The sequence below is a fragment of the Streptomyces sp. NPDC053542 genome (genome assembly GCF_044544685.1).
Classification (GTDB): Bacteria; Actinomycetota; Actinomycetes; order Streptomycetales; family Streptomycetaceae; genus Streptomyces.
In genome coordinates, this window is sequence record NZ_JBITXL010000004.1 from 544,068 (window position 1) to 756,538 (window position 212,471).

Genomic DNA, 212,471 nt, shown 5'->3' on the forward strand with positions numbered 1-212,471 from the left:
TACCCGCCCCCCCCCCCCCCCCCCCCCCCCCCCCCCCCCCCCCCCCCCCCCCCCCCCCCCCCCCCCCCCCCCCCCCCCCCCCCCCCCCGGGGGGGGGGGGGGGGCCCCCCCCCCCCCCCCCCCCCCCCCCCCGCCTCCGTCTTTGGTACCGGTCCCCGCCCCTTGTCCGGACTCGCGCCCTTGCTGCTGTTAGCCTGCTCTTGCAACTTACTTGCAACTACTGCTCTTGAGCAGCTTGGAGGCTCGGCGCGCATGGCGACCTACACACTTCCGGAACTCCCCTACGACTACTCGGCGCTGGCACCCGTCATCAGCCCCGAGATCATCGAGCTGCACCACGACAAGCACCACGCGGCCTATGTGAAGGGCGCCAACGACACGCTGGAGCAGCTCGCCGAGGCCCGCGACAAGGACCAGTGGGGCGCGATCAACGGCCTGGAGAAGAACCTGGCCTTCCACCTCTCCGGCCACATCCTGCACAGCATCTACTGGCACAACATGACCGGAGACGGCGGCGGCGAACCGCTGGAGAAGGACGGCGTGGGCGAGCTGGCCGACGCGATCGCGGAGAGCTTCGGCTCCTTCGAGAAGTTCAAGGCCCAGCTCACCAAGGCGTCGGCGACGACGCAGGGCAGCGGGTGGGGCGTGCTCGCGTACGAGCCGGTCACCGGCCGCCTCATCGTCGAGCAGATCTACGACCACCAGGGCAACGTCGGTCAGGGCTCGGTCCCGATCCTGGTCTTCGACGCCTGGGAGCACGCCTTCTACCTCCAGTACAAGAACCAGAAGGTCGACTTCATCGAGGCGATGTGGCGCGTCGTCAACTGGCAGGACGTCGCGAAGCGGTACGCGTCCGCGAAGGAGCGCGCGAACAACCTGCTGCTGGCGCCGTGAGGCCGTAGGCGCCGGAGGCGCCGGAGTACCGATTGATCGTCCTGCCTCGTGATCGTCTTCTCACCGTTCACCGGCAGGCGGATAAAAGGAACCGCCCCCGCGAGGACGTGACTCGCGGGGGCGGTTCTGTATCTGTGACGGCTGGGGGCGCGTCGTGGCTGGTCGCGCAGTTCCCCGCGCCCCTGACGGGGCTCTAGTCGAAGCTCGGGGCTGCCGTCCTCGTGCGCTTGATTTCGTAGAAGCCCGGGATGGACGCGACCATCAGGGTGCCGTCCCAGAGCTTGGCGGCCTCCTCGCCCTTGGGGGACGGGGTGACGACCGGGCCGAAGAAGGCGATCTGCTCGCCGTCGGAGCCCGGCACCGCGATGACCGGCGTGCCGACCTCCTGGCCGACCAGGTCGATGCCCTCCTTGTGCGAGGCGCGCAGCCGCTCGTCGTGCGCGTCGGTGTCGGCGGCGTCCGCCAGCTCGGCGGGCAGGCCCGCCTCCTCCAGCGCCGCGAGGATCGTCTCGCGGGTGCGCGGCAGGCCCTGGTTGTGGAAGCGGGTGCCGAGCGCGGTGTAGAGCGGGGCGAGGACCTCGCTGCCGTACTTCTCCTCCGCCGCGATGCAGACCCGGACCGGGCCCCACGCCTCGGTCCGCATCATTTCCTGGTACTGCTCGGGCAGATCGTCGAGCTTGTCCTCGTTGAGCACGGCGAGGCTCATCACGTGCCAGCGGACCTCCACCGGCCGGACCTTCTCCACTTCGAGCATCCAGCGGGAGGTCAGCCAGGCCCAGGGGCACAGCGGGTCGAACCAGAAGTCTGCCGGGGTCTTGCCGGTGTCGGACACGAAGGTCTCCTCTACGAGCGGGTCGGTAACCGGTTCAACCGCGGCGTACCGTGCCATGATTCCCAGTGTTCGATATTCGAGACACAGACGAGGGAGTCGCGTCGTGCCCGGTGAAAACCTGTCCCGAGACGAGGCCCGCGAACGGGCCCGGTTGCTGACCGTCGACGGGTACGAAGTGGCGCTGGACCTGCGGTCCGCCGTGGAGCAGGGTGACGCCTCCCGGACGTTCCGCTCCCGCACGACCCTCCGCTTCCGCTGCGCGGAACCGGGCGCCGGCTCCTTCGCGGACCTGGTCGCGCCGTCGGTCACCTCAATCACCCTCAACGGCCGCGAGCTGGACCCGGCGGCCGTCTTCGACGGCGCCCGGATCGCCCTGCCGGACCTGGCGGCGGAGAACGTCCTCGTGGTGGACGCGCAGTGCGCCTACAGCCGTACCGGCGAGGGCCTGCACCGCTTCGTCGACCCCGAGGACGGCGAGGTGTATCTGTACACGCAGTACGAGCCGGCCGACGCCCGCCGGGTCTTCGCGAACTTCGAACAGCCGGACCTGAAGGCGCCGTTCGACTTCGAGGTGACCGCGCCCGAGGGCTGGGTGGTGCTCAGCAACGGTGTGGAAGAGGGCACCGCCGAGGGCGGCGTGCACCGCTTCGCGCGGACCGAGCCCATCTCCACGTACATCACCGCCGTGGTCGCGGGCCCGTACCACTACGTCTCCGACACCTACCGGCGTACGTTCGCGGACGGCACCGAGCTGGAGGTGCCGCTCGGCGCGCTCTGCCGCAAGGGGCTGGCCCGGTACTTCGACTCCGACGACGTCTTCACCGTCACCAAGCAGGGCCTGGACTTCTTCCACGACCACTTCGACTACCCGTACCCCTTCGGGAAGTACGACCAGGCGTTCGTGCCGGAGTACAACATCGGCGCGATGGAGAACCCGGGCTGTGTCACCTTCCGCGAGGAGTTCATCTTCCGGGGGAAGGTGACGCAGGCGTCGTACGAGCGGCGGGCCAACGTCATCCTGCACGAGATGGCCCACATGTGGTTCGGCGACCTGGTCACCATGGAGTGGTGGGACGACCTGTGGCTCAAGGAGTCCTTCGCGGACTTCATGGGCGCGCTGTCGCTGGTGGAGGCGACCCGGTTCACCGGCGGCTGGATCACCTTCGCCAACGGGCGCAAGGCGTGGGCGTACCGCGCCGACCAGCTGCCCTCCACGCACCCGATCACCGCCGACATCCGCGACCTGGAGGACGCCAAGCTCAACTTCGACGGGATCACGTACGCCAAGGGCGCGTCCGTACTGAAGCAGCTCGTCGCGTACGTGGGACGGGACGCCTTCCTGGACGGCGCGCGGCGGTACTTCAAGCGGCACGAGTACGGCAACACCACCCTCGCCGACCTGCTGAACGTCCTGGAGGAGACCTCGGGCCGCGACCTGGCCGCCTGGTCCCGCTCCTGGCTCCAGACGGCCGGCGTCAACGCGCTCACCCCGCAGGTCACCTACGACGCGCAGGACCGCATCACCGAGCTGGCCGTCCTGCAGGAAGCCTCGCCCGCCCGGCCCGAGCTGCGGCCGCACCGGGTGGCGGTCGGCCTGTACCGCCGCCACGACGCCGACGGTTCGCTGGTCCGGTACGCCCGTGCCGAGCTGGACGTCTCCGGGCAGCGCACGGTCGTCGCGGAGCTGACCGGGTCCGAGCGGCCCGACCTGGTCCTGGTCAACGACGAGGACCTGACGTACTGCAAAGTCCGCTTCGACGAGCGGTCGCTGGCCACCCTGCGCGGCCACCTCGGCGAGATCGCCGACCCGATGGCGCGCGCCCTGTGCTGGTCCGCGCTGTGGGGCCTGACCCGCGACGGGCTGATGCCGGCCCGCGACTACCTCGACATCGTGCTGCGGTTCGCCGGGCGGGAGTCCGACATCGGTGTGCTGCAGACGCTGCACGCCCAGGCCCGCACCGCGCTGCACCACTACGCGGCGCCCGACTGGCGGCAGCTCGGCGCGCAGCAGCTGGCCCAGGGCGCCCTGCACGAGCTGCGCCTCGCCGAGCCCGGCAGCGGCCACCAGCTCACCTGGGCCCGCTTCTTCGCCACCGTCGCCTCCACCGAGGCCGACCTCCAGCTGCTGAGCGGTCTGCTGGACGGCACCGCGAAGATCGACGGGCTGACGGTGGACCAGGAGCTGCGCTGGGCATTCCTGGAGCCGCTGGCCTCGCACGGCGTGGCCGACGCGCAGCGGATCGACGCCGAACTGGCCCGCGACGACACCGCGTCCGGCAAGCGCCACCACGTCCGCTGCCTGGCCGCCCGCCCCGACGCCGAGGTCAAGGCGCGCGCCTGGGCGGACGTGGTGGAGTCCGACGCGCTCTCCAACGCCCTGGTGGAGGCCACGATTTCGGGCTTCGACCAGGCCGGGCAGCGCGAGCTGCTGGCGCCGTACGCGCCGAAGTACTTCGACGCGATCGGGCGGGTGTGGGACGAGCGGTCGATCGAGATCGGGATGGCCGTGGTCCGCGGCCTCTTCCCGGCGCTGCAGAGCAGCCAGGAGACGCTGGACGCGGCCGACGCCTGGCTCATCGGGCACGCGGACGCGCCGTCCGCGCTGCGCCGGCTGGTGTCGGAGTCCCGGGACGATCTCGCGCGGGCGCTGCGGGCACAGGCTTGTGACGCAAAGGTCGGCGCGAAGCCGTAACCCTCGGTAGGACCAGCACTTATCGGCCGTCGAACGCCCGTACTTTAGGCCGTGGTTGTACGGAAACGTCGACGGAACGGTAACAGCGGTTAGGGGGCGGCGCGGGCGCGGGAATGGCGGGGGCATGAACCACAACACCCCGCTCTCGCCCCGCCCGCTCCACCACCTCGCCGACGTACGGCACCGCGTCCTCACCTCCCGGCAGCTGCGCGAGCACGGCATCGCGCCCTCCGACCTCGCCGAGCGCTGCCGGCCCGGCGGCCCCTGGCAGCAGATCCTGCCGGGCGTCCACCTGCTCCACCCCGGCCCGCCCACCAGCGAGGAGCGGCTGCACGCCGTCCTGCTGTACGCGGCCCGGCGCACGCCGGCGGCCGCCACCGGCCCGGACGGCGAACCGGCCGTGCCGGCCCAGGGCGACGGCGCCGACCGCTACGAACCCGAGGCGATGATCACCGGGCTGGCGGCGCTCGCCCTGCACCGCTTCTCCTCCGCTCCCCCGCTGCTCTCTCTGGACCGCATCGAGGTCCTCGTGCCGCGCTCGCGGCGGCTGCGCTCTGCGGGCTTCGCGCAGGTCGTACGGGCCCAGACGCCGCCGCCCGCGGTGGAGGTCACCGGCCTGCCGGTGGCCCCGGTCCCCAGAGCGCTGGCCGACGCGGTGGCCCGGCTGACCGGCCCGCAGACCGCCAGGGCCGGACTGGGGGAAGCGGAGATGACCGCGCTGGAGGCGGTCGGCGGGCCGACGGCGATCCGCCGGCTGCTGTCCGAGGCGGTGCGCGGCGGGCACTGCGACCCGACGGCCGTGGTGCGCGAGCTGAGCCGGGCGCGGCTGCTGGGCAGGCCGCAGGTGATGGACGCGGTGGACGGCCTGCTGGCGGAGGGCCGGGCGCTGGCCGAGGGCCTGCTGTACGACCTGGTGCGCGACTACCGGCTGCCGGACCCGGTGTGGAACGTGGACCTGCGGCTGCCGGGCGGCCCGTACCTCGGCGGCGTGGACGCGTTCTGGCCGGTACAGGCGGTGGCGCTGACGATCGACGCGCGGTCCCCGAAGTACGCCGACCAGACGCTGTGGCCGGAGCACACCCGCACCCGTGAGCGGTTGGAGCGGCTGGGCATCACGGTCGTGCAGGTGACGCCGAAGAAGCTGCGCGAGGCGCCCGAGGAGCAGGCGATGGTGGTGCGGACCGCGCTGATGGCGGCGGCGGACCGGGAGCCGAGCGCGTACGTGGCGGTGCTGCCGAAATAGCTCGGCACAGCGCTCGCTCGCGGCGGAGCGGAGGGGCGGGTCCGGAGCCGGACCCGCCCCCGCGCGCAGGTGCGGACGGTGTCACTTCCCGCCGCAGAACTCCGCCTCGACCACCGGCTCGCTGTCGCCGGTCCAGTCCGCGTTGGAGTTGAACGCCGCGGTGTGCCGGCCGTCGCGGGTGCTGACGGCTTCTGAGGTCGAGCCGTGGATGCCGCCGCCGTGGCCGTACAGCCGGACCCCGCAGGAGAGTTTCTGCGTCATCAGGCCCAGCCCGTACCGGAATTGCGGCGCTTCCTTGCCGACCGGGACCGTCGTGAGCATCTCCTTCAACTGCCGCTGCGGGAAGAGCTTTCCGCGCAGCACCGCCGCGTAGAAGCGGTTGAGGTCACCCGCCGTGGAGATCATCTCGCCGGCCGGCCCGGCGAGCGAGGGATTGAGTTCCGTCGCGTCGTACACCTTCGGCCCCGGCTTCTCCACCAGCAGCTTGGAGTACGCGATGCCGTGCGGCCCCGGCATGCGGGGGTCGGTGCCGGGCACGACGGTGCGGCGCAGGCCGAGCGGTTTCAGGATGCGGCGCTCGACCTCCTTTCCGTACGGCTTCCCGGTGGCCTTCTCGACGACCATCCCGGCCAGCACGTAGTTGGTGTTGGAGTAGCTCCACGAAGTGCCCGGCTCGAAGGCGGGTTTGCCCTTCATCGCCAGGCGGACGAGCTGCCGGGGCGTCCAGGTGTCGTAGCGGTGCTTCAGGAAGCCGGGCCCGGTCACCTTGGCGTGGAACGCCTCCTCCTCGAAGACCTCGCGGATGCCGCTGGTGTGGTTGAGCAGCTGCCGCAGTGTGACGCGGCGGCCGTCGTGGCCGTGGCCCCGGACGACGCCCGGCAGCCACTTCTCGACCGTGTCGTCCAGGCCGAGCCGGCCCTCCGCCTCCAGCTGGAGCAGGACCGTGGCCACGAAGGTCTTGGTGATGCTGCCGACGCGGAAGGCGTCGTCGGCGCCGCGCGGTGACCCGGTCTCGGTATTGCCGACGCCGGCGGTGGCCTTCCAGACCCGGCGCCCCTCGGTGACCTGGCCGATCATGCCGGGGACGCCCTTGGCGACCTGGGCCTCCATGGCAGCCTTGGTGCCCGCGTGGCCGTCGCCCGCCGGTCCCGCGGCGGTGGCCGCGGGCGCGGTGAGCAGTGCCGTTCCTGCGAGGGCGGCGGCCAGGGCCCCCGCCAGTGCGATCCGTGCGCTCATCGTCGTCTCCCCCTCCTGCGGCGGCGGTGGCGCCCGCTGCCGACTGCGGTCGGGGAGGGGGACCCGGCGGCCGGGCCCCGGGGTTGCGACGCGGCTCGGGGTTGAGCGTCAATCAGCCACGTTTCACCAGGAGTTCGGTGTTGCGGTCGCCGGGCTCGCCCGCCAGGTCCGTACGGCCCTGCGGCTGATTGGCGGACAGCTCGCGGTAGAGCGCGGCCAGGCCGGTCTGCGAGAGGTCGTGGAAGTCGGTGCGGTGCGGGGCCGCCGACTCCACGAGCGTGGTGAAGAGCGACAGCGTCCCGTCGTGGTTGTCCACGACCTCGATGATCCGCGCGAGCTGCGGGAAGTCGATGTGCGAGGCGGTGGAGACCTCCCAGAAGCCGTCGTGCGGGGTGATGTCGTTCTTGTGGCTGTGGCCGTTGATCCAGGCCAGCACGTTGCGGTGGCCGGACAGCAGCCGTACCAGCTCGTCGCCCCCGTGGCGGCCCTCGTCGGGCCGGGCCGGGTCCGGGCGGGTGTTGTCCATGGTCTTGCTGGTGTGGTGGCTGAAGACGAGGACGTAGGAGTCCTTGTGCTCCTTCAGCTGCCGCTCCAGCCAGCGCAGCTGGGCGGTGCCGACCGAGCCGGTGTAGTGGCCGCCGGGGTCGGTGGTGTCCAGGCTGATGCCGATCACGTCGTCGGACACCTGGAAGCTGTAGTACAGCTGGTCGTCCTGGAGGTTGGCCTCGGTGAAGCCGTGGCCGTGCGGGCCCGCGCCGTCGTAGGCGGGGTCGAGGTGGGCGCGGACGTACTCGGCGCGGGTGAAGGGCGCCCGCCGCGGGTCCGGCGTCACCTGCCGGGTGTGCCGGCGGTTGGCCTTCATCAGCGCCTTGAAGTCGGCGCCGGTGGGGTCCAGGCCCTTCTTCACGGCCGACCAGACCTGCTTCGCCTGGTCCGCCGGGAGCGTCTCCAGCTTGCGGCCGCCGGTCGCGACCTCCGTCCAGTACGAGTCGCCGGGCGCGTAACAGCCGCCGGGCAGCTGGTCGTGGTTGCCGACCGTGGTGTACCAGGGGATGTCCAGCCCGGGGCTGTGCACGGTGCGGAGCGCGGCGTCGAGGAAGCCGGGCAGCCGCGGGAAGCCGAGCTGCTTGTCGGCGTCCCGCAGGTCGCTGTCCGGCTGCCAGTACAGCTTCAGGCCGCTGTCCTGCACGCCTTCGTAGTGCCGGGGGTCGCCGGTGTTCGGGACGATGCGGCCGCCGCTCATCGCGGCGAGGAACCACTCCAGCTCGATCTTGGAGTTGTTGTCGGTGTTGTCGCCGGTGGTCATCACGAAGCCGAGCGGGGAGCCGGTGGCGGGGCCGCCCTTGAGCGCGTTGACCCGCTCGATGAGCGAGACCATGCCGGCCACCGACAGCGCCTCCTGCGGGCGCCAGGCGCTCGCGGTCTGCGCGCGCAGGTACTCGTACCGCAGCGGGCTCTGCACGTCGACCAGGTGCAGGTCGGTGAATTGCGCGAAGGACGCGAGCGTGGTGCGCCGCTCGTCCCGGCCGGAGCGGGCGGCGGCCAGCTCGGTGCGGACGACGCGGGACCAGGCGGGGCCGTCGCCGAGGCGGCGGTAGCCGGCGGTGCCGCGCGGGGTGGCCACGGAGTCGAGGGTGGTGCCGCGGCGGAAGGGCACGGGCGGCACGGCGGGCGCGGCGACCGGGTCCGGCGCGAAGGGCGGAGGCCCGGCCTGGGCCGGCACGGCGGTCGCCGGCCGGCCGCTCAGACCGAGGGTCAGTCCGGCCCCGGCGGCGGCGCCCGCCACTCCGGTGGCGGCGAGGAAGGTACGGCGGTCGAGGGTGGCGGCGGCGGACCGAGTGCGGGACATGCGCGAACTCCCCGAGTGCGAACGCGGTGGTGGCGGGGCGGGCCGACCGCCCCTCACCAGGGATGTTTCGCACCGGGGGTGGACTGCGCGTGAACATGACCACAACGCGCGCCGCCGATCTCTGCACAGGGATCACCCGGGCGGCCGACGTGCCGCGCCGGCCACCGGACGCTCGGAGAACCGGCGCCCGCGCTTCATGTGACGTTCACGTCATGGGGTAACGGCGTACGCGTCCCAGCGCGCCCCGTCCGCGGAGGCGCGGGTCACCACCAGTACAGCGGATAGCGGCGGCCGGTCAGGCGGTGCAGGCACAGGCCCACCGTGGTCAGGATCACGGTGGCCGCCAGCAGCAGGGGCAGGAACGGCAGCGGATCGGGCCCCTGGAAGCCGACGATCAGGGACGTGGCGACGCCGGGCGAGTGCGGCGAGCGGGCCAGCGACGTCGCACCGAAGGCCAGCGCGCCGGCCGCGGCCGCGCTCCAGACGCCGGGCCCCGCGACGGCCACCACGGTGAAGCCGACGGCGGCGCCCAGCAGGTGGCCGCCGATGACGCTGCGCGGCTGCGCGAGCGGCAGCGCCGGGGCGCCGGCGATCAGCGCGGCGCTGGCCGCGAGCGGCGGGATGAGCACGGGATGCCGGATGAGCACCCCGGTCCCGGCCAGGAGCAGCAGCACGAGGGCGAGCGCCGTGGTGGCGGCCAGCAGGACGAGGGGGCGGGGGCGCGGCGGGGCGGCGGAGCGCAGGGCGCGTCCGGCGCGGGCGGGCGCGGCTGCTTCGGCCTCCGGGGCGTCGACGACGGGGGCAGGGGCGGTCACAGGGGGCAATGCCTCTCTGGGGGCGATACGCCCCGTTCAGTACCGAAACGTAGGGTCTTCGCGTCGGCACCTCGTTGTGACCTTCGCACTGTCCTTCGGGTAGGAGATTATGGGAGGTCAGCAGCGACTCAGAAGTCACTTGTCCGCATGGCAAGATTTGTTTTCCGCTCCACTCCGTGAAACGGATTGGACAACGCGACGGGTCTCACACGCATGATGGAGGGACTTCTGAGCAGGGTTTCCAGTCGGAAATCGTCGCCAGTCCCCTAGAAGGAGTGCCATGAGGATCGGAATCGTCGGAGCCACCGGCCAGGTCGGCGGTGTGATGCGAGGGATTCTCGCCGAGCGGAACTTCCCCGTGGAGCAGCTGCGGCTGTTCGCCTCGGCCCGGTCCGCCGGACGCACGATCCCGTGGCAGGACACCGAGATCACGGTCGAGGACGCGGCGACGGCCGACTACTCGGGCCTGGACATCGTCCTCTTCTCCGCGGGCGGCGCGACCGCCAAGGAGCTGGCGCCCAAGGTCGCCGCGGCCGGCCCGGTCGTGATCGACAACTCCTCCGCCTTCCGCCGTGACCCCGAGGTCCCCCTCGTGGTCTCCGAGGTGAACCCGCACGCGGTCGCGGACCGCCCCAAGGGCATCATCGCCAACCCGAACTGCACGACGATGGCCGCGATGCCGGTGCTGCGTCCGCTGCACGACGAGGCCGGCCTCACCGCCCTCGTCGTCGCCACCTACCAGGCGGTCTCCGGCTCCGGCCTGGCCGGCGTCGCGGAGCTGGACGACCAGGCCCGCAAGGCCATCGACCAGGACGCGACCAAGCTGACGCACGACGGCTCGTCGATCGACTTCCCCGCGCCGAACAAGTACGTCCGCCCCATCGCCTTCAACGTGCTGCCGATGGCGGGCTCGATCGTGGACGACGGCCTCAACGAGACCGACGAGGAGCAGAAGCTCCGCAACGAGAGCCGCAAGATCCTGGAGATCCCCGAGCTGAAGGTCTCCGGCACCTGCGTCCGCGTCCCGGTCTTCTCCGGCCACTCCCTGCAGGTCAACGCGCGCTTCGAGCGCCCGATCAGCCCCGAGCGGGCGACCGAGCTGCTGGCGGGCGCGCCGGGCGTGGCCCTCTCCGACGTGCCCACCCCGCTGGAGGCCGCCGGCCAGGACCCGTCCTACGTCGGCCGCATCCGCAAGGACGAGACGGTCGAGCACGGCCTGGCGCTCTTCCTCTCCAACGACAACCTCCGCAAGGGCGCGGCGCTCAACGCCGTCCAGATCGCGGAGCTCGTCGCGGCGGAGCTCAAGGGCTGACGCCTCCCACGACGCCCGCGGGGCCCGTACGGATCACGTCCGTACGGGCCCCGCTGCGCGTTCCCCCGCGCTACGGCCTGCGCACCTCGTAGTGAAAGCAGCCGTACTCCACGGCCCGCACGTGCACCAGCGCGGTCTCCGGGCCGGCGAACGCCTCGTCCAGCGCGGCGTCGAGGGCCGCGTCGGCGTCCTGGGGAAGCTCCAGCAGCTCGCCTCCGGCGATGTGCCCGGCCGCGGTGTACCGCCGCAGGACCCGCAGCGCTCCGGGCCGCGCGAACGGATACCCCACGGCCGCCGGGTCGGGCCCGCCGCACTCTCCGGCATGCACGAACACCGGCCCCTGCTCGTCATAGGCACCGGGCTCCGCCCCCGTTGCGGCGGCCCACCGCCGCAACGGCGCATACGCCACGAGCGCCACCCGCTCCCCCGCCCGGACCCCGCGCAGACAACACCGCAACGGACTCCCGACACACGCCACCGGCACCCCGTCCTCGGACGCGGTGAACGCCCGCATCGGCCGCCCGGCGTCGTCGGCGGTACGGAGTTCCTTCAGAGCGGTGGCGTCGATGGGACGCGCGGAATAAGTGGTCATGCGTCCAGCCTGGCCACTCGCCACCCCGCCTTCCGGCGGGAATCGGACGTGACGCTCACCGCCCCGCTCAGAGCGCCAGGTGCCGCCGCAGCGCCGCGTCGATCTCGGCCATGCGCGGGCGCGGCACCGCGCCGATACTGCGCAGCACCCGATCCGGCGCCACCGCACGCACCTGTTCGCACTGCGCCTTGGAGTCCTTGGGCAGGCCGCACTCGGCAGCGGGGAGCAGCACCTGGAAGGGGTAGACCCGGGAGACGTTCGAGGTCAGCGGGACCACGGTGACCACGCCGCGGCCGGTCCGCTGCACGGCCGCGTTGGCACCGTCGTTGGAGACGACCACCGAGGGGCGCGCCTTGTTGACCTCGCTCCCCCGGGCCGGTTCGTAGTCGACCAGGCAGATGTCACCGCGTCTCATCGCTCAGCCCGTCCCCGGAGAAGTGCTCCCAGAACGCGGCGTCCTCGCTCGCGTCCCACTCGGCGAAGGCCGCCTCGTACTCGGTCTCCAGCTCGGTGGCCCGCAGCTGCTCGATGGCGGCGTGAATCACGGCGGACCGTGAATCCGCTTCGATTCTCTTGGCGTACTCGTCGAGGAAGGCGACGTCCTCCTGCGGAAGACTCACACTGATCTTCATACCCCAATGCTACCCGGGTAGGAAGATCCTTACTACCGCCGAAACCGCTCGCCACCGGGTGGGCTCCCCGTGGAAGGATGGCGGGAACGTCGCATGCAACGCCGTATACCGGAGGAGATGACCGCGTGCCTGGCACGAATCTGACCCGCGAAGAGGCGCAGGAGCGGGCGCGCCTGCTGACCGTCGACGCGTACGAGATCGATCTGGATCTGAGCGGCGCGCAGGAGGGGGGCGTTTTCCGGTCCGTGACCACGGTGCGTTTCGACGTGGCCGAGGACGGTGCGGATTCGTTCATCGATCTGGTGGCGCCGACCGTTCATGAGGTCGTGCTGAACGGCACCACGCTCGCGCCGGAGGACGTGTTCGCGGACTCGCGGATCGCGCTGACGGGACTGCGGTCCGGGCGCAATGAGCTGAAGGTCGTGGCGGACTGCGCCTACACCAATACGGGCGAGGGGCTGCACCGCTTCGTCGACCCGGTGGACCAGCAGGCTTATCTGTACACGCAGTTCGAGGTGCCGGACGCCCGGCGGGTATTCGCGTCCTTCGAGCAGCCGGACCTCAAGGCCACGTTCCAGTTCACGGTGAAGGCGCCCGAGGGCTGGACCGTGGTGTCCAATTCCCCGACGCCGGAGCCCGAGGGGACCGTGTGGCGCTTCGCGCCGACGCCGCGGATCTCCAGCTACATCACCGCGCTGATCGTGGGCCCGTACCACGCCGTGCACAGCACGTACGAGAAGGACGGGAAGACCGTTCCGCTGGGCATTTACTGCCGGCCCTCGCTCGCCGAATTCCTGGACGCGGAGGAGATTTTCGCGGTCACCCGGCAGGGATTCGACTGGTTCCAGGAGAAGTTCGACTACGAGTACCCCTTCGCGAAGTACGACCAGCTCTTCGTCCCGGAGTTCAACGCGGGCGCGATGGAGAACGCCGGCGCGGTCACCATTCGCGACCAGTACGTGTTCCGCTCCAAGGTGACGGACGCGGCGTACGAGGTGCGCGCGGAGACCATTCTCCACGAGCTCGCGCACATGTGGTTCGGCGATCTGGTCACCATGGAGTGGTGGAATGACCTGTGGCTGAACGAGTCCTTCGCGACGTACACCTCGATCGCCTGCCAGGCGTACGCGCCGGGCAGCAAGTGGCCGCATTCCTGGACCACGTTCGCGAATTCCATGAAGACCTGGGCGTACCGGCAGGACCAGCTGCCCAGCACCCACCCGATCATGGCGGAGATCCGCGACCTGGATGATGTGCTGGTCAATTTCGACGGCATTACGTACGCGAAGGGCGCGAGCGTGCTCAAGCAGCTCGTGGCCTACGTCGGAATGGACGAGTTCTTCCGCGGCGTGCAGCAGTACTTCAAGGCGCACGCCTACGGGAACACCCGGCTCTCCGACCTGCTCGGCGCGCTGGAGGAGACCTCGGGCCGGGACCTGAAGACCTGGTCGAAGAAGTGGCTGCAGACGGCCGGCATCAACATCCTCCGCCCGGAGATCGAGACGGACGCGGCGGGCAACGTCACCTCCCTCGTCATCCGCCAGGAGGCCCCCGCGCTGCCCGAGGGCGCGACCGGCGAGCCGGTCCTGCGCCCGCACCGCATCGCGGTCGGCTGCTACGACCTGAAGGACGGCAAGCTGGTCCGCTCGGACCGCATCGAGCTGGACGTGGACGGCGAGCGCACCGAGGTGCCGTTCCCGGCCAACACCCCGCGCCCGGCGGTCATCCTGCTCAACGAGGACGACCTCTCGTACGCCAAGGTCCGCCTCGACGAGGAGTCGCTGAAGACCGTCACCGCGCACCTCGGCGACTTCTCCGAGTCGCTGCCGCGCGCGCTGTGCTGGGCCTCGGCCTGGGACATGACCCGGGACGGCGAACTGGCCACCCGCGACTACCTGGAGCTGGTGCTCTCCGGCATCGGCAAGGAGTCCGACATCGGCGTGGTGCAGTCGCTGCACCGCCAGGTGAAGCTGGCGCTGGAGCTGTACGCCGCGCCCGAGTGGCGCGAGACGGGCCTCGCCAAGTGGACCGACGCCTGCCTCAAGCAGCTGCGCGCCGCCGAGTCCGGCAGCGACCACCAGCTGGCGTGGGCCCGCGCGTTCGCCGCGACGGCCCGTACGACCGCGCAGCTGGACCTCCTGCAGAACCTCCTCGACGGCACGGAGGAGATCACCGGCCTCGCCGTCGACACCGAGCTGCGCTGGGCGCTGCTGCAGCGGCTGGCCGCCACCGGCCGCGCCGACGAGAAGGCGATCGCGGCGGAGCTGGAGCGGGACCGGACCTCGGCGGGCGAGCGGTACGCCGCGACCGCCCGCGCGGCCCGCCCGACCGCGGAGGCCAAGGCCGAGGCGTGGGCGTCGGTCGTGGAGTCCGACAAGCTCCCGAACGCGGTGCAGGAGGCCGTCATCGGCGGCTTCGTCCAGACCGACCAGCGCGAGCTGCTGGCGCCGTACGCCGGGAAGTACTTCGACGCGCTGAAGAGCGTGTGGGAGGCGCGCAGCCACGAGATGGCGCAGCAGATCGCCGTCGGTCTCTACCCCTCGCTCCAGGTCTCGCAGGAGACGCTGGACGCGACGGACGCGTGGCTCGCCTCGGCGAACCCGAGCGCGGCCCTCCGCCGCCTGGTGACGGAGAACCGGGCGGGCGTGGAGCGGGCCCTCAAGGCGCAGGCCGCGGACGCGGCTGCCGCCTGACGGCAGCGCTGAACGCGCAGTTCCCCGCGCCCCTTGAGGGGCGCGGGGAACTGCGCGAGCAACCGGGACGGCGGGACGGTCGCGTGGAAACGGACGCCCCCGCCCTCGGCGTGGTGGTGCCGTCCGGCGTCGGCGCGATCGTGCGCGGCCGTCCGCCGGACGAGTCGGAATACCGCGGCCTCAGGCCGCAGCGCGTCAGCCGTTCAGCTCGTCGAAGCGGCGCCCAAGCGCGGCGCGGCCCGCTTCGGTGAGGCTGCCGTGCACGCGCATCCGCGCAAGGCCGCCGTCCGGGAAGACGTCCAGCCGGACATGCGTGGCGGTCACCGCGGCCGGCAGCACGAAGCGGTGCGGCGTGTCCGGCTGCAGCTTCGTCTTCGGCAGGATCTCGAACCACGAGGACTCGTCCTCCGGCGTGCCGTCACAGCCGTACAGCGCCGCCCAGCCCGCGGAGTTGCCCTTGAGGTACGCCGTGTCGATCTCGATCGCGCGGATCTCGCCCTGCGCGGCGAGGCGGAAACGGACCCAGTCGTTGGTGCCCTTGACGCGGCGGCGGCGGTTCTCCCAGCCGTCGTCCATCTTGCGGGACAGGTCGGGCTGGATGATCTGGGTGGGCGAGGAGTAGAAGCGGTCCGAGGCGTCCTCGACCGCGCCGCCGTTCAGTACGGACGCCAGGTCGATGGTGCCCAGGACGTCCAGCCACGCCGGGTCGGCCACGACCTCGCCGTGCACACGCAGCCGGGCGATGCCGCCGTCGGGGTGCTGCTTGAGGCGAAGGTGGGTGAAGCGGCGCTCGGCGGTGACCTCGAAGCCGTTGGCGGCGTGGCCGCGCACCGGCGTGCGGGGGACGATCTCCTCCCACTTCACGTCGTCGGCGAGCAGCTCCTCCGGGCTCGGGCTGCCCGGTACGGAGGTGGCTTCGACGGTGACCTGCTGCGGGTAGTTGCCGCGGAAGTGGGCGGTGTCGACGATGACGCCGCGGATCACGCCGGGGACGGCGAGGCGGATCAGCGCCCAGTCGTGCTCGTCGTCGGTCGGGAAGGGGTGGTCACCGTCGGCGCCGCGGCGGCGCCGGGTCTCCCAGCCGTCCATGATCTTGCCCTTGTGCCCAAAGTGCTCCGGGTCGAACACGGCGCGCTCGCGCTTGAGCAGGTTCTCGCGCTCGGCGAAGAACTCGTCATTCGCGGCGATCACGCCGGCGCCGAAGCGGCGGTCGGCGAGGTCGACGAGCGAGGTGAACGCGAAGTCCCCGTCGCGGTAGTCGGCGTAGGGGTCGCCACCGCCGTACGGGGCGGCGTCGTTGGCGTGCGGATCAGTGGAGGAGGCGGCCGGGGTGGTGGTCATCTCTGCCCTTCGTCGTCCGGAGGTGGGAGCGCCGGAAGCACTCACTGCTGACCTTCGCAGAGGCGTTCGGGCAGGTCTATCGAAAGTTTCTGGAGTGGACTTTAAGACGAGCTGAAAGATCAACTGAGCGGTCAGCTGAGAGCTCGGCTGCGAGGCCGGCTGAGAGGTCGGCCGATGGGCCAGTACCGGAAGAGATCCAGGTACGGGGCGGCCCACGGCTACTGGTCGGACAGTCCCGCCGCCACGTGCCGCAGCGCGGCCAGTACCTTGGCCATCCCCGGCGCGTCCTCCGCGCCCCGGCGGACTGCCGCGATGACGTGGCGGCGCGGCTGGTCGGCGTGGAGCACACGGACCGCCACCCCGGCCCCGCCCCGCTCCGGCCGCATCGCCATGCGCGGGACGAGCGCCACGCCCATGCCCGCCGCGACCATCGCCAGGATCGCCGCCCAGTCGGCCGCCGCGTGCGCCTGCTCCGGTACGAACCCGGCGTTCTCGCAGGCGTTCGTGGTGATCTGGGACCACGGCCCGCTGCGCCCGAAGATCCACGGCTCGCCCGCCAGATCGGCCAGCCGCAGCCCCGGCTCGGCGGCCAGCGGGTGCCCGGCCGGCAGCGCCACATCCAGCGGGTCGGCGAGCAGCGACAGCCGGGCGAACTTGGGGTCGCGGGGGGTGGGCGCGTGCGCCGCGAGGGAGAGGGCGAGGTCCACGCTGCCCTCCGAGAGCAGCTCGTACGCCTCGGCCGCCTCGGCCTCCCGTACCCGGACGACCAGGCCCGGGTGGGTACGCCGCAGCTGCTCGACGGCCGGTACCACCAGCGCCGGGATCGCCGTGGAGAACGCGCCGACCTGCACCTCGCCGGCCTCGCCCTGCAAGTACCCGAGCAGCTCGGCGTCCGCCCGCTCCAGCTGTGCGAAGACCGCGTCGGCGTGCCGGAGGACGAGGTGGGCCGCGTCGGTGAGGCGCACCCGGCGGCCGTGCGCCTGCAAGAGGGTCACCCCGAGCTGCTTGGCGAGCCCGGTCAGCTGCTGCGAGACCGCCGAGGGCGTCATGTGCAGCGCCTCGGCGGTCGCGGTCACCGTGCCCAGCTCGCCGAGCGTGCGCAGGATGCGCAGCTTCTTGATGTCCCAGTCGGCCATGCGGGCAGCGTATGCGGTCACCGGTCGGCTCTTCGCGGTACACCGGCGGCGAGCACCACGCCGCCCAGGATCAGCACCATGCACAGGATCTGCACCGGGCCGGTGTGTTCGTCGAGCAGCAGGAGGGAGAGCAGGGCGACGCAGACCGGCTGGAGGTAGTAGACGGCGCCCGCGCGGGCCGCGCCGACCAGCGCGATGGCCTTGTTCCAGGTGAAGAACGCGACCGCGGAGGAGAAGATCCCGATGTACAGCAGCGGGCCGACCGTGTCGACGCCGAGTGTGAAGCCGCCCTGCACGGTGAGGCTGACGGCGTAGGCGGGCGCCAGCAGCACCGTGCCGATCAGGAAGGTCACGCAGAGGAAGACCGGGCCAGTGAGCTCCGCGGGCTTGTGGCGGACCAGTGCGCTGTACCCGGCGAAGCAGGCCATGGCGGCCAGCATCCACAGGCCGCCACTGGCGAGGTCGAGCCGGAAGAGGGCCGTCGGGTCGCCCTTGCCGAGCAGGGTGAGGACGCCGGCGGTCGCGACCAGCATGCCGGCGGCGCGCCGGGCGCCGATCCGCTCGCCGCCGCGGCCGAAGCGCCCGAACAGCGCCATCAGCGTGGGCGACGCGGCCATGATCATGCCCATGGTGCCGGCCGTGGTGGTCAGCCCCGCCTGGTGGACCAGGGTGTTGTAGAGGGAGACCCCGAGCAGCGAGGCAAGGAGGAGGAAGCGGAAGTGGCGGCGGATGAGCGCGCGTTGCCGCCAGACCTGCGGGAGCGTCATCGGCGCCACGGCGAGCAGCGCGATCACCCACCGCCAGAAGACCGCCTGCACGGGCGGCACGCTGTCGTGCAGCGCCCGGGTCGCGACGAAGCTGCCGGACCAGACGACGGTGGCGGTCAGCGCGAGCGCGAGGCCGGTGAGGGTGGCGCGCCGGGCGGCGGTGGGGCGTACGGACCGGGATTCGCTCCCGGTCCGTACGGCTGCTTCGTTCTCCAGGACTGTCACGGCTTCCCTTCGGTCGGTGCGGGATCGCACCTACCGTGACAGCCCGGAACTCGTCAGGTCCATCGAATGTTTCTGACGATTCCTTTTAGAGAAAACGAAAGGAAGTGGCGTCAGCCCTGGCGGGCGGCCTTGCGGGCCTCGCGGGCCGCCAGCCGCTCGTCGAACGTGCGCGCCTGGTCGTCCAGGCCGCTCATGAAGAGCCCCAGCTCCTCCTGCGCCTTCAGGCCCTCCGGGCCCAGGCCGCCGATCTCCAGGACCTTCAGGAAGCGCAGCACCGGCTGGATCACGTCGTCGTGGTGGATCCGCAGGTTGTAGATCCCGCCGATCGCCATGCGGGCGGCGGCCCGCTCGAAGCCGGGCATGCCGTGGCCGGGCATCCGGAAGTTCACGACCACGTCGCGCACGGCGCACATGGTCTGGTCGGGCGCCAGCTCGAAGGCCGCCCCGAGGAGGTTCCGGTAGAAGAGCATGTGGAGGTTCTCGTCCGTGGCGATGCGGGCGAGCATCCGGTCGCAGACCGGGTCGCCGGAGTGCCGTCCGGTGTTCCGGTGCGAGATGCGGGTCGCGAGCTCCTGGAAGGCCACGTACGCCACGGAGTGCAGCATGCTGTGGTTGTTGTCGGACTCGAAGCCCTCCGACATGTGCGCCATGCGGAAGCGTTCCAGCTGGACCGGGTCGACGGCCCGGCTGGTCAGCAGGTAGTCGCGCATGACGATGCCGTGCCGGCCCTCCTCGGCCGTCCAGCGGTGCACCCAGGTGCCCCACGCGCCGTCGCGCCCGAAGAGGGTCGCTATCTCGTGGTGGTAGCTGGGGAGGTTGTCCTCGGTGAGCAGGTTCACGACCAGCGCGGTGCGGCCGATGTCGGTGACCTTGGACTGCTCGGGCGACCAGGGCTCGCCGCCCATGACGCCGTCGAAGTTCCGGCCGTCGCTCCAGGGGACGTACTCGTGCGGCATCCACTCCTTCGCGATCTTCTCGTGCCGGTTGAGTTCCTTCTCGACGACCTCTTCGAGCGCATACAGGAGCTGAGCGTCACTCCAGGCGGTCTGGCCGCGCGCTCCGTCTTGGTGGGCGGGGGCGATGGTCATACGGGGGTCTCCTGGGGACGTGGAGAATTCCTTACGGTTCCGTAGGTTACGGCATCGTAGGTTAGTTCCCCGTCAAGACGCATCGCCAGAGCAATCGGGTAAATCGGCGGAAAATGGACCACTCCGGCGCCCCTCGAATACGACAAAAGGCGCCGAACGGTTCATACGAACCGTTCGGCGCCTTGCAGTCTGTGGTGCCCCGTGAGCCTCGAAGGCCGGGTGTCAGCTCTTCTGGGTCTTGCGGGACTTGTCGCCCACCATGACCAGGCCGGCGATGATCAGGAAGAGGACGATCGGCAGCGCGACGTAGAGGCCGAGCGTCTCGACGACACTCAGGCCCGGACCCGGGTCGTCACCGTCGTCGCGGGTGAGCGCGAAAGCAGGGGACGACATCAGCAGCATCAGCGCGGTACCGGCGGTGATCGTTCCGGCGCGCAGGGCGTGGTTCTTGACCTTGTTGCTCACGTACCTCAATTTATCGGACGCGTGATCGGTCCGCGCGCTCGGGGTGCCCTAACGGCTGACCTCAGCGGCCGACCTCTTCGTCCGGCACGGAATCCGGCACGGAATCCGGCACGGCCCCGAACTCGCGCATCAGCGCCCGCAGCCGCGGCGACTCCATGATCTCCTCCAGCGTCATCGGCCGCCCGTCCGGCGCCGCGACCGGCAGCCGCCAGTTCGGGTACTCCTCCGACGTGCCCGGCAGGTTCTGCGGGCGCCGGTCGCCCACCGCGTCCGGCAGCCACACGCCGACCATCCGGGCCGGGGCCCGCAGCAGGAAGCGGTGCAGCGCCGCGACCGCGGTCTCCTCGTCGGCCGCGGCGTCACCGGTGGCCGCGCCCTCCGGCAGCAGCCCCAGCGCCACCAGCCACTCCAGCCAGGTGGCGACCTCGGCCGCCTCCGCGGCCCGCGCCTCCTCCAGGGAGCCGTCCAGCAGGCCGATGCGGTGCCGCAGCGCGGTGTGCTCGCCGGTCAGCCGCCCGGCCGTGCTGGGCAGGTCGTGCGTGGTGACGGTCGCCAGGCAGTCCGCGCGCCAGTCCTGCGGCGGCAGCGGCGGCTGCCCCTCGGCGGCCCAGTCGCGCTCGAACCACAGGACGGACGTCCCGAGGACGCCGCGCCCCGCCAGCGCCTCGCGCACGCCGTTCTCGACCGTCCCCAGGTCCTCGCCGATGACCGTGGTGCCGGCCCGCGCCGCCTCCAGCGCCAGGACGGAGAGCATCGCCTCGGCGTCGTACCGGACGTAGGCGCCCTCCGTGGGCGGCCGGCCCTCCGGGATCCACCACAGCCGGAACAGGCCCATCACGTGGTCGATGCGGAGCGCGCCCGCGTGCCGCAGCAGGCCGCGCAGCAGCGCGCGGAAGGGCGCGTACCCGGTCCGCGCAAGCGTGTCGGGGCGCCACGGCGGCAGCCCCCAGTCCTGGCCGCGCGAGTTGAAGGCGTCCGGCGGCGCGCCGACGGACATGCCGGCCGCGAAGGCGTCCTGCCGGGCCCAGGTGTCGGCCCCGGTCGGATGGACCCCGACGGCCAGGTCGTGCACCAGCCCGATGCTCATGCCCGCCTCGCGCGCGGTGCGCTGCGCGGCGCCGAGCTGCTCGTCGGTGAGCCAGGCGGCCCTGCGGTGGAAGTCGACGCGGTCGGCCAGGGCGCGCCGCATCCGCTCCGTGCGGGCAGAGCGCGGGTCGCGCAGCCCGTCGGGCCACTTGCGCCAGTCCGGGCCGTGCTCCTCGGCCAGCGCGTACCAGGTGGCGTGGTCCTCCAGGTCGCGGCCCTGGACGGCGCGGAACGCGTCGTACGCGGCCTGCCGGGACGTGCTCAGCGGCACCGTCCGCAGCAGCTCCAGCGCTTCCTTCTTCAGCTCCCAGACCGCGTCCCGGTCGATCAGCGCGCCGTTCTTCAGGACGGCGTCCCGCAGCGCGGCGGCCTTCCCGGCCAGCTCGTCGGCGCGCTGCCGGTCGGCGGCGGAGAGCTGCCCGTATTCGGGCACGTCCGCGATCCGCAGGTGTACGGGGTCGGGGAAGCGGCGCGAGGAGGGGCGGTACGGGGAGGGGTCGGTCGGCGGTCCCGGTACGGCCGCGTGCAAGGGGTTGAGCTGCACGAAGTCCGTGCCGAGGGTCCGCCCGGACCAGTCGGCCAGCCGGGCCAGGTCGCCGAGGTCGCCCATGCCCCAGGAGCTCTGGGAGAGCAGGGAGTAGAGCTGGACCATGAAGCCGTGGGCGCGGCCGGGCGCCGGGGGCATCCGGTCGGGCGCGACGATGAGGTGGGAGTGCGCGGCGCGGCCCTCGGGGGAGTAGACCCGCAGGAGGTGCACGCCGGGCGGCAGCGGCGCCGCGCGCCCGCCGGGCACCAGGCCCCAGTCCAGCGTCCGCCCGTCCTCGGTGTCGACGCACAGCGTGGTGCCGCCGGGCAGCCCCGCCAGGTCCGGCGGGCGGCCCTCACGGGTGACGAGGGTGGGCGGGAGGAGGGCACGGGCCGGGCCGTACTCGTACGCGTCCAGCGCGTCGCGGACGGCCTGCGGCGTGGAGGCGTCGACCCCCAGTGCGGCGAGGACGGCTACGACCGTGTCCTCCGGTACATGGACGGTGCGGCCCGGCGCGGGCTCGTAGGACGTGGTGACGCCGTGCAGCCGGGCGAGCCGCGCTCGGCCCATCAGACCTCCATGGGCTCCGTGCCGTAGCCGGTGGCGGCGGGCTCACTGGTGAGCGGCAGCCCGGCGGCGATGGGGGTCTCGCTGGTCAGCGGGGTGGTGTCGGCGAGCGGAGGCTCGCTGGTCAGGGGTGGCTCGGAGAACATGAACGAGCCGGATCCGTCCAAGCCGCAGTCCGGGTCGGAGACCCCTGCCAGCAGATCCGGCTCGGTCGGTTTGGAGAGGGCATCGAGAAGAAGCTGAGCGGACGGAGCCACGAGGGCCTCCCGTTCGTCGAGAGTAGGACACGAGGGCCTTACCCAATCCATGCCGTCGCAGACGTATCCGGTCGCTAAACGTGCGCCACCTCACACCCTCGCCCTGACGAACGATTTCGCGGTGTGGGCCGGTCCCCCACGCAGGAGATACCGACTAATCGGACATCATAGCGAAACTCCTGCGGCATTTCCCGCGGACTCGCACCCCCGCGTGTCCCGCCCGTCACACAGGGCAAAGGGGGGCACTTCGGTAACCGTCGTTGACACCTCGACCCCCGAGTGGTGGGCTCACAGCCAATGGCGGCCGCTCCGCCGACCGACCACAGGAGCGGACGCCCGGCCAGGAGGCCGCAGACCGACGGGGACGAGGAGAGGCCGTGCGATTCCGGGGCGCCGGCGCCAGGAAACGGAACGGTGCCGGGTCCGGCGCCAGGGTGGCAGGCACGACGGCACTGGCCGCCGCCGTCATAGGGGGACTCTTCGGCGGCGTACCGGCCGCCCAGGCGGCACCCGACGAACCGGCCGTCGGCGCGCCCGACCGGCCCGCCGACGCGGGCGAGGTGCCCGCCGTCTGGCCGCGCCCGCAGTCGCTGCGCCCGCTCGGTACCGCCGTGCCGCTGGGCACCGCCGTCACCGTCGTCACCGACGGAGACCCCGACCCGTACGCCATGGACGCGCTGCTCAAACTGCTGCGCGGTGCCGGGGTCCGCACGGTCCACGAGGCCGAGCCCGGCGCGCCGCTGCCCTCCGACGGGCCGCTGATCCGCGTCGGCGGGCGGCAGGCGGCCGACGCGCTGCGCGCCCTGCACGCCCCGGCCCGCGGCACGGACCTGCCCTCCGGCGGCTACCGCCTCGCCACCGGCCAGATCGCGGGCCGCGCCACGGTCGCCATGGAGGGCGCGGGCGACGACGGCCTCTTCCACGCCGTGCAGACCCTGCGGCAGCTCCTCACGCGGGGCGAGGACGGCACCCACCGGATCGCCTCCGTCGCCGTGCGCGACTGGCCGGGCACCGCGGTCCGCGGCACGACCGAGGGGTTCTTCGGCGCGCCCTGGTCCCAGGCCGAGCGCCTCGCCCAGCTCGACTTCATGGGCCGTACCAAGCAGAACCGCTTCCTCTACGCGGCCGGCGACGACCCCTACCGCCAGGCCCGCTGGCGCGAGCCGTACCCGGCGGCACAGCGCGCCCACTTCCGCGAGCTGGCCGAGCGGGCCCGCGCCAACCACGTCACGCTGGGCTGGGCCCTCTCCCCCGGCCAGTCCCTGTGCATGTCCTCCGAGGAGGACCTGCGGGCCCTCAAGCGCAAGGTCGACGCCATGTGGGCGCTGGGCGTGCGCAGCTTCCAGCTGCAGTTCCAGGACGTCAGCTACAGCGAGTGGCACTGCGACGCCGACCAGGACGCCTTCGGCAGCGGCCCGGAGGCGGCGGCGCGCGCCCAGGCCAAGGTCGCCGGCGCGCTCGCGGCCCACCTCGCCGACCGCCACCCCGGATCGGCGCCGCTGTCGCTGATGCCGACCGAGTACTACCAGGACGGCTCGACGGCGTACCGGGAGGCGCTGGCGGCCGCGCTCCCGGACCGGGTGGACGTGGCCTGGACCGGCGTCGGCGTCGTGCCGCGCACCATCACCGGCGGCGAACTGGCCAAGGCCCGCGAGGTGTTCGGGCACCGCCTGATCACGATGGACAACTACCCGGTCAACGACTACGCGCAGGACCGGATCTTCCTCGGCCCGTACACCGGGCGCGAGCCCGCCGTCGCCACCGGCTCCGCCGCCCTCCTGGCCAACGCCATGGAGCAGCCCACGGCCTCCCGCATCCCCCTCTTCACCGCCGCCGACTACGCCTGGAACCCGCGCGACTACCGCCCCCAGGAGTCCTGGGAGGCGGCCCTGGACGACCTGGCGGCGGAACAGGCGGGCGACGCGGCCGCCGCCGCCACGGAAGCGGACCGGGACCGGCTGGCCCGCACCCGCGCCGCGCTGCACGCCCTGGCCGGCAACGACGCCTCCTCCGTCCTGCACACCGGCGAATCGGGCTACCTCCGCCCTCTCATCGACCGCTTCTGGGCCACCCGCGCCGCCGCGATCAACAGCGGCACCCCGGCCCACGACAAGCAGTACGCCAAGGCGGCGGCCGCCCTCCGCGCGGCGTTCACCACGATGAGCGAGACGCCGGAGCGGCTGACCGGCAGCCTCGCCACCGAGGTACGCCCCTGGTCCGCGCAGCTCGCGCGGTACGGGCGGGCCGGCGTGCAGGCCATCGACATGCTGCGCGCCCAGGCCCGCGGCGACGGGGCGGCCGCGTGGCGGGCCCAGCGCGCGGCGGAGGACCTCCGCGAGGAGATCGGCAAACGGTCGGCGACGGTCGGCAAGGGCGTGCTCGGCCCGTTCCTGGACCGGGCGCTGCGCGAGTCCGACGCCTGGACGGGCGCCGCCTCCGACGCCCCGGCACCGCACGAGGCCGCCCACGCGACATCCCTGACCGTGCCCTTCGCGCGCCCCCGCACGCTCACCGCGGTCACCGCGCTCACCGACCCCGCCCCGTCCCCGGACGCCGCGCGGGCCTCGGTGGAGGCCCGCGTCCCGGGCGAGGGCTGGCAGCGCCTCGGCCGCCTCGCCGCCTCCGGCTGGACCCAGACCGCGGCCCACGGCCTGCGCGCCGACGCGATCCGGCTCCGCTGGGGCCACGACGACCCGGCGCCCTCGGTGACATCCCTCACCCCCTGGTTCGACGACACGGCACCGGCCGGCCTGGAGCTCTCCCGCGAGGAGGCGGACGCCGAGCCGGGCGGCACGGTCGACGTCGGCGTGCGCCTCTTCTCCCGGAGACCCGCCGACGTGCCCGGACGGCTCCGCGTCCACGCCCCCAAGGGCTTCGCCGTGCACGCCCCCGACCGCCTCACCGCGCCGCGCGGCGGCACCGCGACCGCCCGCGTCCGGCTCACCGTCCCGGAGACCGCCGGCTCCGCCACGTACAAGATCCCGGTCACCTTCGGTGACGAGAAGCGGACCCTGACCGTCCGCACCTTCCCGCCTACGGGCGGCAAGGACCTGGCCCGCGGTGCGGTGGCGGTTTCGTCGGGTGACGAAACCGCCGACTTCCCGGCCTCGGCCGCTACGGACGGTGACCCGAAGACCCGCTGGTCCTCGAAGGCCGAGGACGGCGCCTGGCTCCAGTTCGCGCTGGACCGGCCCGTGCGGCTCGGGCGGGTGGTGCTGCACTGGCAGGACGCGTATGCGTCGCGCTATCGCGTGCAGGTGTCCCGTGACGGGCGTACGTGGCGTACGGCGGCCACGGTGCGGGATGGCCGGGGCGGCCGTGAGTCGGTCCGGATGGACGCGAAGGACGTCCGTTACGTCCGCGTACAGGGCGAAAAGCGGGCGACTCGGTACGGGTACTCACTGTGGGGCGTGGAGGCGTACGCGGTCGCCTCCGGCGAGGGTGGGCACGAGTCCGGTGACCCGGCGCGGCCACGTCGTGGCTGAGCGCGCAGTTCCCCGCACCCCTGAAGGGGCGCGGGGAACTGCGCGAGCGACCCACTACGGCGGGTCACCCGGCCGACGACCGAAGCCCCCACGGCGGGTAGCCGGGGGCGCGTCCCGAGAACGCGAATGGCCCGGATTTACGCGGAAACCGCGTCAATACGGGCCATGGCGTCATCCGCACCATACGGCTGCAGATATGGCAGCCAGCGCGGATCCCTATGCCCCGTGCCGATGATCCGCCAGGCGAGACCCGACGGCGGCGCCGGCTGATGGCGCAGCCGCCAGCCGATCTCGGCGACGTGCCGGTCGGCCTTCACGTGATTGCACCGGCGACACGCCGCGACCACGTTTTCCCAGGTGTGCTGCCCGCCACGGCTGCGCGGGATCACGTGGTCGACGCTGGTTGCGACGCCACCGCAGTACATGCACCGGCCGCCGTCGCGCGCGAAGAGCGCACGGCGGGTCAGGGGGACGGGGCCGCGAAAGGGCACCCGGACGAAACGCTTGAGACGGACCACACTGGGCGCGGGCATCGCGCGGGTCGCACTGTGCATCAGGGCGCCGGAATCCTCGAGGCTGACGGCCTTCTCATTGAGGACGAGGATGAGCGCGCGGCGGAGCGGTACGACGCCGAGCGGCTCGTACGACGCGTTGAGGACCAGGACATGCGGCACGGGTGCCTCCTTGTACGCCGGCGGCGCGTGGCTCGCGCCGGGACGATCTCCCCACAGTGTCCCCCGGTGCCTGGTCGGAGCGCCACCATGACCAGGTAACGGGTCGGAGGTGTTTTCGACCACACTTCTTTACTGCCCAGCATTTCGGCCCGCGCTACTCGAACAGCGGCGCGGACTGCCCGCGTTGCCCCGTTAGTGTGGTTGGTCTGCCCGACGTGCGGTACGTGCCGCCCGGGTCTGCTGCCCCACACGGAAGGTCCTTGCTGTGTACTGGTCCGCTTCTCCGGTCGCCGCCGCGGCGCCGGATCCGTCCTCCATATCCGAGGCCACGGAGAAGGCCACCGACGCCGCCGGCTGGGTCCAGGCGAACTGGCAGAGCTGGCTCAACGCCGGTCTGCGCATCATCCTGATCGTCGCCATCGCGGTGGTCCTGCGGTGGCTGGTGCGCCGCGCGATCACGAAGTTCGTCGAGCGGATGAACCGCTCCGCGGGCGCCGCGCGCAACAGCGCGCTCGGCGGCCTGCTGGTGAACGCCGAGCGGCGCCGTCAGCGCTCCGAGGCCATCGGTTCGGTCCTCCGGAGCGTCGCGTCCTTCGTGATTCTCGGCACAGCGGCCCTGACGGTGCTCTCCGTCCTCAACATCAACCTCGCGCCCCTGCTGGCCAGCGCCGGTGTCGCGGGCGTCGCGATCGGCTTCGGCGCCCGCAACCTCGTCACGGACTTCCTCTCCGGCGTCTTCATGATCCTGGAGGACCAGTACGGCGTCGGCGACACCATCGACGCGGGCGTCGCCTCCGGTGAGGTGATCGAGGTCGGGCTGCGGGTCACGAAGCTGCGCGGCGCCGACGGCGAGATCTGGTACGTACGCAACGGTGAGGTCAAGCGGATAGGCAACCTCAGCCAGGGCTGGGCCACGGCCACGGTCGACGTCCAGCTGCGCGCGAGCGAGGACCTGGACCGCGTCCGCGAGGTGATCACTCAGGCGGGCGAGGACATGGCCAAGTCCGAGCCGTGGAACGAGCGCCTGTGGGAGCCGGTCGAGGTGCTCGGCCTCAGCGAGGTCTTCCTCGAGTCCATGACGATCACGGTCTCCGCCAAGACGATGCCGGGCAAGTCCTTCGCCGTCGAGCGCGAGCTCCGCTGGCGCATCAAGAAGGCCCTGGACGCGGCGGGCATCCGCATCGTCGGCAACCAGCCGGTCCCGGAGGACGCCGCGGAAGCCGCCGACCCGTCGGCCGGGGTGGCCGCCCCCTCGGCCTTCACCAACCCGCTCTCCGCCCAGTCGGTGGCCAGCAACCCGATCACCACCCCTGCCCAGGGCTCGTCCACGAACCTGAGCAAGTAACTCCCCGACCGCGCACGTCCACCGTTGGCCCGCTCCCCCGCCTCACCGGGGAGCGGGCCAATCGCATGCGACCTACGTGTGACGACTCACGTGTGACCCATTGACGGTCCGCGCGCGGGGACTTACCTTCCTGGAAGTTGATTGGAAAGTTTCCTAACAGATCAGCTTCCTCACAGAGGGCGGGTTCGGACATGGCGGGTACGCCTCGGGTGCTGCGGGCGATGAACGACCGGGCCGCGCTGGAACTGCTCGTGACGCACGGGCCCTTGACGCGTACCCGCATCGGCGAGCTGACCGGGCTGTCCAAGCCCACCGCCTCGCAGCTGCTGGGGCGGCTGGAGGCGGCCGGGCTGGTGCGGACGACCGGGAACGTGACCGGACGGCCCGGACCCAGCGCGCAGCTGTACGAGGTGAACCCGGCGGCCGCGTACGTGGCCGCGCTGTCGGCGGACCCGGCCGGGGTGACCGCCGTCGTCGCGGACATCACCGGTGCGGTGGCGGGGGAAGCGCGGATCGCGGCCGATGCCGTCGTCGCCGAGGGCGCCGGGAGCGGCACCGCGCGGGTGGTGACCGCCGCCGTGGACGGGGCGCTGGGGAAGGCCGGGCTGGGCCGGGACGCGCTGCACGGGGTCGTCATCGGGACGCCGGGCGCGCTGGACCCGCGCACCGGCGAGCTGCGGTACGCGCCGCACCTGCCCGGCTGGCACTCGCGGTCGCTGCTGGGCGAGTTGGGGGACGCGCTGGGCGCGCCCGTCGTCATCGAGAACGATGTGAACCTGGCGGCGCTGGCAGAGCAGTACGAAGGGTCGGCGCAGGACCATGACGACTTCGTGCTGGTGTGGGTCGACGAGGGGGTCGGCGCGGCGATCGTGCTCGGCGGGACGCTGCTGCGCGGGGCGACCGGCGGGGCCGGGGAGATCGGGTACATGCCGCTGCCCGGGGCGCCGCTCGCGCGGGGCGGGCCGGACGCGGCGGCCGCGGCGGACGCGGGCGGCGGGTTCCAGAGCCTGGTGGGGCAGCCCGCCGTACTCGGTATCGCCCGCGGCCTGGGGCTGGAGCCGGCCGGCGTCGGCGAGGCGCTCGCGGACGCGAGGGTCGTGGACGAGGTGGCGCGCCGGCTGGCGACGGGCCTGGCCGCCGTGGTCGCGGTGGTCGATCCCGAGCTGGTGGTGCTGTCGGGGACCGTCGCGCAGGCGGGCGGCGAGCGGCTGCGCGCCCGGGTCGAGGAGGAGCTGACCGGGCTCGCGCTCCCCCGCCCGCAGCTGCGGATCAGCGACATCGAGGGCGACCCGATCCTGACGGGGGCCCTGCGGACCGCCCTCGTCCAGGCACGGGACGCGGTTTTCGACACGGCCTGAGAGCAGTACGCGACGGCTGCGGCCTCCCTGTCCCAGCCCCGAGAAGGGCCACCCCCTCCCGAGAAGGGCCATGTCATGTACCCACCAAGACGCGTGCGCGGCACAAGACGGTCCGTGCGCGGCACAAGACGGTCCGTGCGTGGCGCCGCGGCGGCCGTCGCCCTGCTGCTGGCCGCCGGCTGCGCCAATCCCGGTACGGGCAGCGACCGGGACGATCCGACGAAGCCCGTCACGCTGAAGTTCTGGCACGGCTGGTCGGCCCCGGGAGAGGTCAAGGCGATCGATGACTCGCTCCGCCGGTTCGAGGAACTGCACCCCAATATCCACGTCGTGGCGACCGGGAACGTCTCCGACGAGACGACCAATCAGGCGCTGCGGGCCGGCGGTGACGACGCCCCCGACGTGGTGTCGTCGTTCACCACCAACAACGTGGGGCAGTACTGCGATTCGGGGATGTGGGCGGACCTCGACCCGTTCATGAAGAAGACCGGGCTGGACAAGCACAAGGTCTTTCCCAGGACACTTCTCGAATACAGCAGTTACGAGGGAAAGCAGTGCGCGCTGCCGCTGCTCGCCGACGCGTACGGCATGTACTACAACAAGGACGCGTTCGAGGAAGCGGGAATCGCGCGGCCGCCGCGGACCATGTCCGAGCTGGTGCGGGACGCGAAGAAGCTGACGAAGAAGGCCAGGGACGGCGGGTACGAACGAGTCGGGTTCATGCCCAACTTCCGGATGTACCAGAACAGTCCGGACCGGCTGTTCGCCCAGTGGGGACCGGCGTACTTCGACGGCGAGGGCAATTCCCGGCTGGCGGAGGAGAAGGCGGTACCGGAGTTCTTCCGGACGACCGGTGAACTGATGAGGGCGCAGGGCGGGTATGCGGCGCTGGAGAAGTTCCGTACGACGTTCGGTGACGAGATGTCGTCGCAGAACGCCTTTCTCACCGGGAAATTGGCCATGCACCTGGACGGTGAGTGGCGCGGGCTGATGCTGGACGAGGCGAAGGCGAAATTCCGGTGGGGGACGGCGCCGCTGCCGGTGCCGGACGACCGGCCCGAGACGTACGGACGCGGCTTCCTGACCGGCACGGTCGCGGGCATCGCGCACAGCAGCCGGCATCAGAACGCGGCCTGGGAGCTGGTGAGATTCCTGACCGCGGACACGGATCAAGTGGTGCGGTTCGCCAATGCCATTCACAACGTGCCCTCGACGAAGGCCGCGTTGAAGTCGCCTGCTCTGGACGGTGACCGCTCGTTCCGCACGTTCCTCGATATCGCGCGCAATCCGTACAGTACGGCGCTGCCGCCCTCCACGAACGGCGGCCAGTACGTCGTCTCACTGCGGGACTTCGCCTACAAGGTGGAGGCGGGAGAAGTGCCCGATCTGCCGGCCGGACTGCGCGCGCTCGATGCCCAGATAGACGCCGACACCCTCCAGTCCAAGAGCTGAGGACGCATGACGAATCCCGTGGCTCTCTCCCCCGCACCCGGCTCCCCGGCGCCCGCACTGCGGCGCAAGCACCGCCGCGCCCGGCTCCGTACGCTCGGTTTCCTCTCGCCGTGGCTGGTCGGCTTCTCGGTCTTCTTCGCGTATCCGCTCCTCGCGACCGTCTATTTCTCCTTCATGCACTACAACCAGATCAAGGAGCCCACCTTTGTCGGGCTGCGGAACTGGACGTACGTGCTGACGCAGATGCCGCTCTTCGGGCCCGCGCTGTGGAACACGCTGTGGCTCGTCGTCGTCATGGTCGCGCTGCGGGTGGTCTTCGGGCTCGGCATCGGCATGCTGGTCACGAAGATCAAGACCGGCGCCGGGCTGTTCCGTACCGCCTTCTACCTGCCGTACCTGGCGCCGCCGGTCGCCGCGACCGTGGCCTTCGTCTTCCTCCTCAGCCCGGGCAGCGGGCCCGTCAACGAGATCCTGTCGGCGGTCGGCATCGACTCGCCGCCGACCTGGTTCAACGATCCGGCGTGGGCCAAGCCGTCGCTGGTGATGCTGTCCCTGTGGGGCATCGGTGACCTGATGGTCATCTTCATGGCGGCGCTGCTGGACGTGCCGAAGGAGCAGTACGAGGCGGCGGAGCTGGACGGGGCCGGCGCGTGGGCCCGGTTCCGGTACGTCACCTGGCCGTCGATCACCCCCATCGTGATGTTCGCGGTGGTGACCGGGGTCGTACAGACGATGCAGTACTACACGCAGGCGCTGGTCGCGGGGAAGCTCGCCTCGGGCGTCTCGATCGGGCCCGGCACGGTCATCCAGCCCGGCTATCCGGACCACGCCACGCTCACCGTGCCGCAGCTGGTCTACTCGCTCGGCTTCCAGAACTTCAACACCGGTGCCGCGTGCGTGCTCTCGCTCGTGCTCTTCGCGATCGCGATGGCCTTCACCACGTTGCTGATGCGTCGGCGCGCCGGCCTGCTCTCGGCGGAGGACTGATCCGACATGATCCGCAGGAAGCGCCTCCTCCACTGGATCGCGGTGCACTCCGTGGCCGTGGCCGCCGCGCTCTTCTTCCTCCTCCCCTTCGTCTTCGTCTTCCTGACCTCGGTGATGGGCGACGGCCAGGCGATGAGCGGCGAGCTGTGGCCGCACGAGTGGCACTGGTCCAACTACGTGCAGGTGTTCACCACGCCCGGCTTTCTGGACTGGTGGCGGAACTCGCTGACGTACGCGGTGCTGGGCACGGTGCTCACGGTGTGCTCGTCCGTCCCGGTGGCGTACGCACTGGCCAAGTTCCGCTTCCGGGGGCGGCGGACGGCGATGCTGCTGGTGATCTCGACGATGATGCTGCCGCCGCAGGTCATCGTGGTGCCGATGTACCTGGTGTGGGCCCAGCAGTTCCATCTGTCCGGCTCGCTGTGGCCGCTGATCATCCCCATGGCGTTCGGGGACGCGTACTCCATCTTCCTGCTGCGGCAGTTCCTGCTGACGATCCCGAGGGAGTACCTGGAGTCGGCGCGGGTGGACGGGTGCGGGGAGCTGCGGACGCTGCTGCGGATCGTCGTGCCGATGGCGAAGCCCGGCATCGCGGCCGTCGCGCTCTTCCAGTTCTTCTACTGCTGGAACGATTACTTCGGGCCGCAGATCTACGCCGCGCAGAACCCGGGCGCCTGGACGCTCTCGTACGGCCTGGAGACGTTCAAGAGCGCCCACATGATCGACTGGAACCTCACCATGGCGGCGACGCTGCTGGTCATGGCTCCGGTGATCGTCGTTTTCTTCTTCGCGCAGAAAGCCTTCGTCGAAGGCGTCACTCTCACAGGGGTCAAGGGCTGAGCACTTATGACAGGTATCAAGCTTGCAGTGGTCGGCGGGGGATCGACCTATACCCCCGAACTCATCGACGGTTTCGCACGGTTGCGGGACGTCCTGCCGGTGGACGAGCTGGTGCTGGTCGATCCGGCGGCCGACCGGCTGGAGCTGGTGGGCGGGCTGGCCCGGCGGATCTTCGCCAAGCAGGGCCATCCGGGCCGGATCACCTGGACCGGTGACCTGGACGCCGCGGTGGACGGCGCGGACGCGGTACTGCTCCAGCTGCGCGTCGGCGGGCAGGCGGCGCGCAACGAGGACGAGACCTGGCCGCTGGAGTGCGGCTGCGTGGGCCAGGAGACGACGGGCGCGGGCGGCCTCGCCAAGGCACTGCGCACGGTCCCGGTGGTGCTCGACATCGCCGAGCGGGTCCGCCGCCGCAACCCGGACGCCTGGATCGTGGACTTCACCAACCCGGTCGGGATCGTGACGCGGGCGCTGCTCACCGCCGGGCACAAAGCGGTCGGGCTGTGCAACGTGGCGATCGGATTCCAGCGGAAGTTCGCGCGGCTGCTGGATGTGGCGCCGCGGGACGTACAGCTCGAACACGTCGGTCTGAACCATCTGACCTGGGAACGGGCGGTACGCGTCGGCGGCGAGGACGTGCTGCCGAAGCTGATCGCCGAGCACGGCGACGCGATCGCCGCCGACCTGCACATGCCGCGCGCCCTGGTCGAGCGCCTCGGCGTGGTCCCCTCGTACTACCTGCGGTACTACTACCAGCACGACGAGGTCGTACGGGAGCTGCGCACCAAGCCGTCGCGCGCCGCCGAAGTCGCGGCGATGGAGCGGGAACTGCTGCGGATGTACGGCGATCCGGCGCTGGACGAGAAGCCGGAGCTGCTGGGCAAGCGGGGCGGGGCCTTCTACTCGGAGGCGGCCGTCGCGCTCACGTCCTCGCTGCTGCGGGGCACGGGGGACACGCAGGTGGTGAACGCGCTGAACAACGGGACGCTGCCGTTCCTGCCGGACGACGCGGTGATCGAGGTACCGGCCACGGTGGACGCCCGGGGCGCGGTGCCGCTGCCCGTACGCCCGCTGGAACCGCTGTACGCCGGTTTGATCGCGAACGTCACCGCGTACGAGCACCTGGCACTGGAGGCGGCCCTGAAGGGCGGCCGGAACCGCGTCTTCGAGGCACTGCTCGCCCATCCCCTCATCGGCCAGTTCGACTACGCGGAGCGCCTGACCGACGAACTGCTCGCGCACAACCGGGAGCACCTGACGTGGGCGTGACAGAACCGCGCGCCTACGGGGCGAATCGAACGGCCTCGTCCCCCCACCAGGGGGTTACCCGGGGGAGGCAGCGCGAGAACGTCTCGGACGGGGCGGGCTCGGCGGCCCGGCGCGCCGGGCCGCCGCCGCGCGCCTACGGGGCGAATCGAACTACCTCGTCCCCCCAGCAGGGGGTTACCCAAGGGGAGCGGCGCGAGAACGTCTCGTGCGGGGACTCGGGCGGGGTCTCGTCCGGGGGCTCGTACGGGGCCGCGTTGCTCGCCGTGGACGCGGGGAACAGCAAGACGGACGTGGCCGTGCTCGGCGCCGACGGGGCGGTGCTCGGCACGGCCCGCGGCGGCGGCTTCCGGCCGCCTTCGTGCGGCGGTGACCGGGCCGTCGCCGAGCTGGCCGTGATCGTCGAAAACGCGCTGGCGCAGGCCGGCCTCCCCCGCGTCGCGCACCTCACCGCCTGCCTCGCCAACGCCGATCTCCCCGTGGAGGAGGAGCGGCTGACCGAGCTGCTGACGGCGCGCGGCTGGGCGGACACCGTGACCGTCGCCAACGACACCTTCGCGCTGCTGCGGGCCGGGCTACCGGACGGCGGCCCGCACACCGGCGTCGCGGTGGTCTGCGGGGCCGGGATCAACTGCTCGGGGCTCGGCCCCGACGGCCGTACCGCGCGCTTCCCCGCCATCGGGCGCATCTCCGGTGACTGGGGCGGCGGCGGGCACCTCGCCGAGGAGGCGCTGTGGTGGGCGGCGCGGGCCGAGGACGGGCGGGGCGCCCCCAGCGCCCTCGCGGACCGGCTCCCCGCACACTTCGGGCTGCCGGCGATGCCGCAGCTCATCGAGGCGCTGCACCTGGGGGACATACCTGCCGAGCGCCGCCACGAACTGGTACCGGTGCTCTTCGCGGTGGCCGCCGAGGGGGACGAGGTGGCGCGGGCCCTCGTGGCGCGCCAGGCCGAGGAGATCGTCCTCATGGCCACGGTCGCACTGCGCCGCCTGGACCTGCTGGACGAGCCGGTACCGGTGGTCCTCGGCGGCGGGGTACTGGCGGCACGCCACCCGGTGCTGCACGAGGCGGTTCTCGCGCTGCTCGCCGAGCGCGCCCCGAAGGCGGTGCCGGTGGTGGTCACCGCTCCCCCGGTACTCGGCGCCGCCCTGCTGGCACTGGATGAGACGGGCGCACCGGACACCGCGTACGCCCGGCTGCGCGCCCATTACGCCTGACATCGACCACGCCGGGTGCCGATCATGCTGGAGCGCCGATCATGCCCGGCGCCGGTCACGCCGGGCGCCGAGCCGCCCACACCGTCCGGTCGGTGCGGACGGTGAGGTCGTCGCGGTGCAGGACGCTGTGCGGTCCGTCGCTGTCGAGCAGGGCGTCGAGCGTGGCCAGGTCGTCGGCGTCCCCCCGGCCGTCGAGCGCGTTCCGCATGCGGCGCAGCACCTCCCGGGCGTACCGGCCGGCGGCAGCGGGCAGCGGGGGTACCAGCTCGACGGTGTACGGGCGCTCGGCCTCGACGGTGAACCCGGCCCGGGACAGCAGCGGCCCCCAGTCGGCGCCCAGGTGCGGCAGCGCCTCGGCGTGCCCGCCGGCCAGTGCGGCACGGCAGCGGGCTTCCAGACCGGGGCGCCCGATGCCGAGATCGTGCGGCAGGAAGTACGGGACGCCGGCCATCTCGATCACGGCCAGCAGCCCGCCCGGGGCGAGCGCGACGTGCGCCTCGCGCAGCGCGCGGTCGGGGTCGCTCAGGTGGTGCAGCGCCCCCGACGCCCACACCAGGTCCGCTCGGCCGAAGTCCGGCCACGCCGCGTCCAGATCGGCCTCGACGGTGCGCACCCGGTCCGCCACGCCGAGCTCCCGGGCCCGGTCCTGGAGGTGGCGCAGGAGCCGCGGGGAGGCGTCCACGGCGGTCGCCTCGGCGTCCTCGAAGCGCCGGAGCAGCGCGAAGGTCCCGGTACCGGTCCCGCTCCCGAGATCGAGTACGCGGCGCACGGCCCGGTCCGCGGTCAGCTCCGCCAGCCAGGCGGTCAGCTCGGACAGGTGCGCGTGCAGGACCTCCGCCTCCAGGTCGAGCAGCTCGGCGACGAACGGTTCGTCCTCTCCGGAGGCGTGGTGCTGGTGGTGCTGGTGGTCGTGTTGGTGCTGGTGCGAGTGGGGTGCCATGACTCGACACTACGAGCGGCTTGCGTGATCGACATACCCTCTTGCGTATGACGCAAGAAGATGAGGATCTCGACATCCTCGTGCGCAAGCGGATCAGGGGGCTGCGGGTCGCCATGGGCTGGTCGCTCGACGATCTGGCCGCCCGTTGTTACCTGAGCCCCTCCACCCTCAGCCGCATCGAGACGGGCCACCGGCGGATCGGCCTCGACCAGCTGACCGCGATCGCCCGGGCCCTGGGCGCCACGCTGGACCAGCTCGTGGAGTCCGCCACCGACGACGTGATCATCAGGCCGCAGCACCACGCGGCGCACGGGCTGACCACCTGGATGCTGAAGCGGGACCCCGGCGTCACCGTCGCCCGGCTGCGTCTCACCGAGCCGGCCCCGACCGGCAGCGGCGCGCTCAAGGCGCACCCGGGGCAGGACTGGTTCACCGTGCTGTCCGGGACCGTCGTCCTGCTGCTGGGGGACCGCCGGATCGTCGTCGAGGAAGGGCAGGCGGCCGAGTTCTCCACGATGGTGCCGCACGCCTTCGGCGCGCAGGGCGGCCCGGCCGAGATCCTCGGCATCTTCGACCACGACGGACAGCGCACCCACCTGCGCTCCGCCCACTGAGGCAGGCGCCGGCCACCCGGTGAGCCGGTTCTCAGTCGTCCAGCGGCAGTGCCAGATCCCGTACGTGACCGGCGAGCAGCTCCACCGCGGCGTCCACCGCGGCCGCCTGGTCCCGCTCCCGGATCGCCTCGACGAGGAGGTGGTGCGGGTCGGTGGGGGCCGCCGTCGCGGTGTCCAGGCAGGCGGCGCGGCGCAGCTCCGCGCGGAGGGCGGTGCTCAGCGAGCGGTAGATGTCGGCCAGTACGGGATTGGCACTGGCCTCGGCGACCAGGACGTGGAAGTCGGCGTCGGCGGCGGTGAACACCTCGTCCTCGTGCGCCGCGAGCGCGGCCCGGCGCCGGGCCAGCGCCGCCTCTATGGCGGCGAGCTGGGCGTCCGTGCGGTGCCGTGCGGCCTGCCGCGCCGCGATCACGTCCAGGCCCTGCCGGACCTGGGTGACGTGGGTCAGTTCGGCGCGCTCCAGGCGGCGGCGGAGCGCCACCGCGCTGTCGTCGTCGGAGACGACGAACGTGCCGTCGCCCTGCCGGGTCTCCAGCAGTCCGGAGTGCACGAGGGCGCGGATCGCCTCCCGTACGGAGGCCCGGCTCACCTGCAGCGTCTCGGAGAGGGCGCTCTCGGGCGGGATGCGGCTGCCCACCGGCCAGACCCCCTTGAGGATCTGTTCCCGGATCTCGTCGGTCGCGGTCTCCACCAGCGACACCCTGCGTACCGTCCGCACCGACCGCTCCATTTCCCGGGTACCAGACGTCAGGCGACTCGTCGCCTGACGTCCGGCAACTCTAGTCAGCCCGGCCGGCCCCCGGCTGTCCCTCGGGCGAAGCCGGGGAACCGAACACCGTACGAATGCGTGAAGAGGGGCAACGGGGGCGCGAGGGGTGGGGCCCGGCCACGGGGCTCGAACGGGATCGCGACAGAGATCGCGATACGAACAAGATCCAGGCAATACCGGTGTGGTTGTCCGTTCCTGCAGCCATACTGCTGGCGGTGCACCCCTGCCCGCGGCGCGGGCCGCGGGGCACGGCCAGCGACCGAGGGGGAGGTTCCGTGTCATATCCGCCGACCGGCAGCGCGGCACCGCCCGCGCCCGCCGCGGCCCCCGGACCGGACGCGGCCGCACCGGAACCCTCCGCTCCGCCACCGCCCTCCGGCGAGCGCGCCGTATGGACCGAGGCGCTGCGGCGGCTGCGCGCCGCCATGCTCACCGAGCCGGGCCGGCTGCGCTTCATCGGTGCCGTACTGGCCGCGCTGGTCGTGCTGTTCGGCGCGCTGACCGCCTGGCAGGTGACGGACCGGTCGGCCGCCACCGACGACGTCCTGGGGAGCAGCCAGCCGCTGAGCCGGGACGCGGCCGACATCTACCGTTCGCTGGCGGACGCCGACACCACGGCGGCCGGCGGCTTCCTGGCCGGCGACCGGGAGAGCGCGGCCAGCCGCCGGCGCTACAAGGAGGACATCTCCACCGCCGCACGGCTGCTGGTCCGCGCCTCCGCCAACTCCCGTGGCTCGCAGACGGCCCGGGACCGGATCGAGCGGCTGAACGACGGCCTGCCGCGCTACGCGGGCCTGGTGGAGACGGCACGGATGTACAACCGGCAGGGCCTGCCGGTGGGCGGCGCGTACCTCCAGTACGCCAACAACCAGATGCGCACCCAACTGCTGCCCGCCGCCCGGCAGCTGTACGACGCCGAGACCGCCCGGCTCGACGCCGACTACGAGGACGCCAGGGCCTGGCCCTGGGTCGCGCTGGGCGCCGGCGTGCTGGCGATCGGTGCGCTCGGCTGGGCGCAGCGCCGCAACTACCGGCGTACGAATCGGGTGTTCAACCAGGGGCTGCTGATCGCCACCACCGCCTCCGTGGGCGTCCTGCTGTGGATGGCCGGGGGACACGCCGTCGCCCGCGCGGGGCTCGACGACTCCATCGAGCACGGCGCGAAGTCCCTGCGGGTGCTCAACGAGGCGCGGATCGCGACGCTGCAGGCGCGCGGCGACGAGAACCTCACGCTGGTGGCGCGCGGCGGCAAGGTGACCGCGGACCAGCGGGACTTCTACGAGGTCGAGTACGCCGCCGGAATGAGGACGCTGGCGGGGGACGGGAAGGACGCCGAGGGCCGCGCGGGCGGCAAACTGGCGGAGGCGCTGTCCCTGGCGGACGACGCGGAGGGCCGCGCGCCCGTGCAGGAGGCGCTGGCGAACGTACGGGAGTGGCGCGCGCGGCACGCCGAAGCGCGCGCGGAGAACGACCAGGGCGACTACGAAGGCGCGCTGGCGAAGGTGATCGGGAAGGACCGGCCCACGAAAGAGTCCTTCGACAAGGTGGACGCGGCGCTGAAGCGGGCACTCCGGCACGAGCAGAGCGAGTTCCACGACGCGGCGCGGGGCGGCCGGCGCGCGCTGGACGGGCTCGCCGTGGGAGCGGCCGTGCTGGCCGTGCTGGCGGCGGCCGGCGCGGTGCTGGGCATCGGCCGCAGGCTGTCGGAGTACCGGTGACGAGGGCAGGGATGAGCATGCGGGCGCGATGGGCGGACCTCGGGTCGGCGCTGGCTCCGGTGGCCGCCGGCATGGGCGTGATGGCCGCGGCCGCCGCGGTGCTGGTGCCGGTGCTCAGCAGCGGCCCCGCGGTGCCGCACGACCCGCCGCTGCCCGCGCCGCCCCGCGCCGCGACGGCGGCCCCCGCGGCCGCGGGCTGCACGGAGGAGAACGCGGCGGAGAGCCTGCGGCCCTCCTCCGCCGACGGCGACGCGGTGAAACGCATCAAGAAGGCGGGCCGGCTGGTCGTCGGCGTCGACCAGAACAGCTACCGCTGGGGCTACCGGGACCCGGACAACCCGAAGAACCTCATCGGCTTCGACATCGACCTGGCGAAGGCCGTCGCCCGGGACATCCTCGGGCCGGACCCGGACATCGTGTACCGCGCCATCCCCACCAACCAGCGCATCGACGCCGTGAAGCAGCGCAAGGTGGACATGGTCGTGCGGACGATGACGATCAACTGCGAGCGCAAGAAGGACGTCGCCTTCTCCACGGCCTACTTCAAGGCCGGCCAGCAGGTGCTCGCGCCGAAGAGGTCGTCGATCGACGCGTTCGACGACTCGCTGCGGGGAAAGAAGATCTGCACGGCGAAGGGATCAACGGGCGAGCAGGAACTGGACGGTGAGGACCACGGCGCGACGGTCATGACCGTGCCGAACCAGCTCGACTGCCTGGTGCGGCTGCAGCTGGGCGAGGCCGACGCCGTCGTGACGGACAGCGCGCTGGCGGCCGGCCAGGCCGCGCAGGACCCGGCCGTGGAGCTCAAGGGCGAGCCGTTCAGCACGGACCTGTACGGCGTCGCCATGAACAAGGAGGACGAGGACCTGGTGCGGCGGGTGAACAAGGTGCTGGAGGACTACCGCGCGGGCGGCGCCGACAGCCCCTGGACGCACGCGTACGACAAGTGGCTCAAGGCCGACCTGCCGGGCGTCTCCGGGCCGCCGGCGCCCCAGTACAGCGACTGACCGGCCCGGCCGGGCCCGTCCGCGGCGCCCGGCCGCCCGCAGCGCACCGCACGCACTCTGGAGAGGTGATCGATGGGGGTCCCTGGACCCGCCCCGGCCATGAGCCGCGACGAGGTGGACCGCGCCCTCGCGAGGCTCGGCGCCGAGCACGAAGCGATCGAGACCTCGCTGCTGGCACTGCAGGACCACGCCGGGCGCCGCCTCCTGGAGGGCGCCGAGCTGACCGGCGTCACCAAGGACCGCTGGGCCACCGCCGAGCAGCGGATCACGGTGCTCTGGGCGCACTTCGAGGCGTACAGCGCGGCGCTGGAGGCCGCCCGTGAGCTGCGCGCCCGCCGCCGCTGGCTCTCCCAGGAGGACCTGGCCACCCTCACCGACATGCTGCGCGGCAACGGCGTCACGGTCTCCGGCGGCGCGGCCGTCGGCGGCCTCACCAAGCTCAGCGAACAGCTCAGCCTGGAGGCGCTGGTCGACCGGATGAACGGGCTGTACGCGCACGCCCTCGACGTCATCGTCAGCGCCGACTCCGTATGGACCGCGCTGCCCGCCCGGATCGACCTGCTCGCCGCCGAACTGCGCCGTACCCGCTCCCTCGCGCACTCCGTCGGCGTCCGCCCCGGCGAGCACCCCTCCGGCGACGACCTGGAGCAGATCACCGACGAGCTGACCCGGCTGCGCGCCGAGGTGCTCACCGACCCGCTCGCGTTCTGGGTGCCCGCCGCCGACGCCAGCGCCGCGCCCGGCGGCGGCCGCCCGGACACCGAGCGGTACGACCGCGCGGCCCGCGCCCTGGAGGACGTGCGGCGGGAGATCGAGGCGGTCCTCGCGGTGCGGCAGGACGCCGAGCGGCGGCTGATGCTCGTGCGCGACCTGCTCTCGCGCGCGGACCGCACGCTCACCGAGGCGCGGGCGGCGCGCGGCGAGGTGCTGGCGAAGATCGCCGCGTCCGAAGTGCCGGCCGTCTCGGGCCCGTCGGCCGCCCTGCACGAGCAGCTCGCCACCGCCGCCGAGTACCGCAGACGCGCCCAGTGGCACCTGCTGTCGCCGCTGCTGGAGAGCCTGGAGGAGCGCGCCGAGGAGGAGCTGCTGCGCGCCCGCGAGTCGCTGACCGCGGTGACCGCGCCGCTGGCCGTCCGGGCCGAGCTGCGCGGCCGGCTCGACGCGTACAAGGCGAAGACGGCGCGGCACGGCCTGGCCGAGGACCCGCTGCTGATCGAGCGGTACGACATCGCCCGCCGGATGCTGTGGAGCGCGCCCTGCGACCTGCGCGCCGCCGAACACGCCGTGCTGCGCTACCAGCAGGCGGCGGCCGAGGCCCTGGCGGCCGGGCAGCCGGACCGCAAGGGGGAGTCATGACCGGGGAGAAGGGCGCCGCCTGCCAGCGGCCGGAGTGCGAGGGCCGCTACGAGGACATGGGCGGCGGCGAACTGTACTGCGACACCTGCGGCATGGCGCCGGTCGTCTCGGCGACCGGCATGGTGGCCTCGCCGCCGACCGGCGTCGCGGGCGCCGCCCGTGGCGGCAACGGCTCCGGCGGCTCGCAGAACTCCGGCAGCGCCCGTACGTCGTCCTCCTCCCGCTCCGCCGGCTCCCGCCGCTCGGTCTCCGGGCGCCTCTCGCGCTCCCTGTCCGGCCCGTCGACGCGCTCGGTGTCCGTGCGCAGCGGCAGTTCGGGGCAGGGTTCCGGGTCGGGTTCGGGTCCGGGGCGCGGGCGGCTGGGTGCCGGGCTGGTGGCGGTCCCCGACGTGCCGCGGCCCGATCCGCGCACGGTGGTGCTGGAGAACCCGGAGGTCCCCGAGCGCAAGCGGTTCTGCAGCCGCAGCGACTGCGGGGCGCCGGTGGGCCGGGCGCGCGGCGGGCGCCCGGGCCGTACGGAAGGTTTCTGCACCAAGTGCGGCCACCCGTACAGCTTTGTGCCGAAGCTGCGGGCCGGCGACGTGGTACACGGCCAGTACGAGGTCGCGGGGTGTCTCGCGCACGGCGGGCTGGGCTGGATCTACCTCGCGGTGGACCGCGCGGTCTCGGACCGGTGGGTGGTGCTCAAGGGCCTGCTGGACACCGGCGACGAGGAGGCGCTCGCGGTCGCGGTCTCCGAGCGCCGCTTCCTCGCCGAGATCGAGCACTCCAACATCGTCCGCATCTACAACTTCGTCGAACACCTCGACCAGGCGACCGGCAGCCTCGACGGCTACATCGTCATGGAGTACGTCGGCGGCAAGTCCCTCAAGGAGATCGCCAACGAGCGGCGCACGCCCCAGGGGCGGCGCGACCCGCTCCCGGTCGAGCAGGCGTGCGCGTACGGCATCGAGGCGCTGGAGGCCCTCGGCCATCTGCACAGCCGCAACCTGCTCTACTGCGACTTCAAGGTCGACAACGCCATCCAGCAGAACGACCAGCTCAAGCTGATCGACATGGGCGCGGTCCGCAGGATGGACGACCACGAGAGCGCGATCTACGGCACGGTCGGGTACCAGGCGCCCGAGGTCGCCGAGGTCGGCCCGTCCGTCGCCTCCGACCTGTACACGGTCGCGCGCACCCTCGCCGTCCTCACCTTCGACTTCCAGGGCTACACGAACGTTTTCGCGGACTCGCTGCCGGACCCCGAGCACATCGAGGTGTTCCGCCGGTACGAGTCCTTCTACCGGCTGCTCGTCCGGGCCACCGACCCCGACCCGGCACGCCGGTTCGCCTCGGCGGAGGAGATGGCCGAGCAGCTGACCGGCGTGCTGCGCGAGGTCGTCGCGCTGCAGACCGGCGAGCAGCGGCCCGCGCTCTCGCAGCTCTTCGGCCCCGAACTGCGGGTGGTCGACACCGAACTGATGCCGGCGGTGGAGGGGGACACCTCGCTGCTGGGCGGGCGGACCGGTCCGCCGCGCGGCCGCCGCGGCAGGAAGGCGGCAGCGGCCGCGCTGCCGGGCACGGCACCGGCGGCGGGCCTGGTGGGCGCCGCACCGGCCACGCCGTCGATCCCGGCACAGGTGTCGTACGAGATCTCGCCGCTTCCCGGGTACGGCAGCCCGGGTCCCGTGGTGCGCCCCGTGGACACCGCGGCGGCCGTGCTCGCGCTGCCCGTGCCGCGGGTGGACCCCGGCGACCCGAACGCCGGTTTCCTGGCCGGTCTGCTGGCCGCGGCCCCCGCCGAGCTGGTCGTCGCGCTGCGCTCCGCGCCCGCCGACTCCCTGGAGCTGCGGCTGCGCGACCTGCGGGCCCGGCTGGAGATGGCCGAGGGGCCCGTGGCGCAACGGGTGCTGCGGGAGATCGAGACCGACCCGCTGGCCGACTGGGCGTCGGACTGGCGGGTGGTCTGGTACCGCGGCCTGGTGGCCCTGGCCACCGGCGACAAGGAGACCGCCGCGCTGTCCTTCGACGCGGTGTACGACGCCTTCCCGGGGGAACCGGCGCCCAAGCTCGCGCTGGCTCTCTGCGCCGAGGTGCTGGGCCAGCTGGACAACGCCGCCGAGTACTACCACCTGGTGTGGACCACCGACCACAGCTATGTGAGCGCGGCCTTCGGGCTGGCCCGGGTGCGGCTCGCGGCCGGTGACCGCGGCGGCGCGGTGCGTGCCCTGGAGGCCGTACCGGAGTCCTCGATCCACTTCACCGCGGCCCGCATCGCCGCGGTGCGGGCCCGGCTCCGGCAGCGTCCGGCGAGCGACCCGCTGCTGCCCGATCTGCAGGCCGCGGCCCGGCAGATCGAGCGGCTGGCGGACTTCGGGCTGGACGCGCAGCGCCGCGAGACGCTGACGACGGAGGTACTGGGCTGCGCGCTGGACTGGGTGCTGTCCGGGCGCGCCGGTGAGCGGCCGGCGCCCGGGGCCGTCCCCGTGCTGCTCGGCTGCGAGGTGGACGAGCGCGGGCTGCGCTTCGGCCTGGAGCGGTCCTGCCGGCTGCTCGCCAGGCTGGCTCAGCGCGGTGATGAGAGGATCGAACTGGTGGAGCGGGCCAACCGCTTCCGCCCCAGGACGTGGGTGTGAGATGGCAGTGACAGGTCCTTCCCGGTGCCCGGGATGCGCCGAGCCGCTGGAGCCGGGGGACAACTTCTGCGGGGTGTGCGGTGCGGATGTCTCCGCCGCGGCACCGGATGGTGCGGCGGCCGGGGCGTACGGGGCGGCCCCGCCGCCCGCTCCGGAGGCCCGGCTCGCGGACGGCGCCGGCGGTTCGGACGGCTCCGACATCTCGGGCGGCTCCGGCGTCTCGGACAACAAAGCCGGCGCGGACAGCCCCGACGGCGCGGCACCGACGGCGGACGGCCCCGCCGACCCCCGCGAGTCCTTCGCCGCCAAGACCTGCGTGGCGTGCCGGACCGGCACCATCGACCAGGACGGCTACTGCGAGCACTGCGGCCACGCCCAGCCCCGCGAGCGCGACCACTTCGAACGCGAGCTGGAGCGGGTCGCCGCCGTCAGCGACCGCGGCCACCGCCACCACCGCAACGAGGACTTCTTCACCGTCGCCGGCACCGCGCTCTCCGACGGCTCGCCCGCGGTGCTCGCCGTGGTCTGCGACGGCGTCTCCTCCGCGACCCGGCCCGACGAGGCGTCGCAGGCCGCCGCCGAGACGGCCGCCGAGTCGCTGCTGGCGGCGCTGCCCCGGGAGGCCCACCCGCAGCAGGCCATGCACGACGCGATCCTGGCCGCCGCCAAGTCCGTCGACGCGCTCGCCGAAGTGCCCGACCACCCGCGCGACCCCTACCGCCAGCAGAACGCCCCGGCCTGCACGCTCGTCGCGGCCGTCGCGGCCGCCGGGGTGCTGACCGTCGGCTGGGTCGGCGACAGCCGCGCGTACTGGATCCCCGACGACCGCACCGCGCCCGGTGCCCGGCTCACCGAGGACGACTCCTGGGCCGCGCAGATGGTGGCGAACAACCTGATGTCGGAGGCCGAGGCGTACTCCGACGAACGGGCCCACGCCATCACCGGCTGGCTGGGCGCCGACGCGTACGAACTCCAGCCGCACACCGCCGCGTTCCGGCCGGACCGCCCGGGCGTGGTCGTGGTGTGCACCGACGGCCTGTGGAACTACACGGAGGCGGCGTCCGAACTGGCCGCGCTGCTGCCCCGGGACGCGGCTGAACGCCCGCTGCACAGCGCACGTACCCTCGTGCGGCACGCTCTGGACAGCGGCGGCCACGACAACGTAACAGTGGCCGTGGTGCCGTTCCCGGTCCCCGCTGCCGGGGCAGTATCGGCGTGAGCCACCACAGCAACACGTAACGCAGTCAGCGCAGTCAGCGCAGTCAGCGCAGTCAGCGCAGGAGAACGGTCCGGCACCTGGGGAGGTGCCGACGGGGGGACGGCCTGGGGTACTTCCGCCCGCCCGCATGCCGACGAGTACGACGGAGCGTCAAGGAGCGGAAGAGATGGCCAACTTCTCGAAGTCCACGGTCCCGCAGTTCTCCGTGGAGGTGTACCAGAACGAGTACCTCCCCGAGGGCGGCCGCGAGGTGAACGCCATCGTCACGGTCACCGCCACCGGCGGCGGCACCTCCGGCGGCCGACCGCTCGCCGACGCCGCCGGGCGGCCCGCGCCCGCGCCGGGCGGCGCCCCGGACGCCGCCGTGGTCATCATGGTCGACGCCTCCGGCTCGATGGAGTACCCGCCGACCAAGATGCGCAACGCCCGCGACGCCACCGCGGCGGCGATCGACACGCTGCGCGACGGGGTGGCCTTCGCGGTGATCGCCGGCACCCACCAGGCCACCGAGGTGTACCCGGGCGGCGGCCGCCTCGCGCAGGCGTCGCCCGAGACCCGCAGCCGGGCAAAAGAGGCGCTGCGGCGGCTGAAGTCGGGCGGCGGGACCGCGATCGGCGGCTGGCTGCGGCTGGCCGACCGGCTGCTGTACTCCGCCGACGTGGCCATCCGGCACGGCATCCTGCTCACCGACGGCCGCAATGAACACGAGTCGCCCGAAGAGCTGCGGGCCGCGCTGGACGCCTGTGCCGGGCGGTTCACCTGCGACGCGCGCGGAGTGGGCACGGACTGGGTGGTCAAGGAGGTCACCGGCATCGCCTCGGCCCTGCTGGGCAGCGCCGACATCGTCGCCGATCCGGCCGGGCTGACCGCGGACTTCACGCGGATGATGGAGACCGCGATGGGCAAGGAGGTCGCGGACGTGGCCCTGCGGGTGTGGACCCCGCAGGGCGCCGAGATCCAGTTCGTGAAGCAGGTCGCGCCGACGGTCGAGGACCTGACCGGCCGGCGCACCGAGGCCGGGCCGCGGGCCGGCGACTACCCGACCGGCTCGTGGGGCGACGAGTCCCGCGACTACCACGTGTGCGTACGGGTCCCGGACGCCGGCGTCGGCCAGGAGATGCTGGCCGCGCGGGTGGCACTGGTACTCCCTGCGCCCGGCGGCGGCACGCCCCGGACGCTCGCGCAGGGCCTGGTACGAGCCGTGTGGACGACCGACATGGCCGCATCGACGCAGATCAACCCACAGGTGGCGCACTACACGGGACAGGCGGAACTGGCCCGGGCCATCCAGTCCGGGCTGGATGCCCGTAAGTCCGGAGATGTCGACGGCGCGACCGCCCGGCTGGGCCGGGCCGTGCAACTGGCGACCGCCTCCGGGAACGAGGACACTGCGAAACTGCTTGCGAAGGTGGTGGACGTCGTGGACGCGGTGACCGGTACTGTGCGGCTGAAGGCGAAGGTCGCGGAAGCGGACGAGATGACGCTCGAAACGCGCTCTACCAAGACCGTTCGCGTCAAAAAGTGACAAACGAGTGACGAGCTAGACGTAAAACCGTTGGAAGACGGTACGGAGGGGGACATACCGACATGCCGACCTGCCCGAACGGCCACCAGTCAGTGGCCGAAGACTGGTGCGAGGTGTGCGGCCACCGCATGGCGGGCACTGTCGCGCAGCCCCCTCCCCCGCCCGCCGGCTTCCCCGGCGCCCCGGCCGAGCAGCCGCCGCAGCAGGGTGGCTACGGCTTCCCGCCGCCGCCCCCGCCGCCCGGCGCGGGCCAGGCCCCCGGGCCCGGCACCGGCCAGGCCGAGCTGTGCCCGCAGTGCGGCACGCCGCGCGAGGCCATGGCGCCGTTCTGCGAGGGGTGCCGGTACAACTTCCTGACGCACTCCTCGACCTCCGCGTCGTACGGGGCGCCCGCGCCGCAGTCCGCGCAGCCGCCCGGCTTCCCGGCCCAGCCCGGCCCGCCGGACCAGTACGAGTACCAGAGCTCGCGGCCCTCGCAGATGAACCGGCCCGCCGAGCCGCTGGGCCCCGGCCAGCAGCCGTTCGGCGACCCCGGCGGCCCGCCCCCGCCCTACGGCCAGCAGGGTCCGCCGCCGCAGCAGGGCCCGCAGTCGCCTGCCCCGTCCCAGGGCGACGACTGGCTGCTGCCGCCGCCCGGCGGCCCGCAGACGCCCCCGGCCCCGGCCCCGCCCGGCCAGCAGTTTCCTCCCGGCCAGCCTGTCCCTCCCGGTCAGCCCGTTCCGCCCGGGCAGCAGGTCCCGCCGGGTCAGCAGGCGCAGAGCCCGTTCGCGCCGCCCGGGCCGCCCCCGCCGTACGAGCAGTCGGCACCCCCGGCCCCGCCCGGCCCGTACGAGCAGCAGTCCGGCCAGTACGAGCAGCAGCCGCAGCCCCCGTTCCCGCAGCAGCCGCAGCACGGGCAGAGCGGCGAGCAGCCGTGGGCCCCGGGCGGCGAGGCTCCGGACCGGGCGCCGGCCGGTGCCGGCTGGGTCGCGGTGATCGCTCCGGACCGTGAGTACTTCATGGCGATGATGGGCCGCAGCGGCCCCGAGGCGGCCGGCCTGAACCTCCCCGCCTACTCCCCCGAACAGCAGCTGCCGCTCGACGGGCAGCAGGTCACGATCGGCCGCCGCCGGCACAGCACGGGCGAGTCGCCGGACATCGACCTGGGACGCCCGCCGGAGGACCCGGGCGTCTCGCACCAGCACGCGATGCTGGTGCAGCAGCCGGGCGGCGGCTGGGCGGTGGTGGACCAGAACTCCACCAACGGCACGACCGTCAACGGCGGCGAGGACCCGATCCAGCCGTACGTCCCGATCCCGCTCCAGGAGGGCGACCGCGTCCACGTCGGCGCCTGGACGACGATCACGGTGCGCCGGGGCTGAGAGCCGGTGTCAGCCGACACCCGGTAGCGGCCAGCGGTGGGGGCCGTCGGGGGCGTCCAGCCACGCCCACTGACGGTCCCCCTCCACCGTCACGCCGAACCGCGAACGGTGCGGCCGGCGCTCCGCGCGCCACAGCTCGTAGGCGCCGCGCGGGTCCAGCGCCCCGGCGCTCAGCGTGCGCAGGAAGTGGAACCGCTCGTCGCGCAGCGCCTCGCGCGGCAGCGCCGCGGTGGCGGCCCACACCTCGGCGCGCGCTTCGGACGCGGACCCGGCTCCGGTACCGGGTTCGGCATCGTCTTCGGTGTCGGCTTCGGTGGTGGGCTCGCCTTCGGGGGCCGCGCTGCGGAGCCGTACGAAGTACGCCGGGGTGGACAGGAACCGTCCCTCCGCGCGCCCCTCACCCGTCACCCGCAACAGCACCAGCCCCGTGGCCAGCGGCGTGAGGATCAGCCCGCCGGTCCTGCACTGCGCCACCCACGCCGCGGGCACGGACGGCAGCTGGCACGTCGCCATGATCCGGTCGAACGGCGCCCGCTCCGGACAGCCCAGCGCGCCGTCCCCGGTGATCACCAGGGGCCGGTACCCGGCCGCCGCCAGGTGCTCCCGCGCCGGCCCGGTGATCTCCTCGTCCAGATCGACCGTGGTGACCCGCTCGTCCCCGAGCCGGTGCGAGAGCAGCGCCGCGTTGTAGCCCGTGCCCGCGCCGATCTCCAGTACCTCGTTGCCGTCCTCGATGCGCAGCGCGGCCAGCATGTCCGCCATCAGCGACGGCTGGCTGCTGGAGGAGACCAGCTCCCCCTGGCGCACGTGGGTGGCCAGCGCGCTGTCGGCGTACGCGCCGCGCAGCCACTCCGCCCGGCGCTCCGGATCGGGATGGTCCGCCGTGCGCCGCTCGTACCCGCCGGCCACGCCCACGTAGTACACCGGCACGAACAGGTGCCGGGGCACCTCGGCGAACGCCGCCCGCCAGCGCGGATCCGTCAGCCCGCCGCCCATGGTGATCAGCCGCACCAGCCCGGCCCGGGCCGCCGCGGCCTCCACGGCGTACGGGTCGCTCCCTGGCTCCGTACCGCTCCCGCTCATACCTCCACTGTGCTACGCGTCCGCGGTCCCCCGCTTTCCGGTCCGACGCCTTACGGTCCTACGTCTCCCGTACTCGGCCGGTGCGTCTGAGACCATGGAAGCGTGAACGAGATTCCGCGCGGCACGCTTCAGGAGCAGACCTTCTACGAGCAGGTCGGTGGCGAGGAGACCTTCCGGCGTCTGGTGCACCGCTTCTACCAGGGCGTCGCCGAGGACCCGCTGCTGCGGCCCATGTACCCGGAGGAGGACCTCGGCCCGGCCGAGGAGCGCCTCGCGCTGTTCCTCATGCAGTACTGGGGCGGTCCCCGGACGTACAGCGACAGCCGCGGCCACCCCCGGCTGCGGATGCGGCACATGCCCTTCACCGTCGACCGGGCGGCGCACGACGCCTGGCTGCGGCACATGCGGGACGCCGTGGACTCCCTGGAGCTGGCGCCCGAACACGAGACGCAGCTGTGGAACTACCTGACGTATGCGGCCGCTTCGATGATCAACAGCGAGGGCTGAGCACGCACGAGGTGAGCACGACGTGACAGAGGCCCCCGCCGCCCATGAGGGCGACGGGGGCCTTCGTCATGTATTGCGCAGGTGCTCGTCAGGCGGGCGTGACCGACAGCCCCTGGAGGCCGCCCGTACGGACCGCGACCGAGCCGAGCGGTGTACGGAGCCGCAGCCAGCCGCCCGCCGCGAGCAGCGTGTACGGCTCGGGGAGCGGGCCGGTGCCCGCGGCACCGACCGGGGTGCGTACCGGGCGCAGGAAGCCCAGGGACTGCGCGGCGTGCACGGCGCGCAGCGGGAGGTGCGTGTCGCCGACCGTGCGCGACCAGATCTCCCGGCCGATCCGGTCCCGCTCCGCCCGGGTCCGCTGCTCGGGCGGCAGCGCCCCGTCGCGGGCCCGGAACTCGGCGACCGAGACGGCGAGCATGCGGCCGAGCGCGTCGGGCGCGGGCAGCCCCGGCACCCGGCGCCAGCCGCCCTGCGGCGGCAGTACTCCGGCCCAGGGCGGACCGGTGACCGCGGCCGGGACGGTGAGCGTGCCGGCCGCCCCCTCCTCGATGCCTTCGATGCCCTCGAGCAGTTCGCCGGCCGAGACGGTCGCGTCCAGCCGTACCGGCTCGGCGAGGCGCGCCGTACGGATGGCCAGTACCTCGAAGGACGGCGGCCGGCCGAAGACGGCGAGCACGCCGCCCTCCCCGGCACCGCTCTCACCAGCACCGCTCTCACCGGCACCGCCGGCCGGGGCCGCCTGGAGGCGCACCGCCGCCGCACGGTCGTAGTGCAGCAGCCGGGACAGGAAGGCGGCGAGGTCCGCCGCCTCCCCGTCGTCGGCGAGGCGCAGGACCGTCATGCGGCGACGGCCTCCGACTGCTTCTCCGGCCGCTTGCCCGCGCTGCCGGCGTCGTCCATGTACTCCTCCAGGAACGCCTTCTCCTCGGCCGAGATGCGCCGGGGACGGCCCGCTTCGAGGTCGTAGGGCACCACGACGGTCGAGGCACGCACGTACACGGTCTCTTCTTGTTCCGGCGTAGCGGCGTCCTTGATCTCGTACGCGATCGTCAGGGACGCCGCGCTGATCCGGGTCACCCAGGACTCGATGGTCACCGGCGCGTGCCGGTGGACCAGCGGGCGGACGTAGTCGATCTCGTGGCGGGCCACGACGGACCCGCCGGAGAACGACGGGCTGCCGTCCCCCGGCGCCAGCCGGAACATGAAGTCGATCCGCGCCTCTTCGAGGTAGCGCAGGAAGACCACGTTGTTGACGTGGCCGAACGCATCCATGTCCGCCCAGCGCAGCGGGCAGGAGTAGACGTGTCGCACGCGATCAGCCTCAGCCTCGGGTCAGCTTCTTGTAGGTGGCGCGGTGCGGGCGCGCGGCGTCCGGACCGAGCCGCTCGATCTTGTTCTTCTCGTACGACTCGAAGTTGCCCTCGAACCAGAACCACTTGGACTCGCCCTCGTACGCCAGGATGTGCGTGGCGACGCGGTCCAGGAACCAGCGGTCGTGGGAGACGACCACGGCGCAGCCCGGGAACTCCAGCAGCGCGTTCTCCAGCGAGGACAGGGTCTCGACGTCGAGGTCGTTGGTCGGCTCGTCGAGGAGGAGCAGGTTGCCGCCCTGCTTGAGCGTGAGCGCCAGGTTGAGGCGGTTCCGCTCACCACCGGACAGCACGCCGGCCGGCTTCTGCTGGTCCGGGCCCTTGAAGCCGAACGCGGAGACGTACGCGCGGGACGGCATCTCGACCTGGCCCACGTTGATGTAGTCCAGCTCGTCCGACACCACGGCCCACAGGGTCTTCTTGGGGTCGATGTTGGCGCGGTTCTGGTCCACGTACGAGATCTTGACCGTGTCGCCGACCTTGATCGAACCGGAGTCCGCGGACTCCAGGCCCTGGATCATCTTGAACAGCGTGGTCTTACCGGCACCGTTCGGGCCGATGACACCCACGATGCCGTTGCGCGGCAGCGTGAACGACAGGTCGTCGATCAGCACCTTGTCGCCGAACGCCTTCGAGAGGTTCTCGACCTCGACGACGATGTTGCCCAGGCGCGGGCCCGGCGGGATCTGGATCTCCTCGAAGTCCAGCTTCCGGGTCTTCTCCGCCTCGGCCGCCATCTCCTCGTACCGGCTCAGGCGGGACTTGGACTTGGCCTGCCGGCCCTTGGCGTTGGAGCGGACCCACTCCAGCTCTTCCTTCAGACGCTTCGCACGCTTGGCGTCCTTCTGCCCCTCGACCTTCAGGCGCGCGGCCTTCTTGTCCAGGTAGGTGGAGTAGTTGCCCTCGTACGGGTGGGCGCGGCCGCGGTCCAGCTCCAGGATCCACTCGGCCACGTTGTCGAGGAAGTACCGGTCGTGGGTGACGGCGACGACGGTGCCGGCGTACTTGGCGAGGTGCTGCTCCAGCCACTGCACGGACTCGGCGTCCAGGTGGTTGGTGGGCTCGTCGAGGAGCAGCAGGTCCGGGGCCTCGAGGAGGAGCTTGCAGAGCGCGACGCGGCGCTTCTCACCACCGGAGAGGTTGGTGACGCCCCAGTCGCCGGGCGGGCAGCCCAGCGCGTCCATGGCCTGCTCGAGCTGGGTGTCCAGGTCCCACGCGTTGGCGTGGTCGAGGTCCTCCTGGAGCTTGCCCATCTCCTCCATCAGCGCGTCGCTGTAGTCGGTCGCCATGAGCTCGGCGACCTCGTTGAAGCGGTGGAGCTTGTCCATGATCTCGCGGGCGCCGTCCTGGACGTTCTCCAGGACCGTCTTGGACTCGTCCAGCGGCGGCTCCTGCAGCAGCATGCCGACGCTGTAACCGGGCGACAGGAACGCGTCGCCGTTCGACGGCTGCTCAAGGCCCGCCATGATCTTCAGCACCGTGGACTTACCGGCACCGTTGGGGCCCACGACACCGATCTTCGCCCCCGGCAGGAAGTTCAGGGTGACGTCGTCGAGGATCACCTTGTCGCCGTGCGCCTTGCGCGCCTTGCGCATGGTGTAAATGAACTCAGCCAAGAGAAACCGTCCGGCAGTCTGGATCTGGAAGTGGGCAGTACTACCCATCTTGCCGTACGCCGGTCCCCCGATGGAAACGGGTAGCTCGCCGGAGCGACTGGGAGTGAGGACGGGGGCACTGCGAGTGGGGTCGGAAGACGGGGCTGGAGACGGGCCGGAGGCGGGGGCGGGGGACGGGGGTGACGGGGGCGGGAGACGGGGTTCGGGAGGCGGCGGGCGGCGAGCCCGGGGGGCGGCGGGCCGCGGACGGCGGGCGGCGGGCGGCGGGCCGGTGGACGGCGAGCCAGCGGCGGGTCGGTTGACGGTGGGCCGGGGGACGGTGAGCCGGGGGACGGTGAGCCGGGGGACGGTGGGCCGGCGAGCGGCGAGCGGCGAGCCGGCGGACGGCGACGGCCCCGGGGCGCTGGGAGCGCTCCGGGGCCGTCGGCCTACCTTTTACTTCTTACTTCACTTACCGCTTACTTCTTACTTCACTTACCGCGTCACACCGTCTTCTTCTTGCGGAGGAAGAAGACCGCCGCACCGCCGATCACGACCAGCACGACCGCGATGCCCGCGATCACCGGCGTGGCGCTGCTGGAACCGGTCTCGGCCAGGTCACCGGCCGAGTCACCGCCCGTACCACCGGCCGAGGCCGGGCTCGGGTGCGCCGACGGGGCCGGGGACGGGCTGCTGTCGCCACCGCTGCCGGCGGTCTTGCAGTCCAGGACGCCGGAGAACGTCTTCGAGAAGCCGCCCGCACCCTTCACCGTGATCTCGTACGACTGGTCCTCGCCGACCGGCACGGTCACCGTCTCGGACTTGCCCGGCGCGACCTCGTGGTCCTTGCCCGACAGCTGGAAGCCGAACGCCTCGTCGCCCTTGTTGCTGACCGTGACGTCGACGCCGCCCTTGGCACAGTCCTTCTCGGCGGTGACCGCCGGAACCGCGCCCTGCTTCGCCCAGGAGGCGCCGGCCACCGCGGAAACGGTGGACTCGCTGGAGCCCGCGAGGATCTGCGTCTGGCTCTTGGCGTGCTCGCCGACACCGGTGAAGGCCCGGCCGACCGGCACCTTCGTGGCGGCCTGGACGGTCATCGTGGTGGCACCGTCCTCCGCACCGGCCGGCACGTCGAAGAACAGCTGCGAGCCGTTGGACACCGTGCCGAGCGGCTTGCCGTCCTTGGCGACCGCCTTGCCGTCCTTGTCGACGATCGAGACGCCGGCGGGGGCGTCCGCCGCCGGGGTGACCGTCGCGCTCTGGGCGTTGGTGTGCACCGTGACCGGACCGATGCGGCTGCCGGGCTTGCCGGAGACCGCGGGCGGGTCGAGCGTCAGGGACGCCGTCGGCTCCGCGAGGTCCTGCGCGCTCTTCTCGAGGTAGTCCGCCAGCTTCTCCGCCGCGGGGTCGACCGCCTCGACGTCGGCCTTGTCGGAGAAGCGCCAGATGGCGACCTGCGTACCGGCCGCCGCGGTCTTCTCGGTCAGCGTCCCGGCGTCGGCCTTCTGCGCGAGCGTGGCCAGGTCGTTCACCTGCGGGTAGGAGTTCTGCAGGATCCAGCGGATCTTGCCGGCGTCCGCGTTGTTGTGCAGCGAGGACTGGCTCCAGGGCACTTCCTGGTACTTGGCCTGGTCCTGCGTCGGGTTGTGGATGTCGATGCAGTACGTCTGGAGCGCACCGCCCCCGTCGACGGCCATCTCGAAGAGCCCGGCACCGATCTTCTGGTCCCGGCCGTGGTCGTGGATGACGGCCTGGTCGTACGTCGTCAGGCCACCGAGCGTGGCGGTCACTCCGCTGTGCCCGGGGGGCGCGTCATCCGCGGCGGCAGGCCCCGCGGTGGCTATCGCACCCGCCGCGACCAGGCCGGAGGCCAGGACCGCGGCGGCAAGGCGGGCCGCACCGCGCCTCTTCACAGAAATCATGGAATTCCCCTCTGGGCGGGGCAGGTCATTGGGAGGTGGCCCCGCCGGAAAGAACGCAAGAACTCAACAGCCGAACGGCACGATCGCCGAACGAAACGATCAGTCCCCGTGAGTACTCGTGATGATCGGCCCCCGTGAGTACTCGTGGATCCTAGAGAGCGAGCGCAACACCGTCCCCGGTCTCAACCGCCGGACAAGCGATCCGAATCGCAATCGTTACCGAAGGAAGCCCCGCTGACCTGGGATTATCGACAAATCCCCGGGGGCAATTCAGGACACTGGCACCTTCTCCGGCGAATCACTACCGACCATGGAATCACCAATTCCGGTCGCCTGGGCGGCAATTACAGGGACCGAATCGCCACTTCCGGTGCCGGAGCGTCGAGTTCCACTCGTGAAATCGCCGCTTTTCGCACCGGCCCGGCCCGTGGCGTTGGTTACGTCGGCAACGTCAGGCCGTTCGGCTACGGGCGGGCCGGCATCGTCGCGTGCGTCAACCCCCTTGTCCGGCGGGGCAGTCGCCCACAGGGCGGCGGTGGCTGCCGCGTCGGACTGTTCCGCGCCGAATGGCGGCGGGCCGGACTGGGACGAGTACTGGGACTGACCGGGCTGTGGCTGGCCGGACTGCGGCAGCGTCTCCGTGCGGGCTCGGGCGGCGCGGCGGAAGGCTGCGGTACCGCGGGTCAGGTCGTGCCCGATCGTCACGGCATCGACCTCGGCCGCGAACCACCGGCCGCCGCCCCGCTCCGGCGGGTGCTCCCCCTCGCGTACCGTCAACCGGCCCCGTACGACCAGCGGTTCGCCCACCGCCACCGAAGCGGCGAGGTTGTCCGCGAGCGTGCGCCACGCCCGCACGGTGTAGAAACTCGTGGTGCCGTCCGTCCAGCGGCCCTGCTCCCGGTCGAAGCGGCGTGGCGTGCAGGCCATCCGGAACCTCGCCGCTGCCGCGCCGTCCTTTGTATAGCGGTGCTCCACCGCCGTCGCCGCGTTCCCCGTCAGCGTCACCATCGTGTCGGTCATCGCCATCTCCCCCGTTCCGCTCTTTTTCTGCGCTTCCTGCGCTTGCTGGATCTCTGCCGGCTCGGTCGTCGATCCCGCCCTCGACCGCGCTTGGAACTCATGCTGCACGAGTTCACAAAATCTCGTCGGGGGCTGTGGACAACCGCCGGGGCATCCGACGGAGCAGGAAGGAATGGGGATAAGTCGGCCACCCGTACGGGTGATCTCGCGGTGCCCGCTACACCCCCGCCGCCACCGCGTACTGCTCGCGCACCTCCCGGTACCGCAGGAGCTCCGCCGCGACCGGCTCCAGCACCCGGGCCCGCCCGCAGCCCGCCGCCGCGGCCCGCAGCTCCCGTTCGGCGTCCTGCCCGTACCGTCGCGCGGGACCGCGTGCGGCCACCCCGCACAGCCAGGACAGCGCGGGCCCGCCGACCGTACCGGCCGTGATCAGCACCAGCGCCGGCAGCCAGCCCGGCCCCCTGCCTGCCCACTCCACCCCGCACAGCAGGCCCACCATCCACAGCACACCCAGCGCCTGTAGCCCGACCAGCAGGCCCTGGCCCGCCGCTGCCACGGTCCACCACCGCGGTTTCGCCGGCGGCCCGGCCCGCAGTGCCCTGTCGGCCGCGTCCGCCGCCCGGTCCAGCGCCGCCGGCAGTTCCTGCGCCCCCTTGTCCGCCGCCTCGCGCACGGCCTGCGCCCACGGCGCGGGCAGTCCGCGCGCCGCCTCGCCGGCCACGGCCCGCACCGCCTGCTCGGTCACGGCGCGCGATGCCTGCCCTGGCAACGTCCGCCCGGGCAAGGTCTGCACGGGCGACGCGCCCTGCCGCGCACTGCGCAGCCGTACCCACGGGGTGGCGCAGGCGCGGTCCGCGTGGCGCAGCCAGTCGCGTTCGGCCGCGCGCCCGGCCGCCGTGGCGCCCACGGCCTCGGCGAGCCGTTCCTCGAAGTCCTCGCGCGCCCCTTCGGTCAGCCCGGTGTGCCCCTCCGCCACGTATACGGGCTGCAGGCGTTCCGCCGCGGCGTCGACGTCCGCGGCCAGCCGGCGCCCCGCCGCCCCCTGCTCCGCGACGAACTGCCGGAGCGCGTCCAGCAGTTCGCCCACGCCCTCCCCGGTGGCCGCGGACAGCGCGAGTACCGTGGCGCCCGGCTCGTCGTGTTCGCTGAGCGCCAGCCCGTCCTCGTCGAGCAGCCGCCGCAGATCGTCGACCACCTGGTCAGCGGCGTCACCGGGCAGCCGGTCGACCTGATTGAGCACCACGAAGGTCACCTCGGCGTAGCCCGCCAAGGGGCGCAGATACCGCTCGTGCAGCACCGCGTCCGCGTACTTCTCCGGGTCCACGACCCAGATGACGGCGTCGACGGCCTTCAGTACCCGGTCCACCTGAGCGCGGTGGCCGGCCGCCGCCGAGTCGTGGTCCGGCAGGTCGAGCAGGACGAGTCCGCGCAGGTCCTCGTCGCCCGCGGGCCCCGGGGCGGGTACGAAGCGCTGCGCTACGGGGATGGCCAGGCGGTGCAGCAGTCCCTCGGCGCCAGCCCGGTCGCCCGGCCACACGCACGCCACGGGCTGCGAGGTGGTCGGGCGGCGCGCCGCCACCTCCGAGCACGGTGCGCCGGCGAGCGCGTTGAAGAGCGACGACTTGCCGCTGCCGGTCGCTCCGGCGACCGCCACGACCGTGTGCTCGCCCGACAGCCGGTACCGCTCGTCCGCCGCCTCCAGTACCTGCCCGGCCTCGTCCAGCGTCCGCCCGTCCAGCCGCGTCCGGGACAGCCCGATCAGCTCCCGCAGCGCGTCGATCCGTGGCTGCAGTTCGTCCTCCACGGTGCGCCGCTCGTCCTCCACGGTGCGCCGCCCCCGCGGTACGCATCCGTAGCCGGCCGCGTCCTCGCCCTCACCGCTCACCATGAAACCCTCTCCAGCCCTCTCCGCGGGTACCGCTCATCTCGCCATCGCCCCCTCCGGTGCCGGTTCCGATACCGGCCCCGGTACGGGCACCCTGCGCAGCGCCGACAGGGCGGCGATCAGCCCCGCCTGCTGCTCCGGGGGCACGGTCAGCTCATCCAGGGGGGCGAGCCTGCGTTCCCGCTCGCCCGCCAGCGCCCGGTCCAGGTACGTGTCCAGCAGCGCACCGCCCCGGTCCCGCAGCCGCAGCGCTCCGTGCGCGCCGAGCAGCTCGGCGAGGTTCTCGCCCGCCGTACGGGCCCGGCGGCCGCCCAGCAACATGGTGGCGAGCAGCGCCGCCGCTTCCTCGGGCACGGCGGCCCCCGTCCGTTCCGGTCCGCGCACGTCCCCCGGTACGCCGCGCGCCTCACGCGTCAACGCCCGTACGCCGCCGAACACGCCGCGCACGTCCCCCGATGCCTCCCGCGTCGCCCGCGCCTCGCGTACCTCGTCCTCCGCGAGCTCCTCCAAGCAGCGCCGCCAGCGCCGCACAAGAATGCCGAGCCGCCCGGCAGCGGTACCGGGGCCGTCGAAGTCACCGGTGCCGGCACTGGCACCGGTACCGACGCTGGTTCCGGTACCGGCCGCCCCCACGCCCCCCGGTGGGCCGAGCCCGCCCGCCGCCGGTTCCCGCCGCCACGCCTCCGCCGTCCGCTCGTCCGCCTCCTCCACCGCGCAGCACAAGAGGGAGGTGAGCCCGCGGGTGAGGGCGTCCAGCAGCTCGTCGGGGCGGCCCCCGAGTGCGTGGTCACGCCAGTGGGCGCGCGCGTCCCCCGAGAGGACCTCGCCGGCGGCCACGGCGCTCCGCACCCGTACGGCCGCCTTCTCGTACGCCTCGTCGACCCGGTCGGCCAGCCGGACCGCGGCGGCGTGCTGGGCGGCGGACGCCCCGGCCAGCGCCGGCAGCCGGCTGCGCAAGGAGGCGATCGCCCCGGCCACGGAACGGGCCGCGGCCGCCTCGCGCGCCACGGGCTCCTCGGCGTGGCGCTCCAGCCAGGCGCGGAGCGCGGCGACTGCGGTGGCGGGCAGCAGGCCGCTGCCGCCCCCCGCCGATTCCGGCAGCTCGGGGATGGTGAAGCGGGGTACGTCCCCGAGGCCGGCACGGTTGAGCAGGGCCGCGTACCGGCCCGCGATGTCGGGCGCGATCTGGTGCGGCACCCGGTCGAGCACGGTGACGAGCGTGACGTCGTACTCCTTGGCGGTGCGCAGCAGGTGCCAGGGCACGGCGTCGGCGTACCGCGAGGCCGTGGTGACCAGCACCCACACGTCCGCCGCGCAGATCAGCTCCGCGGCGAGTTCCCGGTTGCGCGCGACAAGAGAGTCGATGTCCGGCGCATCCAGGAGCGCGAGCCCCCTCGTAACGCCGCGGTCCGTCTCAATACGCAGCGGCACCGGCCCATCGCCCGCCTCACCGCCGTCCGCTTCGTCCTCGTAGACGTCCGCCCCTTCGCCCCCTTCGCGTCCGCCTCCGTAAAAGGCGCTCCCGTACGCCTCCGCGTGGCCCCCACCACTCCCCTGCTCGGGCATCCACACGCGCACGAGGTCGGGGAGTACGCGGGGCCCGGTGAACCAGTGCCGGTCGTCCGGGTGGCACACCAGTACGGGCGTACGGGTCGTGGGCCGCAGCACGCCCGCCTCCGTGACATGCCGTCCCACCAGGGAATTGACCAGCGTGGACTTGCCTGCGCCGGTGGACCCGCCGACGACGGCGAGCAGTGGTGCCTGAGGAGCGCGCAAACGGGGCATCACATAGTCGTCGAGGTGCGCGAGCAACTCGGCGCGGTCGCGGCGGGCGCGCGCGACCCCTGGGAGCGGCAGCGGAAAGCGTGCGGCGGCGACGCGGTCACGCAGCACGGAGAGCGCGTCGATGATCCGGGGTCCTACGTCCAAGGTCGCCACATGTGAAGAATGCCCAATTTCGACGGCTTTTTGAAGCGTATAGACCTATGTGCGCGCCGTACGAACCCACACAAAAGGGGATGTGTGGCGCGTGGGACGCCCGCGACAGGAGGGGCTCAGGCATAACGAGTGCACAACACCCGTCCCACGAGGCGCCAAAACCGATGCAGAATTCGTACCTGCCTGCGATTATCGGGACCGCTTCACCGAACCTCCACAACGTGCCACGGAGGTGAAGCAACCGGGACGAGGCACGCGGCCCCCTATCCTGGTCCGCGGTCCGTGATCCACGTCCACACCCGGCCCCCGTAGCTCAGTGGATAGAGCAGGTGCCTTCTAAGCACTTGGCCGCAGGTTCGAGTCCTGCCGGGGGCGCTCTTCCAGACCCTCCCTCGCGGAGGGTCTTTTCGCTGGTCAGCGTACGTGCACCCACCCATGCAGAAGCGCCGGGCCCTCTCCGGTGATCACGGGGAGGGCCCGGCGCTGTCCGGCTGTCACCAGGCTTCTGCGAGTGGCTGTGTCGAATACATGTCGAAGCTTCCCCAGCCGGCACCAGCCTCCTGCCAGGTGCTCGCCCCCTCAGCGGGAGACACCTCCGAGACAGCTAAGCGCCACAGGGCGGACCGCAACCCGCTCGACCTCCGTACTCCGGGATCATCATCTAGGCACGATCGGACGGCCCAGACCGCGGACATGGCTACGCGGCGCGCCAACAGCCCGTTGCCAAGCGCGAAGGCCCTCAGCCGTCCCTGCCCTGCCTGTCCATACAAGGGGCGTCCGCGGTCAGGCGAAGTACGGGCGGTCTTCTTCAACTCCCGCCGATCCGGTCGAAGGTAGACGAGCACGCTGCCGGCGTCACGCCAGAATCGTCATCTTTGATGACGATCTTGTCCACTGCATCGGTCGGCGATCGCTCGATCACTACTTCTACGCGCGTCGCATCTGCGTCCAACGCGTTCCAGATCATCTCCTTGACCGCCCCAGCCGGGTCCCCCTCGCGTGCGAGGCGCTCCACGTGGTCTTCGGCCGCTGCTGAGTGCACTCGTCGCATCGCGTCATTGTGACGGCGGTCCAAGACAGGCGGTAGAGGGCAACGGCCACGGCGTCCTGCTGCCAATCGTGTAAACGCGCGCCACTATTCCGCGCGAGAAGCGTGAGCCCGCCGGCAGCGGCGTCGCGTCCTCCCAGGTCACGTACCCCGCCGCCCGGCATAGGGATGACGATGCCTCTCCCACGATGCGGTCAACATCCTGCCTCGTCAGGCCACTGCAACCGACCCGAGCCGCCTGACAGCGCCTCTCAGCATCATCGGACCGCATGACCGATGAGCACCTCGGAGCCCCGCCGAGGGGTGTGTGCCCTCCCTGACAGCAGCGATCTAGCATCGCTCCCGCCGAACAGCCCAGCTGCGCAGGGAAGTTGCGTGCCGAAGCCAGCCAACTGGCTATACCGTTGGGCTTCCAACATCACCAGCACTCAGGAGTGATACATGGCCACCGAGGCTGCTCGGCTTCAAATCCAATTCCATGGCAGGGTGATCGAACACCTCGGTATCGACATGTACCAATCCCCTGTCGCAGCCATAGCGGAACTCGTATCAAATGCCTGGGATGCGGATGCCACAGAAGTAAGCATTTCGCTGCCCATCAACGTCCGCTCCGGTTCTGAAATTCTGATCAGCGACAATGGTGACGGGATGACCCTGCCCCAATGTCAGGACCGATACTTGAAGGTTGGCTACAACCGTCGCGTCGAACAGGGCGCAGAAAAGACGCTCGCCGGCCGGCCGGTGATGGGAAGAAAAGGTATCGGCAAATTTGCCGGTTTCGGGATTGCCGATCTTGTCGATGTCGAAACCGTCAGCAAGGAGACCGGCGAACGCACAGTATTCAGGCTAGACGTAGAAAAGCTAACTGGCTCGGGAGCTGGGTACGCCGACAACACGCCCATGGAAGTGGAGGTTCTTGATTATTCCGGCCCCAACGAACAAATGAAGTCGCAGCATGGCACTCGAATCCGGCTGCAGCGACTCACCATCAAGAAGACGCCTAATTCCGACCAGTTCAGAGTAAGCATGGCGCGACGCTTCCTGCTCCTGGAGCGCGCAGAGGACTTCACGGTGACGGTCAATGGAACCCCTATCGCCGAAGAAGGTGACAGCGAACGGATCGAATTCGACTTTCCGTCAGACTACGACGCCAAACAGGTTCCAGCCGGGCTCACGATTGAAGATGGCTGGGGAGTAGAATCCCTATCAAACGGTGAAAAAATCCGATGGCGTTTCGTTTTTTACAAGGATCCGATCCAAGAAGAGGATCTGGCGGGCATCTCAGTCTTCAGTCACCACAAACTTTCCCAACGCCCCTTCACCTTCAATCTCAGCGGAGGATTTGGCGCCCAGCACGCAATCAACTACCTGTCCGGACGCGTGCAGGCGGACTATATCGACGATCAAGAAAAAGATCTAATTTCCACAGAAAGGCAACGCATCAATTGGGACTCCGAGCAAGCACTCCCGCTTCTCAATTGGGGGCAGGACCGCACCAAATCGCTTCTCCGTATCTGGCAGGGTAGGCGCGCCGAAGCCAAGGTCAGCGCCATGAACTTGAGGATGGCGCCATTCTCGAATCGTTTGAGTAAACTCGAACCGTATGAAGCAAAGATCGTCAAGCGTGCACTCACCGCAGTTGCACGTGTATCGGTTCTGTCGGACGGCCAGTTCGATGATTTGGCCAACGCAATTCTGAGCGCATGGGAAGGGGGCCGCCTGAAGGAACTGATCAACGAGCTTTCAAATTCTGCTGAACTGGACGCCGAAGAGCTTGTCGGGATTCTGGCCAGGTCCCGAGTAATGACAGCCCTGCATGCCGCGGAACACGTACGCAGCCAACTGAACCTTATCAACGGCCTTGAGGAGCGCATCAAGGCGAAACAGTTGGAGAATGCCGTTCGGGACTATATCGCAGAAAACCCGTGGATGATTTCCCCGGAATGGGAAACTTTCCGTGTCGAGCGCGGCCTCTCGAACTTGATGAAGGAAATCGCTAAGGACACACTCGACAAGGAAGACGCCTGGAAGGCACGGGTGGACCTGGTGCTCTCCTCGGGAGACCAGCTACTTGTGCTTGAATTTATGCGTCCAGGGAAGACGGCAGATTGGGATCATGTTTATCGATTTGAGAGGTACATCGAATCGCTGCGGGACGTTGTTGATGCTCGAAGGGCAGAGTTCAGATCGGTCACCGGTCTGATGGTGGCCGACAATTTGGAGCGACCAGCAGGATTCGCAAGGAAACTTGACCGGCTACGCCGTGACGGAATGGATGCCACGGACTGGGCTGGCCTGCTGGCGAAGGCAAAGAGCCAGTGGCAGGACTACTTCGACATCCTCTACGCACGTGCCCCGGAGGACGAGAGGATGCAGGCTCTCGCCACTGGCAGTAGCGGTGAAGGTGCCCCAGAAGAGGTCGAGGCATCTGACATGTAGGGCCCCCTTCACGCGGGCAGCGTCCCTCTCCTGCGAGACGCCCGCGTATCTCATACGCGCCTAAGAAGTGGGTGGTACGAGCCGTAGGCGTCTTCCGGTTAGCCCTTATCGGGGTGCAGAGGAGGGCGCCTGCAGCCCTTCTCTGTCGAATACATGTCGAAGTTGGTCCCCAAAGACTTACTGCGCCTTGCATCCCTGCAGGTCAGAGAGGCACCGCCGTCCGAGTGGAGTACTCTCCTCCAAGCACTTGGCCGCAGGTTCGAGTCCTGCCGGGGCGCAAGTCGGCTCCCATCAGCGTAAACGCCGGTGGGGGCTTTGCCATTGCGCAGCACATCGCCTTACTGGCCAAGTGCCATGACCGACGGGTACGCGCTACAGCCTCGTACGGCCCCCGGACGATCCCGACGCGCCCGTCTGCCGCCGCACCGGCGCCCCCCGAGCGACGCGCCCTGGAGCGACCCGTCACGCTCACCGAGCACCGCGCCGAGCGTGCTCAGGCCGCCGGCGGAACGCCGCCGCTACTGATCGACCACGCCCCGTCCGGCCTCACGGCCGACAAGGGCTCCGGGTGCGTCCGTGGGTGGGGTCCCGTAGGGGACAGCGGCGTGTGGGGATGACGGCGGGGGTGGGGTGGGGGGTGAATGGGGGGGTCGGGCGGGCGCTTCGAGGGGTGTCGGTCTGGAGCGGGGGGCCGGGGGTACTCGCCGTGTCCGGCCGTCGCCGCCAGGCCGGTGGCCGCCAACGCGGCAGTGACCGCGGCAACCGAGCGGCCACCGACGCAACAGTGACCGCGGCGACCGAGCGGCCACCGACGCGGCAGTGACCGCGGCAACCGAGCGGCCACCGACGCGGCAGTGGCTGCGGGCGGCCGAGCGGCCGTCGGCCGGCCGTGACCGAGTGACGAAAGGGCTCATCAGGATGCGTGCGTTGACCGTCCGGCCGTTGGAGGCAGGTTCGCTGGAGGTGCGGGAGGTGGCCGGGCCGGTGGCCGGTGAGGGGGAGTTGCTGGTGGACGGGCTCGCCGTCGGGGTGTGCGGTACGGACAAGGAGATCGTGGCCGGCGAGTACGGCGCGGCGCCGCCGGGGCGGGACCGGCTCGTGCTCGGGCACGAGTCGCTCGGGTGCGTGCGCGAGGCGCCGGCCGGGAGCGGGTTCCGCCGCGGTGACCTGGTGGTGGGCGTGGTCCGGCGGCCCGATCCGGAGCCGTGCGGGGCGTGTGCGCGGGGCGAGTTCGACATGTGCCGGAACGGGCGCTACACCGAGCGGGGCATCAACGAGCGGGACGGTTACGCGAGCGAGGCGTGGACGGTGGAATGCGAGTACGCCGTGCGGCTCGATGCCGGGCTGCGGCGCGTGGGGGTGCTCATGGAGCCCACCAGCGTGGTGGCCAAGGCGTGGGAACAGGTGGAACGGGTCGGGGGCCGGGCCTGGTTCGAGCCCCGGCGGGTGCTGGTGACCGGCGCGGGTCCGATCGGGCTGCTGGCCGCGCTCCTCGGAGTACAGCGGGGACTGGACGTACACGTACTGGACCGGGTCACCGGCGGCCCGAAGCCCGCTCTGGTGCGTGACCTGGGCGCGACGTACCACAGCGAGGACATCGACCGGATCATGGAGGCGGTCCGGCCGGACGTCGTCATCGAGGCGACCGGGGCCGGGCGCCTGGTCTTCGACGCGATGGCCGGGACGGCGGCGTACGGGATCGTGTGCCTGACCGGTGTCTCGCCGACCGGGCGGCAGCTCACGATCGACGCGGGCATGGTCAACCGGGACCTGGTGCTGGAGAACGACGCGGTGGTGGGCTCGGTGAACGCGAATCTGCGGCACTACCGGCAGGCCGCGGAGGCGCTGGCCGCCGCCGACCGCGGCTGGCTGGAACGCCTGATCACCCGGCGGGTGCCGCTCTCCCGCGCGCCGGAAGCGTTCACCGCGCGGGACGACGACATCAAGGTCGTCATCACGATGGACGACGTGAATGACGTGGATGACGACGTGGATGACGGCGTTGATGACGGCGTTGATGGCACGGATGACGTGGACCGCCACGATGGGTGAGGGCGCCGGGCGGCGGCGCCCCCCGGTGCTGCGCCACCCCTTGCGCCGCCTCCGGAGCCGTCTGCGGGTGCGGCGGTTCCGGCAGCGGGGGATGGAGCTGGAGCTGCTGCACCGTTCGATGGGGTTCGGGGCGCTCGGGCTGGTCACGCTCGTGCCGTTGCTGATCGTGGTGGCGGCGGCCGTCCCGGTCCAGCACCGCGGCTTCGCCCTGTGGCTGGTCGACGGCATGGCGCTGTCGGGGCGTTCGGCGGACGCCGTGCAGAGCGTCTTCACCGCGCCGCGCCAGGCGGTCGCGACGACCAGCGCGTTCAGCCTCGTCGCGCTCGCCGTCTTCGGCCTGACCTTCGCCGGCAGCGTGCAGACCGGGTACGAGAAGACCTGGAGCCTGTCGGTCGGACCGTGGCACCGGGCCTGGCGGCAGATCGTCTGGCTGGCCGTCCTGATGGCGTACCTCTACGCCGAGGTGCAGTCCCGCGGCGCCATACCGGAACCGCTGCGGATCGGGCTGAATCTGCTGGCCGGCGTGGGCTTCTTCTGGTGGGGGCAGCGGTTCCTGCTCGGCGAGCAGGTCGCGTGGCGGGCGCTGCTGCCGGGCGCCGTCGCGACCATGGCGGGCCTGGTCGGCCTGCGCGCCTTCTCGTACCTGGTCTTCGCGCCGCTCATCGTCACCAACGCGGTCAGTTACGGCGCGGTGGGCACGGTACTGATCGTGGAGTGCTGGCTGGTCGGGGTCGGCTTCGTGGTCTTCGGCGGCGCGTTGCTGGGGAGGCATTTCCACGACCACCCGGAGCGCCATGTGATCCATTACGTCCACCATCGCGCGCCGCGGCACCCACGGGACGGGGACCCGCCCCCCGACGAGTCCCCGCACAATCCGCAATAACCGGTGGTGCAGCAGCGCTGCGCGCGCCTCACCTCCGCGGCGCCTCCTTGATGTCCGTGATCTGGCGGGTCTCCAGCGAGCTGCGGACCGCCAGCCGGGACGTGCTCGGGTGGCTGCCCGAGTCCCAGGTCAGGGTGACGATCGTGTACGCGCTGCCGGTGCCGGAACCGTCGTAGTTCACGGACCACTTGACCGGCACGTTCTGGGCGCGCAGGACGCCGTCGGCGTGGTTCTTCTCCTCCCAGACGGCGAGGCGCTTGCGCAGGTCCGCGCGGAGGTAGTGGTTCCGCAGCTCGTGCGCGAGCCGGCCGTCCTCGTCGTAGACGGCGTCGATGTACGCGCCGTAGAAGTCCGCGACCCGGTCCACGGTCGATTCGGGGCTGCCGTCGCGCACTGGCTGGACCGCCGCCTGCGCCGCGGGCCGGACGGGCGGCGCCGTGGTGGCGCCGAAGGCCGGGATGGCGGCCGAGGTGGCGAGGAGCGCGGCGGCGGCCGTACCGATGACCGTGGTGCGGCGGCGCGCGGGACGGGTGCTTCGCATGGTGAGTCCTTCCCCCAGGAACGGTGGACCCTGAGTCCGCGGGTCCACGAGATAAGACACTCATATGCCTGGGAAGGGTTGTATTCGACCCGGTGTGTCATATCCGGTTCCCCGGGACGGCCTCCTTACCGTCCCCGGTCGGGCGAGCTCCGGCAGGGCACGTACACGTCCGTACGCATCCATGGGGACGACACGGCGAAGAGGCCCAGGGGCCGGGAGACCGTCACGCCTCCCCGGCGTCCGGCTCCCGGGAAGACCCCTGGAAGGACTCCCGGGAAGACTCCCGGAAGGACTCCCGGGAAGACTCCTGGAAGGACTCCTGGAACAGCGCGGGCCCCGTGGTCCCCCGCGGAATCAGATGCGTCGGCAGTACGACATGCCGCGCCGGGTCCGTCGCCGGGTCGTCGATGAGGGTGCGCGCGAGGGTGCCGGCCGCGCGGCCGACCTCGACGGCGGGCTGGGCGATCGTGGTGAGGTCCAGCCACTCGGCGTGGTCGTGGTCGTCGAAGCCGAGGACGGAGATCCGGCCGGGCACGTCGATGCCGGAGGAGCGCAGCACCCACAGCACCTCCATGGCGATCTCGTCGGTCTCGGCGAAGACCGCGGTGGGCGGGTCGGCCAGGCAGAGCAGCCGCCCGACCGCCTCCGCGGTGTTGCGCCGGCCGCGCGAGGTGGCGACCACCAGGTCCTCGTCGTACGGGAGTTGTGCCTCGGCGAGCGCCTCGCGGTAGCCGAACAGGCGGGTGCGCGAGCTGCAGGTGAAGCCGGTGTCGGGGGACGCGCGGACGAACGCGATCCGGCGGTGGCCGAGGCCGCGCAGGTAGCGGGTGCCGCTCCGGGCCGCGGCGACGTCCTCGACGTACACGCTCGCCCGGCCCGGCGCGTGCTGGCTGACGTACACCACCGGTACGCCCAGGCCGTCCAGCCGGGCGAACTCCGCCTCCGTCAGGTCGAAGGAGACGACCAGGAGCGCGTCGGCGTTGCGGCGGGCCGGGAGCCGGTCGAAGAAGGCGGCGCGCTCGGCGAGGTCGGCGACGCTGTAGACCATCAGGTCCAGGCCCGCGTCGCGCAGCACTTCGCTGAGGCCGCGCAGCACCTGGCCGACGAACCACGAGCCGAGGGTGGGCGCGAGTACGGCGACCGTGCCGGTCTTGCCGGTGACCAGGCTGGACGCCTGGCGGGATATGACGAAGGACAGTTCGCGGGCCGCTGCCTCGACCTTCGCCCTGGCCTCTTCCGAGACCGTGGACAGCCCGCGCAGGGTCCGCGAGACCGTGGAGACCGAGACCCCCGCCCGTTCGGCCACGTCGGCCATGGTGGGGTGGCGCTGCGCTGGAGGCATGGTCCGGAACGTAGCACAGGTGTAGGGGACATGAACCCGGACGGTGACAGCGTTACCACCGGGAGATTTCCGGCACTTCGCTCCAACGCCGCCATTCACTCCGGTTCTTCGTACAGACGGCGAGCGGGAGAGTCGCAGGACAGTCGCAGGCGGCGTGCGGGAGGGCGGCCCTTTCGATGCTGCGCGGTCCATTGACAGCCCCTGGGGCCACTTCTAGCGTGCAAGCGTTGTCAGGCAGCAGCGATCCCACCCCTCCATCAGGAGCGCGTCGTCATGCCGTTGAGCCGCAGATCCCTTCTTCGCACCACCACCGGGGCCGCCGCCTCGCTGGCCGCCGTCGCCGGCTGCGGACGGGCCGTCGCCCGCGGCCCCGACCTCTCGGGGGCCGCCGGGATACCGCGCGGCCCGGTCACCATCCGCTGGTGGGCCGGGCGGGTGGCGGCCCGTGACGGCAGCGACCTGAGACCCGCGCTGGTCAGGGCGTTCCGCCGGAAGTACCGCAACATCACGGTGCAGTTGATCGCCGCGCCGCCGACCACGGACGTGGCCCGCGCGACCCTCACCACGCAGGTGACGAGCGGCAGCCCGTCCCCCGATGTCTACATGGGCGACATCGCCTGGCCCGCCCAGTTCGCGTACAACTCGCTGGCGGTGCCGCTCGATCCACTGCTGCCGAAAGGGTACTGGCAGCGCTATCCCGAAGAGCTGGTGCGGGCGCTGACGTACCAGGGCTCGGTGTACGCCTTCCCGCTCTATCTGGACGAGGCGTTCCTCTATTACCGGAAGGATCTGCTGCACAAACACGGGCTGCGGCCGCCCGGTTCGTGGGAGGAGCTGGCGTCCTCCGCCGCGAAGATCCAGCGGGCCGGCGACGCCGACCTCGGGTTCGTCTGGCAGGGCACGGTGTACGAGGGGCTCACCGCGAACGTCGCGGAGCTGGTCGCCGACGCGGGCGGCAGCATCCTCTCCCCCGACGCGCGCACGGTCACCTTCGACAGCCCGGCGGGCGTGCGGGCCGTGTCCTACCTCCGGGAGCTGATCGCGCGCGGGGTCACCCCATCCTCCGTGACGACCTTCGTGGAGCAGGACAGCCTGGACGCCTTCACCAGCGGCCGCTCGGTGTTCCTGCGCAACTGGCTGTACGCCTGGGGCGTCGCAGACAACCCGGCGTCCTCGCGGGTGGCGGGGAAGATCGGGGTGATGCGGCGGCCCGGCTTCGAGGGCGGCACGGGCGGCCGCAGCTGCCTGGGCGGCTGGTGCAACTACCTCAATCCGCACTCCCGGCACCTCGGCGCGGCACTGGCGTTCGCCCGCTTCCTCGCCGAGGAGGAGGGGCAGTCGATCCTGGCCCGCGAGGCCGCCGTGCTGCCGCCGCTCCTGTCCCAGCTGCACGGCAAGGCCGTGGCGCGGTCGTCCAACCCGGCGTTCGCGCTGGCCCGTGACGTACGGCTGGTCGCCCGGCCGACCCGGACCCCGGAGTACCCGATGGTCAGCAAGGCAGTGTTCACCCGGGTCAACGAGGTGCTCAGCGGGGGTACGAGCGTGCCGCGCGCGCTCGCCCGGGCCCGCGGCGATCTGCGCGCGGCGCTCCGAGGGGAGGCGCTGTGACGTTTTCCCCGACGGCCGCTCCGGACACCCGGCCCGCGCCCCACTCCCCCTCGCCCGCCCCCGGGAAGGCCCGTCCCCCGGCCGGCATCGCCCGCCGCCGCGCCCGTACCGGCTGGCTCTACACCGCCCCGGCGCTCACCGTGATCGCGCTGGTGACGCTCTTCCCGGTGGTCTACTCCGTCGTCCTCAGCTTCAGCGACGTGCGCTTCACCTTCGGCGGCGTGCGCGTCGAGGAGTGGACGCTCGGCAACTACACGACGATGCTGGCGAGTCCGGTGTGGCTGGAGGCGCTGGCCTTCACGGTCGGGTACACGCTGGTGACGGTGGCCGTGGAGATCGCCCTCGGCATCGCGGCCGCGGTGCTGCTGGACCGGCTGGAGGCCGGGCGGGGCTGGATCCTCGCGCTGCTGCTGATCCCCTGGTCGCTGATCACGGTGGTCTCGGCGCAGCTGTGGGACTTCCTGTACGACGCCACGTTCGGCGCGGTGACCTGGCTCTTCGGGCTGGTCCTGGACCAGCCGCCGGTGATCCTCGGCACGCCCGTACCCGCGATCACCGGCATGGCGGTGGCGGACATCTGGAAGACCACGCCGTTCGTCGCGGTGATCATCCTGGCGGGGCTGGTCCGCATCCCGCGGGAGCGGTACGAGGCCGCCGAGATGGACGGCGCGGGCGCCTGGGCCACCTTCTGGAACGTCGTCCTGCCCGCGCTGCGCCCCGTGGTGTCGGTGGCGGTCCTCTTCCGGGTGCTGCAGGCGTTCGGGATCTTCGACCTGCCGTTCGTGCTGACGCAGGGCGGTCCCGGCACGGCCACCCAGTCGCTCGCCGTGCTCGGCTACAAGACGCTGTTCCAGAACCTCGACATCGGGATGGGCGCGGCGATCGCCACCAGTACGGGCGTACTGGTCATCGCGGGCTGCCTGCTGTTCCTGCGGATGTTCCGCAGCCAGGTCGACGAAGGGGGCGCGGCATGAGGCGCGGCCGCCGGCGTACGGGAGTGCGCCGCTATGTGAACGTGGTGAACCTGGGCGCGCTGGTGCTGGTGGCGGTGACCGCGCTGCCGCTGCTGTGGATGGCGGTCACGTCCTTCAAGACGGCGCGGGAGAACGGCACGCTGCCGCCGACGCCGGTGCCGCTCGACCCGACGCTGGCCAACTACCGGCTGGCGCTGGGCTTCGCGGGCTTCGACCGCTATCTGCTCAACAGCGCGGTGGTGGCCGTCAGCGCCACCGCGATCGTCCTGGGGCTCGGGCTGTTCGCCGGGTACGCGCTGGCCCGCACGCCGATGCGCGGCCGCGGCCCCGTGATGACGGGCCTGCTGATGATCTCCGTCTTCCCGACGATCGCCGTGGTCACCCCGCTGTATCTGGTCGAGCGCGAGCTGGGCCTGCTCAACAGCTACTGGGGCCTGATCATCCCGTACACCGCCTTCCACCTGCCGTTCGCGATCTGGATCCTGCGGAACTCGCTGCTCTCCATCCCGTACGAGCTGGAGGAGGCGGCGACGGTGGACGGCGCGGGGCCGACCCGGGCGCTGCTCTCGGTGATCCTGCCGCAGGCCCGGCCCGCGCTGTTCACGGCAGGCGTCTTCACCTTCACCGCGACCTGGACGGAGTTCCTGATGGCGCTCACGTTCAACAGCGAGGACGCCTACCGGACCGTGCCCGTGGGCATCGCACTCTTCAGCAGCCAGTACGAGATCCCGTACGGAACGATCTTCGCCGGGGCGATGGCGGCAACCGTACCGATCGCCCTCCTTGTTCTCGTCTTCCGGCGCGCCGTGCTCTCCGGCCTGACCGACGGCGCGGTCAAGGGATGACCGCGCGTGCGACATCCCCGTCCGATCTGCTTTCCGAAGGAGTACTCGTGACCGTCCCCGCCTCCCCCGATCTGTCCTCGCAGGACCCCGACTGGTGGCGGCAGGCCGTCATCTACCAGGTCTATCCGCGCAGCTTCGCCGACAGCGACGGCGACGGCATCGGCGACCTGCCCGGCATCACCGGCCGGCTGACCCACCTCGCCTCGCTCGGCGTGGACGCGCTGTGGCTGAGCCCCTTCTACCCCTCCGAACTGGCCGACGGCGGGTACGACGTGGCCGACTTCCGGGACGTCGACCCGCGGCTGGGCACGCTCGCCGACTTCGACGCGATGGTCGCCGAGGCGCACCGGCTGGGGCTGAAGGTCCTGGTCGACCTGGTGCCCAACCACACCTCCGACCAGCACGTCTGGTTCCAGGAGGCGCTGGCGTCGCCGCCCGGCTCGGCGGCCCGCGCACGGTACGTCTTCCGGGACGGGCGCGGCGAGAACGGCGAGCTCCCGCCCTCGGACTGGGTCTCCCGCTTCGGCGGCAGCGCCTGGAAGCGGGTCCCGGACGGCCAGTGGTACCTCCATCTCTTCGCCCCCGAGCAGCCGGACCTCGACTGGACCAACGAGGAGGTACGCGAGGACTTCCGGCACACGCTGCGCTTCTGGTCCGACCGCGGTGTGGACGGCTTCCGCATCGACGTGGCGCACGGGCTGGCCAAGGACCTCACCGAGCCGCTGCGGGACATGGGCGAGAACCAGTTCAAGGGCGACCACGACCTGCTGCCGGACGGCACCCACCCGCACTGGGACCGGGACGAGGTGCACGAGATCTACCGCGACTGGCGGATCGTGCTGGACTCCTACACGCCGCCGCGGATGGCGGTCGCCGAGGCATGGGTGAAGAACTCCCGGCGGGTGCTGTACACCCGGCCCGACGAGCTGGGGCAGGCGTTCAACTTCGAGTATCTGCAGGCCGAGTGGTCGGCCGCCGCGCTGCGCAAGGTGATCACCGAGTCGCTGGCCACCGCGGCCGCCGCGGGCGCCTCGGCGACCTGGGTGCTCTCCAACCACGACGTGATCCGGCACGCCTCGCGGCTCGCGCTGCCGCCCGGTACCGACACCGACGCCTGGCTGCTGTCCGGCGGCACCCGGCCGGCCGAGGACCGGGCGCTGGGGCTGCGCCGGGCGCGCGCCGCGACGCTCCTGATGCTGGCGCTGCCCGGCGCCTCCTACCTCTACCAGGGCGAGGAACTGGGCCTGCCGGAGGTCGCCGACCTGCCCGCCGATGCGCTCCAGGACCCGGTCTGGGAGAACACCGGACACACCCGCAAGGGCCGGGACGGTTGCCGGGTGCCGCTGCCGTGGACCGCGGACGGCCCCTCGTACGGCTTCGGCCCCGGCGGCGCCTGGCTCCCGCAGCCGGCCTCCTTCGGTGAGCTGTCGGTCGCGGCCCAGGACGGCGAGAAGGACTCGACGCTGGAGCTGTACCGGTCGGCCCTGCGGCTCCGCCGGGACCTGCAGGGCGACGAGTCGCTGGAGTGGCTGTCGGCGCCGGACGAGGCAACGGAGGACGGCGCCGCGGGGGTCGTGCACTTCGGACGGTCGACGGGGTGGCGCTGCGTGACGAACTTGTCGGGCGATCCGGTGCCGCTTCCGGCGGGTGAACTGCTGCTGTGCAGCGGCCCATTGACCGGCGGACTGCTGCCGCCTGACACCACCGCCTGGCTGCGGCAGACGGACTGACAGCCCGATCCGTGGCGGGCCGGGGCAGCGCATCGAAGCCGCCCCGGCCCGCCGCGCACCGTGCGGGGCGAAGCGCCGAACCGGGCGGCAACTGCGTGCTGTTAGCCTGACGCAGTGGATCACGCCTGGTACGCCTTCGACGCTGGATCCTGTCATCCGGATGTGCACGACAACGGTCGCACCCGCGCCGCGTGATGCCGCTCCCCTCGTCCGCCCCCCTCATCACGCCGGAGAGACCGTGACCATCCCGATACCCGAACACCTCCGCGCCCGGTTCGAGTTGAAGGCGCATGTGGGCCGGCCCCTGAGCGACGAGGACCCGGACGGACTGCTCCGGCTGTACGGACCGGAGGCCGCGGACCCGGCGGCGCTGTTCGCCCGGCTCCGCGCCACGTACGGCCAGGTGGCTCCCGTACTGCTGCCGGGAGACCTGCCGGTCTGGCTGGTGCTGGGCTACCAGGCCAACCTCGACGTCGCCCGTACGCCGTACCCTTACAGCCGCGACTCCCGGCTGTGGAATCTCGCCGACCGGGTGCCCGCCGCCTGGCCCCTGGGCCCCACGGTCGACTGGGAACCGACCTGCGTTTTTACGGACGGCCGGGCGCACGCGCGAACGCGGACAGCCGTCACCGACAGTCTGGAAGACCTCGACCGGCACGGGATACGCCGCTACGTAAGCCGCTACACCAAGATGCTCGTCAACGAATTCATCCATGCCGGCGAGGCCGATCTGGTCGGCCAGTACGCCGAGCGGCTGCCGATGTTGGTGATGACCCGGCTCCTGGGCATGGACGAGGCGGACGGACCGCGACTGGCGGACGCGGCCCGCGACCTGATGACCGGCAGCGACACGGCCGCCGCAAGCAACGACATCATCAAGACCGCTTTGGTCCGGCTGCTGAATGCCAAGAAGGCCCGGCCGGGCAACGACCTGGCGAGCTGGCTGAGCACGCACGAGTCCGCTCTCTCCGACGACGAGGTCCTCGGACACCTGCGGCTGATGCTGATCGCCGCGTACGAGACCACGGCGAATCTCATCGCGAACACCCTGCACATGATCCTGACCGACCGGCGTTTCCGCGCGAGTCTGTCGGGTGGCCACATGACCCTGAGCGACGCTCTGGAGGGCATGCTCTGGGACGAGCTGCCCATTTCCGTCGTACCCGGCCGCTGGGCGAACGCGGACACCACTCTCGACGGCTGGCGGATCGAGGCCGGCGACATGCTGCTCCTCGGCCCCGGCGCCGCGAACACCGACCCGGAGATCCGGCCCGACCTTTCGGAGCCCGTGCACGGCAACCGGTCGCACCTCGCCTTCAGCGCGGGACCGCACAGGTGCCCCGGCGAGGACATCGGCCGGGCCATCGCCGACACCGGCATCGACACCCTGCTCACGCTGCTGCCCGACATGCAACTCGCCGTTGCCCAGGACGAGGTGCGCTGGGACTACGTGCTCCTCTCCAAGCGCCTGTCGAAGCTGCCTGTACGGTTCCAGCCGCGTCCGCCCGCGGCACTCAGCTCCGGTACGCTCTCCGGCCACAGTCGGCGCGCGGCGGCAGCAGCGGGCTGCCCGGTCACGGGCGCCGCGTCAACCACCGCGTAGGCGGCGGGTTTTCGCCGTATTTCGCCACCACAAAGCCCGCGGAGCGCGACATTCCGCCGCCCCGCGGGCCATTCCGGTTGCCCTGAAAACTGCCGGTCAGAGGCCAGTTGAGGGATCTGGGCGGTCTTCCCCTTCGCGTCCGTGTGCACACGTGATGTTAGCCCTATTGATCATTTTTGGGCCATGCGTACCATGCGGTTGTTGATCACGCTGGGTGTGCGCTGTATCGCGCATCCGACAGGAAGGCGGCCGGAGTGAGTAGCGCGCTCATAGTCCCCCCGACCTACGCCCCCATACCGCCGGCGATCCACCCGCTGCACGCCGACATCGACGCGCGGACCGCGGCATGGGCACACGCGTTCCGCATCGGCTCCGAAGGACTGCGCGAGCGGCTGGTCACACAGGAGATCGGCTCGTTCGCGGCGCGCATCCTGCCCTCGGGCCGGCCCGAGGTCGTCCAGGTCCTCGGCGACTTCGTCCTGTGGCTGTTCGGTGTGGACGACGGCCTGTGCGAAGAGGGGGAACTCGGCCTGGAGCCGGGCGCGCTCAACGCCGCCCTGCAGCGCCTGCTGTGGATCGCCGAGCATCCCGAGGCGGACATCCTCACCGACGACCCCCTCGCGCGCGGACTGCGGGATCTGCGGGCCAGGGTGGCGGAGTACGGCACCGCCGGGCAGACGAAGGCGTGGATCGACGCGCTGCGCGAGTACTTCCTGTCGGTGATCTGGGAGGCGTCGCACCGCATCGCGGGCAACGTGCCCGACCTCGACGACTACACGCTGATGCGGCTCTACGACGGTGCGACCACGGTCGTCCTGCCGATGCTGGAAATGGCGCACGGCTATGAACTCCGCCCGGAGGAGCGGGCGCTGCCGGGCATACGGGCCGCGGCCCAGGCGGCGTCCTTCGTGATCTGCTGGGACAACGACCTGTTCTCGTACCACAAGGAGGTCAGGGAGCGGGGCCAGACGGGAGGTTACTACCTCAACGTCATCCGTGTGCTGCAGCACCACCGGGGCCTGACCGCCGATCAGGCCCTGACCGAGGCCATCGGCCAGCGGGACCGCGTGATGGTCCTGTTCCAGAGCCTGTGCGCGACACTCAGGGCACAGGGAAGCCCCCAGCTGCGGCAGTACCTCGCCGACCTGGGCCACTTCGTGCGCGGCTCGATGGACTGGGGCATCACGTCCGTGCGGTACACCACGCCCGACGACCCGGCGGCGCTGCCCGCACGCTTCAGCACGACACCCACTGGCACGGGCCCGGTGGACATCCCTTCCATCGCCTGGTGGTGGGACGTGCTGGACCGGCTCGACGGCACCGCGGCGCACCGGCGGCGCCGACCCGCCACTCCCCCACTGGTCGGCGCGCGCGTCGGCGTAACGAATGGATTCTCCTGGTGATTGTCGACACGCGGAACATCCCTCGCGCCCCGGGCCGGGTGCCGCTCATCGGGCACGCCCTGTCGCTGGCCCGCCGGCCGCTGGACTTCCTGCAGTCGCTGCCGAAGACCGGGCCGCTGGTCCGGGTGGACCTGGGCACGATGCCCGTGTACATACCGACCGACGCCGACCTCATCCGCGAGGTGCTGGTCACCCACGCCTCCAAGTTCGTCAAGGGCCGGCTCTACACCCGTGTCGAGCCCCTGGTGGGCAAGGGACTCGCGACCTCCAGCGGCCCGGTGCACCGCCGCAACCGGCGCCTGATGCAGCCGATGTTCCACAAGGAGCGCATCGCCGGTTACGCGGCCGTGATGAGCGAGCGCGCACAGGACCTGGTCGACTCCTGGGAGCCGGGGCAGCAGCTGGCCCTGGAACAGGTCATGGGCGAATACACCATCCGTACGCTCGCCGAGGTGATGTTCTCCGCCGACCTCGGCCAGCCGGCCGTGGAATCGGTGCGCCGGAACCTGCCGGTCATCCTCAAGTACATGCTGCTGCGGGCGGCCTTCCCCACATTCCTGGACGGGTTGCCGATCCCGGCGAACCGCAAGTTCGATGCGGCGGCGCGGGACATGCGCGCGGTCATCGACCAGGTGGTCGCCGACACCCGGCGGTCCGAGGAGGGCCGCCGGGACGACCTGGTGGCGCTGCTGCTGGACGCGCGGGACGCGGACACCGACGAGGCGCTGACGGACGAGGAGGTCAGGGACGAGCTGGTGACCATCCTGTTCGCCGGCACCGAGACCACCGCCTCGACGCTGGGCTGGTTCTTCCACGAAGTGGGGCGGCACCCGGAGGTCGAGAAGCAGCTGCTGGCCGAGATCGACGAAGTGGTCGGCGCCGGACCGGTGACCATGGAGCACGTCCCCCGGCTCGGCACGGTCAAGCGGGTTCTGGACGAGATCATCCGCCTGTACGGCGTCACCATGCTGATGCGCCGGACCACCGAACCGGTGGAGCTGGCCCACACCCGGCCGGACGGCGAACGGGTCACGTACAGGATCCCCGCGGACACCGAGGTCGCCTTCAGCCTCTATGCCGTGCACCGGCACCCGGAGCTGTACAAGAACCCCGACGACTTCGACCCCGACCGCTGGCTGCGCGACGACATCCCGCGCAAGTCGTTCTTTCCCTTCGGGGCCGGCAACCGGATGTGCATCGGCGACGCCTTCAGCTGGACGGAGGCCACCATCGCCATCGCGACCATCCTCCAGCGGTACACCCTTGCCCCGGTCCCCGGGCACACCCCGCGCAAGGCCACCTCGGCCATGGTCCACCCCGACCATGTCCCGATGACGGTGGTGCCGCGGGCCGGCTGAGGACCGGTGTCCGCGTCGCGAACCGCGGCGCGGACACCGTTACCGGCTTACGACGCCTCCTTCGTGAGCGCGAGGCTGTGCAGGTAGTGCATCAGAGCCATCAGGACATCCCGGCTCGAAGTCCGCAGTCGCGCGTCGCAGTCCACGATCGGGACCTCCGGGGGGAGGTCCAGGGCTTCGCGGAGTTCCTCGATGTCGTACTTGGGGGCCTCCGGGAAGGAGTTGATCGCGACGACGAAGGGGACGCCGCGTTCCTCCAGGCGGCCGATGACGTCGAAGCTGACCTCCAGGCGGCGGGTGTCGACCAGGACGACCGCGCCCAGCGCGCCGTCGAACAGGCCGTTCCACAGGAACCAGAAGCGCTGCTGGCCGGGCGTGCCGAAGAGGTACAGCACCAGTTCCTCGTTGAGGCTGATGCGCCCGAAGTCCATCGCCACGGTCGTGGAGGTCTTGCGCTCGATGCCCAGGGTGTCGTCGACGCCGACGCCGGCCTGGGTCATCGTCTCCTCGGTGGTCAGCGGGCGGATCTCGCTGACCGCGCCCACCAGGGTCGTCTTGCCGACCCCGAAACCGCCCACGATCACCACCTTGACCGCGGCGGTGGCCGAGTCGGGCAGCGTGTCCTCGCTCCGCGGGCCGGCGACCGGTTCGGCGACGAGCGCCTGTCCGGCCACGGGCTGCGCGGCGAGCGCCTGCCCGGCGACCGGGTCAGAGCTGTTGAAGTCCATGGATCACCGCCTCGATAAGGGAACGGTCCGGAAGTTCTGCGGGCGGTACGGGCGCGCGCGCCACGACCCGCCCGTCGGCCAGCAGGTCGCCCAGGAGCACGGTGACCACGCTGACCGGTAGCTTCAGATAGGCGGAGAGCTCCGCCACCGACAGCGGGGAGTGGCACAGCCGCATGATCGCGGCGTGCTCGGGCTGGATACCGGGTCGCGGGGCGGCCTTGGCCACGATCAGCGTGACCAGGTCGAGGGAGAAGGTCTGTGCGGCGGCGCCGGAGCGCCCGCCGGTGATCACATAGAGCCGTTCGGGGCTCTCGTCCTCCCAATCCTGGCCCGCTCCGCTCACGCGGCCGATCCCTCGCCGCGCGGCGGGCTGCTGAGGTGCTCGCCGATCCGGGCCACCAGGTCGCGCATCTTCATGCCGATCAGCCCGGCGTCCACGCCCTCGTCGGCCAACACCGCGAGATAGGCGCCCGCGCCCGCCGCCATCAAGTAGAAGAAGCCGCCGTCCAGTTCGATGACGACCATGCGCATCTTGCCGTCGCTGTGCGGGAATTCGGCGGACACCGCGCCGGCCAGGGACTGCAGCCCCGCACAGGCGGCCGCCAGCCGGTCGGCGGTGTCGGTGTCCGTGCCGTACTGGGCCATCCGCAGGCCGTCCGAGGACAGCACGACGACGTTGCGGGTCTGCGGGACGCTCTCCGCCAGGTCCTTGAGCATCCAGTCCATGTTGGCCCGGTGCTGAATCATGGCAACTCACTCTTTTCCGACGACTCGTCACTCTTCGGCCCGGCGGCCCCGCCCGGTTCTCCGGAGAGACCGCTCTGGAAGGCGGCCAGCCACATGCCGGGCTGCACCTCGGGAGCTGCCTCCGGCGCGGAGGACCGTTGGTCTGCGGTGTCGGGGGCGGTGGACGCCTGCGGCCTGGTCTGGGCCGCCGGCGCGGTGGCGCGGGACTTGCGGCGACGCTGCGGGAGACCGTTCGCGGTCCGCCCGGCCACCACCGGCACGTCCTCCTGCGTGTCCTCGGGCCGGGGCAGCGCGGTGGGCGCCGCGGGCGTCGCCGGCGTCGCGGGCGCCGAGGGCACGGGGCCGGTGGCCGGCCGCTGGGACGCCTTGGGCACGGTGCGCTCGCTCAGCGGACCGGAGGAGGCGCCGATGCCGTGCGCCCGGCCGGTGGCGGGCGCGGTGGTGATCAGGTCCTGCGGCACGATGAGGACGGCGCGCACGCCGCCGTACGCCGAAGTGCGCAGCGACACCTGGAAGTCGTACGCCTGGGCCAGCCGGCCGACGACCGCGAGGCCGAGCCGCGGGGTCTCCCCCAGGTCGTTGACGTCGATGCCCTCCTGGGCCTGCTGGAGCATCCGTTCGGCCCGCTTGCGGGCCTCCTCGCTCATGCTGACGCCGCCGTCCTCGATCTCGACGGCGATGCCGGACTGCACCTCGACCGCGGTGAGGTGGACGCGGGTCTGCGGCGGGGAGTAACGGGTGGCGTTGTCCAGCAGCTCGGCGAGCGCGTGGATGAGCGGTTCGACGGCCTGGCCGACGACCGCGACCTCCGAGACGGAGTGCAGCTCGACGCGCTGGTAGTCGATGATCCGGGACATCGCGCCGCGGAGCACGCTGAACAGCGGGACGGCGCGGCTCCACTGGCGGCCGGGGCGGGCGCCGCCCAGTACGGCGATGGAGTCGGCGAGGCGGCCGATCAGCGCGGTGCCGTGGTCCAGCCGGAGCAGGTCGCCGAAGACCTCGTGGTTCTGGCCGTGCCGGTCCTCCATGCCGCGCAGCTCCTGCGCCTGCTGGTGGACGATGGCCTGGACGCGGCGGGCGATGTTCACGAACGCGCGCTGGGCGGACTCGCGCAGGTCCTCCTCGGCGACGACCGCCTCCAGGACGGAGCGCAGCACCGCCTGGTGGGCCGCGGCGAACTCGGGGGTCAGGCCGGACTCGCGGGCCTCCCGGTCCAGCCGGTCCGTCATCGAGGCGAGCACGTCCTCGGGGAACTCGTCCTGCCCGAGCCGGGTGACGACCTCGGGCAGCAGCTCTCCGGCGAGCCGTACGGTGGCGGCCTCCTGGCGGGCCAGCACCGCGGCCTGCGCGTCGGAGCTGCGGCGCAGCGCCGTCAGCGCGCGGCCGCGGCGGGCGACCTCGGCGGAGAGCAGCGCCACCGCGACGGTGGCGGCACCCCCCGTCCACAGGACCGGCGTCAGCGCGGCGGAGGGGACCAGGACGGCGGCGACGACAGCGGCGATCACGGTGAGTGCCGCCGGCGGTATCCACCCGAGCGCCGAAGCGGGTCGCTGCCCTCCGGGCGACGATCCTTCTCGAACCATCAGCACCCTCAACCAATCGAAAGATACGGGGAAGTCCACGGGCGCAGCGGTGAGGGCAGCGTCAACACACAAGTCACCATGGGTAACTGCCAATACGCTGAGCCGCCCTCAGCATAACCGGACTTGATCACTCCTTGACGCCGGGTCATGTCCCCGCAGGTGAAAGGCTTTAGACCCGCTGAGCGGACATCGTTGTCCGCTTGGCGCACACCTCAGGGGAGCCGCGATGTCACCTGCGGGACGGCGGCCCGGTACGTCATTTTGCCGCGCGTCAAAGGGAGTTGACCGCGCGGTGGGGTTTCTTGACGGTTCTCATAGGCGTACGGTCCGCCGCGGCTGCGTCCTGGCGTCCGCCATCAGGCCGTGCATCGTGGCGAACTCCTCCACGCACTTGCCGGTGCCCGCCACGACGCAGTGCAGCGGGTCCTCGGCGATCACGACGGGCACGCCGGTCTCCTCGCTCAGCAGCCGGTCCAGGCCGCGCAGCAGCGCCCCGCCGCCGGTGAGCGCGATGCCGTGCTCGATGATGTCGCCGGACAGCTCGGGCGGGCAGGCGTCCAGGGTGCGCCGGACGGCCTGGACGATCGCGTCGACCGGCTCGGCGAGCGCCTGCCGGATCTCCTCCGCGGTGATCTCCTGGGTCCGCGGCAGGCCGTTGACCTGGTCCCGGCCGCGGACGGTGCAGGCATCGCGGCGTACGGGCACGGGAAGCTCCGCCGTCTCCTCCGCGTCGTCCGGGCCGTCGCCGGCGGCGGGCGGCTCCGGTACGGCGTCCTCCTCGGGTGTCCACAGCGCCGAGCCGACCGCGATCTTGATGTCCTCGGCGGTGCGCTCCCCAATGGCCAGCGCGTGCTTCTTCTTCACGTACGCCGTGATCGCCGCGTCCATCGCGTCGCCCGCGACCCGCACGGACTGCGCGGTGACGAGGCCGCCCATGGAGACCACCGCGACCTCGGTCGTGCCGCCGCCGATGTCCACCACCATGCAGCCCACCGGCTCGGCGACCGGCAGCCCGGCCCCGATCGCGGCCGCCATCGGCTCCTCGATCAGCTGCACCTCGCGGGCGCCCGCGCGCTTGGCGGAGTCGATGACCGCGCGCCGCTCGACGCCGGTGATGCCCGACGGCACGCACACCACCACCCGCGGCCGGGAGAACCGGCGGCCCGGCAGCGCCTTCTTCATCAGCCCGCGCAGCATCCGCTCGGCGGCGTCGAAGTCGGCGATCACGCCTTCCTGGAGCGGCCGCATCGCGGTGATGCCGGACGGGGTGCGGCCGATGGTGCGCTTGGCCTCCGTGCCGACCGCGACGACCTCGCCCGCCGCGTTCACGGCGACCACGGACGGCTCGTTGAGCACCACGCCCTTGCCGCGGGCGTAGACCAGGGTGTTGGCCGTCCCCAGGTCGATGCCTATGTCGTACGTACCGCCGGAGGAAGTGCTGGACGCCATGAGGAGTTCGCTCGCTCGCTTTCGGCTCGGACTGCGGACACGCCCGCGGCGCGGCGCACGGAACCCCCCGACATCGCGCCCCAGACGGCAGCAATGACGTCAATAACGGGCAATTACCTACCCTACCGGCGCCGCAGAATTGCTCGCCGTCCGGCCCCGGGCGAACGGACCAGCCCTCAGCGGCCGGTCCGGTTCAGCGCCTGCGCGAGGTCGTCCAGCGCGTCCACCAGCAGGCCCGCCGCGCGCAGCGCCACGCCCTGCCCTTCCGTCTCGGCGTCCCAGACGGCCAGCCACCGGTGCGGCCCGGACCAGTCCAGGTCGCCGCCCTCCCTGACGGCGCGGGCCGCGTGCGCCACCGCGGGCCCGAGCTCGGCGGCGAACGCGTCGGCCCCCGGCGACGGTTCCGCGTCCGGGCCCGGCAGATGAGCCTCCATCAGCATCGTGACCCGGCCCATGGCGTTGAGGGCCGTCTCCGCCGCCTGGGTGGCGCCCTGCGAGAGTCCGCGGTGCCGCACCGGCTCCTGCCCGGCGCGCTCCCCGCTCTTCACCCACGCGACGCGCGCCGCACGCAGGTCGAGCAGGGCCTCACGGACCCGGCGCGGCCGGCGCTCGGCGGGCCGGGCGTAGATCTCCAGGACGGCGACGGCGTACCGGCCGCCCGCCTCCAGCCACTCCGCCAGCCGCTCGCGCAGCCGGGACGTCTCCCAGGCCGGGAAGAGCGCGTACGAGAGCGTCGCCAGCAGGCCGCCGAGCAGGGTGAGGACCACCCGCTCCTGCACGGTCTGCTCCCAGCCGGCGCCCGCGATGCCGAGCAGGAAGACGACGTACGCGGCGACGCAGGCCGAGGTGACCGCGACGCCGGTGCGCAGCAGCAGGTACATCAGGAAGGCGCACACGATGGCCAGCCCCGCGTCGACGTACTGCCCCGGGTGGAACAGCGCGATCACCCCGCCGCCGACGGCGACGCCGAAGAGGGTGCCGATGAAGCGGGCGATGCCGCGCTGGTAGGTCTGCGCGAAGTCGGGGCGCATGATCATCACGGAGGCGAGCGGCGCCCAGTAACCGTGTCCGAAGGGCAGCGCGGTGCCGATGAGGTAGCCGGCCGCGGCCACCGCGGCGACCCGCAGCGCGTGCCGCAGGACGAACGAGGACCAGCGCAGCTCCCGGCGGACGGCCCGCAGCACGACCGGGACCTGACGGTGGACGGCGGGGCGCAGCAGGTGCGGCCGGTCGCCGTCGGAGACGGACCCGGCGGGCTCGACCGGCTCCTCGGCGGCCTCCACGGCGTCGGCCAGCAGGCTCAGCAGCCGGGCCGCCGAGCGGCGCGCCGGACCGGTCAGCATGTCGCCGGACTCCGGTACTTCCAGGGCCTGCAGGGCGTCGGCGGGCAGCCGCACCGGCCGGGCGTGCCGGATGGCGGCGGCCACCGCGTCCAGCACGGTCGCGGCGGCGCCGAGCAGTTCGCGGGCGCGGTCCCGCTCGGGGCCCTCCAGCGGGGCGCCGACGACGGGGTCGGCGAGCGAGGCGAGCGCGGGGCGGACCTGTTCGGCGAGGGTGCGGGGGCCGTGCAGCTGGGCGGGGCGGCGGCGGGCCTGGCGGGGCGTCACCCGGGAGGCGAGCCGGGCGTCCATCAGGGGCTGCGGGTCGAAGGGGGCCACCGGGTCGTGGCGCAGCCGGCGCGCGTAGTCGGCCTCGGCGGCGAGCGCGTCGGCCAGCGCGTCCCGCTGCCGCCCCCAGCGGCGGATGGGGAAGAGCAGGATGAGCGCGGCCTGTACGCAGCCGCCGGCCGCGATCAGCGCGGCGTGCTCCAGGGCGCCCAGTACGGAGGTCGGCAGGGTGACGGTCACCAGCATCACCGCGACCGTCTGCGTGCCGATCAGCCCGGACACCGGCCCGACCGCCCAGCACAGCCCCGCGAGCAGCGTCCAGGCGCCGAGCAGCAGCACGAACAGCACGGTGTGCGACGCCGCGAGATAGCCGAGGAAGGTGGAGACCGACAGGCCGCCCGCGACGGCCAGCGCCAGCAGCGGGCGCGGCCGCCAGCTGCGCTGGAAGGTGGCGATGGCGGCGGAGAAGGCACCGAAGGCGGCGGAGACCGCGAGCACCGGGGAGCCCAGCCACAGACAGCCCCCGACGACGAGCGCGACACCGGCGGCGCCGCGGACCGCGATGAGCGGCGTCAGCTTGGCCCGTTCGACGCTCAGCCCGGAGCGGGCGGTCTGCTTCAGCGCGCTCGTCCAGGTCATACCGAGAGAATACGGTCCAGATGCAGTGAAACCGGTCGGCCGACCGGGCGCGGCACCTCCGTACCGGCCCCCGGGCGGCCGGTACGGAGGAAGGCGCCGGCCGTCAGCGGCTCGGGCTGCAGTCGATCTGGATGAGCTTGATCGGCTTGCTCGCGTCCAGGCCGACGTACGCGGTGAAACGCTGGTTCGGGCCATGGGCCCACTTGGTGGTCACCGTCGCCCAGCCGACGCCCGCGGACTGCGCGGTCGTCACCCAGCCGATGGAGATGTCCCGCGGGTTGTTCTGCGCGCAGAGCAGGACGTCGTACTTCTTGTTCTTCTCGGCGCGCTTCTTCAGTTCGTCGCCGACCATGTTGACCCGCTCCCACTGGCGGGGCCCGTGGTTGCCGTAGAACCCCTGCAGGAAGTGGTGGACCTGCTCGGCGTTGTAACGGGCCGGGGCCTTCTCCCCGGAGGCCGCGGGCGCGGCGGGCGCGGACGCCGCGAGGGTCAGGCCGCCGCCGAGCAGGGCGGCACAGAGAGCGGAGACGGTGACAGCTCGCGAAGCCTTACGGATCATCGAATGTCCTCTTCTTCCGGAATACATCCGCATTGTGCGGACCTCACACGAGCAGACACGCCGCACCGCGCAAGGGTTGCGCGCCCCGCTGGGCAAGCACCCGCCCGGCCCAACGGGGCTTCCGGAAAGAGGACCAGCAGAACCGCGCTCCCGCGATCAGCGGAGCCGGCCCCCCGCCCCCGTCACGACACCACATCCTTCGTCCGGAAGCCGCGGAAGGCGAGGGCGAAGAGGACCAGCGCGTAGGAGACGGAGACCGCGGAGCCCTGGGCCATGGCGGTCCAGTCCAGCTTCGGCTGGAGCGCGTCCACCCAGGCGAACTGCCAGTGGGCCGGCAGCACGTCGCGCCAGTTGCCGAGCGCGGTGACCTGGTCCAGGACGTTGCCGACGATGGTGAGGCCGACCGCGCCGCCGACCGCGCCCAGCGGCGCGTCCGTCACCGTCGACAGCCAGAACGCCAGCGCCGCGGTCACCAGCTGCGAGACGAAGAGGTACGCCACGACCAGCGCCAGCCGCGGCACCGCGTCCCCGGCCGGCAGCACCCCGCCGCCCGGCAGCCGCAGCGCGTCCCAGCCGTACGCGTACGTGCCCACGGCCAGCGCGACCAGCGGCAGCAGCACCATCGCCGCCGCGCTGAACACCAGCGCGACAGTCAGCTTGCTCAGCAGCAGCCGGGTCCGCGGCACGGGCGCGGCCAGCAGGTACCGCAGCGAGGACCAGCTCGCCTCCGAGGCGACCGTGTCTCCGCAGAACAGCGCGACCGGCACCACCAGCAGGAACCCGGCCGAGACGAACAGCGCGGTGGCCGCGAAGTTCGCGCCGGAGGCGGTCGCGGTGTCCATCAGGGTGATCCGGTTGTTGCGCCCGGCCGGGTCGCCGCCGATCGCGAAGGCGGCGGCCAGCACGAACGGCAGCGCGGCCAGCACCACGCCGACCACCAGCGTGCGGCGCCGCTTCAGCTGCCGCAGCGCTTCGACGCGCAGCGGCAGGGTGTGCCCCGCGCGGTAGCCGGCCGCGGGCCCGGCCGGGCGTGCTGCGGTACTCATCGGTCCCCTCCGATCAGGGTGAGGAAGGCGTCCTCCAGGCGGCGGTGCGGCCCGACGCGCTCCACCGGCACCTCGAGGCGGAGCAGTTCGGCGAGCAGCTCCGGTGTGCCGGCCGTGCCGTCGAGGCGGACGAGCAGCCCGTCGTCGGCGGGGACGGCCGAGGTGACGAACGGCAGCGCGGCCACCTTCTCCACCACCCCGTCCGGCACCGGCGCCGCCGTGCCGACCAGCAGCGTGTCGCCCGTCCCGACGATCTCGGCGACCGGCCCGGCCTGCACCAGCCGGCCCCGGTCCATGACGACCAGATGCGTACAGGTCTGCTCGACCTCCGCCAGCAGATGGCTGGAGACGATCACGGTCCGTCCCCCGGCCGCGTAACGGGTCATCACGTCCCGCATCTCGCGGATCTGCGGCGGGTCCAGGCCGTTGGTCGGCTCGTCCAGGATGAGCAGGTCCGGCAGGCCGAGCATGGCCTGCGCGATGGCGAGGCGCTGCCGCATGCCCTGGGAGTACGTACGGACGGCGCGCTGCAGCGCCTCGCCGAGGCCCGCGATCTCCAGCGCCTCGTCGATGTGCGCGTCCTCGGCCGGGCGGCCGGTGGCCCGCCAGTACAGGTCCAGGTTCTCCCGGCCCGTCAGATGCGGCAGGAAGCCCGCGCCCTCGACGAACGCGCCGACCCGCGAGAGCACCGGCGCGCCGGGCCGCACCGCGTGCCCGAAGACCCGGATCTCGCCGTCGTCCGGCGTGATCAGGCCCATCAGCATCCGCAGCGTGGTGGTCTTGCCCGCGCCATTGGGCCCGAGCAGCCCGAGCACCTGCCCGCGGTCGACGCCGAAGGTCAGGTCCTGGACGGCGTACCGGTCGACGGCGCCCTGGTACTTCTTCGTCAGGCCGGTGATCCGCAGCGGCACGTCGGCCAGGTCCGGGTCGGGCGCGGGCGGCGTGGTGCGGCGCCGCCCGGTGAGCAGCAGCGCGGCGGCGATCAGTACGGCCGCGAGCGGCAGGCCCCAGACCCACCAGGGCAGCGGGGTGGCGGCGGTGTGCACGCCGGGCGCGGTCGGCACGCTGAGGGCGTGCTTCCCGGCGAGCGCGACCTTGTAGACGGCGGGCTCGGCAGGCGAGGCGTACGCCATGTCGGTGGCGGCCACCACCAGCCGCATCCGGTGCCCGGCGGCGAACTCGTGGTCGATGGCCGGGAGCCGGACGGAGACCGTACGGCCGTCCTTGGCGTCCGTGACCCGCAGCGGCGTCACGAGTTGGTGCGGCAGCAACTGGCTGCGCCCGTCCGGCCCGACGTCGTAGACCTTCGCGAACAGCACGGCCTCGCCGCTGTCGCTGGCCACCCGCAGCTTCGCCGTCGGCGAGCCGGTGACCTGCACGGGGCTCTTCAGCGCCCGGGACTCGAAGCGCGCGTACTGGCCGGGGAAGTCCAGCGACGGGCCGTTGCCCAGCGCGCTCAGGCCGCCCAGCGCGGCGCCGATGCCGGGGACCGAGGAGATCGCGGGCGGGTCGCCGCCCGCGGGGTTGGCGAGCGTCTGCTCGCGGCCGGCGAGCGGCACGGACCGCGGGTCGCCGCGCAGGCCCGGGTAGCTGTCCCCGCTCGCGCCGCGCAGCCGCGAGGCGCCGTCGCGGGCGTCCAGGCCCCCGGCCCGGCTGATCCGGAACGCCGGCCCGGTGTCCGTGCCCCGCTCGCCCTTCAGATAGCGGGCGAACCACGCTTCCGTACGGGCGAGGACGCGGGCCTCCTCGCGTGCGCCGCCGTCGTGGCCGCCCTCGATCCAGTCCACCGCGACCGGTGCGCCGTTCTTCTCGACCGCCTTCGCGATGGCGTCGGCCTGGCCGAGCGGGAAGAGCGAGTCCGACTGGCCCTGGGTGATCAGGGTGGGCACCTTGATGCGGTCGGCGATCGCCTTCGGGCTGCGGCTCTCCAGCATCTTGCGGGCCGCCTCGTCCGGCTTCCCGGAGACCGCCACCCGCTCGTACATCCGGCACAGCTGCGGCTCGAAGCGGTGACAGGCCACGCCGCGGGCGGGGTTGGGCACCGAGGTGGTGACGGGGGCCGAGCCGGTGGTGAAGAAGTAACCGGCCCACAGTTTCTTGAACACGTCGTCGGGGAACAGCGCGTCGGCGAGGTTCCAGTACGTGATCTGCGGGGCGATGGCGTCCACGCGGCGGTCGTGGCCCGCCGTGAGGAGCGCGATGGCGCCGCCGTACGAGGCGCCCGTCATGCCGACGCGGGGGTCGCCGGGCTTGTCCAGCCGCACGTCGGGACGTTTCGCCAGCCAGTCGATGAGCCCGCTGACGTCGGCGACCTCGCCCTCCGGGTCGTTCAGCCCGATCTTGCCGGTGGAGCGGCCGAAGCCACGTGCCGACCAGGTCAGTACGGCGTATCCGGCCCGCGCCAGCTGCTGGGCCTGGCTCCTGGCCGCCGCCTTGCTGGCGCCGAAGCCGTGGCCGAGCAGCACCGCGGGGCGGCGGCCGTGCACCGCCGTGCTGGTGAAGTAGGAGGTGTCGATCCGGACGGTGGCCTTGCTGCCGGGCTTCTCGGGCAGCGCCAGGACCTGGTCCTGGCGCTGCACGGCGGCGGACGGGCCGTCGGGAGCGGCCACCGCCGCCCACGAACCGCCGCCGAGCAGCACGGCCAGCACGGCCATGAGCGCGACCAGTCGCCGGCCACGCGGCCGGGAAACCTTTACAGCCATGCCGTCACCCTACGGGGGCGGCCTGCGAACTCCGGGTCAGCCTCGATCCATGGACGCGGTCAGCCCTGCGGCGGGGCCTCAGCCCTGCGGCGGGGGGCCGAAGCCGCCGGCGGGCGGGGCGGGCGGTACGGGCGGAGCGCCGTAGGGGCCCTGCGGGGCCTGCGGCGGCGTGGCGGACTGGTCGGCGGGCGGGCCGAATCCCGGGGCCGGGGCGGCGGGCGGTCCGTAGCCGGGCTGCGGCTGGGACTGAGGCTGTGCGTAACCGGGCTGAGGCTGCGGCGCGTAGCCGGGCTGGGGCTGCGGCGCGTAGCCGGGCTGCGGGTGGCCGGGGGCCGCGTACGGCTGGGTGCCCGGCGTTCCGTACGGCGCCGGGCCCGGCATCCCGGGCATCCCGGGCTGCGCGGGCGGGGACCACTCCTCAGCGACGGGCGTGCCCGGGCGGCCCATCAGGGCCAGGACGGCGATCGAGCCGAGGAGTTCGACGACCATCAGGACCCGGGACAGGATGCCCTGGAACGCGGGAACCTGCCCCAGCTCGAAGAAGGAACCCCCGCCGAGCGCGCCGATCATGTTCAGGAGCGAGATCGGCAGCAGGACGAGCGCGAGCCCGGTGGTGAAGCCGCGCGCCGACACCCCGCGGATGCCGCAGAGCAGGGCGGCGACCACGGACAGCAGCAGGAGCGTGACGTAGTACCAGCCGGGGCCGACGCTCGTCAGCGCGGGGAGGATGCCGTGGCCCAGGTAGATCACGTCGAGCGAGCCGATACCGTCCTGCAGCAGCACGGAAACGTTCCACACCACGGCGCACAGCGCGAGCAGCCCGAACACCACGGCGCCGGCCACCGCTGCGGCGGGCAGCGGCCGCATCGGCGGATCACTGGGCCGCCGCGTCGGCCACATCCGCAGCCCGGACACCACCACGATGCAGGACACCAGGCCGAGCAGGATCAGCAGGCCGCTGGTGATGAAGACGGTCAGGAACGTGTCCGTGCTCGTGTCGACTTCGCCGATGAACCAGCGGTTGTCACTCGTGTGCTGGCCCGTGCTGACGAACACCTGGACCGCCGAGGTGAACGTCAGCGTGGTCGCCACGGCCAGCAGGCCGCCGGCCGCCCGCGCCCCGGTGAACGCAGCCCACACCGCGCCCAGCTGCACGGCCAGCAGCCCGACGGCGTACGGGTCGGTGATCGCGCCGCCGACGTGCGGCCCGAGCCCCGTCCAGGAATCCCACAGCGCCCCGAACCCGTGCTCCGCCATGTCCATCGCCAGCCATGTGGCGCTGTTCAGCAGGAAGAGCGTGCAGAACACCCCCGCGGTGATCCGCGCCCCCTTGCTGAGGACCGTAATGTGCGGCATATCGCCCCCGTCTTTCTTCTCTTTACTGTTGTGTACTGCCGTGTGCCACGGCCTCGTGCGCGCGGACAGCGCCCGCACCGTAACGGATCTGTACACCGCGCGCGCCCCGCAAGTACAACTGAAAGAGGGGTCCGGTGCCGCATCCGGGCCGCGGGGGGAGGCGGCATGCGTTCCATCGCCATCGTCGGGGCAGGGCAGGCCGGACTGCAGCTGGCCCACGGACTGCTCGCCGCGGGCTACGACGTCACCGTGGTCTCGGACCGCACGCCGGAGCAGATCCGCGCCGGGCGGGTGATGTCCACCCAGATCATGTTCGGCCCGGCGCTCGGCCTCGAACGTGCGGCGGGCCTGAACGCCTGGGACGGCAAGGCCCCCGGCATCACCGCGCTGCAGGCCACGGTCTGGGATCCGCCGGGCCGGCCCACGCTGCGGTTCACCGGCCGCTTCGACGAGGAGGCGCAATCCGTCGACCAGCGGGTGAAGATGGCCGACTGGCTCGACCTGTACGAAGCGCGGGGCGGCCGCGTGGAGTACGGCGCCGCCGACGGCAGACGGCTGGCCGCGCTGGCCGCCTCGCACGATCTGACCCTGGTGGCCGCGGGCCGCGGCGAGCTCGCCCGGCTCTTCCCCCGGGACCGCGCGCGCTCCCCCTACGACCGGCCGCAGCGCTCCCTGGCCGCCATCTACCTGCACGGCGTCGGGCACCGCCCGGAGTACCCGGCGCCGCACGCCCGCTCCAACCTCACGCCCGAGGCCGGGGAGATGTTCGTGATCCCCGCGCTCACCACGGGCGGCCTGTGCGACATCGTGTTCTTCGAAGGGGTGCCGGGCGGCCCGTACGACTGCTGGCAGGACCGGCCGGGACCGGCCGCCTGCCTCGCGCGCACGCTGGAACTGCTGCGGCGGTACGCGCCCGCGGAGTACGAGCTGTGCCGCGGCGCGGAGCCGACGGACGCGCGCTGCACGCTGTACGGCGCGGTCACGCCGACCGTGCGGCGCCCCGTGGTCGAGGTCTCGACCGGCCGGTACGTGCTGGGCATGGCGGACACCGTCGTCGTCAACGACCCGGTCACCGGCCAGGGTTCGAACAACGCGGCCCGCTGCGCGGCCCGCTACCTCCGCGCCATCAAGGAGCGTGGCACGGCCCCCTTCGACCGGGCCTGGATGGAGCGCACCTTCGAGACCTTCTGGGACCACGCGCAGTACGCCACGGAGTTCACCAACACCATGCTCCAGCCGCCCCCGGAGCACGTACAGCGTCTGCTGGCGGCCGCCGCCCGCTGCCCGGCCATCGCCCACCGCTTCGTCAACGGCTACGCCGACCCGGCCGACTTCCGCCACTGGCTCACCGACCCGGAGGCGGCGGCGGCGTATCTGGCGGAGATCCGGGAGCCGTGAGCGCCGGTGTCCGGCCGCGCGGGTCCGGGCGGCGCCGACGGTCCCCACCGGTCCCCACCGGTCCCCACCGGTCCGTACCGGCGGGGGCCGTCGGCTGTGACGGGACGTCAGCTGTGGCTCGGGAAGCCCAGGTTGATGCCGCCGTCGGAGGGGTCGGGCCAGCGGGTGGTGACGACCTTGCCGCGGGTGTAGAAGTGCACGCCGTCGTTGCCGTAGATGTGGTGGTCGCCGAAGAGCGAGTCCTTCCAGCCGCCGAAGGAGTGGTAGCCCACCGGCACCGGGATCGGCACGTTCACGCCGACCATGCCGGCCTCGACCTCCAGCTGGAAACGGCGGGCCGCGCCGCCGTCCCGGGTGAAGATGGCCGTGCCGTTGCCCCACGGCGAGTTGTTCATCAGGGCGATGGCCTCGTCGTACGTGCCGACACGGACGACGGAGAGCACCGGGCCGAAGATCTCGTCGCGGTAGCAGTCCATCTCGGGCGTGACGTTGTCCAGCAGCGAGACGCCGATCCAGTGGCCGTCCTCGTGGCCCTCGACCGTGAAGCCCGTGCCGTCGATCGCGACGGTCGCGCCCTGGGCGGCCGCACCGGTCACGTACGAGGCGACCTTGTCGCGGTGCACCTTGGTGATCAGCGGGCCCATCTCCGAGGCCGGGTCGTCACCGGGGCCGATGCGCAGCGCGGCGGCCCGCTCCTTGATCTTCTCGATCAGCGGGTCGGCGGTGTCGCCGACGGCGACGACGACGGAGATCGCCATGCAGCGCTCGCCCGCCGAGCCGTACGCGGCGTTGATCGCGGAGTCCGCGGCCAGCTCCAGGTCGGCGTCCGGCAGGACCAGCATGTGGTTCTTCGCGCCGCCCAGCGCCTGCACGCGCTTGCCGTTGGCGGTGCCGGTGGTGTGGATGTACTTGGCGATCGGGGTGGAGCCGACGAAGGAGACCGCCGCGATGTCGGGGTGCGCGAGGATGCGGTCCACGGCGGTCTTGTCACCGTTGACGACGTTCAGCACGCCGTCCGGCAGGCCCGCCTCGGCCGCCAGCTCGGCCAGCTTGAAGGCCGCCGAGGGCACCTTCTCGCTGGGCTTGAGCACGAAGGTGTTGCCGCAGGCGATGGCGATGGGGAACATCCACATCGGCACCATCGCGGGGAAGTTGAAGGGCGTGATGCCCGCGACGACGCCCAGCGACTGGCGGATCGAGGAGACGTCCACCCGGGTGGAGACCTGGGTGGACAGCTCGCCCTTGAGCTTCTCGGAGATGCCGCAGGCCAGCTCGACGATCTCCAGGCCGCGGGCCACCTCGCCGAGCGCGTCGGAGTGCACCTTGCCGTGCTCGGCGGTGATCAGCCGCGCGATCTCCTCGCGGTGCGCGTCGACCAGCTCGCGGTACTTGAACAGGATCGCCGTGCGCTTGGCGAGCGAGCTGGTGCCCCAGCTCCGGAACGCCTCCTTGGCGGCGGCTACCGCGGTGTCGACCTCGTCGACCGAGGCGAAGGGGACCTGCTTCTCCTGGGCGCCGGTGGCGGGGTTGTAGACCGGACCGAAGTTGCCGGAGGTGCCCTCGACGGGCTTGCCGCCGATCCAGTGGCTGAGGGTCTTCATGTGCGGGGCCTTTCTGGGGACGAAAGCGGGGAGGGTCAGAGGTGGCGGCGGCGTCCGGCCGCCTGGCGGTCGTACTCCTCGCGGGCGAGCAGCGCCGCCTCGCGCGTCGCGGTCTCGGCAACGGGAACATCCCACCAGGCTTGGGCCGCGGGCGCGCCCGGCACAGTGTCAGCCGTTTCGGTCTCGACATAGACACATGTGGGGCGGTCCGAGGCGCGGGCCGCGGCGAGCGCGGAGCGCAGCTCGGCCACGGTCGCGGCGCGGATCACGTCCATGCCCAGCGAGGCGGCGTTCGCCGCCAGGTCGACGGGGAGCGGCTCGCCGGTGTACGTGCCGTCCTTGGCGCGGAAGCGGTACGCCGTGCCGAAGCGCTCGGCGCCGGTCTCCTCGGAGAGGCCGCCGATGGAGGCGTAGCCGTGGTTCTGGAGGAGGACCACGTTGATGTTGATGCCTTCCTGGACCGCCGTGACGATCTCGGTGGGCATCATCAGATACGTGCCGTCGCCGACCAGCGACCACACCGGGCGGTCCGGCGCGGCCATCCGGACGCCGATCGCGGCCGGGATCTCGTATCCCATGCAGGAGTAGCCGTACTCCAGGTGGTACTGGCGGCGGGACCGGGCGCGCCAGAGTTTGTGCAGGTCACCGGGGAGCGAGCCGGCCGCATTGATGATCACGTCGTCGTCGCCGACGGTCGCGTCCAGCAGCCCGAGCACCTGCGTCTGGCTGGGCCGCGCGTCCTCGGGCCCGGTCAGGTACGCGGTGTCCACCAGCCGCTCCCACTCGGCCTTGGCCGCGCCGTACGCCTCCTCGTACGCCCGCTCCACCCGGTGCCCGCCGAGCTCGCGGGTCAGCGCCTCCAGGCCCGCCCGGGCGTCGGCGATCACGGAGAGCGCGCCGAGCTTGTGGGAGTCGAACGAGGCGATGTTGAGGTTGACGAAGCGCACGCCGGGGCGGGCGAAGAGCGTCGCGGAGGCGGTGGTGAAGTCGGTGTAGCGGGTGCCGACGCCGATGATCAGGTCCGCCTCGCGGGCCAGCGCGTCCGCGGTCGCGGTGCCGGTGTGCCCGATGCCGCCCACGTCCGCGGGGTGGTCGTACCGCAGCGAGCCCTTGCCGGCCTGGGTGGAGGCGACCGGGATGCCGGTGGCCTCGGCGAAGGCGCGCAGCGCCTCCTCGGCCTCGGCGTGGTGGACGCCGCCGCCCGCGATCAGCAGCGGGCGCTCGGCGGAGCGGATGGCGTGCACGGCCTCGGCGAGCGCGCCGGCGTCCGGCTGCGGCCGGGTGACGTGCCAGACGCGGTCGGCGAAGAACTCCTCGGGCCAGTCGAACGCCTCGGCCTGCACGTCCTGCGGCAGCGCCAGGGTGACCGCACCGGTCTCGACCGGATCGGCGAGCACCCGCATGGCCTGGAGGGCCGCCGGGATCAGCGCCTCGGGACGGGTGACCCGGTCGAAGTAACGGGAGACCGGGCGCAGCGCGTCATTGACCGAGACATCGCCCGCGTACGGGACTTCGAGCTGCTGGAGCACAGGCTCGGCCGGGCGGGTGGCGAAGGTGTCCCCTGGCAGCAGCAGCACCGGAAGGCGGTTCACCGTGGCCAAGGCCGCGCCGGTGACGAGGTTGGTGGCGCCGGGGCCGATGGAGGTCGTGACGGCCTGCGCGGAGAGCCGGTCGGACTGACGGGCGTACCCCACGGCGGCGTGCACCATGGCCTGCTCGTTGCGGCCCTGGAGGTAGGGCATTCCCGCCGGCTCGGGGGCGGCTCCCCGCTCGTATCCCGCGGGCTGCGACTCCAGCAGCGCCTGGCCGAGCCCGGCGACGTTGCCGTGTCCGAAGATGCCCCAGGTCGCGGCGATGAGACGGTGCCGTACGCCGTCCCGCTCGGTGTACTGGTGCGCGAGGAATTCGACCAGGGCCTGCGCGACCGTGAGGCGGCGCGTCGTCGGGGCGGTCATCGGGCTTCTCCTGCGGGTGCGCTGTAGAGGGGGAGGCGGGGGTCGACGGGCTGCTCGGGCCACGTACCGCGGATCCAGCCGTGGTCCGGGTGGTCGCAGATCAGCCATTCGCGGGCCTCGCCGGGGCCCGCCATGACGTTGAGGTAGTACATGTCGTGGCCGGGCGCGGCGATGGACGGGCCGTGCCAGCCGTCGGGGATGAGGACGGCGTCGCCGCCGCGGACCTCGGCGAGCACGTCGGTGTTCTGTCCGTGTCCGGAGGGGCTCACGCGCTGGTACCCGAGGCCGGGCCTGCCGTTCGCCTCGGCGATCTCGAAGTAGTAGATCTCCTCCAGCTCGGACTCCTCGCCCGGCCGGCACTCGTCGTGCTTGTGCGGCGGATACGAGGACCAGTTGCCGCCCGGCGTGATCACCTCGACGGCGATGAGCTTGTCGCACTCGAAAACACCCGCCGCGCCGAAGTTGTTGACCTGGCGCGAGCAGTTGCCCCTGCCGCGCAGCTCCACGGGGACGGACGAGGCCGGGCCGTACCGCGCGGGGAGGCGCTTTGAACAGCGGGCGCCGGTGAGCGCGAAGCGGCCGCCGGACTCGCCGGCGATGCCCACATGCGCGTCGCGCGGGACGTACGCGAAGTCCGTGACGCCGCTGAACACGCTGTCCCGACCGGTCAGCGCGAACTCCTCGCCGGAGTCGACCGCCACCGTGCAGCCGCCGGAGAGCGGCAGCACGATCCACTCGCTCTCGCCGGTGGCAAAGGAGTGGTGACCGCCGGGCGGGAGCTCGAGCACGCGGAGGGAGGAGTATCCCCAGCCGGCGTTCTTGGGATGGATGTCGAGGGCGTACGGGCCGTCGGCGGCGGTACCCGCCGGACGGTGGAAGGTGGATTCGGCGTTCATGACGTCAAGTCTCCTACTGAACACTGACGGTGACAGGACCCTGTGGACAACTTCCGCGCCAACGCGGTCACAGAAGGCTGACGGCGGTATCCACAGCCCCCGCCACGTCCCCGTCGACCGGGTAGAGCAGCGAGCGTCCGGCGACCAGTCCCTGCACGGTCGGCAGGTGCAGGGCCTTGCGCCACTTCTCGTACGTCGCGTCCTGGTCGGTGGCCGAGATGTCGCCACCGAGCAGCACCGTCGGCAGCGTGGAGGTCGCGCAGACCTGCGCCATGTCCTCGGGGTCCTCGGTGACCGGCAGCTTGAGCCAGGTGTACGCGGAGGTGCCGCCGAGCCCGGAGGCGATGGCGACGGACTTGGTCACCGCCTCGGCGCTCAGGTCGTTCCGCACCTTGCCGTCGACCCGGCGGGAGATGAACGGCTCGACGAAGAGCGGCAGTTCCCGCTCGGCCATGGCGTCGATGGCGCGCGCCGTGGACTCCATGGTGTCCAGCGACCCGGCGTCGTCGTAGTCGATGCGCAGCAGCAGCTTGCCGCAGTCGAAGCGGAGCCGGGCGATGTCCTGCGGGCGGTGGCCGGTGAAGCGGTCGTCCATCTCGAAGGACGCGCCGGCGAGGCCGCCGCGGTTCATCGAGCCCATCACGACCTTGTTCTCCAGCGCCCCCATGAGGAGCAGGTCCTCCAGGATGTCGGCGGTGCCGAGGACGCCGTCCACGCCGGGCCGGGACAGCGCGAGCGAGAGCCGTTCCAGCAGGTCGAAGCGGTCCGCCATGGCCAGCTTGTGGTCACCGACGGCCAGCGCGCCGCGCGCGGGATGGTCGGCGGCGACGATCATCAGCCGGCCGCTGTCGCCGATGAGGGGGCGGCGGGTACGGCGGGCCGCGGCTTCCGCGACGGCTTCCGGGTGCCGGGCCCGCAGCCGCACGAGGTCGGAGAGCGGTGTGGTCAAGGCGTAACTCACCTTCTTGAGCGCCCGCGATGTCCACGCGGGCGGTGTGCGGCGGTGGTCTCAGCGCTCCGCGAGGAACGCTTCGACCTCCGTGGCGGTCGGCATGGCCGAGGAGCAGGCCAGACGGGCTGCGACGATGGCGCCGGCGGCGTTGGCGTACCGCATCATCGGCTCCAGCTCCCAGCCGGAGAGCAGGCCGTGCACGAGGGCGCCGCCGAAGGAGTCGCCCGCGCCGAGGCCGTTGACGACCTCGACCGGGATGGGCGGGACCTCGGCGGTGCGGCCGTCGCGGTGCACGGCGAGCACGCCCTTGGGGCCCTGTTTGATGACGGCCAGCTCGACGCCCATGTCCAGCAGCGCCTGGGCGCACGCCTTCGGGTCGCGCAGGCCGGTGGCGACCTCCGCCTCGTCGACGTTGCCGACCGCGACGGTGGCATGGGCCAGCGCCGCTTCGTAGTACGGACGGGCGTTGGCCATCGCCTGCGGGCCGGTCTCGCCGCCGTCCCCGGAAGCGCCGCCCTGGCCGCCCCAGAACATCGGCCGCCAGTCCAGGTCGAAGACGGTGGTGCCGGACTTGCCGCGCGCCTCCAGGGCGGCGAGCGTCGCGGAGCGGCTGGGCTCCTCGCACAGGCCGGTGCCGGTGATCCAGAAGACCTGGGCGGCCCGGATCGCGTCCTGGTCCAGCTCCTCCGGTCGGATGACCAGGTCAGGGGCCTTGGGGCGGCGGTAGAAGTACAGCGGGAAATCGTCCGGCGGGAAGATCTCGCAGAAGGTGACCGGGGTCGGGTACTGCGCGACGGGGGTCACCCAGCGGTCGTCCACGCCGAACTCGCGGAGCGCGTTGTGGATGTACGTGCCGAAGGGGTCGGCACCGGTACGGCTGATCACGGCCGTGCGGCGGCCCTGCCGCGCCGCGGCGACCGCGACGTTGGTGGCCGAGCCGCCCAGGAACTTCCCGAACGTCTCCACCTCGGCCAGCGAGACGCCGGTCTGCAGCGGATAGATGTCCACTCCGATGCGGCCCATGGTGATCAGTTCAAAGCGGCCGGTGTCGGTCGGCTCGGTCATGTGCGCCCCTTCGATTCCGCCGGTGCCCGCTGTCGGCTCCGGCCAGGTCGGCTCCGACCACAGGTCTAACGGGGCGACTCATACCCTGTCAACAGTTTGTCCTTACATTCTGACGTCAACGATGGGATGATGACCGAGTCACCCCGGGTTACAAAGTCCTTAAGTCCTTATGTCAGGACGAAGTCTTGACAGGCTCGGCAGGCCGATGAAGGCTGAGCGACCACAACCCCCATCCCGTCCCTTCCCGGTCATCGCCGACCGGTGAGAGGAGAGCCGCACCATGCCCGTACCCAGCGCGAACGTCCCCCGCCTGGACCGGCTCCGCGTCGGATCGGCACCCGATTCCTGGGGCGTCTGGTTCCCCGAGGACGACCAGCAGGTCCCCTGGGAACGCTTCCTGGACGAGGTCAGCGAGGCCGGTTACGAGTGGATCGAACTGGGGCCTTACGGCTACCTCCCCACCGACCCTGCCGTACTCCACGGCGAGATCGCCAAGCGTGACCTGAAGGTGTCGGCCGGCACGATCTTCACCTCGATGCACCGCGGCCCCGAGAACTGGGACGCGACCTGGCAGCACGTCAGCGAGGTCGCCACGCTGACCAAGGCGATGGACGCGGGGCACCTCGTCGTGATCCCGTCCTTCTGGCGCGACGACAAGACCGCCGAGCTCATCGAGCCGAGCGAGCTGACCACCGAGCAGTGGAAGCACCTCACCGGCGGCATGGAGCGGCTGGCGAAGCAGGTACGCGACGAGTTCGGCCTGGACATCGTCGTGCACCCGCACGCCGACACCCACATCGACACCGAGGAGCACGTCGAGCGCTTCCTCGACGGCACCGACTCCTCGCTGGTCAACCTCTGCCTGGACACCGGCCACTACGCCTACTGCGGCGGCGACAGCGTCAAGCTGATCAAGACCTACGGCGAGCGGATCGGCTACCTCCACCTCAAGCAGGTCGACCCCGACATCCTGGCCGACGTACAGGCCAACGGCACCCCCTTCGGGCCCGCCGTGAAGCAGGGCGTGATGTGCGAGCCGCCGCTCGGCGTGCCGGCCCTGCCGCCCGTCCTGGAGGCCGCGCAGGCCCTGGACGTGGACCTGTTCGCCATCGTCGAGCAGGACATGTACCCCTGCCCGCCCACCCAGCCGTACCCGATCGCCGAGCGCACCCGCCGCTTCCTGCGCTCCTGCGGCGCGTAACACCGCCCAACTCCCCACCCCGCACGAAAGACCCGCACGAAAGACGAGGAGCACGAACCATGACGCAGCACGGAACGCTCGGGGTCGCGGTCATCGGCACCGGCCGGATGGGCTCGGACCATGTACGCCGCATCAACGACGTCATCAGCGGCGCGCGGGTCGCCGCCGTGGTGGACATCGACGCCGCCCGGGTGAAGGCCATCGCCGACGGCATCGAGGGCTGCACCCCGTACACCGACCCGGCCGCCGCGATGGACGACCCGGCGGTCGACGGGGTACTGATCGCCTCCCCCGGCCCGGCCCACGAGACCACGCTGCTCGCCGCGTTCGAGCGCGACCTTCCGGTGCTGTGCGAGAAGCCGCTCACCCCGGATGCCGAGTCCGCGCTCCGTGTCCTGCGGGCCGAGGAGAAGCTCGGCCACCGCCGCGTACAGGTCGGCTTCATGCGCCGCTACGACGCCGACTACATGAAGCTCAAGGCGCAGCTGGACCAGGGCGCCTACGGGCAGCCGCTGATGCTGCACAACAAGCACCGCAACCCCGCCTGCCCGCCCGGCTTCACCAACGCCATGATGATCAACGACTCGGCCGTGCACGAGATCGACGTCACCCGCTGGCTGCTGGACGACGAGATCACCGCCGTCCGCGTGCTCTTCCCGAAGTCCACCGGCAAGGCCCCCGAGGGCCTGAGCGACCCGCAGCTCATCCTCTTCGAGACCGCTTCCGGCCGGCTCGTCGACACCGAGTTGTTCGTCAACTGCGGCTTCGGCTACCAGGTGATGTGCGAGGCCGTCTGCACCGACGGCACCGCCCGCATCGGCGACAACCACGGCGTCGTCGCCAACACCGCGAACGGCTGGGGCGGCGCCATCGACCCCGGCTTCGAGGACCGCTTCGCCGACGCCTACGACCTCCAGGTCCAGCGCTGGGTGGACGCCACTCGCCGCGGCGAGGCCGAGGGCCCGAGCACCTGGGACGGCTACGCCGCGGCGGCCGTCTGCGAGGCCGGCGTGCGCGCCCAGGAGACCGGCGAACGCGTCACCGTGGAGCTCGCCGAGCGCCCGGCCCTGTACCGCTAGCACTCCGGGTCCCGGACTCCCCCTGTACTTCGAAAGGCTGCCCCTCCCGTGAAGATCGCCCTTGACCCGTACATGTTCCGGAACGTCCCGCTGCTCGAACTCCCCGGCCTCGTCGCCGAGCTGGGCTTCGAGTGGATCGAGCTGTCACCGCGCGCGGACTTCAACCCCTTCTTCCTGCACCCGCGCGTGGACGACGGCACCGTACAGAAGTTCCGCAAGGAGCTGACCGCGGCGGGTGTCGGCATCTCCTCGGTCCTCCCGCTGTACAAGTGGTCCTCGCCGGACGAGGACGAGCGCCAGGCCGCCGTCCGGTACTGGAAGCGGGCCATCCGGATCACCGCCGACCTCGGCGTCTCCGCGATGAACTCGGAGTTCAACGGCCGCCCCGAGAAGGCCGACCGCAGCGAGGGGCAGTTCTGGCGCTCCCTGGAGGAGCTGCTGCCGGTCTTCGAGCGGGAGGGCATCACGCTCGCCCTGGAACCGCACCCGGACGACTTCATCGAGGACGGCCACGCCGCCGTCGACATGATCCGCGGCATCAACAGCCCGCTGGTGTCCTTCTTGTACTGCGCGCCGCACACCTTCCACCAGGGCAACGACGCGCCGGGCATCCTGAAGCACGCGGGCGGCCTGACCACCGCCGTCCACCTGGCCGACTCCTTCGACCACACCGGCTCCTCCGGGCTGCGCTACATCGTCAACCCGCCCGGTTCGACGGTACGCATCCACCAGCACCTCGACATGGGCCAGGGCGAGGTCGACTTCGACGAGCTCTTCCGGGAGCTGGCCGCCAACGGGTTCGACGGCACGCTGGTCTCCTCGGTCTTCGCCTGGGAGGAGCGGGCGAAGGAGTCCTCACGCTTCATGCGGAAGACGATCGGCGAGTACGTCAACCGGTACTGGGGCTGACCATGACCGCCCCGACCAGACCGGACACCGCCGTGCGCGAGGAGAGCCCCGAGAACCTCCGCACGGCCGGCAAGAAGGCCCAGCGCTTCATCGTCGGCATCGCTGCCATAGCCGCCATCGGCGGCGCCCTGTTCGGCTACGACACCGGAGTCGTCTCCGGCGCCCTGCCCTTCATGGAGGAACACTTCGGCCTCACCTCCCTCGGGGAAGGCGTCATCACCAGCGCCCTGCTGATCGGCGCGGCCTTCGGCTCGCTGGCCGGCGGCCGCATGTCCGACCGGCTCGGCCGCCGCAACTCCCTGCTGTGGGCGGGCGCGGTGTTCATCGGGGGTGCGACAGCCGTCGCGCTCGCGCCCTCGGTGGCCTTCATGGTGGTGGCGCGCTTCGTCCTCGGGCTCGCCGTGGGCAGCGCCTCCGTCATCACCCCGCTGTACCTGTCGGAGATCGCCCCGCCGCACATACGGGGGCGGCTGGTCTCCTTCAACTCCCTGATGATCGTCAGCGGTCAGCTGCTGGCGTACCTCATCAACGCGGTGCTCGCCCAATGGGAGGCGTGGCGCTGGATGCTCGGCCTCGCCGCGCTGCCCGCCGTCGCCCTCTTCATCGGCCTGTTCTTCCTGCCGGACACCCCCCGCTGGTACATGAGCAAGGGGCGTACGGAAGAAGCGGGCGCCGTCCTGCGGCGCACCCTGCCGGCCGGTGAAGTGGACGACGAGCTGGCCCGGATCGAACAGGCCCGCGCCCTGGAGACGGACGCCCAGCGCGGCGCCTGGCAGGAACTGCGTACCCCCTGGGTGCGCCGCCTCCTCCTGGTCGGCATCGGCCTGTCGATCGTCCAGCAGATCACCGGCGTCAACGCGGTCATCTACTTCGCACCGAAGATCCTGCTGACCACGGGGCTGGGCACGAACGCCGCGATCACCGCGACCATCGCGGTCGGCGCGGTCTCCGTGCTCGCCACCGCGACCGGCATGTCACTGATCGACAAGGTCGGCCGCCGCCCGATGCTGATCCGGGGCCTGACGGGGATGGCCGTCTCCCTGGCCCTGCTCGGCGCGTCCTTCCACCTGCCCCGGTCCACCGGGGTCAGCTACCTCGTGCTCGCCCTGATGGTGGTCTACATGGCGTTCATGCAGGCCACGCTGAACACCGGGGTGTGGCTGCTGCTCGCCGAAATGTTCCCCCTGAAGGTGCGGGGACTGGCCATGGGCGCGGCGGTGTTCGTGATGTGGCTCGTCAACTTCGGGGTGGCGCTGCTCTTCCCGGTGCTGCTGGACGCGGCCGGCGCCGCCATCACGTTCTGGCTGTTCGGCGTCGCGTGCGTGCTCTCGCTGGTCTTCTGCAAGCGGTACGCGCCGGAGACCAAGGGCATGGCCCTGGAGGACCTGGAGCACGAGCTGCGCAAGGCGGCCTCGGCGGGGGCATGACCAGGCTTGTTGCTGGGCGAGAAGGGCCGGGCGAGGCGATCGCCCGGCCCTTCTCCGTACGGAAACAGCCGTCCGGGTCACGTCACTGTCGTCACCATTACGCGGGTCTTCGGTCACAGACCGTCAACAGCCTGCCCCTGCTGCTCAAGGACCTCGTTGCACCGGGCACAGGGTGAGTGATCGCCACGCCGTACGCAGTTCCCCCGCGGGCTCTCTTGGAGCCGCCCTGCGTGCGGCCGAGGGAGGTGCGCAGAACATGACCGACCGGAGGCTCTGGTCGTACAAGGAGATCGCCGCACACATCCGGGTCCAGCCGGACACCGTGCGCTCCTACCGCAAGCACGGACTGCTGCCACCACCCGACCTCGTGGAGGGCGGCAAGCCGTACTGGTTCGCCGACACCGTACGGGAATGGGTGACCAAGCGCCCGGGCCACCGGGGCCGGCGCGAACGCGAGGACTGAGCAGCCGCCGGCCTTCCCCCAGGCCCCGCATCGTCCGGTGCGGGGCCGTTTCAGTGGGGGGCGTTTCGGTGGGGCGTTGGGGAGCCGTTTCAGTGGGTGGCCATTTCAGTGCGGGGCCGCTGCCGTTCCCCGGACCTCCAAGGTCGGCTCCACGAGCTGCCGTTCGGCGGGGCGGTCCGGGCGTTCCATCCGGTCCAGGAGGCACCGCGCGGCCCGCCGCCCCACCTCGTGACTGGCGTTGTTCACGGTCGTCAGCCACAGGTGCCGGATCCGCGCGAGATAGGTGTTGTCGCAGCCGATGAGGGAGAGGTCACGGGGCACGTCCAGGCCCAGCTCCTGCGCCGCGGAGAGCACGCCGACGGCCGCGATGTCATTGAACGCGAAGACGGCGGTGGGGCGTTGGACGCCACGCCTACCGCCGAGCAGCCGCACGGCCGCGCGGTAACCGCCTTCCTCGGTCGCGTCGCTGGGCGCCATCAGCACCCCGTCGTCCAGCCCGTGTGCGCGCATCGCCGCCTCGTAGCCGCGCCGTCGCAGCTCTCCGACGCTGCCCTGGCCCATGATGTGCGCGATCCGGCGGTGGCCGAGGCCGATGAGGTGCTCGGTGGCGAGCCGGGCGCCGCGCTCGTCGTCGTTGGCGACGGTGTCCACCCGGGGCAGTTCCGGGTCGTGGGTGCCGGCGACGACGGTCGGCAGCCGCCCTGCGGCCTCCGCGAGCGCGCCGGTGTCCGGCAGCGTGCCCACCGCGACCAGGCCGTCCACGCGCAGCTCGGCGAACGTACGGGTGAAGTCCTCCCCCGTGTGCCGGTTGAGCCGGCCGTCGGCCATCAGCATCCGGAGGCCGTGCGCGTGCAGTACGGAGTTCAGGCCGTCCAGCAGCTCGACGAACCAGGGGTTGCGCATGTCGTTGAGGAGCACGCCGACGGTGTGCGTACGCCGCGCCACGAGGCTGCGCGCCGCGGCGTTGGGCCGGTAGTCCAGCTCCTTCACCGCTTCCAGCACGGCGGCCCGCTTGGCGTCGCTGACCTGCGGCGAGCCCCGCAGCACGAGCGAGACCAGCGACTTGGAGACACCGGCGCGCTCGGCAACGCTGCGGATCGTGGGCGGCTGCGTCGCACCGGGCCGCGCCGCGGCATTGGACCGTTCCATGGCCGGAAATCCTTCCACCGGCGATGAGGTGCCGTCAACAAACGGCGACTCTCAAGGGTTGACACGAGTATGTCAGGACATGCAGGGTGCGTGGACATCGATTGGACCGTTCCAAACCCACTCCCGGTCTCGCCTCACTCGCACCCGCCCTCGCCCTCCCTCCCTTTCAAGGAGTCGCAGCAATGAAGCTCGGACTCATCGGCACCGGCCGCATCGGCGCGTTCCACGCCGAGACCCTCAAGTCCGTCCCCGGCGTCACGGAGATCGTCGTCGCCGACGTGGACGCCGCGCGCGCCCGCGCACTCGCGGACAAGCTCGGCCTCCAGGCCGCCACCACCCTCGAGGACATGTACGCGGACGGCCTGGACGGCGTGGTGATCACCGCCGCCACCAGCGCCCATGCCGCCCTCATCCACCAGGCCCTGGACCACGGGGTCCCGGTCTTCTGCGAGAAGCCGGTGGCACTCGACGTCCCCGGCACCCGCACCGTCGTCGAGCGCGCCGCACACAGCCCCGTCCCCGTACAGATCGGCTTCCAGCGCCGCTTCGACGCGGGCTACCACGCCGCCCGCGAGGCCCTGCGCTCCGGCGAGCTGGGCTGGCTGCACACCCTCCGCGCCTGTACTTCCGACCAGACGCCGCCCCCCGCCGCGTACATCTCCACCTCCGGCGGCCTCTTCCGCGACTGCTCCATCCACGACTTCGACATCCTGCGCTGGCTGACCGGCCGCGAGGTCGTCTCCGTCTACGCCCAGGGCGCCAACAAGGGCGAGTCCTTCTTCGCCGCCGGCGACGACGTGGACACCTGCGCCGCGCTGCTCCGCTTCGACGACGACACCCTCGCCACCGTCACCGCCACCCGCTACAACGGCGCCGGCCACGACGTCCGCCTGGAGGTCTGCGGCTCCAAGGGCGCCCGCGTCGTCGGCCTGGACGACCGGGCTCCGCTGCCCACCGCCGAGGCCCGGCTCTCCTGGCAGCGCGCCACCCCGTACGCGACCTTCATGGAGCGCTTCCACGACGCGTACGTCACCGAGCTGACCGCCTTCACCGAGGTCGCGGCGGGCCGCTCGGAGAACCCCTGCCCGCCCGCCGACGCCCTCGAAGCGCTCTACATCGCGGAGGCGTGCGACCGCTCGCGCCGCACCGGCGAGCCGGTCGCGATCGCCGACGTACGCGCCTGAGCCGCCTCGTCACCGTGCTCGGCCTGGGACTCCTCCCCCTGCTCACCCTGGCGGTGGCCGCGCTGCTGGCGGGCTTCTCCAAGACCGCCCTCAGCGGCGTGGCCGCCGTCAGCGTGGCCCTGTTCGCCGCCGTACTCCCCGCCAAGGAGTCCACCGGCGCCCTGCTCCCCCTCCTCCTGGCCGGCGACGTCATCGCCGTACGGACCTACCGCCGCCACGCCGACCTCCCGACGCTCCGCCGTCTCTTCCCCTCCGTCGCCGCGGGCGTCCTCGTGGGCGTCGCCTTCACCGCCCTCGCCGACGACACCCTCATACGCCGCACCATCGGCGCCCTCCTCCTGACCATCACCGCCCACCACCTCTACCAACGCCGCCCCCGAACCCCTCCGCCCCAGGCCCCGCTTCCCACGCCCACCAACGCCCCCAACGCCTCTCTCCGTACTCCCCTCTACGGCCTCATCGCCGGCTTCGCCACCATGGTCGCCAACGCGGGCGGCCCGGCGATGTCCCTCTACCTGCTCGCCTCAAGGCTCGGCATGCTCGGCTTCCTCGGCACGGCGGCATGGTTCTTCTTCCTGGTGAACGCCTTCAAGCTCCCCTTCAGCGCCGCCCTCGGCCTGCTCACCCCGCACACCCTCCTGCTCGACGCGGCCCTCCTCCCCGCCCTCCTCCTCGGCGCCCACCTCGGCCGCCGCTGCATCCACCACCTCAACCAACCCCTCTTCACCCACCTCACCCTCCTCCTCACCACAGCCGCGGCCCTGAACCTGCTCCGCTGACGGTGGAAGGAAAGCCTGCGTAGTTGCTCGAGAATCGAAAATAGCCAGAAACGTCAACGGAACTGGGATTCCCTGGGGCGAACTCGACTGAGTACCCAGCACCTCAAGGACCGGCGCGGAACTCAGAGCCGAACGCGCAAATTTCCAAAATACCGGCGCCCCGCAGGGAAATCCACGGTATTCTCGGCCGCGGCGGTCGAAGGGAAATACAATGACGGCATCGACGCCGTCACCGCCATCACCCCGAGCTCCGGCAAGTGAGGATTGATGTTCCGCAAGACGTTTATCTTGTGCACTGTTGCGCTCGCCACGGCGCTCACCTCCTGCAGCAGTGACACGGCGGACAAGAAGAGCCCGGACGCCCGGCTCGCCGCCGGAAAGGTGTGTGGAGGGGTCCCCTCGGAGGCCGCGTCATCGCTTGAGGACATTACCGAGACAAAGGAATTCAAGTACATCAACCACTCCTCGGTACCAGGTGTACTGAAGAGGGGGTTGGAGACTTCTTCGGCTGCTACAGGAGAGTCCCGGTACCTGTTCTGCGAGATTCGGCCGCAACAACCGGCAGGAAAGAACGCCGTGCGGAAGATCAGCGTTTTTTTCGAGACCATCGACCGGCTTCCGCCTGACGAGAGCGAAGCGGTCGGTGTCACCACGCTGCCGATCGGCCTGCGGGCGATCGGAGACGACGGGAACGCGGATATTTTCTTCGACTGTAAATCTTCCGATTCGACGACCGGCGAAAACGACCGCTCCATCGTTCACGCGGAACTCGTCTACGGAGCCACGCCCCGCAAAGCGGACCCGAGGGAGCGGAACCTGAGGGTCCTGCAGGCTCTGGCGTTCAAGATGGCGCAGAGTCTCGGGTGCGCCGGCAACGGCGGGATTCCCCGCGTGTGAGCAGTGACGCCCCCGGCCGGCAGCCGTCCGGCCGCGGCGTGTCCCGCTGTGCGGCTCCTTGGCCGCGCCCCTTCTTTCGCCGTGCCCGGTATCGACCGCTCAGCACGGGAACAAGGGCACCTGCCGCGGCCACGGTGAGCGATACACCGATCGCGAGGATCAGAGAGGGAAGCATGCCGCCGGCAGCCGTGCGGCCCAGGTATCCGATGCCGACCGAGTAGGTCGCCCATACGGACTCCGCGATGAGGCTGCCGAAAAAGTACCGGCGTACGGGGTACCGCACGACACCCGTGGCGAGTGCGCCGGCCACCCGCCCAGCCGGGAGAAAACGCAGCCCCGCCACGAACGGCACCCCGTGGCGCTCCAGCTGCGCCGAGGCGCGCTCCAGAATGGCGCGACGCTTCTCATTCCGCTGCAGCCAGCGCCGCGCCGGCCCCCCGAACCTCCGGGCCGTCGCGTGGAGTATCAAGTCCCCCGCGACCGCGCTTCCCGTGACGGTCAGGAGGACCAGGGGGAGGGGGAGGGTGCCGCGGGCGGCGAGGACGCCGGCCCAGGCGAGCAGGGCGGAGTTGGGCACCAGTGGTGGCGCGGTGGTCAGCGCCAGCAGTCCGTACATGGCGAGCGCGTTCACGGCGGCCCCGATCCCTCGGCCCGGCGTTCCCTGTGCCCTTCCAGGCTGACCCCATCCCGGCGGCATGGCCAATTCCGTAGGGTTCGGGTGGGTTTTTCGGCGGCGGTGCGGGACACCCGTGCATTCATACCCCCTAGGGGTATAAAGTGGAACGTGGAGCACCAACCGTCACCCCGGCACTAGGAGAATCCCATGTCCGCACCGGCCGACCAGCCCGTCACCACCACCTACAAGGTCACCGGCATGACCTGCGGTCACTGTGAGGGCGCCGTGAAGGAGGAGATCTCGGAGATCGCCGGTGTCAGCTCGGTCGAGGCGACCGCTGCGACCGGTCTCGTCACCGTCGTCTCGCAGACCCCGCTCGACGAGGAGGCCGTGCGCGCCGCCGTCGACGAGGCCGGCTACGAACTCGTGGGCCGGGCCTGAGTCCCATGCCGGACACAGCCGTGCAGGCGCAGGTCGAGCTGGCCATCGGCGGCATGACCTGCGCCTCGTGCGCCGCGCGCGTGGAGAAGAAGCTCAACCGGATGGAGGGCGTCACCGCCACCGTCAATTACGCGACGGAGAAGGCGCGGGTCGCCTATGAGCCGGGCGTCGAGATCGCCGATCTGATCGCCACGGTGGAGCGGACCGGGTATACGGCGCACGAGCCGCAGCCCGAGCCGGAGCCGGCCGCCCCCGCGCCGGGCGCACACGAGGAGAAGGACGCCGGAGCCCAGGAGAGGCCGGACGGCGCCCTGGCGGCGCTGCGCCAGCGGCTGACGGTCTCGGCCGTACTCGCCGCGCCCGTGGTCGCCCTGTCGATGATTCCCGTGCTGCAGTTCGACAACTGGCAGTGGCTGTGCCTGACGCTGGCCGCGCCGGTCGTCGTCTGGGGCGCGTACCCCTTCCACCGCGCGGCCTGGACGAATCTGCGGCACGGCGCCGCCACGATGGACACGCTGGTCTCCCTCGGCACGCTGGCCGCGTTCGGCTGGTCCCTGTGGGCGCTGTTCTTCGGGCACGCCGGGATGCCGGGGATGCGGCACGGCTTCGATCTGACGGCCCGGCACGGGGACGGCTCGTCCGCGATCTACCTGGAGGCGGCGGCCGGTGTCACCGCGTTCCTGCTGCTCGGGCGCTATCTGGAGGCCCGCTCCAAGCGGAAGGCGGGCGCGGCGCTGCGCGCGCTGATGGACCTGGGCGCCAAGGACGTGACCGTACTGAGGGAGGGGCGCGAAGTACGCGTCCCGGTGGACCGGCTGGCCGTCGGCGACCGGTTCGTCGTACGGCCCGGGGAGAAGATCGCGACGGACGGCACGGTCGTCGAGGGCACCTCGGCCGTGGACGCCTCGATGCTCACCGGCGAGTCCGTACCGGTCGACGTGGCCCCGGGCGACGCGGTGACCGGCGCGACCGTGAACACCGCGGGGCGGCTCGTCGTCGAGGCCACCCGCATCGGCTCCGACACCCGGCTCGCGCGGATGGCGCAGCTCGTGGAGGACGCGCAGAGCGGCAAGGCCGAAGCGCAGCGGCTCGCGGACCGGATCTCGGCCGTCTTCGTGCCGGTGGTACTGGTCATCGCCCTCGCCACCCTCGTCGTACGGCTGCTGGTGACCGGCGACGCCACCGCCGCATTCACCGCCGCGGTCGCCGTCCTGATCATCGCCTGCCCGTGTGCGCTGGGGCTGGCCACGCCGACCGCGCTGATGGTCGGCACGGGCCGCGGCGCCCAGCTCGGCATCCTGATCAAGGGCCCGGAGGTACTGGAGTCCACGCGCCGGGTCGACACCGTCGTCCTGGACAAGACCGGCACGGTCACCACCGGGCGGATGAGTCTGTACGAGGCGGTCCCGGCGGCGGACACGGACGAGAAGACCCTGCTGCGGCTCGCCGGCGCCCTGGAGCACGCCTCGGAGCACCCGGTGGCCCGGGCGATCGCCGAGGGCGCACAGAAGCGCGTGGGGGAGCTTCCGGCGGTCGATCGCTTCGAGAGCGTGGCGGGCCTGGGCGTACGCGGCACGGTGGACGGCCACGAGGTCGCCGTGGGCCGCGAGCGCCTGCTGGCCACCGCGGAGGGTTCCGCGCTCCCCGCCGAGCTCGCCGGCGCCCGCGACGAGGCCGAGGCCGCGGGCCGTACGGCCGTCCTGGTCGCCTGGGACGGACGCGTACGCGGCGTACTGTCCGTCGCCGACACCGTGAAGGACGGCAGTACGGAGGCGGTCGCGCGGCTGCGGTCGCTCGGGCTGACCCCGGTACTGCTCACCGGCGACAACAAGGCCGTCGCGGCGAGCGTCGCCCGTGAGGTCGGGATCGACCCCGACCAGGTCTTCGCCGAGGTCATGCCGGAGGACAAGGTCGCGGTGGTACAGCAGCTGCAGGAGCGGGGCCGGTCGGTCGCGATGGTCGGGGACGGCGTGAACGACGCCGCCGCGCTCGCCCGCGCCGACCTGGGCCTGGCCATCGGTACGGGTACCGACGCGGCCATCGAGGCCGCCGACCTCACCCTCGTCCGCGGGGACCTCCGGGTCGCGGCCGACGCCATCCGGCTCGCCCGGCGCACCCTGGGAACGATCAAGGGCAATCTGTTCTGGGCGTTCGGCTACAACGTCGCGGCCATCCCGCTCGCGGTGGCCGGGCTGCTCGACCCGATGATCGCGGGGGCGGCGATGGCGTTCTCGTCGGTCTTCGTGGTGACGAACAGCCTGCGGCTGCGGTCCTTCACGTAGGAGACTCTGCGGGGCGGCGGACTCCGACCGGGCCCGCGCCCGGAACGAAGCTCCCGGGATGCGCGCAGGGCCCCGGGAGTTCCCGTTCTTCACCCGGTAAGTGGGTGGGGTTCTTCACCTGATTGGGGACCTTCACACAGTTCTCACAACCCGCACCGTACCCATACACTGGGGCCCCGATCTCCTGACAGGGACCCTTGACCGTATTCGCCCGATATGGCAAGAGACCCAGATCACAGAGGTTCGGACGTAACCATTCGAGGGGGTCGTGAGTCTAACCGTGCAGTACAAGCACCCCGGCGGGGCTTGTACTCGACAACCGGACCGGTCTTGGGGGACTTCGTCCGGTACGCGTGGCCGGGGCGACGTGCCCGGGGAGCTTTGAGCGGCCCTCCCGTACGTGCGCGTCCCGGCAGCTCGCGCAACGCAGTAGAGCAGGGTGCCCTCAATGGACGCCCGGACGGATCCCGTGGGGGGAATCCGACCCGGGAAAGGGAAGCGCCCCCCGCTCCGGACCCGTGGGGGGATCTGGAGCGAGGGGCGCTTTCCGCTTTTTACAGCCCGTTTTTCAGCCGCTTTCGCGGCACGCGCGGGGGAGCCTGACCGGCCCCGCGGCACGCACAGCCGGCCTGGCCGACCCCGTGGCGCGTTGCGGCGGGCCCTGGCCGGCCCGCACCGCGGGCCGGCGGACGGCAAGACCGGTGTCAGCGCTGCTCGACCGGGATGAAGTCGCGCTCGACCACGCCGGTGTAGATCTGGCGCGGGCGGCCGATGCGGGAGCCCGGCTCCTTGATCATCTCGTGCCACTGGGCGATCCAGCCGGGGAGCCGGCCGAGCGCGAAGAGCACGGTGAACATCTCGGTCGGGAAGCCCATGGCCCGGTAGATCAGGCCGGTGTAGAAGTCCACGTTCGGGTAGAGCTTGCGCTCGACGAAGTAGTCGTCGGAGAGCGCGTGCTCCTCCAGCTTGAGGGCGATGTCCAGCAGCTCGTCGGACTTGCCGAGCGCGGAGAGGACGTCGTGCGCCGCCGCCTTGATGATCTTCGCCCGGGGGTCGAAGTTCTTGTAGACGCGGTGCCCGAAGCCCATGAGCTTCACGCCGTCTTCCTTGTTCTTCACCTTGCGGATGAAGGTGTCGACGTCGCCGCCGTCGCGCTGGATGCCTTCCAGCATCTCCAGCACGGACTGGTTCGCACCGCCGTGCAGGGGGCCCCACAGCGCGTTGATGCCGGCCGAGATCGAGGCGAAGAGGTTCGCCTGCGAGGAGCCGACCAGGCGCACGGTCGAGGTCGAGCAGTTCTGCTCGTGGTCGGCGTGCAGGATCAGCAGCTTGTCCAGCGCGCTGACGACGACCGGGTCGAGCTCGTAGTCGGCGGCGGGCACCGAGAAGGTCATGCGCAGGAAGTTCTCGACGTACCCGAGGTCGTTGCTCGGGTAGACGACCGGGTGGCCGACCGACTTCTTGTACGCGTACGCCGCGATCGTCGGCAGCTTGGCCAGCAGCCGGATGCTGGAGAGGTAGCGCTGCTGCTCGTCGAACGGGTTGTGGCTGTCCTGGTAGAAGGTGGACAGCGCGCTGACGACCGAGGACAGCATCGCCATCGGGTGGGCGTCCCGCGGGAAGCCGTCGTAGAAGCGCTTGACGTCCTCGTGGAGCAGCGTGTGGTAGGTGATGTCCTGCTTGAAGGAGGACAGCTCGTCAACGGTCGGCAGCTCGCCGTTGATGAGCAGGTACGCGGTCTCGATGAACGTGCTGCGCTCTGCGAGCTGCTCGATCGGGTAGCCGCGGTACCGGAGAATGCCCGCTTCACCATCGAGATAGGTGATCGCGGATTTATAAGCAGCGGTGTTGCCGTAACCGGAATCCAGGGTCACCAGACCGGTCTGTGCGCGCAGCTTCGAGATGTCGAAGCCCTTGTCGCCGACGCTGCTGTCGACGACCGGGTAGCTGTATTCGCCGTCCCCGTAACGCAGTACTACAGAGTTGTCGCTCACGTCATCCCTCACCGACGTTGTGCCTCTTCTTCGAGGTGCCCTGACTGCCTATACCTTCCCCCATTTGGACCTTGCCTGTGCACTCGGGGTCGGCCATAGGGCCTTAAGACGGCACTCAGTGCCGCCCAGCTGCCCATCTTGCGCCCCTTCGCCCCAAAGGGGAAAGGGGTGACACCTCACATCGTGCCGCCAAGCCGGTGATCCAGCGCGGTATGCCTCCGACCCGCCGATATCGTCCGCACCGCCTGGCCCAGAGCCTTGCGGGACCCCACCAGCACCACCAATCGCTTTGCCCGGGTAACTGCCGTATAGAGAAGATTGCGCTGCAGCATCATCCACGCCCCTGTCGTGACGGGAATCACCACTGCCGGATACTCACTTCCCTGCGAACGGTGGATCGTCACGGCGTACGCGTGCGCCAGCTCGTCCAGCTCGTCGAAGTCGTACGGCACCTCCTCGTCCTCGTCGGTCAGCACGGTCAGCCGCTGGTCCTCGACGCTCAGGTCCGTGACTACCCCGACCGTGCCGTTGAAGACACCGTTGCGGCCCTTCTCGTAGTTGTTCCGGATCTGGGTGACCTTGTCGCCGACGCGGAAAACCCGGCCGCCGAAACGACGCTCCGGGAGACCGGGGCGGGCCGGGGTGACCGCCTGCTGCAGCAGGCCGTTCAGCGCGCCGGCGCCGGCCGGGCCGCGGTGCATCGGCGCCAGCACCTGCACGTCCCGCCGGGGATCGAGGCCGAACTTCGCCGGGATCCGGCGGGCCGCTACATCGACCGTCAGCCGCCCGGCCTCCTCGGTGTCCTCCTGCGGGAAGAGGAAGAAGTCGGGCATCCCGGTCGTGATCGGCAGCGTCCCGGCATTGATGCGGTGCGCGTTGGTCACCACGCCCGAATGCTGCGCCTGCCGGAAGATCCTGGTCAGCCGCACCGCCGGGACCGGGCTGTCGTCCGCGAGCAGGTCGCGCAGCACCTCCCCGGCGCCCACGGACGGCAGCTGGTCCACATCGCCCACGAGGAGGAGGTGCGCGCCCGGCGGCACGGCCTTGATGAGCTTGTTGGCGAGCAGGAGGTCCAGCATCGACGCCTCGTCGACCACCACGAGGTCGGCGTCCAGCGGCCGGTCCTGGTCGTACGCGGCGTCCCCGCCGGGCTTGAGCTCCAGCAGCCGGTGCACGGTGGCGGCCTCCGCGCCGGTCAGCTCGGCCAGCCGCTTGGCGGCCCGCCCGGTCGGCGCCGCCAGCAGCACCCGCGCCTTCTTGGCGCGCGCCAGCTCCACCACCGAGCGGACCGTGAAGGACTTGCCGCAGCCGGGGCCGCCGGTGAGCACCGCGACCTTCTCGGTCAGCGCCAGCTTCACCGCCGCCTCCTGCTCGGGCGCCAGCTTCGCTCCCGTACGGTCGGCGAGCCACGCCAGTGCCTTGTCCCACGGCACGTCGTGGAAGGCCGGCATCCGGTCCTCCCCGGCCCGCAGCAGCCGCCGCAGCCGCCCGGCCAGGGACAGCTCGGCGCGGTGGAAGGGGACGAGGTACACGGCCGTGACGGGCTCGCCGCCGTCGGGCGCGGGCACGGTCTCCCGCACCACCCCCTCCGGGTCTTCGGCCAGCTCCGCCAGGCAGTCGATGACCAGCCCCGTGTCCACCTGAAGCAGCTTCACGGAGTCGGCGATGAGCTGCTCCTGGGGCAGGAAGCAGTGCCCCTGGTCGGTGGACTGGGACAGCGCGTACTGCAGGCCGGCCTTCACCCGGTCCGGGCTGTCGTGCGGGATGCCCACCGACTGGGCGATGCGATCGGCGGTCAGGAAGCCGATGCCCCAGACGTCGGCGGCGAGGCGGTAGGGCTGATTCCGTACAACGGAGATGGACGCGTCGCCGTACTTCTTGTAGATCCGCACCGCGATGGAGGTGGACACGCCGACGCCCTGGAGGAAGACCATGACCTCCTTGATGGCCTTCTGCTCCTCCCAGGCCGCGCCGATCATCTTCGTCCGCTTCGGCCCGAGGCCCGGCACTTCGATGAGGCGCTTCGGCTCCTTCTCGATGACCTCCAGGGTGTCCGTGCCGAAGTGCTCGGTGATCCGGTCGGCCATCCGCGGACCGATGCCCTTGATCAGGCCGGAGCCGAGATAGCGGCGGATGCCCTGCACGGTGGCGGGCAGGATCGTGCGGTAGTTCTCGACCGTGAACTGGCGGCCGTACTGGGGGTGGGAGCCCCAGCGGCCCTCCATGCGCAGCGACTCGCCCGGCTGGGCGCCGAGCAGCGCGCCGACCACCGTGAGCAGGTCATTGCCGCCGCGTCCGGTGTCGACGCGCGCGACGGTGTAGCCGTTGTCCTCGTTGGCGTACGTGATCCGCTCCAGGACGCCTTCGACGACGGCCTGGCCGGGTGGATTGTTCGGGCCTCCCCCGCGCGTTCGCTGCATGGAACCGAAGGTACCGCCGGGATCGGACATCGCCGGGGGCCTGTGGACAACCCGGCGGCCGGGCCTGCGGATTATCCACAGGCCGGATATGCCGACTGGACATTTCGAGGGGCCCGGCGTATCGCCGGGCCCCTCGTTCCCCCCTCGGGTTCCCCCCTTTTCATCGCCGCCCGAACATCCCCCGGATCTCCCCCGTGGGCGCCGATGTCCAGTACGACCTCCAAAGGGCCGGAACGGTTGCGTGATTCCGCCCGACTTTCGGCGCAGTTCACATCGCGGTCCGCGCCCGTACGCACGGCGCACGCGGCGCGTTCAGCCGGGCCGCGAATTCGCTTGCGCGCCCCGTCACTCTGCGCGCAGTACGTGCTTCCGGTAACGGGCGATCACCTCGGCCAGTACCTCGGCCCCGTCCCGCTCCCACAGGCCCGGGTTGAAGATCTCGACCTCGATGGGCCCGTCGTGCCCCGCCGCTTCGGTCCGTTCGCGGAACCACCGCAGGTCCACCGCCCCGTCCCCGAGCTGCCCGCGGCCGAGCAGTACCCCTTCGGGCAGCGGGGTCACCCAGTCGGCGAGCTGGAACGCCGCCAGCCGCCCGCCGCGCCCCGCCCGTTCGATCCCCTCCCCGACCGTGTCGTCCCACCACAGGTGGTACGTGTCCACGACCACCCCCACCTGCTCAGCGGGGAACCGCTCGGCGAGGTCCAGCGCCTGGGCGAGCGTGGAGACGACGCAGCGGTCCGACGCGTACATCGGGTGCAGCGGCTCGATCGCCAGCCGCACGCCCCGCTCGGCGGCGTACGGCCCCAGCTCGGCCAGCGCCTCGGCCACCCGCTCCCGCGCCCCGTGCAGGTCCCGGCTGCCGGGCGGCAGCCCGCCGGATACCAGGACGAGCGTGTCCGTACCGAGGGCCGCGGCCTCGTCGAGCGCCGCCCGGTTGTCGTCGAGCGCGGCGGCGCGCTTCTGGGGGTCGGACGCGGTGAAGAAGCCGCCGCGGCACAGGCTGGTGACGGTCAGCCCCGCTTCCCGCATGAGCTTGGCGGCCGCGTCGACGCCGTACTTCTGTACGGGCTCGCGCCACAGGCCCACGTGGCGCAGCCCGGCCGCCGCGCAGCCGTCCGCCAGCTCGGGCAGCGACCACTGCTTGACCGTCTCCTGGTTGAGGCTGAGGCGCGCGAGGTCGTCCTTCGTAGCGCGGCCGGTCATGCGTCTCCTCCCAGTACGGCGGTCAGCTTCGCCATACGGTGCCGGGCCAGCTCGGGGTCGGGGAACAGGCCGAGCCCGCCCGCCAGTTCGTACGCCCGGCGCAGGTGCCGCAGCGAGCGGGCCGACTGCAGGCCGCCGGCCATAGTGAAGTGCGCCTGATGACCCGAGAGCCAGGCCAGGAAGACGACGCCGGTCTTGTAGTAGCGGGTCGGCGCTTCGAAGAGGTGTCGGGCCAGCTCCACAGTGGGGTCCAGGACCTTGTGGAACGCGGCGGTGTTCCCGGCGTCCAGCAGGCGCACGGCCGCGGCGGCCAGCGGTGCGAGCGGGTCGAAGACGCCCAGCAGGGCGTGGCTGAAGCCGCGTTGGTCGCCCGCGATCAGTTCGGGGTAGTGGAAGTCGTCGCCCGTGTAGCAACGCACCGCGTTCGGCAGCCGGCGGCGCAGCGCCACCTCTCGGTCCGCGTCGAGCAGCGAGACCTTCACACCGTCGACCTTGCCCGGGTGCTCGGCGATGATCTGCAGGAACGTCTCGGTGGCCGCGTCGAGCCCGTCGCTGCCCCAGTAGCCCTCCAGCGCCGGGTCGAACATCGGGCCGAGCCAGTGCAGGATGACCGGCTCGCTGCTCTGCCGGAGCAGGTGGCCGTACACCTCCGCGTACGCCTCGGGCCCGGCCGCGACCGCCGCCAGCTGCCGCGACGCCATCAGGATCGGCTGCCCGCCGGCCTCCTCCACGAGGGCGAGCTGCTCCTCGTAGGCGGCGCGCACCTCCGGCAGCCCCGCCTGACCGGGCGGGAGCTGGTCGGTGCCGACCCCGCAGGCGATCCGGCCGCCCACCGTCCTGGCCTCGGCGGCCGATCGCCGGATCAGCTCGGCGGCGGTCGGCCAGTCCAGGCCCATGCCGCGCTGCGCGGTGTCCATGGCCTCGGCGACGCCCAGGCCGTGCGACCAGAGGTGGCGCCGGAAGGCGAGGGTGGCGTCCCAGTCCAGTACGGCGGGGCCGTCGGGGGCGGTGTCGGCATACGGGTCGGCGACGACGTGCGCGGCGGCGAAGACGGTACGGGAGGAGAAGGGGACCGCTGCGCCTACGGGTGCGGCGCTGCCCGGCGTTGCTTCCGGCGCGGCGCTCGCAAACGAGGTTCCGGAAGCGGCGGGCGGGGTTTCCGATGCGGCGCTCACAGGCTCAGCTCCGGTACGTCCAGGCGGCGCCCTTCTTGCGCCGAGCGGATGCCCAGTTCGGCAAGGTGTACGCCGCGAGCACCCGCCAGGAGGTCCCACCGCCACGGCTCGTCGAGCACCACGTGGCGCAGGAACAGCGACCACTGTTCCTTGAAGCCGTTGTCGAACTCCTCGTTGTCGGGCACCTCCTGCCACTGCGCCCTGAAGTCCTCCGTGGCCGGCAGGTCCGGGTTCCAGACCGGCTTGGGGGTCGCGGAACGGTGCTGGACACGACAGCGGCGCAGGCCCGCGACGGCCGATCCCTCCGTGCCGTCCACCTGGAACTCCACCAGCTCGTCCCGGTTGACGCGCACCGCCCAGGAGGAGTTGATCTGCGCGACGGCGCCGCCCTCGAGCTCGAAGATCCCGTACGCGGCGTCGTCGGCGGTCGCCTCGTACGGCTTCCCGGCCTCGTCCCAGCGGCGCGGGATGTGGGTGGCCAGCTGCGCCTGGACGGTGCGTACCGGCCCGAACAGCTCGTGCAGTACGTACTCCCAGTGCGGGAACATGTCCGTCGCGATGCCGCCGCCGTCCTCGGCCCGGTAGTTCCACGACGGGCGCTGCGCCTCCTGCCAGTCCCCCTCGAAGACCCAGTAGCCGAACTCGCCCCGTATGGACAGGATGCGCCCGAAGAAGCCGCCCTCGATGAGCCGCTTCAGCTTCAGCAGGCCCGGCAGGAAGATCTTGTCCTGGACGACGCCGTGCTTGATGCCGGCGGCGCGGGCAAGGCGCGCCAGTTCGAGCGCACCGGCGAGCCCGGTGGCGGTGGGCTTCTCCACGTAGAGGTGCTTACCCGCGGCGATCGCCTTCTTGACGGCCTCCTCGCGGGCCGCGGTGACCTGCGCGTCGAAGTAGATGTCGATGCTGTCGTCGGCCAGTACCGCGTCCAGGTCGGTGGACCACTCCGTGAGGCCGTGCCGGTCGGCCATGGCCGCGAGCTTGTGCTCCGCGCGGCCGACCAGGACCGGTTCGGGCCAGATCACCGTGCCCCCGCCCACGTCCAGGCCGCCCTGGTCGCGCAGGGCGAGGATCGAGCGGAGCAGGTGCTGGCGGTAGCCCATGCGCCCGGTCACGCCGTTCATGGCGATCCGTACGGTCTTGCGTGTCACAACCCGACCCCTCACATCAACCGGTGGTACCGGTCGCGGCCCACGTGGTCCGCGAACGGACAAGCGCGCGGAAAGCGCCGGCGAAGGGCGCGCGGTGCCCAGCGCCCGGAGTTGCTCACTCGGTCACGCGTAGAAAGCGCTTTCCATCGCGAGAGAAGCTAGCCTGCGACGCGAGGCGCCACAAGAGGGGCGACGCCGTACGTGGCGCCGCAGGAAGGGGGACGGGGAGCGTTATGACCGTGACACTGGCGGACGTCGCCGCGCGGGCGGGGGTCTCGGCAGCGACCGTCTCACGCGTGCTGAACAGCAACTATCCGGTGGCCGAGGCCACCCGCGACCGGGTGCTGCGGGCGGTCGCGGAACTGGAGTACGTCGCGAACGGACCTGCCAGCGCGCTCGCCGCGGCCACCTCCGATCTGGTCGGCATCCTCGTCAACGACGTCGCCGACCCGTTCTTCGGGATACTCGCGAGCGCGGTGCAGTCGGAGATGAGCGGCGACGGCACCCCCGCCGGCGAGAAGCTCGCCGTGGTCTGCAACACCGGCGGCTCCCCGGAGCGCGAGCTGACGTACCTCACGCTGCTGCACCGCCAGCGGGCCGGCGCCGTGGTGCTGACCGGTGGCGCGACCGAGGACCCCGCGCATACGGCGGCGTTGGCGGCCCGCGTGGCGCGGCTGGCCGCGGCGGGGACCCAAGTGGTGCTGTGCGGCCGCCCGCCGCTGCCGGCGGGGGCGCCGGCTGGCGACGGGGGCTCGACGGCAGCGCCGGTGGCGCGTGGCCGGGCCGCGGGGGCTTCCTCCGCGGCGGCTTCCTCGGCTTCCGCTGCCGATACGGGACCTGCTCCGCTGACCGTCGCGTTCGACAACCGGGGCGGCGCGCGGTCGCTGACCGAGCACCTGGTCGCCCTCGGCCACCGCCGCATCGGATGCGTCGCGGGGCCCGAGGGGCTCACCACCACCCGGCACCGGCTGGAGGGGCACCGCGCCGCCCTCGCGGCGCACGGCATCGCGGACGTGCCCGGCCGCACGGTCCACGGCGCCTACGACCGGGCCTCCGGCTACGCGGCGGCCCACGAACTCCTCCGGCGGGACGAGGAGCTGACCGCCGTCGTCGCGGGCAATGACACGGTCGCGCTCGGCGTCTGTGCCGCGCTGCGCGAGCACGGGCTGCGGGTCCCCGAGGACGTCTCGGTCGCCGGCTTCGACGACCTGCCCTTCAGCATGGACGCGGTGCCGGCGCTGACGACCGTCCGGCTGCCGCTGGCCGAGGCCGGAGCGCGGGCCGGCCGGCTGGCGATGGGGCGGGAGCCGGCGCCGGCGGACGGCGTGACGCTGCTTTCATCCGAATTGGTGATACGCAAGTCGACGGCTCCGCCCTATTCTTGACTCAGTCAAGGTTTTGGGGGACGCCGTGACCGTCCAGGAATTCCGCCGCTTCAACCGCTTCTACACCAACTTCATCGGCGCTCTCGACTACGGCCGCCATCTCTACACTCCGTACACGCTCACCGAGGCCCGGCTGTTGTACGAGCTCGCCAACACCCCTGGTCAGGTGGACGCCGCGGACCTGCGGGTCACGCTCTCCCTGGACGCGGGGTATCTCAGCCGGCTGCTCGGGAAGTTCGAGGAGCGCGAGCTGATCACCACCGGCCGTTCGGAACAGGACTCGCGGCGCCGGCGCATCACGCTCACCCCGCGCGGCCGGGAGACGGCGTCCACCCTGGAGGAGCGGTCGCAGGACAGCGCCGGCCGGCTCCTGGAGCGGCTGCCCGGACCGGACCGCGCCCGGCTGGTGGAGTCCATGGCGACCATCCGCGAGCTGCTCGGCGACGCCGGCCCCTTGGATACCGACCCGCCGGGCGCCGGCCCGGAACCCGCGTCCGGCGCTCGTTCCGGGCCGGCGTCGGACCGGGTGACCCTGCGGACCACGCGCCCCGGTGACCTCGGCTGGATGGTGCAGCGCAACGCCGAGCTCTACGCCCGCGAGTACGGCTTCGACCTCTCCTACGAAGCGCTGGTGGCCCACATCGTCGCCGAGTTCGCCGACCACTTCGACCCGCGCTGGGACCGCGCCTGGATCGCCGAGCTGAACGGCAAACCGGCGGGCCAGGTGATGTGCGTCCGGGACGAGGCGGACGAGGACGCGCAGGCAGATGGCGAGACCGGGAGCGCGCGCGGGCGTGGGGACGGTAGCGGGGCCAAGACGGAACGCGGGGACGGGGGCGAGGCGGCCCCCGGGGGCCGGGACGGAAGCGGGGGCGAAGGTGGGCGGTGCGGTCCGGGGCGGATACGCAGGGCTCGGCTGCGGCTGCTGCTCGTGGAGCCGGAGGCGCGCGGTCATGGCATCGGCGGGCGGCTGGTGGCGGCCTGCACGGACTTCGCCCGGGACGCCGGGTACGAGGAGATGGTGCTGTGGACGAACAGCGTCCTGACGTCCGCCCGGCGGATCTACGAGCGGGCCGGTTTCGAGCTGGTCGCCGAGCGGCCGCACCACAGTTTCGGCCAGGACCTGGTCGGGCAGGACTGGCGACTGCGGCTGTGAGTCGTCGGCCGAGGCGGTGAACCGGAGGGCCGGGGCTGTGAGCCTTGGCTGCGGCGGGCAGTCGTCGACTGAGACTGTGGGCCGTGGCTAAGACCGTGGGTCACGGCTGAGACCGTGGGCCGTGGCTGGGCAGCCGTGGGCCGTGGTTGGGCCGTGGTCCCTGCCGGGCCGGTGAGTCGTGGCTGGGTCGGTGAGTCGTCGGTTGAGACCGTAGGCCATGGCCCGGCCGGTGAGTCGCCGGTTGGGACCGCAGGCCATGGCTGGGCCGGTGAGTCGCCCGTCTGGGCCCCGCGCATGGCTGTGGCTGAGAGCTGTGGGCTGAGACTGCGGGCCATGGCTGTGGCTGAGAGCCGTGGGTTGGGACTGCGGGCCTGGCTGCGGGTGTGGTGGGGTCGGTGTGAGGTTCTTCGTGAAGGGCTGCGAAAGGTAGGGCTGTAGGGCTATGCGATTCGCCTTCTCGACGCTGGGCGTGCCCGGTATGCCGGTGCGCGATGTGGCCGGGCTCGCCGCCGGTGCCGGGTACCACGGGGTGGAGCTGCGCGCCCATCCGGAGGAACCGGTGCACACGGGCCTCGGTCCCGGGGAACGTTCCGAGGTCGCCCGGGAGTTCGCGGACGCCGGGGTGGAGATCCTCACCATCGCGGGGTACGCGAAGGTCGCCGAGGCTCAGGACGCGGCGGGCGAGGCGGCGCTCGCGGACGAGTTGGCGGGGCTGGTGGGTCTCGCGGCGGACGTGGGCGCCTCGTACGTACGGGTGTTCCCCGGGGCGGGCGACCGGCCGGCCGCGGAGGCCGACGCGGACGCCGCCCGCCGGCTCGGCGCCATCGCGCCGCTCGCCGCGGACCGGGGCGTGACCGTCCTGCTGGAGACGCACGACTCGCACCGTACGGGGGCCGCGGCGGCGCGCGCGGTCGGTCCGGTGGGGCACGGGTCGGTCGGGGCGCTGTGGGACGTGCTGCACACCTGGCTCGGCGGTGAGGACCCGGCCGCCACGCAGGCCGTGCTCGCTCCCCATCTGGGCTATGTCCAGGTCAAGGACGTGGCCTCGGCCGAGGACAGGACGCCGCTGCCGCTCGGCGCCGGGGTGCTCCCCCTGGCCGGGTGCCTCGGGGCGCTCGTCGGGGACGGCTGGGACGGCTGGCTGTGCTGGGAGTACGAGAAGCGGTGGTACCGGGAGGCCCCGGCGCTGCCCGGCCTCCTCCGCCCCGGCCGAGAACATCTGGAGCAGCTGCTGACCGATTTGAAGAAGTGAGGAAGAGAGGAAGAGAGGAAGAGGGGGCGGGCGTGGCGATGCGACGGCGAGCGTGAGGCGGGCGTAGCGACGGTAGCGACGCGGAGGCAGGCGTAGCGACGCGGCGGCAGACGCGAAGCGAAGGCGGGCGTGAAGCGGAGGCGGGCGTGAAGCGGAGGCTGCCCCGAACGGCGGCCGGGCCGCACGGCGGGCGGGCCGGGAGGAGATCCGCCACCGGCGCGTGAGGAGGGGGGTGCGCCGGTGGCGGTGTGCTGCCGGCCGCAGGCGGTGGAGAGGGTGGTCAGCGACGCAGCCAGCAGCGAGGCCGACACCGCTTTGCGGAGACTCACCGGCAGTACGTCGTTGTGACGGACCGGCAACGCGCTGGGTTCCCCGGAACCGCCCCGCCCTCCAAGATTGGTACGGATTGGTACTACTGGCACACGGTGGACCACCCGGACCACTCCGAGGCCCCACCCCGAGGCCCCACCCCGAGGCCCCACCCCGAGGCCCCACCCCGAGGCCCGACCCCGAGGCCCGACCCCGTGCCTCCGGTCGTGTGATCACCCGGTTGGTGCCGGGGCATTGACCGGCAATTGTTTTCCGGATATCCGTGTCTCCTTGGCAGTTTCCTTCAATACGCCTATATGCCTGGGACTGGGCGGGTGGGAGCGGTCCGTGCCGCGCCCCGGCCGTGTGGTGCCACCGGCGCCGAGGAAGTCGCCGAGGAGTCACCGAAGAAGTCGTTGCGGAAGTCACCCAGCAAGTCGTCGAAGCAGTCGCCGAAGAAGTCGTCGAGGAAGTCTGAGTAAGTCGCCGAGGAAGCCTCCGAGGAGCCCTCCGGAAGGAGCGCACATGCACTCCAGACGTACCGCTCGCCCCAGCCCCGCCTCTCGCCCCAGCCCCGCCGCCCGCCCCAGCCCTGCCGATCGCCCCAGAGACATCGATGGATCCGGGCCTGCCGATCTCCCCAGACCCGCCGGTCGTTCCGTTCCTGCGCCCGATGGTTCCCTTCCTGCGCCCGGTCGGTCCGTTCCTGCGCCGGATCGGTCCGTTCCTGAGCCTGCTGAGCCTGTTGGTCGTTCCAGACGTGCCCTGTTGACCGCGGCGGCTGCGGCGGCGACGGCGGTGGCCACCGGCGGTACCGCGTATGCCGCGCCCGCCGGGCCGGCGCGGGACGTGCGGGAGCGGTTGCGGGCGCTCATCGCCCGGATGAGTCTCGAGGAGAAGGTCGGGCAGCTCTTCGTGATGCGGGTGTACGGGCACTCCGCCACCGCGCCCGACCCCGCCGACGTCGAGGCCAACCGCAAGGAGATCGGCGTGGCGAACGCCGCCGAGCTGATCGCGAAGTACCACGTCGGCGGCATCATCTACTTCTCCTGGGCGCACAACACGCGCAACCCGCAGCAGATCGCCGAGCTCTCGAACGGTATCCAGCAGGCGGGCGCCGCCCAGCGCGTTCCCGTACCGCTGCTGATCGCCACCGACCAGGAACACGGGATAGTGGCCCGGATCGGCGCGCCCGCCACGCTCTTCCCCGGGGCGATGGCCCTGGCCGCGGGCGGCTCGCGGGAGGACGTGGAGACGGTCGGCCGGATCTCCGGCGCCGAGCTGTACGCCATGGGCATCCGCCAGGACTACGCGCCCACCGCCGACGTCAACGTCAATCCCGCGAACCCGGTCATCGGCGTGCGGTCGTTCGGCGCCGATCCCAAGGCGGTGGCCCGGTTCGTCGCCGCCGAGGTGAAGGGGTATCAGGCGGCCGGCGTGGCCGCGACCGCCAAGCACTTCCCCGGCCACGGCGACACGGACACCGACAGCCACATCGGCATCCCGTACATCCACCACTCCGCCGAGGAGTGGGAGCGCCTGGACGCGCCGCCCTTCAAGGCGGCCATCGCGGCGGGAATAGATTCGATCATGACGGCCCATATCGTCGTGCCCGCGTTCGACAAGAGCGAGGATCCGGCGACCCTCTCCCGGCCGATCCTCACCGGCATCCTGCGCGAGCGCCTCGGCTACGACGGTGTGGTGGTCACCGACTCGCTCGGCATGGAGGGCGTGCGCAAGAAGTACGGGGACGACCGCGTCCCGGTGCTCGCCCTGAAGGCGGGCGTCGACCAGCTGCTGAACCCGCCGGACCTGGAGGCCGCGTACAAGGGCGTGCTCACCGCCGTGGGCAACGGGGAGCTGAGCGAGCGGGAGATCGACGAGAAGCTGCTGCGCATCCTCGTGCTGAAGGAGCGCCGCGGGCTGTTCGCCGGCCCGTACACCTCGCGGCGCGCTGTGGACCGTACGGTCGGCACGAAGCGGCATCTCAGGACCGCCGACAAGATCGCCGACCGCACCACGACGCTGCTGGTCAACGAGGGCGGGCTGCTGCCGCTCTCCCGGCGCAGCGCACGCCGCGTCCTGGTGGTCGGCGCCGACCCGGCCGCGCCGTCCGGCACCGGCGGCCCGCCCACCGGCGTGCTCGCGCGCACCCTCGGCGAGCTGGGCTTCACCGCCACCGCGCTGTCCACGGGCACGGCGCCCACCCAGGCGCAGACCGACGCGGCGGTGGCGGCGCTGGCGGACCACGACGCGGTGGTCGTCGCCACGTACAACGTCACCGCGGGCTCCTCGCAGCGGGGGCTGGTACGGGCCCTGCTGGGGTCCGGGAAGCCGGTGGTGCAGCTGGCGATCCGGAACCCGTACGACATCGCCCAGCTCGACGGCGTCAAGGCGGCGCTGGCCAGCTACTCGTGGACCGACGTCGAACTGCGCGCCGCCGCCCGGGTGATCGCGGGCCGCCGGGAGCCGCGGGGCAAGCTGCCGGTCCCGATCATGCGCGCCGACGCACCCGGCACGGAACTCTTCCCGATCGGCCACGGCCTGACGTACTGACCGCACCGGACACGGCCTGACGCACTACGCATTGACCGCACGCGGGCGCCCGTACCGACCGACCACACACGGGCGCCCGTACCGACGACCGCACACGGGCGCCCGGACCGGCCCATACCGGCCGCCCCACCGGACCGCCCGTACCGGCCGCCCCCACCGGACCGCCCGTACCGGCGCCCGTACCCGGCACCCGTACCGGACCCCCCGTACGGCACCCACCGCACACCCCCTACCGCATCCCTCGTACCTCATGCGCAATCCGCCGTTCGCGTCTGGCGTGTGCCCGTCACGGCGGGTCACGCTGGGCCGGCAGGGACTGGCATCGCGCAAGTGGGGTGCAGGGGGGACGGTGGGGGTGCGCGGGGCACGGGGTGCGGGGGCGCTGCTGGGCGTCCTGCTGGCGGCCGGCCTGGTGCTGACGGGGTGCCGGCCGTCGTCCAGTGCTGAGGCCCGCGGCGCCGGTAGCGCGTCACCGACGGGATACGGCGCGGTCTTCCTGGACCGCGGCGAGTGCAGCAGCCGCGGGCGGGCTGCGGCCTTCCACGAGGTGGCCTGTTCGAGCGGGGCGGCCGCGGCCCGGGTGCTGGCGCGGCACTCCGGGCGGCAGTCCCGGGGGCCGCTCTGCCCGGCCCGTACCGACTTCGTCCTGCACATCAGCGAGCACCGGCCGGACGCCGACGAGGACGGCGACGGCGCGGTCCCGCAGGGGTACGCCTGCATGCGCAACCTGCGCGCGCCGCACCCCGGTGACCCGGGGCAGGGCGGCGGCCCGCGCACCGTGCCCGGCGACTGCGTCTACCTCGCCGCCGGGCTCCAGGCCCGCGAGACGCCCTGTGCCGCGTCCGGCGCCAAGGCGCGGCACCGGCCCGAGTACGAGGTGACGGCGACGGTCCGCGAGCGCCCGTCCTGCCCGCCCGGCACGGCCCTGTACCTCCGCCTCCCCGACCACACCACGGGCTGCGCCCGCCGCCTCACGACGGCCTGAGACGGCGGTGGGCCCGGGCGGCCGACCGCCCGGACCCACCGCTCGGCACGAACCGCTACCGACCGCCCGTCAGGGGCGCAGCATCGGCATGCGCTGCGACTGCTGCTTGTCCAGCTTCTTGTCGTACGGGGCCGGAGCGGCCGACTCGCCCGCGGCCGGGGTCACGCCGGCCCACTTCAGGAGGCGGGCCGTGGCCTTGGTGCGGTCGGCCTCCTTCAGCTTGGTGATGTTGGAGCCGTGGTTGCCGCCGGGGACGGTGAAGACGTAGGAGTCCTTCGCGCCCTTGCCGACCTGGAAGTGTTCCGAACTCCACGGGTCGTACTGCCCGTTGACGAACATCATCCGCTCGGCGTGGTGCCGCACCCAGCGGTCCACGTCCGGCATGGCCTTCTTGTCGAAGGACATGGGGATGTCGCGCGGGACGAAGGTGCGGGAGTTGTTGATGCCCGGGTAGCGGAGCAGGTCCGCGACGTTCGGGTACTGGTAGCCGGGCTCACCGAGCTGGGTCCCTGCCTGGTAGTAGTACGGCAGGTAGGGCTGCATGCCCTGGTCGGTGTAGCTGTCGAAGCCGCCGACCTCGTCCATCCAGGACCAGAGGGCGTCGGTGGACGCGGTCGGCTTCGGGACCTCGGCGCAGGCGGTGGCGGCGGGCTGGTACTGCCAGAAGCCGAAGACCAGGTCGGTCACCATGATTTCGTACGCCCGGTCGGCGTTCCCGGCGAGCTTGAAGGTCCAGCCCTCGGTGGCCGCCTTCTTCTGGAAGCGGTCGACCATCTCGCCGCGGCGCTTCAGCGCCTCGCGCTCGATCGCGGCGAGGTCCTTGCGGCACTCGGGGGAGCCGACGGTGGCGAAGAAGCGGTCGTAGGCCGAGTCCTCGTCGTTGACGACGTCGTTGGGCGCGACGTACGCGACCGTGCCGTTCATGTCGTTCGGGTAGAAGCGGCGGTAGTAGGTCGCGGTCATGCCGCCCTTGCTGCCGCCGGTGGCGATCCAGTTCTTGGCGTAGATGCCCTTCAGCGCCTTGAAGATGCGGTGCTGGTCGGCGGCGGCCTGCTGGATGTCCAGCTTCTTCCAGTCCGCGGGCTCGGGCCGGGACGGGGTGAAGTAGCGGTACTCCATCGACACCTGGTTGCCGTCGATGAGCTTGGTGGGCTCACTGCGCGTCGGCTCGGTGTTGACGTTGTAGCCGGAGGTGAAGAAGACGGTGGGGCGGGCCGTCGACTTGTGCAGCACGGTGATGCGCTGCTGGAAGGTGCCGTTGCCCGGGTGCCGGTGGTCGACCGGCTGGGTGTAGTTCAGGACGAAGAAGCGGTAACCGTCGACCGGCTTCTCCTGGATGAGGCTCATTCCCGGTATCGCGAGGAGGCGGTCCTTGATGTCCGCCTCCGCGCGGCTGTCCGCGGTCGTACCGGCCGGCCCGGCGGCGGTGGCCGCCTCTGCCGTGGCCGTGCCCGCGCCGACCGTGCCTATGAGCACGGTGAGTGACAGCAGCCATCTGAGCGTCTTGCGCATGCGCCCTCCCCTGGGGTTCGCAAAGGTCGCGCTGAACCTATCGGGGCGGCTCCCCGCCGACCACCCCCCGACCGGCGGTAGCGGGCGGGGAGTTGGCCGGCGGGGCAGGCGGCGGGCGCACCGGCGCTACACCCTGGCCTCCGCCGTCTCGCCGGTGAAGGAGCGCCACAGTTCCGCGTACCGGCCGCCGCGGGCGAGGAGTTCGGCGTGCGTGCCGTCCTCGGCGACGCGGCCGTGGTCCAGCACCACCACCCGGTCCGCGCGGGCCGCCGTGGTGAGGCGGTGGGCGACGACCAGGGTCGTCCGGCGGCCGGCCAGCCGGTCCGTCGCGTGGTTGACGACGGACTCGGTGGCCAGGTCGAGGGCCGCGGTCGCCTCGTCGAGCAGCAGCACGTCGGGGTCGACCAGTTCGGCGCGGGCGAGCGCGAGGAGCTGGCGCTGGCCGGCGGAGAGGTTGCGGCCGCGCTCGGCGACCTCGTGGAGGTAGCCGCCGTCGAGCGTGGCGATCATGTCGTGCGCGCCCACCGCCCGGGCCGCGGCCTCCACTTCGGCGTCGGTGGCGTCCGGGCGGCCGTACGCGATGGCGTCGCGGACCGTGCCGGGGAAGAGGTACGACTCCTGGGGGACGACGCCGAGCCGGTGGCGGTAGCCGGTCAGGTCCAGTTCGCGCAGGTCGGTGCCGTCGACACGGACGGCTCCGGTCGTCGGGTCGTAGAACCGGGCGACCAGCTTGACCAGCGTCGACTTGCCCGCGCCGGTCTCACCGACGAACGCGACGGTCTGGCCGGCGGGGATCGTCAGGGCGATGCCGGAGAGGGCCTCGGCCTGCTCGCCGTCGGCGGTCGCGTAGCGGAAGTGGACGTCGTCGAAGGTGATCTCGCCGGCCAGCTTCCGCACCGGGCGGGGGTTCTCGGCCGCCGGGGTGGTGGTCGGCTCGCGCAGCAGCTCCTGGATGCGGCCGAGCGACACGGACGCCTGCTGGTAGCCGTCGAAGACCTGGGAGAGCTGCTGGACGGGGGCGAAGAAGAGGTCGATGTAGAGGAGGTACGCGACCAGCGCGCCCGCGGTGAGGGTGCCGGCGGCGACCCGGTCGGCGCCCACGATCAGTACCAGCGCCGCGGCCACCGAGGACAGCAGCTGCACGAACGGGAAGTAGACCGAGATCAGGAACTGGCCGCGGGTGCGGGCCTGCCGGTAGGCGGCGCTGCGCTCGGTGAAGCGCGCGACGCCGCTGCCCTCGCGGCGGAACGCCTGCACGATGCGCAGCCCGGCGACGCTCTCCTGGAGGTCGCCGTTGACGACGCTGATCCGCTCGCGCGCCAGCTCGTACGCCTTGACGCTCTGCTTGCGGAAGAAGTACGTGCCGATGATCAGCGGCGGCAGCGTGGCGAAGACGACCAGCGCGAGCTGTACGTCGATGGCCAGCAGGGCGACGAGGATGCCGAAGAAGGTGAGCACGGAGACGACGGCGGTGACCAGGCCGGTCTGCAGGAAGGTGGAGAGCGCGTCCACGTCCGTGGTCATCCGGGTCATGATCCGGCCGGTCAGCTCGCGCTCGTAGTAGTCCAGGCCGAGGCGCTGCAGCTGGGCGAAGATCTTGACGCGCAGGGAGTACAGGACGCGTTCGCCGGTCCGCCCCGTCATCCGGTTCGAGCCGATCTGGGCGGCCCACTGGGCGAGCACGACGACCAGGGCGGCGGCGGACGCGGCCCATACGCCGTTGAGCGCGGCGCGCTGTACGCCGTCGTCGATGCCGTGCCGGATCAGTACGGGCAGCAGCAGCCCGGCGACCGCGTCCACGGCGACCAGCAGCAGGGCGATCAGCAGCGGGCGGCCGAAGCCGCGCAGCAGGCGGCGCAGGCCGTAGGAGCTCTCGGGGCGGGCCGCCTGGTCCTCGTCGATGTCGGGGGTGTCGGTGGCCGGGGGCAGCGCCGCGACCTTTTCGAGCAGCTCGGGCGTCGCGGGCATGCCGGCCAGCGCGCCGGCCATGCCGCCGGGGCGGCCGGCGAGCGCGGCGGCGGAGGCGGTGCCGCCGCCCTCGCGCGGCCGCGCGGCGTCGGGCTCCTCGCCCTTACGGACCCACAGGCCGGGCGTGACACCGTCGATGACGCGGCGCGGACGCGGCTCTTCCGTAACGGCCGGCTCCAGCAGCCCCGTGGCCGCCGCCTCGCCGGAGAAGGCCCCGGCCGTCGCGATCTTCCCCGCCGGGTCCCGCTCCACGCCGCCCAGCTCGTCCGGGTCGGTGAGCAGCCTGCGGTACAGCTCGCAGCGCTCCTCCAGCTCCTCCCGCGTACCGATGTCCAGCAGCCGGCCGCCGTCCAGGACGGCGACCCGGTCGGCCAGCGCCAGGGTGGAGGCCCGGTGCGCGATGAGCAGGGTCGTACGGCCCGCCATCACGCCGCGCAGCGCTTCGTGGATCTCGTGCTCGACCCGGGCGTCGACCGCGGAGGTCGCGTCGTCCAGGACCAGCACGCGCGGGTCGGTGAGGATCGCGCGGGCGAGTGCCACGCGCTGCCGCTGGCCGCCGGACAGGCTCAGGCCCTGCTCGCCGACCTCGGTGTCGTACCCGTCGGGGAGCGCGGAGATGAAGCCGTCGGCCTGGGCGGCGCGGGCCGCGGCGCGGATCTGCTCGTCGGTGGCGTCCGGGGCGCCGTAGGCGATGTTGTTCCGGATCGAGTCGGAGAAGAGGAAGCTGGTCTCGGGGACCAGGCCGATGGCGCCGCGCAGCGAGTCGGCGGTCAGGTCGCGCACGTCCCGGCCGCCGACGAGCACCCGCCCGGCGCTCACGTCGTAGAAGCGCGGCAGCAGCAGCGAGACGGTGGACTTGCCGCTGCCGGAGGTGCCGACGACGGCGACGGTCTCGCCGGGCTCGATGCGCAGCGAGAAGTCGGTCAGGACCGGATGAGCGCCCTGCTCGTCGCCGTACCCGAAGGTGACGTGGTCGAACTCGACCGTGGCGGGCGCGTCGGCGGGCAGTTCGACGGCGTCCGGGCGCTCCTCGATGACCGGCTCGGTGTCGATCAGCTCGAAGACCCGCTCCACGCCGGCCCGGGCCTGCTGGCCCACGGTCAGCATCATGGCGAGCATCCGGACCGGTCCGACGAGCTGCGCGAGGTAGGTGGAGAAGGCGACGAAGGTGCCCAGCGAGACCTGGCCCCGGGTGGCCATCCAGCCGCCGAGCGCGAGCATCGCGACCTGGCCGAGGGCGGGGACGGCCTGCAGGGCGGGGGTGTAGCGGGCGTTGAGGCGTACGGTGCGCAGCCGGCCGGCGAAGAGCCGCCGGCTGACCTCGCGGAGCTTGCCGGTCTCCTGGTCCTCCTGGCCGAAGCCCTTCACGACGCGGACGCCGGAGACCGCGCCGTCCACCACGCCCGCCACGGCCGCCGCCTGGCCCTGCGCGTACCAGGTCGCGGGGAAGAGCCGGAGGCGGCTGCGCTTGGCGATCCACCACAGGGCGGGGGCGACGGCGAGGGCGACGACGGTGAGCAGCGGCGAGAGCACCAGCATGATCACCAGCGAGATGACGAAGAGCAGGACGTTGCCCAGCATCATCGGCACCATGAACAGCAGCGACTGCACGAGCTGGAGGTCGCTGGTGCCGCGCCCGACGACCTGCCCCGTACTGAGCTCGTCCTGCCGCCGGCCGTCCAGCCGGGTGATGGACCGGTACATCCGGGTCCGCAGGTCGTGCTGGACGTCCAGGGCGAGCCGGCCGCCGTAGAACCGGCGGATGTACGTCAGTACGTACACGGCGAGCGCGGCGACGATCAGCAGCGTGGCCCACGGCGCGAGGGACCGCTCGTGCTTGACGATCACATCGTCGATGATCAGCTTCGGTACGAGCGGGACGAGTGCCATGACGGCCATCCCGGCGAGCGAGGAGCCGAGCGCGAGCAGTACATCCTGTTTGTACCGCCAGCACGTGCGCGTCAGGCGCCGTGCCCAGCCCTCTTCCGCCGTATCCGTGTCCGCCCGTGCCACGCGACGCCTCCCGCCGGTCGACTTCTTACCGCAAGGCACCAACAGCGGCGGGCGGTGTTTTCATCCCACCGCAACAATTCCGGCGACCGGAGGCGACACGTCACATACGGACGGTCATGTCGTACAGCCGGGTGATCTGCTGCGCCCGCTGGTTGTCGTCGCTGACCAGGAGCAGGTGCAGCCGCCCGTGCGCGCGGCCCAGGACGGTCATGCCCTCGATGTTGTCCAGGAGGGGGTTGATCTGCGGCTGCCGGGCGGGCGCGCCGAGGGAGGGGCAGCGCGTGAGGTCGGCGAGCAGGATCTTGGCGGCCGGGCGAGTGGCGTCGGTCAGCTTCTCGGTGCCGCGGGTGTCGTCCGCGCGGCGCGGGTCGGCGAGGTAGAGGCGGATGGTGTTGCCCTGGGGCTCGAATTTACGTTCGAGTACGAGCAGGCGGCCGTCGTCCAGCGAGATGATCTCGGGGATCGTCATGCCCTGCTCGGCCGGGTACGCGTACTGCCTGCCGAGGGCGTAGCCGCCGTGCGGCTGCCGCTGCCAGGTCTGGAAGCGGTGCAGCGGGCGCCCCTGCGCGTCGGGGCCGTCGCCGGCGAGCGGGCCCTCCATGGACGCGGTGAGCGTACGGCCGCCGGGGCCCGCGGTCAGGCCCTCGAAGGTCTGGTTGGCGGTGGCCCGCCCTGCCGGGGCGACGCGCAGCCCGTCCGGTACGGGCAGCCGCCCTGTCGGGTGCCCCGCCCGGTCGTAGCGCCGCACCGACGGCTCGTTCTCGGAGGTGATCAGCCGGTCGCCGTTCTTCTCGACGACCAGCCCCTCGGAGTCCAGCGGCCTGCCGTCCTCGTCGGCGAGCGGGACGCCGCGCAGCGGCTCACGCGTCCGGGCGTCCAGCGTGACCAGCGCGGACCGGTCCGAGAGCGCGAGCAGGTCGCCGTCGGTGTCGCGGGCGAGCGCGGAGAAGTTCCCGGCGTAGAGGCCGTCGACGGACCGCTTGTCCAGGGCGTCGGAGTAGCGGTCGATGGAGACCCGCGGGGAACACGCCTGGCCCGGTGGGGCCGCGGCGGCGGTCGCAGTCGTCGGCAGCGTTCCGGCGGTGAGCAGGACAGCGGCGAGGGCGGCGGGTATGGCGGTGGCGAGACGCACGGACGGTTCCTTCCTCTCGGCTGAGGCAAAAGGGGCGGGGGGGGGGGGGGGGGGGGGGGGCGCGCCGGCCCCCCCCCCCCCCCCCCCCCCCGCCCGCATCACGCGTTCCGTGCCGTGGAACGCCCGGCGTCAGCCCTTCGCGTCGGCCACCGTCAGCTCCGCGATGCCCGGGTGCTTCTTGGCGTCCGCCTTGCCGCGCACGGTCACGCGGACGTACCGCGCCGGGGACTTCCCGTCGTAGCCGGTACCGGTCCAGTGCCGTCCGTCGCGGGAGACCTGGATCCGGTACGACGCGGGCTTCGTGTCCGTCCAGTGCGGGGTGACCGCGCCGATGCGGCGCACGCTGCCCAGGTCGGCGGTGAGGGTGCCGGTGGCGGCGTCGGGCACCCACGCGGTGGTGGTGTTGCCGTCCAGCGCGGCGCCCGCGTACATCCCGGGCTCCTCCGAGGTGGCCTTCGCCGTGCGGCAGCGGGCCACGTTGGCCGTCGGCTCCTGGTCGGGCCTGCGGGTCTTCAGCGTCAGCGGCGCCCCCTGGCTGACGACCCGCTCGCCCTCCGGCGTCGCGACCGTCATCGGCGCACCGCCGGTCAGCCGCACCTCGGTGTGGTGCGCGCCGAGTACGACGTCGTACGTCCGGCCCTGCCAGTGCAGAGCGCGCAGGGTGACGCCGTCGGCGAGCTGCGGCGGCAGCGTCGGGTCCAGGGTGATCCGGTCCTCGCCGAGCCGCAGGCCGGTCAGGCCGTGGGTGAAGACCTGGAGGAAGCCGCCCTTGCCGGTCAGGAAGTCCTGGGAGGGCGAGCCCGCGAGGGGGTCCTCGGCGCCGGCCTTCTCGCCGCGCGCCTCGGAGAAGAGGTGGAACGGACCGCGCATGAACGGCCGCACGGACCGCTGGAGGTAGGTGTACGTCGCGCAGCCGGGCTCGCCGATCTCGGCGGCGTCGATGGCGTGCACCGAGTCGGTCATCGCCGGGCCGTCGGGGTCGGTGTGCGCGGCGTAGTAGTCCAGCGTCTTCGCCTTGGCCGCGTCGGACATCGGCCACTGCAGCGGGTACTGCAGGAGCACGGTGTCGGCCTGCTTGATGGTGGTGCCCTTGTAGCCGTCGTACTGCTGGAAGACCTGCTGCTTCTTGTCGTACGGGATGCGCAGCCTGTCCGCGATGGTGTTCCAGGACGCGGGGGCCTTCTCCCCGAGGACGGCGGCGGCGCGGGTGGCGTGCCGGAGCGCGGTGGCCGCGCCCGCGTTGGTGAACACGCCGTCGTCGACGCCGTTGCTGTACTCGTCCGGGCCCGCGACGTTCTTGACCGAGTAGCTGCCGTCACCGTTCTTGGTGGCCCGGGAGGCCCAGAACTGCGCGATGCCCTGCATGAGGGGCCAGCCGCGCTCGCGCAGCCAGCCGGTGTCCTTGGCGGCGAGGTAGTACTGCCAGGCGGCCAGCGAGACGTCGCCCATCAGGTGGTTCTGGGTCTTGCAGTGCGGCGGGTCCCAGCTGTGGCACTCCTTCCACAGCTCGCCCTTGCCGCCGCTGGTCCACGGGAAGAACAGGCCGTCGTAGCCGAGCTTCTTGGCGTTCGCCCGGGCACCGGCCCGGGTCTTGTAGCGGTACTCGACGATGGAGCGGGCCAGCTCCGGATGGGCGGCCAGCAGGCCGGGGTACATCCAGGTCTCGGCGTCCCAGAAGATCTCGCCCGCGTAGTTGTCGCTGGTCAGGCCGGTCGGGGCGATGCTGTCCGAGGAGCCCTCGCGGGAGTTGGCGAGCAGTCCGTACTGCGCCGAGCGCACCCATGCCTGGAGGTCGCGCTGTTCGCGGCCGCGCACCTCGATGTCGGAGTGCCACAGCTTCTGCCAGGCGGTGGCGTGCTCCTGGTACAGCCGGTCCCAGCCCTGCGCCGCGGCCTGCTGGGAGGCGCGGGTGGCGGCGGCTCTGGGGTCGTGCGAGGTGAGCGCGGTGTCCACGCCGACGTACTTGGAGACCTCGTACGTCCGGCCCTTGTGCACGGGGAAGCGGACGCCCTGATGTGCCGTCAGCTTCTCGGGCGCCTTGGCCTTCTGTTCACTTTCCGAACGAATGCCCGGGCCCGTACGCAGCGTGGAGGCCACCGCGCCCGCCGTCTTCGTCCCGTCGGTGCGGAAGGTGACGTCCTGCGTGCGGTCGCCGGGGCGGGCGCCGCCGCCGGTCTGCGAGATCCGGCGGGCACCCCGCCCGTCGAGGGTGTCGGTGACGGTCGCCGGGCCGCTCCAGTGCGGCGTCATCCGCAGCCGTACGGCACCGGTGTGCGCGTGGGTGCGGTCCGCGAGCACGTCGAAGACCAGGTCGGTGGCGCGGCCGTCGGCGGCGGTCCAGGTCAGCGACGTACGGACCAGGCCGCAGCGCATCAGGAGGGACTGCCGGTAGTGCGAGATCCGGCCGGGCTTCGTGGCGGCGGAGAAGGTCTCGCCGCCCTCGCCGCCGGTGGCCACGTCCAGCGTCGACCAGGTCGGCAGCGCGGCGATGGCCTGCCGCTTCTTCACCGACTCGGGGCCGTCGGCGTACAGGCCGGCGGCGAAGGCGCCGTCGTAGCGCGGGGTGTAGAGGGGAAAGCCGGTCTTCCCGCCGGTCGCCGCGTATCCGGTGCCGTTGGGCGGTACGCGCTGCCCGAGGTAGCCGTTGGCGACGTACGGGTGGTGGCTGTCCTCGGGGTCGATGCGGGTGGACGTGGACTGCCAGCCGGGGCCGTCGGTGGCGCAGGAGCCGTCGGCGGCCGGGGTGGCGCCTGCCGCCGGGCCCTTGGCGCGGCCGCCGTCCGGTGTCGTGGCCGACGAGGCAGGGGGTACGGCCGCGATGAGCGCGCCGGCGAGCAGGGGGACGAGCAGCCGTCTGCCGGCACGCGGCAGCGGACGTGAGGAGTACGACATTGTTCTCCGTCGACGGGTCGTCGGGCACGGGAGGCAGAGAGCCGGACCTGGCGCTGCCCGCAGCGAACCTAAAGTTATGAACAGATCACGTCAACGGTCCACGCGTTTTGTTAACTTTCCGAAGCCAGGGATTCGCCCGGATGGGTCGGGGAATCGCCCGGTCGGTCCGGGGATTCGCCCGGTCGGGTCGAGGGCCGGCCCAGATGGGTCGGCGCGAACATCCGCAGCCGGGCCGGGAGCACGACCACGGAGGGACCGGGCGCGGCCAGCGCGGCGGCGAGGTCGTCCCGCAGCCGCTCCGGGGCGCTCGTCACCGCCGGCACCCCGAAGGACTCGGCGAGCGCGGCGAAGTCGGGCCGCGCCAGCTCGGTGCCGGTCGCCCGCCCGAACGCGTCCTCCATGTACTCGCGCAGGATGCCGTAGCCCCCGTCGTCCACGATCAGCCAGGTCACCGGCGCGTCGTACTGGCGCGCCGTGGCCAGCTCCGCGAGCGAGTACATGGCGCCGCCGTCGCCGGAGACCGCGAGGACCGGCCGCGTCGGATCGGCCGCCGCCGCGCCCAGCGCCGCCGGGAAGGCGTAGCCGAGGCCGCCCGCGCCCTGCGCCGAGTGCATGGTGTTCGGGTGGCGGGCGTCGAAGGCCGACCAGGCCCAGTACGCCAGGATCGTCATGTCCCAGAAGGAGGGCGCCCGGGGCGGTAGCGCCTCGCGGACGGCGGCCAGTACGTCCTGCTCCAGGGTGAGTTCCTGGGAGGCGAGCCGCTCCCCCACCCGGTCCAGCAGCGCCCGTACGCGCGCGGGCGCCGTGCCGTCCTCGCGCGCGCCGGCCGTCTCCAGCAGCGCCCGGAGCGCGAGGCGCGCGTCCGCGTGGATGCCGAGCGCGGGGTGGTTGGACTCCAGCTTGCCCGCGTCGGCCTCGATCTGGACGACCCGGCCGCGGGGCCGGAACGTGTGGTAGTTCGAGGAGAGTTCGCCCAGGCCCGAGCCCACCACCAGCAGGACGTCCGCGTCCTCCAGGAAATCGGTGGTGTGGCGGTCCTCCAGCCAGGACTGGAGGGAGAGGGGGTGGGTCCAGGGGAAGGCGCCCTTGCCGCCGAACGTCGTCGCGACCGGCGCCCCGAGCCGCTCGGCCAGCGCCCGCAGCTCGGGCTCCGCTCCGGCCCGTACGACGCCGCCGCCCGCGAGGATCACCGGGCGTTCCGCGTGCGTCAGCAGGTCGGCCGCCGCGGCGGTCAGCTCGGGGCGCGGGGGCAGCTCCTCCGGGGCCGCGGCCAGGTCCGTGACCACGGGGAGCGTCGTCGGCGCGAGCAGTACGTCCTGCGGGATCTCCACCCAGACCGGGCCGTGCGGGGCCGTCAGCGCCGACTTCCAGGCCGCGGCGATCGCGGACGGGATCTGGGAGTGGGTGCGGGCGGTGTGCACGGACTTCACCACGCCGCGGAAGGCTGCGCTCTGGTCGGGGAGTTCGTGCAGGTAGCCGTGGCGGCCGCCGCCGAGCCCGGCGACCGGCACCTGGCTGCCGATCGCGAGGACGGCGGCCGAGGCGGCGGCGGACTCCTGCAGCGCGGCGAGCGTCATGAGGGCGCCGGGGCCGGTGGAGACCATGAGCGGTGCGATGCCGCAGGTGCGGCGGGCGTAGGCGTCGGCGGCGAAGCCGGCGTTGTTCTCGACGCGCAGGCCGATGTAGCGGAGGGGGCTGCGGCTGAGGGCGTCGAAGAGGGCGAGGGCGTGTTGGCCCGGGAGGCCGAAGACGGTCTGCGCGCCCAGGGCTTGGAGGGACTCGGTGACCAGGTCTCCACCGGTTCGCTGCGCGGCGGGGGCGGGTGGCTTCGGGGTGCTCACGTCGTGCCTCTCTGCGGGTGCGTGGGGGTGCGGGCTGTCGCGGCCTGGCGGCCGCTCGTCCTCAAACGCCGGACGGGCTGGGTTTGCCGGACTCCGCCGGAGTTGCCAACCTGGCCCGCCACTCGGCCAGTACCGCCGGGTCCGTCGGGCGGCTCGACAGGCTGACGATCACGTACGCCGCCAGTGACACCAGCAGGCCGTAGTAAATGGGCTCGTTGGCGAGGATGCCGCGCCAGCCCATCAGGGCGATGACCGTCGTGCCGCCCGCCGCGACAGCGGCCAGCGCGCCCGTGCCCGTACCGCGCTTCCAGAGCAGGCCGCCGAGGATCGGGACGAGGAGGCCGCCGACGAGGAGGTTGTAGGCGACGGTCAGGGCCTGGACGACGTCGTTGAGGGCGATGGCGATGCAGATGACGGCGGCGCCCATGACGAGGATGAACACGCGGTTGCCGCGTACCTCGTCGCGTTCCCCGGCGGCCGCGGCGCCGCCCACCGCGCCCCGGAGCCGCGACCAGATGTCGTTGTTGGCCACCGTCGCGCAGGCGATCAGCGCGCCCGAGGACGTGGACATCACGGCGGAGAGCGCCGCCGCCAGCACCAGACCGCGTACGCCCATGGGGAGCGCGTCCTTCACGATCGTGGCGAACGCGTCGTCGGGGCTGCCCAGATGGGGATAGAGCACCTTGGCCGCCGTGCCGATCACGGCTCCGGCGAGCGCGTACACCAGGCAGTACGTGCCGGCGGCCGTGCCGCCCAGCCGCGCGACGCGGTCGCTGCGCGCCGTGAACACCCGTTGCCAGATGTCCTGGCCGATCAGCATGCCGAAGGAGTAGATCAGGACGTAAGTGAAGACGGTCTGGGCGCCGATGCCGAGCGGGGCGAAGTAGTCATCGGGGAGTTCGGCCCGCAGCGCGCCGAAGCCGCCCGCCTTGACGACGGCGATGGGCAGCAGGAGGAGCAGTACGCCGATCGTCTTGACCACGAACTGCACCATGTCGGTGAGGGTGATCGACCACATGCCGCCGAGGGTGGAGTACGCGACGACGATCGCGCCGCCGAGGATGATCGACACCGTGCGGTCCAGGCCGAAGAGGACGTCGAAGATCGTGGCGTACGCGATCGTGGACGTGACCGCGAGCATCAGCGTGTACGCCCACATCACCACGCCGGAGATGACGCCCGCCGAGCCACCGTAGCGCAGGTCGAGCATCTCGGAGACGGTGTAGACCTTCAGCCGGGCGATCCGGGCGGAGAAGAAGAGGCTCAGCGCGAGCAGGCCGAGGCCGATGGTGAAGACCATCCAGGCGCCGGAGAGGCCGTACTGGTAGCCGAGGCCGACGCCGCCGATCGTGGAGGCGCCGCCGAGGACGATCGCGGCCATGGTCCCGGAGTACATGAACGGGCCCAGGCGGCGCCCGGCAACCAGGAATTCGCTCTTGGAGCGGGCGCGGCGCATGCCCCACCAGCCCACGGCGAGCATGCCGGCCAGATAGAGGACGATCACCGCGTAGTCGACAGCCATGGGCCATCCCTTCGGCAGGGCGGAGCGGGGCAAGGGGGGCGTGCGTTGACGTGGGTTGACCTTAGGGAAGGGCGTGGCGGCGCAGAAGTGTACGTTTCCTCCACCGTGCCGCTCGGAAATGGAGGGTCCGCACATGGCTGACGCGTCGCACCACTCGCCGCCGCCCACCCCGGGCGTCCCGCTGTCCGCGCTGCTCGCCCGCGCAGACCTCGGGCTGCGGCAGATCGCCGGGCCGCGCGCCGACGCCCACATCCACTGGGTGCACACCTCGGAGATGGCCGACCCGGAGCCGTATCTGCTCGGCGGTGAGCTGCTGCTGACGGCCGGGGTGCACCTCGACGAGGCGGCGGGGTCGGGGGCTTACCTCGACGGGTACGCGGAGCGCACGGTCGCGGCGGGCGCGGTGGCGCTCGGGTTCGGGATCGCGCCGGTGCACGACGCGGTGCCGCGGGCGCTGGTCGCGGCCTGCGACCGGTACGGGCTGCGGCTGCTGGAGGTGCCCGCGGGGACCCCGTTCACGGCGGTGGAGAGCGCCGTGTGGCAAGCCATGACCGAGGCCCGGCACCGCGAGCTGACCCGCATCGGCGACGGCCAGCGTGCCCTGGCCGTCGCGGCGGCCGGGCCCGACCCGGTACCGGCCGTGCTGGGCACGCTCGCCCGCCAAGTGGGCGGCTGGGCCGCGGTGTCGGGGCCGGGCGGCGACGGCGAACTGGCGGCCGCCGGACCGCGGCCGCCCGCTCCCGCGCGGACGGCGGCGGCCCGGCTCGCGCGCCGCGTGACGACTCCGGGCGGCCCGGCGGCGGCGAGCGACACTCCGGTGGTGGCGGTCCCGGGCGGCGAGGCAGCCGTCCCGGGCGGCCCGGCGGCCGCGAGTGACACTCCGCCCGAGGCCGCCGCTACGCATCTCGCCGCGTACGCGCTCGGCGGCCGGGCCCCGGACCGTACCCGCGCGCTGGTCGTCGCCGCGCCGCCGCCCGACCCGGCGGCCCGCGCCCTCGTCGGCGTCGCCGCGGTACTGCTGTCCCTGCTCACCGGCCCGTACGCGGAGGCCGCCGACGGCGGGCACTCCGCGGCGCTGGTGCGGCTGCTGCTGGGGGACGGGCCCGCCGACGTGGCGCCGCTGCTGAAGCATCCGCACTGGACCGTCGTGCATGCCCGCGCCCGGCGCGGCAACGAGGCGCCGGCCGCCGCCCTCGCCGCGGGGCTGGGCACGTCCCTGGTCGCGCCGGGCGAGGACGCCGTCCGGGCGCTGGTCCCGGCCGGCCGGGAGGTCACCGCGCAGCCGGGCTGGACGCTCGGCGTGAGCGAGCCGGTACCGGTGTCCGCGCTGGCCGCCGGGGACGCGCACGCCGCGGCCGCGCTGCGCCGCGCGGTGGCCGGCCGGACCCCGGTGGTCCGGCACCGCTCCCCCGGCGTCGGCGGCACCGGCGGCGTGGCCGCGCTTGTCCCGCCGGCCGAGGCCCGCGCGCACGCGGCGGCCGTGCTGGCGCCGCTCGACGGCGCCCCGGCGCTCCGCGAGACGCTGCGCACCTGGCTCTCGCTGCACGGCAGCTGGGACCGTACGGCGACGGCGCTCGGCATCCACCGCAACACGGTCCGGCAGCGCATCGCCCGCGTCGCCGCCCTGCTCGACACCGATCCGGACGACCCGGACGTCCGGATGGAGCTGTGGTTCGCGCTCGGCCGCCTCGACTGAATCCCGGCGACCTCGACTGAATAAGGATGAATTCCGCGACGCTTGAGCGACATACCCGTTTTCGGTGGACCTCGGAGAACTTCGCCGGGGCACGCCGAATTCCACCGGACTACTTCCGACATCGCCGGTATCAATAGGCAAAACCGCACTTCACCGCGGTTGTGGTGGGCCATTTCCGACGTAATGCGCCAGGCCCCGAGGGAAACTTGCCATACGGGCTCGGCCCCGGCAGCATTCCCTCGTCACCCCCCTGTTCTTCCGCGTCCCCCCCGTTGAAAGGGAAGAAAAATCATGCGTGACTTCATCGAGACCGCCGAGCTCGCCGACGCCGACCTGGACGGCATTGCCGCCGGTGCCGCGACCCTCGGTGGCAGCATCGCCGGTTACGGCGCCGGCGTGACCGTCGACGGCACCGCCGTGCAGGCCGTCGAGGGCATCGCCACCGACGGCATCGCCAAGGTCAACGGCCTGGCCGGCCAGCTGCCCACCGCCGGCATCTGAGCAACGCCAGCCAAAACACCAGGGCCCCGGAACCTCTCGGCTCCGGGGCCCTGGCGTGTTCCGCGCGGGAGGCGGGAAGGTCAGCCGCGCGCAGCCGCGATCTGCCGGGACATGATCGTGGTCAGCTCGTACGCCGTGTGGGAGGCGGCGACCGAGGTCATCTCCGCGTGGTCGTACGCCGGGGACACCTCGACCAGGTCGGCGGAGACCAGGTTGCAGGAGGCCAGGCCGCGCAGGATCTCCAGCAGCTCGCGCGAGGTCAGACCGCCGGCCTCGGGGGTGCCGGTGCCGGGCGCGTGCGCCGGGTCCAGGACGTCGATGTCGATGGAGATGTACAGCGGGCGGTCACCGATGCGCTGGCGCAGCTGGTCGGCGACCTCGTCCACGCCGCGGCGCATGACGTCCGCCGAGGTGACGATGCCGAAGCCCATCTTCTCGTCGTCGGTGAGGTCCTTCTTGCCGTACAGCGGGCCGCGCGTGCCGACGTGCGAGAGCGCCGAGGTGTCGAGGATGCCCTCCTCGACCGCGCGGCGGAACGGCGTGCCGTGGGTGTACTCCGCACCGAAGTACGTGTCCCAGGTGTCCAGGTGCGCGTCGAAGTGCAGCAGCGCGACCGGGCCGTGCTTCTTGGCGACCGAGCGGAGCAGCGGCAGCGCGATGGTGTGGTCGCCGCCGAGGGTCATCAGGCGGGCGCCGGTGCCGAGCAGGTCGTCCGCCGCGGCCTCGACCGTCTCGACCGCCTCGTTGATGTTGAACGGGTTGGCGGCGATGTCACCGGCGTCGGCCACCTGGGCCAGCGCGAAGGGCGAGGCGTCCTGCGCCGGGTTGTACGGGCGCAGCAGGCGGGACGCCTCGCGGATGGCGTTGCCGCCGAAGCGGGCGCCGGGGCGGTAGGAGACACCGGTGTCGAACGGGACGCCCACGACGGCCACATCGGCGCGGCCGCCGACCTCGTCGATGCGCGGCAGCCGGGCGAAGGTCGCCGGGCCTGCGTAACGCGGGACGCGGGAGGAGTCGACGGGACCGACGGGCTCGGGAGATGCGGCAGATGCGGTGGTCATGGCGCTGAGCGTAGAGACGGCGCCGCGTTCGCCCCATGGACATATCCGTGAGGTGCGGGGTCGTCATTCGACACGGTGTCCAGCCGCCGGCCCGCCGGGAGACCGCGGTGGCGGGCGCGGCGGCCCGCGCGAGGTGTCCACGCGGCGGATCTCCCCGGCCCCGTGCCGTACCGCACCGGCACAATGGGCCTCATGCCGATAATCTCCGCCCCTGCCCCCAGCCGCGCCGAACTGGTCGAGCACCTCGTACGCACCCGCATCGCCGGTGACGTCGCGACGCCCCGCGAGAACAACCTCGACCACTACCGCAAGCTCGCCAACGGCGACCGCCACTACTGGTTCGGCCTGGAGCTGGGCGACCGCTGGAGAGACGAGCAGGACGTGCTCGCCGTGATGGCCGAGCGCTGCGGCGTCATCGACGACCCGGACCACCGCCATGGCCAGGACACCATCGACCCCGAGCTGACGGTGGACGCGCTGGAGCGGATGGCGGCGGTGCTGCGCAAGGCGGCCGCGGACCGGCAGCGGGTGCTCCTCGCGACCGGGCACCCGGGCGGGCTGCTGGACGTGCACATCGCGACGGCCGCGGCGCTGCGCGCGCGGGGCTGCGACATCGTGGTGGTCCCCGACGAGCTGGGCGCCGACGAGGGCATGGTCTTCCAGTTCGGGCAGGTCGCGATGTTGGAGCGGGGCGCGACGCTGTGGCACACGCACTCGCCCGCCCCGATGGCGGCGATCCTGGACGGCCTGGAGCGCGCGGGCGAGGCGCTGCCGGACCTGGTGGTGGCGGACCACGGCTGGGCGGGCTGCGCGGGCCAGCGAGGCATCGAGACGGTCGGCTACGCGGACTCCAACGACCCGGCGCTCTTCCTCGCCGAGTCGGAGGGCACCGTCCAGGTCACCGTGCCGCTGGACGACCACGTCCGCAGCCCGCGCTACTACGACCCGCTGACGGCCTACCTGCTGGCCGCGGCGGGCCTGGCGGACTGACCGGAGGGCCGCCTCGGGGGGCCGGTTCCGCGCGCCCCGGCGCCGGGTCGCAGTACGCCCGGTTCCGCCGGCCGCGCCGGCTACCCGCGCGGCGTGCGGATCACGCCCTCCTGGATCACCGAGACCGCGAGCTGCCCCTCGGCCGTGAAGATCCGGCCCTTGCCCAGGCCCCGGCCGCCCTGCGCGGTCGGCGACTCCTGGTCGTACAGCAGCCACTCGTCGGCGCGCACCGGCCGGTGGAACCACATCGCGTGGTCCAGGCTCGCGCCCACCACGTCGCCGACCGCCCAGCCGCCGCGCCCGTGGGCGAGCAGCACGGAGTCCAGCAGCGTCATGTCGGAGACATAGGTGACCAGGCAGATGTCCAGCAGCGGACGGGGGATGCCGGCGGCGTGGCCGGGCCCGGCCTGCGGGGCGAAGTCGTCGAGCTTGCCCTGGGTGCGGAACCAGACCTGCGAGCGGGGCTCGCGGACCTCGCCCGCGGTGGCGAACGGCGGCGCGTCCACGTACCGCAGGTCGACCGCGGCGCGGGCCTCCAGCAGCCGCTCGGCCACGCCCTCGGCCACGAACCGGTCGGCGTACCGCGGCAGCAGCTCGGCGGCCGTCGGCAGGGTCAGGGGGTCCGGCACCCGGGGCATCGGCTCCTGGTGCTCCAGGCCCTCCTCGTGCGCCTGGAAGGACGCGGTGAGGTGGAAGATCTGCTGGCCGTGCTGGACGGCGACGACCCGGCGGGTGGTGAAGGACCGCCCGTCGCGGATGCGGTCGACGGTGTAGACGATCGGCGCGCCGGGGTCGCCGGGGCGCAGGAAGTACGCGTGCAGGGAGTGCGGCGGACGGTCGGCGGGGACCGTGTGGCCGGCCGCGACCAGGGCCTGCGCGGCGACCTGGCCGCCGAAGACCCGGGGCACGACCGCCGCACGGCTCTGGCCGCGGTAGATGTCCTCCTCGATCTGCTCCAGCGTGAGCAGATCGAGGAGGGACTGCAGTGCGTCGTTCACGGGCGTCAGCCTAGGACGGGATCCTAGAGGCCCATCGACTTCGCGATGATCGACTTCATGACCTCGTTGGTGCCGCCGTAGATGCGGTTGACGCGGTTGTCCGCGTACAGGCGGGCGATCGGGTACTCGTTCATGTAGCCGTAGCCGCCGTGCAGCTGGAGGCACTTGTCGATGACGCGGTGCGCGACCTCGGTGCAGAACAGCTTCGCGGAGGCGGCCTCGGCCGCGGTCAGCTCGCCCGCGTCGAGGGCCTCCAGGGCGCGGTCGGCGACGGCCTCGGCGGCGTCCACCTCGGCCTGGCAGGCGGCCAGCTCGAACTTGGTGTTCTGGAAGGACGCGACGGGCTTGCCGAAGACGGTGCGCTCCTGCACGTACTGCTGCGCGAACCGGACGGCGGCCTTGGCCTGCGCGTACGCGCCGTAGGCGATGCCCCAGCGCTCGGACGGCAGGTTCTTGCCGAGGTAGTAGAAGCCCTTGTTCTCCTCGCCGAGGAGGTCCTCGGCCGGCACCTTCACGTCGACGAACGCCAGCTCGGCGGTGTCGGAGGTGCGCAGGCCCAGCTTGTCCAGCTTGCGGCCGACGGAGTAGCCCTCGGACTTGGTGTCGACGGCGAAGAGGGAAATGCCGAAGCGGCGGTCGTCCTCCTTGGGCGCCGAGGTACGGGCGCAGACGATCACGCGGTCGGCGTGCACGCCGCCGGTGATGAAGGTCTTGGCGCCGTTGAGGACGTAGTGCGTGCCGTCCTCGGAGAGCTTGGCGGTGGTCTTCATGCCCGCGAGGTCGGAGCCGGTGCCCGGCTCGGTCATCGCCAGGGCCCACATCTCCTCGGCGGAGACGAACTTCGGCAGGTAGCGCTTCTTCTGCTCGTCGGTGGCGAGCATCTTGATGTACGGCAGGGCGAGCAGCACGTGCACGCCGGAGCCGCCGAAGTTGACGCCGGCGCGGGCGGTCTCCTCGTACTGGATCGCCTCGAACTTGTGCGATTCGAGGCCGGCGCCGCCGAACTCCTCGGGGACGTTGATGCCGAAGAGGCCCAGTTCGGCCAGCTTGAAGTAGAACTCGCGGGGCACCTGGCCCGCGGCGAACCACTCGTCGTAGACGGGCACGACCTCGCCCTCGATGAAGGCGCGGATGGTGTCCCGGAACGCCTCGTGGTCCTCGTTGAATACCGTCCGCTGCACCTGATGCCTCCCTGGAGCGACCAAAAACACGCTGGCTAAGCGCTTGCTCAGCGAAAGCTACCCGGGAGTTATGTTTTCTGTCCAGGGGTCCCGTACGACGCGGTCGTCACACCGGTTACGGAGCCGGCGACTCAGCCCTCCCGGCCCGCGGCCGCGGCGAAGGCACCCAGCGCCAGCCGCTTGAGCAGCGCCTCCGTGGCCGTACGCGGCGGGAGGCTGGCGCGGGGGCTCAGGTGCGGCGTGGAGTTCAGCAGGCCGAAGACGGCGTGCACGGCGGCGCGCGCCTCGGACTCCGTGCAGGCCGGGTAGACCTCGCGGACGACCTCGACCCACAGCTCGACGTACTGGCGCTGCAGCTGGCGCACCCGCTTGCGGTCCGCTTCACGCAGCCGGTCCAGCTCCCGGTCGTGCACGGTGATCAGCGGGCGGTCGTCCAGCGCGAAGTCGATGTGCCCCTCGATCAGCGCGTGCAGCACCTCCTCGGCGCTCTCGCCGCCGTCGGCGACCCGCAGCCGCCCACCGTCCAGCAGCCGCTCACTGATGCCGACCAGCAGCTCGGCGAGCATCGCGTCCTTGCCGGCGAAGTGACGGTAGAGGCCGGGGCCGGAGATCCCGACCGCGGCGCCTATCTCGTCCACGCCGACACCGTGGAAGCCGCGCTCGGCGAAGAGCCGCGCGGCCTCCTTGAGGATCTGCTCGCGGCGGCTGACGGTGGCGGGGGCCTTGGTGCTGCTCATGGCTCCAATTGTAGACAGGCGGGTTAGTGGTCGTTAACCTGAAGGCAATCGTGTTAACGACCACTAACAAGGGGCGGGTACGACGATGGAGCAGGCACCCGTACTGGGGAGCGCCGCAGACCCCGCGGCAGACTCCTGGCGGGCCAACGAGGCCGCGCACCGCGAGCTCGTCGAGCAGCTGCGCGAGAAGCTCGCGGCGGCCCGGCTGGGCGGCGGCGAGAAGGCCAGGGCGCGGCACACCGCGCGCGGCAAGCTGCTGCCCCGGGACCGGGTGGACGCCCTGCTGGACCCGGGCTCACCCTTCCTGGAGATCGCGCCGCTGGCGGCGGACGGGATGTACGGCGGCGCGGCCCCGGCGGCCGGCGTGATCGCGGGCATCGGCCGGGTCTCGGGCCGCGAGGTGGTGATCGTCGCCAATGACGCCACGGTCAAGGGCGGCACGTACTACCCCATGACCGTGAAGAAGCACCTCCGCGCCCAGGAGGTGGCCCTGGAGAACCGCCTCCCCTGCATCTACCTCGTCGACTCCGGCGGCGCCTTCCTGCCGATGCAGGACGAGGTCTTCCCCGACCGCGAGCACTTCGGGCGGATCTTCTACAACCAGGCCCGGATGTCCGGCGCCGGAATCCCGCAGATCGCCGCCGTCCTCGGCTCCTGCACGGCCGGCGGCGCCTACGTACCGGCCATGAGCGACGAGGCCGTGATCGTCCGCAACCAGGGCACGATCTTCCTCGGCGGCCCGCCGCTGGTGAAGGCCGCGACCGGCGAGGTCGTCACGGCCGAGGAGCTGGGCGGCGGCGAGGTCCACTCCCGTACCTCCGGCGTCACCGACCACCTCGCCGAGGACGACGCGCACGCCCTGCGCATCGTCCGCACGATCGTCTCCACGCTCGGCGAGCGCGCCCCGCTCCCCTGGACCGTACGGACGGTGGAGGAGCCCAAGGCGGACCCGGCCGGGCTGTACGGCATGGTCCCCACCGACTCCCGCACCCCCTACGACGTCCGCGAGGTGATCGCGCGCATCGTCGACGGCTCGCGCTTCGCGGAGTTCAAGGCGGAGTACGGCCAGACCCTGGTCACCGGCTTCGCGCACCTGCACGGCCACCCGGTCGGCATCGTCGCCAACAACGGCATCCTCTTCTCCGAGTCGGCGCAGAAGGGCGCGCACTTCATCGAGCTGTGCGACCAGCGCGGCATCCCGCTGGTCTTCCTGCAGAACATCTCCGGCTTCATGGTCGGCAAGGACTACGAAGCGGGCGGCATCGCCAAGCACGGCGCCAAGATGGTCACGGCGGTGGCCTGCACGCGCGTGCCGAAGCTGACCGTCGTGATCGGCGGCTCCTACGGCGCGGGCAACTACTCCATGTGCGGCCGGGCCTACTCCCCCCGCTTCCTGTGGATGTGGCCCAACGCCAAGATCTCCGTCATGGGCGGCGAGCAGGCGGCGTCCGTCCTCGCCACCGTCAAGCGCGACCAGCTGGAGGCGCGCGGCGAGGAGTGGCCCGCCGAGGAGGAGGACGCCTTCAAGGCCCCCATCCGCGAGCAGTACGAGACGCAGGGCAACGCCTACTACGCGACGGCCCGGCTCTGGGACGACGGCGTGATCGACCCGATGGAGACCCGGCAGGTGCTGGGTCTGGCCCTCACCGCCTGCGCCAACGCCCCGCTGACCGACCCCGCCTTCGGCGTCTTCCGGATGTGAGGACCTCCACCATGTTCAGTACTGTCCTGGTCGCCAACCGCGGCGAGATCGCGGTCCGCGTCATCCGCACCCTCCGCTCCCTGGGCATCCGCTCGGTCGCCGTCTTCAGCGACGCGGACGCGGAAGCCCGGCACGTACGGGAAGCCGACACGGCCGTCCGCATCGGCCCGCCGGCCGCCGCCGAGAGCTATCTGCGCATCGACGCGCTGCTGGACGCCGCCCGGCGCAGCGGCGCGGAAGCGATCCACCCCGGCTACGGCTTCCTCGCCGAGAACGCCGCCTTCGCGCAGGCGGTCACAGACGCCGGGCTGGCCTTCATCGGCCCGTCCGCCGAGGCCATCGACCTGATGGGCGACAAGATCCGGGCGAAGGAGACGGTCCGGGCCGCCGGCGTGCCCGTCGTACCGGGCTCGTCCGGCAGCGGCCTCACCGACGACGAACTGGCCGCCGCGGCGCGGGAGATCGGCATGCCCGTACTGCTGAAACCGTCGGCGGGCGGCGGCGGCAAGGGCATGCGGCTGGTACGCGACGAGAAGCTGCTGGCCGACGAGATCGCGGCGGCGCGGCGCGAGGCCCGCGGCTCCTTCGGCGACGACACCCTCCTCGTCGAGCGCTGGGTCGACCGCCCGCGCCACATCGAGATCCAGGTGCTCGCCGACGGCCACGGCAACGTCGTCCACCTCGGGGAGCGCGAGTGCTCCCTCCAGCGCCGCCACCAGAAGATCATCGAGGAGGCGCCGAGCGTCCTGCTGGACGAGGCGACCCGCGCGGCCATGGGCGCCGCCGCCGTGGAAGCGGCCCGCTCGTGCGGATACATGGGCGCGGGCACGGTCGAGTTCATCGTCCCCGGCGACGACCCCGCCTCGTACTACTTCATGGAGATGAACACCCGGCTCCAGGTCGAGCACCCGGTCACCGAGCTGATCACGGGGATCGACCTGGTCGAGTGGCAGCTGCGGGTCGCGGCGGGCGAGAAACTCCCGTACGGACAGGACGACATCACCCTCACCGGGCACGCCGTCGAGGCCCGGATCTGCGCCGAGGACCCGTCCCGGGGCTTCCTCCCCTCCGGCGGCACGGTCCTGGCGCTCGGCGAGCCGCAGGGCGACGGCATACGCACGGACTCCGGGCTGTCCGAGGGCACCGAGGTCGGCTCCCTGTACGACCCGATGCTGTCCAAGGTCATCGCGTACGGACCCGACCGGGCCACCGCGCTGCGCAAGCTGCGGGCCGCGCTCGCCGGAACGGTGATCCTCGGCGTGCCCACGAACACCGGCTTCCTGCGCCGGCTGCTCGCCCACCCGGCGGTGGTGGCGGGGGAGCTGGACACCGGGCTGGTGGAGCGCGAGGCGGACGGACTGGTGAGCCAGGACGTGCCCGAGGAGGTGTACGCGGCCGGGGCCGCGGTCCGCGCGGCGGCGCTGGAGCCGTCGGGCGAGGGCTGGACCGACCCGTTCGCCGTGCCGAGCGGCTGGCGGCTGGGCGGCGAGCCCTCCCCGCCCGCCTTCTGGCTGCGCGTGCCCGGCCACGATCCCGTACAGGTGACCGGCAGCGGTCAGGTCACCGAGGACCGGGTGGCCGTCACCGTCGACGGCGTGCGGCACACCTTCGTGCGCGCCGGGGACTGGCTGGGCCGGGACGGCGACGCCTGGCACGTACGCGATCACGACCCGGTCGAGGAGACCCTGCGGGGCGCGGCCGGCGCGCACGGCGCCGACTCCCTCACCGCCCCGATGCCCGGCACGGTCACGGTCGTCAAGGCCGCCGTCGGCGACCACGTCACCGCGGGCCAGGGCCTGCTGGTGGTCGAGGCGATGAAGATGGAGCACGTCATCTCCGCGCCGCACGCCGGCACCGTCGCCGAACTCGACGTGACGCCCGGCAGCACGGTCGCCATGGACCAGGTGCTGGCCGTGATCACCCCCGACGAGCCGGAGGACGACCAGCGATGACACCGGGACTGCCCATGCCCGTACCGGCCCCCGGCCTGCCCGCCCGGGTCCGTGTCCACGAGGTCGGCGCGCGCGACGGGCTGCAGAACGAACAGACCGTGATCCCGACCGAGGTCAAGGCGGAGTTCATCCGCCGGCTGGCCGCGGCGGGCCTGGACACCATCGAGGCGACCAGCTTCGTACACCCCAAGTGGGTGCCCCAACTGGCCGACGCCGAACGGCTTTTCCCGCTGGTGAGCGACCTCGGCAGCGACGTCCGGCTGCCCGTCCTCGTACCGAACGAGCGCGGCCTGGACCGGGCGCTGGCCCTCGGTGCCGACCGGATCGCCGTCTTCGGCAGCGCCACCGAGTCCTTCGCCAAGGCCAACCTCAACCGGACGGTCGACGAGGCGCTGGCGATGTTCACGCCGGTCGTCGCCCGCGCCAAGGAGGCGGGCGCGCACGTACGCGGCTACCTCTCCATGTGCTTCGGCGACCCCTGGGAGGGCCCGGTGCCCGTGCCCCAGGTCGTACGGGTCTGCCGCGCGCTGCTCGACCAGGGCTGCGACGAGCTGAGCCTGGGCGACACGATCGGCGTCGCCACGCCCGGCCATGTCACCGCGCTGCTCACGGCGCTGAACGAGGCGGGCGTCGGCACCGACGTGCTCGGCGTCCACTTCCACGACACCTACGGCCAGGCGCTCGCCAACACCCTGGCCGCGCTCCAGCACGGCGTCACCACGGTCGACGCCTCCGCGGGCGGCCTGGGCGGCTGCCCGTATGCCAAGAGCGCCACCGGCAACCTCGCCACCGAAGACCTCCTCTGGATGCTGCAAGGACTCGGCATCGAGACCGGGGTCGACCTCGGCCGCCTCACCGCCACAAGCGCGTGGATGGCCGAACAGCTGGGCCGACCGAGCCCGTCCCGCACCGTACGAGCCCTCTCCCACAAGGAGTGACCCCCATGTCCCTGGACCACCGTCTCCCCTCCGAGCTGGAGGAACTGCGCTCCACGGTCGAGGCGTTCGCGCACGACGTCGTCGCCCCGAAGATCGGCGAGTACTACGAGAACCACCAGTTCCCGTACGAGATAGTCCGTGAGATGGGCCGGATGGGCCTGTTCGGGCTGCCGTTCCCCGAGGAGTACGGCGGGATGGGCGGCGACTACCTGGCGCTCGGCGTCGCCCTGGAGGAGCTGGCGCGGGTCGACTCCTCGGTGGCGATCACGCTGGAGGCCGGGGTCTCGCTCGGCGCCATGCCGCTGTACCACTTCGGCACGGAGGAGCAGAAGCGGACCTGGCTGCCGAAGCTCTGCTCGGGCGAGATGCTGGGCGCGTTCGGGCTGACCGAGCCGGAGGCCGGCTCCGACGCGGGCGGGACGAAGACCACGGCCCGGCTCGACGCGGCGACCGACGAGTGGGTGATCAACGGCAGCAAGTGCTTCATCACCAACTCGGGCACGGACATCACGGGCCTGGTGACGGTCACGGCGGTCACCGGCCGCAAGGAGGACGGCCGCCCGCTGATCTCCGCGATCATCGTGCCGTCCGGTACCCCCGGCTTCACGGTCGCGGCCCCGTACTCCAAGGTCGGCTGGAACGCCTCCGACACCCGTGAGCTGTCCTTCACCGACGTCCGGGTCCCGGCGGCCAACCTGCTGGGCGAGGAGGGCCGCGGCTACGCCCAGTTCCTGCGCATCCTGGACGAGGGCCGGATCGCCATCGCGGCGCTGGCCACGGGCCTCGCGCAGGGCTGCGTCGACGAGTCGGTGAAGTACGCGAAGGAGCGGAAGTCCTTCGGGCGGCCGATCGGGGAGAACCAGGCCATACAGTTCAAGCTCGCCGACATGGAGATGCGCGCCCACACCTCCCGGCTGGCCTGGCGCGACGCGGCCTCCCGGCTGGTGCACGGCGAGCGCTTCAAGAAGGAGGCCGCGCTGGCGAAGCTGTACTCCTCGGAGATCGCGGTCACCAACGCCCGCGAGGCCACCCAGATCCACGGCGGCTACGGCTTCATGAACGAGTACCCGGTCGCCCGCATGTGGCGCGACTCCAAGATCCTGGAGATCGGCGAGGGCACGAGCGAGGTGCAGCGGATGCTGATCGCTCGGGAGATGGGGCTGTAGAGCCGCGTTTCCTTCTTCCCTACTTCCCCTCTCCCCTTCTTCCTCTCTCCCTCTCCTCTCCTCTTCTTCCCCTCCTCCGCCGCCATTGTCAGTGGGTGACGGTAGCGTCACGGACAGTGCGGTGGAGGTGGGGGAGGGGCCTCGCCGCGGGGCTCTTCCCGTGGGGAGAGGGAGGGGCCCTGCCAGGAACGCGGGGGCAAGCCCCGCTCCCCGCCCCCGCCCCGCACCCCACCCCCCACCCCCTCCCCCGCGACACGCCCCTGCCCGCTATCGGGCAGATTTCTTGCGAAAGTGCGCGCGAGGCCGCAGTATCGACGGGTGCTCGATCGCCGTCCGTCCCACGAGGACCTCGTAGAACACCTGGTACGCAGTACGCCGCTGCAGCGCGGCGAGGCCGTCCGGGTGATCCAGGACGTGCTCGCGTACTTCGATGAGACGGCCGAGACGTTCGTGCGCCGCAGACACCGCGAGCTGCAGGCTCAGGGTCTGCGCAACGACGCCATCTTCGAGCGGATCGCCCACGAGCTGCCGCACCGCGCCGTGGCCCCGCCCGAGCTCTCGATACGCCAGCTGCGCCGCCTCGTCTACGGCTGAGACGCCGGGCACCTACGTACCGTCAATCCGGGAGGGTCACCCCACATGTGTGGAATCGTCGGTTATATCGGCAAACGCGATGTCGCGCCGCTGCTCCTCGAGGGCCTGCAGCGCCTGGAGTACCGCGGTTACGACTCCGCCGGCATCGCCATCCACGCCTCCGGCAAGGCCGGCGGGCTGAAGACCGCCAAGGCCAAGGGCCGGGTCCGGGAGCTGGAGTCGCGCCTGCCGAAGCGTTTCGCCGGCACCACCGGCATCGCCCACACCCGCTGGGCCACCCACGGCGCGCCGAACGACGAGAACGCCCACCCGCACGTGGACACCGAGGGCAAGGTCGCCGTCGTCCACAACGGCATCATCGACAACGCCGCCGAGCTGCGCGCAAAGCTGACCGCCGACGGCGTGGAGTTCGCCTCCGAGACCGACACCGAGGTCCTCGCGCACCTCATCGGCCGCTCCGAGGCCGCCACGCTGGAGGAGAAGGTCCGCGAGGCGCTGCGGCACATCGAGGGCACGTACGGCATCGCCGTGCTGCACTCCGACTTCGCCGACCGCATCGTCGTCGCGCGCAACGGCTCCCCGGTCGTGCTGGGCATCGGTGAGAAGGAGATGTTCGTCTCCTCCGACGTCGCAGCCCTCGTCTCGCACACCCGCCAGGTCGTCACCCTCGACGACGGCGAGATGGCCACCCTGAAGGCCGACGACTACCGCACGTACACCACCGAGGGCTCGCGCACGACGTCCTCCCCGGAGACCGTCGAGTACGCCGCCGAGTCCTACGACATGGGCGCGCACGACACGTACATGCACAAGGAGATCTCCGAGCAGGCGGACGCGGTGGACCGCGCGCTGCGCGGCCGGATCGACGACCGTTTCTCCACCGTGCACCTGGGCGGCCTCAACCTGGACGCGCGCGAGGCGCGGGGCGTCCGCCGGGTCAAGATCCTGGGCTGCGGCACCTCGTACCACGCGGGCCAGATCGGCGCGCAGATGATCGAGGAGCTGGCCCGCATCCCCTCGGACGCCGAGCCCGCCTCCGAGTTCCGGTACCGCAACCCGGTCGTGGACCCCGACACCCTCTACGTCGCGGTGTCGCAGTCCGGCGAGACGTACGACGTACTGGCGGCGGTGCAGGAGCTCAAGCGCAAGGGCGCGCGGGTGCTGGGCCTGGTGAACGTCGTCGGCTCGGCGATCGCCCGGGAGACCGACGGCGGCATCTACGTGCACGCGGGCCCGGAGGTCTGCGTGGTCTCCACGAAGTGCTTCACCAACATGGTGGTCTCCTTCGCGCTGCTCGCGCTGCACCTGGGCCGCATCCGCGACCTCTCCGTGGCGGACGGCAAGCGGATCATCGACGGCCTGCGCCGGCTGCCGGAGCAGATCACCGAGATCCTGGCCGGCGAGGCGGAGATCAAGAAGCTCGCCGAACTGTATGCGGATGCGAAGTCGATGATGTTCATCGGGCGGGTCCGCGGCTATCCGGTGGCGCGCGAGGCGTCCCTGAAGCTCAAGGAGGTCTCCTACATCCACGCCGAGGCGTACCCGGCCTCCGAGCTCAAGCACGGCCCGCTGGCGCTCATCGAGCCCGCGATGCCGACCGTGGCGATCGTCCCGGACGACGACCTGCTGGAGAAGAACCGCGCGGCGCTGGAGGAGATCAAGGCCCGCAGCGGCCGCATCCTCGCCGTCGCCCACCAGGTGCAGGAGAAGGCGGACCACACGATCGTGGTGCCGAAGAACGAGCCCGAGCTCGACCCCATCCTCATGGGCATCCCGCTCCAACTCCTCGCGTACCACACGGCCCTGTCCCTCGGCCGCGACATCGACAAGCCCCGCAACCTGGCGAAGTCGGTGACGGTGGAGTAACCACGGACCCTCGCTGAGCAGCGAAAAGAGGCGGAGCCTCGCGCGCGCCACCATACGTGCGAGGCTCCGCCTCCCCGGTGCCGGCGTCGCCCTAACGCCGGCAGTGATGCCGCCTTCCCGGGAACCGTCACACCCGGGCAGCAGCACGTCGTGTGAAGGTTTGTACCCCTCACCGGCGCGCAACCCACCTCTACGAGTCAGTAGATTTGTCGACTACGACCTCTGCATGACGCACCGTCATGCAGAGGTGACGTCACACGGTGGACGGGGGGGTGAGGCCGAATACGTACGGAAGAGGAGGGCCGCCGGCCCTCACGGGACGACGATCACCGGACGCTGCGCGCGCCGCGCCAGCCGCCCGGCGACCGAGCCGAAGATCCGCCCGACGATGCCGTGCGTCGAGCCGACCACGATCGCGTCGGCCGCGTACTCCCGGCCGACCTCCTCCAGTTCGTGGCAGATGTCGCCGCCCCGCTCGACCAGGATCCAGGAGAGCTCGGAGAGATGGTCGGCGCAGGCCAGCTCCAGTCCCAGGACCTCCGTGCGGTGGTCGGGGACGTCGACGAAGACCGGCGGCTCGCAGCCCGCCCACACCGTCGTCGGGAGCCGGTTGGCGACATGCACGATGATCAGGCCGGAGCCGGAGCGCCGGGCCATGCCGATGGCGTAGGCCAGGGCCCGTTCACTGGACACCGAGCCGTCGAAGCCCACCACCACACCGTGCTGGAAGGCGGGGTCGCAGGAGTGGCGTGACTGTTCCGCCGCTTCGAGGTCCGCCATCGGATCGGCGACCTGCTTGCGGTCCGCGGGTTCGGGGAATTCGTGACCGGCCATGAGTGTCTCGGCGAAGGGGAGCCCTCGTGCCCAGGGGCGGAGGGGAACGGCGATTGACTTGTTCGGGGAGTTGACTGAGCTGGGCGGAGAGCGGGGCGACGGCGATGGTTCAATGCCGAACAATACGGCCGGGAATCATCTTCCCAACCCCTTACCCCAAGAGTACGGCGCCACTCCTCCCCTGCCCAGGGCCTCCGTAAACGGCGGTTGTCCCTTTTGACCGGACAGCGCCCCCGAACGTTCCCCGGAGCATGCCGGAGCGTCGCGCCGTTGGCAATGGCCCGCAGCCCTTACATACGGACGCCCCGGATCCGATACGGACGCCTCTGCTCCGGTACCGCCTCCTCTGCTCCGTCCGTACCGCTCGCGGTGACTCCCCGTGGCCGGCCGCGTTGTTCCAGTGGTCCGCGCGGTCGGCGTGGAGCACTCGGAAGGAGACCCCCCTTGCCCGGTACGCCGCACCCGCCGACGGACCCCGTGAGCGACGTGGTCCGCTGGGGCGCGTTCAGCTGCGCGCTGGTTCCGCTTGTCCTCCTCGTGTGCGGCTCGTCGCCCGTCGGCGCCGCCGGCACCGCCATCGGCCTCGCAGCGGTCACGTGCGCCTGCCGGGCGCTGCTGCGGCAGTCGGAGCGGACCGCCGCCCGGCTGGCCGTCGAGCGGGCCTCCGTGCACCGCGGACGGCACGGCCGGACGGGCCTGGGGGCGCACCGGGGCGGGCGCCACGGAGGGGGGCGCACGCCGGGGGATTGAGGCGCTTCCGCGCGACTCCGGCGGTGCTCGCACGAGTGCCCGCGACCCTTTTCAGCCAACTTCGACCCCGGTCACATCCCTTGGCAAAAGCGACCCGCAACCGGCCTTTGAACAGGCCGGAAAGGACCGCACGGCGTGGCTGTGCCCTACGACGGGCGGGCAGGGTAGGGATGCGTACTTCCCAGCGCGGCCCACGAGTGGAACGCTTCGTGATCGAATGCTTCGCGCCAAGTTGCCATATCGACTTACCAGCAGGTGGTGAACTTGGCACTCCATCCTCACGGGACACAGTAGATTCGATCTTGGCAATCACGGCGGGGGAACAGTGCAGGACCGAGAGGGCGAGACGACCGAGGGGGGCTTAGTGCCATGAGCCAGGACTCCGCTGCCGTACCAGATGCCGCACGCAAGCTCGCCGCCCGACGACGCCGCGAAGTAGTCGCGGTGCTCCTCTTCAGTGGCGGCCCCATTTTCGAGAGCTCCATTCCGCTCTCAGTATTCGGCATCGACCGCCAGGACGCGGGCGTGCCGAGGTACCGGTTGCTTGTGTGCGCGGGCGAAGATGCGCCTTTGCGCACGACCGGCGGACTGGAGCTTTCCGCTCCATACGGCCTGGAAGCGATCTCCAGGGCAGGTACCGTCGTGGTACCGGCCTGGCGTTCGATCACCCAGGCGCCACCACCTGCCGCGCTGGACGCACTCCGGCGCGCGCACGAAGAAGGGGCCCGCATCGTCGGGCTGTGCACGGGCGCGTTCGTACTGGCGGCCGCAGGGCTGCTGGACGGCCGCCCGGCAACCACCCACTGGATGTACGCACCGACGCTCGCGAAGCGTTACCCGTCCGTCCATGTCGATCCCCGCGAACTGTTCGTCGACGACGGCGATGTGCTGACGTCGGCGGGCACGGCCGCCGGTATCGACCTGTGCCTCCACATCGTGCGGACCGACCACGGCGCCGACGCGGCCAACGCGCTCGCCCGCCGGCTGGTCGTGCCGCCCCGGCGCACGGCGTCGGAGTTGGGGCACCAGCGCTACCTCGACAGGTCATTACCAGAGGAGATCGGCGCCGACCCGCTGGCCGAGGTCGTCGCCTGGGCGCTGGAGCACCTCCACGAGCAGTTCGACGTGGAGACGCTCGCCGCGCGCGCTTACATGAGCCGCCGGACGTTCGACCGCCGGTTCCGCTCACTTACTGGGAGCGCTCCCCTGCAGTGGCTGATCACTCAGCGCGTACTGCAGGCACAGCGGCTGCTGGAGACGTCGGACTACTCGGTGGACGAGGTGGCGGGCCGCTGCGGCTTCCGCTCCCCCGTCGCGCTGCGTGGTCATTTCCGGCGGCAGCTGGGGTCCTCCCCCGCGGCCTACCGGGCGGCCTACCGCGCCCGGCGGCCACAGAACGGCACCGGGGAGCCACCAGGACCCGCGGTGCGTCCGTCCGAACGGCCGGAGCGCCTGGACCGCACGGGAACCCCGGCGGCCGAGCGCTTCGGGGCCCATGCCCCGGTACCGGGTCAGGGTGCTCCGTTCGGTGCGCACGATCCGGGCAAACCGGAGTCGGACGCGTACGCGTCCCGGCTCGGTGAGCCCGCCGTCGGCCGCTCCACCGGACGCCCGGTGCTGCCCAGCCAGCGGGAGCGCCCCGTAGGGTGAGACGCATGAACGATCGCATGGTGTGGATCGACTGCGAGATGACGGGGCTCTCGCTGGCGAACGACGCGCTCATCGAGGTGGCCGCACTGGTCACCGACTCGGAGCTGAACATCCTCGGCGAGGGGGTGGACATCGTCATCCGTCCCCCCGCCGAGGCCCTGGAGACCATGCCCGAGGTGGTACGCGAGATGCACACCGCCTCGGGTCTGCTCGCGGAGCTGGACGGCGGGACGACCCTCGCCGACGCCGAGCGGCAGGTCATGGACTACATCAAGAGTCACGTACCGGAGCCGGGCAAGGCCCCGCTGTGCGGCAACTCCGTCGGCACCGACCGCGGCTTCCTGCTGCGCGACATGCCGGAGCTGGAGGACTACCTCCACTACCGGATCGTCGATGTCTCGTCGGTGAAGGAGCTGGCGCGGCGCTGGTACCCGAGGGCGTACTTCAACAGCCCGGAGAAGAACGGGAACCACCGGGCGCTCGCCGACATCCGTGAGTCGATCGCGGAGCTGCGGTACTACCGGGAGGCGGTCTTCGTGCCGCAGCCGGGGCCCGACTCCGACACCGCGAAGGCGATCGCGGCCAAGCACGTCCTGCCTGCGGAGCAGCAGCCGGCAGGAGAGTGACGCAGCTCGCTCCCGGCTGGGGGGAAAGCCGGGAGCGAGCACCCCTTCGGACCCTGTACACTTTTCTTCAGCCGGTGGGGAACAAGACACCACACAGCACCGGTCATGGTGGGTATAGCTCAGCTGGTAGAGCACCTGGTTGTGGTCCAGGATGTCGCGGGTTCAAGTCCCGTTACTCACCCCAACGGTGAAGGCCCGGTCTGCGGAAGCAGACCGGGCCTTCGTCGTGTCCGGGGCCGGCCCGGGGTGCTGACGCGGGCTCTCAGTAGCCGACGGTGAAGCGCTCGCCGATGTGCCGCGGCTTCTCGACCTCGTCCAGAAGGGCGACCGCGTAGTCCTCGGTGGAGATCCGGCTGCTGCCGTTCTCGTCGGCGACCAGGTCGTCGAGAGCGGTGCGGTAGGCGCCCGTACGTTCGCCGGGCTCGATCAGGGCCGCCGGGCTGAGGCTGGTCCAGCGCACGTCGGTGACGGTGCGGAAGTAGTCCAGCGCGTCGCCGTGCGCGTGCATGATCTGCAGCAGGAACTCCGGCAGGCCCTCGGCGTCCCAGACCTGCTTGCCGTCGGGTGTGCGCAGCGAGCCCGCGCCGCCGACCGCGATCAGCCGCGGGGCCTCCGTGCCGAGCGTGCGCAGTCCCTCGACGAGGGACTCGGCGGACGGCTCGATCGTCGCGAGGTGGCCCGGGCCGTCGCCGCCGCCGACCGCGCTGACCAGGACGTCCTGGCCCTTGGCGGCCACGGAGACGGAGGCCGGGTCCAGGACGTCGCCGGTGATCACGGTGAGCTTCGGGTGGCTCTTGGTGATCTTCGCGGGGTCACGGACTACCGCGGTGACCTCGTGGCCGCGCGCCAGGGCCTCGTCGAGGATGCGGCTGCCGATGGTGCCGTTGGCACCGAAGAGGGCGATCTTGGACATGGGGTGCTCCTACTCATTGCTTTTTTCTGCCAGCGGCTGCTCGGCCGTCTTCTACGCTAGGGGGAAGAACAAGAGCTCTCGGGGTAGGCGCGGGACGAGCGATGGTGGAAAAGCGACAAGAACAGATCCCGGAGGTCGCCTTCTCGGCGCCGGCCGGGCGGCCCGCGGGCGTGGAGGTCATGACGCTCGCCGAGCTGCGCGCGCGGGCCGACGTCTGTGCGCTGGCCGTCCCGCACCGCCCCGGCTTCCACCACCTCCTCGCGCTGGACGCCGGCCGCCTGTCGCACACCGTCGACTTCCGCCGGTACGAGCTGGCGCCGGGCGACTGGCTGTGGGTCCGCCCCGGCCAGGTGCAGCACTTCGGCGACCTGACCGGCGCTGACGGCGTCCTCGTGCTCTTCGAGTCCGGCTTCCTCGACCCGGCGACGGCCACCGCGGCCCGCCTGGAGGACTGGTACGGCCCGGCCGTGCGCCATCCGGAGGACGCGGCCGGGCGGGCCGCGCGGGCGGCGCTGGACCATCTGCACCAGGAGTTCGGCGCGCTGTGCGGGCTGCCGCTGGAGGCGCACCTCGAAGTGCTGCGGCACCTGCTGTCGGTACTGGTGCTGCGCGCCGCGCATCTGGTGCGGGACGCGGCGGAGGACGCCGGTGAGTGCGCGGCGACGGCGACGTTCCTGCGCTTCCGGGACGCCGTCGAGCGGGACTTCGCGGTCAGCCGCCGGGTCGCCGACTACGCCCGGGCGCTGGGCTATTCACCGCGTACGCTCTCCCGCGCGACGGAGGCGGCGGCCGGGACCGGCGCGAAGGAGTTCATCGACCGCAGGGTGGTGCTGGAGGCCAAGCGGCTGCTCGCGCACGGCGATCTGCCGGCAGCGCAGATCGCCCGCCGCCTCGGCTTCGAGGACGCGACGAACTTCAGCAAGTACTTCCTGCACCGGGCGGGCGTCACGCCGATCGCCTTCCGGGAGAGCGTGCGCGGCGGGATGTGACGGCAGGTCAAGTGCGTGCTCTCAGGAGGACTCGCGTACGACCAATTCCGTCGGCAGGACCAGTTGCGGGCGCTCGCGGGAGCGTTCGGCGATCTCCTCGATCAGTACCCGGGCCATCGCCCGGCCCATCTCCTCGATCGGCTGCCGCACGCTGCTCAGCGGCGGGTCCAGGTGGCGCGCGACGGCCGAGTCGTCGAAGCCGACCAGCGCCACGTCCTCGGGGACCCGGCGCCCGCGTTCTCTCAGTACCGCCAGCGCCCCGGCCGCCATCACGTCCGAGGCCGCGAAGACCGCGTCCACGTCCGGGCGGCGGTTCAGCAGCGCGGCCATCGCCCGCCGCCCGCCGTCCTCGGTGAAGTCCGCCGGGACGATCAGCGCCTCGTCCGGGTCGTGCCCGGCGTCCTCCAGCGCCTGCCGGTAGCCGGCCAGCCGGCACTGGGCCGCGTACATGTCCGGCGGCCCGGCGATCGTGGCGATGGTCCGCCGGCCGCGCTCCAGGAGGTGCCGCGCCGCGGCCCGGGCCCCGCCGGTGTTGTCGGAGTCCACGTACGGCACGGTCTCCCGGGCGGAGCGGCGGCCGCTGAGCACCGCGGGCAGCTCCAGCCGTGACAGCAGGTCGGGCAGCGGGTCGTCCGCGTGCACGGAGACCAGCAGCACGCCGTCCACGCGGTGCGCGGCGAGGTACTGGCCCAGCCGCTCGCGCTCCTTGGGCGTGCGGACCAGGATCAGCAGCAGCTGGAGGTCGGTGTCGGCGAGCCCGGCGCCGACCCCGCGGATGATTCCGGAGAAGTACGGCTCGGCGAACAGCCGGGTCTCCGGCTCCGGGATGACCAGCGCGACGGCGTCGGTCCGGTCGGCGGCCAGCGCGCGGGCCGCGCCGTGCGGTACGTACTGCAGTTCGGCGATGGCGCGCTCGACGGCGGCGCGCGTGCGGGGGCTCACCCGGGGCGAGCCGTTGACGACCCGGGAGACGGTGCCCCGGCCGACGCCCGCCCGCGCCGCCACCTCCTCGAGCGTGGGGCGTCCGCCGCGCCGACCACCGCGTCCTGCCGCTGCCATGGCTGCCTCCGGACTCCCGGCCGCGAATGTTTCCCGCCATTACACAGCGGAACGCGACGCAACGGCGGAAAGCGGCGCCAGCTCGGTGCGGTGCGGGCCAAGCGGAAGCGCGGGGCGCAGCGGCTGTGGGGGTGGGGACCGCTGCGCCCCGCCGTGTGGGGGGTGGTCCGGGGAGGGTCCGGGAAGCCCTGGTACCGGGGTGGATCAGCCCTGGTACGCGCCGAGGGCCTTGGTGAAGTCCAGCGGCTGCTGGTCGATGGAGCTGCAGGTCGGCTGGGCGGTGCCGGAGGAGCCGCCGTCGCACGCCTTGTCGCGGGTGGCGGACCACATGGACAGCCAGCCGAGGTGCTTGGTCGCGGCGAAGTCCGCCAGCTCCTTGGCGTCGTCCTGCGTGAAGACCTCGGTGGCCACGTCGTTGACGCCGATCATCGGGGTCACGGCGACCGCCTTCCAGGCGTCCGCTTCGCTCAGCCCGAGGGCGTCCTCGACCTGCTTCTGGGTGGCGGTGGCGGCCTGGATCGCGTACTTCCCCATGTCGCCGTCGTACGAGGCCCCGTAGTCCATCGCCATGATGTTGACGGCGGAGATCTTCACCCCGTTCTTCTTGGCGTCGGCGAGGAGTTTGACGCCGTCCTGCGTCAGTCCCTCGGGCATGACGGGGAGGGTGAAGGAGACGTCCAGGTCCGGGTGGTCCTTCTGGAGCCTGGCGATGGCCTGCGCGCGGCGGGTGTTGGCCTCGGCGTTCGGCAGCGCGCCGCCCTCGATGTCGAAGTCGGCCTTCTTCAGGTCGTACGCGTCGACGACCTTGCCGTACGCGGCGGCCAGTTCGTCCGCCGAGCCGCAGGCGAGCCCCAGCTCGGAGCCGGCCGCGCCGCCGAACGAGACGCGTACGTCGCCGCCTTCGGCGCGCAGCTTCGGTATCTGCCGCGCGACCGGGTCGCCGTCCAGCGCGCCGGTGCCGCCCCACTTGGGGTCGCAGCCGCCGCCGGAGGTGATGAAGGCGAGGTTGAAGGTCTTCACTCCGGTCTTCTGTGCCGTGTCGACCAGGTCGTAGGCGGGGCTGAGCGAGGTGTCGACGTACGGGGCGAACGCGCCGCCCGCGGCGGCCTGTCCGGCCGGCGTGGCCTTGCTCGCCTGGGCCGCGCCGGCGATGGCGATGGCGCCGCCCGCGGCGAGCGCGGCGGCGGCGCTCGCGCCGATCAGCTTGACCGTGCGGCTCGTACGGCGGCGATGTGCCCGAGAAGTCATGTGCTGCCTGCCAGTTGTCTCGTGGGGCCCGTGGGGGTCCCGTGGGGGGTGACGAACCCGCACGCTAGCGAGCGGAAAACGGACAATCGGCAGGTACAGCCCATGCCCCACAGGGCTTATGGCGCGCTTAAGGTGCCCGAAGGGAGCGGTTAAGCACCGGGCTCAGCGCCGCGCTCCGAGGCGCCGCGCTCCGAGGCGCCGGGCCGTCGGCAACCGGCGGCGCATCCGGCCCAGCCGGCGGCGGGCCCGGTGGCGGCGCCCGGCCGCGGGGCCGCGCCGGCCGTCCAGGGCGAGCCAGATACGTACCTCGGTACCGCCCAGGACCGAGCGGCCGATCCGGACGTCGCCGCCGGTGGACTCCGCGAGGCGGCGGACAATGTCCAGGCCCAGCCCGGTCGAGCCGTCGCCGCCGTGGCCGTGGCCGCGCCGCAGCGCGGCGGCCGGGTCGGCGATGCCGGGCCCCGCGTCCGACACCAGAACGATCACCGCGTCCTCGGCCTGGTGCACGTCCACGGCGAACGCGGTGCCCTCGGGCGTGTGCCGGAAGACGTTGCCGAGCAGCGCGTCCAGCGCGGCGGCCAGCTCGGGGCGCGCGACGGGGACGCGGACGGGACGGTCCGCGCCCGCCACTCGTACCGTGCGCCCCTCGTCCTCCGCGAGCGCCGACCAGAAGCCCATCCGCTCCCGGATCACCTCGGCGGCGTCGCACCCGGCCGCCGCGGCCACCTGCTGCGTCAGCGCCTGCTGCTCGCGTGCGGTCCGGATGATCTGGTCCACCTCACGCTCCAGCTGGGCGACGGCGGCACGGGTGTGCTCGGCGGCCGGGCCGTCGCCGAGCGAGGCCGCGTTCAGCCGGAGCACGGTGAGCGGGGTGCGGAGGCGGTGGCTGAGGTCGGCGGCCAGCTCGCGTTCGTTGGCGAGCAGCTGGACGACCTGGTCGGCCATGGAGTTGAAGGCCGCGGCCGCCGAGCGCAGCTCCTTGGGGCCGTCCTCCAGGACCCGTACGCCCAGCTTGCCGTCGCCCAGGTCGTGCGCCGCGCCCGCGAGCCGCTCGGCGGGCCGCACCATCCGGGTGCCGAGCCGGTCGGCGACCGCGACCGAGCCGACGATCAGTGCGAGGCCGACCCCCGCGAGCAGGACCCAGGACGTCGCGACGCCGTTGGTGACCGCCGCCTCCGGGACGAAGACCTCGACCACGGCGGTGCCCGAGGCGACCGCGGTGGGCTGGAGCAGCGAGGAGCCGCCGCGGACGGTGGTGACGGACGCGCGGCCGTACCGGGCGGCCCGCGCGACGTCCGCTGCCGACGCCCGGCCCGCGCCGATCACCGCGGGCGCGCCGCCCCGGCCCGTCGGCGGTACGTGGACGCCGAGCTGGCCGCCGGGCCCGGTCTCGGCGCTGGCGACCGCGCGGATCAGCTCACCGCGGTCGGTGGTGATGGCGAGTACGGGGCCGATCGCGGCGGCCTGCCGCTCGGCGTTGGCGAACGCGCGGTCCCGCGCCAGTTCCTTGACGACCATGCCGAGCGGGACGGCGAACGCGATCACCACCATGGCCGTGACCGCGAGCGCGACCTTGACCAGCGCCCATCTCACGGCCGGGGCCCGTCCTGCGGCGGCTCCGCCTGCGGGGGTCCCGCCTGCGGCGGCTCCAGCTTCACGCCGACTCCGCGCAGGGTGTGCAGGTAGCGGGGGCTGGCGGCGGTCTCGCCCAGCTTGCGGCGCAGCCAGGACAGGTGGACGTCGATGGTCTGGTCGTCGCCGTAGGACTGCTGCCACACCTCGGCGAGCAGTTCCTTGCGGGCCACGACCACGCCGGGGCGTGCGGCCAGGAAGGCGAGCAGGTCGAACTCGCGGCGGGTCAGGTCCAGCGGGGCACCGTCCAGGTCGGCCCGGCGGCGCAGCGGGTCGACGGTCAGGCCGCCGACCCGGAGCACCCGGGAGGGCGGCGGCCCGCCGCCGGGCCCCTGGGCGCGGCGCAGTACGGCGGCCATCCGGGCGGACAGGTGCGCCACGGAGAACGGCTTCGTGAGGTAGTCGTCGGCGCCGTCGTTGAGCAATCGGACGATCTCGGCCTCGTCGTCGCGGGCTGTGGCGACGATCACGGGGACGTCGGTGATGCCGCGCAGCATCTTCAGCGCCTCGCGGCCGTCCAGGTCGGGCAGCCCGAGGTCCAGGACGACCACGTCGAAGGTTTCCTGGGCCACCTCGCGCAGCGCCTCCAGGGCGGTGCCGACGCTGCGCACGATGTGTGCGGCGTCGGACAGCTGCCGGATGAGGGCCGAGCGGACGAACTGGTCGTCCTCGACCACGAGCACACGAGCCATGGGCGGCACCGTACGCCATTCGGGTGCGGTTCTTGACCGGACATTGACGATCGTCGTCCGTTTCGCGAGGCCCTGCCGTCCGTTTCGTACGGCACCGCGGCGGAGCGTCGTGCGCGGCGCCCGGGGTGGTGCAGTATGAGCCGGGTGCGACGAGGACTGGTTCACGCGGGCGCCTGGACACTGGCGACGGGCGCCGCGGTCACGCTGTCGTGGTTCGGCGTGCACACGGTGGTCTCCGGTACGGCGTACGACCCGCCGCGCGCGCTCCCGATCTCCGACAACGCGCCCGGCGCGCAGCCCGGTTCCGCGAGCAGCGCCACACCCCGCGCGTCCTCCACCCACCGTCCCAAGCCCTCCGGCACGCCGTCCCCCTCCCCCACTCGGCAGACCACGCGGCCGGAAGAGCCGGCCACGCCGCCGCACACCCCGGCACCGAGCCGCTCCGCCACCGCCCCGAGCGCCCCCGCGCCGGACGGGGACGCGGGCACGGTCAAGGGCTACCGCACCGACGGCGGCCGGGTCGTCCTGGACCTGCGGCCCTCGTACGCGGAGCTGGTGTCGGCGACCCCCGGGCCCGGCTGGCAGATGCAGGTGTGGAAGCAGGACGGCTGGCTCCGGGTCGACTTCACCCGGGGCAATGAGCACACCTCGGTGATCTGCGCCTGGAACGGCCATCCGCCGGTCGTCACCACGGACAACCACGCCCAGTAGGGCGCTGCGCCGCGCTATCGGTCGAAGGTGCCCGGCGGCGGCGCGGGCGAGGCGACCGCGGTGGCGTCCGTGACCGGCGCCGCGCCCCCCGCGAAGTCCCGCAGCGCGCGCCCGTGTTCGACGCGGCCGGTCTCCGGGTCGGTCGCGGCCCGCCGGGTCAGCTCGGCGACCGGCAGCGGGCCGTCGGCGGCGAGCAGCACCGCGTTCCCGAAGCGCTTGCCGCGCAGCACCGGGGGCGCGGCGGTCAGGCACAGCTCGCCGAAGACCGCGCCCACGGTGGCGATCTGGGCGCGTACGAAGGCCAGCGGCGGGCCGTCCGCGAGATTGGCCGCGTACCAGCCGCCGGGCGCCAGCGCCCGCGCCGCCTCGGTGACGAACTCCGTACTGGTCAGGTGCGCGGGCGTACGGGCGCCGCTGAAGACGTCCGCGATGATCAGGTCGGCCCAGCCGTCCGGGACCTTGGCGAGCCCGGCGCGGGCGTCCCCGCCGCGCACCTTGATGCGCGCCCCGGAGTCCAGCGGCAGCTGTTCGCGGACGAACTGCACGAGCGGTGCGTCGATCTCGACGACCTGCTGGGTGGAGCGGGGGCGGGTCGCCGCGACGTAACGCGCCAGGGTGAGCGCGCCGCCCCCGAGGTGCAGGACGCGCAGCGGCTTGCCGGGCGGGGCGGCGAGGTCGGCGATGTGGCCGAGGCGGCGCTGGTAGGAGAAGTCGAGGTACGCCGGGTCGTCGAGGTCCACGAAGGACTGCGGGGCGCCGTCGATCAGCAGCGTCCAGCCACGCGGCCGGTCCCGGTCGGGCCGCAGCTCGGCGCGGCCGCCGGTCACCTCCGCCGTCACCGGCTCCCGGGCCGCACGCACCCGCCTGTTCTTCGCCATCCGGCCAGTATCCCCGACGGGGCGGGGCCTGCCGCGGGCCTGCCGCGGGCCGCGGGAAGCGCCGCGAGAGGCCGCTCAGCGGCAGCGGTCGACGGCCTCGATCGTGCGGGCCGCCTCGCCGAGCGCGGCGCGCAGCACCGCGGGGTCGGTCGCCGCGGCGAACGCGCCCTCCGGGGGGACCAGCCAGCCCGTGCCGGCGACCGGCGGCTCGTCCGCGCCCCGGACGCCGCCACCCCGCCCGCCGCCGTACGTCTCCGTACAGGCGCTGCCGGGCAGGTCCCAGCCGGCGGCCGTGCCCGGGGGCACCAGGAAGCCGAGGGTGTCGCACGTGCCGTCGTGCAGGACCGGGCCGACGCCGTCGCGCAGCCGGAGGATGTCCACCGCCTCCAGACCCTGCCGGGCCGGCACCGTCACCAGGTCGAGGTCGCGGGGCGGGTCGGCGGCCCCGGCCCCCGGCACACCCGCTGCGGTCTCGACGACATCCTTGCCCCCGCCGGTCTTCAGCACGGAAACCCCTCCTCCTGACGCGGCGCTCCCTACACCTGATGCAACGCGGAAGGGCGTCAACAGCAACGGCGTCAGGACGCTGTAAAGGATGGCACTTCATGGCGGATCCCGGGTGAGATATCCCTTTTGTAAACAAACTCTCCGTATAGAGGGTGTCACGGACGGTACGGTCGTCCCGCCGCGCCGCCCAGGGTGCGGCATCGCCGCACGGATGGCATGGAGAGGGCCCGCCATGACGTCGCCCATTGGTCCAGCAGCGCCGGCCCGCGATCTGCCGGCCCGCCCGAACACCGCTTTCCGGCAGTTGCGCGGCCGGTTGTCCCCCGGCGAGTTCGCGGCTGCCGTGCGCCGGGCCGCCCGGGAGATCGGCGAGCAGGTCTCGTGCGACGCGCGCTACGTGGGGCGCGTCGAGGCCGGGGAGATCCGCTGCCCCAACTACGCCTACGAGCGGGTGTTCCGGCACATGTTCCCCGGCCTCACACCGGCCGACATGGGGTTCGCGCCGCGCGAGTCGGTACGCGGACGGGGCGCGCGGGCGCACCCGGACGCCGCGCTCCCGGGGCCGCGCGAGCACGCCCGTACCACCACTCCGAACCACCGCGACACATCCACTCAGAGCTACGAGGAGAGCGACGTGCTGCGTCGCGCGTTCATGACCGGCGGCCCGGCCGCCGCGCTGGGGATCGCCGGCCTGGCGCCCCTCGGGTCCGCAGAGTCCGTACCGCCCCTCCCGGGCGGCGCGAGACGCGCGGGAGGGGCCGAGGCGGCGGCCGTGGAGGACGCGGTGCGCCGCATCCGGCTGCTGGACGACCGGCACGGCGCCGAGGGCATCTACCAGCGCGCGGCCCAGCCGCTGCGCGCCGCCTACGAGCTCCTGGACGCCGGGACGCACCGCCAGTCGGTCGCCGACCGGCTGCACGCGGGCGCCGGCGAACTGGCCATCTCGGTCGGGTGGCTGGCCCACGACTCGGGCCGCTTCGGGGACGCCCGCTCGCACTACGCGGAGGCGCTGGCCACCGCGCGGGTGGCGGGCGACCCGGCCCTGGAGGCGCACGCGTTCTGCAACACCGCGTTCCTCGCCCGGGACGCGGGCCGGCCGCGGGAGGCAGTACGGGCGGCGCAGGCCGCCCAGCACGCCGCGAAGCACCTCTCCTCGCGCCGTCTACTGTCCCTGCTGGCGCTGCGCGAGGCGGGCGGCTGGGCGGGGCTCGGCGACCGGGCGGGCTGCGAGGAGGCGCTGCTGCGGGCGCACCGGCTCTTCGCCCACGGGCCGTCCGACGCCGACCCGGAGTGGATGTCCTTCTACGGGGACGCCGAGCTCGAGGGCCTGGAGGCGCAGTGCTGGTCGGCGCTGGGGGAACGGGGGCGTGCGGCGGAGCACGCGCGCCGCGCCGTGGCACTCCAGAACCCGCACTTCACGCGCAACATCGCGCTGTACACGGCGGAGCTGGCGGGCAATCTGGCGGGCAGCGGCGCGCCCGACGAGGCGGCCTCCGCCGGGCTCCGCGCGCTGGACCTCTTGGGCGAGGTCGGCTCGGCCCGCGTCCGTACGATGCTGGCCGGTACGGCGAAGGCGCTGCGCCCGCAGCGCCACGCCACGGGCGTCGCCGCCTTCCTGGACCGGCAGGCGCTGGCGGCCCGTCCGGCCTGAGTGCCCGGTCGGCCTGAGCGCCTTCCTGGACCGGCCGAGGCCGGTCAGCCCAGGTGGCCCGTGTCGTTCCAGCGTTCGATGGCCGGGGCGCCGTAGGCCCAGCCGAGGACCGACAGGGAGGTCGGGTCGAGGCGGATGCGGGCCCCGAAGGAGATGTCCTCGCCGAGCCAGCGGGCGCACAGCGAGCGCAGGATGTGGCCGTGCGCGAAGACGAGCACGTCGCGGCCGCCCGCGCGCACCTCCTCGATGACGCCGTCCACGCGCTGCGTCACCTGGGCGAGGGTCTCGCCCTCGGGGACGCCGTCCCGCCAGATGAGCCAGTCGGGCCGGTCCGCCTTGATCTCGGCGGGCGTCAGCCCCTCGTACGCGCCGTAGTCGATCTCCATGAGCGCGTCCCAGTCCGCCGCGCGGTCCCCGAAGCCGGCCAGCTCGCAGGTCTCCTTGGCGCGGATCAGGGGGCTGGTGCGCACCTCGGCGTCCGGGAGCCCGTCCCAGGGCGCGCGGTGCAGCCGCTCGCCGAGCAGCTTGGCGCCGCGGCGGCCCTCGTCGAGGAGCGGGATGTCCGTGCGCCCGGTGTGCTTGCCGGACAGGGACCACTCCGTCTGCCCGTGCCGGGCCAGCAGGATGCGCGGTGCCATGGGATTACCTCTCACCGGCGAAGAACCCGCTCGCCGCCGGCCTTGCTCGGTCGTGCCGCCGTACGGGGCCGGCGGCAGTACGTCTCGTTCCGTCCCGTCCATCATCGCGCATGCGTTCCAGGGGCCACGTGGGCCCCCGGAGGGGAAGCCCGCGCCCCGGAGCTCGTGGCGTGATCGTTGTCCGAGCGGGCGGTGGTGCGCCTGGTCTTCGCGCGAATGTCGGTGGTGGATGCGAGACTTCCGCAGGTGAACGTTTTCCGCGACAGTCGGTCCGAGCCGGCGGCGGCGCGCGAGGCGCGGCCGCGGCCGGCGACGGGGCTGCGCGCGCGCCTGGCCGAGCTGCGCGGCCCCGGCGTGCCGCCCCGCCCGCTGGACGCCAGGGCGCTCGCCGCGCTGGCGGCGAACCCGGGCTGCCGGCGCCGCGCGCTGCTGGACGGCGCGGGCGTGGACAAGGCCGCGCTGGCCCGGGCGCTCGGCTCGCCGGCGCCCTTCGGACAGTCCCAGTTCGCGATCGCGCGCGGCCATTCGTTCGAGGCGCGGGTCAAGGCCGACGGCGGCGCCGAGCTGATCCGGCTGGCCGCCGAGCATCTCGGGGGCGGTGCGCAGGCCCCGGAGCCCGGCGCCGCGGCCACGCCCGACCTGTCGGCGGCGGGTCCGCAGGGGCGGGCCGCGCGGACGGCGCTGGCTCTCCGGGAGGCGGCCGCGCGCGGCGGCTGGACGCTCCTGGACCATCCGATGCTCGCGCTGGACGTGGCCGGTTCACCCGCGTACTTGGAGCCGGACGCCGTGGTCGTCCACCCCGACGGGCTGTGGAGCGTCATCGAGATCAAGTCGTTCCCGATGATCGACGGGACGGCCGACACGGCCAAGGTGGGCGCGGCGGCCCGCCAGTCGGCGGTGTACGCCCTCGCGCTGGAGCAGGTCGCCGAGCAGGTGGCGCGGCACACCCCCGAGGGCGACGGGCACGCGCCGCGGGTCGGCGACCGCGCCCTGCTGGTCTGCCCCAAGGACTTCTCGAACCTCCCGGCCGCGGCCCCGGTGGACCTGCGCAAGCAGCTGGCCACGACCCGCCGCCAGCTGGCCCGGCTCACCCGGGTCGACGAGCTGGCCGCCGCGCTCCCCGAGGACACCACCTTCGACCTGCGCCTCGCGGACGACGGGAAGACCGCGACCCGTCCGGCCGAGGAGCTGACCGAGGCCGTGGAGTCGGTCGGCGCGGCATACGCGCCGGAGTGCCTGGCCACGTGCGAGCTGGCCTTCCACTGCCGCGGCCGGGCCCGCGAGGCCGGCCTGGTGGAGTCGCTGGGCCGCGGCGTGCGCGGCGAGCTGGGCGGGCTGCGCACGGTCGGCGAGGTGCTGGCGGCGGCCTCGGGTACGGCGGACGGCGAACGGACGCCCTCGGCCCCGACCAGTGCGTACGCTTCCGAGGACGCCCCTGCCACCCACGACGACCCCGCTGCCGAGGCGCTGCGCCGCGCCGCCGCCCTGCGCGCCGAAGCGCTGGCCACGGCCTCCGCTCACGTACCGGCGCAGGCCCCGGCCCCCGACCCGGCGTCGGCCGCTCGCGAGGAGACGGAATGTCGCTGATCGACGTGCTGGCCAGGATGGAGGCCGTGGCGGCGGGCCGGGCCACGCCGCTGGCGACCGTACGGCACCGCCATCTCTCCCCGCGCCCCCTGGTGTTCGTCCCGCTGACGACCGCCGGTGAGACCGGTGCGCCGCTCGGCGCGCTGGTCGGCACGGACCCCGGGGCGCCGCTGCTGCTGACCGTGCCGCAGCCGCGCGACCGTGACCTGCGGTTCGCGTTCTTCGCCGAGCTGGCCGCCGCCGTCCTGCCGTACGTGGACTCCTTCGCCGACGACGTCGAGCCCGCCGAGCGCAAGGAGACCGATCCGCAGACCGGCAAGCGGGTCACGGTCGAGACCGAGCTGTGCGCGGACGCCCCGCAGCTGATCGTGGCCAGTGCGGCGGGCGTCGACTTCGTACGGCTGCTGGGCCGGTCGATGCGTTTCCGGCGGACGGCCGAGCAGGACCCGGACACCCCGCATCCCGCGCCGCCGCACGTCCCGCTGCTGGGCCGCTGGCTCACGCACTTCGGCGAGCGGGCCCGGGTGCCCGGTTCGAGCCTGCTGCTGCCGATGACGGGGCTGCTGTCCCGGCACTGGGCTACCGGCCAGAGCCTCGCCGAGGACCAGCACCTGGGCGCGCTGCTCGCCTGGATCGACCCGCCGGAGGGCGAGTCGGGGCAGGACGCCGCGCTGCGTGCCGAGACGGCCCGGGACGCGCGCGGGCAGCTGCTGTGCCCGCCGGCCGGGCCCGCGACGGACCCGGCGTTCGACAACGGCCTGCTGGCGCCGGCCATCGCGCGGTACGACGCCGGAGTGCCGGGCGCGCGCGAGGAGTTCGACGCGCTGGTGGCGAGCGTGCTGCGGCCGACCTGGGACGCGGTGTGGCGCGGCATCGGCCTGCTGCGCGGGCTGCCCGAGGGCGCGCGGGTGGCGGACCGCTGGCGGCGGGACCGCTGGTCCTACACCGCGCACCGTGACCGGGTGCGTGCGGGCGAGCCGCCGCAGCCGCGGCTGGACGACGCGGTCACGGCCGCGCAGAAGCTCGCCTCCCGGGAGACCGCGCAGGCCCAGCTGGACGCCCAGGAGGCGCTGGACGACCCGCTGGTGATGGCCGGGCGGCGGCTGACCGGCGAGGCGCTGGAGGGGGAGGTGACCGAGGTGGAGATGGCGATGTCCGAGGGCAGGCGGCCGATGCCCCGGCCGCTGGTCACGCTGCGCACGGGCGACCGGCCGCAGCTGGAGGAGCGGGCGAAGCTGTACCGCGCGCTGGACGGCGGGAAGACGCAGACCGCGGAGTTCGTCGCGTACGTACCGGAGCAGCCGGGCACGCTGGTCGTGCGGCTGACCGGCGGCATGGGCCGCGGGAAGACGCCGGAGCCGGGCTCGGTGCCGGAGAAGGGCGACCGGGTGTGCTGGACGCTCTTCGAGCACGCGCCGCGCGGCGGCCCCGAGCTGCCCGATCCGGAGGACACGCCGTGGACGCACGGCGGACCGCCGCCGGGCAGCGGTGCCGGCGGTACGTCTGTCCCGGCGCAGACCGCGGCGCCCGCGCAGACCACCATCCCCGCGCAGGCCCCGGCGCCCGTCCCGCTCCCCGACCCCGACCCCGTGACCGCGGAGGACTTCCTGTGAGCCGCGGAATTCCCGCGCCGGCCGGTACGGCGTTCGACCCGGGCGCCGCGGCGACCGCCGCGACCGAGGCGATCCTGCGCGACACGCTGCACGGCGACCGGCGCGGCGTCGTCGTGGACTCGCCGCCGGGCGCGGGCAAGTCCACGCTCGTGGTGCGCGCCGCGCGTGAGCTGGCCGCCGCGGGCCGCCCGCTGATGATCGTCGCGCAGACCAACGCGCAGGTCGACGACCTGGTGCTGCGGCTGGCCGAGAAGGACCCGGAGCTGCCCGTCGGCCGGCTGCACAGCAGCGAGCCCGGCGCCTACGACCCCGCGCTGGAGGACGTCTCCTCCGTCCGTACGGCAGCGAAGATCGCGGACCTCAAGGGCCTCCCGATCGTCGTCGCGACCGCCGCGAAGTGGGCCTACACGAAGGTGGACGAGCCCTGGCCGCACGCGATCGTGGACGAGGCGTACCAAATGCGGTCCGACGCGCTGCTCGCCGTGGCGGGGCTGTTCGAGCGGGCCCTGTTCGTCGGCGATCCGGGCCAGCTGGACCCGTTCAGCGTGGTGGGCGCCGACCAGTGGGCGGGGCTGTCGTACGACCCGTCGGCGAGCGCGGTCTCGACGCTCCTCGCGCACAATCCGGACCTCCCGCAGCACCGCCTCCCGGTGTCCTGGCGGCTGCCGGCCTCGGCGGCGCCCCTGGTGTCGCACGCGTTCTATCCGTACACCCCGTTCCGCAGCGGCACCGGCTACGGCGACCGGCGGCTGACGCTGGGCGTGCCGTCGGACGGCTCGGCGGTGGACCGGGTGGTGGACGAGGCGGCGGAGACCGGCTGGGGCCTGCTCGAACTGCCCGCGCGCCACACGCCGCGCACGGACCCCGAGGCGGTGCGCGCGGTGGCCCAGGTGGTGCGGCGGCTGCTGGACCGCGGCGGCGCGACGGTCAGCGAGCGCGGACCGGACCCGGCGCCGCTGACGGCCGACCGGATCGCGGTCGGCACGGCCCACCGGGACCAGGCGGCGGCGGTGCGCGCCGCGCTGTCCGGGCTGGGCGTCACGGGCGTCGCGGTGGACACGGCCAACCGCCTCCAGGGCCGGGAGTTCGACGTCACGGTCGTCCTGCACCCGCTGTCCGGCCGCCCGGACGCGACGGCCTTCCACCTGGAGACGGGCCGGCTGTGCGTACTGGCCTCCCGGCACCGGCACGCGTGCGTCGTCGTGTGCCGCGAGGGCGTGACGCAGCTGCTGGACGAGCATCCGTCCACGGAGCCGGTCCAGCTCGGCGTCACGGTGAAGTTCCCGGACGGCTGGGAGGCGAACCACGCGGTGCTGGCGCATCTGGCGGAGCACCGCGTGCCGTGGCGGCCGTAGCCGCGGCCTCCCGGCGTACGCGCGCGGCCAGGGCGTACTTGCGCGGCGCGGGACAATGGGACGCGGCACACGATTCTGGAGGTAGGTACATGTCCGAGCCGCAGTCGGCTCCCGATCCGCGCGGTGCGGCCCCCGCGCCCCGGCGCCTGAAACCGGCGCCGCTGCTGTTCGAGCCGCCCGAGGCCACGGCGGACCCCGAGCACTTCTTCGACCTGGAGTCGATCGAGGATCCGCGCGAGCTGCTGTCCCGCTCCACGGAGCTGGCGCTCGCCTTCCGCTCGGCGGCCGACCGGGCGACGGAGTTCCAGGCGATGGCGGCGGCGCAGCTCGCCGATCCGCGGCGGTTCGACCGGCTGTCGCTGGCGGTGCTGGCCGAGCGGGCCGGCTGGACCGAGGACTACGCCCGCAAGATGGTGGAGTTCGGTCACTCGCTGATACGGGACGGCGGCACCCGCCCGGACGAGGTCGGATAAGCCTCCCGGAAGCGCCGGCCGGGCTCGCGGCTCATGATCCGTACTGCGGTGATCATGGGCCGTTGGCATATGCGGGTAGGAAGATACTCCGTCTCACTCTCCCGTGTCCCGTTTTCCGGCAATCCACAGAAACGGAACCTCCTCTACCGGTAGACCTGACGTCATGAGCGACTGGCCCCAGCCCCCGGCCCCCGACCGCCACCGGCCCGCGCACCACCCCGCGTCGTACGTCACGCTCGCCGGTGCCGACTGGCTCGCCTCGGCGAGTCCGCACCCCCGCCGGGTGCACCACCTGTGGGCCACCCATCCCACGGCGCCGAGCGTGCTGCCCTGCGGCACGGTGTTCGACGTGATCAACGCCCCCGCCCTCTTCGGCCGCCGGATGGCCGACTGCTTATGGGCGGCGGGGCCCGGCTCCGGACCGGTCGCCGTGCACCGCGGCCGGGTGCTGCTGTTCGCGGCTCGCGGCACCGCCCAGCGGCTGCCGGCGCTGCTCTCCTGGGAGGAGTGGGCGCGGTCGGTGCCGCCGCTGCTGTGCCACGGCACGGGGGACGCGGTGAGCATTCCGCCGCTGCACCCCTGCCCGCCCGCGCCGGACTCCCCGCCGCCGTCCTCGCGCTGGCTGGTCGCCCCGGACGTCCGCCATCCCTGGCTGCCGGGCCCGGACGTGCTGCTGTGGGCGTGCGTACGAGCGGCCCGCGCGACCCCCTCGGACAGCCCCGCGGCGTCCGGCGCCGCAGGCCCGGCCGCGACCGGCGTACCCGTCCGCTCCTGAAGCGATCACCAGCACCATCACCGGCGGCGAATCGATTTTTGCCCTCCCCGATCAGGATGCTAAGGTTTTCCACGTCAGCAGGCGCCGCTAGCTCAGTTGGTTAGAGCAGCTGACTCTTAATCAGCGGGTCCGGGGTTCGAGTCCCTGGCGGCGCACAGACACACGAAGGCCCTCACTCCGGTGGGGGCCTTCGTCGTATGCCGGGACGGCCGGGCCACCGGCCCGCGGGCTCACTCGCGCGTGACCTTGACGGTCCAGTCGCCCGCCACCGTCCGGCCCGTCACCGCCACCCGTACGCCGTCCCCCGCGTCCAGGCTCTCGCCGACGTCCAGCGGCGCGTCCGCGAGCGGCGGGTGGACCGAGGCGCCCCAGCAGGCCGAGGAGTGCGGGTGACCGTCGAGCACCTGCACCGGCCCCTCGCTGGAGGGCGTGGCGCTGCGGATCCGGTAGACGAGCACGCCCTCGCGGCAGATGCCGCGGTCGTTGCCGGCCGCGTTCCGCGCCTCCACGGCGATCGCGCCGCTCTCCCCCGTACGGGCGACGAGCAGCCGCGACCGCTGCCGGTCACCGGGGCGTGCGGGCGCGGAGAGGGGGTGCAGCGTGCGCACCGCGCTCCCGGTCACGGGGATGCAGTCGACCTGGCGGTCGGAGAGCCAGCCGAGCTTCCACTTGTGCCAGGCGAAGGGCTCGGGAGCCATCCCGAACTGGCTGCCCATGAGGTCCCAGTCCCCCACGTACGTGTCCCAGTCGCCCATGCCGTCGGCCGGCCGGTGGTAGAGGTCCGGCAGGTCGAAGACGTGGCCGGTCTCGTGCGCGAGGACGTTGTGGTCCGGCGGGTTGTTCTCGAAGACCGTGACGAAACGGTGCAGCGGGGCACCGTCCGCCGTCAGCGGCTGGTCGAGGTTGACGACCTTGGTCGCGTCGGAGTCGACGCCGGGCGCGTCCGGGTCGGCGACCAGGTAGACCATGTCGTACCGGCCGAAGTCGACCTCCGCGTCGGCCGCCGCGACCGCGTCGTCGAGGTACGCGCTGCGCCCCGCGGCGTCCCAGTCGCGCTGTATCCCGTACGCGGTGGACGTGCGCGGCATCTTCACCCAGTGCCGCTGGACGTGCGGGCGCAGCCGGAACCTGCCGTAGGAGGCCGTCTCGAAGAAGCGGCTGGTGGCGGGGAAGTACTCGGTGGCGAGCCGCCGCGGGGCGACGCGCGGCCGCGCGTCGGGGAAGGACAGGAAGACCATGACGGCGTCGAGGGAGCGCACGGGGCGTGCGTAGGTGCCGTTCCAGGAGTCCAGGCCCTCGGAGTGGTGGACGTCGGCGCGGGGCAGAGCACAGGAGAGGGTGGCTTCGGAGGCGGTGGCGGGGGCGGCGACGATGGAGGTGGCGACCAGGGCGACCAGCGAGGTGGCGATCGCGGCGAACCGCCTCAGCCGTCCGCGGTCCACCCCCTGGAGTGTCTGGGAGTGCGGCACATCGACCTCCCGGAACGGGATTCGGAACACCCCATCCACCCTGTGGGGATTCGTCGGTGTTCGTCCTGTTCCATGGGGCCAGTTGAGTGACAGCCGCGCACCGCTCCGTGATCACGGAACGTCACAATCGATCGGACAGGACCGGTCGCCGCACAAACGCGCACAGAAACCATCAAACATCCGGTCATCGATGCCGATCATCACGGTGGTGTTGCTGGCTAGGCCGTCCGGGAAACCTCTATGATCGCCACACTTACACCGCGGATTCCCCCCTTCCCGAGTTTCCCGAGACCGACCGACCGGACCAGCGCCAAGCGGGAGCGAGCAGTGAGCGGACACTCCGACGGCACGAGCCGCGCCCCCGGAGCGACACTGCCCGCGGTCACGGAGGGTGACGAAGCGGCCAACGAATGCGAAGGGGGCGCGCCCACGGGTGCCGAGTACTCGGCCGCCCCCGACGACGCCCCGGGAACGGCCCCCGCCCCCCTCCTCGTCTCCCCCGGCGGCTACCGCGCCGCCTTCGAGGCCGCCCGGCTGCCGATGGCCGTCCTCGGCCGCGACGGACTGGTGACCGCCGCCAACCCCGCCTTCGGCGAGCTGCTCGGCAAGGACCCGCGCGCGCTGGTCGCCGCCTCCGCCGCCGACCTCACCGACCTCGGCGGCGACCCGCACATCTGGACCGCGTACCGAGACGTGCTCGCCGGCCGCAGCGACCGGCTGCGCTGCACCCGCCGCCTGAAGCACCCCGAGGGCCACTCCCTCTGGGCCGAGGTGAGCGTCGAGCCGCTGCCCGGCGGGGACCACGTCCTGCTCTCGGTCACGGACGTCAGCGACCGGCACGACCTCCAGGCCCGGCTGCGCCACCTCCAGATGCACGACCCGGTGACCCGGCTGCCCAACCGCGCCCTGTTCTTCGAGCGGCTGGCCGCGGCCCTGGAGTCGGCGACGTACGACCGGGGCGGCACGGGCCGGATCGGGCTGTGCTACCTCGACCTGGACGGCTTCAAGGCGGTCAACGACACGCTCGGGCACCGCGTCGGCGACCGGCTGCTGGGCGCGGTCGCGCAGCGGCTGGCCCGCTGCGGCGACCACCCCGCCGGCCGGGCCGGGCGCGGCGGACAGCTGGTGGCCCGGCTGGGCGGCGACGAATTCGCGCTGCTGGTCGAGGACTCCACCGGCACCGAGCAGCTGGCCGACCTGGCGCAGTCCGTGCTGGACGCGCTGCAGCGCCCGTTCGACCTGGCGGGGCAGCGGCTGTCGGTGTCGGCGAGCATCGGGGTCGTGGAGCGGGCCGCGGCGGGCACGACGGCGACGGGCCTGATGCAGGCCGCCGACACGACGCTGTACTGGGCCAAGGCGGACGGCAAGGCTCGCTGGACGCTCTTCGATCCCGAGCGCAACGCGCACCGCATGACCCGGCAGGCGCTCTCCAGCACGCTGCGCCCGGCCGTGGACCGCGGCGAGTTCACGCTGGAGTACCAGCCGCTGGTCGGGCTCGGCGACGGCCGGGCGCAGGGCGTGGAGGCGCTGGTGCGCTGGCGGCACCCGCAGTTCGGGACACTTCCGCCGAATCGGTTCATCGGATTGGCGGAGGAGAACGGCGCGATCGTCGAGCTGGGCCGCTGGGTCCTGGAGCGCGCGTGCCACCAGGCGCGCGCGTGGCAGCTGGCCCGCCCCGGGGAGCCGCCGCTCTTCGTGAGCGTGAACGTGGCCGTCCGTCAGGTCTGGGACTCCGACCTGGTCGCGGACGTGGCCGGGATCCTCGCCGAGACCGGCCTGGCGCCCGGGCTGCTGCAGCTGGAGCTGACCGAGTCGGCCGTGATGGGCTCGGCGGGCCGCCCGCTGCAGGCCCTTCAAGCCCTCAGCGACATGGGCGTCCGCATCGCGATCGACGACTTCGGCACCGGCTACTCCAACCTGGCCTACCTCAGCCGGCTGCCCGTCTCCGTACTGAAGCTGGACGGCTCCTTCGTCCGCGGCTTCCGCTCCGAGGAACATCCGAACCCGGCGGACGAGACGATCGTGGAGGCGCTGGTCGCGCTGGCCCACCGGCTGGGCCTGACGGTCACGGCGGAGTGCGTGGAGAACGCCGAGCAGGCCGCGCGGCTGCGCCGGATCGGCTGCGACACCGGCCAGGGCTGGCTGTACTCCCGCCCGCTGCCGGCCGACCGGGTCCCGGCGCTGCTCGCCGGCCCGCCGAGCAACGAAGAAGAGGGGAACCGGGGCTGACGGGGCCCGTCACCGCCCCGCCAGTCCCGTCCCCCGTCCAGGACGCGCGGCAGCCCGCTCTCGTCAGGCGCCCCCGCCCGGCAGCCCGTACGCGTCCGCGATCAGTTCGTAGGAGCGGAGGCGGGCCGCGCCGCCGTGGGCGTTGGCGGTGATCATCAGCTCGTTCGCGCCGGTGCGCTTGGCGAGGTCGTCCAGGCCCTGGCGGACCGCGTCCGGCGTGCCGTACACGACGTTGCCCAGCCAGCTCTCGACGAAGTCCTCCTCGACCATGCTGTACGGGTGGCTCTCCGCCTCCTCCGGCGTGGGCACGAGGCCGGGCCGGCCGGTGCGCAGCCGGATCATGGACAGCGCCCCGGCCAGTACCTGGCGGCGGGCCTCCGCCTCGGTCTCGCTCGCCAGCGCGCCGACGCCGATCAGCGCGTACGGCTCGTCCAGCACGGCCGACGGGCGGAAGGTCTCGCGGTACAGGTCCAGCGCGGGGATGGTGTTCTGCGCGGAGAAGTGGTGCGCGAAGGCGAACGGCAGGCCGAGCTGGGCGGCCAGGCGGGCACTGAAGCCGGAGGAGCCGAGCAGCCAGACCGGCGGGCGGTGCGCGGACTGGACGCCGCCGGGCGAGGTGGCCTGGACGGGACCCGGTACCGCGTGGATACGGGAGTAGGGGTGCCCGTCGGGGAAGTCGTCGTCCAGGAAGCGGATCAGCTCGGCGAGCTGCTGCGGGAAGTCGTCGGCGCCCTCGTTGAGCCGCTCGGTGCGGCGCAGCGCGGCGGCGGTGGCGCCGTCGGTGCCGGGCGCGCGGCCGAGGCCGAGGTCGACACGGCCGGGGGCCATCGCTTCGAGGGTGCCGAACTGCTCGGCGATCACCAGCGGCGCGTGGTTGGGCAGCATGACGCCGCCGGAGCCGAGCCGGATGGACTCGGTCTGCGCGGCGAGGTGGGCCAGGATGACGGCCGGCGAGGAGGAGGCGACGCCGGGCATGGAGTGGTGCTCGGCGACCCAGTAACGGTGGTAGCCCCGGCGCTCGGCGGTCCGCGCGATGGCGGCCGCGGTGCGCAGCGCATCGGTGGCGGTGTTTCCGGCGCCGACGGTCAGCAGGTCCAGCACGGACAGCGGTACGGGCGCGGAGCCCTGCGCCGTGCCCCGGATCTCGTCGTCGGTGGCGGGCGTGCCGGAGGCCCGGTCGGGTTCAGGGGCCGGGCCCCGGCTTGCGTCGTCGTGGCCGCTCACGGTGCGGGTCCTCCTAGGTAGCGGGTCTTCCCCGCGACCAACCGGAGTAGAACTCCGTTTATTCCCGGCGACCGTCAGCGGCCGGTCGGCGGCCCGTCCGCCGGGCCGCAGTCAGCCCTCCCGCCGCGGCCCGGCGAAGAGGGTGCCCAGCTCGGGCCGGACGATCTCCCGGTCCAGCAGCCGCAGCCCCTCCCAGACCGTGACCTGATTGGCGGTGAGCACCGGCTTGCGCAGCGCCTCCTCGACGGCGGGGAGGTACGCGGCGGTGTGCAGCGCGGTGTCGGGCAGCAGGACCACCTCGGCGTCGGGATGGTCCCCCGTACGGGCGAGGTGCAGTACCTCGTCCAGCCCCCACGTCCCCACTTCCGCCGCGGTGATGATGCCGCTGCCGCGGGTCGAGACGACCTCCGTGCCGGCCGACTTCAGGAAGGCGTGGAAGTACTCGGCCACGTCCTCCGGATAGGTCGCCGCGATGGCCACCCGCTCGGCACCCAGCGCCTGGATGGCCCGCGCGAAGGCGAAGGAGGTACTGGAGGCGGGCAGCCCGGCGGTGGCCGACAGCTCCCGGACCTGCTCCTGCGCGCCCTCCCAGCCGAAGACGAAGCTGGCGCTGGTGCAGGACCAGACGACGGCCTCCGCCCCCTGGTCCTTCAGGTCGGCGACCCCCGCGGCCAGCCGCGCCGCCGACCCCATTTCGAGCAGGGCGTCCACCCGGTGCGCGTCCTCACCGATGTCGGTGTGGACCAGCGGCAGCCGGACGCCGGCGCCCAGGAGGGACTCGATACGGGGGTAGTCGTCCTCGGCGGAGTAGCCGGGGTAGAGGAAGCCGACCGTGGCCATGCAGATCTCCCATACGTGGTGCGGGTGCGGGTGTACGGAGCGACGTGCTGTTCAGGTGGCGTACGCGCCTGCGACCGAGAGACCGTCAGGCGTCGTACGTATCGTCCGGAAAGGGCGGGGCGTCGAGCCCCTCGGCCGCTTCGGCCTCCGGTGCGACGGGCGGCCCGGCGAAGGCCGCCTCGGGCTCCGGCCGGTGCCGCGGCACGGCGTCCGGCGATCCGGACAGCGCCGCGGGGCCGCGTCTCGCGACGGGGTCGAGCAGCGCCTGGTACGGGCCTACCGCGTGGCTGCCGATGGCACGCAGCGCACCCCACATGGTGACCTGGTTGGCCGACAGGACGGGCATCCGCAGCTCCGCCTCGAGCTGCGGGATCACGTCGTACGTCGGGAGGTTGGTGCAGCTGATGAAGAGCGCGTCGGTCGCGCCCACCACCGCCTGCCGCGCCATGTCGACGACGTCGCGGTAGGGCACCTTCCAGATGTGCCGGGTCAGGCCCAGGTAGGCGCGGCCCGTGACCGTGATGCCCGCTTCTGCCAGATACTCCTCCAGCGAGTCGGTGACGGATTTGGTGTACGGCGTGACCAGGGCGACCCGCCGCGCGCCGATCTCGCACAGCGCGTCCAGCAGCGCCCCCGAGGTGGTCACCGAGGGCACCTCACCGGCCTGCTGCATGGCGGCGCACATGGCGCGCTCGCCCGCCACGCCGCCGACGAAACTGCCCGAGGTGCAGGCGTAGGAGACCACCCGCGGTGCGACCGCGGACAGCGCCTGCACCGCCTCCCGGAGCGTTTCGTGCTCACTGACCATCCGGGCGAGGTCGAGCGAGACCTCGACCGGTACGAAAGGGGTGCGGGTGAGGTGCAGGGACACGTCGTCGGGAACCCAGCGCCACAGCTCACGGTCGAGCGCGAAGTCGAAGGGAGCTACGACACCCACGCCGCACTGAGGCTGTGGGCCCCCGAGAAAAGAGACGTCCATGAATGGCCCCTAGAAGAACGAAGGGCTAGGCCATTGGCCAGGGATTTTGATACAACCGGCACAAGCCGGGACGTCGGGACAGAGCCGTTGTTGACACGGTAGATACGACTTCTTAGCGTGGTCAATCCTCGCATCTCAGGCATCTGTCGGCGCCTCCTTCAGTTAAAGGGGCACACGTTTCAGAACGGTTTCTGGCCCATGACCGAAAACACCGTCCTTGTCCTTGGTTCCGACCCGCCGCCGAAGCTCGACAGACTGTCCGGACGCGCCAAAGTGATCTTCGCGGACGAGACGACGCTGGCCGGCCAACTTCCCACCGCCGATGTGCTCTTGGCCTGGGATTTCACCTCCGACGCCATCCGCGACGCCTGGGCCGCCGGCGGCCCGCGACCCGCCTGGGTGCACACCGCGAGCGCCGGCGTGGACCGGCTGCTGTGCCCCGGGCTGATCGAGGACGAGACCGTTGTGACCAATGCGCGGGGCGTTTTCGAGCAGCCGATCGCGGAGTACGTCGCCGGTTTGGTGATCGCGATGGCCAAGGATTTTTATGGCAGTTGGGAACTCCAGCGGCAGCGCCGTTGGCAGCACAGGGAAACGCTCCGCGTGGCCGGATCGCGGGCCGTCGTGGTCGGTTCCGGGCCGATCGGGCGGGCCATCGGGGAGACCCTGAAGGCGCTCGGGATCAAGGTCGACCTGGTCGGACGCCGGGAGCGGCCGGATGATCCGCAGTTCGGACTGGTGCATGCGAGCGATGCGCTGGACGGGCTGCTGCCCGCCGCCGACTGGGTGGTGTGCGCCGCGCCGCTCACCGAGGAGACCCGCGGCCTTTTCGACCGGCGGGCGTTCGGCCGGATGAAGGAATCGGCCCGTTTCGTGAACGTGGGGCGCGGCCCGATGGTGATCGAGCAGGATCTCGTCGAGGCGCTGCGCGGCTGGAAGATCGCCGCCGCCGCGCTGGACGTCTTCCAGCAGGAGCCGCTGGACACGGACAGCCCCCTCTGGGACGTCCCGCACCTGATCGTCTCGCCGCACATGTGCGGGGACACCCTCGGCTGGCGGGACGCGCTCGCCGAGCAGTTCGTGGACAACTACGACCGCTGGGTGGCCGGCGAGCCGCTGCTGAACGTCGTCGACAAGCGGCTGGGGTACGTGCCGGTGCAGTAAGCCCGCACGTACGTCCTCCGCCGCGCCCGCCCGCGCCCCGGCCCGCCGGGGCGCATTCCGCGCACACTCCGCTCCCCCGATGGAGGGCTTGATGACCGAACTGGCGGATCTCACAGCACTGCGGCTCACGGCCGGTTACGCGGCGGGCGAGTTCTCCCCCGTCGAGGCGGCGCGGGCCGCGCTGGACCGGGCGGAGCGGGTGCAGCCGCACGTCAACGCCTTCACCCGGCTGGAGGCCGACGAGGCGCTGTCCGCCGCGAAGGAGTCCGAGGAACGCTGGCGGGCGGGCACCCCGGCCGGGCCGCTGGACGGCGTGCCGGTCACCGTGAAGGACATCATCCTGATGCGCGGCGGCCCGACCCTGCGCGGCTCCCGGACCGTGCGCGCGGACCAGGCGTGGGACGAGGACGCGCCCTCGGTCGCCCGGCTGCGGGAGCAGGGCGCGGTCTTCATCGGGAAGACCACGACGCCGGAGTTCGCCTGGAAGGGCGTCACCGACAGCCCCCTGTACGGCGTGACGGGCAATCCGTACGACCCGCAGCGCACCGCGGGCGGCTCCAGCGGGGGCGGCGCGGCGGCGGTGGCGCTGGGCGCCGGGCCGCTGAGCCTGGGGACGGACGGCGGCGGCTCGGTCCGCATCCCCGCCTCCTTCTGCGGGTGCTTCGCGCTGAAGCCGACGTACGGGCGGATCCCGATGTATCCGTCGAGCCCGTTCGGGACGCTGGCCCACGTGGGGCCGATGACGAAGGACGCGGCGGACGCGGCGCTCCTGATGGACGCGGTCTCGAAGCCGGACTGGCGGGACTGGTCGCAGCTCGGCCCGGTCTCCGGCTCGTTCCTGGAGCAGCTGTCGGGTCCGGTGGCCGGGCTGCGGGTGGCGTACAGCCCGACGCTCGGCTGGGACGTGCCCGTGCGGCCCGAGGTCGCGGCGGCGGTCCGGCGGGCCGTTGCGAAGCTGGCGGAGCTGGGCGCGCACGTGGAGGAGGCCGACCCGGGGATCGAGGACCCGGTGGAGGCGTTCCACACCCTGTGGTTCAGCGGGGCGGCCAGGGTCGTGCAGCCGCTCGGGGAGGAGGCGCGCGAGCTGCTGGAGCCGGCGCTGCGCACGGTGTGCGAGCAGGGCGCGCGCTACAGCGCGCTGGACTATCTGGCGGCGATGGACGTACGGATGGCGCTCGGCCGGCAGATGGGCCGGTTCCACGAGACGTACGACCTGCTGGTCACGCCGACCGAGCCGATCACGGCCTTCGAGGCGGGCGTGGAGGTGCCGAAGGGGTCGGGGCACGAGCGCTGGACCGGCTGGACGCCGTTCACGTACCCCTTCAACATGACGCAGCAGCCCGCCGCGTCGCTGCCGTGCGGCGTGGACGGCGACGGGCTGCCGATCGGGGTGCAGCTGGTCGGGGCGCGGCACGCGGACGCGCTGGTGCTGCGCGCCGCGCACGCCCTGTACGGGACCGGGGTGGCGGACATCCCGGCCCCGGCGCTCGTGACCGCGTCCGGCGGAAGCTGAGCGCTACGCCCGGCGGAAGCTGAGCGTCTCGCCGATCGCGCCGGCCCGCCAGAGGTCCTGGCAGGCGTCGGCCATCCGGTCCAGGCCGTCCACGACGGAGCCCCAGACGATGCCCGGGACCCAGCCGGCGTCGCCGTTGATCAGCAGGTTGTTGCGCTCGTAGAAGAGCGCGAGGTCGACGACGGTGGTGCGCTCGGCGTGCGCGGCCTTCGCGCCCTGCCGTTCGGCCGCCGCCTCGTATCCGTACGAGGAGGTGGCCAGCTGGGTTTGAGTGAAGGTGAAGTAGCACAGGTCGCCGGGGATCGGGGTGATCGTGGGGTTCTCCAGCGGCGGCTCCTCGGGGGCGAAGGGCGGCACCAGGGCGTAGATCTCGTTGCGGGCGTACTTGGCGTGGTAGACGTCGCCGCCGAGCGGGAGCGCGTCCCAGACGGCGGCGCAGGTGACGGGCGCGCGGTCGTCGAGCAGCTTGGCCGTGCAGCGCACGCCGCGCTTGTCCAGGGAGACCTCGATGAAGCGGTCGGCCATGATGACCCCTCTTGGTTGATTATCATGCTTGCCGGGCTTACCGGTCTTGCCGCTCATTGGTGACGTATCACCCGGCACTTCGAGCGTAGGGCGTCCCCGGACTCTTCCCCGGGCGGCACGGGAGAAGTCATTTCCCTCCTGTCTCAATCACCCCACCCATAGCCGCTGTTACACCCATGTTTCCCCCGCAACTCCGTGTAGGAGCCCTTCGGTACCGGAAGCATCAAGGGCCGGAAACGATCGGCATAGGTCACTCGACTCGGGGTAGTCGCGCGCCCATGGCTCCACCAATGGGGAACACCAAAGAAATCAGGCGAAGTTCCGGCAGCGGCCTCCGCCGCCGCACGCTGCTCGCGGGGGTGGCGGCGCTCGGCGCGGCGGGCGCGATGGGCGCGACGAGCGCGTGCAGCCGGGTCTCGACGGCCGACACCGGCGACGGCGGGCACCTGCTGGAACAGCTGCGGGCCAAGGGCTCCGTACGGCTGGGCCTGGCGGGCGAGCAGCCGTACAGCTACATCGGGAAGGACGGGAAGATGACCGGCTCGGCGCCGGCCATCGCCGAGCGGATCTTCAAACGGCTGGGCGTGCCGAACGTCCAGCCGTTCGCCACCGAATTCGGCTCGCTCATCACCGGGCTGAATTCCCTCCAGTTCGATGTCGTGGCCGCCGGGATGTATATCAATCCGGAACGCTGCGAACAGGTGATCTTCGCCGATCCCGAGTACCAGATGCTCGACGCCTTCATCGTCCCGAAGGGAAATCCGAAGAAGCTGCACTCCTACAAGGACATCGCCAAGGCCGGCGCCCGCATGGCGACCGGCGTCGGCTACGCGGAGATCGATTACGCCAAGGAGGCCGGGGTCGAGCACATCACGACCCTGCCCGACCAGCTGGCCGGCCTGCTCGCGGTCGAGCAGGGACGCATCGACGTGTTCGTCGGCACCGCGGTGACCGTGCGGAACGTCGTGCGCGAGACCGAGACGACGAAGGCGGAGGCCACCGAGGAAGTCACGCCGTACGTGGACGGAAAGCCGGTCATCGATGTCGGCGGCTTCGCCTTCCGCAGCCCGGAGACCCATCTGCGGGACGCGTTCAACCGCGAGCTGCACAAGATGAAGAAGAGCGGCGAACTCCTGGACGTCATGCGGCCCTTCGGCTTCACGAAGGACCAGATGACGACCATCACCGCTAAGGAGAAGTGCAAGCCATGAGCGAAATCAGCTGGGGTTTGTGGGAACTCCTCCTCAAAGGCGTCTGGATCACCGTTCAGCTGACGGTCTTCAGCGCCGCACTCGCCGCCGTGATGGCCTTCGTCATCGGACTGGCCCGTACCCACCGGCTGTGGATCGTGCGCTTCCTGTCCGGCGCGTACTTCGAGATCTTCCGCGGCACGTCCGCGCTGATCCTGATGTTCTGGATCTTCTTCGTGCTCCCGATCGGCTTCGGCTGGCAGCTGGTCCCCCTGTGGGCCGCCACCCTCGCCCTGGGCCTGAGCTACGGCGCGTACGGCTCGGAAGTCGTCCGCGGTGCCGTGAACGCCGTCGCCCCCGCCCAGCGCGAGGCGGGCATCGCGCTCAGCTTCAGCCCCGCCCAGCAGCTGCGGAAGATCATCCTGCCGCAGGCGTGGCCGGAGATGGTCCCGCCGTTCAACAACCTGCTGATCGAGCTGCTCAAGGGCACGGCCCTGGTCTCGATCATGGGCGTGGCCGACATCGCCTTCGGCGCCTCGCTGGTGCGCAACGCCACCGGCCAGAGCGCCCCCGTCTACACGATCATCCTGGTCATGTACTTCATCCTCGCCTTCCTGCTGACGCGCGGGATGCGGGTCGTGGAGCGGCAGGCCAAGGCCGGGATCGGGCAGGCCCCCACGAAGCGTGAGGGCCTGCGCAGCAAGCTGAGCGCCGGCCAGGTCGGCGACATCACGCGCTCCGGCGCGGCCCCGGCGGGAGGTGCCGGCCAGTGAACTGGAACTGGAACGCGGTCGGCGACTTCATGCCGATGTTCTTGCACGGCCTCCTGGTCACCCTGGAGGCCCTGGCGCTCGGCTCGCTGATCGCCTTCGTCCTCGGCCTGGTCTGGGCCATGGCGCAGCGCTCCGAGCACGCCGTGGTGCGCTGGCCGGTGGTGGGGATCACCGAGTTCATCCGTAACACTCCCCTCCTCGTCCAGCTCTTCTTCCTCTACTACGTGCTGCCCGAGTGGGGCATCACGCTCTCGGCGCTGACCACCGGCGTGATCGGCCTCGGCCTGCACTACTCGACGTACACCGCCGAGGTCTACCGCGCCGGCATCGACGGCGTACCGGTGGGCCAGTGGGAGGCGGCGACCGCGCTCAGCCTGCCGCGCATGCGGACCTGGGGCGCGGTGATCCTGCCGCAGGCGATCCGCCGGGTCGTGCCGGCGCTGGGCAACTACGTCGTCGCGATGCTGAAGGACACGCCGATGATCTTCGTGATCGGCGTACTGGAGATGCTGGGCGAGGCCCGCCAGTTCTCCTCGCAGACCTTCCAGACCATCGAGCCCTACACGGTCGTCGGCCTCGCCTTCATCGTCATCGCCTACCCGGCTTCCCTTCTCCTGCGAGCCCTGGAGCGTCGTCTTGTCCGCTGACAGCAGCATCTCGAAAGAAACGGCCAACCCGGCGGTGGACGGCAGCGAGCTGATCCGCTTCGACCGCGTCACCAAGCGCTTCGGCACCAATACGGTCCTGGACTCGCTGGACTTCACGGTCTCCTCGGGCAAGCACGTCACCCTCATCGGCCCGTCCGGGTCCGGCAAGACCACGATCCTGCGGCTGCTGATGACGCTGCTGAAGCCGGACGAGGGCACGATCCGGGTGGCCGGGGAGTACCTCACCCACGAGAAGAAGGGCGAGAAGCTCGTCCCGGCCGGCGAGAAGCACACCCGCGAGGTGCGCAAGAACATCGGCATGGTCTTCCAGCAGTTCAACCTCTTCCCCAACATGAAGGTGCTGCGCAACGTCACCGAGGCGCCGGTGCACGTGCTGGGGATGCCCAAGGAGGCGGCCGAGGAGCGCGCCCACGAGCTGCTGGACCTGGTGGGCCTGACCGAGCACGTGGACAAGTACCCCAGCCAGCTCTCCGGCGGCCAGCAGCAGCGGGTGGCCATCGCCCGGGCCCTGGCCATGCGGCCGCAGGTGCTGCTCCTGGACGAGGTCACCTCCGCGCTCGACCCGGAGCTGGTGGCCGGCGTCCTGGACGTACTGCGGGACATCGCCCACACGACCGACATCACCATGCTCTGCGTGACGCACGAGATGAACTTCGCGCGGGACATCTCCGATGACGTCCTGATGTTCGACTCGGGCCGGGTCATCGAGTCCGGGCCGCCGGAGAAGATCTTCACGGAGCCGGAGCACGAGCGGACGCGGGAGTTCCTGAGCGCGGTGCTCTGACCTCCTGGCGCGTCAGCGGCCCGCCGCCCTATGAGGGGCGGCGGGCCGTTTTGTCCTTAGGAACCGTGCCCTTGGCATATGCCTCGGTGGTGAACCGCTGAACAGAAGCGTGCTGAACGACGATTTTCACTCAAGCCCCCCTCCTGTACGCCCGGTTGGCCGCTATCGTGGTACGAGCCCCGCCACCCGGTAAGGCCACGCGACGCGTGCTGTCCGTGACGGGCGGCGACGGTCACGATGCAAACGGTCACAACCTGCTAGGGGGACACCGTGGCGCCGACGTACGAGCCCACCGCGCCTTATCACTCGGTGCGCTACGCACTCCGTGTGCTCGAAACGGTTTCCCGGCACCCCACCGGCACGACCGATGCGCAGATAGCGCGGGAGACCGGTCTGCCCGCCGCCCATCTCACGCACATGCTGGCCATGCTGCGCCGCGAGGGCTATCTCGACCAGCTCTCCGACGGCGCGTACATCGTCGGGGAGTCCCTGTCGCTGCTCGGCGGCGGCGTCGACCGCGCCCAGGCGCTCAACGACAAGCTGCAGACCTCGCTCGACGAGCTGCGCGACTCCGTCGGCGCCGCGGTCTACATCAGCCGCTACATCGACGGCGAGGTGCGCATCCTGCACTACGCCGACGGCCCGCAGACCCCCAAGGTCAACGAATGGGCGGAGTTCCACCGCACGGCGCACGCGAGCGCGATGGGCAAGTGCCTGCTCGCCCAGCTCGACCACGACGGCCGGCGGGACCACCTCTCGCGGCACAAGACCGCCCGGCTCACCTCCCGGACGATCACCAACGAGAAGGTGCTCTTCCACAAGCTCGACAGCCAGCCGGCCTCCGTCCCCGTCCTGGACCTCCAGGAGTACGCCGTCGGCACGGTCTGCGCGGCCGTCCCGATCACGGCCGGCGCGACGGTGGGCTGCCTCGCGCTCTCGATGCCGCTGGAGCACGCCCACCGGCTGCGCAAGGCGGCCGACACGCTGAACCGCAGGGCGGCTCCGGTCCTGCTGTCGCTGGCGCTCTGACCTCCCGCCGGGCGCCCGAGCGCCCGGCGGCCGGGCCCGCGGTGTGGCCGGCGCCACATGGTCCGGAGCACCCCTCGGGACCAGGTAGTATTTACGTCGTCAGCAGGCGCCGCTAGCTCAGTTGGTTAGAGCAGCTGACTCTTAATCAGCGGGTCCGGGGTTCGAGTCCCTGGCGGCGCACAGACAGCGAAGGCCCTCACTCCGGTGAGGGCCTTCGTCGTGTACCGGGGCGGCCGGCGGCCGGGCGTTACGACAGGTTCACGTCGGCGCAGGAGTAGAAGGCATTGCCGGTGTCGGCGATGTTCCACACGCCGAGGATCAGGTGCCGGCCCGTGTGGCCGGTCGGCACGGTGCCCTGCTGGGACCAGACCTCCGGCGGCTGCTTGCCGCCCATCGGCACCGTCATGAACGGCTCGGACTCCAGGGCCGCCCGGGTGAGCGGCTTGCTCGGGTCCCAGCCCTGCTTGGTGATGTAGTACCGGAAGTCCGTCGTGGCGTGCCGCGCGGTCATCTTCCAGGTGAAGGTGAAGCCCTGCCCCGCCTTGAGGGCCGTCGCGGGCCACTGGCCGCCGCGCGGGTCGTCGAGCTCGGCGAACGAGGAGTTGCCGGCGGCGCATATCTTGCCGTCGGCGGGGCCCGCGGCCGGGAAGCCCTTCGGGCCCTCGACGCTCTGCGGCTCCCACTGGATGGCGCCGCAGTCCTTGACGGTGCCGGCGGCGCACAGCGACTGCCGGCTGGGGGGCTGGGTGCCGTACCCGTGGCTGGAAGCGCTGCCGGTGGCGAGCAGGGAGGCGCCGGCCATGCCGAGGGTGATGACGGCGACGCCGATCTTTTTGCGCATGCTTCGCTCCTGAACGTGGGGGAGGTTCCGTGAGAGCCGTGCATTGCGGTCTAGACCAAGTCGCAGCGTAATGACGGGTGTTGCACTTGTCCAGACCAATTGCCGAGGCTCTCGGCTCCCCTGGGTTCAGTTCAGTTCCGCTCCGCGAAGAGCCGCGCGAGGTGCGCGTCCAGGTCGAGGAAGCGGCTCTCCTCCCCCGGCGGCACCACCTCGGCCGTCGCCCGCACCCAGGCCGCCAGGTCCGTCGCCTCGGCCGTCAGCGCGCACGCGCTCCCGGCGGTCCGCAGCTCGATGTGGACCCGGCGCAGCCCGACCTCGTCCCGGAACGGCCGTATCCGCACGTCCCCCTCGCCCGCCGGGCCGCGCAGCCCGGCGAGCAGCAGCTCCCGCGAGAACACCCAGGTCGTGACCGTACGGCCCTGGCTGACGAAGGCGACCCGCACCTCGTACGGGCGGTCGCTGCGGTAGCCGAACCGGCCCGCCACCGGGACGACGGTGTCCGGGCCGAGCAGCAGCTGCAGTTCAAGGGTGCGGGTCGTGGCAGCCACCACGGCGCCTCACTCCTGCGCCGCCGCGCTGCCGCGGGCGGTGTAGAACGCCACGGTCAGGTCCTTGACCAGCGCCTTGCGTTCGTAGTCGTCCAGCTCCACCAGCCCCCGGGTGGTGAGCCGCCGTACGGTGTCGTCCACCGCGTCCACCACCGAGGTCAGCACGGTGTCGCGGTGCCGGGCGTCGATCGCGGCGATCTGCCGGCGGTGCATGGCGGCCGCCACCTCCGGTGCGTACTCGATGCGGGTCGGCTGCGCGGAGAACACCTCGATGCCCACCGGACGGCAGTCCGCGGCGAGCTGCGCGGTCAGCGCGTCGCCCACCGCGTCGGCGTCCCGCAGGCTCGGGGTGTCCTCGTGGAAGGCATCGGCGGGCAGCCGGCCGAGCACCCTCGCGGTCCCCGCCTCCACCTGTTCGCGCAGGTAGGTGACGTGGTCGTCGACCGCGTACCGGGCCCGCGCGGCGTCCACGACCCGCCAGACCACCAGCACCACCGCCCGCAGCTGCACCCCGGCCGCGTCCACCGCCGGCATCGGCTCGCTGCGCCAGTGCCGCAGCCGCACGTCCACCCGGCGGCGGCGCAGCACCGGGCTGATCCACACCAGTCCGGTGCGCCGGACGGTGCCGCGGTAGCGCCCGAAGAGGCTGAGCACCCAGGCGCCGCCGACCCGGCCGCGGGCCAGCCCGCCGAGCGCGAAGAGCGTGGCCGCGCAGCCCAGTACGAGCAGCGCCAGGTCGCGGAGCACCAGCGGCGAAGGGGCCCGGGCGGGCAGCCGCAGCAGACGTACGGCCTGGTCGGGCAGCATCCCGTGCCACCACAGCAGGGCCCCGCAGCACGCGGCGGCGAGCAGCCCGGCGCACAGCACGGGCCCGCCGGGGAGCGAGGGGCCGCGCCGCTCGGTGAGGTCGGGGTCCTCGGCGGGGACGCGCCGGCTGCCGGGCCGTACGGACGCGGGGCGGTCCGGGCCGCTCTCCCCGGCGGCGGCCGGCGAGGTCACCCGGCTGCCGGCGTCGACCACGCCGAGGGCGTCGGTCAGTACCGCGCGCTCGGCGGTGTCGAGCAGCTCCTCGGCGGCCTCGATGCCGGCCGTCGGCGGCAGGTCCTGCGGACCCGGGTCCGGCTGGGGCTCCGGCACGGGTTCGGGTTCGGGCCTCGGTACGGGCGCCGGGTCGGGCATCGGCTCCGAGGCGGCCGCCCAGTACGGGGCGGCGGGTCGGACAGGGGGCACCTGGTCCGCGGTGTCCGTGGGCGCGGGCCCCGGCGAGCCCGTGGGCGACTGCCCGGCCGGGACGCCGAATTCGTCCACGAAGGGCAGTCCCGTGTCCGGGTCCATCAGGGGGACCATCCGCGGCGCCTGCCCGTATCCCCGCGCCCCGGCCCCCGCCGGGTCCGCCGGGAACACCGTCTCCGGCTGTCCGCTGTCCGTTCTGCCTGCCATGAAGTGCTCCGTCATAGGAAGAGTCGCCGCCAGGTCTCGGGGCCCGGATGGCCGTCCGCGTCGGCGCCGCGCCAGCCCTGCGCGCGCTGGAACGCCTCGACGTTCCTGCGGTCCGCCTCCGACCAGCGCGGTCCGGGGCCCGAGGTGTAGTGCTTGCCGTAGCCCTTCTTCACGAGCTGCCGGCCGAGCCGGGTGATGTGGCTGCCGCTCTGCCCGGGCCGGAAGTGCCGGACGCCGGGGAAGCCGCCCGCCTTGCCGGTGGCCTTGTGGCCGTCGATGTTCCGGCCCTTGCCGCCGGTCAGATACGCCCAGGTGTCCGGCCCGGGCAGGCCGTCGGCCTCCGCGCCGCGCCAGCCCTGGGCGCGCTGGAAGGCCCGGGTGGCGTTGCGGTCCGCCGAGCTCCAGCGCGGCCCGGGCCCCGAGTGGTAGAACGCGCCGCCGCCGCGGGCCACCAGCAGCCGCCCGAGCTTGGTCACCCACGCGTTGTCGGCGCCGGGCCCGAAGTGCCCGAGGCCGGGGAAGGAGTGCGCGAAGCCGTCCGGGAGCCCGCCGTCGGACAGGCCACCGTCGGGGAAATCGCTGTCCGGGGAGCCGCCGTCGACCAGATTCCGGTAGCGATAGGGCACGTATTTGTCGGCGTTGCTCCAATACGCGTACGGGGTGACCCGCTTCCGGGCGTGTTGCGGCGCCAGTTCGTACGCGACGTACTTCTTCCGGGAGGCGTCCGCCCAGCCGCCGAAGACGGTCACGTGCGAGCCCGCCGACGGGTTCCCCGCGTTGTGGAAGAGCAGGATGTCGCCGGGCTTCAGCTGGTCCTTTGTTATCCGCACGGCGTACCGGCCGAGCGATCCGGTCCACTGGTTGCTGCCCAGCCCCCAGGCCATCGAGACGAAGCCCGAGCAGTCCTCGCGGTAGCCGTCGGACCAGTAACCGTTCATGTTGTACGGCACCCGGGCCGCGATCCACGCCTTCGCCCGCGCGATGATCGCCGCGCGCGTGGTGGCGCGCGGCTCCTCGGCGGGCCGCGCGCGCCCGCTGCCCGCGCCGCCGTACAAGCCGCTGACCGGGCCCTGCGTCCCCGGCACCGCGTCCGCGGCCGGGGCCGGTCCCGTGCCGCCGGCCGGGCCGGCCGCGGGACGGCCGGCCTCCGCCGGCGGGAGGGCACCGGCGGCCGGGGTCGCCAGGACCGTGCCGGCGGCGGCCGCCAGCACCAGCGCGCGGCGGGCGCCGTGCGCGGCGGGGTGGCCACCGTCCCTGAGCCGCGCCGCCTGCGCGAGGGCGCGCCGCTGCTGCGCGCAGCCCGCGCAGGGGCAGTCGTCCGCGGGCTCGAATTCGATGAACACCGGCACCGTCATTCCCGTTCCCCTTCCGGCCACTGCGTTCTCATTGGCCTCACACGGGCACAGCTTCTCAACTACCGGTACATATCGCATGCTGACGGGGCAACTGATGACCTTGCGCACGGAAACCCTCTTCCCCGGCGCAAAACCGGCGAACCGTCGGGCGAAATCGCGTCAAAGAGTGCCGTCGGGGAATGCGACACGCGGGAGAAAAGCCGGTCGGCGCCCATACCGGCAGGAGTGTCACACCTCACACATTCGGCGGGTCGCCGGACGGCCTTCCGCGGTCCGGAGCACCCCTGGAGTTCGTGTAGAGTTTTCCAGGTCAGCGCGCGCCGCTAGCTCAGTTGGTTAGAGCAGCTGACTCTTAATCAGCGGGTCCGGGGTTCGAGTCCCTGGCGGCGCACGTAGGGCCAAGGCCCCCTCGTCACGACGAGGGGGCCTTGGTCATTTTTTACGGCTTCCTTGCGCGGGATCGCGGGGAAGTGCTGGTCAAAACGGTGCGCCGGGGTGCAGAGTCACGGGATGGCGAGGGACATCCAGGAGCGCATCAAGAGGCTGATCATCGATGGACGACTGCCGTCCGGGGCGTCCCTGCCGACCGAGCCGGAGCTGATGGAGCTGCTCGGGGTCAGCCGGAACTCCGTGCGCGAAGCGCTGAAGGCGCTGCAGGCGATGGGCATCGTGGAGATCCGGCACGGCTTCGGCACCTATGTCGGGCCGATGTCGATGGCCCCGATGATCGAGGGCCTGACCTTCCGCACGGTGGCCGGGCACTACCGGGGCGAGGACAGCCTGCTGCAGCTGCTGGAGCTGCGCGAGGCCGTGGAGACCGGGCTGATCGCACGGCTGGCGGGGCGGGTGCCCGCCGCCGACCTGGCCGAGCTGGACACGATCGTGGCGCGGATGCGGACGGAGGCGGCGGCCGGCGGCGTCCGGGCCGAGACCGACCGGGCCTTCCACGCCACTCTCCACCGCGGCCTGGAGAACCTCCTGCTCAGCGAGGTACTGGAGGCGTTCTGGGACGCCTTCCACCGGGTGCGCACCGATCTCGTCGCGGCGCACGCCGCCCCGGAGACCACGGTCCGCCAGCACGAGGAGATCCTGGCGGCGGTGCGGGACGGCGACGGGCCCCGCGCCGAGCGGGCGGTCCGCGAGCACTTCAACAACATCCGCGAGAGGCTGCGCAGTTCCGGCGAACGGTGACCGCGCTCGACCGGAAGGGGAGGGCGCGCTCCGCCCGAAGAGGAGGGCGCGCGGATGACCGCTCACCACCCCGAGTCCGCCGATACGCCCACACCTCCCGTAAGCACGCATTCCGCCCTTGCGATCATGAAGGCCGGTTAGGGACCCTGACGTGGCGGATGGGTCGAACATGGCCTTGACGAGCACATGGGGAGGAACGACCGGCTGCGCCGCACGAGGGGTTGGGGACCCCCGCGCGCTGCCAGGCCGGCGGAGCACGACCGGGAAACCGGAAGGCGTGCGGCACACGTCTGGGTACGTGGGCGGCCGAGACCACAGGGCCGAGCCGGTCGAGGGGGACCGAAGCCTCGGGACGAGAGCACACGGACACGCAGCCAGTACTGCGTGCGGGGGGATGGAGTCATGACGTCGACGCCTACCGGCGCCCGGCAGGAACACCAGTACGACCCGTCCGCGACGACGCGCTTACGCCTGCCCGGCCACCAGCGCCGACGGCCGGTGCCGCAGAAGCCGCTCCCGCGCTACGACTACGAGCATTACAGCCGGCTCGCCGGCCCGCTGACGCAGCCCGAGCCCGGCAAGCCGTACAAGGTCCGCTACCGCAGCCTGCTCGCCGACGAGCCGCACCGCTTACGCGCGGCCCTGCTGCTCGGCGCGGCCCCGCTGGTCTCCCTCGGGCTCCTCGCCTGGCTGCTGCAGCCGGCCCACTGGACCGAGCGCGACTACCCGCAGTTCGCCTTCCTCCCCGCCCTCGACGTCGTCATGCTCGTCTCGATCGGCCTGATCGAGTTCTTCCGCTGTCTGAACGTCCTCTCCAACGCCCACGCCACGCTCGTCGCCCGCGACCCCGTGCCGGTCGTCCCCGAGAACGGCACCCGCGTCGCCTTCCTCACCTCCTTCGTGCCCGGCAAGGAGCCGCTGGAGATGGTGACGAAGACGCTGGAGGCCGCCGTCCGGGTACGGCACCGCGGCGTGGTGCACGTCTGGCTGCTGGACGAGGGCGACGACCCGGCCGTCAGAGAGGTCTGCGCGAGACTCGGGGTGCGCCACTTCACCCGGCACGGCATACCGGAGTGGAACCGCGCCAAGGGCCCGCACCGCGCGAGAACGAAGCACGGCAACTACAACGCCTGGCTGCAGGCCCACGGCGACGACTACGACTTCTTCGCCTCGGTCGACACCGACCACGTACCGCTGCCCAACTACCTGGAGCGGATGCTCGGTTACTTCCGCGACGAGAACGTCGGCTTCGTCATCGGGCCCCAGGTCTACGGCAACTACGACACGTTCGTCACCAAGGCCGCCGAGTCGCAGCAGTTCCTCTTCCACGCGCTGATCCAGCGGGCGGGCAACCGCTACGGCGCCCCCATGTTCGTCGGCACCTCCAACGCCGTGCGCATCAAGGCCCTGAAGCAGATAGGCGGGCTGTACGACTCGATCACCGAGGACATGGCCACGGGCTTCGAGATGCACCGCCACCGCAACCCCGCGACGGGCAAGAAGTGGCGCTCGGTCTACACCCCGGACGTGCTGGCCGTCGGCGAGGGCCCGACCGCCTGGACGGACTTCTTCACCCAGCAGCTGCGCTGGTCGCGCGGTACGTACGAAACGCTGCTCAAGCAGTTCTGGAAGGCGCCCTTCACGCTGTCCCCGGGCCGCCTCTTCAACTACACCATGATGGTCATCTTCTACCCGATGTCCGCGCTGAACTGGATACTCGCCGCCCTCAGCTGCGCGCTCTTCCTCGGGCTCGGCGCCTCCGGCGTCCAGATCGACCCGGCCGTGTGGATGATGCTCTACGGCAACGCCTCGGCGCTCCAGATCGGCCTGTACGTGTGGAACCGCCGGCACAACGTCTCCCCCCACGAGCCCGAGGGCTCCGGCGGCGTGGCCGGCATGCTGATGTCCGCGCTCTCCGCGCCGATCTACGCACGCTCCCTCTTCGACGCGGCCCTGCGCCGCAAGAGCAAGTTCGTGGTGACCCCGAAGGGCGACTCCTCCAGCCCCGACACCCTCTTCGGGACCTTCCGGGTGCACCTCTTCTTCCTCCTGGTCTTCGGCTCCTCGCTGATCGCCTCCTTCTTCTTCGGCCACGCCCATCCGGCGATGATCGTCTGGGCCGTGCTGGCCCTGCTGGTCTGCTGCACCCCGATCGCCCTGTGGCGCTGGTCGCTGCGCCGGGACGCGCGGCCCGCCGGGGACGCCGGGGCCGCGGAAGCCACGGCGGACGCAGCGGATGCGGCAGCCGTCGCGGCCGAGCCCGCCGGAACCGCCGATCCCGCCGGCGCCGCCGGAGCCGCCGGACCCGCCGGACCCGCCGAAGACCAGATCGCGCAGACCGTGCAGATTCCCGTGGGGGGAACGAACCGATGAAATACCGACCGAGCCGCCGCACCCGCCGTCTGGGCATAGGTGCGGTGGTGGTGATCGCCCTGGCCGCCATGAACGGCCCGGCCGTGTACGGCTTCGCCTCGGAGCAGTACCACTCGTACAAGATCAATCGGCCGGAGTACAAGCAGCGCAACGGCCACTGGGACGTGCTGGACGTCCCCGCCGAGTACAGGATCAACACGATCCACGCCGCCCTGCTGCACACCGGCAAGGTCCTGCTGGTCGCCGGCTCCGGCAACAACGCGGCGAACTTCAAGGCCAAGTCCTTCCGCACGGTCCTGTGGGACCCGGCGAAGAACACCTTCAAGAACATCCCCACGCCCACCGACCTGTTCTGCTCCGGCCACACCCAGCTCCCGGACGGCAAGCTGCTGGTGGCGGGCGGCACCCAGCGCTACGAGACCCTCAAGGGCGATGTGAAGAAGGCCGGCGGCCTGATGATCATCTACAACGAGGACCCGGACGGCCCGAAGACCTTCCCCGCCGGCACGCTCTTCACCGGCAAGGAGAACGGCAGGACGTTCGTCTCCAAGGACCCGGTCGTGGTGCCGCGGGCGAAGAAGATCAAGGACAAGGCGACGGGCAGGGTACGGGTCGAGCACAGCGAGGCCCGGGTCTACGTCGAGGCCCGCGAGCAGGGCCGCCAGTACGCCACGGGCGCCCAGGACAACTACCGCATCCACGGCCTGACCGGCGCGGACGCCCGTAACTTCTACGGCATCGCGCAGAAGCTGTCCTTCGACAAGAAGGACTTCCAGGGGATCAAGGACTCCTTCGAGTTCGACCCGGTCGCCGAGCGGTACCTCCGCGTAGACCCGATGAACGAGGCCCGCTGGTATCCGACGCTGACCTCCATGGAGGACGGCAAGGTCCTCTCGGTCTCCGGCCTGGACGAGATCGGCCAGGTCGTCCCCGGGAAGAACGAGCTCTACGACCCGAAGACCAAGAAGTGGACGTATCTCCCGAAGCAACGGTTCTTCCCGACCTACCCCGCGCTCTTCCTCTCCGGCAAGGGCCAGGTCTTCTACACCGGCTCCAACGCCGGGTACGGCCCGGACAACAAGGGCCGCACGCCCGGCATCTGGGACCTGAAGAGCAACAAGTTCCAGGTCGTCCCCGGGATGAGTGATCCGGACATCCTGGAGACCTCGATGTCCGTGCTGCTGCCGCCCGCACAGGACCAGCGGTACATGGTCCTCGGCGGCGGCGGGGTCGGCGAGGACCCGCGCGCCACTGCCAAGACCCGCATCGTGGATCTGACCGACCCGAAGCCGCGCTTCCACGACGGCCCGGACCTGTACGCGAAGACCCGCTATCCGAGCAGCGTGATCATGCCGGACGACACCGTGCTGACCACCAACGGCTCCGGCGACTACCGCGGCCGCAGCGACTCCAACATCCTGGCGGCCGAGCTGTACGACCCGGCGAAGAACACCTCCCGCCGCGTCGCCGACCCCCTGGTCGGCCGGAACTACCACTCCGGCGCGCTGCTGCTCCCCGACGGCCGGGTGATGACCTTCGGCTCGGACTCACTCTTCGCCGACAAGGACAACACCAGGCCGGGCGTCTTCCAGCAGCAGATCGACCTCTACACGCCGCCCTACCTCTTCCAGGGCTCCCGCCCCGGCCTCACGGCCAAGGGCCCCACGACCGTGAAGCTGGGCGGCACGGCGACGTTCGGGACGACCCACGCCTCCTCGCTCAAGAAACTGCGGCTGATCAGGCCCGGCTCGTTCACCCATGTCACCAACGTCGAACAGCGCTCGCTCGCGCTGGACTTCACCACGAAGGGCGACTCGGTGACCGTGACCCTGCCGAAGGACCCGGCCCTGGTCCCGCCCGGCTGGTACATGCTCATGGCCGTCGACGAGGAAGGCACTCCGTCGAAGGCGGTGTGGGTGAAGGTGCCCGCGGCCGACCGGCCGTAGCGACGCAGGGACGCATAAGGAGGGGGCACCCCGTGCCCGGGGTGCCCCCTCCTCGCGTCGCTCTCAGCGCGTCACTGCTTGCTGTTGCGGGCCAGCTCCAGCGCGTACGACGGCCACCACTTGCCCGCCTGCGGGCCGCCCTTGCACGGACCGTCCGACTCCCCGGGCCGCTTGATCCAGAGGTACGCGTCCACCAGTCCGTCGTCGGTCTTCACGGTCGGCGGCTCGCCCAGCGCCCGGCCCCGCGGGTTGCACCAGTTCTCCGGGTCGTCGCCGCCCGGCGCCGGGCCGTTGCCGTTCCGGCTGGTGTCGATGACGAAGTGCTTGCCGCCCACCATCGCGGAGAGCTGCCGGCCGTACTTCTCGTTCTCCGCCGTGGTCTGGTAGTTGGAGATGTTCAGCGCGAAGCCGTCGGCGCGGTCGATGCCGGCCCGCTTCAGGGGCTCCACCATCCGCCCCGGGTCCTTGATCCAGTGCGGGTTGCCCGCGTCGAGGTAGACCTTGGTGCGCGGCAGCGCCTTGAGCTTGCCGACGGCCTCGGTCAGCAGCGCGTACCGCTCCTCGTGGAACTGCTCCGGGGTACACCGGTCCTCGATGTGCGGCAGCGCGTCGGGCTCCAGGATCACCGTCGTGGCACGGTCGCCGATGCCCTTGATCACGCCGTCCAGCCATGCGCGGTACGCGTTGCCGTCGGCGGCGCCACCCTTGGAGTAGCTGCCGCAGTCGCGGTGCGGGATGTTGTAGAGCACCAGCAGCGCGTCGCGCTTCGCCTTCGCGGCGGCCTCGGTGAAGCCGCGGGCCTCGCCCTGCGGGTCCTCTATGCCGATCCACTCCGCGACGGGCTGCGCCGCGATGCGGTCGATCAGCTCGGCGTCGTCCTGCTTGTCGTCCTTGCGGTACGCGGCCGCCTGCTGGGCCGCCTTCCCGTCCGGGTTGACCCAGTACGGCACCGTGGCCCTGGGCCGCTGCTCCGGCGGGCCGCCGTCGGAGCCGTCGGACGAGGAACATCCGGCCAGCGCCCCGGCCGCCAGCAGCAGCGCTGCCAGCGCCGGTACGGCAGTCCGCGCCGGTACGGCAGCCCTCATGATGCGGCGGTCACCGCGCCGTCCACTCGAAGTCCCCCCGGACCCCGGTACTTCGCCGTACATCCACTCCCCCCTCGGAGCACGGAACTTGGCCGGTCGCAGCAATCCTGGCACACCCGTGTGCACCGGCGACGGCCCGTGGGCAACCTGTTACAGCCCGCTGCCAACGCCCTCTATGCGGAGGGCGCGCAGGCGTTCTAAAGTGTGGGTCTGGCCCTGGCCCCCGGCCTGGAACGCGCACTTCATGGCGCCTCCCGCCGACGGCAGGGCAACTCCCGCAGTCCTGAATCGCGGCGGTCGAGGACCGGCCGGCCGGCGGTTCAGGGGGGAGCGAGCCGCCGGCCCGGCCGGGCGCTCGCACGCCGCCCTCCGCGTGCCGCACTCCGCTCATCTCCTCTCATGGACCGCTGACCCCGCTCAAGTAGGCGGAGACGACGATCCGGTCGTCGCTGACGAGGCGCAGCTCGGCGCGGTCGCGCTCGTGCGCGCCGGTGATCCGCGCGGCGTCGAACCGCGCCGGCGAGTACGCCTGTACCTCTTCCACGGTGAACTCCGCGATGGAACCGTCCGACCGGGCCACCCGCACGGTCTCCCCGGCGCGGACCTCGCCCAGTCCGGCGAAGACGCCGCGCCCCGGACCCGCCGCGCCGTGCCCGGCCAGTACCGCCACGCCCGGCCGTCCCGGCTGCGGCCCGGCCGCGTCCCAGGCCACGGCGCCCGGCGTACGGGCCGGTGGCGCGAGGACGCCGGGGGCGCCGGCGGCCGGCACCACGTCCGCGTGGGCCGTGCCCAGCGCGCCGATGCCGATCGCGGTGGGCCGGGCGGCGGGCAACGGGGCGTGCGCCCGCGGGAGTTCCTGGAGGAGGGGGCGGCCCACGGCGGCGACGTCGCCGGTGGTGGCGGCGGCCGGCAGCTGCCCGTCGCTCGGCCCGCGCCCCCATATCCACAGCCCGAGCAGCAACAGTGCCCAGGCCACACCGGCCAGCAGCCGGCCGTACCCGCCCGTCATGGGCAGGCCCTCACTCGGCATCACCGCCACCCCGCTTCCGCAGCACGTGCACAATGCGGCCGATCACGACGAGGGCCACGCCGCCGGCCACCACCAGCCCCGCCGACCGGCCCGAATTCATCCCGCCCACCGGTCTCCGCTCCTCGGTCACCGGTCTCCGCTCCTCGGTCACCGGTCTCCGCTCCTCGGTCACCGTCCGCCGGTCCTCGGTCACGGGACGGTATTCGGCGGGCGGCGGTGGGGCGGCCCGCGCCGTCACCCCCGCGGTGGCGGCGACCGGCCCGGGCTGCCCGTCGAGCCGGCCCGCCGGGTGCGCGGTGCCGGCGAGGACCACGCAGGCGGTGAAGGCCGTGCAGGTGCAGACGGTGAAACGCGGTGGACGCATGGTGAACCTCCGGATACTTCGAAGGTCGATGCCGCAGCCGCCGTCCGCATCCTGAGCGGGGCGCCGCTTGCGCCGCCGGGGTGACAGGAAGCTCTCGTGCCACCCCTGATGCACGCGTGCGGGAGTGCATAGCATGGCGCCCATGACAGAGCGCAAGCCGATCGAATCCTGGCTCACCGACATGGACGGCGTGCTGATGCACGAGGGCATCCCCGTCCCCGGAGCCGACGCCTTCATCAAGAAGCTGCGCGACGCCGGTCGCCCCTTCCTGGTGCTCACCAACAATTCGATCTACACGGCCCGGGACCTGCACGTCCGGCTGAGCCGGATCGGGCTGGAGGTGCCGGTCGAGAACATCTGGACCTCGGCGCTCGCCACCGCCAAATTCCTGGACACCCAGCACCCCGGCGGCACCGCCTATGTGATCGGCGAGGCCGGGCTGACCACCGCTCTGCACGATGCCGGTTACGTCCTGTCCGACCAGGACCCGGATTTCGTCATCCTGGGCGAGACGCGCACGTATTCGTTCGAGGCGCTGACCAAGGCGATCCGGCTGATCAACGACGGCGCGCGGTTCATCGCGACCAACCCCGACAACACCGGGCCCTCCCCCCAGGGCGCCCTGCCGGCCACCGGTTCGGTCGCCGCGCTGATCACCAAGGCGACCGGCAAGGACCCGTACTTCATCGGGAAGCCGAACCCCTTGATGATGCGTACCGCGCTGAACACCATCGGGGCGCACTCCGAGAGCTCCGCCATGATCGGCGACCGGATGGACACCGACGTGCTGGCGGGCCTGGAGGCCGGCATGGAGACGTTCCTGGTGCTCACCGGGCTGACGGGCAAGGCCGACCTGGACCGCTACCCGTTCCGGCCGACCAGCGTCGTCGACTCGATCGCGGACCTGGTCGACCGCATCTGAGCCCCGCGGCGCCCTCTCAGAGCGCCGCCCGCGCCCCCGTGAACGGGCCGTGCGGCGGGGCGAAGAGGGAGGCGAGGACCAGGTGGGCGGCGCCGAGCGGCACCGTGTGCGGGCCGCCGGGTGCGAGTACGACCGGGACGGTGCGGGCCTCGGCGGCCCCGTGCGCGCGCAGCTGGCCGTCGAGGGAGGCGGCGACTCCCCGTACGTACGCAGGGGGGTCGGCCAGTACCGTACGGCCGCCCAGCAGGATCCGGTCCACGTCGAGCAGTTCGACGAGGTTGGCGGCGCCGACGCCGAGCACCCGCGCCGCCTCCGCCGGGTCGCCCGCCGCCACCGCGGCCAGGCACAGCGCCTCGATGCAGCCGCGCTTGCCGCAGCCGCACCGCGGGCCGTCCAGCTGCACCACCTGGTGCCCGAACTCCCCGGCCCCGGTGCGCGCTCCCCGGTGCACGGCGCCGCCCAGCACCAGCCCGGCGCCCAGCCCCGTGCCCAGGTGCAGATAGCCGAACGACCCGGCGCCGTCGGCCTGCTGGGCCAGGCCGTGCGCCGCCGCGTTGGTGTCCTTGTCCAGCACCACGGGCAGACCGAGCCGCTCGGCGAGCGCGGCGCGCAGCGGGTAGCCGTCCCACTGCGGGAGGCCGGTGACCCGGTGCAGCACGCCCGTGCGGTGGTCCAGCGGGCCGGGGCAGGCCACGCCCGCCCCGATCACCCGGGCCTCGGGCGCGGCGGCGCGCACCTCGGCGACCTGGGCCGCGGCCGCCGCCAGTACCTCGTCCGCGCCCGCGCCCAGGTCCAGCGGCGCGCGGCGGACCGCGACCGGCTCGCCCGCCAGGTCGGCGAGGACCGCGACGCTCTCGTCCCGGTCCAGGTGCAGCCCGATCGCGTGCCGGGCGCCGGGGACCAGCCGCAGGACCGTACGGGGCTTGCCGCCCGTGGACGCGCGCCGCCCGGCCTCGGTGGCGAGCCCCTCCTCCCGCAGTCGCGCCGTGATCTTGCTGACCGCCTGCGGGGTGAGCCCGCTGCCCTCGGCCAGTTCCAGCCGGCTCACGCCGCCCTCCCCCGCCGCGCGCAGCAGCCCGAGCAGTACGGCCGCGTTGTGCCCGCGCAGCAGGGGGAGGTTGGCGCCGCCGAGCGCGCGCTCGGCCGGGCCGGGCCGTCCGGCCGGGTCGGAGGGGGGAGGGTTTTCGCTGGTCACCTCTCTATTGTGCGGACCGCTTGCACTTTGGCAACAGCGTTGCTTAAGTGGAAGCATGAGCAGCCCGAGCGACTCCCCCACCGGTACCGCATCCCCCGGCAGCCCCCTGCGCGTCGGCCTCATCGGTTACGGCCTGGCCGGCTCCGTCTTCCACGCCCCGATGATCGCCGCGACCGAGGACCTGGTCCTCGACACGGTCTCCACCTCCAGCCCCGACCGCCAGGCGCAGGCCCGCGCCGAGCACCCCCAGGTGCGCACGGTCGGCACACCGGACGAGGTGCTCGCGCGCGCCGCCGAGCTGGACCTGATCGTGCTCGCCTCGCCGAACAAGACGCATGTACCGCTGGCCACCGCGGCACTGGAGGCCGGCCTGCCGGTGGTCGTGGACAAGCCGCTGGCCGGGACCGCCGCCGAGGCCGAGCAGCTGGCCGCGCTGGCGAAGGACCGCGGGCTGCTCCTCTCCGTCTTCCAGAACCGCCGCTGGGACAACGACTTCCTCACTCTGCGCAAGCTGGTCGAGGAGGGCGCGCTCGGCGAGGTGTGGCGCTTCGAGTCGCGGTTCGAGCGGTGGCGGCCCAAGCCCAAGGGCGGCTGGCGCGAGTCCGGCGACCCGGCCGAGATCGGCGGGCTGCTGTACGACCTGGGCAGCCACGTCGCCGACCAGGCCCTCACCCTCTTCGGCCCCGCCGTCGCGGTGTACGCGGAGTCCGACGTGCGCCGCCCCGGCGCCGAGGCCGACGACGACACCTTCATCGCGATCACACACGCGAGCGGCGTCCGCTCCCACCTGTGGGTCAGCGCCACCACTGCCCAGCTCGGCCCGCGCTTCCGGGTGCTCGGCAGCGAGGCCGGTTACGTGAAGTACGGCCTGGACCCGCAGGAGGCGGCGCTGCGCGAGGGCCTCCGCCCGGGCGGCGCGGCGGAGTGGGGCGTGGAGCCGGAGTCCGCCTGGGGCCGCCTCGGCGCCGGGGAGTCCCCGCAGACCGGCGGCGGCGAGCCCGTCCCGACGCTGCCCGGCGACTACCCCGCGTACTACGCCGCCGTCGCCGAAGCGCTGCGTACGGGCGGCGAGCCGCCGGTCACCGCCCTGGAGGCGGCCGCCGCGCTGCGCGTCCTGGAGGCCGCCAAGCTCTCGGCCGCCGAGGGCCGCACGGTCCGGATCGAGGCCGCCCGATGACCGCCGCCGACGACATCGCCACCCTCGAGGAGCACGAGCGCCGGCTGGTCTTCGACCGCTTCGGCAACGAGGACGCCTGGGAGCTGGGCACCCTCCTCGTCGAGCTGGCCCGCGAGCGGAACGCCGCCGTGACGGTCTCCATCCGGCGCGGCGCCCAGCGGCTCTTCCACTACGCGCTGCCCGGCACCAGCGCCGACAACGACGCCTGGCTCGACCGCAAGTGCCGAGTCGTGGAGCGGTACGGCGAGGCGTCCTTCCTGGTCGGCGCCCGCTTCCGGGCCAAGGGCCGGACCTTCGAGGACTCCTCCCGGCTGGACCCGGACACCTACGCCGCCCACGGCGGCGCCTTCCCGGTCCGCCTCCGCGGTACCGGGGTCATCGGCGCCGTGGCCGTCTCCGGCCTCGCGCAGGCCGACGACCACGCCCTCGTCGTCGAGGCGTTGGAGCGGTTTCTGCGCCCCGCCTGACGGAATCCGTGCGCCCGCCCGGTCCACCGGGAAAGCTGTGGGGTAACCGGCGAGAGAGAGGCGGTACCCCCATGGCGTGGACGGGCGGGCGGACGGGCGGACGGGCCGGATCATCACGGCGGACCGTGCTGGCGGCGGGGCTCGCCGCGGGCCTGTCACCGCTGGTGGCGAGCTGTCAGATGGGGGACGGCGACGGGAAGTCGCCGTTCACCGGCAAGGACGGCGCGGGCGACAAGGTCTTGGCCGTCAAGATCGACAACATCGCCGCGGCCCGCCCGCAGACCGGCCTGGAGGACGCCGACATCCTCTACACCGAAGAGGTGGAGGCCGGCCTGTCCCGGATAATGGCCGTCTTCGCGAGCCACCTCCCCGAGCGGGTCGGCCCGGTCCGCAGCGCCCGCGAGTCCGACCTCGAACTGCTCCGCCAGTTCGGGCACCCGGCGCTGGCCTACTCGGGCGCGCAGGCCGGCCTGCGCCCCACGCTGGAGTCGGCCCCGATCGCCGCCCTGCCCCCGCGCGAGGCCCCCGACGCATACGTCCGCAGCACGGACCGCGCCGCGCCGCACAACCTGTACCTGCACCCGGCCCGCGCCCTGAAAGCCGCTCCGGACGCCTCGGCCCCCGCCGACATCGGCTTCCGCTTCGGCGCCGCCCCGGCGAAGGGCGGCACCAGGACGACTCAGCAGGACGTCCGCTACCCGGCGGCCCGCTTCTCCTTCACCTGGTCCGAGAGCCGTGGCCGCTGGCTGGTCGCCATGGACGGCACGCCCTTCCGCACCACGGGAGCCGGACAGCTGGGCGTCGCCACGGTGGTGGTCCAGTACGTGACCGTCCGCTCCTCCCGCCTCCACGACAAGTGGGGCAGCGTCACTCCGTACACGCAGACCGTCGGCTCGGGCGACGCCCTGGTCCTCCGCGACGGCAAGAAGTACCAGGCCGAGTGGAACCGCCCCGGTCCGGACGCCGGCACCACCTTCACCACCCCCGAAGGCCACGCCCTCCCCTTCACCCCCGGCCCGGTCTGGGTGGCCCTCATCCCGAAGAGCTGAGAGCCACCCCGCCCGTCACGCGTCCTTCAGCTCCTGGCGCTGGCGGCCCAGGCCGTCGATTTCGAGTTCGACCACGTCGCCGGCGCGGAGGTACGGCTTGGGTTCGGCGTGGCCCATGGCGACGCCGGCCGGGGTACCGGTGTTGATGATGTCGCCGGGGTAGAGGGTCATGAACTGGCTGAGGTAGCGGACGACTTCGGCGACCGGGAAGATCTGCTCGGCCGTCGTGCCGTCCTGCTTGAGCTCGCCGTTCACCCACAGGCGCAGGCCGAGCGCCTGCGGGTCGGCCACCTCGTCGGCGGTGACCAGCCAGGGGCCCAGCGGGTTGAACGTCTCGCAGTTCTTGCCCTTGTCCCACTGGCCGCCGCGCTCGATCTGGAACTCCCGCTCGGAGACGTCGTGCGCGATCGTGTAGCCCGCGACGGCGGCGAGCGCCTGCTCGTCGGTCTCCAGGTAGCGGGCCGTGCGGCCGATGACGATGGCCAGCTCGACCTCCCAGTCGGTCTTCACGCTGCCGCGCGGGACGAGCACCGTGTCGTCCGGGCCGACGACGGTGTCCGCGGCCTTCATGAAGACGATCGGCTCGGCCGGGATCGGCGCGCCGGTCTCCCGGGCGTGGTCGTGGTAGTTCAGCCCGATGCACACGACCTTGCCGATGCGGGCGAGCGGCGCGCCCCTGCGCAGTCCGGCGGCGTCCAGCGCCGGCAGGTCGCCGGCGGCCGCGGCCGCACGGATGCGGTCCAGCGCCGTCTCGTCCTCGAGCAGCGCTCCGTCGATGTCCGGCACGACGCCCGACAGATCACGCAGGGTTCCCGACTCGTCCAGCAGCGCCGGGCGTTCCGCCCCCACCGGTCCGACACGCAGCAGCTTCATCAGTACAACTCCCGTGGTCGTATGCGAAGGGTCGGCCCGGGAGGGGTCTCCCGGGCCGGCCGATGGAGTGCGGCCATCGAGCGATTTGGCCGATCCTCCAAGAACGGGGTCCCGCCCGCAAGACCCCGTTCACGTACTGGACCTTTACTCGGCGGTAGCGGGCGTGAGGCCCGCGGCGGGCTTGCGGTCCCGCATCAGCAGGCCGCGTTCGCAGACCGTCCACGCCGTACTCGTCACGACGTACAGGGCGGCGGCCAGCGGTACGACGGCGACCGTGAGGAGCGTGGCGAAGGAGAGGAGGGGGGCGAACTTCGTCACGGCGGCCATGCCGGGTACCGCTTCACCGGCCACCCCGGCCGGTGCGGCCGCGGTGGCCTTCCGGGCCCGCCGGTAGTTCACCGTCGCCACGGCCGCGACGATCACGAAGAGGGCCAGGTACACCAGCCCGTGCGGCCCGAACGGGCCCCCGTCGGCGAGCGCGTCCGTCCAGCGGCCGCCGAGCGGCGCGTCCAGCAGGCGTTCGCCCAGCAGCCCGGAGCTGCGCGAGGTGAAGAGGTGGTACATGAGGAAGAAGACCGGGAGCTGCAGGAGCATCGGGAGGCAGCCGGCCAGCGGCGAGGCGCCCGCCTTCCGGTAGAGGTCGGTCATCTCGCGCTGCATGCGCTCGGGGTTCTTGGCGTACTTCCGGCGTATTTCGGCCAGCTGCGGGGCCAGTGCGGTGCGGGACTTCTCGCCGCGCACGGCGGCGCGGGCGAGGGGATGCAGGGCGGCGCGTACGGCCAGGGTGCAGACGACGATGGCGGCGGCGGTCGCCGAGGCGCCGAAGAGCGGGGAGAGCGCGTCGGCGAGGTGGCCGAGCGCGGCGCCGAGCGGGGCGAAGACGGACATGCGGGAGCCCTCCAGGGGTCTCGTCAGTACCGAAAGAAGCAGTGGGAAAAGGGGATCTCAGGGAGATTTCGGTGTGACGAGCCGCGTGGCAGGGCCGTACGCGGAGAAGAGGAGCAGGCGCCTGCGCGCCTACGCGGCCGTCGGCAGACGGCGGCCGGGTGCCCTGGGCCGCGGGCGGCCCGCGGCGTCGGGATCGCGCTGGGGCAGGAAGGCCGTACGGCGTTCCCGGTCCCGGATGGCGGTGCGGACCCGGCCCGGCGGAGCGGGGCGGGCCAGCGTGGCGACGAGCACCGCGCGGCTGAGGAGGAGGACGGCCGCGGTGGTCGCGGCGGCGGTCAGGGCCGAGGTCAGGCCGCTCTGCGTGAGCAGCACGCCGGCCAGGAGGAACAGCAGCGCGCCGACGTACAGCCGCCAGGCATCGGCGAGGTACCGCATACGCGTTCTCCTCTCCCCGCTCGGCTGTTCCCCGACCGGGTTCGCCCCGCTCGGTTTTGTCCTCTTCCGCTCAAGAGTAACCAGAGAGCCTGCGCAGTAGGGCCACCAGCGGGTAACTTGCGTCCACCCCGGCCGTACGGCGGGGGCGAACGAGGGAGGTGTGGTGCGCGAAGTCAGCACGCCCGCCCTGGTGACCGCGGCCCGTACCGGCGGCCTCGCCGACACCGTCCACGAGCTGGCCGACCGGGTGCCCGCGCTCGCCCAGCTCGCCCGCCGGGACCCCGCGGACCCCGGCCGCTGGCACCACGTGTCCGCCGCCGCCTTCCGCGCCGAGGTCATGGCGCTGGCCAAGGGGCTGCTCGCGGACGGCCTGCGCCCCGGCGACCGGGTCGCCGTGATGTCCAGGACCCGGTACGAGTGGACGCTCTTCAGCTACGCGGTCTGGTCGCTCGGCGCGCACCTCGTCCCCGTCTACCCGACCGCCTCCACCGAGCAGCTGCGCGCGCTGCTGGCCGCGACCGGGGCCGACACCGTCGTCATCGAGCACGAGCAGCACGCCATGACCGTGGCGGCGGCCTGCGACGCCGACTGCCGGCTGCGCCGCGTCTGGCAGCTGGACCAGGACTGCCTCGGCCTGCTCAGCGGGCTCGGCGCACATCTGCCCGACGCCGAGGTGCACCGGCTGCGCCGGGCCGTCACGCCGCGGGACACCGCGGCGGTCGTCCAGACCTCCGGCACCACCGGCCGGCCGCGCGGCTGCGTGATCACCCACGGCAATCTCGCCGCCGAGTGCGACACGCTGCTGGCGGGCTGGGGACGGCTCACCGGGCCGCCCGGCGAACAGCCGTCGATCCTGGCGTTCCTGCCGCTCGCGCACAGTTACGGGCTGATGGTCCAGGTCGCCTGCCTGCGCGGCGGCATCCTGCTGGGGCACGAGCCCGAGCTGACCCCGCAGGCGCTGCTGCCCGCGCTCGCGTCCTTCCGGCCCACCTTCCTCTTCGGCGTCCCGTACGTCTTCGAGAAGATCTACGACAGCGCGCGCCGGGCCGCCGAAGAGGCCGGCCGGCTGCGGCTGTTCGACGTCGCGACGGCCACCGCGCTGCGGTACGCACGCGCCGTGGAGCGCCGCGAGCAGGGCCACGGCCACGGTCCGGGGCCGGGTCTGCGCGCCCGGCACGCGCTGTACGAACGGCTGGTGTACGGGCGCATCCGCGAAGTCCTGGGCGGGCGGGTGCGCAACGCGGTCTCGGGCGGCTCGCCGCTCCGCGCCGACCTCGGGCGGATCTTCGCCGGGGCCGGCCTGACCGTCTACGACGGGTACGGGCTCAGCGAGACGAGCGGAGCCGTCACCGCCTGCCCGCCGGGGCGGGTGCGATTCGGCACGGTCGGCCGGCCGCTGCCCGGCTGCGCGGTGCGCATCGCCCAGGACGGCGAGGTGTGGGTACGCGGCGACGTGGTCTTCGCCGGGTACGTCGACGAGCACGGGACGGCGCCGCACGACGGCTGGTTCGCCACCGGCGACCTGGGACACCTGGACGAGGACGGCTACCTCGTGATCACCGGCCGCAAGAAGGACATCCTCATCACCAGCGGCGGCAAGAGCGTCGCCCCGCTCGGCCTGGAGGAGCGGGTCCGCGCGCACCCGCTGATCTCGCAGTGCCTGGTCGTCGGCGACAACCGGCCCTACATCGCGGCACTGATCACCCTGGACCCCGAGGCGCTGGCGCACTGGCGGCGCTACCGCGGCGGGCTCCTCGACGCGCGGCCCGATGACCCGCCGGAGGAAGGCGTCCGGGCGGCGGTGCAGCGGGCGGTCGCGGTCGCCAACGCCTCGGTCTCGCGCGCCGAGTCCATCCGCGCCTTCCGCATCCTGCCCGGCGAGTTCAGCGTCGCCGACGGCCTGCTGACGCCCTCGCTGAAGCTGCGCCGGGCGGCGATCGAGCGGGCGTACGCGGCGGAGATCGAGGCGCTGTACGCGGGCTGAGCAGCGCGCTCGTGCGCGGCTGAGCCATGCCCGTTCGCGAGTGGGCCGGGCGCGTTCGCGAGTGGGCCGGGCGCGCCCCGCCGCACCGTAGCAGCGCACGCGCCGCCCCGGCGTTTTCTTGTCCAGGCGCGCGAATCCCGCGTTCACCGGCCCCGCACCGGCCTAGCGTCCGAGGCGTCCCACCGGACCGACCGGGAGGTTTCGTGTGCGCTCCATCGCCGGCCAGCTGTCCGCCGTCCCCGCGCGGACGCTCGCCACCGGACTGATCGTCGCGGCCCTCGCGGCCACGCTCGTCGCGCTGCTGCTGCCCGTCCAGCTCTTCGGCCAGAACACCTCGACGGCCGCCGCGGCCGCTGGCTGGGAGGACGACGGGGGCGGCACCGTCCGCACCCCGTACGGCCTGCTCACCCCCATGGACCGGGACTTCGTGCGCAAGGTACGGCTCGCCGGGCTGTGGGAGCTGCCCGCGGGCCGCCAGGCGCGGGAACGCGGCACGCGGAAGGCGGTGCGGACCGCGGGCGACCATCTCGTGGCCGGCCACACCGAACTGGACCGGCTCTCCGTACAGACGGCCCGCGACCTGGGCATGTCGCTGCCGGACGAGCCCACCCCGCAGCAGCAGGGCTGGCTCGGGCAGCTGGACTCCGCGCGCGGCCAGGAATTCGACCGGCGCTTCGCCCAGCTGCTGCGCCGCGCGCACGGCAAGGTCTTCGGACTCGTCGCGCTCGTCCGGGCGCAGAGCCGCAACTCGATGGTGCGGCGCCTGGCCACTCGTACGAATGCGGTCGTCCTGGACCACATCACGGTCCTGGAAGGTACCGGCCTGGTCGACTTCGGCAACCTGGCGGCGGCCCGGCCCCGGCAGCCGTACGTTTCCCCGAACACGCGGCCGCTCCCCCACCCCACTCTCCCCAGCACTTCCCACCACTCCCCACGCAACTCCCCACGAAGCGAAGTGATCGCATGACTCCACAGGCCCATAAACGCTCGCGCCTGACCACCCGGCTGGTGGCCGCGGCAGCCGCGCTGCTGCTCGGCGGCGGCGGGACCGCGCTGATCGCCGCCGGCGCCTCGGCCGACGGCGCGGACGAGAACGGCCCGGCGCAGCGCGGCGGCCAGGCGGCCGTGGCCTCGACCGTGTCCTGCCCGGACGTCGGCGACCGGCTGCGCCGGGTGCCGCGGGGTGCGCGGCTGCCGGTCTCCCGCGGGCTCGCCGCGCTGGACCGCCAGGTGGCGACGGCGTACGAGAAGATGATGGCGGGCGGGCGCGGCGGCAGTACGGACGCGATGCTCCAGCAGCTGCGGCAGCAGCGCGAGAAGACGATCGGCGCGATGGCCGACGCCATCGGCCGGTCGGCGCCCCGCCCCGACGCCCTGCTGACCATGAGCGCCTGCAAGCTGAAGCCCACGGGAGAGTCCATATCGGTGGGCGAGCAGCAGGACGTCGGAGACGCTCAGCAAGGGCAGAACGACGGACAGGACGCGGGCCGGCAGGGTCAGGACGGTGAGCAGCAAGGCCAAGGAGACGCGGCGCAGCAGGGGCAGCAGGGGCAGCAGGGGCAACAAGGGCAGGACGGTGGCGCGCAGCAGCCGCCCGGCGGGCCCTCCCCCGACGACTTCGCCGACATCCGGTCCGTCCAGCCCAACGCCCAGCAGCCGCCGCAGGGCGACGGCGCCTCCACCGGCACCTTCGTCTCGGAGTGCGGCACCAACGAGGAGGGCCACTTCAACTCCGACAACGTCATCGTGACGCCGGGCGTCAGCAACGGCGCGCACCACACCCACGACTACGTCGGCAACGAGACCACCGACGCCTTCTCCACCGACCAGAGCCTGGCCGCGTCCGGCACCACCTGCGACAACGGCGACCTGTCCACGTACTACTGGCCCGTCCTGCGCACCCTGGACGGCACCTCGGAGCACAAGCCGGGCGCGGGCCACGACGGCAACGTGGGCTCGGTCCTCACCCCGTCCGACGTCAAGCTCACCTTCAGCGGCAGCCAGGCCGGTGACGTGACCGCGATGCCGCGCTTCCTGCGCATCATCACCGGCGACGCCAAGGCGTTCACCAACGGCCCGGCCAACGCCAACGCCTCCTGGAGCTGCACCGGCTTCGAGGACCGGCAGCTGAAGGACAAGTACCCGATCTGCCCGGGCGGCTCGGACGTCGTCCGTACGTTCAACTTCCAGAGCTGCTGGGACGGGCAGAACACCGACAGCGCCAACCACCGTACGCACGTGGCGTTCGCGCAGCAGGACGGCTCCTGCCCGGCCGGGTTCCGCGCCATCCCGCAGCTCCAGGAGAAGATCACCTACGACGTGCCGGCCGGCGAGCAGTTCGCCGTGGACAGCTTCCCGGAGCAGCTGCACAAGCCGGTCACCGACCACGGCGACTTCATCAACGTCATGCCGGAGCGGCTGATGAAGAAGGCGGTGGCCTGCATCAACGGCGACCGCAACTGCCGCTGAACCGGCGCGGGGGGGGGGGGGGGGGGGGGGGGGGGGGGGGGGGGGGGGGGCGCCGGGGCGGCGGGCGCCCCCCCCCCCCCCCGGGGGGGGGGGCCCCCCCCCCGGGGGGGTACGGGGGGGAAGAGGCGAGGCGGGGAAAAGGCCCGGGGGATCCCCCCGGTGAGCCCCCCG

General features: G+C 72.4%; 170 protein-coding genes, 5 tRNA genes and 1 pseudogene. 91 read left to right on the forward strand and 85 right to left on the reverse strand.

The window, feature by feature from the left end:
- The first annotated feature begins 252 nt into the window (after positions 1-252).
- Entirely contained in the window at positions 253-894 is a 642-nt protein-coding gene (locus tag ACIGXO_RS14110) for a superoxide dismutase (protein ID WP_223731582.1), read from the forward strand.
- Between the two features lie 193 nt (positions 895-1,087).
- On the opposite strand, the gene ACIGXO_RS14115 is transcribed toward ACIGXO_RS14110, so the two are convergent.
- The gene (locus ACIGXO_RS14115) at positions 1,088-1,726 is read right to left on the reverse strand and encodes a DsbA family protein (protein WP_399785144.1); all 639 of its coding nucleotides are present in this window, start codon (positions 1,724-1,726) and stop codon (positions 1,088-1,090) included.
- Positions 1,727-1,829: 103 nt separating this feature from the next.
- On the opposite strand from ACIGXO_RS14115, the gene pepN (ACIGXO_RS14120) reads away from it, so the two are divergent.
- Together pepN (ACIGXO_RS14120) and ACIGXO_RS14125 are read left to right on the forward strand one after the other, a co-directional pair.
- Complete coding sequence (gene pepN / locus ACIGXO_RS14120; protein ID WP_399785147.1) at positions 1,830-4,418, forward strand: aminopeptidase N; 2,589 nt, start codon at positions 1,830-1,832, stop codon at positions 4,416-4,418.
- Between the two features lie 124 nt (positions 4,419-4,542).
- Positions 4,543-5,661: a hypothetical protein gene (locus ACIGXO_RS14125; RefSeq protein WP_399785150.1), complete on the forward strand. Its 1,119-nt coding sequence runs from the start codon at positions 4,543-4,545 to the stop codon at positions 5,659-5,661.
- An 81-nt stretch (positions 5,662-5,742) separates the two neighbouring features.
- Here ACIGXO_RS14125 and ACIGXO_RS14130 read toward each other — a convergent pair whose 3' ends face one another.
- From ACIGXO_RS14130 to ACIGXO_RS14140, 3 genes are all read right to left on the reverse strand, one after another.
- Positions 5,743-6,897: a serine hydrolase domain-containing protein gene (locus ACIGXO_RS14130; RefSeq protein ID WP_399785153.1), complete on the reverse strand. Its 1,155-nt coding sequence runs from the start codon at positions 6,895-6,897 to the stop codon at positions 5,743-5,745.
- 112 nt (positions 6,898-7,009) lie between these two features.
- Positions 7,010-8,746, reverse strand: a complete 1,737-nt coding sequence (locus tag ACIGXO_RS14135; RefSeq protein ID WP_399785156.1) for a TIGR03767 family metallophosphoesterase — start codon at positions 8,744-8,746, stop codon at positions 7,010-7,012.
- Between the two features lie 263 nt (positions 8,747-9,009).
- On the reverse strand, positions 9,010-9,561 hold the full coding sequence (locus ACIGXO_RS14140; RefSeq protein ID WP_399785159.1) for an HPP family protein: 552 nt from the start codon (positions 9,559-9,561) through the stop codon (positions 9,010-9,012).
- A 280-nt stretch (positions 9,562-9,841) separates the two neighbouring features.
- Here ACIGXO_RS14140 and ACIGXO_RS14145 point away from each other — a divergent pair, with 280 nt between their 5' ends.
- A complete protein-coding gene (locus tag ACIGXO_RS14145; protein ID WP_399785162.1) occupies positions 9,842-10,873 on the forward strand; it encodes an aspartate-semialdehyde dehydrogenase in 1,032 nt (343 codons plus the stop codon).
- A gap of 70 nt (positions 10,874-10,943) precedes the next feature.
- On the opposite strand, the gene ACIGXO_RS14150 is transcribed toward ACIGXO_RS14145, so the two are convergent.
- The 3 genes from ACIGXO_RS14150 to ACIGXO_RS14160 all read right to left on the reverse strand — a co-directional run bounded on the left by ACIGXO_RS14150 (position 10,944) and on the right by ACIGXO_RS14160 (position 12,097).
- Positions 10,944-11,465 (reverse strand): DUF1203 domain-containing protein, encoded by a 522-nt coding sequence (locus tag ACIGXO_RS14150; protein WP_399785165.1) that lies wholly within the window; start codon positions 11,463-11,465, stop codon positions 10,944-10,946.
- Positions 11,466-11,532: 67 nt separating this feature from the next.
- On the reverse strand, positions 11,533-11,880 hold the full coding sequence (locus ACIGXO_RS14155; RefSeq protein WP_399785168.1) for a type II toxin-antitoxin system PemK/MazF family toxin: 348 nt from the start codon (positions 11,878-11,880) through the stop codon (positions 11,533-11,535).
- Entirely contained in the window at positions 11,867-12,097 is a 231-nt protein-coding gene (locus tag ACIGXO_RS14160) for a ribbon-helix-helix domain-containing protein (RefSeq protein ID WP_399785171.1), read from the reverse strand. The genes ACIGXO_RS14155 and ACIGXO_RS14160 overlap by 14 nt, the downstream gene beginning before the upstream one ends.
- Before the next feature lie 125 nt (positions 12,098-12,222).
- Here ACIGXO_RS14160 and pepN (ACIGXO_RS14165) point away from each other — a divergent pair, with 125 nt between their 5' ends.
- Positions 12,223-14,790 (forward strand): aminopeptidase N, encoded by a 2,568-nt coding sequence (gene pepN, locus ACIGXO_RS14165; protein ID WP_399785174.1) that lies wholly within the window; start codon positions 12,223-12,225, stop codon positions 14,788-14,790.
- Between the two features lie 195 nt (positions 14,791-14,985).
- Here pepN (ACIGXO_RS14165) and alc read toward each other — a convergent pair whose 3' ends face one another.
- The 7 genes from alc to ACIGXO_RS14200 all read right to left on the reverse strand — a co-directional run bounded on the left by alc (position 14,986) and on the right by ACIGXO_RS14200 (position 22,248).
- Positions 14,986-16,131 carry an allantoicase gene (gene alc, locus ACIGXO_RS14170; RefSeq protein WP_399785177.1) on the reverse strand — a complete coding sequence of 382 codons (1,146 nt, stop codon included), beginning with the start codon at positions 16,129-16,131 and terminating at the stop codon, positions 14,986-14,988.
- Between the two features lie 218 nt (positions 16,132-16,349).
- Complete coding sequence (locus ACIGXO_RS14175) at positions 16,350-17,267, reverse strand: LysR family transcriptional regulator (protein WP_399785180.1); 918 nt, start codon at positions 17,265-17,267, stop codon at positions 16,350-16,352.
- Positions 17,268-17,284: 17 nt separating this feature from the next.
- Positions 17,285-18,250, reverse strand: a complete 966-nt coding sequence (locus ACIGXO_RS14180) for a DMT family transporter (protein WP_399785670.1) — start codon at positions 18,248-18,250, stop codon at positions 17,285-17,287.
- 119 nt (positions 18,251-18,369) lie between these two features.
- Positions 18,370-19,347: an acyl-ACP desaturase gene (locus tag ACIGXO_RS14185; RefSeq protein WP_399785184.1), complete on the reverse strand. Its 978-nt coding sequence runs from the start codon at positions 19,345-19,347 to the stop codon at positions 18,370-18,372.
- A gap of 222 nt (positions 19,348-19,569) precedes the next feature.
- Positions 19,570-19,812, reverse strand: coding sequence for a hypothetical protein (locus ACIGXO_RS14190; RefSeq protein ID WP_399785187.1), 243 nt, complete (start codon positions 19,810-19,812; stop codon positions 19,570-19,572).
- A gap of 61 nt (positions 19,813-19,873) precedes the next feature.
- Positions 19,874-21,994: a 4-alpha-glucanotransferase gene (gene malQ / locus ACIGXO_RS14195; RefSeq protein ID WP_399785190.1), complete on the reverse strand. Its 2,121-nt coding sequence runs from the start codon at positions 21,992-21,994 to the stop codon at positions 19,874-19,876.
- Positions 21,994-22,248 carry a hypothetical protein gene (locus ACIGXO_RS14200; protein WP_399785192.1) on the reverse strand — a complete coding sequence of 85 codons (255 nt, stop codon included), beginning with the start codon at positions 22,246-22,248 and terminating at the stop codon, positions 21,994-21,996. Before ACIGXO_RS14200 ends, malQ begins: the two co-directional genes overlap by 1 nt.
- A 434-nt stretch (positions 22,249-22,682) precedes the next feature.
- Here ACIGXO_RS14200 and ACIGXO_RS14205 point away from each other — a divergent pair, with 434 nt between their 5' ends.
- Positions 22,683-25,733 carry a beta-N-acetylglucosaminidase domain-containing protein gene (locus ACIGXO_RS14205; protein ID WP_399785673.1) on the forward strand — a complete coding sequence of 1,017 codons (3,051 nt, stop codon included), beginning with the start codon at positions 22,683-22,685 and terminating at the stop codon, positions 25,731-25,733.
- Positions 25,734-25,870: 137 nt separating this feature from the next.
- Here the strand turns inward: ACIGXO_RS14205 and ACIGXO_RS14210 are convergent, their stop codons facing one another.
- A complete protein-coding gene (locus ACIGXO_RS14210) occupies positions 25,871-26,407 on the reverse strand; it encodes an HNH endonuclease (protein ID WP_030614925.1) in 537 nt (178 codons plus the stop codon).
- Between the two features lie 265 nt (positions 26,408-26,672).
- Between ACIGXO_RS14210 and ACIGXO_RS14215 the strand changes: the two genes are divergently transcribed.
- From ACIGXO_RS14215 to ACIGXO_RS14245, 7 genes are all read left to right on the forward strand, one after another.
- Positions 26,673-27,752, forward strand: a complete 1,080-nt coding sequence (locus ACIGXO_RS14215) for a mechanosensitive ion channel family protein (RefSeq protein ID WP_399785195.1) — start codon at positions 26,673-26,675, stop codon at positions 27,750-27,752.
- Positions 27,753-27,943: 191 nt separating this feature from the next.
- A complete protein-coding gene (locus ACIGXO_RS14220) occupies positions 27,944-29,110 on the forward strand; it encodes an ROK family transcriptional regulator (RefSeq protein WP_399785198.1) in 1,167 nt (388 codons plus the stop codon).
- Positions 29,111-29,245: 135 nt separating this feature from the next.
- A complete protein-coding gene (locus ACIGXO_RS14225) occupies positions 29,246-30,562 on the forward strand; it encodes an ABC transporter substrate-binding protein (protein ID WP_399785201.1) in 1,317 nt (438 codons plus the stop codon).
- Positions 30,563-30,568: 6 nt separating this feature from the next.
- Complete coding sequence (locus ACIGXO_RS14230; RefSeq protein WP_399785204.1) at positions 30,569-31,549, forward strand: carbohydrate ABC transporter permease; 981 nt, start codon at positions 30,569-30,571, stop codon at positions 31,547-31,549.
- A gap of 6 nt (positions 31,550-31,555) precedes the next feature.
- The gene (locus ACIGXO_RS14235; RefSeq protein ID WP_399785207.1) at positions 31,556-32,389 is read left to right on the forward strand and encodes a carbohydrate ABC transporter permease; all 834 of its coding nucleotides are present in this window, start codon (positions 31,556-31,558) and stop codon (positions 32,387-32,389) included.
- A gap of 6 nt (positions 32,390-32,395) precedes the next feature.
- Positions 32,396-33,658: a 6-phospho-beta-glucosidase gene (locus ACIGXO_RS14240; RefSeq protein WP_399785210.1), complete on the forward strand. Its 1,263-nt coding sequence runs from the start codon at positions 32,396-32,398 to the stop codon at positions 33,656-33,658.
- A gap of 254 nt (positions 33,659-33,912) precedes the next feature.
- A complete protein-coding gene (locus ACIGXO_RS14245; RefSeq protein WP_399785213.1) occupies positions 33,913-34,872 on the forward strand; it encodes an N-acetylglucosamine kinase in 960 nt (319 codons plus the stop codon).
- 55 nt (positions 34,873-34,927) lie between these two features.
- Here the strand turns inward: ACIGXO_RS14245 and ACIGXO_RS14250 are convergent, their stop codons facing one another.
- The gene (locus tag ACIGXO_RS14250; protein WP_399785215.1) at positions 34,928-35,812 is read right to left on the reverse strand and encodes a class I SAM-dependent methyltransferase; all 885 of its coding nucleotides are present in this window, start codon (positions 35,810-35,812) and stop codon (positions 34,928-34,930) included.
- A gap of 47 nt (positions 35,813-35,859) precedes the next feature.
- Between ACIGXO_RS14250 and ACIGXO_RS14255 the strand changes: the two genes are divergently transcribed.
- Positions 35,860-36,426: a helix-turn-helix domain-containing protein gene (locus ACIGXO_RS14255; RefSeq protein WP_399785218.1), complete on the forward strand. Its 567-nt coding sequence runs from the start codon at positions 35,860-35,862 to the stop codon at positions 36,424-36,426.
- 31 nt (positions 36,427-36,457) lie between these two features.
- Here the strand turns inward: ACIGXO_RS14255 and ACIGXO_RS14260 are convergent, their stop codons facing one another.
- Entirely contained in the window at positions 36,458-37,144 is a 687-nt protein-coding gene (locus ACIGXO_RS14260) for a FadR/GntR family transcriptional regulator (protein WP_399785221.1), read from the reverse strand.
- Positions 37,145-37,470: 326 nt separating this feature from the next.
- Here ACIGXO_RS14260 and ACIGXO_RS14265 point away from each other — a divergent pair, with 326 nt between their 5' ends.
- The 7 genes from ACIGXO_RS14265 to ACIGXO_RS14295 all read left to right on the forward strand — a co-directional run bounded on the left by ACIGXO_RS14265 (position 37,471) and on the right by ACIGXO_RS14295 (position 47,999).
- A complete protein-coding gene (locus ACIGXO_RS14265; RefSeq protein ID WP_399785224.1) occupies positions 37,471-38,913 on the forward strand; it encodes a hypothetical protein in 1,443 nt (480 codons plus the stop codon).
- 17 nt (positions 38,914-38,930) lie between these two features.
- The gene (locus tag ACIGXO_RS14270; RefSeq protein WP_399785226.1) at positions 38,931-39,920 is read left to right on the forward strand and encodes a glutamate ABC transporter substrate-binding protein; all 990 of its coding nucleotides are present in this window, start codon (positions 38,931-38,933) and stop codon (positions 39,918-39,920) included.
- A 99-nt stretch (positions 39,921-40,019) separates the two neighbouring features.
- Entirely contained in the window at positions 40,020-41,276 is a 1,257-nt protein-coding gene (locus ACIGXO_RS14275) for a hypothetical protein (protein ID WP_399785229.1), read from the forward strand.
- Positions 41,273-43,894, forward strand: a complete 2,622-nt coding sequence (locus ACIGXO_RS14280) for a tetratricopeptide repeat protein (protein ID WP_399785232.1) — start codon at positions 41,273-41,275, stop codon at positions 43,892-43,894. Before ACIGXO_RS14275 ends, ACIGXO_RS14280 begins: the two co-directional genes overlap by 4 nt.
- 7 nt (positions 43,895-43,901) lie before the next feature.
- Positions 43,902-45,113 carry a PP2C family serine/threonine-protein phosphatase gene (locus tag ACIGXO_RS14285; RefSeq protein WP_399785235.1) on the forward strand — a complete coding sequence of 404 codons (1,212 nt, stop codon included), beginning with the start codon at positions 43,902-43,904 and terminating at the stop codon, positions 45,111-45,113.
- A gap of 166 nt (positions 45,114-45,279) precedes the next feature.
- On the forward strand, positions 45,280-46,638 hold the full coding sequence (locus tag ACIGXO_RS14290; protein ID WP_399785238.1) for a VWA domain-containing protein: 1,359 nt from the start codon (positions 45,280-45,282) through the stop codon (positions 46,636-46,638).
- Positions 46,639-46,700: 62 nt separating this feature from the next.
- On the forward strand, positions 46,701-47,999 hold the full coding sequence (locus ACIGXO_RS14295; RefSeq protein ID WP_399785241.1) for an FHA domain-containing protein: 1,299 nt from the start codon (positions 46,701-46,703) through the stop codon (positions 47,997-47,999).
- A 9-nt stretch (positions 48,000-48,008) separates the two neighbouring features.
- Here the strand turns inward: ACIGXO_RS14295 and ACIGXO_RS14300 are convergent, their stop codons facing one another.
- Positions 48,009-49,082 (reverse strand): methyltransferase domain-containing protein, encoded by a 1,074-nt coding sequence (locus ACIGXO_RS14300; protein ID WP_399785243.1) that lies wholly within the window; start codon positions 49,080-49,082, stop codon positions 48,009-48,011.
- A 102-nt stretch (positions 49,083-49,184) separates the two neighbouring features.
- Between ACIGXO_RS14300 and ACIGXO_RS14305 the strand changes: the two genes are divergently transcribed.
- The gene (locus tag ACIGXO_RS14305; RefSeq protein ID WP_030614978.1) at positions 49,185-49,589 is read left to right on the forward strand and encodes a globin; all 405 of its coding nucleotides are present in this window, start codon (positions 49,185-49,187) and stop codon (positions 49,587-49,589) included.
- Positions 49,590-49,677: 88 nt separating this feature from the next.
- Here the strand turns inward: ACIGXO_RS14305 and ACIGXO_RS14310 are convergent, their stop codons facing one another.
- The 7 genes from ACIGXO_RS14310 to ACIGXO_RS14340 all read right to left on the reverse strand — a co-directional run bounded on the left by ACIGXO_RS14310 (position 49,678) and on the right by ACIGXO_RS14340 (position 59,310).
- The gene (locus ACIGXO_RS14310) at positions 49,678-50,430 is read right to left on the reverse strand and encodes a hypothetical protein (RefSeq protein WP_399785246.1); all 753 of its coding nucleotides are present in this window, start codon (positions 50,428-50,430) and stop codon (positions 49,678-49,680) included.
- Complete coding sequence (locus ACIGXO_RS14315; RefSeq protein ID WP_399785249.1) at positions 50,427-50,900, reverse strand: acyl-CoA thioesterase; 474 nt, start codon at positions 50,898-50,900, stop codon at positions 50,427-50,429. Before ACIGXO_RS14315 ends, ACIGXO_RS14310 begins: the two co-directional genes overlap by 4 nt.
- Positions 50,901-50,910: 10 nt before the next feature.
- Positions 50,911-52,575: an energy-dependent translational throttle protein EttA gene (gene ettA / locus ACIGXO_RS14320; protein ID WP_399785252.1), complete on the reverse strand. Its 1,665-nt coding sequence runs from the start codon at positions 52,573-52,575 to the stop codon at positions 50,911-50,913.
- A 482-nt stretch (positions 52,576-53,057) separates the two neighbouring features.
- Positions 53,058-54,476: an LAETG motif-containing sortase-dependent surface protein gene (locus ACIGXO_RS14325; RefSeq protein ID WP_399785255.1), complete on the reverse strand. Its 1,419-nt coding sequence runs from the start codon at positions 54,474-54,476 to the stop codon at positions 53,058-53,060.
- Between the two features lie 270 nt (positions 54,477-54,746).
- The gene (locus ACIGXO_RS14330) at positions 54,747-55,604 is read right to left on the reverse strand and encodes a single-stranded DNA-binding protein (protein WP_399785258.1); all 858 of its coding nucleotides are present in this window, start codon (positions 55,602-55,604) and stop codon (positions 54,747-54,749) included.
- Positions 55,605-55,713: 109 nt separating this feature from the next.
- The gene (locus tag ACIGXO_RS14335) at positions 55,714-57,384 is read right to left on the reverse strand and encodes a GTPase (RefSeq protein WP_399785261.1); all 1,671 of its coding nucleotides are present in this window, start codon (positions 57,382-57,384) and stop codon (positions 55,714-55,716) included.
- Between the two features lie 33 nt (positions 57,385-57,417).
- Positions 57,418-59,310 carry a dynamin family protein gene (locus ACIGXO_RS14340; protein ID WP_399785264.1) on the reverse strand — a complete coding sequence of 631 codons (1,893 nt, stop codon included), beginning with the start codon at positions 59,308-59,310 and terminating at the stop codon, positions 57,418-57,420.
- A 311-nt stretch (positions 59,311-59,621) separates the two neighbouring features.
- Here ACIGXO_RS14340 and ACIGXO_RS14345 point away from each other — a divergent pair.
- Positions 59,622-59,694 (forward strand) — tRNA-Arg (locus tag ACIGXO_RS14345).
- Between the two features lie 433 nt (positions 59,695-60,127).
- Here ACIGXO_RS14345 and ACIGXO_RS14350 read toward each other — a convergent pair.
- On the reverse strand, positions 60,128-60,370 hold the full coding sequence (locus ACIGXO_RS14350; protein ID WP_399785267.1) for an ATP-binding protein: 243 nt from the start codon (positions 60,368-60,370) through the stop codon (positions 60,128-60,130).
- Positions 60,371-60,808: 438 nt separating this feature from the next.
- On the opposite strand from ACIGXO_RS14350, the gene ACIGXO_RS14355 reads away from it, so the two are divergent.
- From ACIGXO_RS14355 to ACIGXO_RS14365, 3 genes are all read left to right on the forward strand, one after another.
- Complete coding sequence (locus ACIGXO_RS14355; protein ID WP_399785270.1) at positions 60,809-62,806, forward strand: ATP-binding protein; 1,998 nt, start codon at positions 60,809-60,811, stop codon at positions 62,804-62,806.
- Positions 62,807-63,724: 918 nt separating this feature from the next.
- Positions 63,725-64,858 (forward strand): glucose 1-dehydrogenase, encoded by a 1,134-nt coding sequence (locus tag ACIGXO_RS14360; RefSeq protein WP_399785273.1) that lies wholly within the window; start codon positions 63,725-63,727, stop codon positions 64,856-64,858.
- The gene (locus ACIGXO_RS14365; RefSeq protein WP_399785676.1) at positions 64,851-65,741 is read left to right on the forward strand and encodes a ribonuclease BN; all 891 of its coding nucleotides are present in this window, start codon (positions 64,851-64,853) and stop codon (positions 65,739-65,741) included. Before ACIGXO_RS14360 ends, ACIGXO_RS14365 begins: the two co-directional genes overlap by 8 nt.
- A 28-nt stretch (positions 65,742-65,769) precedes the next feature.
- Here the strand turns inward: ACIGXO_RS14365 and ACIGXO_RS14370 are convergent, their stop codons facing one another.
- Both ACIGXO_RS14370 and ACIGXO_RS14375 read right to left on the reverse strand, forming a co-directional pair.
- The gene (locus ACIGXO_RS14370) at positions 65,770-66,282 is read right to left on the reverse strand and encodes a hypothetical protein (RefSeq protein ID WP_399785276.1); all 513 of its coding nucleotides are present in this window, start codon (positions 66,280-66,282) and stop codon (positions 65,770-65,772) included.
- 223 nt (positions 66,283-66,505) lie between these two features.
- A complete protein-coding gene (locus ACIGXO_RS14375) occupies positions 66,506-67,624 on the reverse strand; it encodes a LacI family DNA-binding transcriptional regulator (protein ID WP_399785279.1) in 1,119 nt (372 codons plus the stop codon).
- Positions 67,625-67,897: 273 nt separating this feature from the next.
- Here ACIGXO_RS14375 and ACIGXO_RS14380 point away from each other — a divergent pair, with 273 nt between their 5' ends.
- The 7 genes from ACIGXO_RS14380 (at position 67,898) to ACIGXO_RS14410 (ending at position 77,145) form a co-directional block, all read left to right on the forward strand.
- On the forward strand, positions 67,898-69,232 hold the full coding sequence (locus ACIGXO_RS14380; RefSeq protein WP_399785282.1) for an extracellular solute-binding protein: 1,335 nt from the start codon (positions 67,898-67,900) through the stop codon (positions 69,230-69,232).
- A complete protein-coding gene (locus tag ACIGXO_RS14385; RefSeq protein ID WP_399785285.1) occupies positions 69,229-70,206 on the forward strand; it encodes a carbohydrate ABC transporter permease in 978 nt (325 codons plus the stop codon). Before ACIGXO_RS14380 ends, ACIGXO_RS14385 begins: the two co-directional genes overlap by 4 nt.
- On the forward strand, positions 70,203-71,051 hold the full coding sequence (locus ACIGXO_RS14390; RefSeq protein ID WP_399785287.1) for a carbohydrate ABC transporter permease: 849 nt from the start codon (positions 70,203-70,205) through the stop codon (positions 71,049-71,051). The genes ACIGXO_RS14385 and ACIGXO_RS14390 overlap by 4 nt, the downstream gene beginning before the upstream one ends.
- Entirely contained in the window at positions 71,048-72,781 is a 1,734-nt protein-coding gene (locus ACIGXO_RS14395; RefSeq protein WP_399785290.1) for an alpha-amylase family glycosyl hydrolase, read from the forward strand. The genes ACIGXO_RS14390 and ACIGXO_RS14395 overlap by 4 nt, the downstream gene beginning before the upstream one ends.
- 238 nt (positions 72,782-73,019) lie before the next feature.
- Complete coding sequence (locus ACIGXO_RS14400; protein ID WP_399785293.1) at positions 73,020-74,384, forward strand: cytochrome P450; 1,365 nt, start codon at positions 73,020-73,022, stop codon at positions 74,382-74,384.
- A 254-nt stretch (positions 74,385-74,638) separates the two neighbouring features.
- Entirely contained in the window at positions 74,639-75,787 is a 1,149-nt protein-coding gene (locus ACIGXO_RS14405) for a selina-4(15),7(11)-diene synthase (protein WP_399785297.1), read from the forward strand.
- Complete coding sequence (locus tag ACIGXO_RS14410) at positions 75,784-77,145, forward strand: cytochrome P450 (protein WP_399785299.1); 1,362 nt, start codon at positions 75,784-75,786, stop codon at positions 77,143-77,145. Before ACIGXO_RS14405 ends, ACIGXO_RS14410 begins: the two co-directional genes overlap by 4 nt.
- A 47-nt stretch (positions 77,146-77,192) precedes the next feature.
- Here the strand turns inward: ACIGXO_RS14410 and ACIGXO_RS14415 are convergent, their stop codons facing one another.
- The 10 genes from ACIGXO_RS14415 to ACIGXO_RS14460 all read right to left on the reverse strand — a co-directional run bounded on the left by ACIGXO_RS14415 (position 77,193) and on the right by ACIGXO_RS14460 (position 89,561).
- Complete coding sequence (locus ACIGXO_RS14415) at positions 77,193-77,873, reverse strand: GTP-binding protein (RefSeq protein ID WP_399785303.1); 681 nt, start codon at positions 77,871-77,873, stop codon at positions 77,193-77,195.
- Positions 77,854-78,216, reverse strand: coding sequence for a DUF742 domain-containing protein (locus ACIGXO_RS14420; RefSeq protein ID WP_030249882.1), 363 nt, complete (start codon positions 78,214-78,216; stop codon positions 77,854-77,856). The genes ACIGXO_RS14415 and ACIGXO_RS14420 overlap by 20 nt, the downstream gene beginning before the upstream one ends.
- Positions 78,213-78,620, reverse strand: coding sequence for a roadblock/LC7 domain-containing protein (locus ACIGXO_RS14425; RefSeq protein WP_030249885.1), 408 nt, complete (start codon positions 78,618-78,620; stop codon positions 78,213-78,215). The genes ACIGXO_RS14420 and ACIGXO_RS14425 overlap by 4 nt, the downstream gene beginning before the upstream one ends.
- On the reverse strand, positions 78,617-80,203 hold the full coding sequence (locus ACIGXO_RS14430; RefSeq protein WP_399785308.1) for a sensor histidine kinase: 1,587 nt from the start codon (positions 80,201-80,203) through the stop codon (positions 78,617-78,619). Before ACIGXO_RS14430 ends, ACIGXO_RS14425 begins: the two co-directional genes overlap by 4 nt.
- 312 nt (positions 80,204-80,515) lie before the next feature.
- Positions 80,516-81,652 (reverse strand): rod shape-determining protein, encoded by a 1,137-nt coding sequence (locus tag ACIGXO_RS14435; RefSeq protein ID WP_399785311.1) that lies wholly within the window; start codon positions 81,650-81,652, stop codon positions 80,516-80,518.
- A gap of 176 nt (positions 81,653-81,828) precedes the next feature.
- On the reverse strand, positions 81,829-83,898 hold the full coding sequence (locus tag ACIGXO_RS14440) for an FUSC family protein (protein ID WP_399785314.1): 2,070 nt from the start codon (positions 83,896-83,898) through the stop codon (positions 81,829-81,831).
- Positions 83,899-84,001: 103 nt separating this feature from the next.
- Entirely contained in the window at positions 84,002-84,457 is a 456-nt protein-coding gene (locus tag ACIGXO_RS14445) for a hypothetical protein (protein ID WP_399785316.1), read from the reverse strand.
- Positions 84,458-84,639: 182 nt separating this feature from the next.
- Positions 84,640-85,503, reverse strand: a complete 864-nt coding sequence (locus ACIGXO_RS14450; RefSeq protein WP_399785319.1) for an ABC transporter permease — start codon at positions 85,501-85,503, stop codon at positions 84,640-84,642.
- Positions 85,500-88,205, reverse strand: a complete 2,706-nt coding sequence (locus ACIGXO_RS14455; RefSeq protein ID WP_399785322.1) for an alpha/beta fold hydrolase — start codon at positions 88,203-88,205, stop codon at positions 85,500-85,502. Before ACIGXO_RS14455 ends, ACIGXO_RS14450 begins: the two co-directional genes overlap by 4 nt.
- A gap of 78 nt (positions 88,206-88,283) precedes the next feature.
- Positions 88,284-89,561 (reverse strand): hypothetical protein, encoded by a 1,278-nt coding sequence (locus ACIGXO_RS14460; protein WP_399785325.1) that lies wholly within the window; start codon positions 89,559-89,561, stop codon positions 88,284-88,286.
- Positions 89,562-89,726: 165 nt separating this feature from the next.
- Here ACIGXO_RS14460 and ACIGXO_RS14465 point away from each other — a divergent pair, with 165 nt between their 5' ends.
- Entirely contained in the window at positions 89,727-90,959 is a 1,233-nt protein-coding gene (locus ACIGXO_RS14465) for a styrene monooxygenase/indole monooxygenase family protein (RefSeq protein ID WP_399785328.1), read from the forward strand.
- Between the two features lie 107 nt (positions 90,960-91,066).
- On the opposite strand, the gene ACIGXO_RS14470 is transcribed toward ACIGXO_RS14465, so the two are convergent.
- The 5 genes from ACIGXO_RS14470 to iolC form a co-directional block, all read right to left on the reverse strand.
- Complete coding sequence (locus ACIGXO_RS14470; protein ID WP_399785331.1) at positions 91,067-92,560, reverse strand: CoA-acylating methylmalonate-semialdehyde dehydrogenase; 1,494 nt, start codon at positions 92,558-92,560, stop codon at positions 91,067-91,069.
- Between the two features lie 35 nt (positions 92,561-92,595).
- Positions 92,596-94,515 (reverse strand): 3D-(3,5/4)-trihydroxycyclohexane-1,2-dione acylhydrolase (decyclizing), encoded by a 1,920-nt coding sequence (gene iolD / locus ACIGXO_RS14475; RefSeq protein WP_399785333.1) that lies wholly within the window; start codon positions 94,513-94,515, stop codon positions 92,596-92,598.
- On the reverse strand, positions 94,512-95,411 hold the full coding sequence (iolB, locus tag ACIGXO_RS14480; protein WP_399785336.1) for a 5-deoxy-glucuronate isomerase: 900 nt from the start codon (positions 95,409-95,411) through the stop codon (positions 94,512-94,514). The genes iolD and iolB overlap by 4 nt, the downstream gene beginning before the upstream one ends.
- Before the next feature lie 67 nt (positions 95,412-95,478).
- Positions 95,479-96,360: a deoxyribose-phosphate aldolase gene (locus ACIGXO_RS14485; protein WP_399785338.1), complete on the reverse strand. Its 882-nt coding sequence runs from the start codon at positions 96,358-96,360 to the stop codon at positions 95,479-95,481.
- A 60-nt stretch (positions 96,361-96,420) separates the two neighbouring features.
- Positions 96,421-97,428: a 5-dehydro-2-deoxygluconokinase gene (iolC, locus tag ACIGXO_RS14490; RefSeq protein ID WP_399785341.1), complete on the reverse strand. Its 1,008-nt coding sequence runs from the start codon at positions 97,426-97,428 to the stop codon at positions 96,421-96,423.
- A gap of 280 nt (positions 97,429-97,708) precedes the next feature.
- Between iolC and ACIGXO_RS14495 the strand changes: the two genes are divergently transcribed.
- The 5 genes from ACIGXO_RS14495 to ACIGXO_RS14515 all read left to right on the forward strand — a co-directional run bounded on the left by ACIGXO_RS14495 (position 97,709) and on the right by ACIGXO_RS14515 (position 102,507).
- Positions 97,709-98,629 (forward strand): sugar phosphate isomerase/epimerase family protein, encoded by a 921-nt coding sequence (locus ACIGXO_RS14495; RefSeq protein ID WP_399785344.1) that lies wholly within the window; start codon positions 97,709-97,711, stop codon positions 98,627-98,629.
- Between the two features lie 59 nt (positions 98,630-98,688).
- The gene (locus ACIGXO_RS14500; protein WP_399785347.1) at positions 98,689-99,708 is read left to right on the forward strand and encodes a Gfo/Idh/MocA family protein; all 1,020 of its coding nucleotides are present in this window, start codon (positions 98,689-98,691) and stop codon (positions 99,706-99,708) included.
- Between the two features lie 48 nt (positions 99,709-99,756).
- Entirely contained in the window at positions 99,757-100,617 is an 861-nt protein-coding gene (locus ACIGXO_RS14505) for a sugar phosphate isomerase/epimerase family protein (protein ID WP_399785350.1), read from the forward strand.
- A 2-nt stretch (positions 100,618-100,619) separates the two neighbouring features.
- Positions 100,620-102,044 carry a sugar porter family MFS transporter gene (locus ACIGXO_RS14510; protein ID WP_399785352.1) on the forward strand — a complete coding sequence of 475 codons (1,425 nt, stop codon included), beginning with the start codon at positions 100,620-100,622 and terminating at the stop codon, positions 102,042-102,044.
- Between the two features lie 256 nt (positions 102,045-102,300).
- Positions 102,301-102,507 (forward strand): helix-turn-helix transcriptional regulator, encoded by a 207-nt coding sequence (locus ACIGXO_RS14515; RefSeq protein WP_399785356.1) that lies wholly within the window; start codon positions 102,301-102,303, stop codon positions 102,505-102,507.
- 105 nt (positions 102,508-102,612) lie between these two features.
- On the opposite strand, the gene ACIGXO_RS14520 is transcribed toward ACIGXO_RS14515, so the two are convergent.
- A complete protein-coding gene (locus ACIGXO_RS14520; protein ID WP_399785359.1) occupies positions 102,613-103,656 on the reverse strand; it encodes a LacI family DNA-binding transcriptional regulator in 1,044 nt (347 codons plus the stop codon).
- Between the two features lie 101 nt (positions 103,657-103,757).
- Here ACIGXO_RS14520 and ACIGXO_RS14525 point away from each other — a divergent pair, with 101 nt between their 5' ends.
- The 3 genes from ACIGXO_RS14525 to ACIGXO_RS14535 all read left to right on the forward strand — a co-directional run bounded on the left by ACIGXO_RS14525 (position 103,758) and on the right by ACIGXO_RS14535 (position 106,516).
- Entirely contained in the window at positions 103,758-104,840 is a 1,083-nt protein-coding gene (locus ACIGXO_RS14525; RefSeq protein ID WP_399785362.1) for a Gfo/Idh/MocA family oxidoreductase, read from the forward strand.
- 14 nt (positions 104,841-104,854) lie between these two features.
- Positions 104,855-105,619: a TSUP family transporter gene (locus ACIGXO_RS14530; RefSeq protein WP_399785365.1), complete on the forward strand. Its 765-nt coding sequence runs from the start codon at positions 104,855-104,857 to the stop codon at positions 105,617-105,619.
- A 267-nt stretch (positions 105,620-105,886) separates the two neighbouring features.
- On the forward strand, positions 105,887-106,516 hold the full coding sequence (locus tag ACIGXO_RS14535) for a hypothetical protein (RefSeq protein WP_399785368.1): 630 nt from the start codon (positions 105,887-105,889) through the stop codon (positions 106,514-106,516).
- Here ACIGXO_RS14535 and ACIGXO_RS14540 read toward each other — a convergent pair.
- Complete coding sequence (locus ACIGXO_RS14540) at positions 106,461-107,213, reverse strand: DedA family protein (protein WP_399785679.1); 753 nt, start codon at positions 107,211-107,213, stop codon at positions 106,461-106,463. The two genes, ACIGXO_RS14535 and ACIGXO_RS14540, sit on opposite strands and share 56 nt — an antisense overlap.
- 126 nt (positions 107,214-107,339) lie before the next feature.
- Here ACIGXO_RS14540 and ACIGXO_RS14545 point away from each other — a divergent pair, with 126 nt between their 5' ends.
- Both ACIGXO_RS14545 and ACIGXO_RS14550 read left to right on the forward strand, forming a co-directional pair.
- Entirely contained in the window at positions 107,340-107,573 is a 234-nt protein-coding gene (locus ACIGXO_RS14545; protein WP_399785371.1) for a heavy-metal-associated domain-containing protein, read from the forward strand.
- A 5-nt stretch (positions 107,574-107,578) separates the two neighbouring features.
- Complete coding sequence (locus tag ACIGXO_RS14550; protein ID WP_399785374.1) at positions 107,579-109,855, forward strand: heavy metal translocating P-type ATPase; 2,277 nt, start codon at positions 107,579-107,581, stop codon at positions 109,853-109,855.
- A 704-nt stretch (positions 109,856-110,559) separates the two neighbouring features.
- Here the strand turns inward: ACIGXO_RS14550 and ACIGXO_RS14555 are convergent.
- The 5 genes from ACIGXO_RS14555 to ACIGXO_RS14575 form a co-directional block, all read right to left on the reverse strand.
- A complete protein-coding gene (locus ACIGXO_RS14555; protein WP_399785377.1) occupies positions 110,560-111,849 on the reverse strand; it encodes a citrate synthase in 1,290 nt (429 codons plus the stop codon).
- 176 nt (positions 111,850-112,025) lie between these two features.
- Positions 112,026-114,269 carry an ATP-dependent RecD-like DNA helicase gene (locus ACIGXO_RS14560; protein WP_399785380.1) on the reverse strand — a complete coding sequence of 748 codons (2,244 nt, stop codon included), beginning with the start codon at positions 114,267-114,269 and terminating at the stop codon, positions 112,026-112,028.
- Positions 114,270-114,614: 345 nt separating this feature from the next.
- On the reverse strand, positions 114,615-115,472 hold the full coding sequence (locus ACIGXO_RS14565) for a sugar phosphate isomerase/epimerase family protein (RefSeq protein ID WP_399785384.1): 858 nt from the start codon (positions 115,470-115,472) through the stop codon (positions 114,615-114,617).
- Positions 115,469-116,647: a dihydrodipicolinate synthase family protein gene (locus ACIGXO_RS14570; protein WP_399785387.1), complete on the reverse strand. Its 1,179-nt coding sequence runs from the start codon at positions 116,645-116,647 to the stop codon at positions 115,469-115,471. The genes ACIGXO_RS14565 and ACIGXO_RS14570 overlap by 4 nt, the downstream gene beginning before the upstream one ends.
- Positions 116,644-117,795, reverse strand: a complete 1,152-nt coding sequence (locus ACIGXO_RS14575; RefSeq protein WP_399785390.1) for a Gfo/Idh/MocA family protein — start codon at positions 117,793-117,795, stop codon at positions 116,644-116,646. Before ACIGXO_RS14575 ends, ACIGXO_RS14570 begins: the two co-directional genes overlap by 4 nt.
- 233 nt (positions 117,796-118,028) lie before the next feature.
- On the opposite strand from ACIGXO_RS14575, the gene ACIGXO_RS14580 reads away from it, so the two are divergent.
- The 5 genes from ACIGXO_RS14580 to ACIGXO_RS14600 all read left to right on the forward strand — a co-directional run bounded on the left by ACIGXO_RS14580 (position 118,029) and on the right by ACIGXO_RS14600 (position 125,438).
- On the forward strand, positions 118,029-119,180 hold the full coding sequence (locus ACIGXO_RS14580; protein WP_399785393.1) for a LacI family DNA-binding transcriptional regulator: 1,152 nt from the start codon (positions 118,029-118,031) through the stop codon (positions 119,178-119,180).
- A 25-nt stretch (positions 119,181-119,205) separates the two neighbouring features.
- Entirely contained in the window at positions 119,206-120,336 is a 1,131-nt protein-coding gene (locus ACIGXO_RS14585; protein ID WP_399785396.1) for a GNAT family N-acetyltransferase, read from the forward strand.
- Between the two features lie 442 nt (positions 120,337-120,778).
- Positions 120,779-121,588 carry a sugar phosphate isomerase/epimerase family protein gene (locus tag ACIGXO_RS14590; RefSeq protein ID WP_399785399.1) on the forward strand — a complete coding sequence of 270 codons (810 nt, stop codon included), beginning with the start codon at positions 120,779-120,781 and terminating at the stop codon, positions 121,586-121,588.
- 1,077 nt (positions 121,589-122,665) lie between these two features.
- On the forward strand, positions 122,666-124,453 hold the full coding sequence (locus ACIGXO_RS14595; protein WP_399785402.1) for a glycoside hydrolase family 3 protein: 1,788 nt from the start codon (positions 122,666-122,668) through the stop codon (positions 124,451-124,453).
- Between the two features lie 355 nt (positions 124,454-124,808).
- Positions 124,809-125,438 carry a hypothetical protein gene (locus tag ACIGXO_RS14600; RefSeq protein WP_399785405.1) on the forward strand — a complete coding sequence of 210 codons (630 nt, stop codon included), beginning with the start codon at positions 124,809-124,811 and terminating at the stop codon, positions 125,436-125,438.
- Positions 125,439-125,507: 69 nt separating this feature from the next.
- Here ACIGXO_RS14600 and ACIGXO_RS14605 read toward each other — a convergent pair whose 3' ends face one another.
- From ACIGXO_RS14605 to ACIGXO_RS14630, 6 genes and pseudogenes are all read right to left on the reverse strand, one after another.
- Positions 125,508-126,950, reverse strand: coding sequence for a S28 family serine protease (locus tag ACIGXO_RS14605; RefSeq protein WP_399785408.1), 1,443 nt, complete (start codon positions 126,948-126,950; stop codon positions 125,508-125,510).
- Between the two features lie 126 nt (positions 126,951-127,076).
- The gene (locus tag ACIGXO_RS14610; RefSeq protein WP_399785411.1) at positions 127,077-130,931 is read right to left on the reverse strand and encodes an ABC transporter ATP-binding protein; all 3,855 of its coding nucleotides are present in this window, start codon (positions 130,929-130,931) and stop codon (positions 127,077-127,079) included.
- A 100-nt stretch (positions 130,932-131,031) separates the two neighbouring features.
- Positions 131,032-132,063: an esterase-like activity of phytase family protein gene (locus tag ACIGXO_RS14615; RefSeq protein ID WP_399785415.1), complete on the reverse strand. Its 1,032-nt coding sequence runs from the start codon at positions 132,061-132,063 to the stop codon at positions 131,032-131,034.
- A 129-nt stretch (positions 132,064-132,192) separates the two neighbouring features.
- The gene (locus tag ACIGXO_RS14620; protein ID WP_399785418.1) at positions 132,193-134,955 is read right to left on the reverse strand and encodes a discoidin domain-containing protein; all 2,763 of its coding nucleotides are present in this window, start codon (positions 134,953-134,955) and stop codon (positions 132,193-132,195) included.
- 200 nt (positions 134,956-135,155) lie between these two features.
- Positions 135,156-136,796 (reverse strand): annotated as a pseudogene (locus ACIGXO_RS14625) (thiamine pyrophosphate-binding protein); the annotation flags it as partial.
- Positions 136,797-136,857: 61 nt separating this feature from the next.
- Positions 136,858-138,318, reverse strand: a complete 1,461-nt coding sequence (locus ACIGXO_RS14630; RefSeq protein WP_399785420.1) for a sodium:solute symporter — start codon at positions 138,316-138,318, stop codon at positions 136,858-136,860.
- A gap of 133 nt (positions 138,319-138,451) precedes the next feature.
- On the opposite strand from ACIGXO_RS14630, the gene ACIGXO_RS14635 reads away from it, so the two are divergent.
- Entirely contained in the window at positions 138,452-140,014 is a 1,563-nt protein-coding gene (locus ACIGXO_RS14635) for a PucR family transcriptional regulator (protein WP_399785423.1), read from the forward strand.
- A gap of 291 nt (positions 140,015-140,305) precedes the next feature.
- Complete coding sequence (locus tag ACIGXO_RS14640) at positions 140,306-140,515, forward strand: hypothetical protein (RefSeq protein ID WP_399785426.1); 210 nt, start codon at positions 140,306-140,308, stop codon at positions 140,513-140,515.
- 80 nt (positions 140,516-140,595) lie between these two features.
- Here ACIGXO_RS14640 and speB read toward each other — a convergent pair whose 3' ends face one another.
- Positions 140,596-141,576, reverse strand: coding sequence for an agmatinase (speB, locus tag ACIGXO_RS14645; RefSeq protein WP_399785430.1), 981 nt, complete (start codon positions 141,574-141,576; stop codon positions 140,596-140,598).
- Between the two features lie 192 nt (positions 141,577-141,768).
- Between speB and ACIGXO_RS14650 the strand changes: the two genes are divergently transcribed.
- The gene (locus ACIGXO_RS14650) at positions 141,769-142,566 is read left to right on the forward strand and encodes a phosphatase (RefSeq protein WP_399785432.1); all 798 of its coding nucleotides are present in this window, start codon (positions 141,769-141,771) and stop codon (positions 142,564-142,566) included.
- A gap of 80 nt (positions 142,567-142,646) precedes the next feature.
- Here ACIGXO_RS14650 and ACIGXO_RS14655 read toward each other — a convergent pair whose 3' ends face one another.
- The 3 genes from ACIGXO_RS14655 to ACIGXO_RS14665 all read right to left on the reverse strand — a co-directional run bounded on the left by ACIGXO_RS14655 (position 142,647) and on the right by ACIGXO_RS14665 (position 145,482).
- Positions 142,647-143,564 carry an acyl-CoA thioesterase gene (locus tag ACIGXO_RS14655; protein WP_399785435.1) on the reverse strand — a complete coding sequence of 306 codons (918 nt, stop codon included), beginning with the start codon at positions 143,562-143,564 and terminating at the stop codon, positions 142,647-142,649.
- A gap of 23 nt (positions 143,565-143,587) precedes the next feature.
- Positions 143,588-144,745, reverse strand: coding sequence for an acyl-CoA dehydrogenase family protein (locus tag ACIGXO_RS14660; RefSeq protein ID WP_399785438.1), 1,158 nt, complete (start codon positions 144,743-144,745; stop codon positions 143,588-143,590).
- Positions 144,746-144,876: 131 nt separating this feature from the next.
- Entirely contained in the window at positions 144,877-145,482 is a 606-nt protein-coding gene (locus ACIGXO_RS14665) for a TetR/AcrR family transcriptional regulator (protein ID WP_399785441.1), read from the reverse strand.
- Positions 145,483-145,567: 85 nt separating this feature from the next.
- Between ACIGXO_RS14665 and ACIGXO_RS14670 the strand changes: the two genes are divergently transcribed.
- From ACIGXO_RS14670 to glmS, 6 genes are all read left to right on the forward strand, one after another.
- Positions 145,568-147,184, forward strand: coding sequence for a carboxyl transferase domain-containing protein (locus ACIGXO_RS14670; protein WP_399785444.1), 1,617 nt, complete (start codon positions 145,568-145,570; stop codon positions 147,182-147,184).
- 11 nt (positions 147,185-147,195) lie between these two features.
- Entirely contained in the window at positions 147,196-149,136 is a 1,941-nt protein-coding gene (locus tag ACIGXO_RS14675) for an acetyl-CoA carboxylase biotin carboxylase subunit (RefSeq protein ID WP_399785447.1), read from the forward strand.
- A complete protein-coding gene (locus tag ACIGXO_RS14680; RefSeq protein WP_399785450.1) occupies positions 149,133-150,074 on the forward strand; it encodes a hydroxymethylglutaryl-CoA lyase in 942 nt (313 codons plus the stop codon). The genes ACIGXO_RS14675 and ACIGXO_RS14680 overlap by 4 nt, the downstream gene beginning before the upstream one ends.
- Before the next feature lie 5 nt (positions 150,075-150,079).
- A complete protein-coding gene (locus tag ACIGXO_RS14685) occupies positions 150,080-151,240 on the forward strand; it encodes an acyl-CoA dehydrogenase family protein (RefSeq protein ID WP_399785453.1) in 1,161 nt (386 codons plus the stop codon).
- A gap of 318 nt (positions 151,241-151,558) precedes the next feature.
- A complete protein-coding gene (locus tag ACIGXO_RS14690; protein ID WP_030250040.1) occupies positions 151,559-151,834 on the forward strand; it encodes a hypothetical protein in 276 nt (91 codons plus the stop codon).
- A gap of 45 nt (positions 151,835-151,879) precedes the next feature.
- Complete coding sequence (glmS, locus tag ACIGXO_RS14695) at positions 151,880-153,700, forward strand: glutamine--fructose-6-phosphate transaminase (isomerizing) (protein ID WP_399785457.1); 1,821 nt, start codon at positions 151,880-151,882, stop codon at positions 153,698-153,700.
- A gap of 312 nt (positions 153,701-154,012) precedes the next feature.
- Here the strand turns inward: glmS and ACIGXO_RS14700 are convergent, their stop codons facing one another.
- Entirely contained in the window at positions 154,013-154,534 is a 522-nt protein-coding gene (locus ACIGXO_RS14700) for a universal stress protein (protein ID WP_030250046.1), read from the reverse strand.
- A gap of 444 nt (positions 154,535-154,978) precedes the next feature.
- On the opposite strand from ACIGXO_RS14700, the gene ACIGXO_RS14705 reads away from it, so the two are divergent.
- The 4 genes from ACIGXO_RS14705 (at position 154,979) to ACIGXO_RS14720 (ending at position 157,744) form a co-directional block, all read left to right on the forward strand.
- Positions 154,979-155,284, forward strand: coding sequence for a hypothetical protein (locus ACIGXO_RS14705; protein WP_399785460.1), 306 nt, complete (start codon positions 154,979-154,981; stop codon positions 155,282-155,284).
- A 369-nt stretch (positions 155,285-155,653) separates the two neighbouring features.
- Complete coding sequence (locus ACIGXO_RS14710) at positions 155,654-156,934, forward strand: GlxA family transcriptional regulator (RefSeq protein ID WP_399785463.1); 1,281 nt, start codon at positions 155,654-155,656, stop codon at positions 156,932-156,934.
- A gap of 5 nt (positions 156,935-156,939) precedes the next feature.
- The gene (gene orn, locus ACIGXO_RS14715; RefSeq protein WP_363261066.1) at positions 156,940-157,560 is read left to right on the forward strand and encodes an oligoribonuclease; all 621 of its coding nucleotides are present in this window, start codon (positions 156,940-156,942) and stop codon (positions 157,558-157,560) included.
- A 108-nt stretch (positions 157,561-157,668) separates the two neighbouring features.
- Positions 157,669-157,744, forward strand: a tRNA-His gene (locus tag ACIGXO_RS14720).
- Positions 157,745-157,822: 78 nt separating this feature from the next.
- On the opposite strand, the gene ACIGXO_RS14725 is transcribed toward ACIGXO_RS14720, so the two are convergent.
- Positions 157,823-158,473 carry an NAD(P)-dependent oxidoreductase gene (locus ACIGXO_RS14725; RefSeq protein WP_399785467.1) on the reverse strand — a complete coding sequence of 217 codons (651 nt, stop codon included), beginning with the start codon at positions 158,471-158,473 and terminating at the stop codon, positions 157,823-157,825.
- Between the two features lie 101 nt (positions 158,474-158,574).
- On the opposite strand from ACIGXO_RS14725, the gene ACIGXO_RS14730 reads away from it, so the two are divergent.
- Complete coding sequence (locus ACIGXO_RS14730) at positions 158,575-159,462, forward strand: helix-turn-helix domain-containing protein (protein WP_399785470.1); 888 nt, start codon at positions 158,575-158,577, stop codon at positions 159,460-159,462.
- A gap of 21 nt (positions 159,463-159,483) precedes the next feature.
- Here the strand turns inward: ACIGXO_RS14730 and ACIGXO_RS14735 are convergent, their stop codons facing one another.
- The 4 genes from ACIGXO_RS14735 to ACIGXO_RS14750 all read right to left on the reverse strand — a co-directional run bounded on the left by ACIGXO_RS14735 (position 159,484) and on the right by ACIGXO_RS14750 (position 164,093).
- A complete protein-coding gene (locus tag ACIGXO_RS14735; protein WP_399785473.1) occupies positions 159,484-160,521 on the reverse strand; it encodes a LacI family DNA-binding transcriptional regulator in 1,038 nt (345 codons plus the stop codon).
- A gap of 204 nt (positions 160,522-160,725) precedes the next feature.
- The gene (locus ACIGXO_RS14740) at positions 160,726-161,769 is read right to left on the reverse strand and encodes a chitinase (RefSeq protein WP_399785476.1); all 1,044 of its coding nucleotides are present in this window, start codon (positions 161,767-161,769) and stop codon (positions 160,726-160,728) included.
- Between the two features lie 162 nt (positions 161,770-161,931).
- Positions 161,932-163,362, reverse strand: coding sequence for an ATP-binding protein (locus tag ACIGXO_RS14745; protein WP_399785479.1), 1,431 nt, complete (start codon positions 163,360-163,362; stop codon positions 161,932-161,934).
- Positions 163,359-164,093: a response regulator transcription factor gene (locus ACIGXO_RS14750; protein WP_399785482.1), complete on the reverse strand. Its 735-nt coding sequence runs from the start codon at positions 164,091-164,093 to the stop codon at positions 163,359-163,361. Before ACIGXO_RS14750 ends, ACIGXO_RS14745 begins: the two co-directional genes overlap by 4 nt.
- 135 nt (positions 164,094-164,228) lie before the next feature.
- Here ACIGXO_RS14750 and ACIGXO_RS14755 point away from each other — a divergent pair, with 135 nt between their 5' ends.
- Entirely contained in the window at positions 164,229-164,804 is a 576-nt protein-coding gene (locus tag ACIGXO_RS14755) for a hypothetical protein (protein WP_399785484.1), read from the forward strand.
- Between the two features lie 14 nt (positions 164,805-164,818).
- On the opposite strand, the gene ACIGXO_RS14760 is transcribed toward ACIGXO_RS14755, so the two are convergent.
- Both ACIGXO_RS14760 and ACIGXO_RS14765 read right to left on the reverse strand, forming a co-directional pair.
- Positions 164,819-165,682: a spermidine synthase gene (locus tag ACIGXO_RS14760; protein ID WP_399785487.1), complete on the reverse strand. Its 864-nt coding sequence runs from the start codon at positions 165,680-165,682 to the stop codon at positions 164,819-164,821.
- Between the two features lie 75 nt (positions 165,683-165,757).
- Positions 165,758-166,189, reverse strand: a complete 432-nt coding sequence (locus ACIGXO_RS14765) for a hypothetical protein (RefSeq protein ID WP_399785490.1) — start codon at positions 166,187-166,189, stop codon at positions 165,758-165,760.
- A 232-nt stretch (positions 166,190-166,421) separates the two neighbouring features.
- On the opposite strand from ACIGXO_RS14765, the gene ACIGXO_RS14770 reads away from it, so the two are divergent.
- Positions 166,422-167,840, forward strand: a complete 1,419-nt coding sequence (locus ACIGXO_RS14770) for a tetratricopeptide repeat protein (RefSeq protein WP_399785493.1) — start codon at positions 166,422-166,424, stop codon at positions 167,838-167,840.
- A 44-nt stretch (positions 167,841-167,884) separates the two neighbouring features.
- Here ACIGXO_RS14770 and ACIGXO_RS14775 read toward each other — a convergent pair whose 3' ends face one another.
- Positions 167,885-168,478, reverse strand: a complete 594-nt coding sequence (locus tag ACIGXO_RS14775) for a histidine phosphatase family protein (protein WP_399785495.1) — start codon at positions 168,476-168,478, stop codon at positions 167,885-167,887.
- Positions 168,479-168,694: 216 nt separating this feature from the next.
- Between ACIGXO_RS14775 and ACIGXO_RS14780 the strand changes: the two genes are divergently transcribed.
- From ACIGXO_RS14780 to ACIGXO_RS14805, 6 genes are all read left to right on the forward strand, one after another.
- Positions 168,695-170,065 (forward strand): hypothetical protein, encoded by a 1,371-nt coding sequence (locus ACIGXO_RS14780; protein WP_399785682.1) that lies wholly within the window; start codon positions 168,695-168,697, stop codon positions 170,063-170,065.
- A complete protein-coding gene (locus ACIGXO_RS14785; protein WP_399785498.1) occupies positions 170,056-171,678 on the forward strand; it encodes a hypothetical protein in 1,623 nt (540 codons plus the stop codon). Before ACIGXO_RS14780 ends, ACIGXO_RS14785 begins: the two co-directional genes overlap by 10 nt.
- Complete coding sequence (locus ACIGXO_RS14790; RefSeq protein WP_399785501.1) at positions 171,675-173,033, forward strand: AAA domain-containing protein; 1,359 nt, start codon at positions 171,675-171,677, stop codon at positions 173,031-173,033. The genes ACIGXO_RS14785 and ACIGXO_RS14790 overlap by 4 nt, the downstream gene beginning before the upstream one ends.
- An 89-nt stretch (positions 173,034-173,122) precedes the next feature.
- Positions 173,123-173,506 carry a hypothetical protein gene (locus ACIGXO_RS14795; protein ID WP_399785504.1) on the forward strand — a complete coding sequence of 128 codons (384 nt, stop codon included), beginning with the start codon at positions 173,123-173,125 and terminating at the stop codon, positions 173,504-173,506.
- 163 nt (positions 173,507-173,669) lie between these two features.
- The gene (locus ACIGXO_RS14800) at positions 173,670-174,281 is read left to right on the forward strand and encodes a hypothetical protein (protein WP_399785507.1); all 612 of its coding nucleotides are present in this window, start codon (positions 173,670-173,672) and stop codon (positions 174,279-174,281) included.
- An 81-nt stretch (positions 174,282-174,362) separates the two neighbouring features.
- Positions 174,363-174,436, forward strand: a tRNA-Lys gene (locus tag ACIGXO_RS14805).
- Positions 174,437-174,511: 75 nt separating this feature from the next.
- On the opposite strand, the gene ACIGXO_RS14810 is transcribed toward ACIGXO_RS14805, so the two are convergent.
- The gene (locus ACIGXO_RS14810; RefSeq protein WP_399785511.1) at positions 174,512-175,780 is read right to left on the reverse strand and encodes a M6 family metalloprotease domain-containing protein; all 1,269 of its coding nucleotides are present in this window, start codon (positions 175,778-175,780) and stop codon (positions 174,512-174,514) included.
- A gap of 297 nt (positions 175,781-176,077) precedes the next feature.
- Here ACIGXO_RS14810 and ACIGXO_RS14815 point away from each other — a divergent pair, with 297 nt between their 5' ends.
- On the forward strand, positions 176,078-177,979 hold the full coding sequence (locus ACIGXO_RS14815) for a putative bifunctional diguanylate cyclase/phosphodiesterase (RefSeq protein ID WP_399785514.1): 1,902 nt from the start codon (positions 176,078-176,080) through the stop codon (positions 177,977-177,979).
- A gap of 63 nt (positions 177,980-178,042) precedes the next feature.
- On the opposite strand, the gene ACIGXO_RS14820 is transcribed toward ACIGXO_RS14815, so the two are convergent.
- From ACIGXO_RS14820 to ACIGXO_RS14830, 3 genes are all read right to left on the reverse strand, one after another.
- The gene (locus tag ACIGXO_RS14820; RefSeq protein WP_399785686.1) at positions 178,043-179,122 is read right to left on the reverse strand and encodes an LLM class flavin-dependent oxidoreductase; all 1,080 of its coding nucleotides are present in this window, start codon (positions 179,120-179,122) and stop codon (positions 178,043-178,045) included.
- Between the two features lie 192 nt (positions 179,123-179,314).
- A complete protein-coding gene (locus tag ACIGXO_RS14825) occupies positions 179,315-180,043 on the reverse strand; it encodes a decarboxylase (protein WP_399785517.1) in 729 nt (242 codons plus the stop codon).
- 85 nt (positions 180,044-180,128) lie between these two features.
- A complete protein-coding gene (locus tag ACIGXO_RS14830) occupies positions 180,129-181,022 on the reverse strand; it encodes a decarboxylase (protein WP_399785519.1) in 894 nt (297 codons plus the stop codon).
- Positions 181,023-181,220: 198 nt separating this feature from the next.
- Here ACIGXO_RS14830 and ACIGXO_RS14835 point away from each other — a divergent pair, with 198 nt between their 5' ends.
- Both ACIGXO_RS14835 and ACIGXO_RS14840 read left to right on the forward strand, forming a co-directional pair.
- Entirely contained in the window at positions 181,221-182,186 is a 966-nt protein-coding gene (locus tag ACIGXO_RS14835; protein WP_399785522.1) for a D-2-hydroxyacid dehydrogenase, read from the forward strand.
- Between the two features lie 91 nt (positions 182,187-182,277).
- A complete protein-coding gene (locus tag ACIGXO_RS14840; protein ID WP_399785525.1) occupies positions 182,278-183,699 on the forward strand; it encodes an amidase in 1,422 nt (473 codons plus the stop codon).
- 3 nt (positions 183,700-183,702) lie between these two features.
- Here ACIGXO_RS14840 and ACIGXO_RS14845 read toward each other — a convergent pair whose 3' ends face one another.
- Positions 183,703-184,224, reverse strand: a complete 522-nt coding sequence (locus ACIGXO_RS14845; RefSeq protein ID WP_399785528.1) for a DUF3830 family protein — start codon at positions 184,222-184,224, stop codon at positions 183,703-183,705.
- 278 nt (positions 184,225-184,502) lie between these two features.
- Between ACIGXO_RS14845 and ehuB the strand changes: the two genes are divergently transcribed.
- The 6 genes from ehuB (at position 184,503) to ACIGXO_RS14875 (ending at position 188,848) form a co-directional block, all read left to right on the forward strand.
- Complete coding sequence (ehuB, locus tag ACIGXO_RS14850) at positions 184,503-185,435, forward strand: ectoine/hydroxyectoine ABC transporter substrate-binding protein EhuB (RefSeq protein ID WP_399785531.1); 933 nt, start codon at positions 184,503-184,505, stop codon at positions 185,433-185,435.
- On the forward strand, positions 185,432-186,187 hold the full coding sequence (gene ehuC, locus ACIGXO_RS14855; protein WP_399785533.1) for an ectoine/hydroxyectoine ABC transporter permease subunit EhuC: 756 nt from the start codon (positions 185,432-185,434) through the stop codon (positions 186,185-186,187). Before ehuB ends, ehuC begins: the two co-directional genes overlap by 4 nt.
- On the forward strand, positions 186,184-186,834 hold the full coding sequence (gene ehuD / locus ACIGXO_RS14860) for an ectoine/hydroxyectoine ABC transporter permease subunit EhuD (RefSeq protein ID WP_399785535.1): 651 nt from the start codon (positions 186,184-186,186) through the stop codon (positions 186,832-186,834). Before ehuC ends, ehuD begins: the two co-directional genes overlap by 4 nt.
- Before the next feature lie 34 nt (positions 186,835-186,868).
- Positions 186,869-187,639, forward strand: coding sequence for an ectoine/hydroxyectoine ABC transporter ATP-binding protein EhuA (gene ehuA, locus ACIGXO_RS14865; protein ID WP_399785689.1), 771 nt, complete (start codon positions 186,869-186,871; stop codon positions 187,637-187,639).
- Positions 187,640-187,909: 270 nt separating this feature from the next.
- Positions 187,910-188,668, forward strand: coding sequence for an IclR family transcriptional regulator (locus ACIGXO_RS14870; protein ID WP_399785539.1), 759 nt, complete (start codon positions 187,910-187,912; stop codon positions 188,666-188,668).
- 106 nt (positions 188,669-188,774) lie between these two features.
- Positions 188,775-188,848, forward strand: a tRNA-Lys gene (locus ACIGXO_RS14875).
- A gap of 67 nt (positions 188,849-188,915) precedes the next feature.
- Here the strand turns inward: ACIGXO_RS14875 and ACIGXO_RS14880 are convergent.
- From ACIGXO_RS14880 to ACIGXO_RS14895, 4 genes are all read right to left on the reverse strand, one after another.
- On the reverse strand, positions 188,916-189,509 hold the full coding sequence (locus tag ACIGXO_RS14880) for a lytic polysaccharide monooxygenase (RefSeq protein WP_399785542.1): 594 nt from the start codon (positions 189,507-189,509) through the stop codon (positions 188,916-188,918).
- Between the two features lie 131 nt (positions 189,510-189,640).
- Positions 189,641-190,057, reverse strand: coding sequence for an SsgA family sporulation/cell division regulator (locus ACIGXO_RS14885; protein ID WP_399785545.1), 417 nt, complete (start codon positions 190,055-190,057; stop codon positions 189,641-189,643).
- Between the two features lie 9 nt (positions 190,058-190,066).
- The gene (locus tag ACIGXO_RS14890) at positions 190,067-191,497 is read right to left on the reverse strand and encodes an SPFH domain-containing protein (RefSeq protein ID WP_399785548.1); all 1,431 of its coding nucleotides are present in this window, start codon (positions 191,495-191,497) and stop codon (positions 190,067-190,069) included.
- Between the two features lie 11 nt (positions 191,498-191,508).
- Complete coding sequence (locus ACIGXO_RS14895; protein ID WP_399785551.1) at positions 191,509-192,852, reverse strand: peptidoglycan-binding protein; 1,344 nt, start codon at positions 192,850-192,852, stop codon at positions 191,509-191,511.
- A 317-nt stretch (positions 192,853-193,169) separates the two neighbouring features.
- Here ACIGXO_RS14895 and ACIGXO_RS14900 point away from each other — a divergent pair.
- The 4 genes from ACIGXO_RS14900 to ACIGXO_RS14915 all read left to right on the forward strand — a co-directional run bounded on the left by ACIGXO_RS14900 (position 193,170) and on the right by ACIGXO_RS14915 (position 198,362).
- A tRNA-Lys gene (locus ACIGXO_RS14900) sits at positions 193,170-193,243 on the forward strand.
- Between the two features lie 119 nt (positions 193,244-193,362).
- The gene (locus ACIGXO_RS14905; protein WP_399785554.1) at positions 193,363-194,043 is read left to right on the forward strand and encodes a FadR/GntR family transcriptional regulator; all 681 of its coding nucleotides are present in this window, start codon (positions 193,363-193,365) and stop codon (positions 194,041-194,043) included.
- A gap of 402 nt (positions 194,044-194,445) precedes the next feature.
- Positions 194,446-196,416, forward strand: a complete 1,971-nt coding sequence (locus tag ACIGXO_RS14910) for a glycosyltransferase family 2 protein (RefSeq protein WP_399785557.1) — start codon at positions 194,446-194,448, stop codon at positions 196,414-196,416.
- A complete protein-coding gene (locus ACIGXO_RS14915) occupies positions 196,413-198,362 on the forward strand; it encodes a galactose oxidase-like domain-containing protein (protein WP_399785560.1) in 1,950 nt (649 codons plus the stop codon). The genes ACIGXO_RS14910 and ACIGXO_RS14915 overlap by 4 nt, the downstream gene beginning before the upstream one ends.
- A gap of 71 nt (positions 198,363-198,433) precedes the next feature.
- On the opposite strand, the gene ACIGXO_RS14920 is transcribed toward ACIGXO_RS14915, so the two are convergent.
- The 3 genes from ACIGXO_RS14920 to ACIGXO_RS14930 form a co-directional block, all read right to left on the reverse strand.
- Positions 198,434-199,510, reverse strand: coding sequence for a glycoside hydrolase family 6 protein (locus ACIGXO_RS14920; RefSeq protein WP_399785563.1), 1,077 nt, complete (start codon positions 199,508-199,510; stop codon positions 198,434-198,436).
- Positions 199,511-199,844: 334 nt separating this feature from the next.
- Positions 199,845-200,477 carry a sortase domain-bontaining protein gene (locus tag ACIGXO_RS14925; protein ID WP_399785566.1) on the reverse strand — a complete coding sequence of 211 codons (633 nt, stop codon included), beginning with the start codon at positions 200,475-200,477 and terminating at the stop codon, positions 199,845-199,847.
- Complete coding sequence (locus ACIGXO_RS14930) at positions 200,467-200,841, reverse strand: hypothetical protein (RefSeq protein WP_399785569.1); 375 nt, start codon at positions 200,839-200,841, stop codon at positions 200,467-200,469. Before ACIGXO_RS14930 ends, ACIGXO_RS14925 begins: the two co-directional genes overlap by 11 nt.
- A 142-nt stretch (positions 200,842-200,983) precedes the next feature.
- Here ACIGXO_RS14930 and ACIGXO_RS14935 point away from each other — a divergent pair, with 142 nt between their 5' ends.
- A complete protein-coding gene (locus tag ACIGXO_RS14935) occupies positions 200,984-201,763 on the forward strand; it encodes an HAD-IIA family hydrolase (RefSeq protein WP_399785571.1) in 780 nt (259 codons plus the stop codon).
- A gap of 16 nt (positions 201,764-201,779) precedes the next feature.
- Here ACIGXO_RS14935 and ACIGXO_RS14940 read toward each other — a convergent pair whose 3' ends face one another.
- Positions 201,780-203,015, reverse strand: coding sequence for an ROK family protein (locus ACIGXO_RS14940; protein ID WP_399785692.1), 1,236 nt, complete (start codon positions 203,013-203,015; stop codon positions 201,780-201,782).
- Between ACIGXO_RS14940 and ACIGXO_RS14945 the strand changes: the two genes are divergently transcribed.
- From ACIGXO_RS14945 to ACIGXO_RS14955, 3 genes are all read left to right on the forward strand, one after another.
- Positions 203,014-204,135: a Gfo/Idh/MocA family oxidoreductase gene (locus tag ACIGXO_RS14945; RefSeq protein WP_399785574.1), complete on the forward strand. Its 1,122-nt coding sequence runs from the start codon at positions 203,014-203,016 to the stop codon at positions 204,133-204,135. The two genes, ACIGXO_RS14940 and ACIGXO_RS14945, sit on opposite strands and share 2 nt — an antisense overlap.
- Complete coding sequence (locus ACIGXO_RS14950; protein ID WP_399785578.1) at positions 204,132-204,602, forward strand: heme-degrading domain-containing protein; 471 nt, start codon at positions 204,132-204,134, stop codon at positions 204,600-204,602. Before ACIGXO_RS14945 ends, ACIGXO_RS14950 begins: the two co-directional genes overlap by 4 nt.
- Positions 204,603-204,673: 71 nt before the next feature.
- Positions 204,674-205,651, forward strand: a complete 978-nt coding sequence (locus ACIGXO_RS14955) for a DUF3048 domain-containing protein (RefSeq protein ID WP_399785581.1) — start codon at positions 204,674-204,676, stop codon at positions 205,649-205,651.
- Positions 205,652-205,666: 15 nt separating this feature from the next.
- On the opposite strand, the gene ACIGXO_RS14960 is transcribed toward ACIGXO_RS14955, so the two are convergent.
- The 3 genes from ACIGXO_RS14960 to ACIGXO_RS14970 all read right to left on the reverse strand — a co-directional run bounded on the left by ACIGXO_RS14960 (position 205,667) and on the right by ACIGXO_RS14970 (position 207,847).
- On the reverse strand, positions 205,667-206,524 hold the full coding sequence (locus tag ACIGXO_RS14960; protein WP_399785583.1) for a fumarylacetoacetate hydrolase family protein: 858 nt from the start codon (positions 206,522-206,524) through the stop codon (positions 205,667-205,669).
- Between the two features lie 144 nt (positions 206,525-206,668).
- Positions 206,669-207,412, reverse strand: coding sequence for a YidC/Oxa1 family membrane protein insertase (locus tag ACIGXO_RS14965; RefSeq protein ID WP_399785586.1), 744 nt, complete (start codon positions 207,410-207,412; stop codon positions 206,669-206,671).
- A 129-nt stretch (positions 207,413-207,541) separates the two neighbouring features.
- Positions 207,542-207,847 (reverse strand): DUF6412 domain-containing protein, encoded by a 306-nt coding sequence (locus ACIGXO_RS14970; RefSeq protein ID WP_399785589.1) that lies wholly within the window; start codon positions 207,845-207,847, stop codon positions 207,542-207,544.
- Positions 207,848-208,010: 163 nt separating this feature from the next.
- Between ACIGXO_RS14970 and ACIGXO_RS14975 the strand changes: the two genes are divergently transcribed.
- The 3 genes from ACIGXO_RS14975 (at position 208,011) to ACIGXO_RS14985 (ending at position 212,300) form a co-directional block, all read left to right on the forward strand.
- Positions 208,011-209,831 carry an AMP-dependent synthetase/ligase gene (locus ACIGXO_RS14975; RefSeq protein WP_399785592.1) on the forward strand — a complete coding sequence of 607 codons (1,821 nt, stop codon included), beginning with the start codon at positions 208,011-208,013 and terminating at the stop codon, positions 209,829-209,831.
- Between the two features lie 205 nt (positions 209,832-210,036).
- Positions 210,037-210,798, forward strand: coding sequence for a DUF4142 domain-containing protein (locus tag ACIGXO_RS14980; protein ID WP_399785594.1), 762 nt, complete (start codon positions 210,037-210,039; stop codon positions 210,796-210,798).
- On the forward strand, positions 210,795-212,300 hold the full coding sequence (locus tag ACIGXO_RS14985) for a DUF1996 domain-containing protein (RefSeq protein WP_399785596.1): 1,506 nt from the start codon (positions 210,795-210,797) through the stop codon (positions 212,298-212,300). The genes ACIGXO_RS14980 and ACIGXO_RS14985 overlap by 4 nt, the downstream gene beginning before the upstream one ends.
- The last annotated feature ends 171 nt before the right edge of the window (positions 212,301-212,471 follow it).

Excerpts from the sequence above, each read along its gene's own strand:
- ACIGXO_RS14110 (WP_223731582.1), top strand. The coding sequence starts at position 253 with ATGGCGACCTACACACTTCCGGAACTCCCCTACGACTACTCGGCGCTG.
- ACIGXO_RS14125 (WP_399785150.1), top strand. The coding sequence starts at position 4,543 with ATGAACCACAACACCCCGCTCTCGCCCCGCCCGCTCCACCACCTCGCC.
- ACIGXO_RS14130 (WP_399785153.1), bottom strand. The coding sequence starts at position 6,897 with ATGAGCGCACGGATCGCACTGGCGGGGGCCCTGGCCGCCGCCCTCGCA.
- ACIGXO_RS14135 (WP_399785156.1), bottom strand. The coding sequence starts at position 8,746 with ATGTCCCGCACTCGGTCCGCCGCCGCCACCCTCGACCGCCGTACCTTC.
- ACIGXO_RS14145 (WP_399785162.1), top strand. The coding sequence starts at position 9,842 with ATGAGGATCGGAATCGTCGGAGCCACCGGCCAGGTCGGCGGTGTGATG.
- ACIGXO_RS14150 (WP_399785165.1), bottom strand. The coding sequence starts at position 11,465 with ATGACCACTTATTCCGCGCGTCCCATCGACGCCACCGCTCTGAAGGAA.
- ACIGXO_RS14155 (WP_399785168.1), bottom strand. The coding sequence starts at position 11,880 with ATGAGACGCGGTGACATCTGCCTGGTCGACTACGAACCGGCCCGGGGG.
- ACIGXO_RS14160 (WP_399785171.1), bottom strand. The coding sequence starts at position 12,097 with ATGAAGATCAGTGTGAGTCTTCCGCAGGAGGACGTCGCCTTCCTCGAC.
- alc (WP_399785177.1), bottom strand. The coding sequence starts at position 16,131 with ATGACCACCACCCCGGCCGCCTCCTCCACTGATCCGCACGCCAACGAC.
- ACIGXO_RS14175 (WP_399785180.1), bottom strand. The coding sequence starts at position 17,267 with ATGGCCGACTGGGACATCAAGAAGCTGCGCATCCTGCGCACGCTCGGC.
- ACIGXO_RS14185 (WP_399785184.1), bottom strand. The coding sequence starts at position 19,347 with ATGACCATCGCCCCCGCCCACCAAGACGGAGCGCGCGGCCAGACCGCC.
- malQ (WP_399785190.1), bottom strand. The coding sequence starts at position 21,994 with ATGGGCCGAGCGCGGCTCGCCCGGCTGCACGGCGTCACCACGTCCTAC.
- ACIGXO_RS14220 (WP_399785198.1), top strand. The coding sequence starts at position 27,944 with ATGGCGGGTACGCCTCGGGTGCTGCGGGCGATGAACGACCGGGCCGCG.
- ACIGXO_RS14230 (WP_399785204.1), top strand. The coding sequence starts at position 30,569 with ATGACGAATCCCGTGGCTCTCTCCCCCGCACCCGGCTCCCCGGCGCCC.
- ACIGXO_RS14235 (WP_399785207.1), top strand. The coding sequence starts at position 31,556 with ATGATCCGCAGGAAGCGCCTCCTCCACTGGATCGCGGTGCACTCCGTG.
- ACIGXO_RS14240 (WP_399785210.1), top strand. The coding sequence starts at position 32,396 with ATGACAGGTATCAAGCTTGCAGTGGTCGGCGGGGGATCGACCTATACC.
- ACIGXO_RS14250 (WP_399785215.1), bottom strand. The coding sequence starts at position 35,812 with ATGGCACCCCACTCGCACCAGCACCAACACGACCACCAGCACCACCAG.
- ACIGXO_RS14255 (WP_399785218.1), top strand. The coding sequence starts at position 35,860 with ATGACGCAAGAAGATGAGGATCTCGACATCCTCGTGCGCAAGCGGATC.
- ACIGXO_RS14270 (WP_399785226.1), top strand. The coding sequence starts at position 38,931 with ATGCGGGCGCGATGGGCGGACCTCGGGTCGGCGCTGGCTCCGGTGGCC.
- ACIGXO_RS14275 (WP_399785229.1), top strand. The coding sequence starts at position 40,020 with ATGAGCCGCGACGAGGTGGACCGCGCCCTCGCGAGGCTCGGCGCCGAG.
- ACIGXO_RS14280 (WP_399785232.1), top strand. The coding sequence starts at position 41,273 with ATGACCGGGGAGAAGGGCGCCGCCTGCCAGCGGCCGGAGTGCGAGGGC.
- ACIGXO_RS14290 (WP_399785238.1), top strand. The coding sequence starts at position 45,280 with ATGGCCAACTTCTCGAAGTCCACGGTCCCGCAGTTCTCCGTGGAGGTG.
- ACIGXO_RS14295 (WP_399785241.1), top strand. The coding sequence starts at position 46,701 with ATGCCGACCTGCCCGAACGGCCACCAGTCAGTGGCCGAAGACTGGTGC.
- ACIGXO_RS14300 (WP_399785243.1), bottom strand. The coding sequence starts at position 49,082 with ATGAGCGGGAGCGGTACGGAGCCAGGGAGCGACCCGTACGCCGTGGAG.
- ACIGXO_RS14310 (WP_399785246.1), bottom strand. The coding sequence starts at position 50,430 with ATGACGGTCCTGCGCCTCGCCGACGACGGGGAGGCGGCGGACCTCGCC.
- ACIGXO_RS14325 (WP_399785255.1), bottom strand. The coding sequence starts at position 54,476 with ATGATTTCTGTGAAGAGGCGCGGTGCGGCCCGCCTTGCCGCCGCGGTC.
- ACIGXO_RS14335 (WP_399785261.1), bottom strand. The coding sequence starts at position 57,384 with ATGGTGAGCGGTGAGGGCGAGGACGCGGCCGGCTACGGATGCGTACCG.
- ACIGXO_RS14350 (WP_399785267.1), bottom strand. The coding sequence starts at position 60,370 with ATGCGACGAGTGCACTCAGCAGCGGCCGAAGACCACGTGGAGCGCCTC.
- ACIGXO_RS14355 (WP_399785270.1), top strand. The coding sequence starts at position 60,809 with ATGGCCACCGAGGCTGCTCGGCTTCAAATCCAATTCCATGGCAGGGTG.
- ACIGXO_RS14360 (WP_399785273.1), top strand. The coding sequence starts at position 63,725 with ATGCGTGCGTTGACCGTCCGGCCGTTGGAGGCAGGTTCGCTGGAGGTG.
- ACIGXO_RS14365 (WP_399785676.1), top strand. The coding sequence starts at position 64,851 with ATGGGTGAGGGCGCCGGGCGGCGGCGCCCCCCGGTGCTGCGCCACCCC.
- ACIGXO_RS14370 (WP_399785276.1), bottom strand. The coding sequence starts at position 66,282 with ATGCGAAGCACCCGTCCCGCGCGCCGCCGCACCACGGTCATCGGTACG.
- ACIGXO_RS14375 (WP_399785279.1), bottom strand. The coding sequence starts at position 67,624 with ATGCCTCCAGCGCAGCGCCACCCCACCATGGCCGACGTGGCCGAACGG.
- ACIGXO_RS14380 (WP_399785282.1), top strand. The coding sequence starts at position 67,898 with ATGCCGTTGAGCCGCAGATCCCTTCTTCGCACCACCACCGGGGCCGCC.
- ACIGXO_RS14390 (WP_399785287.1), top strand. The coding sequence starts at position 70,203 with ATGAGGCGCGGCCGCCGGCGTACGGGAGTGCGCCGCTATGTGAACGTG.
- ACIGXO_RS14395 (WP_399785290.1), top strand. The coding sequence starts at position 71,048 with ATGACCGCGCGTGCGACATCCCCGTCCGATCTGCTTTCCGAAGGAGTA.
- ACIGXO_RS14415 (WP_399785303.1), bottom strand. The coding sequence starts at position 77,873 with ATGGACTTCAACAGCTCTGACCCGGTCGCCGGGCAGGCGCTCGCCGCG.
- ACIGXO_RS14425 (WP_030249885.1), bottom strand. The coding sequence starts at position 78,620 with ATGATTCAGCACCGGGCCAACATGGACTGGATGCTCAAGGACCTGGCG.
- ACIGXO_RS14430 (WP_399785308.1), bottom strand. The coding sequence starts at position 80,203 with ATGGTTCGAGAAGGATCGTCGCCCGGAGGGCAGCGACCCGCTTCGGCG.
- ACIGXO_RS14435 (WP_399785311.1), bottom strand. The coding sequence starts at position 81,652 with ATGGCGTCCAGCACTTCCTCCGGCGGTACGTACGACATAGGCATCGAC.
- ACIGXO_RS14440 (WP_399785314.1), bottom strand. The coding sequence starts at position 83,898 with ATGACCTGGACGAGCGCGCTGAAGCAGACCGCCCGCTCCGGGCTGAGC.
- ACIGXO_RS14445 (WP_399785316.1), bottom strand. The coding sequence starts at position 84,457 with ATGATCCGTAAGGCTTCGCGAGCTGTCACCGTCTCCGCTCTCTGTGCC.
- ACIGXO_RS14450 (WP_399785319.1), bottom strand. The coding sequence starts at position 85,503 with ATGAGTACCGCAGCACGCCCGGCCGGGCCCGCGGCCGGCTACCGCGCG.
- ACIGXO_RS14455 (WP_399785322.1), bottom strand. The coding sequence starts at position 88,205 with ATGGCTGTAAAGGTTTCCCGGCCGCGTGGCCGGCGACTGGTCGCGCTC.
- ACIGXO_RS14460 (WP_399785325.1), bottom strand. The coding sequence starts at position 89,561 with ATGCCGCACATTACGGTCCTCAGCAAGGGGGCGCGGATCACCGCGGGG.
- ACIGXO_RS14465 (WP_399785328.1), top strand. The coding sequence starts at position 89,727 with ATGCGTTCCATCGCCATCGTCGGGGCAGGGCAGGCCGGACTGCAGCTG.
- ACIGXO_RS14470 (WP_399785331.1), bottom strand. The coding sequence starts at position 92,560 with ATGAAGACCCTCAGCCACTGGATCGGCGGCAAGCCCGTCGAGGGCACC.
- iolD (WP_399785333.1), bottom strand. The coding sequence starts at position 94,515 with ATGACCGCCCCGACGACGCGCCGCCTCACGGTCGCGCAGGCCCTGGTC.
- iolB (WP_399785336.1), bottom strand. The coding sequence starts at position 95,411 with ATGAACGCCGAATCCACCTTCCACCGTCCGGCGGGTACCGCCGCCGAC.
- iolC (WP_399785341.1), bottom strand. The coding sequence starts at position 97,428 with ATGACCGAGCCGACCGACACCGGCCGCTTTGAACTGATCACCATGGGC.
- ACIGXO_RS14495 (WP_399785344.1), top strand. The coding sequence starts at position 97,709 with ATGCCCGTACCCAGCGCGAACGTCCCCCGCCTGGACCGGCTCCGCGTC.
- ACIGXO_RS14500 (WP_399785347.1), top strand. The coding sequence starts at position 98,689 with ATGACGCAGCACGGAACGCTCGGGGTCGCGGTCATCGGCACCGGCCGG.
- ACIGXO_RS14510 (WP_399785352.1), top strand. The coding sequence starts at position 100,620 with ATGACCGCCCCGACCAGACCGGACACCGCCGTGCGCGAGGAGAGCCCC.
- ACIGXO_RS14515 (WP_399785356.1), top strand. The coding sequence starts at position 102,301 with ATGACCGACCGGAGGCTCTGGTCGTACAAGGAGATCGCCGCACACATC.
- ACIGXO_RS14520 (WP_399785359.1), bottom strand. The coding sequence starts at position 103,656 with ATGGAACGGTCCAATGCCGCGGCGCGGCCCGGTGCGACGCAGCCGCCC.
- ACIGXO_RS14535 (WP_399785368.1), top strand. The coding sequence starts at position 105,887 with ATGTTCCGCAAGACGTTTATCTTGTGCACTGTTGCGCTCGCCACGGCG.
- ACIGXO_RS14540 (WP_399785679.1), bottom strand. The coding sequence starts at position 107,213 with ATGCCGCCGGGATGGGGTCAGCCTGGAAGGGCACAGGGAACGCCGGGC.
- ACIGXO_RS14545 (WP_399785371.1), top strand. The coding sequence starts at position 107,340 with ATGTCCGCACCGGCCGACCAGCCCGTCACCACCACCTACAAGGTCACC.
- ACIGXO_RS14550 (WP_399785374.1), top strand. The coding sequence starts at position 107,579 with ATGCCGGACACAGCCGTGCAGGCGCAGGTCGAGCTGGCCATCGGCGGC.
- ACIGXO_RS14560 (WP_399785380.1), bottom strand. The coding sequence starts at position 114,269 with ATGCAGCGAACGCGCGGGGGAGGCCCGAACAATCCACCCGGCCAGGCC.
- ACIGXO_RS14565 (WP_399785384.1), bottom strand. The coding sequence starts at position 115,472 with ATGACCGGCCGCGCTACGAAGGACGACCTCGCGCGCCTCAGCCTCAAC.
- ACIGXO_RS14580 (WP_399785393.1), top strand. The coding sequence starts at position 118,029 with ATGACCGTGACACTGGCGGACGTCGCCGCGCGGGCGGGGGTCTCGGCA.
- ACIGXO_RS14590 (WP_399785399.1), top strand. The coding sequence starts at position 120,779 with ATGCGATTCGCCTTCTCGACGCTGGGCGTGCCCGGTATGCCGGTGCGC.
- ACIGXO_RS14605 (WP_399785408.1), bottom strand. The coding sequence starts at position 126,950 with ATGCGCAAGACGCTCAGATGGCTGCTGTCACTCACCGTGCTCATAGGC.
- ACIGXO_RS14620 (WP_399785418.1), bottom strand. The coding sequence starts at position 134,955 with ATGTCGTACTCCTCACGTCCGCTGCCGCGTGCCGGCAGACGGCTGCTC.
- ACIGXO_RS14630 (WP_399785420.1), bottom strand. The coding sequence starts at position 138,318 with ATGGCTGTCGACTACGCGGTGATCGTCCTCTATCTGGCCGGCATGCTC.
- ACIGXO_RS14635 (WP_399785423.1), top strand. The coding sequence starts at position 138,452 with ATGGCTGACGCGTCGCACCACTCGCCGCCGCCCACCCCGGGCGTCCCG.
- ACIGXO_RS14640 (WP_399785426.1), top strand. The coding sequence starts at position 140,306 with ATGCGTGACTTCATCGAGACCGCCGAGCTCGCCGACGCCGACCTGGAC.
- speB (WP_399785430.1), bottom strand. The coding sequence starts at position 141,576 with ATGACCACCGCATCTGCCGCATCTCCCGAGCCCGTCGGTCCCGTCGAC.
- ACIGXO_RS14650 (WP_399785432.1), top strand. The coding sequence starts at position 141,769 with ATGCCGATAATCTCCGCCCCTGCCCCCAGCCGCGCCGAACTGGTCGAG.
- ACIGXO_RS14665 (WP_399785441.1), bottom strand. The coding sequence starts at position 145,482 with ATGAGCAGCACCAAGGCCCCCGCCACCGTCAGCCGCCGCGAGCAGATC.
- ACIGXO_RS14670 (WP_399785444.1), top strand. The coding sequence starts at position 145,568 with ATGGAGCAGGCACCCGTACTGGGGAGCGCCGCAGACCCCGCGGCAGAC.
- ACIGXO_RS14675 (WP_399785447.1), top strand. The coding sequence starts at position 147,196 with ATGTTCAGTACTGTCCTGGTCGCCAACCGCGGCGAGATCGCGGTCCGC.
- ACIGXO_RS14680 (WP_399785450.1), top strand. The coding sequence starts at position 149,133 with ATGACACCGGGACTGCCCATGCCCGTACCGGCCCCCGGCCTGCCCGCC.
- ACIGXO_RS14685 (WP_399785453.1), top strand. The coding sequence starts at position 150,080 with ATGTCCCTGGACCACCGTCTCCCCTCCGAGCTGGAGGAACTGCGCTCC.
- glmS (WP_399785457.1), top strand. The coding sequence starts at position 151,880 with ATGTGTGGAATCGTCGGTTATATCGGCAAACGCGATGTCGCGCCGCTG.
- ACIGXO_RS14700 (WP_030250046.1), bottom strand. The coding sequence starts at position 154,534 with ATGGCCGGTCACGAATTCCCCGAACCCGCGGACCGCAAGCAGGTCGCC.
- ACIGXO_RS14710 (WP_399785463.1), top strand. The coding sequence starts at position 155,654 with ATGAGCCAGGACTCCGCTGCCGTACCAGATGCCGCACGCAAGCTCGCC.
- orn (WP_363261066.1), top strand. The coding sequence starts at position 156,940 with ATGAACGATCGCATGGTGTGGATCGACTGCGAGATGACGGGGCTCTCG.
- ACIGXO_RS14725 (WP_399785467.1), bottom strand. The coding sequence starts at position 158,473 with ATGTCCAAGATCGCCCTCTTCGGTGCCAACGGCACCATCGGCAGCCGC.
- ACIGXO_RS14730 (WP_399785470.1), top strand. The coding sequence starts at position 158,575 with ATGGTGGAAAAGCGACAAGAACAGATCCCGGAGGTCGCCTTCTCGGCG.
- ACIGXO_RS14735 (WP_399785473.1), bottom strand. The coding sequence starts at position 160,521 with ATGGCAGCGGCAGGACGCGGTGGTCGGCGCGGCGGACGCCCCACGCTC.
- ACIGXO_RS14740 (WP_399785476.1), bottom strand. The coding sequence starts at position 161,769 with ATGACTTCTCGGGCACATCGCCGCCGTACGAGCCGCACGGTCAAGCTG.
- ACIGXO_RS14750 (WP_399785482.1), bottom strand. The coding sequence starts at position 164,093 with ATGGCTCGTGTGCTCGTGGTCGAGGACGACCAGTTCGTCCGCTCGGCC.
- ACIGXO_RS14755 (WP_399785484.1), top strand. The coding sequence starts at position 164,229 with ATGAGCCGGGTGCGACGAGGACTGGTTCACGCGGGCGCCTGGACACTG.
- ACIGXO_RS14760 (WP_399785487.1), bottom strand. The coding sequence starts at position 165,682 with ATGGCGAAGAACAGGCGGGTGCGTGCGGCCCGGGAGCCGGTGACGGCG.
- ACIGXO_RS14770 (WP_399785493.1), top strand. The coding sequence starts at position 166,422 with ATGACGTCGCCCATTGGTCCAGCAGCGCCGGCCCGCGATCTGCCGGCC.
- ACIGXO_RS14775 (WP_399785495.1), bottom strand. The coding sequence starts at position 168,478 with ATGGCACCGCGCATCCTGCTGGCCCGGCACGGGCAGACGGAGTGGTCC.
- ACIGXO_RS14780 (WP_399785682.1), top strand. The coding sequence starts at position 168,695 with ATGTCGGTGGTGGATGCGAGACTTCCGCAGGTGAACGTTTTCCGCGAC.
- ACIGXO_RS14785 (WP_399785498.1), top strand. The coding sequence starts at position 170,056 with ATGTCGCTGATCGACGTGCTGGCCAGGATGGAGGCCGTGGCGGCGGGC.
- ACIGXO_RS14795 (WP_399785504.1), top strand. The coding sequence starts at position 173,123 with ATGTCCGAGCCGCAGTCGGCTCCCGATCCGCGCGGTGCGGCCCCCGCG.
- ACIGXO_RS14800 (WP_399785507.1), top strand. The coding sequence starts at position 173,670 with ATGAGCGACTGGCCCCAGCCCCCGGCCCCCGACCGCCACCGGCCCGCG.
- ACIGXO_RS14825 (WP_399785517.1), bottom strand. The coding sequence starts at position 180,043 with ATGGCCACGGTCGGCTTCCTCTACCCCGGCTACTCCGCCGAGGACGAC.
- ACIGXO_RS14830 (WP_399785519.1), bottom strand. The coding sequence starts at position 181,022 with ATGGACGTCTCTTTTCTCGGGGGCCCACAGCCTCAGTGCGGCGTGGGT.
- ACIGXO_RS14835 (WP_399785522.1), top strand. The coding sequence starts at position 181,221 with ATGACCGAAAACACCGTCCTTGTCCTTGGTTCCGACCCGCCGCCGAAG.
- ACIGXO_RS14840 (WP_399785525.1), top strand. The coding sequence starts at position 182,278 with ATGACCGAACTGGCGGATCTCACAGCACTGCGGCTCACGGCCGGTTAC.
- ACIGXO_RS14845 (WP_399785528.1), bottom strand. The coding sequence starts at position 184,224 with ATGGCCGACCGCTTCATCGAGGTCTCCCTGGACAAGCGCGGCGTGCGC.
- ehuB (WP_399785531.1), top strand. The coding sequence starts at position 184,503 with ATGGCTCCACCAATGGGGAACACCAAAGAAATCAGGCGAAGTTCCGGC.
- ehuC (WP_399785533.1), top strand. The coding sequence starts at position 185,432 with ATGAGCGAAATCAGCTGGGGTTTGTGGGAACTCCTCCTCAAAGGCGTC.
- ACIGXO_RS14880 (WP_399785542.1), bottom strand. The coding sequence starts at position 189,509 with ATGCGCAAAAAGATCGGCGTCGCCGTCATCACCCTCGGCATGGCCGGC.
- ACIGXO_RS14890 (WP_399785548.1), bottom strand. The coding sequence starts at position 191,497 with ATGGCAGGCAGAACGGACAGCGGACAGCCGGAGACGGTGTTCCCGGCG.
- ACIGXO_RS14895 (WP_399785551.1), bottom strand. The coding sequence starts at position 192,852 with ATGACGGTGCCGGTGTTCATCGAATTCGAGCCCGCGGACGACTGCCCC.
- ACIGXO_RS14905 (WP_399785554.1), top strand. The coding sequence starts at position 193,363 with ATGGCGAGGGACATCCAGGAGCGCATCAAGAGGCTGATCATCGATGGA.
- ACIGXO_RS14910 (WP_399785557.1), top strand. The coding sequence starts at position 194,446 with ATGACGTCGACGCCTACCGGCGCCCGGCAGGAACACCAGTACGACCCG.
- ACIGXO_RS14915 (WP_399785560.1), top strand. The coding sequence starts at position 196,413 with ATGAAATACCGACCGAGCCGCCGCACCCGCCGTCTGGGCATAGGTGCG.
- ACIGXO_RS14920 (WP_399785563.1), bottom strand. The coding sequence starts at position 199,510 with ATGTACGGCGAAGTACCGGGGTCCGGGGGGACTTCGAGTGGACGGCGC.
- ACIGXO_RS14925 (WP_399785566.1), bottom strand. The coding sequence starts at position 200,477 with ATGCCGAGTGAGGGCCTGCCCATGACGGGCGGGTACGGCCGGCTGCTG.
- ACIGXO_RS14930 (WP_399785569.1), bottom strand. The coding sequence starts at position 200,841 with ATGCGTCCACCGCGTTTCACCGTCTGCACCTGCACGGCCTTCACCGCC.
- ACIGXO_RS14935 (WP_399785571.1), top strand. The coding sequence starts at position 200,984 with ATGACAGAGCGCAAGCCGATCGAATCCTGGCTCACCGACATGGACGGC.
- ACIGXO_RS14945 (WP_399785574.1), top strand. The coding sequence starts at position 203,014 with ATGAGCAGCCCGAGCGACTCCCCCACCGGTACCGCATCCCCCGGCAGC.
- ACIGXO_RS14940 (WP_399785692.1), bottom strand. The coding sequence starts at position 203,015 with ATGCTTCCACTTAAGCAACGCTGTTGCCAAAGTGCAAGCGGTCCGCAC.
- ACIGXO_RS14950 (WP_399785578.1), top strand. The coding sequence starts at position 204,132 with ATGACCGCCGCCGACGACATCGCCACCCTCGAGGAGCACGAGCGCCGG.
- ACIGXO_RS14955 (WP_399785581.1), top strand. The coding sequence starts at position 204,674 with ATGGCGTGGACGGGCGGGCGGACGGGCGGACGGGCCGGATCATCACGG.
- ACIGXO_RS14960 (WP_399785583.1), bottom strand. The coding sequence starts at position 206,524 with ATGAAGCTGCTGCGTGTCGGACCGGTGGGGGCGGAACGCCCGGCGCTG.
- ACIGXO_RS14965 (WP_399785586.1), bottom strand. The coding sequence starts at position 207,412 with ATGTCCGTCTTCGCCCCGCTCGGCGCCGCGCTCGGCCACCTCGCCGAC.
- ACIGXO_RS14970 (WP_399785589.1), bottom strand. The coding sequence starts at position 207,847 with ATGCGGTACCTCGCCGATGCCTGGCGGCTGTACGTCGGCGCGCTGCTG.
- ACIGXO_RS14985 (WP_399785596.1), top strand. The coding sequence starts at position 210,795 with ATGACTCCACAGGCCCATAAACGCTCGCGCCTGACCACCCGGCTGGTG.